Source organism: Streptomyces tatrensis (assembly GCF_049310065.1).
In the GTDB taxonomy this organism is placed as follows: domain Bacteria; phylum Actinomycetota; class Actinomycetes; order Streptomycetales; family Streptomycetaceae; genus Streptomyces.
In genome coordinates this window covers 6,457,282-6,687,967 of record NZ_JBMDLB010000011.1, presented here as the reverse complement: position 1 = coordinate 6,687,967, position 230,686 = coordinate 6,457,282, and the positions used below count along the sequence as shown (strand labels likewise).

Sequence of the window (230,686 nt, the reverse complement as noted above, 5' to 3'; positions counted from 1 at the left end):
CCGACGGCCCGCTCCCCCGCCGGGGTGGGCGAGGCGCCGGTCCGGCCACGCTCGAAGAGCACCGCGCCGAGCTTGGCCTCGCTGCCGCGCACCGCGTGCGAGACGGCGGACTGGGTGAGGCCGAGGGTGGCCGCCGCGGCGGAGAAGCCGCCGGTCTCGGCGACGGCGACCAGGATGCGCAGTTCCTGGGGGAGGAGCTCGGCCACGACCGCTCTCACCTCGTTCTATGAGTGTCGTTCATGGATGTGCGGCTTCCATGAACGCAACCTCCTGCCCGGCCCGCCGATTCCTTCCTAGCGTCCTCGCCATGACCACGAACACCGCTCGCACCATCCACCAGACCGCCCGCCCCACCGGCTTCCCCGCCGCCTCCGACTTCACCTCCGTGGAGACCCCCGTCCCCGACCCGCGCCCCGGCACCGCCCTGGTGGAGAACCTGCTGCTCTCGGTGGACCCGTACCACCGCGGGCTGATGGACGGCGGCGAGGGCGGATTCGAGCTCGGCACCCCGCTGGAGGGCCGCTCGGTGGGCCGGGTCGTCGCCTCCCGCGACCCGGGACTCGCGGAGGGCGACCTGGTCTTCCACCGCGAGGGCTGGCGCACCCACGCCCTCGTCACCCTGGGCGCCGGCGGCACCCGCAAGCTGCGCGGCCACGAGGGCGTCCCGCTGGAGGCGTACCTCTCGATCCTCGGCGGCACCGGCCTGACCGCGTACGCCGCCCTGACCCGCACCGCGGCCCTGCGCGAGGGCGAGGACCTCTTCGTCTCGGCCGCGGCGGGCGGGGTCGGCACGGCCGTCGGCCGGATCGCCCCGCTGCTCGGCGCCGGCCGGATCATCGGCAGCGCCGGGTCGGCGGCGAAGGTCCGCCACCTCACCGGGACCCTCGGCTTCGACGCCGCCTTCGACTACCACGACGGGCCGGTCGGCGAGCAGCTCGCGCAGGCCGCTCCCGGAGGGATCGACGTCTACGTGGACAACGTCGGCGGGGACCACCTGGAGGGCGCGATCGACGTGCTGCGCGATTACGGCCGCATCGCCTGGGTCGGCGGGATCTCGATGTACAACGGCGACCGCTCGCCCGCCGCGCCCCGCAACCTCTTCGAAGTCGTACACAAGTCGCTGCGCCTGGAAGGGGTATTGGTTCGGAATCACACCAATCTGCAGGACGAGTTGGAGGACTTCCTCGTCCCTCATCTGCGCAGTGGCCGGATCGGCACCGACACCACCGTTGTACAGGGCTTTGATCACACGGTGGACGCCTTCCGGGGCATGCTCCGCGGGGAGAATCTGGGAAAAATGCTCGTACGGATCGACGCCTGAATCCAGCCACCCGGATGTTCACCGAGTTCTTACCGCACGGATGTAGACCTTTGGCGCGTCTACCGCCACTCTTGCCGTCAATGTGCCAGCGGGGCACTTGAGTTGGAGGCGAGCAGCCAGTGACACCTATCAGCCGCAGAGGATTCGTGGGAATCGGCGCCGGGCTGATGGCAGGGGCGACCCTGCCCGCGATCGCGCCGACCTCGGCGGCCGCGGCCACCGCGTCCGGCACGATCACCGACGTGAAGCACGTGGTGATCCTGATGCAGGAGAACCGCAGCTTCGACCACTACTTCGGCAAGCTGAAGGGTGTCCGCGGTTTCGGCGACCGCGCGGCCGGCAACCTCCCGGGCGGCTGGGGCATGTTCAACCAGCCCAACTGGGGCGGCCGCCACTACCCGTGGAAGCTCAGCTCCACCCCGCCGGCGGGCGGCGTCGACGGCGAGACCCTCGCCCAGTGCAACGGCGACCTCCCGCACAGCTGGACCTCGCAGCACGCGGCCTGGAACAAGGGCCGCATGGACAACTTCGTCACCGGCGTCGGCAACACCCGCACCCTCGGGTACCTCGACCGCGGCGACATACCGTTCCACTACGGCATCGCCGACGCCTACACCATCTGCGACGCCTACTTCTGCTCCGCCCTGAGCGCGACCGGCCCCAACCGCACCTTCCTGTGGAGCGGCAAGATCGACGCGGGCAGCAAGGACGGCGGCGAGGAGTCCGGGCTGACCTGGGAGACGTACGCGGAGGCCCTCCAGCGCGCCGGGATGAGCTGGAAGGTCTACCAGAACGCCCAGGACAACTACGGGGACAACGGGCTCGCCTACTTCAAGAAGTTCACGGACGCCAAGCCCGGCAACCCCCTGTGGGACCGCGGCATGGGCTCCGTCCCCAAGGTCACCGGCTCCACCCCCGACGACATCGCCGCCGCCATCCGCGCGGACGTCGTCGCCGGCACCCTCCCCCAGGTCTCCTGGGTCGTGGCGAACGAGGCCTTCTCCGAGCACCCGTACGCCCCGCCCGGCGACGGCGCGCACTTCGTGGACCTGGTCTACCGCGCGCTCTCGGCGAACCCGGAGGTCTTCGACTCCACCGTCCTCTTCCTCAACTACGACGAGAACGACGGCTTCTTCGACCACGTCCCGCCGCCGGTCGCCCCGCCCGGCACCGCCGGCGAGTACATCGACGGCGTCCCGATCGGGCTCGGCTTCCGCGTCCCGATGATCGTGATGTCCCCGTGGACCCGCGGCGGCTGGGTGAGCTCCGAGGTCTTCGACCACACCTCCGTGCTGCGCTTCATGGAGAAGTGGACGGCCGCGCTCGGCACCCCCGCGAACTGCCCGAACATCAGCGCGTGGCGCCGCAAGGTCACCGGTGACCTGACCGGCGTCTTCGACTTCGCGCACCCGGTCTACGGGGTTCCCGCCGGCCTCCCGTCCACGGCCAAGGTCATCGGCCAGGCGACCTGCGGCCCGATGCCCAACCCGGTGCCGCAGGACAACGCGCAGCCGGCGCAGGAGGCCGGAACCCGGCCCGCGCGCGCCCTTCCGTACCAGGTCAACGGGAACCTGGACCGCTTCGAGTTCGGGTCGGGCGGCAAGATCCTGGCCTGGTTCTCGATGGCGAACGCGGGCACCGAGGCGAAGCAGGCGGCGCACTTCTCCATCCATCCGCACCAGTACCGGGACACGGCCGCCTGGCAGTACACGGTGGACGCGGGCGCCACGTCGACGGACTACTTCAACATCGGCACGGGCAGCGGCTCCGGCAAGTACGACATCTCGATGCACGGGCCGAACCGCTTCCTGCGGCGCTTCATCGGCGACGCGTCGAAGGCGGGCAAGTCGATCGAGGCCGCGTCCCGCTTCGCGGTGGAGCCGGGCACCGGCAAGACGGCGCTGTACCTCAAACTGACCAACTCCTCCGCCTCCCCGGTCACCTTCACGATCCGCGCGAACGCCTACCGCACGGACGGCCCGTGGACGTACACCGTGCCGGCGAACTCCTCGCGCGAGGACTACTTCAACGTCGTCGCCTACAACAACGGCTGGTACGACTTCACGGTGCTCGCCGACTCCGACGGCACCTGGTCGCGCCGCTACACGGGCCACATCGAGACGGGCGCGCCGAGCATCAGCGGCAGCTAAAGCACGTCGCCGTCGCGCCAGTCGAAGTACAGCGGCCCGGCGGTGGGGTCGAGCAGCACCCCGCCGCCGGGCGGCGTCCACACGTACGTCGACCCCTCCTCCTCGGGCAGCCGCTCGGGCCCGCCGGGCCCGAGCACCCCGATCTCCCCGCCCCACAGCCGCCAGCCCCGGCCCGCGTACAGCCGGGCCCCGTCGGCGGAGGCGCTGAGCGCCCCGAGCGCATAGGCCCGCCCGACGACCCCCTCGGCCACCTCCATCACCACGCCGCCGAGCCCGCGCCGCCGCCGGTCGGCCCGCACGGCCACGGCCTCGACGTACCCGGTGCGCAGCGCCCGCCCCCGATGGAGCACCCGCCGCTGCACGACGCTCCCGTGCGCGACGAGCTCTCCGCCCTCGTACGCGAGCACGTGCATCCCGCCCAGCGCGTGCTCGAAGTCCTCGTCCCCGAACTCCCCCTCGAAGGCGCCATCGAGCAGCCCCCGCACCCGCCGAAGCTCCCCCTCGGCCAGCTGCGAGGTGTGCCGCAGCGAGACGTCCCGTCCGATTTCCCTGCCCTCGTCACCCATCCCGGGACCGTACCAAGCGGGCTCCCCCACCCCTCGTATCCGTTATGCGGACATGAAATATCGCCCACCGGCCGGATTGGGCCGACGCGACTCTGGCGGTCTGGACCATTGGCTCGGCAGACTCGCTCCATGTCTCCCGATACCCAGCAGTGGACCCCGATCCACGGCCAGCCGTACCGTCCCGCCGCCTACCGCCCCGAGCGGATGCCGAGCCAGGAATCCCTGGCGCGCGCCGCCGAGTTGCGGACGCGGATGGACGAGCGCAGGACCGTACGTCACTTCTCCCCCGACCCGGTGCCCGAGCAGGTGGTCCGGGACGCCATCGCGTGCGGCGCGACCGCGCCCTCCGGTGCCCACCAGCAGCCGTGGACCTTCGTCCTCGTCAAGGACCCGGCCGTGCGCGAGCAGATCCGTGCGGCCGCCGAGCAGGAAGAGCAGCTGTCCTACGACGGCCGGCTCGGCGACGAGTGGCTCGCCGCCCTGCGCCCCATCGGCACGGACGCCGTGAAGACCCACCTCACCGACGCCCCGGCCCTGATCGTGGTCTTCCAGCAGCGCTACTGGCTCGGCGAGGACGGCACGAAGCACAAGCACTACTACGTCGACGAGTCGGTCGGCATCGCGGTCGGCATGCTCCTGTCGGCCCTCCACCTCTCCGGCCTGGCCGCCCTGATCCACACGCCGAGCCCGATGCGCTTCCTCTCCCACGTCCTGAACCGCCCGGAGAACGAGAAGGCCTTCGCGGTCATCCCGGTCGGCTACCCGGCGGACGACTGCGAGGTCCCTGACCTGGTCCGCAAATCCCTGGACCAGATCATCGTCGAGGTCTAGGCGGAGACCCGGACATGGAAACCGCCCCCGCTCCGGACTTGGGGGTACCGGAGCGGGGGCGGGGTTCAGTGGGGCCGGTGTCAGCCCATGTGGGGGTAGCCGTAGTCGGTCGGGGCGACCAGGGTCTCCTTGATGGAGCGGGTCGACGTCCAGCGCATCAGGTTCGACGCCGCGCCGGCCTTGTCGTTGGTGCCCGAGGCGCGGCCGCCGCCGAAGGGCTGCTGGCCGACGACGGCGCCGGTCGACTTGTCGTTGATGTAGAAGTTGCCCGCCGCGAAGCGGAGCTTCTCCATCGCGTCGGCCGCCGCGTAGCGGTCCTGCGCGATGACGGCGCCGGTCAGGGCGTACGCCGAGACGGACTCCATCTGCGCGAGCATCGCGTCGAAGTCGGCGTCCTCGTAGACGTGGATCGCCAGGATCGGGCCGAAGTACTCCGTCGTGAAGACCTCGTTCGACGGGTCCGTGCACGCGATGACGGTCGGGCGGACGAAGTAGCCCTCCGAGTCGTCGTACGTGCCGCCCGCGACGATCTCGCAGGTCGGGTCCGCGATGGCGCGGTCGATCGCGGCCTTGTTCTTCGCGAAGGAGCGCTCGTCGATGACGGCGCCGATGAAGTTCGTCAGGTCGCGGACGTCGCCCATCGTGATGCCGTCGACCTCGGCCGCGAAGGCCTCCTTGAAGCCGTCGTTCCAGATCGAGGCCGGGACGTAGGCGCGCGAGGACGCCGAGCACTTCTGGCCCTGGTACTCGAAGGAGCCGCGGGTCAGGGCGGTCTTCAGGATCGCGCGGTCCGCGGACGGGTGCGCGACGACGAAGTCCTTGCCACCGGTCTCGCCGACCAGGCGCGGGTAGGACTTGTACGTCTCGATGTTGGTGCCGACCGTCTTCCACAGGTACTGGAAGGTCTTGGTCGAACCGGTGAAGTGGATGCCCGCGAGCTCGGGGTGGGTCAGCGCCACGTCGGAGACGGCGATGCCGTCGCCCGTCACGAGGTTGATGACGCCCTTCGGCAGGCCGGCCTCCTCCAGCAGCTCCATCAGGAGGACCGCGGAGTGGGTCTGCGTCGGGGACGGCTTCCACACGACCACGTTGCCCATCAGGGCCGGGGCGGTCGGCAGGTTGCCCGCGATGGCCGTGAAGTTGAAGGGGGTGATCGCGTAGACGAAGCCCTCGAGCGGGCGGTGGTCGCTGCGGTTCCACACGCCGGCGGAGTTCGCGACCGGCTGCTCGGCCAGGATCTGGCGGGCGAAGTGGACGTTGAAGCGCCAGAAGTCGACGAGCTCGCACGGGGTGTCGATCTCGGCCTGCTGCGCGGTCTTCGACTGGCCCAGCATGGTGGATGCGGCCAGCTTCTCGCGCCACGGGCCGGACAGCAGCTCGGCGGCGCGCAGGATGATCGCGGCGCGGTCGTCGAAGGACATCGCGCGCCAGGCCGGGGCGGCGGCGAGGGCGGTGTCCACGGCCTCCTGGGCGTCGGCCTTCGTGGCGTTCGCGTAGGTGCCGATGACCGACTTGTGGTCGTGCGGCTGCACGACGTCGAAGCGCTCGCCGCCGCCCATCCGCTTGACGCCGTTGATCGTCATCGGGAGGTCGATCGGGTTCTCGGACAGCTGCTTCAGCTGGATCTCGAGGCGCGCGCGCTCCGGGGTGCCGGGGGCGTACGAGTGGACCGGCTCGTTGACCGGCACGGGGACCTGGGTTACAGCGTCCATGATGCGGGGTGCTCCTTGAGCTAGTGGGAGGGCCTAGTTCTTGGTGATCATCGAGCGGAGGAAGAAGAGCAGGTTGGCCGGCTTCTCCGCGAGGCGCCGCATGAAGTAGCCGTACCAGTCGGTGCCGTACGCCGTGTAGACGCGCATGCGGTGGCCCTCGGCGGCAAGGCGCAGGTGCTCCTCGCTGCGGATGCCGTACAGCATCTGGAACTCGTACTCGTCGAGCTTGCGCCCGGCCTGCCGTGCCAGCTCCTGGGCGATCGCGATCAGGCGCGGGTCGTGGGACCCGATCATCGGGTAGCCCTCGCCCTCCATCAAGATCTTCATGATGCGGACGTACGCCTTGTCGATCTCGGCCTTGTCCAGGTACGCGACCTCGGCGGGCTCCTTGTAGGCGCCCTTCACGATGCGTACGCGGCTGCCGGCCGCGGCCAGGCGGCGGGCGTCGGCCTCGGTGCGGAACAGGTACGCCTGGATCACGCAGCCGGTCTGCGGGAAGTCGCGGCGCAGCTCCTCGTGGATGGCGAACATCGAGTCGAGGGTGGTGTGGTCCTCGGCGTCCAGGGTCACCGTGGTGCCGATGGCGGCGGCGGCCTCGACGACCGGGCGGACGTTGGCGAGGGCCAGCTCGTGGCCGCCTTCCAGCGCCTGGCCGAACATGGACAGCTTCACCGACATCTCGACGGTCTCGCCGAGGCCCAGGTGCGCGAGCTGCTCGATGAGCTCGAGGTACGCGTCGCGCGCCGCGTGGGACTGCTCCACGGTGGTGATGTCCTCGCCGACGACGTCGAGGGTCACCTCCAGGCCCTTGCCCGTCAGGTCCTCGACGATCGGGATGACCTGGTCGACCGTCTCACCGGGGATGAACCGGTTCACCACGGGCTTGGTCACCGGGGCGGCAGAGACGATTCGGCGCATCTTGTCGCTGCGCGAGGCGGCGAGGATCGCGGGACCCAGCACGGGGTACCTCCAACGGGGGCGGGCAGAAGCAGACATTCAGCCCGCGCCGGGACGACGGAGGCCATAAGGAAAACGCAAGTAAAACCACCGTGAAACCTAGGGATCTCCCCGATCCTCTGCCATCGACAGCTGTCACGCATCCGTGGCCCGGATCTCATACATCTGTCTGAAGGGCGGCTGCGGGGGTGGGAGAATGTGCGGGTGAAAGGCGATTACCAGGACCTGGTGGACGAGATCTCGGCGCTGCTCGGCGCTCCGGCGACGCTGGAGAACCGGGACTTCCGCCTCATCGCCTTCGGCGCGCACGACAGCGAAGACGATCTCGCCATGGATCCCGTACGGACCCGCTCGATCCTGACCCGCCAGTCGACGGCGGCCGTCCGGTCCTGGTTCGAGGGCTTCGGCATCGCCCGCGCCACCGGCCCGGTCAGGATCCCGGCGGCCCCGGACGCCGGCGTCTTCCGCGGGCGGATCTGCCTGCCGGTGCGCTACCGCGGGATCGTCCAGGGCTACGTGTGGCTCCTCGGCCAGGAGCCCGGCCCCGACGCGGAGTCCCTGGCCGCCGCGATGGAGGTGGCCCAGCGGATCGGGCTGCTCCTCGCGGAGGAGGCCCGCGCGGGCGCGGACCTGTCCCGGGAGTTCCTCGCCGCGCTCACCGCCGGGCGCGGCTGGCACCAGGACATGGCCGTGGCCGCGCTACGGGTGGCACTCGGTCCGGGCAGCGAGGGACCGCACGCCGCGGTCTGCGTGAGCCCGTGGTCCGGCGATGCCCCGACGTCGGTCCCGGGAGCGGCGGCCGTGTGCGTGGTGCCCTGGCGGGGGGCCGGAGAACCGGAGCCCCGCCCGGGCGGCGGCGGGCCCGCGGGGCAGTCCCTGGCGGTGCTGATCCGGCTGCGCGGCACGGACCCGCTGGCTCCGGCCCTCACGGCGATCTCCCGCCTGATGCCCCGCACGGCAGGGGGCACGGCAGGCACCACCGGCACCACCACCCCTGGCCCCGGGCCCGCCGCGCCGAAGGCCGGTGCCGCCGCCCGCACCACCCCGAAGGCAGGCGCCAAGGCCGCCGTCCCCGGCGCGGCCACCGGAGTGACCGCCGGGGTGTCCGACCCCGTACGGGCGCTCACCGAACTGCCCGCCGCCTGGCAGCAGGCCACCGCCGCCGCCCGGGCCGCCGCCGCCGGGCCGCGGCTCGGCCCGGTCGCGCAGTGGTCCGCGATCGGGCCCTACCGCATGCTGGCGTCCGTCGCCGAGGAGGCCCTGGACGACCCGGTGGCCCGCGCCCTGCGCGGCACCGCCAACCCCGAACTGGCCCGGACCGCCGAGGTGTTCCTGGACTGCGCCGGCCAGGCGGGCCGCGCGGCGGCGGCCTTGGGGATCCACCGCCAGACCCTGTACTACCGCCTGTCCCGGGTGGAGCAGCTGACCGGCCTCGACCTGGACGAGGGCGAGGACCGCCTGCTCCTCCACATGGCCCTCAAGGCCGCCCGCCTCCACGGTTGACCGCGACCCGCGTCAGCGCACGGCGCCGTCCGAGTAGCCCAGCGCCGCACCCGATACCGCGTCGATCAGGACCCGGTTCCCGAGCGGCCGGGTCAGCGTCACGGGGACCGTGGCCTTGAGCATGATCAAGGGGCATCCCTCGCCCTCCCCGACCTTCTTGCCCGGCAGGATGCGGCCGCCCAGGACCACCGTGTCGACCCCCTCCAGGACCTCGACGGCGACCCCGCCGTCGCAGGCACCGTGCCCGGCCTCCACGGTGAAGGCGGTACCGGCGGGATCGGCGGCGTCGTGGCCGAACAGTTCGGCGGCGCCCCCGTCGAAGGACCGCACCGGCGGGACGGGTGGCTCGGCCGGCTCCGCGTCCGCGAGTGCGACCCGGGCGAGCGGCTGCGCGTACCCCTCCAGGTCGAAGAACCAGACCGGGACCCGGGCGGGGCCGCGGCTGGTCTTCATGGTCAGCTCGCCGGAGCGGACGCCCGTGACGGTCAACGGGCGTTCGCGGGTGGGCGCCCCGCCCGTGAGCGCGTCGTACGTCGCGGCCGCGCTCAGCACGGTGACGTCGAGGGCGGTCCCGTCGGCCCAGCCGATCCGGCCGGGCTGCCCGGACTGCCCGCCCCGCGCGGCGATTTCGGTGCGCAGGGCGAAGTTGCGCTCCTCGTAGGCCTGCTTGTCGTACCCGTCGCGGAAGGCGCCCGCCGGCAGCCGAACGGGGTCCTCCAGCAGGTGGAACCCCTCGCGCCACTCCTTGAGTTCGGCCGAGCCCTCCCAGGCCCGCGCCACCTCCGCCATCCGGGGGCGCAGGTCCGGCGCGGCGTCGCTCCAGGGCGTCCCGGCGCCCCCGCATCCCGCCGCCGCCAGCACCCCGAGGAACACCGCCGCCGCCATCACCGTACGTCTCACAACTCCCCCTCCGGCCGGGCCGATTCGGGGGTGGGACGCGGGCGCTTCGGCGGCGGTTCCGAGTCCGCTTATCCCTGAGCGCCGGCCTCGGCCTCGGCTCCGGCCGTCTTCGTCATCGCCGCCGCCGCGCGCCGCATCCCCTCCGTCAGCTCCGCCGGGGTCGCGGCCGACGCGGGGTCGAAGAGCCACTGGATCATGAACCCGTTCAGCAGGGCCTGGTAGAAGGCGCCGGAGGTCCGCAGGTCCTCCTCCAGCAGGTCCTCCTCGGGGACGCCGGTGAACATCGAGACCAGTCCCCTTCGCCCCTCCCCCTGCGAGGCGGCGAGCAGCGCCCGCAGCTCCGGCAGCCGGCCCTGGTCCCGGGTCACGGCGACCTCCATGCCGGCCGCCCAGATCGGGCCGGACTTCTCGTGGCCGGCGTGCACCCCGTCCCACACCGAGCGGAAGCGCTCCAGCGAGCCGCCCCCGCCCTTCACCGCGCCCGCGAACTGGTCACCCCACTCCTGGACGACCGCGATGAACGCCTCCGTCATGAGGGCGTCCTTCGAGCCGTAGTGATAGCCGATCGAGGCCAGGTTCGCGCCCGAGGCCTTGACGATGTCGCGGGCGGTCGTGCCCACGAAACCCTTCTCGAGCAGGCACTTCTTGGCGCCTTCCAGCAAGTCTTCGCGATGTCCCATGCCTTCACCGTAACCAAGACACCCGTCCTACACAAACGTCCTAAACAACCGTTCCATACAGTCGTACTAGACAGACGTTTATGACGCTTGTACATTGCCGCTCATGACGAACCCCGCAGCACGTCTCGCCGGTCGCCGGGAATGGACCGCCCTCACCGTCCTCCTGCTCCCCCTGCTCCTGGTCTCGATGGACGTCTCCGTCCTCTACTTCGCCATCCCGGCCATCACCCGGGAGCTGGACCCCAGCGCCACCCAGCAGCTCTGGATCTTCGACAGCTACGCCTTCGCCCTCTCGGGCCTGCTCATCACGATGGGTTCGCTCGGCGACCGGATCGGCCGCCGCAAGCTGCTGCTGACCGGCGCGGCCGCCTTCGGACTCGCCTCCGTCGCCGCCGGCTACGCCTCCAGCGCCGAGATGCTCATCGCGGCCCGGGTGCTGCTCGGCATCGGCGGCGCGACCCTGATGCCGTCCACGCTCGCCCTCGTCCGCAACCTCTTCCAGGACGACCGGCAGCGCGGCAAGGCCATCGCGATCTGGTCCGGCGCCATGACCGGCGGCATCGCGCTGGGCTCGGTGCTCAGCGGGGTGATGCTCAACCACTTCCACTGGGGCTCCGTCTTCCTGATCAACGTGCCCGCGATGCTGCTCCGGCTGGTGCTGGTCCCCGTACTGGTCCCCGAGTTCAAGGACCCGGCGCCCGGCCGCTTCGACGTGCTGAGCGTGCCGCTGTCGATGGCCGCCGTGCTGCCGGTCGTCTACGGCCTCAAGGAGATCGCCGCCGAGGGCTTCACCCCGTTCTACGCGGGCTGCCTCGCCGCCGGCCTGGCCTTCGGGTACCTCTTCGTCCGCCGCCAGCGCACCCGTGAGGACGCCATGGTCTCCCGGGCCCTCTTCCGGGGGCGCGGCTTCGGCGCCGGCATCGGCCTGAACACCATCGCCGCCTTCGCCATGATGGGATCGGCCTACTTCACCACCCAGTACCTGCAGTCGGTGCTCGGCATGGGCACCCTGGAAGCCGCCCTCTGGAGCCTCGCCCCCTCGGTCGTCATCGGCGCCGCCGCCCCCCTCAGCGCGGCCCTCGCCCAGAAGACCGACCGGGCCTACGTCATCTCGGGCGGCTTCGTCCTCGCCGCCGCCGGGTTCGCCCTGATCAGCCTGGTGGACACCGACTCGCTGTGGCTGCTGCTGACCGGAGCCGGGGTCCTCGCCAGCGGCATCGTCGCCGTGATGTCCCTGGTCTCCGACATGGCCCTCGGCTCCGCCCCCGCCGAGAAGGCCGGCTCGGCCGCCTCCCTGCTGGAGACCGGCACGGAGTTCGGCGGCGCCCTCGGGATGGCCCTCCTGGGCAGCCTGGGCACGGCCGTCTACCGCTCCGACCTGGCCGGCTCCGAGCCCGCCGTGCGGGAGACCCTCGGCGGGGCCGTGGCCACCGCGCAGGAGCTCGGCGGCGCGGCCGGCGGGCAGGTCCTGAACGCGGCCCGGGAGGCCTTCGTCCACGGAATGCAGTACGCGGCCTGGGGCGGTACGGTCCTGCTCCTCGCGGCGGCGGTGCTCGCCGCGGCCCTGCTCCGGGGACGCGGAGCGCAGGCCCAGGCCGGGGCCCAGGCGGAGCCGGCTCCGGCCGGCGAAGCGCTCGCGCACTGAGCTGCGTAGCGGGGCGGGACACACGAAAGGGCCCGGGGTCTCCCCCGGGCCCTTCGCTCTGTCCGCTGCCGCAGCGTCAGCCGAGGCTGACCGTACGGGCCGAGACGGCGCCGATCTCGGTGGCGATGTCCGCGAGGACGTTCACCGGGGCCTCGGCGTCGACCGTGAGGACCGCGAGTGCCTCGCCGCCCTCTTCGGCACGGGCGACCTGCATGCCCGCGATGTTCAGGCCGGCCTCACCGAGGATGCGGCCGACGGCGCCGACCACGCCCGGGCGGTCGGCGTAGCGCAGGACGATCATGTGCTCGGCGAGCGCGAGGTCCACGTCGTAGTCGCCGATGCCGACGAGCTTCTGCAGGTGCTTCGGGCCCACGAGCGTGCCGGAGACCGACACCTCCTGGCCGTCCGACAGGGTGCCGCGGACGGTCACCACGTTGCGGTGGTCCGGGGACTCCGAGGAGGTGGTCAGGCGGACCTCGACCCCGCGCTCCTGCGCGAAGAGCGGGGCGTTGACGTAGGAGACCGTCTCGTCGACGACGTCCTCGAAGACACCCTTGAGCGCGGAGAGTTCGAGCACCTTCACGTCGTGCTGGGTGATCTCGCCGTAGACCTCGACGTCGAGGCGGACCGCGACCTCGCCCGCCAGCGCGGTGAAGATGCGGCCGAGCTTCTCGGCGAGCGGCAGGCCCGGACGGACGTCCTCGGCGATGACGCCGCCCTGGACGTTGACCGCGTCGGGCACGAGCTCACCGGCGAGCGCGAGGCGCACCGACTTGGCGACCGAGACACCGGCCTTCTCCTGGGCCTCGTCCGTGGACGCGCCGAGGTGCGGGGTGCAGACGACCTGGTCGAGCTCGAACAGCGGGGAGTCCGTGCAGGGCTCCTTCGCGTACACGTCGAGGCCGGCGCCGGCGACGCGGCCCTCCTTGATGGCCGAGTACAGCGCGGCCTCGTCCACGATCCCGCCGCGGGCGGCGTTGACGATGCGGACGGACGGCTTGACCTTGTGCAGGGCCTCGTCCCCGATGAGACCGAGGGTCTCGGGGGTCTTGGGCAGGTGCACGGTGATGAAGTCGGCGACCTCGAGCAGCTCGTCGAGCGTCAGCATCTTGACGCCCATCTGGGCGGCGCGCGCGGGCTGCACGTAGGGGTCGTACGCGACGATCTTCATGCCGAAGGCCGACATGCGCTGGGCGACCAGGACGCCGATGCGGCCGAGGCCGACGACACCGAGGGTCTTCTCGCTGAGCTCGACACCCGTGTACTTGTTCCGCTTCCACTCGCCGTTCTTCAGGGCGGTGTTGGCCTGCGGAATGTTGCGGGCCGTCGCGACGAGCAGGCCACAGGCCAGCTCGGCGGCGGTGACGATGTTGGAGGTCGGTGCGTTCACGACCATCACGCCGGCCTTGGTGGCGGACGAGACGTCGACGTTGTCGAGACCGACGCCCGCGCGGGCGACGACCCTCAGCTTCTTGGCCGCGGCGATGGCCTCGGCGTCGACCTTGGTCGCGGAGCGGACCAGGATCGCGTCGACGTCCACGATCGCGGGGAGCAGCTCCGCACGGTCGGCGCCGTTGCAGTGACGGATCTCGAAGTCCGGGCCGAGCGCCTCGACAGTGGCGGGCGACAGCTCTTCGGCAATGAGTACGACAGGTTTCGAGCTCACGTGGGTCCTCACAAGTCCAGTGCGGACGGCCGTCCCGACGGCCGCAGGCGGTGGAGGGGGGTAGCCGCGTGGAAGACGCACGACACTGTGGGCCTGACGCGTTGTGTTGAGCAGTGTAGTGGCGGATCAGGAAGGGAATTCCGCCTGTACGGAAGGATCACCCGCACGAGATTGGCCGGGGTGGACAAGCGGTCCCCCGCGAGGCCCGTCGGGGCCTGCCGCAGGGGGTGCCCGGCCGGTGTGCCGCGGGGCCGGGACGCACCGTCCCGGCCCCGCGGCGAGGCGGATCAGCTCTCGTCGTTGTCGACCCAGCTCATCAGCTTGCGCAGCTTCTTGCCGGTGGTCTCGAGCAGGTGCGCCTCGTCGGCGCTCTTGTACGCGTTGTACTTCGGCAGACCGGCCTTGTACTCGGCCATCCAGGTGTTGGCGAACTCGCCGCTCTGGATCTCCGCGAGGACCTTCTTCATCTCGGCCTTGGTGGCGTCCGTGATGATGCGGGGACCGGTGATGTAGTCGCCCCACTCGGCGGTCTCGGAGACCGACCAGCGCATCTTCTCCAGACCACCCTCGTACATGAGGTCCACGATGAGCTTCAGCTCGTGCAGGCACTCGAAGTACGCGATCTCGGGCTGGTAACCGGCCTCGGTCAGCGTCTCGAAACCGGCCTTCACCAGCGCGGAGGCACCACCACAGAGGACGGCCTGCTCACCGAACAGGTCGGTCTCGGTCTCCTCGGTGAAGGTGGTCTTGATGACGCCGGCGCGCGTGCCGCCGATGCCGGCCGCGTACGACAGCGCGAGCTGGAAGGCGGAACCGGTGAAGTCCTGCTCCACGGCGGCGATGCAGGGCACGCCGCGGCCTTCCTCGTACTGACGGCGGACCAGGTGACCCGGGCCCTTCGGCGCGACCAGCGCCACGTCCACGTTGGTGGGCGGCTTGATGAAGCCGTACCGGACGTTGAAGCCGTGGCCGAAGAAGAGCGCGTCGCCCTCTTCCAGGTGCGACTCGATGGAGGCGGCGTAGATCTCGGCCTGGAGCGGGTCCGGGGTCAGGATCATGATGACGTTCGCCCAGGCCGCGGCTTCGGCGACGGGCAGGACCTTCAGGCCCTGCTCCTCGGCCTTGGCCTTGGACTTCGAGCCCTCGTGCAGGCCGACGACGACGTCGACGCCGGAGTCACGGAGCGACAGCGCGTGGGCGTGGCCCTGGCTGCCGTAACCGATGACCGCGACCTTGCGGCCCTGGATGATGGACAGGTCGGCGTCGTTCTCGTAGAACAGCTCGGCCACTGGGATATCTCCTTGGTGCGCTGGTGTTGCTCCCACCGTACGGCGGGGAACGGAATACGTGGTTCTCGGTCTCGCCATACGAGCGAGCGAGAAACGGACGGGCGGGGCGCGACCGGGCCGGAGTCACCGGCCCGGACGGGCTCAGGCGCTGCGGTCGAGCGCGCGCAGGCTGCGGTCCGTGATGGACCGGCCGCCGCGCCCTATGGCGATCGTCCCGGACTGGACGAGCTCCTTGATGCCGAAGGGCTCCAGCATCTTGAGCATCGCGCCCAGCTTGTCGGTGCCGCCGGTGGCCTCGATGGTGACGGCCTCCGGGGAGACGTCGACGGTCTTGGCGCGGAACAGCTGGACGATCTCGACGATCTGCGAGCGCGTTTCGTTGTCGGCGCGGACCTTCACCAGAACGAGTTCGCGCTCGATGGCGTTAACGTGCTCCAGCTCGACGATCTTGAGCACGTTGACCAGCTTGTTGAGCTGCTTGGTCACCTGCTCCAGCGGGAGGTCCTCGACGTTCACGACGATGGTGATGCGCGAGATGTCGGGGTGCTCGGTGACACCGACCGCGAGGGAGTCGATGTTGAACCCGCGTCGGGAGAACAGCGCGGCGATCCGGGCGAGGATGCCGGGCGTGTTCTCGACCAGGACGGAGAGCGTGTGCTTGGACATGTGAGTCGTTCTCTCTCTCAGGCTCTCTCGGCTCAGTCGTCTTCGTTGTCGCCGAAGTCGGGGCGGACGCCCCGTGCGGCCATGACCTCGTCGTTCGAGGTGCCGGCGGCGACCATCGGCCACACCATGGCGTCCTCGTGGACGATGAAGTCGATGACGACCGGGCGGTCGTTGATCGCGTTGGCCTCGGCGATGACCTTGTCCAGGTCGGCCGGGTCCTCGCAGCGCAGTGCCACGCAGCCCATGGCCTCGGACAGTTTGACGAAGTCCGGGACGCGGGTGCCCATGCGGGGGGCGGCCGACTCGCCGCGCTGGGAGCCGACGGCCGTGTCGGTGCCCGTCTCGCCCGCGTGCAGGACGGTGTTCGAGTACCGCTGGTTGTAGAACAGGGTCTGCCACTGGCGGACCATGCCCAGCGCACCGTTGTTGATGATCGCGACCTTGATCGGGATGTTGTTCAGGGCGCAGGTGGCCAGTTCCTGGTTGGTCATCTGGAAACAGCCGTCGCCGTCGATCGCCCAGACGGTGCGCTCCGGCATGCCGACCTTGGCGCCCATCGCGGCGGGGACCGCATAGCCCATGGTTCCGGCGCCGCCGGAGTTCAGCCAGGTCCGGGGCTCCTCGTAGTTCACGAAGTGCGAGGCCCACATCTGGTGCTGGCCGACACCGGCCGTGTAGATGGTGCCCTTCGGTGCCAGCTGGCCGATCCGCTCGATGACCTGCTGGGGGGAGAGCGTGCCGTCCTCGGGCAGGTCGTAGCCCAGCGGGTAGGTGTCGCGCCAGCGGTTGAGGTCCTTCCACCAGGCGGTGTAGTCGCCGGCGTTGCCGTCGTTGGCCTCGGCCTGGACGGCCTGGATCAGGTCGGCGATGACCTCGCGGGCGTCGCCGACGATCGGGACGTCCACGGCGCGGTTCTTGCCGATCTCGGCCGGGTCGATGTCCGCGTGGATGACCTTGGCGAAGGGGGCGAAGCTGTCCAGCTTGCCGGTGACGCGGTCGTCGAAGCGGGTGCCGAGCGCGATCAGCAGGTCCGACTTCTGGAGCGCGGTCACCGCGGTGACGGCACCGTGCATGCCGGGCATGCCGACGTTCTGCGGGTGGGTGTCCGGGATGGAGCCCAGGGCCATCAGGGTGGTGACGACCGGGACACCGGTGAGCTCGGCGAGGACCTTCAGCTCGGCGGTCGCGCCGGCCTTCATGACGCCGCCGCCGATGTAGAGGACCGGCCGCTTGGCGGCGGCGATCATCTTGGCGGCCTCGCGGATCTGCTTGGCGTGAGGCTTGGTCACCGGCCGGTAGCCGGGGAGGTCCAGGCTCGGCGGCCACGAGAAGGTGGTCTTCGCCTGCAGGGCGTCCTTGGCGATGTCGACCAGCACCGGGCCGGGGCGGCCGGTCGAGGCGATGTGGAAGGCCTCGGCGATGGTCCTCGCGATGTCCTCGGCCTTGGTGACCAGGAAGTTGTGCTTGGTGATCGGCATGGTGATGCCGACGATGTCCGCCTCCTGGAAGGCGTCGGTGCCGATGGCCTTGGAGGAGACCTGGCCGGTGATCGCGACGAGGGGCACGGAGTCCATGTGCGCGTCGGCGATCGGGGTGACCAGGTTGGTGGCGCCGGGGCCGGAGGTGGCCATGCAGACGCCGACCTTGCCGGTCGCCTGGGCGTAGCCGGTGGCGGCGTGGCCGGCCCCCTGCTCGTGGCGGACCAGGATGTGGCGGACCTTCTTGCTGTCCATCATCGGGTCGTACGCCGGGAGGATGCAGCCGCCCGGAATGCCGAAGACGGTGTCGCACCCCACCTCTTCGAGAGAGCGAATGAGGGACTGCGCACCCGTGACGTGCTCAACTGCGGCGGCGTGGTGTCCGCCGGAACGGGGCCGCGGCTGCGGATGGTGGGCCCCGGTGGCCTGCTCGGTCATCGGCATTCTCTTCTCGAAGCTGAGGGTTTTGCGAGGAGGGTTTAACGAGATTCGGCGTTGCCAGTGCAACAAAAAACCCCTCGTGCCGGGAGGCAAGCGAGGGGAGCGCGTCGGGTGCGTTGAGCGGGGACATGCTGGTCCCAGCTTCAGCCGACGCGCTTTCCAAGTACGAGAATTCGGGTGCGCATGGCATTGACCCTCCCTCCGGCGGGAGGGTGATGTCAAGCGGGTGGGACGGGCGTCTCATTATGTGAGCCTCTGTGGATAACCATCGAGCCCCCTTGTGAACCACCGGCCAACGCGGGTTGGGCCGCACCGCCCGGTACTGGGAACGTACCGCGCACGAGCGCTCGCCGCAGCCTGTACTCGTCCAGAGGGCCGGAGAAGGCCATTCCCTGCCCGTGACTGCAGCCCATGGCGCGCAATGCCATGACCTGTTCCGGGAGGTCCACGCCCTCCGCCACCGACTGCATGCCGAGGTCGTTTGCGATCCGCAACAGACCGGCGGTGATCTTGTGGAGCCGGGGGGATTCCACGACCCCCTCGACCAGGCCGCGGTCGAGCTTGAGCATGTCCACGGGGAGCCTGCGCAGGGCGCTGATGGCCGCGTAACCGCTGCCGAAGCCGTCCAGGGCGATCAGGACCCCGAGCCGGCGCAGTCCCGCCAGGCGGCGCTCCAGGTCGTCGAAGGGCACCCTGGGGTCGGAGACGGCGAGCTCCAGGACGAGCGCGCCCGACGGCAGCCCGTTGCGGGTCAGCAGGGCTTCCACGGAGCCCAGCGGCATCGACCGGTCCAGCAGCCGCTGCGCTGTCATCCGTACGGCCACGGGGACGTCGTGCCCGGCCCGGTGGCGCTCGGCGGCCTGCCCTACGGCCTCCTCCAGCAGCCAGCGCCCCAGCTCGGCGGTGCGCGAGGCGTCCGGTACGGCTGCCCGGGCGGCGGACCCGCCCTCGCCGGTACCTCCAGCGCCGCCCCCTCCCCCGCCTGCCCCTCCTCCGCTGTACTCGGCGACCCGCAGGAACTCGGCGGGGGTGAACAGGATCCCCTGGGCGGAACGCCACCGGGCCTGGGCCACCACGGCCGAGATCTCCCCCGAGGCCAGGGAGACCACGGGCTGGTGCAGCAGGGCGAACTCCCCGTCGTGCAGCGCGGTGCGCAGCCGCCCCGCCAGCTCGGCCTTGCGGACGACCTCGGCCTGCATCTGGGGCGCGTACATCTCGACCCGGTCCTTGCCGCTCGCCTTGGCCCGGTACATCGCGAGATCCGCGTTGCGCATCAGGTCCGAAGGGGTGATGCCGGGGTCCGCGAAGGCCACGCCGATGCTCGCGGCGACCCGGACCTCGCTCCCGGCGATCCGGTAGGGCTGGGAGAGGGTGGTGCGCAGCCGGTCGGCGATCTCGTGGACCTGGTACTCGCGGGCGCTGTGGTCGCGGTTGCCGTCGCCCAGGATCAGGGCGGCGAACTCGTCGCCGCCGAGGCGGGCCGCGGTGTCCCCGGCCCGGACCGAGTCCTGGAGCCGGCGGGCGGCTTCGATGAGCAGCTCGTCACCGGCCTGGTGGCCGATGGTGTCGTTGACCGCCTTGAAGCCGTCGAGGTCGATGAAGAGGACGGCGGTGCTGTGGTCCCCGGCCCGGCGGCCGGTGAGGGCCTGGCGGACCCGGCGGGTGAACAGGGCCCGGTTGGGGAGGTCGGTGAGGGGGTCGTGCTCGGCGCTGTGCTGGAGCTGCGCCTGGAGCCGGACCCGCTCGGTGACGTCGCGGCTGTTCAGGATGAGGCCGCCCTGGTGGCGGTTGACGGTGGACTCCACATTGAGCCACTCGCCGGCGCCCGATCTGAACCGGCACTCGATGCGGGTGGTCGGCTCCTCGGCGGGCGGCGCGGCCAGGAAGCGGCGCACCTCGTGGACCACGCGGCCCAGGTCCTCCGGGTGGATCAGGGTGGCCAGCTCGGTGCCGACCAGCTCTTCCGCCTCGCGGCCGTAGACCCCGGCGGCGGCGGGGCTGACGTAGCGCAGGGTGCCGGTGGGTGCGGCGATCATGATGACGTCGCTGGAGCCCTGGACCAGGGAGCGGAAGTGGTTCTCCTTCTGGGCCAGTTCCTGGGTCAGCGCGATGTTGTCGAGCAGCATGATGCCCTGGCGGATGACCAGGGCGAGCACGACGGTGCAGCCCGTGAAGACGACGACCCGGTCGACCTTCCGGCCGTCCACCACGTTGTAGAGGATGCCGAGGGTGCAGACGGCCGCCGCGAGGTACGGGGTGAGGGCGGGCAGGGAGCCGGTGATGGGGCGGCTGTGCGGCCGCTCGGCCCGGGCGGGGACGACGGGGTCGGGGCCGGGGTGCATGCGGCGGGCGCCCCAGGGCGCGTACGCGAGGAGGAGCGAGCCCGCGAACCAGCCGGCGTCGAGGAGCTGGCCGGACTGGTACTCGGCGCTGAGCAGCGGCGAGGTGAACAGCGCGTCGCTCAGCACGGTCAGGGCGAGGGCGGCGATGGCGGTGTTCACGGCGGAGCGGTTGGTCTCGGAGCGGCGGAAGTGCAGCACCAGCACCATCGAGACGAGCGCGATGTCCAGGAGCGGGTAGGCCAGCGAGAGGGCCGCGCGCGGGACGCTGCCGGGGGCGCCGGACTGGGCGGTCTGCGCGGCGTGCGCGAGGGCCAGGCTCCAGGAGAGGGTGAGCAGGGAGCCGCCGATGAGCCAGGAGTCGAGGCCGAGGCAGACCCAGCCGGCTCGGGTGACCGGGCGCTTCGCGAGGACGAGCAGGCCCACGATGGCGGGCGGCGCGAAGCAGAGGAAGGCGAAGTCGGCGAGCGAGGGCTTCGGTACGGCTTCGCCGAGGACCACCTCGTACCAGCCCCAGACCGCGTTGCCGCAGCAGCCCATGAGCGAGGAGAACGCGAACAGCAGCCAGGCCGGGCGCTCCCGGCTGTCAATGGCCCTGGCGTACGTGAAACAGGAGACGGCGGCGAGCAGGCCTGCGGCGCTGAGCCCGAAGTCGCCCATGATCTCGGCGAGTTCCTCGGAGCCCCAGCCGAGGGCGGCGCCCACGGCGTACCCGCTGCTGACCACCGCGAGGAGGAGCTGCATCGCCAGCGCCTTGGCGCCGCTGCCGCCGCCGGCGGGGGGCCGGCGGGTGAGCAGCGCCGCCCCCGGGGTGCTCACCGGTCCCCCTCGCTGGCTGGTTCCGGCGCGGTCCAGTCCCGGCACCTTCGCCTCCGGCGGCTTCGCCGCATCGGATCCTTCGTCCATTGGCCGTGCATCGCCCGTCGCCCCCCAAAGTGTCCGATCACTCCCCAGCGCCAGACGTTCGTGGCGCAGCCCCTTGTTCCGGACGATACACCACTTTCGTCACTCAGGGACATAGTTTCTCTACGCTCCGTCACCAACAGGGGAGTTGTGCCCACCGAGCGCATCCGGACGAACGCGGAGCGTGCGCGCCGCACGCTATTCCGTGATCAACACCGTGTTCTCCACGAGCTCTCCGGCGGCGAACTTCCGGAGCTGACGGGCCACCAGACGCTTGGCCCGCGGCTCGAACGCCGAGCTGCTGCCGCCCACATGGGGCGTGATCAGGACACCCGGAGCATGCCAGAGCGGGTGGCCTGAAGGCAGTGGTTCCGGATCGGTGACGTCCAGCGCGGCGCGCAGCCGGCCCGACTCCACCTCCGCCAGAAGGGACTTGGTGTCGACGACGGGTCCGCGGGCCACGTTCACGAGCAGCGCGCCGTCCTTCATGCGGCCGAGGAACTCTGCGCCCGCGAGCCCCCTCGTCTCCTCGGTGAGCGGCGCGGAAAGGATCACCACGTCGGCCCCGGGCAGGAGTTGGGGCAGCTCGGCGAGGGCGTGCACCGGCCCGCGCGCCGTGGTGCGCGCCGTCCGCGCGACCCGGACGATCCGCTCGCACTCGAAGGGCGCGAGCCGGTCCTCGATGGCCGCGCCGACGGCTCCGTAGCCGATGATCAGTACGGACTTGTCCGCGAGGGCCTCGTAGAACCCGAAGCGCCACTCCTCGCGGTCCTGGCCGCGCACCATGCCCGGGATCCCGCGCAGGGAGGCCAGGATCAGGGTGAGCGCGAGCTCGGCGGTGCTCGCGTCGTGGACGCCCTTGGCGTTGCACAGCCGTACCCCGGGGGCCAGGTCGCCGAGGCCGCCCAGGACGTGATCGACGCCGGCGGTCAGGGTCTGCACGATCCGCAGCCGGGGCATCGCGGGCAGCGGGCGCAGGGTGACGGCCGGGGACTTCATGTACGGGGTGACGTAGAAGACGCAGTCGGCCGGATCGGCCGGGAAGGTCTCCTCGCCGTCCCAGTGGCGGTAGCGGAAGGAATCGGGCAGGCCCTCGATCTCCTCGGCGGGGAAGGGCAGCCATACGTCGGGGGTCTCGCGGGTCTCTGCGGTCATGATCAGGAGGCTATGCCAGGGGATCCGGATCGAGCCGTTAGTTTGTGTGCCGGACCGGGAGTACCAGGGGGGACGCACGGTGGAGCGCAGGTCGATCGGGGCGGGGGCACTGACGGTGGGTGCCGTCGGCCTCGGCTGCATGCCGATGAGCGGGGCGTACGCGCCTTCGCGCAGGCGGCGCGAGGACTCGCTGCTCACCGTGCACACGGCCCTCGATCTCGGGGCGAACCTGCTCGACACCGCCGATCTGTACGGCCCCTACACCAACGAGCTGCTGCTCGGCCGGGTGCTGCGCGAGCGCCGGGCCGACGCCTTCGTGTCCGCGAAGGCGGGGCTGCGGGCCGACGGGGTGCACGTGGTGGCCGACGGGCGCCCCGGCTACCTGCGGCGGGCCTGCGACGCCTCGCTGCGGCGGCTGCGCACCGACGTCATAGACCTGTACCAGCTGCACCGGGTGGACCCGGACGTGCCGGTCGAGGAGTCCTGGGGCGCGATGGCGGAGCTGGTGGGCGCGGGGAAGGTGCGGGCGCTGGGCTTCTGCGCGCTGGGGGCGGGCACCGGGCCGGGTGCGGGGCGGCGCGCGGACCCGGCGTACGAGACGACCGTGCGGCACCTGGAGCGGGCGCAGCAGGTGTTCCCGGTGAGCGCGGTGCAGGCGGAGCTGTCGGTGTGGTCGCCGCAGGCGGCGTGGCGGCTGCTGCCGTGGTGCGCGGCGCGGGGTGTGGGGTTCCTGGCGGCGATGCCGCTGGGGAGCGGGTTCCTGACCGGGACGCTGGTCCCGGGCGAGGGGTTCGAGCCCGAGGACGTACGGGCCAGGCATCCGCGGTTCACGGCGTACGCGATGGCGGCGAACCAGGTGCTGGTGGCGGGGCTGCGGCGGGTCGCCCGGCGGCACGGGGACGGGGTCACGGCGGCGCAGGCGGCGCTGGCGTGGGTGCTGGCGCAGGGTCCGCAGGTGGTTCCGGTGCCCGGGGCCGGGCAGGCGCGGTGGGCGGCGGAGAACGCGCGGGCGGCGGAGGTGCGGCTGACCGCCGAGGACCTGGTGGAGCTGTCGGAGCTGCCGGTCCCGATGGGGGCCTGAACCACTCGATCGAGTGTACGAGTGGCGGAACTTGGGGCATGGTCTGCGCTGTTGAATCGTGTGAGGGCACGATCGGAGGACCGGAGGGGAGTACGGCGATGCGATACGGACACGACCGGGGACCAGGGCAGGGGCCGGGCCAGGGACCAGGGCAGGGGCCGGGCCAGGGGCCGGGCCAGGGGCCGGGCCAGGGGCCGGGCCAGGGGCCGGGCCAGGGGCCGGGCCAGGGGCCGGGCCAGGGGCCGGGCCAGGGGCCGGGCCAGGGGCCGGGCCAGGGGCCGGGCCAGGGGCCGGGCCAGGGGCCGGGGCCCGGCCAGGAGCGGGTGGAGAACCGGGCGAGAGTGCCGGTGGGGGTGCCGGTGCGGGCGTACGGGGGTCCGCGCGGCCGGGCCCGCGGGGTGCTGGCGGCGTTCGCCCTGGCGGGATGCGGGGCGCTGCTGGCGGCGGGATGTTCCCCGCCGAACGGCGCCGGGGCCCGGCCGAGCGATGCGCCACCGGGCACGACGGCGGGCTCCCGGTCGCCGGGCGGCTCGGGCGCCCCCTCCGCCTCGGCTTCGGCCTCCGGGCCGCCGGCCAAGGGGCAGGTGACGGTGACCGGCGTGGCCGCCCAGGGCCTGGAGTCCCCGTGGGGGGTGGCTCCGCTGCCCGACGGGAACCTGCTGGTCGCCTCGCGGGACAAGGGCACGATCAGCCGGGTCGACGTGGGCACGGGCGCCGTGACCCCGGTCGGCACGGTGCCCGGGGTGGCCCCGGGCGGCGAGGGCGGGCTGCTGGGCCTGGCCCTGTCCCCTTCCTTCGCCTCGGACCTCATGGTGTACGCCTACTTCACCACCGAGTCCGACAACCGCATCGCCCGGCTGCGCTATGACGAGAAGAGACCGCCCGGCGATCAACTGGGCGCGCCCGACACGGTGTTCAGGGGGATCCCCAAGGGGCTCATCCACAACGGCGGGCGGATCGCCTTCGGCCCGGACAAGATGCTCTACGCCGGGACGGGCGAGACCGGGGAGACGGGGCTGGCCCAGGACAAGAAGTCGCTGGGCGGGAAGATCCTGCGGATGACCCCGGACGGGGAGCCGGTGCACGGCAATCCGGAGGCCGACTCGGTCGTCTACTCGTACGGGCACCGCAATGTGCAGGGCCTCGCCTGGGACAAGGACAAACGGCTGTGGGCCGCCGAGTTCGGGCAGAACACCTGGGACGAGCTGAATCTGATCGAGCCCGGCGCGAACTACGGCTGGCCGGAGGCCGAGGGCAAGGCCGGCAAGCCGGGGATGCGCGATCCGGTGGCGGTGTGGAAGACCGACGAGGCCTCGCCGAGCGGGATCGCCTGGGCGCAGGGCTCCGTCTGGATGGCCGGGCTGAGGGGGCAGCGGCTCTGGCGGATCCCGCTGGCCGGGGCGGAGCCGGTGGCGGAGCCCGAGGCGTTCCTGGCGGGCGAGTACGGCCGGCTGCGCACCGTGGTGCCCCTCGGCGGGGACAGGTTGCTGCTGGTCACGAGCGAGACGGACGGGCGCGGGTCGCCGGAAACCGGCGACGACAGGATCCTGACACTGACGGTGCGATGACCAGCGGGCCCCGACGGGGGGACGAAAGGTGCGGTGGACGCGGTGTTCAACATGATCGAGGAGCTGTTCAGTCCGGGCCGGAAGCACACGGACGAGGAGAAGAAGCGGCTGGAGCTCTCCCGGATCGACGTCAATGACGGCGACCCGGGAAAGGGCCCGATAGACCTGGACTCGGGCAAGGTGCTCATACGCGCGAAGGAGCACCCGGCGGCCTAGGGGGACGGGGGACGCCCCCTTACCGCGTCCCGGCCGGCTGCTGGGCGACGGGGCCGAAGAGCCTCAGCCGGTGGGCCAGGGCAGCGGCCTCGCCGCGGCCCGCGACGCCGAGCTTCGCCAGGATGTTCGAGACGTGCACACTGGCCGTCTTCGGGGAGATGAAGAGCTCCTCGGCGATCTGGCGGTTGGTGTGGCCCGCCGCGACCAGGCGCAGCACGTCCCGCTCGCGGCTGGTCAGGCCCAGCGCCTCGACCGGGTCGGCCTGCGGAGCGAGCAGGGCCGTGGCGGCGGCGTCCACCGGGACGAGCGGGAGCCGGGCGCGCTGCGCGAGCAGGGCCAGGTCCTCGCGGAGCCTGCGGGCGCCGAGCTGCTCGGAGGTGGCGTAGGCCTCCTGGAGGAGCCCTGCGGCGGCCTCGCGGTCCCCGCCGGCCGTCAGCAGGGACTCCACGAGCCGGTACCGGGCCCTGGCGAGCAGGTACGGGCGCTCCAGGGGGCGTACGGCCGCTTCCACGGCCGCCCAGTCGGCGACGGTGTCCCGGGCCTCGGCCCGCAGCAGCTCGGCCCTGAGGTACTCGGAGTGGGCGCGCCACACCGGGGCCGGGGTGGCCAGGGCCCGGGCCGCGGCGCGCAGCACGGTCAGTGCTTCCTCGCGGCCGGCCTCCGCGGCGGGCAGGCCCCGGGCCTCGGCTTCGGCCGAGGCTGCGGCGAGCAGCAGCGGCCAGGCGTAGCGGTGGTTGCCGAGCGGGAAGCCGTGGTCGATGACGGCGGCCACCTCGCTGCGGACGTCGGCGATCCGGCCCTCCGCCGCCGCCACGCCGATCGCGAGGCGGAACAGCGGGATCCGGTGCTGGGGCTGGCCGTCGTGGGACCCGAAGTGGGCGCGGGCGGCGGTGAGCTGGCCGGCGGCCTCGGCGACTTCGCCGCGGGCCAGGGCCAGGTAGGCCAGCCGTACGACGGCCGCGGCGCGCGGGGCGGCGCTGCTGACGAGAGTCAGGGTGCGCCGGGCCTGCGTCGCGGCCTCCTCCCACCGGCCGACGCTGTACAGGCTCTCCGCCAGGTTGCCCCGGATGTAGGCCTCGGAGTCCATCAGATGGGAGTTCTTGACCAGCTCGGCACCTTGTTCGGCCAGTTCCACGGCTTCGCGGGACCGGCCCAGGCCTTCCAGATGAGAGGTGAGGTTCACGTGCGCGCGTCCCACCAGCATGCCGAGTCCGAGTTCGGCGGCCCGGTCCTTGACCGCGTACATCTCGGCGAGGCCGCGTTCGGGGTCCCCCGAGTCGACGAGCAGGCTGCCGACGGTGATCCGGGCATTGAGCTCGGTGTCCTCGGCGCCGACCATCCGCGCGTACTCCACGGCGCGTTCGGCGGCGACCAGGTTGTCGGGCCCCGGCTTGTGGAGCATGCCCCAGCTCGCGGCCCTGACCAGGACGTCGGCGTGCACCTGGGACGGGGGCAGCCCGCGGACGAGCTCCTGCGCCTTGGCGAGCTCCGCCCAGCCGTCGCCGCGGGCGAGGCTGGCGATCATCCGGGAGCGTTCGGTCCAGAACCAGGCGGCGCGCAGCGGGTCGTGGCCGTCCTCCAGCAGCCGCAGGGCCGTCTTGGTCAGCTTCAGCGCGCGTTCGCGCTCGCCGCCGAAGCGGGCCGCGACGGTGGCTTCGGCCAGCAGGTCGAGGCGTTGCAGCGGGGTGGTGGCCGGGTCGCAGCCGCAGGGCGGGTAGACCTCGGTGTAGTCCGCCGGGCGCAGTTCGTCGCGCACCTCCTCCGGTACGGCCTCCCACAGCTCCATGGCCCGCTCCAGCAGGCGCAGCTGCTCGGAGTACGCGTGCCGGCGCCGGGCGGCCACCGAGGCCGCGAGGACGGCGGGCAGGGCCTTGGCCGAGTCGTTGGCGTAGTACCAGTAGGTGGCGAGGCGGATGACCCGCTCCTCCGCGCGGATCAGCGAGTCGTCCTGTTCGAGCTCCTCGGCGTAGCGGCGGTTGACGCGGGCGCGCTCGCCGGGCAGCAGGTCGTCGGAGACGGCCTCTCTGACCAGGGAGTGGCGGAAGCGGTAGCCGTCGCCGTCGGAGGTGGCGAGGAGGATGTTGGCGCCGACCGCCGAGCGCAGGGCCTCGATCAGCTCGTCCTCGGTGAGCCGGGTGACGGCGCGCAGCAGGGGGTACTCCACCGTGGAGCCGCCCTCGGCGACGATGCGCACGACGCGCTGCGCGGCGTCCGGGAGGACTTCGACGCGGACCAGGAGCAGGTCGCGCAGGGATTCGGTGAGACCGGTCGAGCAGCCGCTGGCGCGGGAGGCGACGAGTTCCTCGACGAAGAAGGCGTTGCCGTCGGAGCGGTCGAAGACCGATTCGACGAACTCCTCGTCGGGCTGCGAGGCGAGGATCCCGGCGAGCTGGCGGCGCACTTCGGCCCGGTTGAAGCGGGACAGCTCGATGCGCTGGACGGTGCGCAGCCGGTCGAGCTCCGCGAGGAGCGGGCGCAGCGGGTGGCGGCGATGGACGTCGTCGGCGCGGTAGGTGGCGACCACGACGAGCCGGCCGCTGCCGAGCGCGCGGAAGAGGTAGGAGAGCAGGTGCCGGGTGGAGGTGTCCGCCCAGTACAGGTCTTCCAGGACGAGGACGACGGTGCGGTCGGCGGCGAGCCGTTCCAGCATCCGGGCCGTCAGCTCGAAGAGCCGGGCGGTGCTCTCCTCGTCGTGCGGGCCGCGCGGGGTCTCGCCGAGTTCGGGGAGGATGCGCGCGAGTTCGTCCTCCTGGCCGACGGCGGCCGCGGCCAGTTCGTCGGGGAGCAGGCGGTGCAGGGTGCGCAGCGCCGTCGAAAACGGGGCGAAGGGAAGTCCCTCCGCCCCGATCTCCACACAGCCTCCGACGGCCACGACCGCGCCGCGGCGGTCGGCCTCGCAGAGGAACTCCTCGGTGAGGCGGGTCTTGCCGACCCCGGCCTCGCCGCCTATGAGCAGTGCCTGCGGCTCCTGGCCGGCGGCGCGCGTCAGGGCGTCGGTGAGTACGGCCAGTTCGTCGGCTCGGCCGACGAACACCGGGCTGACAGATCTGGTCTCCACGCCGCCGAGCATCGCACAGGGGCCCTGCTCATCGGCACTGGATATCGGTGCGCTTCTCATCACGTGCCGGTTCGCACGGTCTCGCGACGCGGGTTACGCGGCGCGGGTGAACCGGCCGCGCTGCCCTCTCACCGACCCCTCCGGTTCCTGGCTACTGGAGGAGGAGCGGTGGGCCTTCTGCGCTTCCCGGGCCAGCCGGTAGGCGTCGGCCTCGCGGATGAGGTCGGCGCGGCGGGCGGTGGCGATCTCGTACTCGAACATCTCGTGCTCCCTGGTTCGCGTTTCTCGGACACCTCGTTCGGTGTGATCCAAGATTCGCGCCCCAGGGGGTGCCGGCACATCGGGAGCATGCCGCATCTGCGGGAGCCGGGGGCCTTAGGCCGGGACCCGGGGTCCCTGAGGTGGCCTAAGGCGGTGCCTAGGCGGACCGCCCTACGGCCTAGGCGGCGCCGTCGGGGGCCGTCGGGAGGGCGAGGACGTACATGAACGCGAAGGCGACCACGCCGATGGCGGCGACGACCACGGCGGCCCAGGCGACGGAGCGGACCCAGGCCGGAAGGGTGCGGCCGGGGGCGCCGAAGGCCGGGCGGGCCAGCACGAAGACGGCGATGAGCAGCGCGACCGTCGACAGGACGCCGTTGAACAGGGCGGTCATGTGCCAGGCGTTGCCGTACAGCGCCTCGATCTTGGCCTCGGTGGTGGTGGCGGTGGCCGAGCTGATCTGGCCCTTGAGGGTCTCCCGCTCGCCTATGACGCGGGAGGTCCAGCTGCCGCTGAGGGCGACCAGGCCGAGACCGGCGGCGACGATGGCGGAGGCTCCGGAGGCGACACCACTGCTCTGCTGCTCGTCGGCCGCGGCGTCGAGTTCGTCGAACTCGTCGTCGAGGTCGGTGGCGAGCTCCTCGCCCTGGACCTCCTCGGTGGCGGCGGCGGCCGGGGCGGTCGTCTCGTCGGTGGCGACCTTCTTCAGGTCGGCCGGGGAGTCCGCCTCGGGAGCGGTCGGGGCGGGGGTCTTGGTGGTGTCCATGCGGGGCACCGTAGGCGGCTTTTCTGAGAGGTTCCTGAGAATCCGGCCGGGCAGCGGACGGCGCGCCGCCCCGGACCCCCGGGAGAGCGGGGGCGGGACGGCGGCGGGCGGGATCGGGGGGTGCCTGCGCGGGGGCTGCCTACGCGGAGCGGGCCGCGGACCACTCGTCGGCGAGGAGCGCCCAGACCTCGGTGTCCTGGCGGACGTCCCGGTGCAGGTGGTTCTGGCGCAGGACGCCCTCACGGGTCATGCCGAGGCGCTCGGCCACGGCGAGGCTCTTCTTGTTGCCGGAGGCGGCGTGCCATTCGACGCGGTGCATGCCGCGCTCCGCGAAGGCGTAGTCGATCAGGACGCGGCAGGCCTTCGTCACCAGACCGCGGCCGGCCGCGTCGGGCTCCAGCCAGCAGCCGATCTCGCAGTTGCCCGTCCCCGCGTCGAACGCCGGGAAGAGGACCCCGCCCACAAGGGTGCCGTCGAGGCGGATCCCGAAGAACCGCGCGCCGTCCTCCCCCGCCGTGACCGCGTACTTGGCCAGCAGGGCGCGGGCGGACTCCAGGTCCGAGGACCGGTCCGGGAAGCCGACGTACTGGCCGATGAACTCGCGTCCGCGTTCGATGTGGGCGAAGAACTCTTCCGCGTGCCGGGCTTCCAGCGGGAACAGCTGGGCGTCGTCGGCGAGGTCTATCGAGAACATGCGCGTTCTTCCTTGGCTATCGAGCGGCGGTTGGCCTGGTCACCGGGAGCTGGTCGCGGGCTCGGCCGCGTCCTCGCTCGTGACGGGGTCCGCGCCGGGCCGCTGCAGGGGAAGTTTCGCATGCGGACGGCGCTCCGGGGGCTCGATGCTGATCTTCGGGAGCCGGCGGTCCAGCCAGGCCGGCAGCCACCAGTTGGCTCCGCCGAGCAGGTGCATCAGGGCGGGGACGAGGAGGGTCCGCAGGACGAAGGCGTCGAGGGCGACGGCCGCGGCGAGCGCGATGCCGAACATGGCGATGAGCCGGTCGCCGCTGAGTACGAAGGCCAGGAAGACGGAGATCATGATGACGGCCGCCGAGTTGATCACCCGGCTGGTCTCGGCGAGGCCGACGCGCACCGCCCGCTTGTTGTCCCCCGTCTCCAGCCACTCCTCGTACATCCGGCTGACGAGGAAGACCTGGTAGTCCATGGACAGCCCGAAGAGCACCGAGACCATGATCACCGGGAGGAAGGGCTCGATCGGCCCCGCACTGCCCAGCCCCAGCGGTTCGCTGCCCCAGCCCCATTGGAAGATCGCGACGACGACTCCGAAGGAGGAGGCGACGGCGGCGACGTTCATGGCGGCCGCCTTGACCGGGATGCCTATGGAGCGGAAGGCCAGCAGCAGGAGCACGCAGCCGAGCGCGATGACCACCCCGACGAAGAGCGGCAGTTTGCCGACGATGACCTCGGCGAAGTCGTCGTACCCGGCGGTCACGCCGCCGACGTGCACCTGCATGGAGTTGTCCTGGCCGGCGCGCGGGATGACGTCCTCGCGCAGCCTGTCGACCAGCTCGCTCGTGGCCCGGGACTGCGGAGAGGAGTCCGGTACGACGGTGACGACGGCGGTGTCGCCGCTGCGGTTGAAGACCGCCGGTCCGGCCGCTGCCACGCCCCTGGCCGTACGGAGCGACTCGGCCAGCGCGTCCACGGCGACCCGGTCGCCGGCTCCGCCGAGGCGGGCGACCACGGTCAGCGGGCCGTTCATCCCCGGGCCGAAGCCCTCCGCGAGCAGGTCGTAGGCCTTGCGGGTGGTGGACGCGGCCGGGTTGTTGCCCTGGTCGGAGGTGCCGAGGTGGAGGGAGAGCGTGGGCAGCGCCAGCACCACCATGACGGCGGTGGCGACCAGGCCGAGCAGCTTCGGGTACCGCTCGACGAAGGCGGACCAGCGGGCGGCGAAGCCGGTGACCGCGTCGGGCTGCGGACCCTCGGCGGCCAGCTTGCGGCGCTCGCGGCGGGAGAGCGCGCGCATGCCGATGTACGAGAGGAGCGCGGGCAGCAGGGTCACCGAGGCGGCGACGGTCAGGACCACGGTGAGGGAGGCGGCGATGGCGACGCCGTTGAGGAAGTTCAGCCGGAGCACCAGCATGCCGAGCAGCGCGATGCAGACGGTGGCCCCGGCGAAGACCACGGCCCGGCCGGTGGTGGCGACGGCGCTCTCGGCGGCTTCCGCGACCGGGAGCCCGCGTTTGAGGCCCTTACGGTGGCGGGTGACGATGAACAGCGCGTAGTCGATGCCCACCCCGAGGCCCACGAGGGTGCCGAGCATCGGGGCGAAGTCGGCGACCGGCATCGCGTGGCCGAGCAGGGTGATGCCGAAGTAGGCGGTGCCCACGCTGACCAGCGCGGTCGCGATGGGCAGCAGGCTGGCGGCCAGCGACCCGAAGGCCAGGAAGAGCACCAGCGCGGCGATGGCCACGCCGATGACCTCGGCGAGGTGGGCGGAGGGGGCTTCGGTGAGGCCGATGGCCCGCCCGCCGAGCTCGACTTGCAGCCCGTCGGCCTGGGTGGCCGGGTTCCTCGCGGCGTCGACGACGGCCTTCGCCTCGCCCTTCGGCACCGAGTCGGCCGGCCGGTCGAAGGTGACCACGGCGTAGGCGGTACGCCCGTCGCGGCTGATCCGGGCCCCGCTGTCGGGCCCGGGTCCGTAGGGACCGGCAACCGATCCGACACCGGGCAGCCCGGCTATGGAGTCGAGGGCCCGCGTCATGCGCTCCTGCACGGCCGGGGTCCGCACGCTCTGCCCGTCCGGGGCCCGCCACACGATGGTGTCGGTGTCGCCGCCCTGCCCGTGGAAGCCTTCCCGCAGCAGGGCGTGCGCCTTGGCGGACTCGGTGCCGGGGACCTCGTAGTCATTGGAGAACGCCGTCCCGGCGCCGACCGCGGCAGCGGCGGTCCCGCCGAAGGCGAGGAGCCAGATCAGGACGGCGACGAGTCGGTGCCGCATGCACCAGCGTGCGAGGGCTGACAACGGACGGGCTCCCTGGTGGTTCGGATCCTTACCGGGGAACGGCCCGTCGGAAAGAACGCGTGAACACTGAAACTGAACGCTGGGCGTCTGGAATTTTGGTGCGGCGGTTGGTCTACACCTCAACGATCGCAGCGTCACGTGATCGTTGGCGGCCTTCGTGGGCAGCGTCACAGGCGTTCGGGGAAGCGCGGGACCATGGTCACACGGGGTTCGGAACGGAGGTCCGGCCGGATGGGTCGTCGGGGTGGGTGGCGGGCACTTCGTAGAGCTGGTGCTGGTCGGCCGGCTCTGCGTCGGCGCGGTAGCCCGGCAGTGAGGGCCAGCGCACGGTGAGCACCACCGAGTCCTCCTCCGCGTACCAGGAGTGGTCGACTCCGCGTCCCCACACGACGTAGTCCCCTTGCTCGGCCAGCACGACGCTCCGGCCGGGGAACTCCAGCCTGAACCGGCCGCTGATCAGCACCTGCAAGGCCGTACGGGACTCCCCGCGCACCCACTGCGCCCGCTCGTCCCCCTTGGGGTGGACGCCCCACTTCATCTCCACGTCCTCGCTGTGGCGGGGATCGCCGGGCTCCTTGAAGTGCCCCAGCAGCCAGCCCCGGTCGACGGCGGCGTCGGGGGCGGCCTTGCCGGTGTAGACGGTGGGGTGGGAGGAGGCGGTGGGAAACGTGGGAGAGGTGGGGTCGCTCACGGGGTGAGGCTAATGCAGTTGTCTGACCCGTCGGCGGCTGGTGAGCTGGCCGGATGACTATGGATCCGGATGAGCTGCTGAAGGTGCGCGCCGAGTTCGACTCTCTGATGCGGCGGGAGGCCCTGCCCGACACCAGTGACGCGCGCGTGGAACGGGCGGGCGCGGTCGTACGGCAGATCGTGCCCGGCACCGGAGGGAACATGGTGCTCTGGTCGGACCTCGACGAGCACACGGCGGACGCGGCGATCGCGGAGCAGGTGGCGTTCTTCACGGGGCTGGCCGACCGGGGCGAGGTCCCGTCGGCGGAGTTCGAGTGGAAGCTGTACGGCCACGACCGCCCCGCCGACCTCGGGGACCGGCTGCGCACGGCCGGCTTCGTGGCGGAGCCCGCAGAAACCGTGCTGGTGGCTCGGGTGGAGGACCTCGCCACCCTGTCGGTGGAGCCGCCGGAGGGCATCACGCTGCGGGTGGTGACCGATGAGGCGGGCGTGGACCTGATGATGGAGGCACACCGCCGCGCCTTCGGCGCGGACCGCCCGCGCATCAAGGACCTGATGCTGAACCTGCTGCGGGACGAGCCGGACACGATCGAAGCCGTCGTCGCGATGGCGGGCGACACCCCGGTGAGCGCGGCCCGGATGGAGATGCGCCCGGGGAGCCCCTTCGCCGGCCTGTGGGGCGGCGGCACGGTCCCGGAATGGCGGGGCCACGGCATCTACCGCCTCCTGGTGGCCCACCGCGCCCGCGTGGCGGCGGACCGGGGCATCCGCTACCTCCAGGTCGACGCATCACAGGACAGCCGCCCGATCCTGGAACGGCTGGGCTTCGACGTGCTGGGGGTGACCGTGCCCTGGGTTTGGGAGGGGTAGGGGTGGGGGGTGGGGGGTGGGGGGTGGGGGGTGGCTTTGTCGAGTACCGGGAGGAGCCCGGCAGTCCAGTGTCCTTTCGGTGCGGGCCGGTCCCTCAAGGGCGCTCCCTGCGGTCGCGTCGCTTCGCGATGGCCTTCGGCCACCCTTGACCGACCGACCCACCCCGAAACGCCACAAGACTTCCGGGATCCCCCCGAGGAACGGCCGGGAGGGAAGTGAGTGAGGGGCGGGCCGACTGGTCACTTGCGAGCGGCTTCCCGCCGGTCATCCGCACACGGCCCCCGGCAGGACCGTGACCTCAGCCGGAACAGACCCGCGGGACGATCAGAGCATCCAGGGCCGGGCGCCCGAACACCCTCCCGAGACGTCGACCGCCACCCAGAGCGCAAGGACGACGAGAAGGACCCCAGGGTCGGTGGGCGCGAGAGATCGCTACACAGTCCTTCTCGGCTTAGCGACTACCGACCGCCTGTGGCTGGCCATGGGCCGCACACACGGCCACATCCCCTCCCGCTCGGCTCAGCGACTGCGGACCGGCCGTGGCCCGATCTGGAGGGTTCGGAGGCCTTCACAGGTGGTTTGGCGGATCGGTCTGCCGCACGGCGGGAGGTGGTACGACGCGAGGGTCAAGAATTGGTGTTGAGGAAGCCGATGGTTACGGCGCCCCACCAGCAGAGCTGCGAGATGACGGCGGTGGCTCCGCCCCAGAGCAGGAGGCGCGGGGTGGCGGTGGGCGCCGCCGAGAGGCGGTGGCTGAGGAGGCCGGCCTGGAGACCGTTGAGGGTCAGGAGGACGACGAGCCCGAGCTTGGCGAGGGTGAGGGACGAGTTGAGATCGGGTTCCAGCATCATCCCGCTCACGACGAGACCACCGAGTCCGGCCCAGATCGGTACGTGAAGTCGGGACGTCGCACCGACCACCTCGGCGAGCGTGCAACGTCTCATGGCCCACAGCAGACCGTAGTAGTCAGCGGACAGAACCGCGCCGAAGCCGACGACGAGCGAGGCGAGGTGAGCAAAGAGCGCCGCCGTGTGCAGCGCCGGGTCGGTCTTCATGTGAACGGAGACCCACAGCCCAACCGCCAGAACGATCATCGCCCCAAGCCCTGCGGCCACGACCGTCCACCAAGAGTCGTACAGGCGGACAGGACGAGCAGACAGATCAGCGGCGGGGGACGACATGACGATGAACTCCGAGGGCGAGGCAGCCGCGAACGCGACTTGGGCAAGGCAAGGCTTACCTAAACTTTCCATAAGGTCAAAACCCGTCCACGGCCCAAGACGGACATCAGGCACCTCCATACCCCCCCTCGACCACATACATCCGGCCACACGTATCAAGCCGCGTACGGTCGGCAGTCGCTCAACCCAGTGGGACAAATACGATCGTTGGCGCCTATGTCCAGCCACGGCCGGTAGGTAGTCGCTAAACCGAGTGGGAGTGCGTAGCGATCTGTCGCGCCCACCGACCCTGAGGCCCTTCCCATCACCCTCTCGCTCGTGGTGGCGGTCAAAGGTCACGGGAAGGGTGTCCAGACGCCCGGCCCTGCATGCTCTGACCGCCCCGCACCTCCGTACCGACTGAGGTCACGGTCCTGCCGGGGCCGTGCACAGATGACCGCCGGCCGGAGCAGGGCTGCGCAACTCAGACGAGGCCGCTCCTCCCCACTCCTCCCCCCGGCCATTCCCCGGGGGGATCCCGGAAGTCTTGTGTTTTTCCGTGGTGGGACGGTCCGTCAAGGGTGGCCGAAGGCCATCGCGTAGCGACGCGACCAAAGGGAGCGCCCTTGACGGACCGTCCCACCACGGAAGGACGCTCGACTGCCGGGACGCCGCCCGGCACCCACGCAGCCACCGACCCGCCCGCAGCACAACCCACCAACCCCCACCCCCCGCCCCTGCTCGACGACCAGCCCGCAGGCGAGGCCGGCAGTGACCCAGTCCGCCTGGCCGGAGGCCTTCCGCCTCCCGGGGCCAACGGGGCAAGATCTCAGCCATGGCAGCAGCAACAACAACAGGATCCGCCCACCGCGTCGCCCCTCCCCTCGCCGGGGGCGAGCGCGAGACGCTCCGCGCGTACCTCGACTTCCACCGGGCCACCCTCGCCTGGAAGTGCGAGGGCCTCGGCGACGAGGAGCTGCGCCGCCAGGCGTCCCCGCCCTCCACACTGTCCCTGCTCGGACTGGTCCGGCACATGGCGGAGGTGGAGCGGCACTGGTTCCGGCGCACCTTCGGCGGGGCGGAGGTCCCCCACCTGTGGTCGGACACCCACGACTTCCAGGCCGCCTACGACGCCTCCGGCTCGACCCGCGCCGAGGCCTTCGCGGCCTGGCGCGCGGAGGTCGAGCACGCCCGCGCGGTGGAGGCGGCCGCCGAGTCCCTCGACGTGACGGTGCGCGTCGAGAAGTGGGAGGAGGACGCCTCGCTGCGCCTGCTGATGCTGCACATGATCCACGAGTACGCCCGCCACAACGGCCACGCGGACTTCCTCCGCGAGGCCGTCGACGGCGCCACGGGCGCCTGAGACCACCCCCCGACCCCCCGACCCCCGGCCCCCACCACTCACCCCCGATCCGCCCGCACCTCCGCCAGGAATCCGGTGACCAGCTCCGCCCACTCCCGCGGGAGCTCGGCGAACGGCAGGTGCCCGGTGGCCAGTTCGGCCCATCGGGCGCCCGGCAGCGCGTCCGCGAGCTCCCGCTGGACCTCCAGCGGTACGAGGCCGTCGGCGGTGGTCGCGATGACGAGCGCGGGTACGTCGATCCGCGCGAGGTCGGCGCGCACGTCGGCCCCCTTCACCAGCGCGGCGTGGTCCCCGCCGCCGGGCGGGAAGGAGGCCGCGGTGGCCCGTACGGCCTCCTCCACCTGCTCGCCGGTCAGCCCCTCCAGGGCCTGCGGGCCGAGGGTGAGCGGGAGGAGGAGCCGGGCGAGCAGCTCGCCGTCCCCGCGGCGGGCCAGTTCGGCCCAGAGGTCGGTGATGAGGCCGAGCCGGTGGCCTGCGCGGGCGAAGCTCGCCGTGAGCACCAGCGCGGTGACCCGCTGCGGGTACCGGGCGGCGATGCGCGCGGCGACGTTCCCGCCGAGGGAGTAGCCGAGCACGGCGAACCGGTCCAGCCCCTCGGCGTCGGCGGCGGCCACCAACTGGTCGGCGAGCTCGTCCAGTTCGAGCGGCCGTGTGGAGCGCGGGGTGCCGCCCGTTCCCGGGTAGTCGACGCCGACGACGCTGTGGCCGGCGGCCAGGGCGTCGAGGATCGGCCCGAAGTTCGACTCCACCGAACCGCCTCCGCCATGGGCGAGGAGGAGGCCGGGCCCGCCGCTCTCCTTGCGGACGGTGCGGGCGTAGGCGCTGACCTGCGTACTGACCTGCGTGGCATGCATGCGAGGCTCCCTTTATTTCGATAACGATCACTACAGAAAGAACCGTACTCGATTAAATTAGCGATCGCTACAGAACTTCCCGCCGCAGCCACAACTTGACCGCCGCCCTCCCGCGCCGGGAAGCTGACCCCCACTCAAACAACCGGCGCTGGGGGGAAATTGACCAGCCAGAATCTGCACATCGGGCCGGACGTAGCAGCGGACCGCTACCGCTTGCTCCGGTCCATCGGGCGCGGCGGGGAGGCGGTGCTCTATCTCGCGGAGATCGAGCTCGCGGGAGGGTCCGAGCCCGTCGTCGTGAAGGTGCTCGACTCCAAGACCACCATCACCCCGGACGTCTTCGACCGGATCAGCCAGAAGTGGAACGAGCAGGCGGAACTCCTGCGCTTCGTCCACCGGCCCGGCGTCGTGGGCGTACGGGAGCACTTCGAGGGGCCGCCGATCCACCGGCCCGGGGAATCCTCGACGCTGACCGGACGGGCCCTGGTCCTGGTCATGAACCACGTCGACGGGCTCGACCTGCGGGACTGGCGGGCCGAACGGACCCTCGCCACGGCCGCCGAGCGGCGCGAAGTGATGCGCACGCTCGAGCAGTTGGCCGACGTACTGGACTGGCTGCACTCGGGGAAGGCCACCCCCTCCGGGCGTCAGGTGATCCACGGCGACCTGTCCCCCGGCAACGTCATGGTCGACGCGCACGGGCAGGCCACCCTGGTGGACTTCGGCCTCAGCAAGCTGACCGCCGACCACCAGACGGCGGAGGTGTGGTTCACCCAGGGCTACGCGGCGCCGGAGGTCTTCGAGGGGAAGCGGACCCCGGGCGCGGACCGGTACGCCTTCGGGGCCATCGCGTACTTCCTGCTGAGCGGGGAGTCCCCGCCCTCTACGCCCGAACTGCTGGCACAGGCCCTCGTACGGCTGCCGCAGTTCGCGGTACTGGACGCGGAGCAGAGGGCGCGGATCGCCTCCATCTACGCCGCCGACCCGCTGAAGCGTCCGCTGAACCTGGCGGGCTGGATGAAGGACATCCGCCGCGCGGTGGTGTCCACCACCACGTCCACCTCCCAGCGGGCGGTCCAGGACGCGGTGCCGATGCCGGTACCAGTGCCGGCACCACCGGCGACTCCCCCGGCGGCGGCCCCGCCCAAGCCCGTGGCCCCGCCCCAGCAGCCGCCGCAGCCGCCGGCGGCTCCGGCGTCGTCCCCGGCCGTCCCGGCGAATCCCCCGGCAGGTCCCCCGGCCCAGCCGGTGTACGTGCCACCGCCCACCGAGCCCGCGTACACCCCGCCGCCCACCGAGCCCGTGTACACCCCGCCGGTCCAGGCGAGCGTGCCGCAGGGGTACGGCCCGGCGCCCACCACCATCTCCGCCGCGGAACCGGCGCCCGCGCCGCCCCCGCGCAAGAAGCGGCGGACCGGGCTGGTGCTCGGGGCGCTGCTCGCCGTCCTGCTGGTCGCGGGCGGCGCGGTGGTCGGCGTAAAGCTGCTCGGTGACAAGAAGGACGCGGACGGCTCGAACACGGCGTCCGGCGGGGACAAGGCGGCCTCGTCCCCCTCCGCCCCCGAGAACCCGGCCCCCACCCCGACGCCGACTCCGAGCCCGTCCGAGTCCGAGTCCGGGTCCGGGTCCGAAGACCCGACGGCCCAGCCCACGGCGACCGGCTCCCAGCCGCCGTCGGGGGTCGCGCCGGGAGTCAATGCCGCCGATCTGACCGTCATGAGCCCGGTGTCGGACCTGGGCGGGTTCGAGGTCCGGCCGGCCAAGATCGACACCAAGGAGTACGGGGCGGCGTTCGTCGCCGAACGCCGCTGCTACAGCGACACGTACACCGAGTTCGACCTCAACCGCGCCTGGAAGAAGCTCGACTTCATCGTGGGCATCGACGACGGCTCGACCAATGAGAAGGGGCGGATCAGCTTCTCCCTCGACGGCCAGCCCGCCGGCTTCTCCGAGCTCGTGCAACTGGGCAAGCCGATCACCCACACCCTTGACGTGAGCGGCGCCCTGCGGCTGCGGATCAAGGTGGACAAGGGCTGCGACAACGGCACCGTCGTCATCGCCGCCCCCGTGCTGGGGCGCTGAGACCACGAAGGCCCCGCACCGGAGATCCGGTGCGGGGCCGCCGCGTACGTACGGTGGGGCTATTCGGAGACGCCCAGGCGCTCCAGGATGAGCTCCTTGACGCGCGCCGCGTCGGCCTGGCCGCGGGTGGTCTTCATGACCGCTCCGACCAGTGCGCCGACGGCGGCGATCTTGCCGCCGCGGATCTTGTCGGCGATGCCCGCGTTGCCCGCGATGGCCTCGTCCACGGCCGCGCCGAGCGCGCCCTCGTCCGAGACGACCTTCAGGCCGCGCTTCTCGACGACCTCGTCCGGGGTGCCCTCGCCGGCGAGCACGCCTTCGAGGACCTGGCGGGCCAGCTTGTCGTTGAGCTCGCCGCCCGCCACCAGGGCCGCGACGCGCGCGACCTGGACGGGGGTGATGGGCAGCTCGTCGACGACGACGCCCTGCTCGTTGGCGTTGCGCGCCAGCTCGCCCATCCACCACTTGCGGGCGGCGGTCGAGTCGGCGCCGGCCTCGATGGTGGCGACGATGGAGTCCACCGCACCCGCGTTGAGGATCGACTGCATGTCGTGCTCGGTGACGCCCCACTCCTGGAGGAGGCGGTTGCGGCGCACGCGCGGCATCTCCGGCAGGCCGGAGCGCAGCTCCTCGACCCAGTCACGGGCCGGGGCGATCGGGACCAGGTCGGGCTCCGGGAAGTACCGGTAGTCCTCGGCGTTGTCCTTGATGCGGCCGGCCGTGGTGGAGCCGTCCTCCTCGTGGAAGTGCCGGGTCTCCTGCACGATCGAGCCGCCGGAGGAGAGCACCGCCGCGTGGCGCTGGATCTCGAAGCGGGCCGCGCGCTCGACGGAGCGCAGCGAGTTGACGTTCTTCGTCTCGCTGCGCGTGCCCATGGGCACCTCGGGGCTCGTGCGCAGCGACAGGTTGACGTCGCAGCGCATCTGGCCCTTGTCCATGCGGGCCTCGGAGACGCCGAGCGCCTTGATGACCTCGCGCAGTTCGGCGACGTACGCCTTGGCCACCTCGGGGGCGCGCTCGCCGGCGCCCTCGATCGGCTTGGTGACGATCTCGATGAGGGGGATGCCGGCGCGGTTGTAGTCCAGCAGCGAGTGGGACGCGCCGTGGATGCGGCCGGTGGCGCCGCCGACGTGCAGCGACTTGCCGGTGTCCTCCTCCATGTGGGCGCGCTCGATCTCCACGCGGAAGATCTCGCCGTCCTCCAGCTGGACGTCGAGGAAGCCGTTGAAGGCGATCGGCTCGTCGTACTGGGAGGTCTGGAAGTTCTTCGGCATGTCCGGGTAGAAGTAGTTCTTCCGGGCGAAGCGGCACCACTCGGCGATCTCGCAGTTCAGCGCGAGACCGATCTTGATGGCGGACTCGATGCCGATCTCGTTGACGACCGGCAGCGCGCCGGGCAGGCCGAGACAGACCGGGCAGGTCTGCGAGTTGGGCTCGGCGCCCAGCTCGGTCGAGCAGCCGCAGAACATCTTGGTCTTCGTGCCGAGCTCGACATGGACCTCGAGGCCCATGACGGGGTCGTACGACGCGAGGGCGTCCTCGTACGACAGCAGTTCAATGGCAGTCACAGTGGAAATTTCCCTCTCAGCCCAGCAGGACGTCGTCGTCGCCGAGACGCTTCAGTTCGCGGTACAGGATCGCGAGGCCGGTGACGATGGCGGCGGCGGACACGACGGCGTCGATCAGCTTCAGCGTGTCGTGCTCGGTGCGGGCCTTCTTGGCCTGCTTGACGACGCTGAGGGCACCGAAGGCGGTGGTGCCGATCGACAGGTACGTACCGGACTTGGACTTCCTGAAGCCCTTGGCCTTGGACAGCGCACTCGTGTTGGAACTCACAGCGACGGAGCCTCCTCAAGCATCGGGTGACCCCAGCGCTCGACGAAGGCGGCCTCGACTGCGGCACCCACCTTGTACAGGCGGTCGTCCTTCATCGCCGGGGCGATGATCTGGAGCCCGACCGGGAGACCGTCCTCCGGGGCCAGGCCGCAGGGAAGCGACATGGCGGAGTTGCCGGCCAGGTTGGTCGGGATGGTGCACAGGTCCGCGAGGTACATCGCCAGCGGGTCGTCGGTGCGCTCACCGATCGCGAAGGCGGTGGTGGGCGTGGTCGGGGAGACGATCACGTCGACCTGCTCGAAGGCCTTCTCGAAGTCCCGCGTGATGAGCGTGCGGACCTTCTGGGCGGAGCCGTAGTACGCGTCGTAGTAGCCGGAGCTGAGCGCGTACGTACCGAGGATGATGCGGCGCTTGACCTCGTCGCCGAAACCGGCTTCGCGGGTCAGCGCGGTGACGTCCTCGGCGGACTTGGTGCCGTCGTCGCCGACGCGCAGGCCGTAGCGCATGGCGTCGAAGCGGGCCAGGTTCGAGGAGCACTCGGACGGCGCGATGAGGTAGTACGCGGCCATCGCGAGGTCGAAGGACGGGCAGTCCAGCTCCACGATCTCGGCGCCGAGCTCCTTGAGGAGGGCGACGGATTCGTTGAACCGCTGGACGACGCCGGCCTGGTAGCCCTCGCCGGCGAACTGCTTGACGACACCGACGCGCAGGCCGGCGACGGAACCGTTGCGAGCCGCCTCGACGACCGGCGGGACCGGGGCGTCGATGGAGGTCGAGTCCATCGGGTCGTGGCCGGCGATGACCTCGTGGAGGAGGGCCGCGTCCAGGACCGTACGGGCGCAGGGGCCGCCCTGGTCGAGGGAGGAGGAGAAGGCCACCATGCCGTAGCGGGAGACGCCGCCGTAGGTGGGCTTCACGCCGACGGTGCCGGTGAGGGCGGCGGGCTGGCGGATGGAACCGCCGGTGTCCGTGCCGATGGCCAGCGGCGCCTGGAAGGCGGCCAGCGCGGCCGCGGAGCCGCCGCCGGAGCCGCCGGGGACCCGGGTGAGGTCCCAGGGGTTGCCGGTGGGCCCGTAGGCGCTGTTCTCGGTGGAGGACCCCATGGCGAACTCGTCCATGTTGGTCTTGCCGAGGATGACGACGTCGGCTTCCTTCAGCTTGCGCGTCAGGGTGGCGTCGTACGGCGGGATCCAGCCTTCGAGGATCTTCGAACCCACGGTGGTCGGGATCCCGACGGTGGTGAAGATGTCCTTGAGGGCGAGCGGTACGCCGGCCAGCGGGCCGAGCTTCTCGCCGCGCTCGCGCTTGGCGTCGACGGCGGCCGCCTGGGCCAGTGCGCCCTCGCGGTCGACGTGCAGGAAGGCGTTGACCTTCTCGTCGGTCGCCTCGATGCGGGCCAGGTGGGCCTCGGTGACCTCGACGGCCGTGAGCTCGCCGGAGGCGATCTTCTCGGCGGTCTGGGCGGCCGTGAGCCTGATGATGTCGATGGTGCTGTTGATGTCAGCCATGGTGATTAGTCCTCCCCCAGGATCTGCGGCACCTTGAAACGCTGCTGCTCCTGGGCGGGAGCGCCGGAAAGCGCCTGCTCGGGGGTGAGCGACGGACGGACCTCGTCCGCGCGCATGACGTTCGTCAGCGGCAGCGGGTGGGAGGTCGGCGGGACGTCTTGGTCGGCGACCTCGGAAACGCGGGCGACCGCGCCGATGATGTCGTCGAGCTGTCCAGCGAAGTGGTCGAGCTCTTCGCTCTTCAGCTCCAGACGTGCCAGCCGAGCGAGGTGGGCGACCTCCTCGCGCGTGATGCCAGGCATGCAGCGATCCTCTGGGGGTTCGGGTGTGTAGGTTTCGGCCCCAATCCTATGGGGCCCCGCCCCCGCCCGGCGCCCCGGTTTGCCCCCGGGCCGGTACGAAGCCCCCGCGCGGGCCGATTTCCCCCACAGGCCGAGGCCGCCTGCGACGGCTCGCACGAAGCCCGGCCCCGGCTGCGGGTCCGCCGCTGCGCGGGGCGGAGTCCCCGCTGCGACCGTTGCCGCTGCGAGGGGCGGAGTTCCCCTACCCGCCCTTCGCCCGTTCCCCGGGCTCTGCCCGGACCCGGTCCTCAAACGCCGGACGGGCTGGATACATCCAGCCCCGCCGGATACATCCAGCCTCGCCGGCGTTTGAGGCGCGGGGTCCGGGGCGGAGCCCCAGGGGGTCCGGGCGCAGCCCGGGGAACGGTGGAAGGGTGGGTAGGGGACCTTGCCCCGCAGGGCGGGCGTCAGGCCGGGACGGTCAGCTCGGCTCGGGCCGCGGCCACCGTTTCGGGGAGGGTGGAGTGGACCGTGAGGTCCGGCCTGGACAGGGACAGCTGCGTGACGACGTCCGCGCGCCGCGGGTAGCCGGGGTCGGCGCCGACGACCAGGCGACGGCCCGGGGTGGCCGCGGCCGCGCCGAGTTCGTACAGGGTGATCGGCTGCACCGTGAGGGACGCCTCGCATGCGGGGAACCAGAACAGAGTGAGGTCCGCCCGCAGCAGGTGCGCGTACTCCCACGCGATCTGGACGTCCGTCTGCGAAGGGTCGGACACGTCGAAGTCCGCCCGCCGCGGGTTGAGCACGACGAACCTCGCCAGCGCTGCCGCCGCCTCCAGCTGCCAGGGCGGGCAGTGCGTGATGCCGCCCGCCAGGAAGACCGACGGCGGATCCCCCGGCGCGGGGCGGTACACGGCAGGGGCTTCCACGTAGGTCACGGGGACTGCGCCGCCGCGGCGGACGCCGCCTCCGCCGCCAGCTCCGCCGTGATGTCCGCCGGCCGCCGCCAGCCGCGCTCGCCGCGGGCCAGCAGCCAGGCCGTCGCCTCCTGCGGGGGCATCGCGGCCGCGACCAGCCAGCCCTGGACGGCGTCGCAGCCCAGGTCGCGCAGGCGCTCCCACGTCTCGTCGTCCTCGACGCCCTCCGCGACGACCAGCAGGCCCAGCGAGTGGGCGAGGTCCACCGTGCAGCGGACGATCTCCGCGTCCTGGGCGTCGACCGCGAGCCGCGCCACGAACGACCGGTCGATCTTCAGTTCGCTGACCGGCAGCCGCCGCAGGTGGACGAGGGAGGAGTAGCCCGTGCCGAAGTCGTCGAGGGACATCTTCACGCCGTGGCCGGTCAGTCCGGCCATGGTGTCGGCGGCCCGCTGCGGGTCCTCCAGCAGGACGTGTTCCGTTATCTCCAGCTGGAGCCCGCTCGCCGGGACCCCGTGCCGGGCGAGTCGCGCGGCCACGGCGCCCGCGAACCCGGGAGTGTGGACGTCGCGCGGCGACACGTTGACGGCGACCGGGACCTTGAGTCCCTGGGCCCGCCACCGGGCGACCTGCGCGAGCGCGGTCTCCAGTACGTACTCGGTCAGATGGGGCATCAGCCCGGAGGTCTCGGCGATCGCGATGAACTCGTCCGGCGAGACCCGCCCACGTTCCGGGTGCACCCAGCGCACCAGTGCTTCGAGCCCGGCCACCTTGCCGTCGAAGCGGACCTTCGGCTGGTAGTGCAGTTCCACTTCGCCGGCGTCCAGTGCCCGGCGCAGGTCGCCCAGGAGGCCGAGCCGGTCGGGGGTGTTGCTGTCGCGCTTGGACTCGTAGACCTCGACTCCGGTCCGGTCCCGCTTCGCCTGGTACATGGCGACGTCGGCGCGGCGCAGCAGTCCTTCCGCGTCCAGCGCGTGGTCGGGGAAGACGGCGAGGCCGGCGCTGGCTTCCAGGACCAGGGTCAGGCCGTCCAGGTCGAGGGGGGAGCTGAGTTCGGCGACGAGGTTGCGGGCGATCCGCTGGGCGCTGGTGGTGGAGTCGGCGATGGGGAGGAGGACGGCGAACTCGTCGCCGCCGAGGCGGGCCGCCTCGGCGTCCGGGGGCAGGGCCTGGCGCAGCCGGTCCGCGATCTGCAGGAGCAGCCGGTCGCCGGCGAGGTGGCCGAGGGTGTCGTTGACCGCGCGGAAGCGGTCCAGGTCGATCAGTACGAGCGCCGCGCGGGTGCCCGACCGTTCGGCCTGGTCGAGCGCGCTCCAGGCCCGCTCCAGCAGCCACTGCCGGTTGGGCAGTCCGGTGAGCGGGTCCCGCAACTGCTCCTCGGCGCGGGCCCGGGCGATCCACAGCGTGGAGTCCAGGGCGATGAGCGGTACGGCGAACAGCGGCAGCAGTACGGGCTGCGATTCGGCGACCACGCAGATCAGCGGGGCGATGCCGAGGAGCGCGACGGCGACCAGCGCCTGGCGCAGCAGTGCGGTACGGGCGACCGTGGGCAGCCCCCCGCCGCTCGGGGCGAGGGCGAGCCACAGCAGGACGCGGGTGACGACCAGGTAGGCGAGGGCGACCAGGATGACCTCGGGGATCGCGTCGATCCCCCAGCCGGTGGGCCGCCACGGGGCCTCGACGGACGGCGACTCGCCGAAGGCGGCGAGGACGAGGGCGCCCGCGCCGATGCCGAGGATGTCGGTGGCTCCGTGGAGCAGGCCCTGGCGCCAGCGGTGCCGGCGGGCGGCGCCGACGAGGGAGACCACGGCGAGGGAGACCAGCCCGGCGGGGACCCATCCGTAGAGGATGAGGACGCCGAGGGTGAGGGCGGCGCCCGATCCGGTGCCGCCCCACCAGCGGTCGCGGCCCAGCGCGACGAGGTGGCCGACGATGATGCCGGTGAGCAGGGCGAGCGCCCAGCCGACCGGGCCGCCGGGGAACAGGGCGTGACGGCTGGTCAGTGCGGTGATGACGCCGACGCCGAGCACGACGGCGGCGAGACCCACGATGACGAGGGGCAGCGCGGCGCTCCGGACCGCCGGGCCCGCGCCCGCTCCGGTGTCGAGCGGTCGTGCTTGCGGCGTCCTGGAACCCAGGACACCGAGCCGGCCCGTCCGCATGGACGGGAACTCCCCGCCGAAATCTGGTGACGGGTCGGCGCTTTCGGTGGGTTTCATGCCCGTCCCTCTCACAGCCGGCGATGCCGATGCCACGCGATGGCCCCGATGTCATGCCATCACGGCTGGAATCGCGTCAAGCAGCCGTGCACGACAGGCGCACCCCTCAACAGTAGGACGCGGGAGGCGTCCAGGGGCAGCGGTCGGCGGCGGTTGCCCGAATACGACCCAGCCATCCTCATCAGTACGGTATCCGCCGAACGGGTGAGTTTGGACCAGGACTCCCCGGCCGCCCGTCCGATGATCCGACAGGTCACGGGCCCGCCACCAGCCTTGTACCGGCCTCGCATGGGCCCGGTACCGGCCGCGCCCCACCGGGTGCCACCGCCGGCCGCGCCCGGCGCGCGCCCGCTCGTACGGCCGCACGCCACGCATCCGTTCGCCTTCGCTACTCCGCCGCGGCGTCGCCGTCCACCGGGAGCGCGGCCTCGCGCGCCGCGTCCGGGCCCTCCTCCAGCAGGACGGCGAACCCCGCGTCGTCGAGGATCGAGAGCTTCAACTGCACGGCCTTGTCGTACTTCGAGCCGGGGTTGTCGCCGACCACGACGAAGGAGGTCTTCTTCGAGACGGACCCGGTCACCTTGGCGCCCCGGCTCTGCAGGGCCTCCTTCGCGCCGTCCCGTGTGTGGCTCTGCAAAGTTCCGGTGACGACGACGGTCAGCCCCTCCAGCGGGCGCGGCCCCTCGTCCTCGCCGGAACCTTCCTCCTCCATCCGGACGCCGGCCGCGCGCCACTTGCGCAGGATCTCCTGGTGCCATTCCTCGGCGAACCACTCCTTGACCGAGGTGGCGATGATCGCGCCGACGCCGTCGGTGGCGGCCAGTTCCTCTTCGGTCGCCTGCTCGATCCGCTCGATGGAGCGGAACGCGCGGGCCAGCGCCGCCGCCGCGACCGGGCCGACGTGCCGGATCGACAGGCCGTTGATGACGCGGGCCAGCGGCTGGGCCTTGGCCGCCTCGATGTTGGCGAGCATGGCGAGGGTGTTGGACTTGGCCTCGCCCTCCTTGTTCGCGAAGAAGGTGACGATCTTCGGCTCGCCGGTCTTCGGGTCGATCTTGGGCTGGCCGGAGTCCTGGTCCCGGACGTAGGACGTGATGGGGAGCAGCTGCTCCAGGGTGAGCCCGAAGAGGTCGCCCTCGTTCGCCATCGGGGGGACCGAGGGCTCCAGCGGCTGGGTGAGGGCGGCCGAGGCCACGTAGCCGAAGTTCTTGATGTCCAGGCAGGCGCGGCCGACCAGGTAGAAGAGCCGCTCGCGCAACTGGGCGGGACACGTCTGCGCGTTGGGGCAGCGCAGGTCGATGTCGCCCTCCTTCATCGGCCGCAGCTTCGTCCCGCACTCGGGGCACTCGGCGGGCATGACGAACTCCCGCTCACTGCCGTCGCGCAGGTCGACCACCGGCCCGAGGATCTCGGGGATGACGTCGCCGGCCTTGCGCAGGACGACGGTGTCCCCGATGAGCACGCCCTTGGCCTTGACGACCTCCTGGTTGTGCAGGGTCGCGAACTCGACCTCGGAGCCCGCCACCGTCACCGGCTCCACCTGGGCGTACGGGGTCACGCGGCCGGTGCGGCCCACGCCGACCTTGATGTCGATCAGCTTGGTGTTGACCTCTTCGGGGGCGTACTTCCAGGCGATGGCCCAGCGCGGGGCGCGCGCGGTGGAGCCGAGCCGGCCCTGGAGGGCGATCTCGTCGAGCTTGACGACGACGCCGTCGATCTCGTGCTCCACCGAGTGGCGGTTCTCGCCGAAGTACGCGATGAACTTCCGGACCTCGGCGAGCGTGGAGACCACCTTGTTGTGCTGGGCGGTGGGCAGACCCCACTCGTGCAGCAGCTCGTACGCCTGCGACTGGTTCTCGATCTCGAAGCCCTCGCGGGCGCCGATGCCGTGCACGACCATGTGCAGCGGGCGGCTCGCGGTGACCTTCGGGTCCTTCTGGCGCAGCGAACCGGCCGCCGCGTTGCGCGGGTTGGCGAAGGGCTTGCCCTCGGCCTCGACGAGCCGGGCGTTGAGCTCCTCGAACTTCTCCATCGGGAAGTAGACCTCGCCGCGGATCTCGACCAGGGCGGGGATCCGGTCGCCCTTCAGCCGGTCGGGGATGTCGGCGATGGTGCGGACGTTGGGCGTGATGTCCTCGCCCGTGCGGCCGTCGCCGCGGGTGGCGGCGCGGGTCAGGCGGCCGTTCTCGTAGGTGAGGTTGACGGCGAGGCCGTCCACTTTCAGCTCGCACAGGTAGTGGTAGTCCGAGGTGCCCGCGTCCCGGGCCACGCGCTCGGCCCAGGCCGCCAGTTCCTCGTCGTCGAAGGCGTTGTCGAGGGAGAGCATGCGCTCGCGGTGCTCCACGGAGGCGAAGTCCGTCTCGTACGCCCCGGCCACCTTCTGGGTGGGCGAATCGGGCGTGCGCAGCTCGGGGTACTGCTCCTCCAGCGCTTCCAGCGAGCGCAGCAGCTGGTCGAACTCGGCGTCGCTGACGACCGGCTGGTCGTTCACGTAGTACCGGAAGCGGTGCTCCTCGACCTGCTCGGCGATCAGCGCGTGCTGCTCGCGCAGTTCCGCCGGTACGGCCGATTCGCTGCCCTGCTTCTGTTCGGCTGCCATGCCGTGTCCTCCCGTGACCCGTCTTGATCCATCACTCAGGGTTGTCGGCGAGCGACCTCGCCGCCCTGACGCAATGCGCCTGAACCGCCCGTGCGTAGGCGGGCGATGCGCCCGCCAGACCGCACGTCGGGGTGACCACGACGGACTCCGCCAGAGTCCCCGGGGTCAGCCCCAGCCTGCGCCAGAGCTTCCTGACACCCATGACGCTACCGCCCGGGTCCGACAACGGGCCGTCGGTCCCGGGCACCACTCCGGCGAAGAGTTTCATGCCGGCTTCGACGGCTTCCCCGATGGCGTCATCCTCGCGCTCGGTGAGCAGCGAGAAATCGAACGACACGCCCGAGACCCCTGCGCGTCGCAGCAGTGCGAAGGGCACCTCGGGGGCGCAGGAGTGGACGATCACCTCTCCGTCGTGGACGGCGAACAGCTCGCGCAGCGTGCCCTCGACGACCTGCCGGTCGACGGCGCGGTAGGTGCGGTAGCCGCTGGCGGAGCGCACCCGCCCGAGCAGGACGGCGGTGAGCGAGGGCTCGTCGTACTGGAGGACGATCTCGGCGCCGGGGATGCGCTTGCGCACGTCGGCCAGGTGCTCGCGCACGCCCTCCGCGAGCGATCCGGCCAGGTCCCGGCAGGCGCCCGGGTCCTGGAGGACGGCCTCGCCGCCGTGCAGCTCCAGGGCGGAGGCCAGCGTCCACGGCCCGACGGCCTGGACCTTGAGCCGGCCCTGGTACCCCTGGGTGAACTCCTCCAGGGCGTCCAGGTCCTCGCCGAGCCAGGAGCGGGCCCGCTTGCTGTCGCGGCCGGGGCGGTCGCTGATCCGCCAGCCGCTGGGCTCGACGTGTGCGTACATGTCCACGAGCAGTCCGAGGGAACGGCCGATCATGTCCGAGCCGGGGCCGCGGGCGGGCAGTTCGGCGAGGTACGGGAACTCCTCGAAGGAGCCGGTGACGGTCTTGGCGGCCTCGCGGGCGTCGCCGCCGGGGAACGAGCCGACCCCGGTGGCTCCGCCGGTGCGGCTCGTGCTCATCGGCCGGGCCTGACGGTGAGGTCGCTGACCACGGCGTCGCGGGGCAGGTCGACGGCCATCACGATGGTGGTCGCGACGGACTCGGCGTCGATCCAGTCGGCGGCGTCGTAGGACTCGCCCTCCTGGGAGCGGACCTTCATCTGCATGGGGGTGGCGGTGCGGCCGGGGTAGACGGAGGTGACGCGGATGCCGTTCTCCTTCTCCTCCGCCCGGAGCGAGTCGGCCAGCGCCTTCAGCCCGTGCTTGGAGGCGGCGTACGCGCTCCAGTCGGCGTGGGCGGCGAGCCCGGCGCCGGAGTTCACGAAGACGATGGTGGCGTGGGAGGCGCGCAGGGTCGGCAGCAGGAGCCGGGTGACCTCGGCGGGGGCGATGAGGTTGACGTTGAGCTGCTGGTGCCAGGTCTTGGGGCGCAGCTCCCCGACCGGGCCGAGGTCCACGATGCCGGCGATGTGCAGGAGCGAGTCGATCCGCTCCGGGATCGCCTGCTTGGAGAAGGCCCACGAGAGCCGGTCGGGGTCGGCGAGGTCTCCGACGAGCGCGCTCGATCCGGGGTACCGGTCGGTGAGCTGCCGGGCGCGGGCGGCGTCGCGGGCGAGGAGGACGAGGTCGTCGCCGCGGGCGTGCAGCCGTGCCGCGACGGCGGCACCGATGCCCGAGCCGGCGCCGGTGATGAGGTGAGTAGCCATAGCGCCCATGCTCGCATCCGGGCCGGGGCCCCCGGTCCAGCCGTCCGGATACCGCGCTGAGCGGGGCACGGCTACCGCAACCGGTGCCCGGCGGACCGGGGCACGGCGGACCGGCGCCTGGCGGACCAGGGCCCGGAAATCCGGGGCACGGCAACCGGGTGCGGCGGCCGGCGCCGGTCCCCCGGATCCGCGCCCCCGTCACGGACCGGCGGCCTCGCGGTACGCCCTCTCGATCGCGGTGCGGGCGGCGGCTGCCGGGGCGACCCGGACGGCGGGGGCGAAGCCCCGGCCGACGGGCACCTGCGGGAGCCGGGCGACCAGCGCGGCCCGCGCGTCGCGGCGCGGCCCGGCCCACCGCTCGAGCGCTAGGGGGTGTCTTGTCGATCGGGCCGGATCAGGGAGCGGTGTCTGGTGCCGTGCTCGAAGGCGGAGGAGGGAGTCGACGCGGAGCGTCGGCGAGTGACGACAACGCGGCGAGGCGCGGCACCAGACACCGCGAGCCCGGCCTGATCGGCAAGACACCCCCTAGGTCCCGTACCTCGGCGAGCGCGGCCGCGCGGTCCGGCGCGGGCGGGTCGAAGCGCCCGCCGCAGGCCGCGCGGTGCTCGGACCAGCGGTCCTCCCAGAACTCCACGGTCCAGCCGGGCCAGCGGTCGCCGACCGTACGGGCCCGGTCCCGGGCCGTGTTGAGCCACCAGCCGACCCGCCACCGCTCCGGGTCGACGTGGATCCCGGCATCGGCCCACGACCGGTGGCTCCCGTGGTCCGGGGCGTCCCGGAGCCGTTCGAGCAGGGCGGGCCCCTCCTCGACGGGGTGATCGCCGATGTCCGCGAGGAGGTGGCCGCGGCCGGGCCCTGGGCCGATGGTGACCACCGCCACGAGCGGGTCCGGGTCGGACAGCTCCTCGTCGTCCACCTCCAGCGCCGGGCCGGGGTACACGGCGCGGGAGTCCCCGCGGGGGCCGAGGCCCAGGTGGGCGCGCAGGCCGGCCTGGCCGTCGTGGAGCCACCGCACCTCCCAGCCGGGCCACGCGCACCGCAGCAGCTCCAGGGTGGCGGCCCGGGTGCGCGAGGAGGCGGCGGGCCCCTCCCAAGCGAAGAGCAGCAGGAGCCGCCGGGACGGGTCGGCGAGGACGCCCGCCTCGACCGCGTCGTCGTCGTACCAGCCGTCCTGGGGTGCGTGGTCGCGCAGGAAGGGCAGGGCCACGTCCGGGCCGGCCAGCAGGTCTAGGCCGTCTCTTTCGGATCTTGCCGGTCAGGCCCGCGTCGTCCGGTGCCGTGCCTCGCCGTGCTGCCGGGGCTCCCGCGTACTGGACGTACTCGGGTGCCCCGGCAGTGCGGCGAGGTGCGGTGCCGGGCGGCGCGGGCCCGGCAAGATCCGAAAGAGACGGCCTAGGTCCAGGCCGATCGCGCCGAAGGACGAGTGGTGGCGGGTCGGCCCGGCGGGGCCGGCGATCACGAAGACGGCCCGGTTGCCCACGGTCAGAGCCCGGCGGCTTCGCGGAGGCGGTCCGCGGTGGTGGACGGGTCGTAGTCCGGGGCCACGCCCTCGACCAGGATCACCTCGCCCGCGATGTGGCGGGTGCGCTGCGGGAGGATCGCCTGATAGGCGGCGGAGGCGTACCAGGCGCGGGCGCCCTCGATGTCCGGGAAGCCGATCACGACGACCGTGCCGGGGAAGGGGCCCTCCACGACCTCGACCTGCGCCCCGTGGACGAGGAAGCGGCCCTCGTAGGGGTCGAGGGTCGACTGGATCGTGACCATGTAGTCCAGGATCTCCTCGTTCATGGTCTCGGGGCGCAGGTGGGCTATGGCGTACGCGGTCATGTCCGTCTCCCTGCCGAGGAGCCCGGTGTGCGGTGTTCCGGGCCGTTGGACAGAGCCTGTCACCCGGCGGCGCCCGTGGCGATTACCTCCGGGGTCATGGCGCCGTGCGGCCCGAAGGTGCGCCGGTAGGCGATCGGGGAGATGCCGAGTGCGGAACGCATGTGCTGGCGCAGCGAGTTCGCGGAGCCGAAGCCGGAGTGGTGGGCGACCAGGTCGACGGGGAGGTCGCTGGACTCCAGCAAGTGGCGGGCCACTTCCAGGCGTTGGCCGGTGAGCCACTGCACCGGGGTCATGCCGACCTCGTCGCGGAAGCGGCGGGTGAAGGTGCGCAGGCTCATCCGGGCGTGGGCGGCCAGCTCGGTCAGGGTGATCGGCTCCCCGAGGCGTTCCAGGGCCCAGGCCCGGGTGGCGGTGGTGGTGGCGACGGTGGGCTCGGGGACGGGCCGGTCGATGTACTGGGCCTGGCCGCCGTCCCGCCACGGCGGTACGACGCACAGCCGCGCGGCGCGGTTGGCGACGGCCGTGCCGTGGTCCAGGCGGATCATGTAGAGGCAGAGGTCCACGCCGGCGGCGACCCCGGCGGAGGTCAGGATGTCCCCGTCGTCGACGAAGAGCACGTCCTCGTCGAGCTTGACGCGCGGGAAGGCCCGCTGGAAGGCGGGCGCCTTGATCCAGTGCGTGGTGGCGGGCCGGCCGTCGAGCAGGCCGGCTGCGGCGAGCACGTAGGTGCCCGTGCAGATCGACACCAGCCGGGTGCCGGGGCGGATCGCGGCGAGGGCGTCGGCGAGCGGCCGGGGCAGGGGTACGCCCTGTTCCAGCGCCATCATGACGTTGGTCGGCGGGATGATCACCGTATCGGCGGCCGCGAGGGCCTCGGGTCCCGCCGAGACCCCGACCGTGAAGCCCGCGTCGCTGCTCACGGGCTGCCCGTCGACGGTGCAGACGGTCACCTCGTAGAGCGGCTTCCCGGAGTCGTCGACGGCGTTGCCGAACACCCGGGACGGCATCCCGAGCTCGAACGGGGGGACGCCTTCGAGGGCGAGTACGGCGATCCGGTGCATGGCCAGATCCTGTCACAGGGTGGCCGTACGGCCAACACTGCGGCTTCGCTCCGCAGCCGAAGCTGGTCCGGCAGCAGCACCGGACACACCTGACACAGGTGACACACCCGAGGAGAAACACATGCGCGCCATCGTCGTCAGCCAGTGGGGCGGACCCGAGGTACTGACCGAGACCGAGCTGGACCGGCCGGAGCCGGGCATGGGCGAGATCCTGGTACGGGTCCACGCGGCCGGGGTGAACCCCGTCGACTGGAAGACCCGGGCCTCTGGCGCCCTCATCCCTTGGGGGCCGGTCCCGGCTGTCGGCTGGGACGTGTCCGGCACGGTCGAGGCCGTCGGCCTCGGCGTGACGATGTTCCAGCCCGGCGACGAGGTCTTCGGCATGCCCCGCTTCCCAGTCCAGGCGGGCGGCTACGCCGAGTACGTCACGGCCACAGCCCGGCACTTCGTCCGCAAGCCCGCCGCGATCGACCACGTGCAGGCGGCGGCGCTCCCGCTGGCCGCGCTCACCGCCTGGCAGGCACTGACCGACACCGCCGGCGTGCGGCCGGGGCAGCGGGTCCTGGTGCACGCGGCGGCGGGCGGCGTGGGGCACTTCGCCGTCCAGATCGCCAAGGCGCTCGGCGCGTACGTGATCGGCACCGCCAGCGCCGCCAAGCACGAGGCGCTCCGCTCGCTCGGGGCCGACGAGCTGGTCGACTACCGGACCACCGCCTTCGAGGACGTGGTCTCGGACGTGGACGTCGTGATCGACGCCATCGGCGGCGACTACGGGGCGCGCTCCCTGAAGGTGCTGCGCCCGGGCGGGCACCTGATCACCCTGAACGGCCCGGACGACGTACCGGCCGACGCCGAGGGCTTCCGCACCGGCTGGACCCTCGTCGAGCCGGACCCGGCGGGCCTGAAGGCCATCGCCGCGCTTGTGACGGAGGGGAAGCTCCGGCCGGTCATCGACACCGTCCTGCCCCTGTCGCAGGCCGCGAAGGCCCACGAGATCGGCGAGCAGGGCCGCACCACCGGCAAGATCGTCCTGACGGTGGTCTGACCGGACGGTGGGCCTAGGCCGTGGCGGACGCGGACGTCGTGGCCCGGGTGGTCGCGGAGATCGTGGCGGAGCCGACCACGCGGGTGCCGTCGTAGAGCACGATCGCCTGGCCGGGGGCCACGCCCCGGACGGGCTCGGTGAAGCGGACGCGCAGTTCGCCCTCCACCAGCTCGGCGAAGACCTCGGTCTCGCCGCCGTGGGCGCGCAACTGCGCGGTGTACGTGCCCGGGGCCGCCGCCGTGGAGCCGCACCAGCGGGGGCGGATCGCGGTGAGGGCGGTGACGTCGAGGGCCTCGACGGGGCCGACGGTGACGGTGTTGTTCACCGGGGAGATGTCGAGGACGTAGCGCGGCTTGCCGTCGGGGGCCGGGTGGCCGATCCGCAGGCCCTTGCGCTGGCCGATGGTGAACCCGAAGGCGCCCTCGTGGGTGCCGACCTTCTCGCCGGTGGCCTCGTCGACGATGTCGCCCTCGGCCTTGCCGAGGCGGCCGGCGAGGAAGCCCTGGGTGTCGCCGTCGGCGATGAAGCAGATGTCGTGGCTGTCGGGCTTCTTCGCGACGGCCAGCCCCCGCTCCTCGGCCTCGGCGCGGATCTCTTCCTTGGTGGTGAGGGTGTCGCCGAGCGGGAAGAGGGCGTGGGCGAGCTGCTTCTCGTCGAGCACGCCGAGGACGTAGGACTGGTCCTTGGCCATGTCGGAGGCGCGGTGCAGCTCGCGCGTGCCGTCCTGGTTCAGGACGACGGTGGCGTAGTGGCCGGTGCAGACGGCGTCGAAGCCGAGGGCGAGGGCCTTGTCGAGCAGCGCGGCGAACTTGATCTTCTCGTTGCAGCGCAGGCAGGGGTTCGGGGTGCGCCCGGCCTCGTACTCCGCGATGAAGTCCTCGACGACGTCCTCGCGGAAGCGCTCGGCGAGGTCCCAGACGTAGAACGGGATGCCGATGACGTCGGCGGCGCGGCGGGCGTCGCGGGAGTCCTCGATCGTGCAGCAGCCGCGGGCTCCGGTCCGGAAGGACTGCGGGTTCGCGGAGAGGGCGAGGTGGACGCCGGTCACGTCGTGCCCGGCTTCGACGGCGCGGGCCGCGGCGACGGCGGAGTCCACTCCGCCGGACATGGCGGCCAGGACGCGGAGGGGGCGGGGGCTGCTCGGCAGGTTCTCAGTCATAGCACCGTCCAGGGTACGGGGGAACCGAGCGGGGTCACAGCGCGTTCTCGGTGACAGGGGGTGGATCACCATGGGGAGCAAGAGCGACAAGGGCGGTACGGGCAACAAGGCGCGGCCCGGGCGGACGCGCAGGGCGGTGCTGTTCGGCGGGCTCGGAGTCGTGACGGCCGCGGCCATCGCCGGGCGCGACGAGATCGGGCGGGCCTGGTGGCTGGTGCCCGGGGTGTCCAAGCCGCGGAAGGAAGGCGAGCTGGACCACGCGGGGGCTTCCTGGACGGCGGCCTCTCCGGCGAACTGGCGGCTGGCGGACCGGCCCGCGGACTACCGGGTGGACCGGATCGTGGTGCATGTCACGCAGGGCGGCTTCAAGTCCTCGGTGGACGCCTTCAGGAATCCGTTCCACCGGGCGTCGGCGCACTACATCGTCGGCCAGGACGGCCACATCGAGCAGATGGTGCGCGAGCTCGACGTCGCCTTCCACTCGGGCAACCGCTCCATGAACGAGCGCAGCATCGGCATCGAGCACGTGGGGTTCGTGGACCGGCCTAAGGACTTCACGGACGCGATGTACGGGGCTTCGGCGCGGCTCGCCGCCGACGTCTGCAAGCGGTACGGGATACCCGCCGACCGCACACACTTCCTCGGCCACTCCGAGGTGCCCGGAGCCGACCACACGGACCCCGGCCGCCACTGGGACTGGGACCGCTACCTCCGCATGGTCAACGAGGCCGGCGCGGCGGCGGCCAAGGCGGCCTAGGACGGGCCTAGCTGAGCCCCGCCGTGCGGGCGCGGGCCACGGCCGGGCCGATGGCGGCGGCGACCGCGTCCACGTCGGCCTGCGTGGAGGTGTGGCCGAGGGAGAAGCGCAGGGTGCCCCGGGCCAGGCGCGGGTCGGTGCCGGTGGCCAGCAGCACGTGGCTGGGCTGGGCCACGCCGGCCGTGCAGGCGGAGCCGGTGGAGCACTCGATGCCCTGGGCGTCGAGCAGGAGCAGCAGGGAGTCACCCTCGCAGCCGGGGAAGCTGAAGTGGGCGTTGGCGGGGAGCCGGCCGTCCGGGTCTCCGCCCAGGACCGCGTCGGGGACCTCGCGGAGCACGGCGGCGACGAGCCGGTCGCGCAGGGCGCCGATCTCGGTGGCGAACCGTTCGCGCCGCTCGGCGGCGAGGACGGCGGCCACCGCGAAGGCGGCGATGGCCGGGACGTCGAGGGTGCCGGAGCGGACGTGCCGCTCCTGGCCCCCGCCGTGCAGGACGGGTACGGGGGTCTGGTCGCGGCCGAGCAGCAGCGCGCCGATCCCGTACGGTCCGCCGACCTTGTGGCCGCTCACGGTCATGGCGGCGAGTCCGCTGTCGCCGAAGCGGACGTCGAGCTGGCCGAAGGCCTGAACCGCGTCGGAGTGCAGCGGGACGCCGGACTCGCGTGCGACGGCGGCCAGTTCGGCGATCGGCATGACCGTGCCGATCTCGTTGTTGGCCCACATGACGGTGGCGAGGGCGACGTCCTCGGGGCCCCGCTCGATCGCCTCGCGGAAGGCGTCGGGGTGCACGCGCCCGTAGCGGTCCACGGGCAGGTACTCGACCTGCGCCCCTTCGTGCTCGGCGAGCCAGTGCACGGCGTCGAGGACGGCGTGGTGCTCCACGGGGCTGGCGAGGACGCGGGTCCGGGCGGGGTCGGCGTCGCGGCGGGCCCAGTAGAGCCCCTTGACGGCGAGGTTGTCGGCCTCCGTGCCGCCCGCGGTGAAGACCACCTCGCTCGGACGGGCCCCGAGCGCGTCGGCGAGGGCCTCGCGGGCCTCCTCGACGGTGCGGCGGGCGCGGCGGCCGGCGGCGTGCAGGGAGGACGCGTTGCCCGTGACGCCGAACTGCGCGGTCATCGCCGCAGCGGCCTCCGGCAGCATCGGGGTGGTGGCGGCGTGGTCGAGGTAGGCCATGATCCCCCGATTCTACGAGTCCCCCGCGCTCCCGATCCCCCGCCGGTGCCTTACGGCCCGCTGACGGAGCCCCCGGCCTCGCGGCGGCCCGCCGTTCGGACCGGGCCCGGCCCGCTCATCCCGTGCCGGGGGCACCGCGCCTGGGGCCCGCCCCGGGGGCACCGTGCGCGGGGCTGGGCCCGCCGGTGCGCCGCTGCGCGGGCGAAGTCCCCTACCCGCCCTTCCACCGTTCCCAAGGCTCCGCCCTGACCCGTCAGGCCCCGGGCTGCGCCCGAGGCCCCGCGCCTCAAACGCCGGCGAGGCTGGGTTTGCCGCAGCGGACCGGGTCCGGGCGGAGCCCGGGGAACGGGCGAAGGGCGGGTAGGGGACCCAGCCCCGCAGGGCCAACCCACCCGCACCCGCCCACCGGACCCCACCCCGGGACGGCGGTGGCGAGCACCCCGCCCGGCCACCGCCGGACGGAGTCCGGCGCAGCGGCGCGAAGCCGGTAAGGCCCGCCAGGGCCGCACCGCGCGAGCGGCGCGTCAAGAACCAGAGGAGCGCGGGGCACGCGCCAGTTGGCGGGACTGGGCCACCAGCCGGTCCGCCGAGTCCCAGACCTCCGCGTCCTCCTCCAGGAAGCCGCCCGCCAGGTTCCGCGTGGTGATCGACACCCGGAGCGGACCGGGCGCGGGCCGGTGGCGGACGTGGGTGGTGAGTTCCACCGTGGGGGTCCAGCCGAGCAGACCGAGGTCGAAGGAGGTCGGCGGGAGCGCGTCCACCGCGAGGAGCAGGGAGAAGGGGTCCGCGTCGCGGCCGTCCGCGAGCTCGAACCAGGCGCGCATCTCGCCCCTGCCCGAGGGCTGCCCGACGGCCCAGCCGGCGGTCGCCGGGTCCAGGCGCAGCCGGAGCCGGTCCACGATCGCCGAGCTGCCGGGGATCGGGGCCGGGCCGGCCTCGGGGCCGAGGCAGTCCCCGTAGGCGGGGATGACGGGCGGGAGGGCCGTGGTGTGGACGGAGTCCGGGAGCGCCGCGAGGTCCCCGTAGGAGGCCAGGACGCGGATCCGCTCGATCTCGGCGCCGCTCTCGTCGAACTGGAACAGGGAGGCCTGTCCGGTGGAGAGCGTGCGGCCGACCCGTACGACCTCGGTGCGGATCACGGCGGGGCCGGGAACCGACGAGGTCAGGTAGTGCGCGGAGACCGTGAAGGGGTCCGGGTGCGGCAGGGCCGACGCCAGGGCGCGGCCGACGAGGGCCAGGAGGTAGCCGCCGTTGACGGCGGTGATGATCGTCCACCCGGCGGAGAGGTCCGCGTCGTACACCCCGGGCTCGCCCGCGCGGGCGGTGACGGTGGTGTCGCGGTCGAACTCGCTGTCGCCGATGGACGCCTTGGCAGCTGCGTGTGACATGGAACGACCGTACACCCGACCCCTACTAAGCGGTAGCTTTCCTTGGTGTGGCGGCCGCTACGCGAACAGAACGGCCTACGGCTCCTCCGCCACCGAGGAGCGGCGGTTCCACGCGAGGGGCGCCCGCCAGTGGTAGCGGATGGCCAGCAGCCGCAGCACGAAGGTGGTGACGATCGCCAGGCCCGTCGTGATGGCGTTCAGGTGCTCGAAGCTGATGAAGAGCGCCACCATCGAGGCGCCGATGACGGCCGGCACGGCGTACATCTCGCGGTCGCGCAGCAGCGAGGGCACCTCGTTGACGAGGACGTCGCGCAGCACGCCCCCGCCGACGGCGGTCGCGAGGCCGAGCGCGGCGGACGCGGTGAGGCCCAGGCCGTACTCGTACGCCTTGGTCGTGCCCGTCACGCAGAACAGCCCGAGGCCGGCCGCGTCGAAGACGTTGATGGCGCGGTTGATGCGCTGGACCTCGGGGTGCAGGAAGAAGACGAGCGCGGCGGCGACCAGCGGCGTGACGAAGAACCCGAGGTCGCTGAAGGCCGCGGCGGGCGTGGCGCCGATGACGATGTCGCGGAACAGGCCGCCGCCGAGAGCGGTGACGAGCGCGAGGACGACGATGCCGAAGACGTCGAAGTTCTTGCGTACGGCGAGCAGGGCGCCGGCCGTGGCGAAGACGAAGATGCCCATGAGGTCCAGGGTGTGCTGGACTCCGGGCGGGAAGAGATCGTGGATCACGGCTTCATTCTGCCGGTCGCCCGGCGGCGGGCCGGAACAGGTGGGGCGCGGCCCCGGCTCCGAGGGGCGGCGCGTCCCTGCCGGGGCGGGACGACACCCCGCGGGGCTGCGGACCGCGGCCGGGTGCGGCGGCGCCGTCAGGGGCTCCGCCCCCGAACCCCCGCGCCTCAAACGCCGGCGGGGCTGATTTCGCCCGGCGGCGCCGCGAACAGCCGGCCGACACGGGCCGCATGCGCGCCAGGGCGCCGTGGGCGGGCCCCGGCGGAGCCGCGTGGCTCCGCCGGGGGGCCGTCAGACCGTCGGGCCGGTCACGGCGTCCGCCGCGCCCGGCAGGGCCGGGTCGCCCGGGGCCTGGTCGGGGGCGTTCTCCGGGTGGTGGCAGGCCACCTGGTGGCCGGTCTTCAGCGCGATGAGCGGGGGCTCCTGCGTGGCGCAGATCTGGGTCGCCTTCCAGCACCGGGTGTGGAAGCGGCAGCCGCTCGGCGGCGAGATCGGCGAGGGCACGTCGCCCTTGAGCAGGATGCGGCCGCTCTTGACTCCGCGCCGGCGCGGGTCCGGCACCGGGACGGCCGACATCAGGGCCGTGGTGTACGGGTGCATGGGCGCCGTGTACAGGGACTTGTTGTCCGCGAGCTCGACGATCTTGCCGAGGTACATGACCGCGATCCGGTCCGAGACGTGCCGGATGACCGACAGGTCGTGCGCGATGATCACGTACGTGAGGCCGAGCTCCTCCTGGAGGTCGTCCAGCAGGTTGACCACCTGGGCCTGGATGGAGACGTCCAGGGCGGAGACCGGCTCGTCGGCCACGACCAGCTTCGGCTTCAGGGCCAGTGCGCGGGCGATGCCGATGCGCTGGCGCTGGCCGCCGGAGAACTCGTGCGGGTAGCGGTTGTAGTGCTCCGGGTTGAGGCCCACCAGGGAGAGGAGGCGCTGCACCTCGGCCTTGAGGCCGCCCTCCGGCTCGACGCCCTGGAGCTTGAACGGGGCGCTGACGATGGTGCCCACCGTGTGCCGCGGGTTCAGCGAACCGTAGGGGTCCTGGAAGATCATCTGCACGTCGCGGCGCATCGGGCGCATGCCGGACACGCTCAGGTGCGTGATGTCCTTGCCCTCGAACTCGACCTTTCCGCCGGTCGGTTCGAGCAGCCGGGTGATCAGCCGGCCCATGGTCGACTTGCCGCAGCCGGACTCGCCGACGATGCCGAGGGTCTCACCGGGGTAGACCTCGAAGTCGATGCCGTCTACGGCCTTCACGGCCCCGACCTGGCGGCGCAGCAGCCCCTTGGAGATGGGGAAGTGCTTGACCAGTCCGGTCACCCGGAGCAGCGGCTCCGGGGAGGCCACCGCCTGGGCCGGGACGACAACCGTCGCCGCCTTCTCGCTCTTGCTCATGTCGGTCACAGCTTCGGCGCAATCTCTTCGGTCCAGATCCGGTCCCGCTGCTCCGGGGAGAGGTGACAGGCGGCCCAGTGCCGGCCGGCGCCCTCGGCGGAGCGGTCGACCAGGGCCAGCTCGGGCCGTACGGTCCGCGTGACGTCGTCCTTGGGCAGGTCGGCGTACGGGCACCGGGGGTTGAAGGCGCAGCCGCTCGGGATGTTGATCAGGCTGGGCGGCGAGCCCTTGACCGGGATGAGTCGCTCGGTCTGCTCCCGGTCGATGCGCGGCATCGATCCGAGCAGGCCCCAGGTGTACGGGTGCCGGGGTTCGTAGAACACCTTCTCCGCGCTGCCCCGCTCCACGCACCGGCCGCCGTACATCACGAGGAGGTCGTCGGCCATCTCGGCGACCACGCCGAGGTCGTGCGTGATCATGATGACCGCGGAGCCGAACTCCTTCTGCAGGTCCCGGATCAGGTCGAGGATCTGCGCCTGGACGGTGACGTCGAGGGCGGTGGTGGGCTCGTCCGCGATAAGCAGTTCGGGGTTGTTGACCAGCGCCATCGCGATCATCGCGCGCTGGCGCATGCCGCCGGAGAACTCGTGCGGGTAGCTGTCGACCCGCTTGTGCGGCTCGGGGATGCCCACGCGGTCCAGGAGGTCGACGGCCCGCTTGCGGGCGGCCTTCTTGTCGGCCTTGTTGTGGACCCGGTAGGCCTCGGCGATCTGCTTGCCCACGGTGAAGTAGGGGTGCATCGCCGACAGCGGGTCCTGGAAGATCATCGCGATCTCCCGGCCGCGCAGCTTGCGGACCTCGTCCTCGGGGCTGGACAGCAGTTCCTTGCCGTCGAGCCAGATCTCTCCGGAGATCCGGGCCCGCTGGCGGCCGTACTGGCCGACCCGGTGCAGGCCCATGATGCCCAGCGAGGTCACCGACTTGCCGGAGCCGGACTCGCCGACGATGCCGAGGGTCTTGCCCTTCTCCAGCGTGAAGGAGAGTCCGTCCACGGACTTGACCAGGCCGTCTTCCGTGGGGAAGTGCACCTTGAGGTCGCGTACGTCGAGGAACGCGGTACCGGGCGCGCCGGTGGCGACGGGCTCGTTCAGTGCGCCCGTCACGGCGGGCGTCGTCGAATCGGTCATGACAGCCTCACTCGGGGGTCGATCACCGCGTACAAGAGGTCGACGACGAGGTTGGCCGCGACGACGAAGAAGGCGGAGATCAGGGTGATGCCGAGAATGACCGGCAGATCGTGCTCGCTGATGGCGCGGACGGCGCTGTAGCCGAGGCCGTGCAGCGAGAAGGTGTACTCGGTGAGGACGGCGCCGCCCATCAGCGCGCCCAGGTCGAGACCCAGGACGGTCAGGATCGGCGTCATGGTCGAGCGCATCGCGTGCTTGCCGATGACGACGGGTTCCGTCAGCCCCTTGGCGCGCGCGGTGCGGATGTAGTCCTCGTTGAGCACTTCGAGCATGGTCGCGCGGGTGAGCCGTGCGTACATCGCCGCGTAGAGGAAGGCGAGCGAGACCCACGGCAGGACCATGCCGTTGAACCAGGTGCCCGGGTCCTCGGCGAAGGTCTTCTCCGGCCGCCCGAACCAGCCGAGCTGGTCGGAGAAGAAGGCGATGGCGAGCATGCCGGTGAAGTAGATCGGGAGGGAGACGCCGGCGAGGGCGAGGCCCATCGCCGAACGGTCCAGCACCGTACCGCGCTTGAGGGCGGAGATGACGCCGGCGGCGACACCGCCGATCACCCAGAGCACGACGGCGCCGGCGGCGAGCGAGAGGGTGACGGGCAGCCAGTCGGTCAGCAGCGGCCAGACCTCCTGCTCGCTCTTGAAGGAGTAGCCGAAGCAGGGCGCGGCGCAGTGCGTGACGTCGTTGCCGTTGGCGTACGTGCGACCCGCCACCAGCCCGACGACGAACTTGCCGAACTGGACGAGGATCGGGTCATCGAGACCCATCTTCTGCCGGATGCCCTCGATGGCGGCGGGGTCGGACTGCTTGCCGACGAAGTACAGGGCAGGGTCCGTCCCGACCAGCTTCGGGAAGAGGAAGAAGATTCCGAAGGTCACCAACGAGATGACCAACAGCATGACGATGACGGCGAAGATCCGCCGGATGAGATATGCAAGCACTGCGCTCGGCCTGGCTGCGGCCCGGGGGCGCCCTCTTCTGGAGAGCGCCCCCAAGCCGCCACCGCGGCCATCACCTGCCCTTCGTGCCTAGCGGGTGTGGCACTGGAACTGAATCGGACGGTTTGTTTACTGGACGCCGAGCGAGGCGTAGTCGTACCGGCCGTTGTACGCGTCGGACGTGTAGACGTTCTTCAGGCGGCTGCTGCGCCACGAGATCGTCTTGTCGTAGACGAAGGGCAGGTAGACCGCGGCCTCGGAGACCTTCTGGTTCATCTGCTTGTAGATGTCGCCGGCCTTGGCCGGGTCGGTCTCCGCGATGGCCTGGTCGAACAGGCCGTTGATGGCCGGGTCGTTCAGCTCGGAGAAGTTGTTGTTACCGCTCTGCAGGATGAAGCGGCCGTCGACCAGCGGCTGGGAGAAGCCCTGACCGGTCGGGAAGTCGGCGCCCCAGCCCATGATGATGATGCCGTAGCCCTTCTCCTTGACGACCTTCGGCGAACCGATGATGCCGGAGGTCTGGGCGCCGTCGAACTGGTCGATCTCGGCCTCGATGCCGACCTGCTTCAGGGCGTTCTGCAGGGAGACGGCCGTGGCGACCTCGACCGGCTTGTTGTTGCGGACCGCGATGGTGGTCTTGAAGCCGGTCTCCTTGCCACAGGCCTTCAGAGCGGCCTTGGCCTTGTCGACGTTCGGCTTGCCGTCGTTCTTCAGGACCTCGTACGGGTCGTACTTGCCGTCGGCGCCCTTGATGCCCAGCGGGAGCATGTTGGGGGCGATGTCGCCACCGGCCTGCGGGCCGCCGCGGGCGGTCTGCAGGGACTTCTTGTCGGCCGCGTAGATGACGGCCTTGCGGCACTCGATGTTGTCGAACGGCGCGACGGTCTGCGGCATCACGGCGTACCGGATGAAGCCGGTCTGGCCGTTGTCCAGGTTGTCCTTGTGGTCCTTCAGCGCGGTGGCGCGGGCCGCCTGGCCGATGCCGGTCGCGTTGATGTCCAGGTCGAACTCGCCGTTCATCAGGCGCTTGTCCATGTCGTCCGCGTTCGCCATGAACGTGACGGAGATGGAGTCCGGGAGCGCCTTGCGGATGGTGTCCGACTCGGGCTTCCAGTTGGTGTTGCGCGAGAGCTTCATGCTCTTGTTGGGCTCGTACGAGTCGATCTTGTACGGGCCGTTGGAGAAGGGCTTGAGGCCGTACTTGGCCGCGGTGTCCTTCTCCTGCTTGACCGGGCTGGCGGCCGGCATGGCCAGCATCTGCTCGAAGTCGCCGTTGGGCTGCGGCAGCTTGAAGATGATGGTCTTCGCGTCCGGGGTCTCGATCGCCTTGAGGCCGAGCTTGTCCGGGGCGGTGTCCTTGTACGGACCCGGGTACTCGGACTTCGGGTCGAGGACCTGCATCAGGTAGACCGGGCCGCCGGAGATGACGTCCTGGGCCCAGGTGCGCTCGATGCCGTACTTGATGTCCTGGGCGGTGACGGGGGTGCCGTCCTCCCAGGTCACGTTGTCCTTGAGGGTGTACTTGTAGGTCTTGCCGCCGTCGCTGATCTCCGCGTTCGCGGTGGCCAGGTCGGGGACGAGCTCGGTGCTCTTGCTGCCCGGCTCCGCCTTGAAGCTGACGAGCTGGCGGGTGTAGTAGCGGGAGAAGTCCCACATGAAGCCGTAGTAACCGCGCTGCGGGTCCCACGAGTCGGCTTCCTGCGTGCCGACGAACTTCAGCTCGCCGCCCGGCTTGGTGGACGCGTTGGCGACCTTGCCGATGGCGGCGTTGAAGCCGCCCGCCGCTGCCGGCTTCTCGTCCTTGGTCTTGCCGTCGTCGCCGCCACAGGCGGTCGCGGACAGCATCGTCGCGAGCACGACGGCCGTGCCGGCGACGAGCCTGCGCTTGGACATGCGATGGGTAGTCACGATGCTCGCAACCCTCCGTTGTGATTCCGGTACGAAGCCGGGTTCCGGTGTGCCCTGCGGTTCTGACCTACGGGGTGCCCTGCGGGATGACCTGCGGGGACGGCTAGCGGGAGCCCTTCGGGTCGAGTGCGTCGCGGACGCCGTCGCCGAAGAGGTTGAAGGCCAGCACGGTGATGAAGATCGCCATGCCGGGGAAGATCATGAAGAGCGGGTCGTCCTCATAGGTCCGCACGGCCGTCGAGAGGGTCTCGCCCCAGGACGGTGTGGGCGGCTTGACGCCGACACCCAGGAAGCTGAGCGCGGCCTCGGTCAGCACGTTGGTGGGGATCATCAGCGTCGCGTAGACGGTGATCGGTGCGACCAGGTTCGGGAGCAGCTCGCGGAAGAGGATGTACATCCGGCCCGCGCCCAGGCTCCGCGCCGCTTCGACGTACTCCCGCTCGCGCAGCGACAGGGTCTGTCCGCGGACGATGCGGCCGATGTAGGGCCAGCCGAAGAAGCCGATCACCAGGACCAGTACGGCGATCCGCAGGCCCGATCCCTCGAAGCCCCAGAGCTTGGCCGGGACGACCGAGACCAGCGCGATGATGAAGAGCAGCTGCGGGAAGGCGAGCAGCAGGTCCATGACCCGGCTGATGGCCGCGTCGACCCAGCCGCCGAAGTAGCCGGCGACGATGCCGAAGAAGGTGCCCAGCGAGACCGCCACGAAGGCGGACAGGAAGGCGACCAGCAGCGAGATGCGCGCGCCGTAGACGATGCGGCTGAACACGTCGCGGCCGTTGACCGGCTCGATGCCCAGCAGGAAGTCGCTGCTCATGCCGCCGTAGTCGCCTGCCGGCAGGCCCAGCAGCGGGTCCAGCAGGTCTTCGTGCAGTTCCTCCGGGGGGTGGCCGAACGCGCTGACGATCAGCGGCGCGAAGAGCGCGACGAGGATCAGCAGGAGCACGACGAAACCGCCGGCCAGCGCGACCTTGTCGCGCTTGAGCCGCATCCAGGCGATGCGGCCGGGAGAACGGCCTTCGATGGCCTTGGCGGGGACGTCGGCTACGGACACGGGTGCGGGTGTCTCCGCGCTCATGTCGTGCAGTGGTGCCGTCATCGTGGTGGGGACCCCTCTCGGCCGACGGGTGGGCCGGCCCATGCCCGCCGCTGTGGCGGCGTTGGTGCGGAGTGGCGCTCGGAGTGCGAGGTAGCTGGTGCGCGAATTTCCTGCGGCGGGACAGTCCTTGGAGGACTGACCCGCTCTTGGGTGGGGAGTCTTCATCGGGCGCTCGATCAGCCGCCAGACCCGCAGGTGAATGGATGCGCAACCGTGATCTGAGGGTCGAGTTCCCGTTATCCGGACTTCACTGTCGTCTCAGCGGAGCAAGACATCCCGTTCGGCAGGAAATCGGACATGGCGCCCAACTCGGCCTACGAGCATGCCTATTGGGCGTACATCAACGTCGAAATCAGGACAACGCAAAGGCCGCACGGAACGACTGTTCCGTGCGGCCTCGGGCGTCTTGGCCCCAATGTCTCAACGAGCGGGACGTCTCAGTAGGCGGGCGCCTGTCCCTCGCGGTCGTAGAAGGGACGGGTCCGCGCGCGCAGCCACATCGCCACCGGATCGTGTTCGTCCGCGAGCGCGACCGTGCACACGGGCACCCCCTCGGGGACCGCTCCGACCGACTGGCGCATCATCTCCCGTACGGACTCCAGCGCGTGCGCGGAGGCGTCGTACAGGTCGAGCCCGACGGCGAGGTACGGGGACCCCAGCGCGGGCTGCACCCAGGCGCGGCGCAGCGAGCGGACGGCGGGCGTGCGGTGCGCGTGCTGCGTGAGCAGCCCGTAGAACTGCGGCAGCTCGATGGCGGGCTCGGACAGCCGCAGCGGGCCGGCCGGCATCCGGTCCAGCCCGGTGGCGATCCGGCGCAGGTCGGCCCAGGGAATGCCGACGCCGCCGCCCTGGGCGTGCGGATTGAGCCACAGCCCCCAGCGGTCGGGGTAGAGGGCGCGGGCGATGTCCCGGCCGGTGACCACCTCGTACCCGCGGTTCCAGCCGCTGGCGGCCAGCTCCTGCGGGGAGGTCACGCAGGGCGCGTACCCGAGGCCCTCGACCTCCATGCCGCCGTACTGGGCCTCCGGGGAGCCGGGCTGCCCCTGCCAGAGGAGCATCCACAGCCGTCCCTCGGCCAGGGCGTGCAGGAGGGACTCGTAGCTCTCGTAGCGCCCGGGAGTCACCTGGCGCAGCATGTGCTCGACCTGCCCGACCGCGGCCGTGCCTGACGCACTCACCCGGTACCCCTCTTCGTCTGTTCGTCCGCCCGTCGTCCACGCGTGTCGGCCACCAGCTTAAGCGTCACTACGGCAGGTAGAAGGGGCGTACGCGCGTGGTGATGAAGTCCACGACCGGGTCTTCGGCGGCGTCGAGCAGGATCAACTGCACCGGCCAGGCCGGTGGTACGCGGGTCAGGGCGCGGCCCAGCGCCTCCATCGGGGCGTTTCGCATGCCGGGCTCCCATCCCACCAGATGGACTCCGATGTAGAGCTCCGGCGAGCCGCCCTCCACGCTGGCGAGGCAGCGGTGCGCGGAGGCGACGACTCCGGTGGCCCGGAACTCCTCCGCGGCGGCGGTCAGGAACTCGACCGGGTCCTCCTGCCAGTCGGGCTCGAAGAGCCGGACCCGGCCGCCGGTGGCGGGGCCGTCGAGCGGGCCGCCGCCGGTGCGGCAGAGCTCCGCGACGGCGGGCGGGGGCAGGGGCACGCCGACGGAGCCCTCGGGGTTCACCGCGAGGCCGAGCTGCGGGGGCAGGCCGCGGGCGAAGTCCACGGCGGGGGCGACGGCGAAGTCCATGGCGGGTCCGGCGCAGGCGCGGAACTGCTCCTCGGAGCTGTAGACGGGCACGTACGCGGCGCCGTCGATCTCCATGGTGGGCAGGCTCAGGCTGTTCACCCCGCCGGGCAGCGGGATCCACAGGTGGCTGCGCCCGAGGACCTCGAGGATGCGCCCCCCGGCGCCCTCCTGTCCGAGCGCCGCCCCGAGCACCTGCTCCAGCTCGTTACCCGGCCACATGTACGTCTCCGCTCGCTTGCCCTTGGTCTCGCCCAGAGATTAACGGGCGCCTGCGACACCCCGGCCGGGGGCCGCCCGTGACGGAACCACCCGCGCGCCGCATCCGCCCGTGCCCGATCCGCCCCCGCCGGGGCCGCTCGAGCCGGCACCCCCTCGCGCCGGCCGCCGCCCGAGCCGGCCGAAGCCGCCGCTAGTGGAAGCCGATCGACGTCAGCCGGGACGCCGCCGGGCGGTCCAGCAGGGTCACCGACGCGCAGCCGGCCGGCGGGTGGCCCGCCTCGGCCTCGCGCAGCAGCCGGGCCACCGCGCCCCGGTGCCGGGCGAAGGCGTACGCCGACACGCCCCGGCCCCGCGCCGCCTGCCCGGCCCGGGCCTCCTGCGCAGTGGTGTCCAGCAGCACCATGTGCAGCGCGCGGCCGCGCCGCCGGGCCGCGGAAGCCAGCAGCGCCCGTACCCAGCTCTGCGTGCCGCAGTCGTGGACGACGGCCGGGGCCCCGGAGCGGAGCACCCGCCACAGGCCCCAGTAGTGCGCGATCCGGACCGCCGGCCGGTACACCGCGTAGGGCAGGGCGGCCGGCATCCGGCGCTCCCAGCGCTCGCGGGCGTCCTGGGAGTCGATCCCGCCGCCCTCCGCGGCCCGCTTGATCAGGGTGGTCTTGCCGCCTCCGGGCAGTCCGGAGACCACCACGACGTCCCCCTCGGCGAAGCGGAGCCGCCGCGGGCCCTCGGCGCCGCGCAGGTCCCGTACCGCTCCGGGCTCGCCCGCCGTCCCGCCCGTCGTCCCGCCGGCCGCGGGATCCCGTACGAGACCGCGCTGCGACGGCACCGACGGCACCCCGGCCACCGCTCCCTCGACGGTGCCGGTGCTGCTCGTCGCCGCCAGTACTCCGAATCTCCGCACAGTGCTCGCCTCCCCCGCGACGGGTCGCCTGGACCCGGTCCCTCTGAGTGTAAAGAGACGGCAATCCGGTGCCTCCGGTTCCGCTCCGGTTCTGCTCCCGGTCCGCTCCGGGACCGCTCGGCTTGCGGACCCCCTCCCCCATTCAGCCGCACGCCGTGCAATGATGTGCGCCATCTGGACACCTAACTGCATACCGGCCGCTTGAATCCGCGCGGGAGAGTCCCGGCACGCCGCAAGGCGGTGCCCGGGCGCCGAAGGAGCAAGTACCTCCCTTGAATCTCTCAGGCCCCGTACCGCGTGGATGAGGCAGATCTGAAAAGCGAGCCGCGCCACCGCCCGTCAGGGCGCCGGCGACGGCTCCACCCAAGGTGCAAGTCGATGACCTTCCCCTGGAAGCGGGGAACTCTCGGCGAACCTCTCAGGTTCCGATGACAGATGGGGAGGAACTCCTCCTCGTCATGTCATGCCCTGGGACCCGGGAGCCACACCCATGAGCACTGCCCCCCGCCTGACCGCCCTCGATGCGCTGCACCGTCTCCTCGGTGCGACCATGACCGATTTCGCGGGCTGGGACATGCCCCTGCGGTACGGCAGCGAGCGCGACGAGCACAACGCCGTCCGCACCACGGCCGGCCTCTTCGACCTCTCCCACATGGGCGAGATCACCCTGACCGGCCCCGAGGCCGTCAAGGTCCTGGACTACGCGCTGGTCGGCAACATCTCCACCGTCGGCGTCGGCCGCGCCCGCTACACGCACATCTGCCAGGAAGACGGCGGCATCCTCGACGACCTGATCGTCTACCGCCTGGGCGAGACCGAGTACATGGTCGTCGCCAACGCCTCCAACGCCCAGGTCGTCCTGGACGCGATCACCGAGCGCGCCGCCGGCTTCGACGCCGAGGTCCGCGACGACCGCGACGCGTACGCGCTGCTCGCGGTGCAGGGTCCGGAGTCCCCCGGCATCCTCGCCTCGCTCACCGACGCCGACCTGGACAGGCTGAAGTACTACGCCGGCCTGCCCGGCACGGTCGCCGGGGTGCCCGCGCTGATCGCCCGTACCGGCTACACCGGCGAGGACGGCTTCGAGCTGTTCGTCTCGCCCGAGCACGCCGTGGAGCTGTGGCAGGCGCTGACCAAGGCGGGCGAGGGCGTCGGCCTGGTCCCGGCCGGCCTGTCCTGCCGCGACACCCTGCGCCTGGAAGCGGGCATGCCGCTGTACGGGCACGAGCTGACCACCTCCCTCACCCCGTTCGACGCGGGGCTGGGCCGGGTCGTGAAGTTCGAGAAGGAGGGCGACTTCGTCGGCCGCGCCGCCCTGGAGGCCGCCGCCGAGCGCGCCGCCTCCAAGGCGCCGCGCAAGCTGGTCGGCCTGATCGCCGAGGGCCGCCGCGTTCCGCGCGCCGGCTTCTCCGTGACCTTCGACGGCCAGGTCGTCGGCGAGGTCACCTCGGGCGCCCCGTCCCCGACGCTGGGCAAGCCGATCGCGATGGCCTATGTCGACGCGGCGCACGCCGCGCCCGGCACCTCCGGCGTCGGCGTGGACATTCGCGGTACGCATGAGGCGTACGAGGTCGTGGCCCTGCCGTTCTACAAGCGGCAGAAGTAACCCCGTACCGCACGTCACCGCACTACGGCGCCCCTGCGCCGTCCGCAGGACCTCCGTTCGTATCCACTCCCCCGCATCCAGGAGAATCAGGTCATGAGCAACCCCCAGCAGCTGCGTTACAGCAAGGAGCACGAGTGGCTGTCGGTCGCCGAGGACGGCGTCTCGACGGTCGGCATCACGGAGTTCGCGGCCAACGCGCTCGGTGATGTCGTCTACGCCCAGCTTCCCGAGGTGGGCGACACGGTGACCGCGGGCGAGACCTGCGGCGAGCTGGAGTCGACCAAGTCGGTCAGCGACCTGTACTCCCCCGTCACCGGCGAGATCGTCGAGTCCAACCAGGACGTCATCGACGACCCGGCCCTGGTGAACTCGGCCCCGTTCGAGGGTGGCTGGCTCTTCAAGGTGCGCGTCACGGAGGAGCCGGCCGACCTGCTCTCCGTCGACGAGTACGCCAAGCTCACCTCCGGCAACTGACCCAGGGAACCCTGATGTCTGTACTGAACACTCCCCTCCACGAGCTCGACCCGGACGTCGCCGCCGCCGTCGACGCCGAACTCGTGCGCCAGCAGTCCACCCTGGAAATGATCGCGTCGGAGAACTTCGCTCCGGTCGCCGTCATGGAGGCCCAGGGCTCGGTCCTGACCAACAAGTACGCCGAGGGCTACCCCGGCCGCCGCTACTACGGCGGCTGTGAGCACGTCGACGTGGTCGAGCAGATCGCGATCGACCGCATCAAGGCGCTCTTCGGCGCCGAGGCCGCGAACGTACAGCCCCACTCGGGCGCGCAGGCCAACGCGGCCGCGATGTTCGCGCTGATCAAGCCGGGCGACACGATCATGGGCCTGAACCTGGCCCACGGCGGTCACCTGACCCACGGCATGAAGATCAACTTCTCCGGCAAGCTCTACAACGTGGTCCCGTACCACGTCGACGAGACCGGCGAGGTCGACATGGCCGAGGTCGAGCGCCTCGCCAAGGAGTCCAAGCCGCAGCTGATCGTCGCGGGCTGGTCCGCCTACCCGCGCCAGCTGGACTTCGCCGCCTTCCGCCGCATCGCGGACGAGGTCGGCGCGTACCTGATGGTCGACATGGCGCACTTCGCCGGCCTGGTCGCCGCGGGTCTGCACCCGAACCCGGTGCCGCACGCCCACGTCGTGACCACCACCACGCACAAGACCCTCGGCGGTCCGCGCGGCGGTGTCATCCTGTCGACGCAGGAGCTGGCCAAGAAGATCAACTCCGCGGTCTTCCCGGGTCAGCAGGGCGGCCCGCTGGAGCACGTGATCGCGGCCAAGGCGGTCTCCTTCCTCGTGGCGGCCTCGCCCGAGTTCAAGGAGCGCCAGGAGCGCACCCTGGAGGGTGCGAAGATCCTCGCCGCCCGCCTGGTCCAGGACGACGTCAAGGCCGTGGGCGTGGACGTCCTCACCGGCGGCACCGACGTGCACCTGGTCCTGGTCGACCTGCGCAACTCCGAGCTGGACGGTCAGCAGGCCGAGGACCGCCTCCACGAGGTCGGCATCACGGTCAACCGCAACGCCATCCCGAACGACCCGCGGCCGCCGATGGTCACCTCGGGTCTGCGGATCGGTACGCCGGCGCTGGCCACCCGCGGTTTCGACGCCGAGGCCTTCACCGAGGTCGCCGAGATCATCGCGCAGGCGCTGAAGCCCGCCTACGACGCGGAGGACCTGAAGGCGCGCGTCTCGGCGCTCGCCGCGAAGTTCCCGCTGTACCCGACGCTCTAGGCGCCGGCCTGAGAGGGCCCGGCCTTGTTGTGCACAGGGCCGGGCCCCTTTCATGACCAAAGCCCCAGGCGGATGCGACCTATTGCCGCTGATTCTTCCAATAAATGGCAAATAGGCTCCGAATAAGGAACGACCGCACCCCCTGGCAGGACGGACAGCACACCCCATGGACATGAGCGCAGCGAACAAGAAGGGACTCAGTCTCTTCGCCCTGATCATGATCGGGCTCGGCTCGATCTTCGGATCGGGGTGGCTCTTCGGGGCGGGCCAGGCGGCCGCGGTCGCAGGACCCGCGGCGATCATCGCCTGGGTCATCGGTGCCGTCTTCATCGGCATGATCGCCATGTCCTACGCGGAAGTGGGCGCGGCCTACCCGCTGCCCGGATCGATGGCCCGCTTCGGCACCATCTCGCACGGGCCGGTGCTGGGCTTCATCACCGGCTGGGCGGTCTGGATCGCCATCGCCGCGCTGATCCCGATCGAGTCCATCGCCGGTACGCAGTACATGTCTTCCTGGAACTTCGGCTGGGCCAAGGGCCTGGTCGAGAACGGCGGCCTGACCACCTCCGGCATGGCGATGGCGCTGTTCCTGACGGTGGCGCTGTGGCTGGCCTGCTACTGGTCGGTCGCGCTGCTCGCCAAGGCGAACAACCTCCTCACCCTGGTCAAGTTCGCCATCCCGGTGCTCGCCGTGATCGCCCTGATCGCCTCGGGCTTCCACACGGGCAACTTCACCGACCACGGCGGCTTCGCGCCCAACGGCTGGTCCGCGGTCATGACCGCCGTCACCACCTCCGGCGTCGTCTTCGCCTTCAACGGCTTCCAGGCCGTCGTCAACCTCGGCGGCGCCGCCAAGAACCCCGGCCGCGCCATTCCGCTGGCCCTGGTCGGCGCGCTCTCCCTCGGCCTGGTCATCTACCTGGCCCTGCAGATCGCCTTCATCGGCGGCGTCCCGCCGGAGAAGCTGGCCGAGGCCGGCGGCTGGAGCGGGATCAACTTCTCCTCGCCGTTCGCCGACCTCGCCAAGATGCTGATGCTCCACTGGGTCGTCACGATGCTCCAGTTCGGTGCCTTCATCTCCCCGTCCGGTGCCAACATCGGCAACGTCGCCTCGGCCTCGTACATGGCGCAGAACCTCGCGGACACCGGCTTCTTCCCGAAGAAGATCCGCGAGGTCCACCCGAAGTACGGCACCGCCCGTCCCGCGATGTGGCTGAACCTCGGCTTCTCGATCCTGCTCCTGGTCACCGTCGGTCACAGCTGGGAGGCCCTGGCCAGCGTGGTCTCCGCCGCGATGGTGGTCTCGTACCTCATCGGCCCGATCGCGGTCGGCGTCTTCCGCAAGACCAAGCCCGAGCTGCCGCGCCCCTTCCGCCTGCCGGCGGCCAGGATCCTCTGCCCGATCACCTTCGCCTTCGCCGCCTGCGCCCTGTACTGGTCCAAGTGGCCGGACACCGGCAAGGTGGTGCTGCTCACCCTGGTCGCCGCCCCGATCGCGGCCGTCGTGCTCAAGCGCAAGGGCGAGAAGAACCTGGCCAGGCAGTTCGCCCCGGCCTGGTGGATGATCGCCTTCCTGCTGTGGCTGGGCACCCTGTCCGCGCTCGGCAGCACCGAGTTCGGCGGCTACGGGTTCATCCCGGGCGGCGTGGACATCGCCCTCGTGGGCCTCTCGGCCCTGGGCTTCTACTTCTGGGCCGTACGGTCCGGGGTCAAGGCCCACTACGCGGGCCTGCCGGGCCCGGACCCGGTCCTGGACGCCCCCGCCGGGGAGGCCGACGCGGCCGACGCACCGGAGCGCGAACTGACCCACGCCTGAGCACCCCCGTCCCGACCCGTCCGGCGGCCGAGCTGTTCACCTCACCGCGTTAAGCTCGGCTGCCGGACAAAATCCGCAGATCACCACTGATCAACCCGATCAACCAGATCCGCCCCTCCTGCCCACGCTTCCCACCCACGAGCAGACATAGGAGTCCGCAACCGTGGCCATCTCCGTCTTCGATCTCTTCTCGATCGGCATCGGTCCCTCTTCCTCCCACACCGTCGGACCGATGCGCGCCGCGCGCATGTTCGTGACCCGGCTCAAGAAGGACGGCGTCCTCGCCCAGACCGCCTCGGTCCGCGCCGAGCTCTTCGGCTCGCTCGGTGCCACCGGGCACGGCCACGGCACCCCCAAGGCGGTCCTGCTGGGCCTGGAGGGCCACTCCCCCCGCACCGTGAACGTGGAGACCGCCGACGCCGAGGTCGAGCGCATCCGCCAGAGCGGCCGCCTGCGCCTGCTGGGCACGGAAATAGGTGACGGCCACGAGATCGCCTTCGACGAGCCGAACCAGCTGATCCTGCACCGCCGGCGCTCGCTCCCGTACCACGCGAACGGCATGACGCTCTTCGCGTACGACGAGGCGGGCACCCCGCTGCTGGAGAAGACCTACTACTCGGTGGGCGGCGGCTTCGTCGTGGACGAGGACGCGGTCGGCGAGGACCGGATCAAGCTCGACGACACCCCGCTGAAGTACCCCTTCCGCAGCGGTGACGAGATGCTCCGCCTGGCGAACGAGACCGGCCTGTCGATCTCCTCGATGATGCTGGAGAACGAGAAGGCCTGGCGCACCGAGGACGAGATCCGCGAGGGCCTCCTGGAGATCTGGCGCGTCATGCAGGCCTGCGTCTCGCGCGGCATGTCCCGCGAGGGCATCCTCCCCGGCGGCCTGCGGGTCAAGCGCCGGGCCGCCTCCACGGCGCGCCAGCTGCGCACCGAGGGCGACCCGATGATGCACCGCAGCGAGTGGGCGACCATCTACGCGATGGCGGTCAACGAGGAGAACGCGGCCGGCGGCCGCGTCGTCACCGCGCCCACCAACGGCGCGGCCGGGGTCCTGCCCGCCGTCCTGCACTACTACATGAACTTCGTGCCGGGCGCCGACGAGGACGGCGTGGTCCGCTTCCTCCTCGCCGCGGGCGCGATCGGCATGCTCTTCAAGGAGAACGCCTCGATCTCCGGCGCCGAGGTCGGCTGCCAGGGCGAGGTCGGCTCGGCCTGCTCGATGGCGGCCGGCGCGCTGGCCGAGGTCCTGGGCGGCACCCCGGAGCAGGTCGAGAACGCGGCCGAAATCGGCATGGAGCACAACCTCGGCCTCACCTGCGACCCGGTCGGCGGCCTCGTCCAGATCCCCTGCATCGAGCGCAACGGCATGGCGGCGGTCAAGGCCGTCACCGCGGCCAAGATGGCGATGCGCGGCGACGGCACCCACAAGGTCTCCCTCGACAAGGTCATCAAGACCATGAAGGAGACGGGCGCCGACATGAAGGTCAAGTACAAGGAGACCGCCCGCGGCGGCCTGGCGGTCAACGTCATCGAGTGCTGACCCGGCATTCCGCGTGACCCCGCTCGACACCGATGGGGCGTGACTCTTCGAGTCACGCCCCATCGGGTTTTCCGGGCTCGGACCAGGAAGGCGACGGCGGCCGCCTCCGCATGGGTGGGTTACGCCAGTAACTTCGTTCGAGATTGGGTGGGATGTGAGGTTTAGCGGTGAGTTGATCACGCTTGAGGGGGAACAAGGCACTCTGGGCTGGTTTCTTGATGATCACCTGCGCCAGGGTGGGGACACGACGTCGCGTCCACACCCCCGGCGGTCGGCCAACCGTCTTGGACCACAGCCGTTTTGCTTAACTGGAGGACTTGAAACATGGCAAGCACCCGCAGCATCCGCGTGATGGCGGCCGCCGCATCGCTCCCCCTCGCCTTCGCGCTCCTCTCGGGAGTCGCCCAGGCCGACAACGGGGCCGGTGCGGCCGGGACCGCGTCGAACGCGGCCCTCGCCGGCATCCTCGGCAGCGGGGTCGGCGGCAGCAACCTCGGGAACTCCTCCACCGCCCAGCAGGTCGCCTCGGGCTTCGGTGCCTCGAACCAGAACAACGGAGCCCAGTCCAACGGATCCGGCTTCACCGCGATCGGCCAGTCCAACGCGCACGAGTCCTTCATCTTCAACCCGCTCCCGTAGTCCCGGCCGGGGCCCCCGCCCCGGTCGCGCACGTCCGCCGAGCCCCGCCCTCCCCCCCGGAGGGCGGGGCTCGGCGCATCGGGTGAAGTCGGGCCGAGCGGCCCGGCCGGACGGGACCTTTGGCAGCGGAATGGCGGGCCGGGGGTGGGCTAGCTTGCCCGAGTGGGCATGTCGCGCGTGCGTCGGCGCGACCCCACCCGAGAGAGAGGCGCCCTCATGGCCGGCACCGAACACCGCGTCCTCCCGCTCCGGCTCGAGGCCGCACCCGCGCCCGTCCCGGTCCGGGGCGTCTTCTTGTACCGCACGGACCGGCCCTACGAGATCTCCCTCGACTTCGAGGGTGCCGGGATGCACCTCGCGCACTGGGTCTTCTCCCGGGAGCTGCTCCTCGACGGCCAGATCTGCGCCACCGGCGAGGGCGACATCCAGGTGTGGCCGCGCTGGAAGGGCACCGAGCCGCGGGTCTTCCTCGCCTTCAGCAACGGCGAGCAGTCGTGCGTGGTGTCCGCCCGGGCCAAGGACCTACGGGAGCTGTGCCGCCGGATGACCGAGCTGGTGCCGCGCGGCCAGGAACACCGCCACTACGACCTCGACGCCGAGCTGAGCGCCCTCCTGCCCAGCTGAACCGGGTGATTCAGGTGAATCACCTGAATCAGGTGAACACGATCAACCGGATGAAGCCGGTGCAACCACGGCCGTACCGGGCGCGTCTTCACGGGTGACACCGTTCCCCGTCTCTCGGAATCGAGGGGACGCCATGATCCGTCCACGCCGCCGGCAGGCCACCGCACTGGGGTTGGGCGCACTGCTCACCGCCATGCTCGCCTTCGCCGCACCGGCCTCCGCCGCAGCCACGACCACCACCACGACCGCCGCCACCACCACTCCGCTCGTCGTCAATGCCCGCTGGGGCGGGCACTGCACGTACGACCGCATGGTCATCGACCTGCAGGGATACGTCCCCGAGGTCACCGTCACCCCCGTCCCGTCCCTGGTCTACGACGGGTCCGGCAAGCCCGTCCCGCTGGCCGGGCGGTACTTCCTGGAGATCCGCCTGAACCCCGCCGCGGGACACGACGAAGCGGGCCGCAACGTCTACCTCGGGCCCAAGCTGCTCAAGATCTACCTGCCCAAGCTGAAGGGCATCGCCCTGACCGGCGACTACGAGGGGTACGTCACCTTCGGCGCCGCCTTCGACACCAAGCCCGCCTACACCTCGTTCAAGCTGCACGCCCCGGAGCGCTTCGTCCTGGACATCGCGCACCCGAACGTCTGCTGAGCACGCCGGCCCGGGGCGGGAGGCGGGACCGGGGCGGGGACCTACCGGTGCTCGGGGTTCGGGAAGTCGAAGCGGCAGCCCGCGTCCCACAGGGAGCGCTGGTTGCCGTGCGCCGGCATCCCGCCGGACCGCTTGAGCAGAGCGGCCAGGTGCATGAGGTTCCAGCTCATGAAGGCCGTGTTCCGGTTGGTGAAGTCGTTCTCGGGGCCGCCGGATCCGGGGTCCAGGTACGAGGGCCCTGGTCCGGCTTCGCCGATCCATCCGGCGTCGGCCTGCGGGGGGATCGCGTAGCCGAGGTGCTGGAGGCTGTAGAGGATGTTCATGGCGCAGTGCTTGACGCCGTCCTCGTTGCCGGTGATCAGCGCCCCGCCTACGCGCCCGTAATAGGCGTACTGGCCCTGCTCGTTCAGGATCGAGGAGCAGGCGTAGAGCCGCTCCATGACCTGCTTCATCACCGAGCTGTTGTCCCCGAGCCAGATCGGGCCGCACAGGACGAGGATGTCGGCGTCCATGATCTGGCTGTAGAGCACCGGCCACTGATCGCTCTCCCAGCCGTGGTCGGTCATATCGGGCCAGACGCCGGTGGCGATCTCGTGGTCGACGGCCCGGATGAGCGAGGTCCGGACCCCGGCCGCCTCCATCACCGCGCGGCTCTTGTCGATCAGGCCCTCGGTGTTGCTGGGCTCGGGCGATCGCTTGAGCGTGCAGTTGACGTAGACGGCGGTGAGGTCGGAGTAGTCGACGGCGGGCGCGGCATCGGGTTCGGCGGTCACCCCACCAGGCTCTGCGCGGCCGGGCGGCCCCGCCAGCGGACCGCACCCGTCCGTGCTCGCCCCGCCCCGGCTCGCCCCCGCTCTCCCCCGTCCGTGCGGAACGGTACGGCGCGGCGCGACCTCCGCCGCCCTGCGGCCCCGGGTACCCGGAACTCCCCCTCCGGTCCGCACCCTTGGGACGGCCGACGAGCCGCCGGACACGGAGCGTCACCCCTAAGCGGAATCCGGCCGCCGCCCGGCGCGATTGGGGCGGGTTGTTACCGGTCCGTGCGGCCGACTAGGGTCAGCGGGCCTTGGTGTTCGGGAAACCGGTGGGAAACCGGTGCGGCCCTCGCCACTGTGATCGGGAAGTCCGGCTCCACTCCTGCGGGAAAGCCACTGGGCTGCGCGGGAGGTTCCGCGCTGCCCGGGAAGGCGGAGCATGGACGTCAACCCGTGAGCCAGGAGACCGGCCGGGGCGCGTTGTCCATCCACGAGGTGCTGGAGAGGTCTCCCCACTCATGCATATAGCCGAGGGGTTCCTACCCCCTTTGCACGCGGTCGCCTGGGGCGCCGCGTCCGCTCCCTTCGTCGTCCACGGCGTCCGCTCGCTCACCCGCGAGGTGAAGGCCAACCCGGAGAGCACGCTGCTGCTCGGCGCCTCCGGAGCGTTCACGTTCGTCCTGTCCGCCCTGAAGATCCCCTCGGTGACGGGCAGTTGCTCGCACCCCACGGGCACCGGGCTCGGGGCGATCCTGTTCCGGCCGCCGATCATGGCGGTGCTCGGCACCATCACCCTGCTGTTCCAGGCCCTGCTGCTGGCGCACGGAGGGCTCACCACCCTCGGCGCCAACGTCTTCTCGATGGCCATCGCCGGCCCGTGGGCGGGCTACGCCGTCTACCGGCTGCTGCGCACGTTCGGTCTCCCGCTGATGGTGACCGTGTTCTTCGGCGCCTTCTTCGCCGACCTGGTCACCTACTGCGTCACCAGCCTCCAGCTCGCGCTGGCCTTCCCGGACCCGGCCAGCGGGTTCCCGGGCGCGCTCGCGAAGTTCGGGGGGATCTTCGCGGTCACGCAGATACCGCTGGCCGTGAGCGAGGGTCTGCTGACCGTCCTCGTGATGCGGCTGCTGATGGCGTCGAGCAAGTCGGACCTGGTCCGGCTGGGCGTCGCGAAGCTGACCTCCGCCCGTACCGAAGAGAAGGCGGCGGCCTGATGAGCGGGATGTCCAAGAACGCGAAGATCAACAGCCTGCTGCTGCTCCTGGTGGCGGCGCTGGCCGTCCTCCCCGTCGCGCTGGGGATGGGCGACCACAAGGAGGAGCCCTTCACGGGCGCCGACGCGCAGGCCGAGACGGCGATCACCGAGCTGAAGCCTGATTACGAGCCCTGGTTCTCCCCTCTGTACGAGCCCCCGTCCGGCGAGATCGAGTCCGCGCTGTTCGCCCTGCAGGCGGCGCTGGGCGCGGGCGTGCTCGCCTACTACTTCGGCGTCCGCAAGGGCCGCCGCCAAGGAGCGGCCGCCGCCGCCGCTGCTTCCGCCGCCCCGGAGGCCTAGGCGGTGCTGCCGATCGACGTGGCCGCGCACAGCAGTCGCTGGCGCGGCCGGCACCCGCTGGAGAAGGCCCTGCTCGGGATCGGGCTGACGGTCACCGCCGTGTGCCTGCCGCCCTGGCCGGGCGGGCCGCTGGTGGCCGCCGCCACCCTCGCCGTGCTGCTCGGCCCGGCGGGAGTGGCCGGCCGGCAGCTCTGGCGGGCCTTCCGGATCCCGCTCGGCTTCTGCTTCACCGGGGCGCTGCCGCTGCTGTTCGCCGTCGGCGGCCCGGCGGGGCCGGTGTCCCTGGCCCCCGAAGGCCCCCGGCTCGCCGCCGAACTGCTGCTGCGCACCTCGGCCGCCTCGCTCGGGCTGCTGCTGTTCGCCTTCACCACCCCGGTCTCCGACGTACTGCCCCGGCTGGTCCGGGCCGGGGTGCCGGCCCCGGTGGTGGACGTGGCCCTGGTCATGTACCGGATCGGCTTCCTGCTGCTCGACTCCATGGCCCAGGTCCGCCGGGCCCAGGCCGCCCGGCTCGGGCACACCGGCCGGGCGGCGGTGTGGCGCTCCCTGGCCGGGCTCGCCGCCACCTCCTTCGTACGGGCCTTCGACCGCGCGGCCAAGCTCCAGTCGGGGCTGGCCGGACGCGGCTACGACGGCGCGCTGCGGGTCCTCGTACCGGAGGCGGCCCTGTCGTGGCGCTTCCTGACGGGCACCGCCGGGCTGCTGGCGGCCCTGATCACCCTGACCCTCACCCTGAAGGGGCTCTCCTCGTGAACCCGTCGCTGCCCCCCTCCCCCCACGCGCCGGTGGTGGAACTGTCCGGCGCGGGCTACGCCTACGAGGACGGCCCCGCCGTCCTGACCGGCGTCGACTTCGCCATCGCCCCGGGCCGGGCGCTGGCCCTGCTGGGCCGCAACGGCAGTGGCAAGACCACCCTGATGCGGCTGCTGAGCGGCGGCCTGCGGCCCGGCCCGGGCACGCTGTGGCTGGACGGCACGGAGGTCTCGTACGACCGGGCCGGGCTGACCCGGCTGCGCACGTCCGTCCAGCTGGTGGTGCAGGACCCCGACGACCAGCTGTTCGCGGCCTCGGTGGAACAGGACGTCTCCTTCGGCCCGATGAACCTGGGGCTCCCCGCCCCGGAGGTCCGCGCCCGCGTGGACTCGGCCCTCGCCGCACTGGACATCACGCACCTGCGGGACCGCCCCACGCACCTGCTCTCCTACGGCCAGCGCAAGCGCGCGGCGATCGCGGGGGCGGTGGCGATGGCTCCGCGGGTGCTGATCCTGGACGAGCCGACGGCCGGCCTGGACCCGGACGGCCAGGAGCGGCTCCTCGACGTCCTCGCGGGGCTGCGCGCCTCCGGGACGACGGTGGTCATGGCCACCCACGACGTGGACCTGGCGGTGCGCTGGGCCGACGACGCGGCGGTCCTGACCCCGGCGGGCATCCGCTTCGGCCCGGCCGAGCCCCTCCTCTCCGACCCGTCCCTCCTCACCTCCGCGGGCCTGCGCCCGGCCTGGTCCCCGGCGGTGACGGCCTTCCTGCGGGCGCGGGGACTGCTCGACGCGGATGCCCCGGGACCCCGTAATCCGCAGGCGCTGGCCGACTGGGGGTAGGTAGCTTCATCCGGGTGCGCATACTCACGGCGACATCCGAGGTGAATTCCCTCTTCTGGGAGGGCGACGACCTGGTCGACCCCGTCGGCGGCCTGCGCCGCTGGACCCCCGACGGCCGGGAGCACGAGGTCCATCCCCCACTGGCCTACCACTTCGACCGCGCCGTCCGCTCCCCTTCGGGGCGCTGGACCGTGCTCTACGTCGAGCGCGGCACCAAGGCCCTCCTGCTGGACGGGACCCGGATCGTGCGCGAACTGCACCGGAGCTACTACCACGCCGACGACTACGACTACCCGATCGCGCTCGGCACGCTGCCGGACGGCCGGGACGTGCTGGTGCACTGCCCCGACCACTACGACAACCCGGTGGTCGAGGACGCGGCCACGGGTGAGCGGCTGACCCCGCCCGCCCCGTACCCGAACGACGCCTTCCATTCCCGGCTGGCGGTGAGCCCGGACGGGCGACGGGTGCTGTCCGCGGGGTGGGAGTGGTATCCCCTGGGCCAGGTGTGGCTCTTCGATCTCGCCGCGTCCCTCGCCGAAGCCGCCGAGCTCGACGGCTTGGGCCGGGTGTCCCGGCCGGACGGCCTCGACTGCGAGGTCGTCGCCGCCTGTTGGCTCGACGGGGACCGGGTCGCCGTCGCCACGGGCGAGGAGGCGCTCGACGAGGAGATGCTCGACGAGGAGGGCCCGGTGGCCCTTGCCCCGCAGGAGATCGGCGTGTGGTCCGCCGCCGAGGAGCGGTGGCTGCGGCGGAGCCCGCTCGGGTTCACCGCGGGAACCCTGCTCGCCTGCGGCGGAGACCGGGTGGTCAGCCTCTGCGGGCACCCCCGCCTCGTCGATGCCGGTACGGGCGCCGTCCTGGCCGAGTGGCCCGAGGTCCCGGTGTCGCGCCGGGCGGGCTCGGACGGGGTGCCCCACGTCCCGACGCCGGTCGCGGCCCTGCATCCCGATGGGATCCGCCTGGCGGTCGCCGTGAGGAACGGGATTGCGGTCCTGGATCTGCCGCAAACCTAGGATGGCCGCATGTCGCTCCCGCACGCCATCCTCACCGCCCTGCTCGAGAAGCCCTCGTCGGGGCTGGAGCTGACCCGGCGGTTCGACAAGTCGATCGGGTACTTCTGGTCCGCGACGCACCAGCAGATCTACCGCGAGCTCGGCCGGCTGGAGGAGGCCGGGCTGATCCGCGCGCTGGCCAGCGAGGGGCCCGTACGGGGGCAGAAGAAGGAGTACGAGGTGCTGCCCGCCGGGAGCGGGGAGCTGGCTCGGTGGGTCGGGGAGAGTCAGGATCCCAAGCCGGTGCGCGATCCCCTGCTGCTGCGGATCCGGGCGGCCGCGGTGGTCGGGCCGCAGGGGCTGGCCGTGGAGCTGCGGCGGCATCTGGAGCTGCACCGGGCCCAGTTGGCCGTGTACGAGGGGATCGAGGAGAGGGACTTCCCGGCCGGGCGGGACTCCGGGGAGGACCGGCTGCGGCGGGTCGTGCTGCATGCGGGAACCGGGCTGGAGACCTTCTGGCTGCGCTGGCTGGAAGAGGCCCTCGCCGAGGTGGAGGGCATGGCCGCCGAGACGGAAGCCGCCGAGGCCCAGGACACGACCGCCGGGCCGCGGCGGGCCTGACGCGCACGCCCCCGGCCCGGCAGGCGCGGGCCCGGCAAGATCCGAAAGAGACGGCCCGGGGGCGGCGCGGGGGGCTTACTTGTTCAGGGAGGCCCAGAACTCGTCGAAGCTCAGCAGGCCGTCGTCGTTCGAGTCCTTCGCGGCGATCACGGCCTCCGCGACCGGGCCGGTGACGAACGGGTCGCCCATCGCCGCCATCGCCGAACGGAACTCGTCGGCCGTCACGAAGCCGTCACCGTTCACGTCGAACTTGCCGAACGTCGTCCGTGCGCTCTCGATGTCCGCCACTGGGTCCACCCCTTCTTGGTGCTTGTTGACCGGCTCAGGGTAGCGGCACGCCCGACCCCCTCACGCCCCGGGTCCCGTTCGAGCGGCAGATAGAAATTCAATTACTCTTCCGTAGTGCGGAAGCGATAATTCCAGCCAACAATTCAAGCCTCCACTTGTCACGCTCCGGGGCCACCGCATAACGTAGTGACATTGCCGCCACACCGGGAGCGCAGGGCTCCCAGGGACAAGCGGCAACAAGGGCGATCACACAGGTGACGATCACAGCTGACGCATCATTCGAAGTTCTGCCCTTCACCCGCACTTGCCACAACATCTGGGAAGACGGCGACCATGTGCTCATCGGGGTGAGTCCTGGAAACAGCTACTTCAGCTCCGAGCGCATATCCAGCCTCACCCGATGGGCCACGACCCGCTTCGCACAGGTCGACTTCGTCTACGCAGACCTCCACGTGGACCGGATGTTCGCCGCCTTCGGCTACACCCAGGAACACGCCGAGAAGCGCGCGACGAAGGAAATCAAGGCAGTCCGGCGCAGGATTCTCAAGGGCGTGGAGGAATCAGGACCTCCGAACGCCGAGATCCGAGTGAGGGCACTTTCGGAGTTCCAGACGAACCCCGTCTACCAACTTCTGCACCGACGCGTACTCCATTTCCTGGAGACCGACGACGAATTCCGCAAGGGCTGCGAGGAAATGGCCCTGCACTTTGTCGGCTCCAAGTTGCCGGAAGGTGAATCCATCACCGACGCACAGTTGCAGGTGTGTTTCGATTACATGGCGGCCGAGCTGCCGTTCTTCATCGACACCCCGAGCATTCTCGACGTGCCGTCCTCCGTGGCGGCCTACCACGTCAAGATGCCGATGACCGACGTCCTCTTCGCGCGCGGTGGGGGCCTGCGCGCGACCAGGAACCAGGCATACGCCGTGGTACGGCCCGAGACGGCCGAAACGACTCAGAGCAACCCGAACCACCCGGACGCGAACACGCACACGCACGCGCACACCGCACCAACCGAAGGGACCGTCGATGAGCGTCGAGCAGCTTGAGGCCCATTCCGGTCAGGGGGGCGGACAGACCGCCGAGCCCCTCATCGACTTCCCGCTCTCGCGGCGCGGTGACGTGCTCCCCGAGGAGTGCACCTGGCTGCGCGAGAAGGCGCCGGTCGCGAAGGTCCGTACCCTCACCGGGGACCCGGCCTGGCTGGTGAGCAGCTACGCGCTGGCCAAGCAGGTGCTGGAGGACGAGCGCTTCAGCCTCAAGGACACGGCCAATGCCGGCGTCCCGCGCCAGTACGCGCTGACGATCCCGCCCGAGGTCGTCAACAACATGGGCAACATCAACAGCGCCGGACTGCGCAACGCGGTCATGAAGGCGCTCAACCCGCGCCAGAAGGGCCTGCAGGACTGGCTGCGCGCGAAGGCCGGCGAGCTCATCGACCAGCTCCTCGCCGAAGGGGGGCCCGCCGACCTGCGGGCCGGGTTCGCCGACCCCTTCTCCGCGGCCCTGCACTGCCAGGTGCTGGGCGTGCCGTTCGAGGACTGGCGGCGGCTGATGTCGGGGCTGGACGTCGCGTTCATGACCGCGCGCGAGCCGTTCGCCGACTCGGCGCTCAACTGGTACAAGGACGTCGGCTACTTCGAGGGCCAACTGAAGGCGCAGCTGGCGCTGCCTGCCGAGGAGCGTACGGGGCTCCTCGGCAAGTTCGCCGAGCTGAAGGAGGCGGACCCGGAGTCGGCGCACCTGACCGACGACATGTTCGCCACCGTCGCCGTCTCGCTCTTCGGGGCCGGCGCCGTCTCCACCTCCGCGTTCCTGACCCTCGCGGTCCTGGCGCTGCTGCAGAAGCCCGAGCTCATCGGGTACCTGCGCAAGCACCCGGAGCGCATGGGCAAGGCCGTGGACGAGCTGCTGCGCTGGAACCTGTCCGTCGGTGACGGCCTGCCGCGCATCGCGATGGCGGACATCCAGGTCGGGGACGTGCTGGTCAAGGAGGGGGAGCTGGTGCTCGTCCTGCTGGAGGGGGCCAACTTCGACCCGGAGGCCTTCGAGAACCCCGACGAGCTGGACCTGGAGCGCGAGGGCTCCAACGCCAACCTCGCCTTCGGCGCCGGCCGGCACTTCTGCCCGGCCTCCGCGCTGGGCCGGGCGCACGCCGAGATCGCGCTGGAGGTGCTGGTCGAGCGGCTGCCCGAGCTGCGTCTCGCGGTGCCGGCGGAGAACCTCGTGTGGCGGACCGGCTTCATCAAGCGCCTTCCCGAGCGGCTCCCCGTCGCCTGGTGAGGAGGCGCCGGTGAGCGGCCGGGCGTGCCCCGGGAGCTGTGCGAGCTCCCGGGGCACGCCCGTTCCTGCGTACTCGCGTCCTGCGTACTCGGGTCCTGCGCGCCCGCGTCCTACCGGAAGATGCCGGTGTGGCCGAGGGAGTAGCGGCCGGGCTGCGGGTAGACGGCGAGGCCGTGCGGTCCGCCACCCACCGGGATCTTGGCGAGCTGCTTGCCGGTGGTGGTGTCGATGGCGTAGACCTCGGAGTTGTAACGGCCCGAGAGCCACAGCACCTTGCCGTCCGCGGAGACCCCGCCCATGTCGGGGCTGCCGCCCTCGGGCAGCTCCCACTTCTTCGTCAGCTTGTTCTGCGTGAAGTCGAAGACGGAGACGGAGCCTTCGCCCCGGTTGGAGACGTACATCTCCTTGGAGTCGCGGCTGACGTAGAGGCCGTGGCAGCCCTTGCCGGTGGGCAGCAGCTTGGGGGTCTCGAACTTGTCGCCGCCGAGCACCCACATGCCGTGCGCCATCATGTCCGCGACGTAGAAGGTCTTTCCGTCCGGCGAGACCTTGACGTCCTGCGGCATCGCCCCCTCGAAGGGCAGTTTCTGCTGGCCGACGACCTCCATCTTCTCGGTGTCGACCTTGAGCAGTTCACCGGAGAACTCGCAGCTCACGATGAAGTAGCGGCCGTCCGCGGAGAAGTCCGCGTGGTTGACGCCGAAGCAGGTCACGGGGACGGTCTTCACGCGGTCCATCGTGTGCGGGTCGCGGAAGACCAGTTCCTTGTCCATCGAGGCCATGACGATCGCGTACTTGCCGTTGGGCGTGAAGTACAGGTTGTACGGGTCGTGCACCTCGACGGGCTTGCCGGCCTCGCCGGTGGCCGGGTTGATCGGGGTGAGCGTGTGGCCCCGGTTGTTGTTGACCCAGAGGGTCTTCATGTCCCAGGAGGGGACCACGTGCTGGGGCTGGACGCCGACGGGGATGGTGTCGATGACCTTGTACGTGACCGGGTCGATGACGGACACCGTGTTGGAGCTGGTGTTCGGCACGTAGACGCGGGACGGGAAGTCCTTGACCACCGGGGAGAGCTTGTTCGGCCGGTCGGCCGCGTACACGTCGTTCGGATCGAGGAGCGGCGGCATTCCGGCCAGGCCGGGCGGCGCGGCGGGCACGGCCTTGACGGGCGCGGCGGGCCCCTTCGTGCCGAGGGCCTCGGCGGGTCCCTTGTCGGCCGCTCCGCAGCCGGCGAGGGCGGCGAGGACCAGGCCGGCCAGCAACGCGGTGGCCTTCCGGGGAAGGCGGGTGGTCGTCATGGGGTCAGCAGCTCCGTGGTGGTCACCGCGCGCAGTTTGCGGCGTGCGAGTTCTTCGAGGAGGGGTGGCATCGCGTCGACCGTGTCCGCGTAGCCGAAGTGCAGGCTCACCACCGATCCGCCTTGGATCGGGCCGATGACGGTGCGGATGACGGCCGCGGCACCGGGCGAGGTGAAGTCGAGGGAGTCCACGTCGTACGACAGGACGTGCGGGTAGCCCGCCCGCTGGGCCAGTTTTCGCACCAGGGGGGTGGCGTACTGGGTCTGGGACGGGCGGAACCAGGTGCCGATGGATCCGGTCAGCCGTTTGAGCCGGTCGGCGCAGCCGGTGATCTCGGCGTACGCCTGCTCCTCGGGCATCGTGTTGATCGCGAGGTGGCGCTGGGTGTGGTTGCCGAGCTCGTGGCCGCCGTCCAGGATCCGGCGGGCCATCTCCGGGTGGGCGTCGAGCCAGGCGCCGATGGCCAGTACGGTGACCCGCGCGCCCGCCCGCTCGGCCTCGGCGAGCACCGCCTTGGCGATGGCGGGGTCGCCGTTTCCGTGGAAGGTGAGCGCGACGCCGGGCCGGCCGCGGGGACCGTGCCCGATCTCCGCGGGCTGACCGGCGAACCGGCGCGGGGCGGGGGCCGCCTTGGCCCGGGCCGCTTTGTCCGGCGCGGCCTTCGCCGGGGCCGCGGGACCTGCGGGGGCCGTCCCGGAACCGGACGGCCCTGGGGTGGCGGGGGCGTCCGTGCCACAGGCGGCGGTGAGGGCGCCGACGGCGACCACCGCGCCGGCACGGAGAGCGGATCGGCGGTCCGGGTAGCAGAGCACCCGCCCATTTAAGGGGTGGATGCCCGTGAAGGTATTGATTGACCCAATTCAGGACCTTCGGCCGAACCGGTGCCACCCGACAAGAGTCCACTATGTGATCAACGATTCACGCAGAGCGGTCGATCTTTAATCACTGATTACGAGGCCCGCGGCTCATCTCACCTAAGATTTAGGTAGAAAGTCTTAGGATATGCACACTTATGTCCAACTTGGGACTTTTGGCATTTGGTCCCTCGTCTGCCATAGTCGGAACCACGGCTTCCCGTTGACCCGAGCGAAGTCCTTGCCGAGGATCACACCCCCTTCGATCCTCGGCACATCCATGAAACCCCCGCAGCGCCCCACAACGGCGACAGGGGGTTTCTGGCGTTCGGGGGCGGAGCCCCTCAGCGGTCGGCGACCCGCATCTCGAACCAGGTGATCTTTCCGCGCGGCAGCAGGTCCGCGCCCCAGCGGTCCGAGAGCTTGTCCACGAGGAACAGCCCCCGGCCGGTGGTGTCCATCTCGTGGACCGGCATGAGACAGGGCAGCCCGCGCGAGGGGTCGCGCACCTCCACGCGGATCCAGCCGCGCCGCCTGAGCATCCGTAAACCGAAGGTCCGGGCCCCCGTGTGGCGGACGGCGTTGCCCACCAGCTCCGAGACGAGCAGGACCGTGTGCTCGGCGATCTGCGGCGAGAGCCCCCACAGGCGGACGACCACGCACTGCGTGAGCCGGCGGGCCGTGCTCGCCGACTCGGGCATCGACGGCAGCGTCACTTCCGCCTCGGCCGGATTCCCGTACAACTCCAGGGCTTTGAGGCCGAGTTCGTCCTCCAGGGCCGCCGTGAGCCGTACGGCGGAAGCGCTACTGCGCTGCCGCGGCTGTTCCACACCCTCCAGACCCGCCATGCACCCATCATGGAGGGCCGGTAGGGCCGTTCGGGCCGTTCCGCAGGAAAAGACCCCCCGGGATCTTTGATTCCGAGGGGTCGTCCTGGCATATGCAACAGGCAACACGGGGGCCATCGCACCCCCACTGACCTGCGGTGACGCACCGCGCAACGATGGTCACCCAGAGTGGATCACCGGCTTGCCTTAAGGCTGCCTTAAGGCCTGGCTAATCCACCCGCAGGAAGGACCCCGCCCCTAAAGGAACTTGGCCTTGCCCGGCCCCTCCTCGACGAAGCTGCGCATCCCGCGCTCGCGGTCCTCGGTGGCGAACAGGCCCGCGAACCAGCCCCGTTCGATGGTCAGGCCGGTGTCGATGTCGGCCTCCAGCCCCGCGTCCACGCACTCCTTGGCGGCGCGCAGCGCGAGGGCCGGGCCCTGCGCCAGCTTCGCGGCCCACGCGTGCGCCTGCTCGTACACCTCGGCGGCCGGTACGACGCGGTCCACGAGGCCGAGGGTCAGCGCTTCGCCGGCCTTGACCATGCGGCCGGTGAAGATGAGGTCCTTGGCCTTGGAGGGACCGATCAGCCGGGACAGCCGCTGGGTGCCGCCCGCGCCGGGGATCAGGCCGAGCAGGATCTCGGGCTGGCCGAGCTTCGCGTTGTCGGCGGCGATCCGGTAGTCCGCGCACAGGGCCAGCTCGCAGCCGCCGCCCAGGGCGTAGCCGGTGATGGCCGCGACCACGGGCTTGGGGATCCGGGCCACGGCGGTGAAGGCGTCCTGCAGACCGCGGGACCGCGCGACCATGGCCGCGTGGTCCATCGTCTGCATCTCCTTGATGTCCGCGCCGGCCGCGAACACCTTCTCACCGCCGTAGATGACAACCGTACGGACGTCGGCCCGGTCGGTCGCCTCGACGGCGAGCTCGCGCAGCCGGTCCTGGGTGGCGATGTCCAGGGCGTTCATGGGCGGCCGGTCCAGCCGGATGACGCCGACGCCTTCGGAGACTTCGAGAGAGATGGTCATACGGGAAGGTTAGGGCCAGGGGGTCCGGGGGTCTCCCCCGGATGGGCACAGCACGGCCGGTGGCCCGGTGCTGTGGGTCACAGCACCGGGCCACCGGGACGCGCGTTCCAGGCCCCCATCCATCATGAATGTGTTCGCCCGCCTGCATGAACCGAGCAGCAACACGTCGACTCTCGGCATGAAACGGCCTATAGATGTCACAGAAGGGCAAATAATGCCACTTTCCAGATCTTGACCAGATCAGACATATGCCATCGGCACGATGGGGGCGTGAAGGCGGATGCGGGGCGGAAATATCGTGCGTACCCCACCGAGGCCCAGGACGCTGTCCTGACCCGGTGGGGGCACACGGCGCGCGCCCTGTGGAACGCGGCTCTGGAACAGCGCGTGTACCTGTGGCAGCAGCGCCGGTACACCCTCCGGTCGGCCGAGCAGTGCAAGCAACTCACCATTGCCCGAAACCACTTGGACTGGCTGGGCGATCTGCCCGCGCAGGCCGGGCAGCAGATCCTGAGTCACCTGGACCGGGCATACGACAACTTCTGGAACACTGAACACCACGCCCGGTTTCCGGCACGGAGGAAGCGTGGGTACCGCCTGTCCATCCCGTTTCCCGGCCAGGCCGTCGAGACCCGCAAGCTGAACCGCAAGTGGGCCGAGGTGCGTCTGCCGAAGCTCGGCTGGCTCCGGTTCCGCCTCTCCCGCGCCGTCGGGGGCGCAATCCGCAACGCCACCGTCTCCCGGGACGGCAACGGCTGGCACATCTCCTTCGGCGTCCACACCGGCCGCCAGCCGGACGCACCGAACGGAAAGCCGTCATGCGGGGTGGACTTCGGCGTTGCCGCATCCGCGTTCGTGTCCACCGAGACCACACCCCGCCTCATGCCGCCGACCTTGACCGCCAACGAGAAGAAGCGAACCGGCGCCAGGACTTCACGCACAAGCTCACCACCGACCTCGCCAAAAACCACGGCCTGATCGGCATCGAGGACCTGCGCGTGAAGAACATGACCAAGTCCGCGAAAGGCACCCCCGAAGCGCCGGGAAAGAGCGTCCGCGCGAAGGCAGGACTCAACCGGTCCCTCCTCGACAACGCTCCGGGGGAACGACGGCGCCAGTTGGAGTACAAGGCGCGCATGTACGGATCCGCACTCGTAGCCGTCACGCCGTTCCACACCTCGCAGACCTGCGCCGCCTGCGGCCAGGTCGACCCCGAATCCCGCAAGGGATGCGGCCGGCTGTTCGCCTGCACCCGATGCGGGCACGAGGACGACGCCGACCACAACGCCTCGGTCGAGATCGAGGCCCGAGCCCGCCCCGGGGGCACCTCCCGGACGGAGTCTGGGGGAGGGCGGCTCGGACATCAACAGCACGCGCAGCACCCGCACGGTGCGAGTCCCGGCCACCAGCCGGAGGCGGATGCGTGAAGCCCCGAAGCCCGCTCACACGAGCTGAAGGGAATCGCCCCCCATTCATGGGGGGCGAGGATCGTCACTTGATCCAGTCCGCCCAGTCCATGTTCCAGCCGTTGAGGCCGTTGTCGGGGGCGACGATCTTGTCCTTGGAGTTCTTGACGATGACCACGTCGCCGATCAGCGACTCGTTGAAGAACCAGGCGGCGGGCTGGCTGCCGTCGCCGGCACCGCGGACGTCCTTGAGGCCCACGCAGCCGTGGCTGACGTTCGCGGAGCCGAACGTGCCCGACGAGGCCCAGTAGTTGCCGTGGACGAAGGTGCCGGAGGTGGTCAGCCGCATCGCGTGCGGGACGTCGGAGATGTCGTACTCCCCGCCGAAGCCGACGGTGGCGCCGTTCATCCGGGTCACCTTGTACTTCTCGCTGATGACCATCTGACCGTTGTACGTGGTCGTCGACGGGGCGCCCGCGGTGATCGGAACGTTCTTGAGCACCTGGCCGTCACGGACCACCTGCATCTGCTTGCTGGAGGCGTCGACCGTGGTGACCTGGGAGCGGCCGATCTTGAAGCTGACCGTGCGGGTCTGCTTGCCGTAGACCCCCGGGCGGCCTTCGACGCCGTCGAGTTGCAGCTTCAGGGTGACCTTGGTGCCCGCGGCCCAGTACTTCTCGGGGCGGAAGTCCAGGCGGTCGTTGCCGAACCAGTGGCCCTCGATCGGCACGGCCGGATCGGCCGTCACCGTGATGGCCTTCTCGACGGCCTCGGGGTTGGTGATGCCGCGGGAGAAGTTGATCGAGACCGGCATGCCCACGCCGACCGTCGAGCCGTCTTCGGGGGTGTACTGGCCGATGAAGGTGTTGGCGGGCGTGAGGGTCGTGAAGGTGGTGTCCTTCGCGGACTCGCGGCCGGCCTCGTCCTTGGCCACCGCGTGCACCTTGTACTCGGTGGCGGCGGCGAGGTGGCGGGCGGGCTCCCAGCTCGCGCCGTCCGCGGCGACCTTGCCCTCCACCGCGTTGCCCTTGGTGTCGGCGACCGTCACCGTGGTGAGCTTGCCGCCGGTGCTGGTTATCTTCAGGATGCCGCTCGTCGCGACCTCCTTGGCCCCGTCGTCCGGCTTGACGTTGACGACGGCCTTCGACGCCTCGGTACCGGTCGTGCCGGTACCCCCGTCGCCCCCACCGCTCCCGCCGGCGCCGCCACCGTTTCCGCCACCGCTGCACGCGCTGGTGAACAGCAGGGCCGCGCCCAGCAGAAGGGCCGGCAGGCCGGTGCGGGCGCGCCCGCGTATCGGCTGCAGGTTCACGATCGTTCTCCCCATGTCCCCCGCGCACGGACAGTCGCGCGCTTAATCGCCAGGAAATCACATGGGGGATCACGAGACAGCACGGTCGTGTCACCGTTCCGTCCCAAGAGTGGTCGCCGCGCCGGGAGTCAGTCCTCCGTGCCGGGCTTGGTGCCCCAGACGTAGACGGCGTCGCCCTCGGTGAGCAGGTCCCACAGCCGCCGCGCGTCGGGGACGGTGAGGTTGACGCAGCCGGCCGAGCCGCCGTGCGCGTACAGGCTGCCGGGGCGGCCGTGGAGCCTGGCCCTCGTCGAAGAACTGGACGAGGGCACGGGGCGTCGTCGTAGAGCAAGGCGTTGTGGTCCACGCTGCGCCATTGGAGCTCTCTCCTGGCTGAGCCAGGAGACTCCCCCCTAGGTTGCCCTGGCGGGTTTGACAGGTCATGCCTGTCCGGCGACGACCCTCCCGGCCGCCGGAGCAAGTACGGGACTCGCTCAAGTCGTGCTGCACCTCAGCGACTCCAGCTTGGTTGTCGCTGAGGTCACCGATGACTCTAGCGAACTCCGATGCTCCGCGCCTTCGGTTCGAAGATGTCCTCACCGTCGCCGTAAACGACCCCTTTGCTCAGCTGGAACCCACGGATCGCCTCGCAGCCCCCGGCGTCCTGCGTCCCGTCGTCCTTCCGCCCCAGATGCCCTCCCAGCTCACACTGGTAGGGCCCGGTCCCGGCGGTGCACGCGTCCGCGGCCGGGGCCGGGGACATGACCGGGGACGGGCCGCCGCGGCTGCCGGCAGCGGCGGGACGAGGGCGGCCGCCGCGAGGATCGCGGCCGTGACGGCGCCCTGCCCATCGCGCCTTTCGCGCCTACCGCGTCCCCTGTGCTCGTACGGGCCTCCTCGCGCCCGCCGGCCGGGCCGTCGGCTCCGAGCCAAGCAGATCCGCCATGCCCCGGCGTGCGAGGTGGGCCGGCAGCGTCACCGGCCCACCCGGGCGGCCTACTCTCCCGGCCGCGGCTTCGGGCCCTTGCCCTTGCCCTTGCCCTTGCCGTGGCCGTGGCCGTCGCGCTTGTTCTCCAGGGTGACCACCAGACGGTGGTCCGAGGTGGTCCCGTCCAGCTGGAGCGGACCCGTGACCCGGTTCCGCGGCAGGACGTAGCCCTCCGGCACGGCCGTTTCGACCACGTAGTACGAGCCGTCGTCCAGGCCCGGGAACGCGCACACCCCGTCCCGGTCCGTCGCACAGCCCTCCGTCACCTTGCGGTCGGGGTTGATGCCGCGCGTCTGGAGGCCGGTGGTGCTGTTGGTCTCCTTCCACACCTCGAAGACCGCCCCGCGCAGCGGGCGCTTGGTCTTCGCGTCCTTCTTCAGGACCTTGATCGACCCCTCGTACTCGGGCTCCTCGGTCCGCTCGTCCGTGACGCCGATGACGAGGCCCGTGGTCACGTGGCCCTCGTCGAGGTCGAACGGCGTGACCGGATCCGCCGGCAGGTCGTAGCCGGCCGGTGCCTGCGTCTCCCGCCAGTAGTACCGCTCGCCGACCGGGAGCTGGACCGTGCAGCTTCCCTGTGCGTCGGTGGTGCAGGACCCGGCGAGCTGCTCGTCGGGGACCGTGCCGGTGGTCTGCAGACCCGTACGGTCGTTGGCCTCGCGCCACAGCTCGAAGCGGGCGCCGGGCAGCAGGGCCCCGCCGTCCGCGTCGGACTTGCGCAGCACCACCTCGGCGCTGCCCGTAACCCTCGCGTTGCTCATGGTGGCCGTCGCGCCGGCGGTGGCGTTCCGCTCGGTCAGCGTCAGCTCGGCGACGGGGTTCTCCGCGAGCTCGTAGCCGTCGGGTGCCTGCGTCTCGCGCCAGTAGTACGTGCCGAGCTGAACGGTCGCGGAGCAGATGCCGCTCGCCGGGGTGACGCAGTCGGAGACCTTGGTGTCCCCGCCGGGGCTCGTGAACTGGGCTCCGGGAGTGCCGTTGGTCTCCTGCCACAGCTCGTACGTGGCTCCGGCCAGCGGACTGTCGGCGGTGTCCTGCTTGAGGACGGAGACGGTGCCCGTGACCGGGACCGTGTTCCCGCAGTCGGGCAGGTCCCCGTCGAAGGGGTACGCGTGGATCTCCTGGCCGCCGCCCCCGGTGCTGGTGTGGACGAGCTCGCCGGTGGTGAAGAAGCGGCCGTTGGTCCCGGGCAGGGTGACGGTGGTGCGCGAGGCCTGCTCACCGACGAGCACGCTGCCCTGGAACTGCCCGCTGCCGACGAGCTGGACGGCGGTGGCGTCGGGGAAGTTCCACAGGAGCCGGGTGCGGTAGCCGTTCCAGGGGTCGGCGCCGGCGCCGGTGTCGTTGATGGTGCCGCCGTACGTGCTGAGCGTACGACTGGCGCCCAGGACGTTGACGAGGACGGTGGCGCCGGCCGGGATCCGGTCGAAGCGGATGCCGATGGAGCCGCCGGTCGCGCTCACCATGTCGAAGTCCACGGTGAAGACCTGGAGCGCGGAGGTGTTGTCCCCGGTGAAGACGGTGGTGCCGTTCTGGTTGACGGCGGTGCCGGTCGCCGGGCGCGCGCTGCCGTCGACGCGGGCGTAGCACCGGCTGGCCGCGGTCAGCTGGTCGCGCAGGCCGGCGTACGGGGTGATCGCGGCCGGGTCGGCCACCAGCGGGCCGGTGACGGTGCCGGGCCCGGGGGCGGTGCCCGCGTGGCGGACGACGCCGCCGTCCGAGATCAGCCGCTGGTCGGCGGCGACCGTGACGTTGCGCCCGGTGGTGAGGAAGTCCGATCCCGCGGGGGGACGGACGAGCGATCCCGCGCCGACGATGCCGATGTTGTACGCGGCTCCGGCCCCCGCCGCCAGGTTCTTGTTCTGGTCGAAGCTGCCGAGGACGACGACCTTGCCCTCGGCTTCGGCGGCGCGCTCGCGGACGAGGAAGTCGGCGCCGACGAAGACGTTGACGGCCTCGTCGTAGCCGTTGGGATCGGTGCCGACCTCGATCGGCGGGAACGGGTCGGGGCACCGGGTCCCGAGGCAGGGACCGAGCCCGCCCGGCAGTGGGGCCCGCAGGGCCGCGGCCTCCCGGGCCGGCGCCGGCTGATGCCCGCCGGGGCCCGGCGCGGCCGGCGCCGCCAGGGCCGCGGGGGCGCCTGCGGCCAGTACGGCCCCGAGGGCGAGCCCGAGGGGCCCGAGGGTCCACTTCCTTGCTGACATGACGCTCCGTCCGTTGCCTGCCGCCGCGTGCGGGTGGGCCCGTACAGGCTGGCGGCGGGCTCCGGCGAGCCGGGCGGACCGACACTCCCCCGCTACGGCATTCTGGTACGACAATCACTCGACTGGGGTGTCGGGGCGAGGGAAGGACGGTGACGGAGGGTCAGCCGATCGCGGAGCCCGCGACCCAGGCGGGCCAGGACATGTTCCAGCCGCCCAGTCCGTTGTCCGGGGCGACCGTCTTGTCCTTCGAGTTCACGACCTCCACCACGTCGCCGACCAGGGTCCGGTCGAAGAACCAGCCGGCCGGGGTGTCCGAGCCGCCGCCCTTGTCGTCGCGCAGGCCGATGCAGCCGTGGCTGACGTTGGTGGAGCCGAAGGTGTCGGGGCTGGCCCAGTAGTTGCCGTGCAGGAAGGTCCCGGAGCGGGTGAGGCGCATGGCGTGCGGGACGTCGGGGATGTCGTACTCGCCGCCGAAGCCGACGGTCTGCCCGTTCATCCGGGTGACGTCGAAGAGCTCCATCACCACCATCTTGCCGTTGTAGGTCATGTTCTTCGGCGCCCCGGCGGTGATCGGCACGGTGGACAGCAGCTCGCCGTCGCGCCGGACCTCCATGGTGTGCTCGGCCGCGTCGACGGTGGAGATCTGGGAGCGGCCGACGGTGAAGCGCAGGGTCTTGTCCTGGATGCCGTAGGAGCCGGCGGCGCCCTCGACGTCCCGCAGGTTCAGCTTGACCGTGACCTCGGTGCCGGGCTTCCAGTACGTCTTGGGCCGGAAGTCGAGGCGCTCGTCGCCGAACCAGTGGCCCACCACCTCCACGGCCGGGTCGGAGGTGATCGTGATGGCCCGCTCCACGTCGGCGCGGCGTTCGATGGACCGGCTGAACCCGAAGGAGATGATCATGCCGGTGCCGACGGTCGAGCGGTTCTCGGGCTTGAAGTAGCCGATGAACCGCTCCTCGGGAACGTAGGTGGTGAAGGTGGTGTGCCGGGCCTGGCGGCGGTTGTGCCCGTCGAGCGCGACCGCGTCCACGGTGTACTTGGCCGCGAGCGCGAGCCGGCCCGACGCCGGGTCGGGGCTCCAGCTGAGCCCGTCGACGGCGATGGCACCGGGCACCGTCTCCTGCTGGGCGTCCTCCACCTTGGTGACCACGACCCGCTCGAGCCGGCCCTCGGGCACGGTGATCCTCAGCGGGCCCTCGGCCGGCACCCCCTTGGCGTTGTCGTCGGGGCTGATCCTGATCGCCTCGTCCGGTGACCGGGGTTTGCCGGGCAGCTGGATCTCGATCGGGGAGCCGCCGTTCCCGGTGCATCCGGCCAGGCCTCCGAGGAGGCCCGCCCATACCGCCACGGCGGCGAAGCCCGCCCCTGCCCGCCTCGTCAGAAGAGTCACGTTCCTCCAACGACCGGGCCCCTCCGGGGGAAACGTGGGCGCGGGCCACGTTCCAGGCAGGACAGTCCGGGCAGAACAGTGGGAAGGACCGGACGGGGGCGGGCCGCGGCAGGGACGCCGGGGTCGCAGTTCCCCCACCCCCGCAGGTACCGAGAGCCGTGGAGGCGGGCAGTGTCGAGCGCAGCCGAGCAAGAGGCGGAGCCCCTGGCCGGGGTTGAGACCGGATCCGGGGCCGGGACCGGGCCCAGGGCCGAAGCCGGACCCGGGACCAGAGACAGCGTTCAGGGCGGGACCGGGGCCACGGCCGGCCACGGGACGGTGAACGGAAACGGAAACGGGCCCGGAGCCGGCAACGGGAGCGGACATCCGGCCGGCCAGCCGCTGGGGCTGATGGAACCGCAGGTCAGGGGCCACGCCGCGGTGAGCCGGGGAGTGCCCGGGCCGCCCGTGTGGCCCGGCTCCTCGCATCCGCTGGGGGCCCGGTTCCACCAGGGGCCGGGCGGGACGGCCGGGACCAACTTCGCGGTGTGGGCCCAGGGCGCGGAGGCGGTGGAGGTCTGCCTCTTCGCGGAGGACGGCTCCGAGAGCCGGTGCACGCTGACGGAGCTGACCCACGAGATCTGGCACGGCTTCCTGCCGGGCGTCCGTCCCGGGCAGCGGTACGGATTTCGGGTGCACGGCCGCTGGGATCCGTGGACGGGGGCCCGTCACAATCCGGCGAAGCTGCTCCTGGACCCGTACGCCCGGGCCGTGGACGGGGACTTCCTGCTGCCGCCGGAGGTGTACGGGCACGTCCGCGACTGGCCGCAGCAGTACATCGCGGACACCGTGCGCGACGACCGCGACTCGGCCCCGCACGTCCCGAAGGGGGTCGTGGTCCACGATGACGACGACTGGGCGGACGACGTCCGGCCGAAGACCCCGTGGGCGGATTCGGTCATCTACGAACTGCACGTGCGCGGCTTCACGATGCGCCATCCGGGCATCCCCGAGCACCTGCGGGGCACGTACGCGGGCCTCGCGCACCCGGCGGCGATCGAGCACCTGACCGGGCTCGGGGTGACGGCGGTGGAACTGCTGCCGGTCCATCAGTTCGCGCACGAGGACCACCTGCTGCGCCGGGGCCTGCGCAACTACTGGGGCTACAACTCGGTCGGCTACTTCGCCCCGCACGCCGCGTACTCCTCCAGCGGTACGGCAGGCCAGCAGGTCGGCGAGTTCAAGCGGATGGTCAAGGCGCTGCACGCCGCCGGGATCGAGGTCATCCTCGACGTGGTCTACAACCACACGGCGGAGGCCGGCGAGCTGGGCCCGACACTGTCGCTGCGCGGGATCGACAACCGGGCGTACTACCGGCTCCAGTCGGACCAGCGCCGGTACGCGGACTACACGGGCTGCGGGAACACCCTGCACGCCGGGCGGCCGCACGTGCTGCGCCTGATCACCGACTCGCTGCGGTACTGGGTGACGGAGATGGGGGTGGACGGCTTCCGCTTCGACCTGGCGGCGGCGCTGGCCCGCTCGATGCACGACGTGGACATGCTCTCGCCGTTCCTCGCGGTGATCGCCCAGGACCCGGTGCTGCGGCGGGTGAAGCTGATCGCCGAGCCGTGGGACGTGGGCTCGGGCGGGTACCAGGTGGGGGCGTTCCCGCCGCTGTGGACGGAGTGGAACGACCGGTACCGGGACGCCGTACGGGACTTCTGGCGCGGGGCGCTGCCGGACGTACGGGACCTCGGGTACCGGCTGTCGGGGTCGAGCGACCTGTACGCGTGGGGCGGGCGGCGGCCGTACGCCTCGGTCAACTTCATCACCGCGCACGACGGTTTCACCCTGCGCGACCTGGTGTCGTACGAGTCCAAGCACAACGAGGAGAACGGCGAGGCGGGCCGGGACGGCACCAATGACAACCGGTCCTGGAACTGCGGGGTGGAGGGCGAGCCCGAGGAGGGCACGGAGCCGCGGATCGCGGCGCTGCGCCGACGGCAGCTGCGCAACCTCCTGACCACGCTGCTGCTGTCGACCGGGGTGCCGATGCTGGTGGCGGGCGACGAGTTCGGCCGGACGCAGGGCGGCAACAACAACGCGTACTGCCAGGACAACGAGACGAGCTGGGTGGACTGGTCACTGCTGGACGACCCGTCCTGGCAGTCGCTGCTGGCGCTGACCCGGCGGCTGCTGGCGCTGCGCCGGGCCCATCCGGTGCTGCGGCGCCGCGCGTTCTTCTCGGGGCGCTCGCAGGGGGCGGACGGGCTGCGGGACCTGGCCTGGTTCACCCCGGCGGGGGTGGAGATGACCGAGCGGGACTGGTACGCCCCGGCCGGGTCGGTGGGCCTGTACCTGTCGGGGCAGGACATCCCGGGCCGTGACGAGCGCGGGCGGCAGGTCACGGACGACAGCTTCCTGGCGCTGCTGCACGCCGGGGACCGGCCGGTGACGTGGCTGCTGCCGGGGGCTCCGTGGGGCCGGGCGTACGAACTGGTCCTGGACACCTCCCGGGAGGACCAGGCGGCGGCGCCCGCGACCGTGCACCGCGGGGGCGGGAGCGTGACCGTCCCGGCCCGCGCGGTGCTGCTGCTGAAGGTGGTGGGCGGTCCGGCCTAGGAGCGGGGGCTCCCGGAGCCGGGGTTCGCGGAGCCGGGAGCCGTCCGCATCCGGGGTTGTCCGTATCCGGCGGACCCGGAGCGGGAGCCCTCGGACGTCCTGCGATGATGTGCCCTTCGTACGGATCGTACGCACGCACGCACATACGGATGTTCGAGGGGTTGTGTAGATGGCGAGTGTCGGGACCGCGCTGCGGGAGCTGCGCGGGGCGCAGAAGTCGGCGAAGGGCGTGTCGCTCTACTCCCGGTTCGTCAACCGGCCCGTCGGCCGGTACCTGGCCGCCGGGTCGTACGCGCTCGGGCTCACCCCGAACCAGGTGACGCTGATCAGCGCCGCCCTGAGTTTCGCGGGCGCGGCCGTCGTCGCCCTGGTCTCGCCCTCGTGGGGGCTGGGCGCCCTGGTGTGGGCCCTGCTCGCCGTCGGCTTCGCCTTCGACTCGGCCGACGGGCAGCTGGCCCGGCTGCGCGGGGGCGGCAGCGCGGCGGGCGAGTGGCTGGACCACGTCGTGGACTGCGCGAAGCTCACCTCGCTGCACACCTGCGTGCTGATCGCCTTCTACCGTTTCCCCGAGGCCTACGGGATCGGAGGCGGCGCGGACGGCGGTGGCGCCTCGGCCGGCTGGCTGCTGGTGCCCCTGGGCTTCCAGCTCGCCGCGGTCGTGACCTTCTTCGGAGGACTCCTGACGGAGAAGCTCAAGCCGAAGCCGGCGCCGGGGAGCGCGGCCGCCGCGCCGTCGACCCTGCGCGCGGTGGCACTGCTGCCCGTGGACTACGGGGTGTTCTGCCTGGTCTTCCTGTTCCTCGGCGGCAGCGGGCTGTTCCGCTGGGTGTACGCCGGGGCGGGCGTGATGGCCGCGCTGTTCCTGGTGGCGTTCCTCGCGAAGTGGTTCCGGGAGCTCAGCGCCGTACCCAGATGACCGGGACCGGCGCCCGGCGCCCGCCGCCCGCCGTTCAGCCCCGCTGTTCCGTGGCGAGCGGCTCGGACAGCACGTCCAGGGCCCGGCGCAGCTGGGTGCTGGAGGTGTGGACCGTGTACGGGAAGTAGACGACCTCGACCCCGTGCACGGCGAAGTCCCGTTCCAGCTGCTCGCCCTTGGGAGTGCCGCGCCAGTCGTCGCCCTTGAATATGACGTCGAAACGGACTTGCTTCCACGTTTCGACCTTATCCGGCACGGTCTCGACAAAAGCGGCATCCACGTACTGGACGCTGCGGACTATCTCCAGGCGCTCGACAAGCGGGATCACCGGGCGGCGCCCCTTGGCGAGTTCCGCCATTTCGTCGGATACGACCCCGGCCACCAGGTAGTCGCACTGACTCCGGGCATGCCGAAGGATGTTGAGGTGTCCGATGTGAAAGAGGTCATAGGCACCCGGCGCGTAGCCGACGCGGTGAGGTCTACGCCCAGGATCGGTAAATTCGGACATGCCCTGCTCCGTCACGTGATATCCCCCAGAAGCCGCCCACCCCGGTGTGGCGGATTAGCAGACAATAGCGTGCACGTTCCCCCTGATGCCGGTGAACGAATAGGGTGACGTGCGCATCATCCAGGTGAGAGGGGGACGTCGAGTGTCGAAATCCGGTCAGCGACGCCTACTGCTGGTTTCCACTAATTACGCCCCCGAGCACACGGGCATCGGCCCGTACGCGACCCAGATCGCGGAGCACTGGGCCGGTCTCGGTCACGACACCCACGTCCTGGCGGGCATGCCCCACTACCCGGCCTGGTCGGTCGAGCCGGAGTACAAGGGGGCGCTACGGCGCACGGAACAGCGCGCGGGCGTGACCGTGCACCGGCGTGCGCACACCGTGCCTCCGCGTCAGACCGCCCTCCGGCGCGCGCTTTTCGAAGGATCGATTCTGCTGCACGGCTCCGTGGCCCCGCCCCGGATGCCGAAGCCGGACGCGGTCCTCGCCCAGATGCCGAGCCTGGCCGGCGGCCTGGTGGCCGCGCGCCTCGCGGCGCGCTGGAAGGTTCCCTTCGTCCCGGTGGTCCAGGACCTGATGGGCGCCGCCGCCGCGCAGAGCGGGATCAGCGGCGGGGACAAGGCCGCCGCGTTCGCCGGGCGGGCCGAGGCCCACGCCCTGAAGCGGGCCGCCCTCGTCGGCGTCATCCACGAGACCTTCGTCGACCGGGTCGTCGCCATGGGTGTGGACCCCAAGCGCATCCGGCTCGTCCCCAACTGGTCCCATGTGGCGTTGCCCACGAAGCCGCGCGGGCGGACCCGCAGCCACCTCGGGTGGGCTCCCGGCCAGACCGTCGTCCTGCACTCCGGGAACATGGGGCTCAAGCAGGGACTCGAGGTCCTCGTCGGCGCCGCCCGGCTGGACCCGAGCGTCCGTTTCGTCCTGATGGGTGACGGCAGCCAGCGCTCCGCGCTCGCCGACCTGGCGGCGGACGTTCCCAACCTCGACATCATCCCCCCTGCCGCCGACGGAGAGTTCCCCGATATCCTCGCCGCGGCGGACGTGCTCGCGGTCACGCAGCACGCCGCCGTGATGGACATGAGCGTGCCGTCCAAGCTGACCTCGTACTTCCAGGCCGGCCGCCCCGTCGTCGCCTCCGTGGCCGCACTGGGCGGGACCGCCCAGGAAGTGGAGCGCTCGGGCGCCGGGGTGCTCGTACCGCCGGAGAACCCGGAGGCCCTGCTGAAGGCCGTACGGGCCCTGGCCGAGGACCCCGCGGGCGCGGACGCACTGGGTGCGGCCGGGCCGCGCCACGTGGCGGCGCACCTGAGCCGCGAGGCGGGCCTGGCCCGCATCGACGCACTGATGGACGAAGCACTTGGGGGTCCCCGGACGTGATCGAGACCAACCGCCCGGCAGCGGCTCCGGCCGAGGACGAACCGGACCTGCTCCGGGACCAGTTCCGCCAGCTCCTGCGCTACCGCCGGCTCATCGGCCTGGGCGTGGGCATCGGCCTGCTCGGCGGGGTCTACCTCGGCGTCTCCACGGCGGACACCTACGTGGCCACCGCCGACATCGTGCTGCGCGCACCCACCGACGACCCCTTCAACCCGAGCCTCGCCCCCGACAAGGCGATCAACATCGGCTCGGAGCGCCAGGTCGCGCTCTCCAGCTCCATAGCCAACGAGGCCGCGAAGAAGCTCGGGGTCGCCGCCGACGACTTCTCGGCGCTGCGCGCCGGTCTGCAGGTGACCAACCCCCCGCAGACCATGGTGCTGCGCTTCACGTACACCGCCGCCTCTCCCGCGGAGGCCGCCAAGCGCGCCAACGCGATGACCGAGGCCTACCTGCTCAAGCGGCAGGAGGCCCTCGACGTCACCCGCGACAAGATGGTCAAGGGCTACCAGGACCAGCGCGACCCGGTGGCCAAGCAGCTCGAAGAGCTCGCCAAGCAGATCACCGGCATGCCGGCCGGTCCGGCGCGCGACGCCGCGTACTCATCCAAGACCGACCAGCAGAGCAAGATCAACACGCTCAACGGCAACATCGCCAAGCTCAAGGCCCTGGACATGACCCCGGGCCGGGTCACCAGCTCCGCCGTCCCGCCGCACGAGGCCGACGGCCCCGGCCTGCCCATGTCGCTCGCGCTCGGCGCGGCCGTGGGTCTCGCCCTGGGCCTGCTCGGCGCCTGGGTCCGCCTCGTCTTCGACCCGGCTCCGCGCTCCGAGGGCGACGTCGCCCGGGCCCTGCGCGCGCCCGTACTGGGCTCCCTGCCGCGGGGCAAGGCCGACGGCGGGCCGCTGCTCGCGGCCGGCGAGGAAGACCCCCGGCTGGCCGAGGAGTTCCGCTCGGTGGCCTTCCGGCTCGCCTACGACGCCCGCTTCGCGGACCGGCGCCGCCTCCTCGTGGTCGCCCCGCGCGGCAGCAGCGAGATCGCCGCCGCCGTGGCGGTGAACCTGGCCGCCTCCTTCGCGGAGACCGGCAAGGACGTGCTCCTCATCGAGGCCGACCTGCGCACCCCGGTCCTGGCCAGCCAGCTGCCCACCGACTCGGCCGGGCGGCCCCGCTGGAGCAAGTCCCAGGCGGGCGCGGACGCGCAGCACGGGGAAACCGAGTGGCCCGACGGCCGCCAGCTCCTCGTGGACGCCGGGGAGTCGGGCAGCTTCGACCTGATCCCGGGCGAGCGCGTGCGCAACGTGCCCCGCGCGCTGACCTCGCAGCGGGCCACCCGGCTGATCTCCGAGGCCGACTCCCCCAACTCCACCGTCGTGGTGCTCGCCCCGCCCGTGCTCTCGTACGCCGACGCCCTCGCACTCGTCGACCGCGTCGACGGCGTGCTGGTGGTCTGCAACCCCGGCGCGGTGCGCCGCACCGACCTCTCCCGCATCCGCGAGCTGATCAGCGGGGCCGGCGGCACGGTGCTGGGCGCCGTACTGCACGCGCCGCTGCCGGGCGAGAAGAAGCGCGGCCTCGGCAGGACCCCCAAGGGCGGCGGCCCCGCCGCCGAGGGGCCCCGGCCGACGCCGTCTTCCCCGCCCCGGCCGCGGCCGGGCGAGCCGCAGCCGATCCCGTACGAGGTGGCCGCCGCCGACGCCTCGCAGCACATCCCGGGCGACGGCACCGACACGGTCGCCCTGCGTACGGTCCGCACGGGCCGACGGTGAGCCGGCGCGGCCCAGGCCGTCTCTTCCGGATCTTGCCGGGCCCGCGACGCCTGGCACCGCGCCTGGCCGCACTGCCGAGACGACCACGTACGTCCAGTACGCGAGCGCCCCGACAGCACGCCCAGGCACAGCACCAGACGCCGCGGACTCGGCCGACAAGATCCGGAAGAGGCGGCCTGGCGGCGGTCGCCTCCGTACTGGACCAGGCCGCGTCCAGCGCCACGAACATCCTCGTCCTGGTGCTGGCCGCCCGGCTCTCCTCGGCGGCCGGCTTCGCCGACTTCTCGATGGTCTACGTGACCTTCACCGTGCTGCTCGGCCTGAACATGGCCTACGTCGGCCAGACCCTGGTGCTGGAGAAGGATCAGGGCGGACTCGCCGCGGCCTGCCGCTCGGGCCTCGCCTTCACCGGGGCCGCCTCGGCGGCGGTGGGAGCCGTACTGGCCCTCCTGGGCCTGCTGCTGCCCGGGGCCACCGGCCGGGCGTTCCTTGCGCTGGGACTCGTACTGCCCCTGGTGCTGCTGCAGGACGGGCTGCGCTACTGCTTCTCCGCCCTGCGGATGCCCGGGCGGGCGCTGGCCGCCGACGCGCTGCGCCTCGCCTGCGTGGTGACCGCGCTGCTCCTCCAGCCCGAGGGTGCGTCGGCGGGGCGGCTGGTGCTGGTGTGGGGGCTCTCCGCGCTGCCCGCGCTCGCGCTCGGCCTGTGGCTGCTGCGGCCCTCGGTGCGGGGCGCCGCCGCCGACCTCCGGCCGTACCTGCGGCGCGGGTACCTCGGGCAGCGCTTCGTGGTGGAGTTCGCCGTGGGCAACGGCTCCAGCCAGCTCGCCGTCCTGGGCCTCGGCGTCTTCGCGAGCCCGCTGGCCGTCGGCGCGCTGCGCGGCGCCACCACCCTCTTCGGGCCGCTGAACGTGCTGTTCAACTCCGCGAACTCCTTCGGCCCGCCGGTCGTCGGCCGGGCCACCGGCAAGCGCGGCGTGGTCCGGCTGACCGCCCTGATGGGCGGCGCGCTCGCGGTGACCGGCGCCGCGTGGGGGGCCGTGCTGTACGCGCTGCCCGAGCGGGTCGGCCGCGAACTGCTCGGCGACACCTGGCAGGCGGCGGCCGCACTGCTGCCCGCGACGGGCGCGCAGTACGCCGTCATGGGGCTCGGCACCTGTGCGCTGCTGACCCTGCGCGTGCTGAACCCGAAGGCCACCCTCTCGCTCCAGGTGGTCTTCTCGCTGCTGTCGGTCGGCCTGCTGCTCGGCGGGTACGCCGTCTGGGGCGTGGCCGGGGCCGCCTGGGGGCTGGCCCTCGGCTCCGCCGCGAAGGCCGCGGCAGGCTGGCTGCGCGTGGCCCGGCTGCCGAACCCCGCGCCGGACTCCGAACCGGACTCCGAACCGGCCGCCGCCGGCCCCGCGGACCAGGTCCGGGCGGCCTAGGTGTATTGCCCTGTGAGGTTGGGGACGCGGCTGGCGGGTGGTTTCCCTGCGAGCGCGGTGTGTCCGCGGTGGTGATTGTAGGTGTGGAGCCAGTCGGGGAAGGCGTCGCGTCGTTCCTGTTCTGTGCGGTAGGGGCGGGCGTAGGCCCATTCCTCCGCGAGGGTGCGGTTGAGGCGTTCGACTTTGCCGTTGGTCTGGGGCCGGTAGGGCCGGGTTCGCTTGTGGGTGATCCCGGCCGCCGCCAGCAGGTCGCGCCAAGCGTGGGACTTGTAGCAGGAACCGTTGTCGGTCAGGACGCGCTCGACGGTGATCCCGACGCTGGTGAAGTAGGCGTGGGCCCGGGTCCAGAAGGCGGTGGCGGTTTCCTTCTTCTCGTCGGCCAGGATCTCGCTGTAGGCGAGGCGGGAGTGGTCGTCGACGGCGGTGTGGATGTAGCTGTAGCCCAGACGGGGCCGCTTCTTGCGGCCGGCCTGGCGGCCGAGCGTCTTGTGGCCGCCGCCGTCGGGGATGTTTCCGAGCTTCTTGATGTCGACGTGGACCAGTTCGCCGGGCTTGGCGCGTTCGTAGCGGCGTATGACGCGGCCGGTGGCCCGGTCCAGATGGGAGAGCCGGGCCAGGCGGAAGCGGGTCAGCACGCGGTGCACGGTGGAGGGCACCAGGCCCAGCAGGTGGGCGATGCGGGCCGGTCCCCACCGGCGGGCAAGGCGGATCTTGATGATCCGGCGTTCGGTGCGGGTCGGGGTCCGGCGTGGGCTGTGGTGCGGGCGCGAAGAACGGTCACGCATGCCCGCCTCGCCGTGGTCGCGGTAGCGGTCGGCCCACCGCTGGGCCGTGGTGGGTGAGACCTGGAAACGCTCGGCCGCCCGGCGCAGGGACCAGTGGTCCTCGACCACGCAGCGGGCCAGGCGCAGGCGTCCAGTCTCGGTCAGGGGTGCATTACGGTGGGGCATGAGGGCCTTCTGTCGTTCGGTGGAGATGTCGCAATCCACACCGAACCCGGAAGGCCCTCACCCGTTCAAGACGCCTCAGCCGAGACCTGCATCACCCGTCCACAACCTCCCGAGGCAATACACCTAGGCCGTCTCTTTCGGATCTTGTCGGTCAGGTCCGCGTCGTCCGGCGCCGTGCCTCGGCGCGCTGCCGGGGCTCCCGCGTACTGGACGTACTCGGGTGCCCCGGCAGTGCGGCGAGGTGCGGTGCCGGGCGGCGCGGGCCAGGCAAGATCCGAAAGAGACGGCCTAGGCACGGGTGTCTGCGCCGGGTCAGACCGGCAGGTCGCCGAAGCCCGCTTCGATCAGGTCGAACAGGTCCCGCATGGCCTGCCGCTGGTCCTCCTGGCCGCGGATCAGGCTCGCGGTGTCCATCACGAAGCGCGCCAGCGCGGCGGACCGGAGGTCGCCTTCGGGGGCGCCCGCCGCTTCCGCGACGGCGGCGGCGAGCGCGAACTCGTGGCGCCGCCACATCCGGTCCCAGTACTCCGTCAGTTCCGGCGTCTCCCGGACCAGGGTGAGGTGCGCGATGACCGCCGGGTCGTCGATCCGCCGGCTCGCCCGGGTCTCCACGAAGTGCTCGCGCAGGGAGTGCAGGACGGACTGCCCGGGCGCGCGGTCCCGTACCGCCGAGACGAGGGCGGCCTCGACATCCTCGTCCTCGTCGAAGACCAGCGCTTCCTTGCTCGGGAAGTGCTTGAACAGCGTGGTCACCGAAACGTCGGCCTCCTCCGCCACGTCACGGACGCCGACCTTGTCGTACCCGCGCTCGAGGAACAGGCGCAGCGCGGCATCGGCCAGGGCCTTGCGGGTCTGGGCCTTCTTGCGCTCGCGGCGCCCCACTGGCTCGGTCATGACACCACCGTACCGTCGGGGCATATCCGGTGCACAAGTGGAGCTGTTGTGCTTGTGCAGCAGTTGCGCACCCTGCCGTCAGCGCAGCGAGGTGGCCCGGTCCTGCCGGTACGTGGCCACGAGCGCGAGGCACATCCCCGCGATGGCGATCCGGCCCGAGGCCTGGAGCAGGGGCCCGCGCAGCAGGATGAAGGAGTACCCCGCCACCAGCGGGACCACCGTGGAGATCAGGCTGCCGGGCGGCGAGCTGCGCCGGGCGCGCTTCGCGTACCGCCGGTCGACGCGCGCGGCGGCGTACCCCATCCCCAGGAGCCCCGCCCCCATGCCCAGCGGCCCGAAGTCGAGCCACAGCTCGGCCCAGATCGGGGAGGAGAGGTTGGTGTTGACCGTGCCCATCCACTGGCCGACCATCACGCCGGTGTCGCGCGGCTTGCCCGACCACACCGAGCGCGGCACCGCGAAGAAGACGGACCCCGCGAGCTGGCGCCCGTAGGAATGGCCGGGACCGGACTCCGAGAAGGTGATGGTGTTCGCGAACATGCCGATCTGGTCGTAGTCCTTGAGCGCCATCGGCTCCAGGAACGAGGTCGTCTCGACCGGCTTGTAGTTCTTCTCGTCGTAGCGGAAGCGGTCCGCGAACGGGAAGATGAGCAGCGCGATCACCACGGCCATGGACAGCGCCACCCGGTACATCGCGGCGCTCACCGGGAAGACGGTGAAGAGCAGCGCGAACATGACGGTGAGGAACCAGTAGCGCGGGTTGGAGATCGGGTTGTTGACGATCAGGTTGAGGACCGCGAGCGCCGACCAGGTGACGATGATCGACACCTTGCGGCGGGCGAACTTCGAGGTGATCAGCCAGCGCGTGTACAGCAGCAGCGCGAGCAGTGCGGGGACCGTGCCGAAGCCGCGCAGCAGCGCCTGGCCCGCCTGGCCGTCCTGGGAGACGCCCGCTTCCTCGATGCCCGCGATGATCTCCTGGCGGCTGGAGAAGAACACCGCCGGGCCGCCGAGCTTCATGATCAGGGCCGAGCTGCCCAGGAACGCCACGGCGCTGAGCAGGTGGAGGCGCCGCCGGTGCGCCATGACCGGGCGCGGCTCCTTCAGCGAACCGCCCACCCGGCCGGCCGGCCGGTGGCGGGCCAGCAGGACGCCCACGTCGAAGGCGGCGCAGCCGAGCAGGACGAGGGCGATGGCGGCGGTGAGGTCGGAGCGCGGCCCGACGACGGGGGTCGGGACCTGGCCGAGGACGGCCTGGGCGAGGGGGGCCACGCCCATGGCCATGTAGACGAAGAGCCAGAAGGAGCCCTGGAGCAGCTTGCGGCGGCTGGTCAGCACCATCGCCGAGAGCCGGGCACCCGCGTACATGGTGAGCAGCAGCTGGAGCCAGAAGGCGGCGTCGTGCTGGCCCGCGCCGGGCTGGACGGCGACGAACAGGGGCAGGAAGACGGTGAATCCGAGGGCCAGCGGGACGGAGAGCGCCCGCGAGAGCAGCGTCCGCGGAGTGGTGACCTTGCCCCAGCTCTTCTCGTCACCGGGCTGCGGCGGCGCCGGCCTGGCAACGCTCTCGCGTATGTCGGTCGCCACGCTTGCCCCCACCCCCTGTGCCTGATCGGCCGCAGTCTAAGACCTGTTCCGCATTCGCGCGTACTCGATCTTGAGTTTGTGCAGGAAGGCGTCGGCTCGGCGGCGTCCTGGATCATCTCGAGGCTCGAGTGAACCGTGGCAACCGAATCCTTGTGGTGCCGCGTGTCCTTGACGGGGTTCGGCTCGTTTCCCATGCGGGTCCGATGATCGGACTGCAGATCGCAACCGGGGCGAGGAGCGTGGGGTGCGCCGGAAAGTCGCGCCGGACAAGGGAGGGACCGGGCGGGTCGCCGGTGCGTCCGCGGCCGCGTCCGGGGCTCCGCACATCGTCAGTGCCGAGGTCCTGAACGCTCCTCGGGCACGGAAGTTCCGGGGCAGGAACAAGACCCGGAAGTGGACCAAGCCCGACGACGGGATCGTGTTGGTCATGGTGCTGCCGCCGGCCGTCACCGACCCTGCCGACCTAGCCCGGCTGGAGAAGCTGTTCGGGGCCATGTGGTCGGTCAAGCGGGCCCTCCAACGCGACGCCCGCGCCAAGGTCGATGCCTACTGGACCGCTTCCCACGAGCGCGAGGAGCACGGTGCGAAGGCCGCACGGCAGCGCCTCGGCCTGTCCCGTGGAGCATTGGAGCGCTGCGCGTACAGGCACCTCGAAGACTCCGGGCACTTGAAGCACCACGTATCCAAGGCTCTCGTGATGCACATCGCGGATGAGGTGTGGAACGGCGTCTCGCGGCACCTGTTCCCGGACGCCACCGGACGGCGGTTCGGCCGCCCGAAGGTGGGCCGCCGGCACGACTTCACCCGGATTCCGGGCCGTGCCCGTTCCCACACGCGCGCGAACAAGTGGGAGACCTTCCGCCTGGTCGGCACCCTCCGCGGTCATGCCTCGGCCTACGCCGACGGCGGCCGGCACGCACTGACGCAGCCGCGCCGGATGCCGAAGCCCGCCGTGCCGGACGTCCGCGTGCCCACGGGCAAGGTCACCGCCTCGGGCGAACCGGCCACCCGTAAGGCGACGTGGTGGGACCACGCCGGCCCCCTCGCCGTCGTGTTCCCCGGAGGAGCCGAGAGCGCCCGTGGTGACCTCGTACTTCCCGTACGCATCCCGCAGCAGCCCGGCCAGTGGACGCGGGTGCAGCACTTCCTCTCCAGCCCCGGCCCCTGGCACAAGGTGGACCTCGTACGCCGCCGGAAGGCATCCGCGCCGGGCGACTGGGTGTACGAGGCGCACCTGATGGTCCTGGGCCCCGGCTACACCGCACCCAGCGTGCGGACCATGCGCGCCCGCGTCGCCCGGCTCGACCGTGTCGGCGGTGTGGACGGCAACGTCTCCAACCTCTCGGTCGTCTCCTTCCCCGCCGATCTCACCGGAGGCAAGCCCTTCTCCACCGAGATCACGCTCACCGGAACCGAGCGGGTCCTGTTGGAGAAGCAGGCGAAGAAGCGGCGGGACCGCGCGCGGGCGCTGGATCGCTCCCGTCGCGCAACGAACGCCGCGCAGTACGGGCTGTCGAAGAAGCAGGCAAAGCACGCTGCCCGGAGGGAAGCGCAGAGCCTCGAGCCCAAGGCCGTGACCGTCCCCGGTGGTGCCCGGGCCGCCAGGTCCGACGGGGTACCGAAGCAGGCGTTCCGCCGTGACCGGCTCTCTGCCCATTACCGGGAGACGCGCGCCCGCCAGGCCGAACAGGCTGCCGGGATCGCTGAACACCGCCGCCACCGCGCTCGTCTGGTGGCCCGCGAGATCATTGCTGCCCATGGTCCCGTGCTCATGGTCGAAGACTGCGACATCCGCACCTGGTACCGGCTGTGGGGCAAACGCCTCTCCCAGACCACACCCGGCATACTCATCTCCGCCCTCAAGGCCGAGTGCGAGGCCGCAGGCGGTCGGCTGATGCGGGTCGCCACATGGTCAACGGCCCTGTCGCAGCACTGCCTCTGCGGCGAGCGTGTCTCCAAGACCCTGCGGGACCGCGAGCACACGTGCACGGTGTGCAGCCTCACCGGCAAACGGGACCTGGTCTCCGCCGCGCTGGCCGCATTCGTCCGCTTCACCGACGTAGCCGACCCCAAGACCGCTTACCTGGACACCACCGTGTCCCGGCACGCTCGGATCACCTATGCGCAAGCGCTGGAAGAAGCGCTGCGGGAGTCAACCACACCGAGCCCGAAACCGCTCCGGCGGCCGGGTCGCGTGGCAGCCCCACGGCAGCGATGCCGCGAGACCTCTGCTCCCCGAACCGCCGGACAGCGGGACCAAGCGACCCCGGATGAGCCACGCTTGCGCGGCCACGCCGGAAAGCCCGGTCCCCGCCCCGGCCGCAGTCCGCAGCTCACCCTTTGGTGAACTGCGGATCAAGTCTTAGTCTGAGCGGTCGGTGTCCGGGGAGGCGCCTTCGAAGGCGCCGTCGGGGGCCTCGGTACGAGGGGGTGCCCGTGCGTGATCTTCCTGCCTTCACGCTGGCCGGATACGACAAGGGGCGCGGGCGGCTGACGCAGGCGCTCTGGTTCGCCGTGATGAACACGCTCTTCATGAGCTGGCTGTGCCCGGCCCGGCTGCGGGTCGCGCTGCTGCGCGCCTTCGGGGCGCGGATCGGCGAAGGGGTGCTGATCCGCCACAAGGTGCGGGTGCTGTGGCCCTGGAAGCTGACCGTGGGCGATCACGCGTGGATCGGCGAGGGCGCCTGGGTGCTGAACCTGGAGCCGGTGACGATCGGCGCGCACGCCTGCGTCTCGCAGGAGGCGCTGCTGTGCACCGGCTCGCACGACCACCGGGCCGCCGACTTCCGCTACCGCAATGCCCCGATCACCGTCGAGGACGGCGCGTGGGTGGCCGTACGGGCCACCGTGCTGGCCGGTGTGACCATCGGGCGCTGTGCGGTGGCGGGCGCCGGGTCCGTGGTCCACAAGGACCTCCCCGCGCTGACCCTGCAGACCCAGGACGGGCGCCGCCGCCCGGTGGAGGAGCCCCAGTGAGTACCCCTTTGAGAGTCCTGCACGCCGTCACCCTGCACTCCCCCACGCACGCCTTCGGCGGGCCGGTGCGGGTCGCGCTGAACCTGGCCAAGGGGCTGCGGGCCCGCGGGCACGAGGCGCAGCTGCTGGCGCTGGGCGAGGGGTTCCCGGATCCCTGGCCGACCTCGGTGGAAGGGGTCCCGGCGAAGCTCTTCCCCGCCCGGCGCCTGCTCCCCCTCGGCTTCAGCGGGATGACCTCGCCGGCCCTGCTCGCCTCCGCGGGCCGCCTGGTGCGGGGCGCGGACCTGGTCCACGTCCACCTGGCGCGGGACCTGGTCACCCTGCCCGTCGCCCTGGCGGCGCTGCGGGCCGGCAAGCCGCTGGTCCTGCAGACCCACGGCATGGTCGACCCGAGCGGGAAACTGCTGGCCAAGGTGCTGGACGCGCTGGCGGTACGCCGCCTCCTGCGCGGCGCCGACGCGCTGCTGTACCTGACCCCGCACGAGCGCGAGGGCCTCGACGCCGTGGTCGGGGCGCCGCTCCCGAACACCGTCCACCTCGTCAACGGCACCCCGGCCCAGGAGGAGCGCCCCGCCCTGTCCGGGCCGCCGCGGATCCTCTACTCGGCCCGCCTGCAGGCCCGCAAGCGCCCGGTGGACTTCGTCGACGCCGCTCCGGCCGTCCTGGCGGCGCACCCGGACGCGGAGTTCGTGGTGGCCGGCCCGGACGAGGGCGAGCTCGCGGCGGTCCGCGCCCGGATCACCGCGCTGGGCCTCTCCGCCCGCTTCACGGTCCCGGGCGCCCTGTCCGGGGCGGAGGTCCTGGCGGAGCTGCGCCGCGCCCACGTCTACGTACTGCCCTCGGTGGACGAGCCGTTCCCGATGTCGGTCCTGGAAGCCCTGTCGGTGGGCGTCCCGTCGGTGGTCACCCACTCCAACGGCCTGGCCCGCGACATCGCCCGAGCGGGCGCGGGCCGCGCGGTCGAACCGGGCCCGGCGGGGGTCGCGGAAGCGGTCCTGTCCCTCCTGGACCCGGCCGAGAACGCCACGTCCTCGAAGGCCGCCCGCGAACTGGCGGCGTCCGCCTTCTCGATGGACGCGGTCCTCGACACGCTGCTGCCGGTGTACGAGGGCATCTCCCGCTGAGGGGGACGGCCCGCCGTCACGCCTCGCGGCGCTGGGCACCGGCTGCGAGGTTCTGCGCCTCCGCCATGACCTCGGCGTCGATCTCCTCCATGGTCCTGTCGCCGAACTGGAGGGTGTCGTACTCGTCGTCGAGCTCGGCGAGCCGCCGGGTCAGGGGCGGCTCGTGGCCGTAGCGGTGGTGGATCCGGAGCGTGAACTCCGACGGTGTGAACTCGCCGGCGAGCACGCGGCGCGCGAACGCCGGAACCACCGCTTCACGGCCGGCCGCGCTGTCGTACGGGTAGAAGACGAGGCCGAGTTCGTGGAGGGCCGCGGGGAGCAGGTCGTGGACGTCGTAGGACGCCTCGGCGCGCGTGCAGGCGGCGAGGACCCGGAGCCCGGGGGTGTCGAGTCCGGCGATCAGTGCATCGCAGGCGACATCGACGACATCACTCCCACTGGCTTCCCCGACGCTCCAGAGGGCAGCGTGGTCCTGTAGGGAGAGCTCTGCTGCTTCGGCCGGCGTCATTGGTCCATGGTGCCTTCGGGGGGCCGTCCACAGCGACCCGGTTTCGCCGAAGGTGCTGTTCAGCGGGCTGTGCCGGGCTGTGGCCGGGTCACAGTCCGCGGTGGGTTTCGTCGACCACCGGGAGGGCGCCGACGCGGCGGCGCCTGAGGACGCTCGCGTAGACCGCGAGGCCGATGATGCCCGCGACCATCATGATGACCCCGACCAGGTCGAGGTTCACGCTCTGCAGCTGCCAGTCGCTCGCGAAGGTGAGGATGGCCCCCACCACGATCAGGCCTATGCAACCGCTGATGCCCCTCATCGGATCCGCCTCCAGCATCGAGGCGGGGTGCAGCCCCCGCCGTGTGGAGGCTCGGATGCCCCCGATGCGGGAACCAAAACGCCCCCTCGCCGCCCGGGTGTCCGGGGGCGAGGGGGCGTTGGCGGTCGTAAGGGCTACGCCGGGATCCAGGCGTAGCAGCCGTTCGAGACGAACTGGGCCGTGCCCGCCGGGATCTTGGCGGTGATCTTGTCGCCCGGCTTCAGGGGCGTCGCCGGGCCCGAGGCCAGGGGGGCGCCGTCCTTTGACTTGGCTTCCCAGGAGCACGTCGTGCTCTGGGTCAGCGCGCGGTAGGTGCCCGCCGCCGGGGACTGCTTCGTACCGTCCGGGAAGCCCTTCGCCGCCGCGGCCAGGAGCGGCTTCTGCTCGGGGCAGAGGAAGGTGATCGCGTCCTTCGCGCCCGGGATCTCCCCGGCCACGAGGGCGCCGACCGCCGCGTCCTTGTCGCGCTTCGCCGTGCGCTCCACCCGCTGGCAGGCCTCCTGGCCGCCCTGCAGGACGGCCGCCGGATCCATCTTCTCCGGGACCCTGCCGCTCAGGTACTGCTTCTCCGGCGCGGTGAAGCTGCCCGTCTTCGGGACCAGCTTCGTGTCCGGCAGGACGGGACCCGTCGGCTTCGCGTCCGGCGAGGGCGCCGCCGGGGTGCCCGTGGCGTCGGCCGGGTCGGCGGCCGACGAGGCGGCCGGCGGCTTGGGCGAGGCGGCCGAGGCTTCGGCCTTGCCGTCGCCGCCCGAACTGCAGGCCGTCAGCGTCAGGGCGGCGGCCAGCAGGACAGCAGCCGCTGCGGAGCGTCGGTACATCAGGTGGCTCCCGTACGTATGAGATGGGTGTGCGGGGCCCGGCCGCCTGGGCGGCCGGGCCCCGCACTCCGTCAAGCGGTTACTTCGCGCCGAAGGTGAGGGTCAGCTGCGGCTTGGCGTCCACGGCCGTGGACTCCGAGGACCAGAGCCACAGCGGGTTGGTACCCGTGCTCGTCAGGGCCAGGCTGTAGCTGGATCCCAGCACCGCGGAGAGCGCGGTGGTGTCCAGCGAGGTGCTCTGCACCGCCGAACCGTCCGGGACGCCCGCGAAGGAGCCGAGCGGGGTGCTGCCCAGGGTGGGCTTGCTGTTGAAGGTCGTGCCCGCCCCGCTCCAGGTACCGGTGACCGGGACCACGGAGACGGTGTCGGTGGTGCCGGCACTCGTCGCGGTGGTGGTCTTGATCTGGAGGGACGCGGACTTCAGCACCGTGCCGGCCGGGGCGGCCGGGATGTCGAAGCGCAGGTACGTCTCGTAGGCCGAGGTGCCGCGGACGGCCAGCGAGGTGGACGCTCCGTAGGCGGTGCTGGGCGCGCCCTGGTTGATGTAGGTGTCCTCGGTCGCGGTGACCTTGGAGACCGTGTCGGTGGCGGCCTTGGCCAGGTTGAAGTGGTTCTTGACCTGGGCCTCGGTCAGCACCTTCGGGTAGACGGCCGTCTCGTCGAGCAGGCCGGCGAAGTAGTTGCTGGTCGGACGCGAGGGCCAGCCGGCGAGGTTGTCGCCGCCGACGTGCCAGTAGCCCTCGATCTGCTGGTGGCCGGTGACGCCGCTGGTGCTCTTGAGCTGGCCGTCCACGTACAGCGCCATGCCGGCGGCACCCTGGGTGGCGACGACGTGGTGCCACTTGTTGTCGTTGTACGTCTCGAACAGGCCGGTGGAGATCGTCTTCGCCCCGCCCGAGTTGACCCCGAAGAAGATCCGACCGGTGTTGGTCATGTAGATGTTCTTGTCGTAGTTGTTGCTGTTGCGGCTCTGGTTGTTGCCGAAGCCGATCAGCTTGCCACCACGGGTGGTGTTCGTCTTGACCCAGGTCTCCAGCGTGTAGCTGCTGCCGACCGTCTGGCGGTGGTCGCTGTACACCTGCTGGGTGCTGCCGTTGAAGCCCATGGCCGTGCTGGCACCGGTGATCGCACCCGGGGTCTGGCGCAGCGCCGGGGCGTTGTACTGGATGCCGCTGATGTTGCCGGAGACCGAGGAGTCGGCCACGTACGGGCTGACGACGTCGTCGTAGCGCCAGTACAGGTGGGCGCCGTCCTCGCGGGCCTGGTTGGGGTACGCGCTGACCGCGGTCGGGACCGCGACCGAGACGGTGGCCGACAGCGGGCTGGTGTTGCCCGCGGCGTCGGTGGCGGTGACCCGGTAGCTGTAGGACGCGCCGGCCTTGACCGTGGCGTCCGTCCAGGAGGCCTGTCGGCGCAGCCACTCCAGGGAGCTCGCGCTGACGGTGGCGATCGGGGTCGCGGAGCCGTTGCGGTAGATGCGGTAGGTCAGCTTGCTGTCGTCCGCGTCGTAGCTGGTGCGCCAGCGGACCTGGACCTCACCGGGCTTGACGCTGGAGACGCTGGCGACCGGGGTGGTCGGGGCGCCGACGTCGCCGGTGGAGGCGAAGCGGGTCAGGGCCTGCTGGGCCTTGCCGTTGATGAGGGTGAACTCACCGCCGACCCACATGTACTTGGTGGTGTTCTTCTCCGCGATGGCCATCACGCGCGGGCCGATGCCCTCGCCGAGGCCGTCGTTGGCGGTGGGGTGCCAGCCGAGCTTGCCCGGGCTGCGCACGAAGCCGTTCACGGCCGACGGGGCGTCGAGCCCGCCGTTGCCCCAGTCGGTCAGCTGCGCCAGCAGGAAGTGGCGCTTGCCGTCGGGGAACTCGCCCTCGGAGCTGCAGTTGTGCGCGTGCGAGGAGCTGTAGAGGACTCCGTCGTACGGCAGCACCCACTGGGTCGCGCCCAGGCACTGGTCGCGCCACTTCTCGCTGAAGTCGGTGGCGAGGGCGACGCGGCCGTCGAAGCCGCCCGTGCCCTCGGCGCCGGTGTAGTAGCCCGTGCCGTCGGCCGCAATGGACTTGATGACCGACATCGTGGGGATGGTGCCGTACGTCTTGGTGACGGCGCCGGTGGTGGCGTTCACGACGGCGAGCGCGTGGCTCTGGGCGCCGTTGACGGTGAAGAAGTCACCGCCCAGCAGGATGTTCTTGCCGTCGTTGCTGAGCTGGAGCGCGCGGCCGGGCTCGTCGACGTTGGCGACGAAGGGCTTCAGCGCACCGGAGGTGGCGTCGACCGCGGCGAACCGCTCGCGGGTCGAGCCCTCGACGGTGCTGAAGTCCCCTCCCGCGTACAGGGTGGTGTCGGTCGCGGTGAGCGCGCGCACGGTGGCCGGGAACTGCGGGACGAACGAGGCCTTGGGGGCGCAGGTCGCGATGTCGATGGCGGCGACGCTGGAGACCGGGGTTCCGTTGACGGCTCCGAAGTAGCCGCCCGCGTACAGGGTCTTCTTGTCCGGCGAGACGGTGAGCGCGCGCACGGTCGCGGTGCCCTCGCCGATGGTGAAGGAGAGCTTGCAGGAGGTGGGGGCGCCGGTCGCCGCGTCGAGTGCGACGAAGTTCACGGCTTCCTGCTCGCTGCCGGCCGCGCCGGCGGGCGGGCGGACGGCCGAGAAGGTACCGCCCGCGAAGACGGTGCCGTTGGCCTCGGCCATCGCCCAGACGATCCCGTTGGGCTGCCACGTGGGCAGCTCGTCGGCGGTGAAGGCCACCGGCTGCGTGATGGCCGACGCCTCGGGTATGAGCACCAGGCCCATCGCAGTGCCGGCGCCGGCCAGTGACAGTGCGAGGGCAGCAGTCAGCCCTCTGGATCTACGCATGAGCCCCCCAGGGCAATTGCCCGTCTTGAATGGCTGGTTCGAGAACTATCAGAACAGCCATATGTACTGGCGCAGACTAGGGCTCACGCGAGGGCCTGGTCACCACGCTCGACCCATTGCTACCAATTTGGAATCAACAGGTCCGGCGCGGATGGAGCACTACGGACATACGGCAGATTTACCCCGGCCGCACCCGCCGACAGGGGCGCGAACGGCCGGGACAGGGCAAATCGTAGGCGAAATATATGGCCTCAGCGGTCGATGCGGACGCTGGCGCCCGCCAGTTGGTCCTCGACCTGCCGGATATCGGCATCGACCATGATCTTGGCCAGTTCGGCCACCAGGACCGTCGGCTTCCAGCCGAGCAGGTCATTGGCCTTGGAGGCGTCGCCGATCAGGGCGTCGACCTCGCTGGGGCGCTCGTACTTGGGGTCGTAGCGAACGTGCTCGTTCCAGTCGAGACCGGCGTGCGTGAAGGAGGCCTCGACGAACTCGCGCACGGTGGCGGCGACGCCGGTGGCCACGACGTAGTCGGTGGCCTCGTCCTGCTGGAGCATCCGCCACATGGCGTCCACGTACTCCGGGGCGTAGCCCCAGTCGCGGACGGCGTCGAGGTTGCCGAGGTAGAGCTTCTCCTGGAGGCCCGCCTTGATCCGGGCGACCGCGCGGGTGATCTTGCGGGTCACGAAGGTCTCGCCGCGGCGCGGGGACTCGTGGTTGAAGAGGATCCCGTTGACGGCGAACATCCCGTACGCCTCGCGGTAGTTCACCGTGGTCCAGTACGCGAACACCTTCGCGGCGCCGTACGGGCTGCGCGGGTGGAACGGGGTGGCCTCGTTCTGCGGGGGCGGGGTGGCGCCGAACATCTCCGAGGAGGAGGCCTGGTAGATGCGGGTGTCCACGCCGCTGGCCCGGATCGCCTCCAGCAGGCGCAGGGCGCCGAGGCCGGTCACGTCGCCGGTGTAGAGCGGGGCGTCGAAGGAGACGCGGACGTGCGACTGGGCGCCGAGGTTGTAGACCTCGTCGGGACGTATGTCACGGAGCAGGTTCACCAGGGCGACGCCGTCGGAGAGGTCGGCGTGATGCAGCACGAGGGAACGGTTCGCCGTCTGCGGGTCCTGGTAGATGTGGTCGATCCGCTCCGTGTTGAAGCTGGAGGACCGCCGCACGAGCCCGTGCACCGTGTAGCCCTTGGAGAGCAGGAGCTCTGCGAGGTACGAGCCGTCCTGCCCGGTGACGCCGGTGATCAGCGCGGTCTTGCCCATTGGGTCCCCCTGGGGATCGTTGCGTTGCGGTCTGGCTGCGCCCCGGGACTGCGGTTCCGGAGCTGCGGTCCGGGGCGGGGCCCCGGGTATGGCTCGGGGCGCGGCCCCCGGATGCGGCCCGGGGTCACGCCTCGTCGTACAGGTCGGTACGGGGCCCCGGTCGCGGCTCGGGACCGGGCCCCGGGGTGCGGGTCGGGGGCCAGGCCCCGGAGTCCGGCACGGGGCCAGGCTCCGGAGTACGGCTCGGGGCCGCGCCCCCGGTTTTCGGGCCGGCCGCCGGATGCGGAGTGGGGCCGGGCCCGGGATGCTGAGCGGGTCCGCCGCCAGGGGGCTGGAGACGGGTACCGGATGGGTACCGTACACGCTCCCCCCGGAGCGCCTGCCGCCGGATCGGGCCCCCTCGCCCCCTTGCGGGTCGGTATGTGCCGAACTGGCCCGGGCCACCCGAAATCCACCCTGCACCCGCCCCCGGAATCCGACACCGGGACGGCGCCGGAAGCGCGGCCCGGAGCGGGGTCCGGGGCCGGCGTGGGGGCTGCCCGCGGGGCGTGCCCCGGGGCGGGGTGGCCCGGGGGGCCGGGCGGCCGGCCGGGGCCGGGGCTCCCCCGTAAAACCGCGGACAGCGGACTGGCATCATCGGCGGTATGACAAGTTCGCCGTTCCTTGCCCCGAACGCCCGTGTCTTCGTCGCCGGCCACCGCGGTCTCGTGGGGTCCGCGGTCGTCCGCCGGCTCACCGCCGAGGGGTACGAGGTGCTCACCCGCGGCCGCGCCGACCTCGATCTGCGCGACGGCGCCGCGACCGCGGCGTACCTGCGGGACGTCCGGCCCGACGCCGTCGTCCTGGCCGCCGCCAAGGTCGGCGGGATCATGGCCAACAGCACGTTCCCGGTGCAGTTCCTGGAGGACAACCTCAAGATCCAGCTGAGCGTCGTCGCCGGGGCGCACGCCGCGGAGGTGGGCCGGCTGCTGTTCCTCGGCTCCTCCTGCATCTACCCCAAGCTGGCCCCGCAGCCCATCAGCGAGGACGCCCTGCTGACCGGCCCGCTGGAACCGACGAACGAGGCGTACGCCCTGGCGAAGATCGCCGGCATCGTCCAGGTCCAGTCGTACCGCAAGCAGTACGGGGCCTCGTACATCTCCGCCATGCCCACGAACCTCTACGGCCCGGGCGACAACTTCGACCTGGAGACCTCGCACGTCCTGCCCGCCCTCATCCGCCGCTTCCACGAGGCCGCGGCCGAGGGGCGCGAGGAGCTCACGCTGTGGGGATCGGGGACGCCCCGCCGGGAGTTCCTGCACGTCGACGACCTGGCCGCCGCCTGCGCCGTGCTGCTGCGCGAGTACGACGGCGCCGAGCCGGTGAACATCGGCTGCGGCGAGGACCTGACCATCAAGGCCCTCGCGGAGACGGTCGCCGAGGTCACCGGCTTCCGCGGCAGGCTCGCCTGGGACACCTCCAAGCCCGACGGCACGCCCCGCAAGCTGCTGGACGTGACCCGGCTGCGCGCCCTCGGCTGGAAGCCCGCGGTCCCGCTGCGCGAGGGCATCGCCGCGACGTACGCCTGGTGGCGCGAGCAGAACGCCGAGCAGCGCGGCGAGCAGGTCCGCGGGCAGAGCTGATCCCAAAGCGAGGTTCCCCGGTGCCTCAGTACGCTCCGCGACCGTCGACCACGGCGCGGAGCGTGCGGCCCATGACGTCGACGTCACTGGTGAACGACCAGTTGTCCACGTACTGCAGGTCGAGTTGGATCGTTTCGTCCCACGAGAGGTCGGACCGCCCGCTGATCTGCCACAGCCCGGTCATCCCGGGCCGCACGGCGAGCCGGCGCAGTTCGGTCTCGTCGTACTCCGCCACCTCCTCCGGCAGCGGCGGGCGCGGGCCGACCAGGGACATGTTGCCCGCCACCACGTTGATCAGCTGCGGCAGTTCGTCCATGGACGTGCGGCGCAGCAGCCGGCCCACCCGGGTCACCCGGGGGTCGCGGCGCATCTTGAACATCAGGCCGTCGTTCTCGTTGGCCCCGGACAGCTCGGCCTTGCGCGCGTCCGCGTCCACGACCATCGTGCGGAACTTCCACATGACGAACGGGACCCCGTCGCGGCCGATGCGCCGCTGCCGGTAGAAGGCCGGACCGCGCGAGCCGAAGCGGATCGCCAGGACCATCGCGAGGAAGGCCGGCGACAGCAGGACCAGTCCGAGCGCCGCGCCGGCGCGGTCCAGTACCGACTTCAGCAGGGGCTGCACGCCCCGGCTCACCGGCGGCGCCACCCGCAGTATGGGCAGGCCACCCGCGGACAGGGTCTCCAGCCGCTTGACGGAGACCTCCACCAGGCCGGGGAATATCGCCAGTTCGAGCCCGGCGTCGTGCAGGGCCCAGGAGATCCGGCGCAGCCGCTCCCCCGCGAGCCGGGCCCCCGGTGCGACGAGCACCAGGTCGGCGCGGTGGGCGGCGACGGCTCCGAGCACGGCGGTGGAGTCCCCGTTGGGGGACTGCGCCGCGGCGGAGCCGAGCCGCGCGGCCACCGGCACCCCGTTGTCCAGCGCGCCGGGGCCCACGGGGACCACGCCGACCACCACGTAGGGGTGGTCGGTGCGCGCGGCGAGGTGCCCGATGACGGATTCGGCGGCGTCGGGCTCGCCGACGACCAGCACCCGGCTCACCGCCTGGGCCTCGCGCCGGGCTCCGGAGAGGTGGCGGTAGGTCAGTTTGTGGCAGGCGACGGTGACGAGCAGGGCGGGCACGAGGGCGCCGAGGGCGGACAGCCGGGGGGTGTTCTCACCGGTGATCACGCGGGCCACGGCGAGCACGCCGATCAGAATCAGCCAGTCGTGTACGACCGGGAGGACTCCCCGGGATTCTCCGAGCGCGCGGCCCGCGTAGCGCCGGCGCATCAGCTGCACGCCGGTCCATGCAAGGGCCGCGCCGATGGCGCAGTAGAGGGGCCGTGCCTGCTGGGCAGCCTCGAAGACCAGGCCGACGGGGACTCCCGCGCCGATCAGGTCCGCAGCGACCGCGGCGGGCAGGTACCAACGGGCCTTGTCACCCAGGCCCCGGGCCGACATGGCCGACGACCTGGCCGCGTCGGCCACTCTTTGCACAGGTATATGGACATGCCTCATGGGCCCCCCTGGCACGTGGTCTATGACGGTGGCGCCAGTCCGCGGCTTCCCCGGGCTGTGGACATCAGACGCACCGGGAAACAGTACGACAAACACCCGTACGTTAAACGCCGTTTCGGGGAACCGGACATCTTGTTGCCCAAGCGTTAGAGATCGACGGTCCACATTCGGGCCGCGGGGCCCTCCTTTCTCATTTCAAAGTGAATGCTCCGCATACCGGATACGTCTCTTCGGACAACGAACGATTTCAGGCCAACCTTTTGACGCGGCCCTGACATCACGGCGCTCAGATGGCACTCTTCGACCGTTCTTCGCACCAGCCCGATCTGCCCGGAGGCCCACCCAGCCATCCGGAACCCCCCTTGCAGAAGGAGTCTGCGTTGAGTCCCACCCCCCAGCGGCGTGCCACCACGGCCGGCGCGCTTGTTGCCGCGGCCGCTCTCCTCGCCGTAGGCATCCAGACAGGATCCGCCAACGCCGACGCCACCGCGTCGCAGGCCGGACAGGTCGCCCAGGCCAACCCGGGCGCGGCCAATCTCAAACTCAGCGCTTCGGAGCGTGCGACGCTCCTGGCCGAGGCCAACTCCACCACCGCGCAGGCCGCCAAGGCGCTCGGCCTCGGCAGCGGCGAGAAGCTCATCGTCCGCGACGTGGTCAAGGACGTGGACGGCACCACCCACACCTCGTACGAGCGCACCTACAACGGCATACCGGTGCTCGGCGGTGACCTGACCGTCCGTGCCAAGGGCGGCGTCACCAAGCTCGTCACCAAGGCCACCAACCACGACCTGAAGGTGGACACCACCGCCACCGTCGCGCCGTCCGCCGCGGAGAGCCAGGCGGTCTCCGCCGCCAACGCCGAGGGCTCCAAGGAGGCCAAGGCCACCAAGGGCGCCCGCAAGGTGATCTGGGCGGCCGAGGGTGCTCCGGTCCTCGCCTTCGAGACCGTCGTCGGCGGCCTCCAGCACGACGGCACGCCCAGCGAGCTGCACGTGGTGACCAACGCCAAGACCGGCGCGAAGATCACCGAGTGGCAGGCCGTCAAGACCGGCACCGGCAACACCATGTACAGCGGCCAGGTGACGATCGGCACCTCGCAGTCGGGCAGCAACTTCACGCTGAACGACGCCACGCGCGGCGGCCACAAGACCAACAACCTCAACCGGGCCACCTCCGGCACCGGCACGCTCTTCTCCGGCCCGGACGACGTCTGGGGCAACGGCCTGCCGGCCAACCTGGAGACGGCCGCCTCCGACGCCCACTACGGCGCGCAGGTGACGTGGGACTACTTCAAGAACGTCCACGGCCGCAACGGCCTGCGCAACGACGGGGTCTCCCCGTACAGCCGGGTCCACTACGGCAACAACTACGTGAACGCCTTCTGGGACGACTCCTGCTTCTGCATGACGTACGGCGACGGTGACGGCAACGCCAAGCCGCTCACCTCCACCGACGTGGCCGCGCACGAGATGACGCACGGCCTGACCTCGGTCACCGGCAACATGACGTACAGCGGTGAGCCGGGCGGTCTGAACGAGGCCACCTCCGACATCTTCGCGGCGGCGGTCGAGTTCTACGCGGCCAACCCGCAGGACGTCGGCGACTACCTGGTCGGCGAGAAGATCGACATCCGCGGCAACGGCACCCCGCTGCGGTACATGGACAAGCCGAGCAAGGACGGCTCGTCCAAGGACGCCTGGTACTCGGGCATCGGCTCGATCGACGTCCACTACTCCTCGGGCCCGGCCAACCACTGGTACTACCTGGCCTCCGAGGGCTCGGGCGCCAAGGTCGTCAACGGCGTGAGCTACGACTCGCCGACCTCCGACGGCCTCCCGGTCACCGCGATCGGCCGTGACGCCGCGTCCAAGATCTGGTTCCGCGCCCTGACCACCAACCTGTTCAGGTCGAACACCAACTACGCGGCCGCCCGTACCGCCACCCTGCAGGCCGCTGCCGACCTGTACGGCGCCGGCTCGACCACGTACAACAACGCCGCGAACGCCTGGGCCGCCATCAACGTCGGTCCGCGCATCGTGAACGGCGTCACGGTCACCAACCCGGGCAACCAGACCACCGTCACGGGCAGCGCCGTCAGCCTCCAGGTCCAGGCCACCAGCACCAACGCGGGTGCCCTGAGCTACGCGGCCACCGGTCTGCCGGCCGGGCTGTCGATCAACGCCTCCAACGGCCTGATCTCAGGCACGGCCTCCACGGCGGGCACGTCCAACGTGACCGTCACGGTGACCGACTCGGCGAACCAGACCGGGACGGCGGCGTTCAGCTGGACGGTCGGCACCTCGCAGCCGAACGTCTTCGAGAACACCACGGACTACGCCATCGCCGACAACGCGACGGTCGACTCCCCGATCACCGTGAACCGCACGGGCAACGCCCCGAGCACCCTCAAGGTGGACCTGAACATCCTCCACACCTACATCGGTGACCTGAAGGTCGACCTGGTCGCCCCCGACGGCACCCTGTACAACCTGCACAACCGCAGCGGCGGCAGTGCGGACAACATCATCAAGGCCGTCACGGTCAACGCCTCCTCCGAGGTGGCCCAGGGCGTGTGGAAGCTGCGTGTCAACGACAACGCGAACATCGACACCGGCAAGATCGACAGCTGGAAGCTCACCTTCTGACCCCCACCGGGGCCGTCCGTGAACCAGAGCTGAACCGCTAGACCACGGGGCCGCCCGGGAGAAGACCTCCCCGGGCGGCCCTGTTCCAATTCCCCACGCCGTTCCCCCGCCCCCTCGTTCACCCCCTCGTTCCAAAAGCCCCGCCGGACCAGGTCCGGCGCCCCTGAGGGCCGGGACCTTCGGCGCCGTCCGGCGGGCGGCTCCCGGGTCATAGTGGATTTCAGCGAACCTACGGAACCGTAGGTTCGGGTGATTCCGAGGACGTGACCCATGCCGCAGACCCCCACGACAGCCCCCGCCGTGCAGCACCCCTGGCTGATCCAGGGCGGCATGGGCGTCGGCGTCTCCGGCTGGCGGCTGGCCCGGGCCGTCTCCGGCGAGGGCCAGCTGGGCGTGGTCTCGGGGACGGCCCTGGACGTCGTACTGGCCCGCGTGCTGCAGACCGGCGACCCCGGCGGCCACGCCCGCCGGGCCCTGGCGGCCTTCCCGCTGCCGGAGCTCGCCCAGTCGGCCCTCGACCTCTACTTCCGCGAGGAAGGCCTCGCGGACGGCACGGCGATGCGCACCACCCCGCGACTGCGGGCGACGGGCGGCTCGCAGGCCGAGATCCTCACCGTCCTCGGCAACTTCGTCGAGGTCTGGCTCGCCAAGGAGGGACATGACGGTGTCATCGGCATCAACTACCTGGAGAAGATCCAGCTCGCCACGGCCCCCGCAATGTTCGGCGCGATCCTGGCAGGCGTCGACTACGTGCTCGTGGGCGCGGGAGTCCCCGGTCAGATCCCTTCCCTCGCCTCAAGGCTGGCGCGCTACGAACGCTGCGTGAGCAAGCTCCACGTAGAAGGCGACGAGGAGCCGCTGGAGCACCTCTTCGACCCCGCGGCCCTGCTCGCCGGGCACCTGCCCGGCCCGCTGCGCCGCCCCCACGTGCTGGCCATCGTCTCGCTCCCGGTCCTGGCCACCTACCTGGCCCGGGACGAGATCACCCGCCCCGACGGCTTCGTGATCGAGACCAGCCAGGCCGGCGGCCACAGCGCCCCGCCGCGCGGGCCGATGAAGCTCGACGAGGACGGCGAGCCGGTCTACGGCCCGCGCGACGACCCCGACCTCGCCAAGATGGCGGCGCTCGGACTGCCGTTCTGGCTCGCCGGCGGCCAGGCCAGCCCCGAGGCCGTGGCCGGGGCGCTCGCCGAGGGCGCGGCCGGGGTCCAGATCGGCAGCGCGTTCGCCCTGTGCGAGGAGTCCGGGATGGCCCGCCACCTGCGCGAGGAGCTGCTGGACCGGGCCCACACGGGCACCCTCTCGGTCCGCAACGACCCCGAGGCCTCCCCCACCTCGTTCCCCTTCAAGGTGGCGGACCTGCCGGGGACGGTCTCCGAGCCGGAGGTGTCCGAAGCCCGGCGCCGGGTCTGCGACCTCGGGTTCCTGCGCACCCCCGTACGGGGTCCGCGCGGTCTGGTCTACCGGTGCGCGGCCGAGCCGGTGGCCGCGTACGTCCGCAAGGGCGGCGAGGCCGCCGACACCAAGGGCCGCCAGTGCCTGTGCAACGGCCTGCTGGCCACGATCGGACTGGCCCAGCGGCGGCCGCACGGCCGGGTGGAGCCCCCGCTGGTCACGATCGGCAAGGACCTGTCCTTCCTCCCGAAGCTCGCCCCGAACGCCGAGCCCTACACGGCCGCGGACGTGGTCCAGTGGCTCGCGGCGGGCGCGGACCGGCCCGCCGGCCGCTGAGGCCCGCCCGGAACACAGGAAGGGCCCGGCTCCCCCAGGGCGGTTTCTAGGGGTCGTCGCAACACGTGGTTGGTTTGATCAGGCCGCGAGGAGTTTATGCAGGCGCTCGGCTGGGGTTTCCCAGTCGAGCGTTTTGCGTGGGCGGCCGTTGAGCTGGGCTGCGACGGCGTCGAGATGTTCGCGATTGTGGACGGCCAGATCGGTGCCTTTCGGGAAGTACTGCCGCAGCAGGCCGTTGGTGTTCTCGTTGGAGCCGCGCTGCCAGGGGCTGGCCGGGTCGCAGAAGTAGACCGGGACGTCGGTGGCGACGGTGAACTCGTGATGGCGGCCCATCTCCGAGCCTTGATCCCAGGTCAGGGACCGTTTCAAGTGGGCGGGTAGCCGCTGCACGGTCTCCTGGAGTGCGTCGCGGACCTGCTCGGCGCTGCGGCCGTTGGGCAGGTGCAGGAGCATCACGTAGCGGGTGGCGCGTTCGACGAGGGTTCCGATCGCGGAGCCGCTGTCCTTGCCGATGATCAGGTCGCCTTCCCAGTGCCCGGGCACCGCCCGGTCCTCAGCCTCGGCGGGACGCTCACTGATCATGACCATGGGCTCGGCGAAGCGGGGCCGGCGCTGCTCGGCCTGGCGCTGCGGCTTGCGGCGTGCGCGTCCGGTCCGAAGTGCTCCGGCGAGCTCTCGCCGTAGTTCTCCGCGTCCTTGCACGTAGAGGGCCTGGTAGACGGTTTCGTGGACCACGTGCATCTCCGGCCGGTTCGGGAACTGTGCCCGCAGAGCGTGGCAGATCTGCTCCGGGCTCCACAGCTCGTCCAGGCCGGCCTGGACCGCGTGCGGCCGGTACTGGCCGCCCACGGGGTGGCGGTTGCGGCGGATCTCCCGGCTGACGGTGGAGGGGCTGCGGCCGAGCTCGGCCGCGATCGCCCGGACCGTGGCCTTCTCCCGGAGCCGGTCGGCGATGTGGATCCGGTCGGTCTCACGCAGATACCGCGAGGGAGCGGACGGGGGCGCCACCGCGTTGAGCGGTGACGCCCCGACGTTCCCGCCGGACGGGGCGCGGCCGTTACGCCAGCGCCGCCCGGTCTTCTCATTGATGCCGACGATCCGGCACGCCTCTTTGTTGCTCACACCCCGCTGCATGAGCTGAAGGTAGAGGCGCCGTTCCTCGGACAAGGCACGGCGCCCCTGGACAACGGACCGGTCCCGGATCTTGAAGTCCATCGCATCCCCTGAACTGGGGTGTTGCAACGACTCCTAGAACCCAAGCAGGGGAGCCGGGCCCTTCGGACGCGCATCAGCCGATGGAGCTGAAGACCGAGTCCAGGATCTGCGAGGTGGTCCCGCCGGCCGGTGCGGCGGCGGCGCGCCCGCCGATGCTGCGGTCCTCGTCGTCGCGCCAGTCGTCGTGCCGTCCGTCATGGCGGCCGTGGTGGTCCCAGTCGTCGGTCGGCTTGAAGTAGACCGAGCGGACCTCCAGGTCGTCCGCCCGCTCGCCCGGCTCCAGCGTCTCCACGGCGCGGCCGCCGCAGGAGCGGTCCTCGAACAGCACCGCCAGCGATTCCGTGTCGTTGCGCACCTGGAAGGCCGGGTGGTTCCGGGAAGCGTGCGTCAGCTGGTAGCAGGTGTCGTTGTCGGCGGGCTCGATCCGGCCGTTCCGCGTGTCACCGTCGTCGCTGTACCGGTAGTGCAGCGTGCCGAGGTACTCGCGGTCGTCGTGGTCGTTGGCGTACGACAGCCCGGCGGTCGGCAGGACGAGCGCGAGGGCGCCCGTGAGCGCGATGGCGGTGGTGCGAAGACGCATGGGGAGTCCGTTCCTCGGGTTCCTCGGATGCCAGGTCCGGTTGGCATCCGCGGGCAGCGTAGGAGCGGACCAGCCCGATGAGGCGATTCGGCACGGCAGCGCGTTCGAAGGTTCACCCTCCCGGTCCCTTCCGGCGTCGAACGCGCGAACGCCCCGGATCCGCGCGGGATCCGGGGCGTACGAAGAGGCCCGCTCAGGCGGATGCCCGCTCCGCCGGCGCGGAGCCCTGGCCCGGCACCGGCACCGGAACCGGGCCCTTGCCGCCGGACCCGGCGACGGGCCGGCGGACCAGCACGAAGAGGATCAGCGCCCCCGCGAGGCCCATGGCCCCCGAGACCCAGAAGGTGTCGCGCAGCCCGCTCGCGAAGGCCGCCTCCACCCAGGACCCGGCCCCCGGAACCGTGTCCAGCAGCCGCGCCGCCCCGCCGCCGGCCAGCGCCGCGGCCGTGCCGTGCGGCTGCCCGGAACCGGCGAGGCCGTCGGCCAGCCCGGTGTGGAAGACCGCGCCGAGCACCGCGATGCCCAGGGCCATGCCCAGCTGTCGCGCGGTGTTCAGGGCGCCGCCCGCCATGCCCGCCCGGGCCGGGGGCACCGCCCCCATCGCAGCGGCGGCCAGGGCCGGGGAGATCAGCCCGACGCCCACGCCGGTGACGGCCAGGCCCGGTACCAGCGCGGTCCAGCCGTCGCCCGCGTCCAGCATCCAGCCCTGGAGCAGCGCCCCGGCCGCGATGAGCAGCAGCCCGCCGCCGATGGTGATCCGGTGCGAGGCCCCGTGCAGGAGCTTGCCGGAGGCCGCGGCGACGAGGAAGCCGGCCAGGCTCAGCGGCAGCAGGGCCAGTCCGGCCCCGACCGGGCCCATGCCCTCGGCGGTCTGCAGCCACAGCCACAGGGAGACGTACATCAGTTGACTTCCGCTCTCCTCCCTAAAGGGAGGAGATTCCTACCACGGTCGACTGACCGTCTCGGTGGGTCCCTGCTTCTTCGCGCAGTGCCGGGACTGGTCCCGGTCTTACCCGCGCTCGACAGGCTGTCACTGCCAGTCCGGCAGCCTTGGCGATGTTGACCGCCGCGTTGATGTCCCGGTCAAGGACGGACCCGCACGCCTTGCACTCCCACTCGCGGATATACAGAGGTTTGGGGCCGTCCTTGACGCCGCACTGCGAGCAGACCTGTGAGGTCGGCTCGAAGCGGCCGATGCGTACGAGGGTGCGCCCGTACCGGGCGGCCTTGTATTCCAGCATGGCGAGGAACGCCGACCATCCGGCGTCGTGGAGGGACTTGGCCATGCGCGTGCGGGCGAGCCCTTTGACTGCCAGGTTCTCAACGGCAACCGCTTGGTTCTCGCGGATGATTCTTGTTGAGAGCTGGTGGTGGAACTCGCGCCGGGCGTCGGCAACCTGCGCGTGAGCGCGGGCGACTTTGGTACGGGCCTTGGCCCGGTTGTTGCTGCCCTTGGCCTTGCGGGACAGGCGGCGCTGTTCCCGCTTCAGCTTCTTCTCCGCCCGGCGCAGGAAGCGCGGGGATTCGATCTTCGTACCGTCCGAGAGGATCGCAAAGTGCGTGAGACCCAGGTCGATGCCGACCTGACCGGACACCTTGGGCAGCGTCTCATCCGTGCCGGTATCGACCACGAATGAGGCGAAGTACCTTCCGGACGCGTCCTTGATCACGGTCACCGTGGACGGTACGGACGGCAGGGTGCGGGACCACTTCACCCGGACATCGCCGATCTTCGGCAACGACAGGTCACCGCCGGCCGTGATCTTCCAACGGGCATTCGCGGTGAACCGTACGGCCTGCCGGTTGTCCTTGCGGGACTTGAACCGGGGCGCACCCATGGTGGGGCGCTTACCCTTGAGGCTGTCGAAGAAGTTCCGGTACGCGGCGTCCAGGTCCCGAAGGGACTGCTGGAGGACCACGGCGGAGACCTCCCCGAGCCACGACCGTTCCTCAGTCCTCTTCGCCTCGGTGATCAGCAGCTTGGACAGATCTCCCGCCTTCGGAAACACGGCACCTTCGGTGCGGGCGGTCTCACGTGCGCGGAGCGCATCGTTGTACACCACCCGCGAGCACCCGAACGCCCTGGCCAACGCCAAGCGCTGAGGACCGTTCGGGTACATCCGGAAGGAGTACCTGAGCTGCATGACTATCAGCGTATTGCAGTCGGTTTATGGCCGAGTATCAGAACATTCGTACTGGTCGGCACTGCGCTCTCGCCCTACACGCCCACATGGTTTTCGTGACGAAGTACCGGCACAAGATCTCCACGGAGGTGACGCCCTGCTGCTCGACAAGCTGCCGCGCACTCGTCGGGTGACTGGGATCAGCGCGCACACGTCCTGCGGATATTCACCGGCTGCCCCGACCACTGGTTCGGGCTCGGTGTACTGCGCCCGGACCAGGTCCCCGCTGCTGGTGTGGCCGCCGGCCCGAGCGGTACACGCTGGACGGGACGGAGCTGGCGCTCCTGGCCCTGCTGGGCCGGGACGGCCGCAGCGGCTATCCGGAGCCGGCTCACGCGGCCGGCCGTCCCGAATCCACGGCCCGGCGCCGCGTGGAGTGGCTGCGGAAGGAGGGCACGCCGCACTTCGACGTGGAGACCGTGCCCGGAACCCTCGGCTTCGAGGCGGAGACCACCCGGATGCTGAAGGTCCACCCAGCCCGGCTGGCGCGGGTAGGCGCGACCTTGGGGGCCACCCAGAGGTGCCGTTCGCTGCGGCGGTGACGGGCACGGCGAATCCGCTGACGGTGGTGATCTGCAAGGACACGGACGCGCTGTACACATACCTGACCGAGCGGATCGGCGCGGTGGACGGTGTGGGTCAGGTGGAGGTCATCCCGGCCCTGCGCAGCATCAAGCGGGCCGGGATGCTGGTGGAGGACGGGCGGCTGGTGGACCCGCCGCCCGCCCCCTGAACGCCTGCCGCCGAGGCGGCTAGCGCAGCACCACGCCGCCTCCCGTGTCCGTGTCCATGCCCGAGGCGGGGCCCGCGACCAGGCCCAGTTCGGCCGGGGTCGCCAGCAGCGGGTGCGCCGGCATGATCCGTACGGTGTAGCCGAAGGGACCCGTACGGTCGAGGGCGAGCGGGCCCTCGTACAGCCAGCGGCCCTCCAGGTCGGGTCCGCCGGCGGGCTTGAGCGGGAAGGCCCGCCCGCCCTGGATCACGTCCTGCGCGTCGACCCGGCCCGCGACGGCCTGTACCTCCACGTCCTCGGGTGCCAGGGCGTCGAGGGAGACCTGCACGCGCAGGGTGAGGGTGGCCCCGAGTTCGGCGGTGCCGCCGACCGGGCCCGCCGTCAGGGCCTCCACGTGCTCGACGGTGACCTGCGGCCAGGCCGCCCGGACCCGCCCCTTCCACCAGGCGAGGTCCCGCGCCGCGTCCGGGGTCAGGGCGCGGTGGGAGAGCGCGGCCGGAGCGTAGAGCCGCTCCACGTACTCCCGCACCATGCGCCCCGCGAGCACCTTGGGCCCCAGGGAGACGAGGGTGCGCCGGACCATCTCGATCCACCGCACCGGGAGTCCGGCCTGTCCGGCCCTGTCGTAGAACCGGGGTGCGACCCGGCCCTCGATCAGGTCGTAGAGGGCGTTCGCCTCCAGGTCGTCGCGGCGGTCCTCGTCCGCGCCGAGTCCGTCGGCGGTCGGGATGGCCCAGCCGAAGTCCGGCTCGAACCATTCGTCCCACCAGCCGTCCAGGACGGACAGGTTGAGGCAGCCGTTGAGCGCCGCCTTCATCCCGCTGGTGCCGCAGGCCTCCAGCGGGCGCAGCGGGTTGTTCAGCCAGACGTCGCAGCCCGGGTAGAGCTTCTGGGCCATGGCCATGCCGTAGTCGGGCAGGAACACGATCCGGTGGCGCACGCGGGGGTCGTCCGCGAAGCGCACCAGTTCCTGCACGAGCCGCTTCCCGCCGTCGTCGGCGGGGTGCGCCTTGCCCGCGACCACGATCTGCACGGGCCGGTCGGGGTCCAGCAGCAGGCGGCGCAGCCGGTCGGGGTCGCGCAGCATCAGTGTGAGCCGCTTGTAGGACGGCACCCGGCGGGCGAACCCGATGGTCAGCACGTCCGGGTCGAGGACGGAGTCCACCCAGCCGAGTTCGGCGTCGGCGGCCCCGCGCTGGCGCCAGGAGGCGCGCAGGCGGTCCCGTACCTCTTGTACGAGCTGCTCCCGCAGGACCCGGCGCAGGTCCCAGACGTCCTGGTCGGGGATGTCCGCGACGGCGTCCCAGCGCTGGGAGCCGCCGACGGAGAGCGCGTCCTCGGTGCGGCCGGCGCCGATCTGCTTGGCGCCGAGCTTGACGACCTCGGGCGCCACCCAGGTCGGGGCGTGCACGCCGTTGGTCACCGAGGTGATGGGGACGTCGGCGGGGTCGAAGCCCGGCCACAGCCCGGCGAACATCCCGCGGCTGACGGCGCCGTGCAGGGTGGAGACCCCGTTGGCCCGCTGGGCCAGGCGCAGGCCCATCACCGCCATGTTGAACACCCCGGGGTCGCCGCCGGGGTAGGTCTCGGCGCCGAGGGCCAGGATCCGGTCGACGGGTACGCCGGCCAGTTCGCCGCCGTCGCCGAAGTGACGGGCGACCAGGGCCCGGTCGAAGCGGTCGATGCCGGCGGGGACGGGGGTGTGCGTGGTGAACACGGTGCCGGCCCGGACGGCTTCGACGGCGGCGTCGAAGCCGAGTCCCTGCTGCCCCTCCAGTTCTCTTATGCGCTCCAGCCCCAGGAACCCGGCGTGGCCCTCGTTGGTGTGGAAGACCTCCGGGTCGGGATGCCCGGTGATCCGGCAGTAGGCGCGCACGGCCCGGACCCCGCCGATGCCGAGCAGCATCTCCTGGAGCAGCCGGTGGTCGCTCCCGCCGCCGTAGAGCCGGTCGGTCACCTCGCGGGCGACGGCGTCGTTCTCCTCGACGTCGGAGTCGAGGAGCAGCAGCGGCACCCGGCCGACGCGGGCCTGCCAGACGTGTGCGTGCAGGGACCGGCCGCCGGGGAGGCTCAGGGACACCCGCGCGGGGGTCCCGTCCTCCTCGCGCACCAGCGCGACGGGCAGTTCGTTGGGGTCGAGCACCGGATAGTGCTCCTGCTGCCAGCCGTCCCGGGAGAGGGACTGGCGGAAGTACCCGTGCCGGTAGAGGAGTCCGACACCGATGAGGGGGACGCCGAGGTCGCTGGCGGCCTTGAGGTGGTCCCCGGCGAGGATCCCGAGCCCGCCGGAGTACTGGGGCAGGGCGGCGGTGATCCCGAACTCGGGCGAGAAGTAGGCGATGCCGGCGGGCAGCTCCGCGGCTGCCTCGTGGCTCTGGTACCACCTCCCGCCGTGGACGTAGTCATCGAGGTCGGCGGCGGCGACGGCGAGCCGCCTCAGGAACCGCCGGTCCCCGGCGAGCTCGGCGATCCGCGCGGCGGACACGGCGCCGAGCAGCCGGACGGGATCCCCGCCGGCGGCTTGCCAGCCCTCGGGATCGACGGATTGGAAGAGTTCACGGGTCTCGGCGTGCCAGGACCAGCGCAGGTTGCGCGCGAGGTCGGCGAGCGGCGAGAGGGTCTCGGGGAGGACGGGGCGCACGGTGAATCGACGGATAGCCTTCACGCGTTCCACCTTCGCAGGGGATTACGGGTCGGAGCGGCCGCACCACGCTGTGCACCGCGAGCGTCACCCTCGGAAGGCTAGCGCCGCCCGCCCCGCCCGGCCATGGCGCCTCCAGCGGGCCTCCACCGACTGCTCCCTCTGCCCGAGCCGTTGGCCCCGGGGTCACGCGGGGTCCTGCCCCGCGTCCACGTTCCACTCCTGCGGGAGCGGACGGGGGCGCCGCCCGCGCGCTCCGGGCCGCACGGCCTCGGCGAGTTCGGGCGGTCCCGCGTAGCGGAACAGCGGAGGTGTGGACATCCGGTAGTCCTGTCCGAGTTGACGGAGCATCGGCGGGTGTTGGGCCGCCGAGCGCGGGCAGGCGTTCCACTACGTACGAGTAGTTAACCGAACACCCGGGTTGGGCCCGGCTGGAGTGGGAAGGGCTCCTCGGGTACAGCGCACGGCACACCCCGGAACCGCCTCCCCGCCACCCGAGTGAACGCGGACAGGAGCGGCCATGCCCGCAGCCCAGCCGTCTTCCGAGCGGCTAGAAACAGAGCGAACAGAGCGTGCACTACCAGCTGCCTTGCCGGCTGGCCTGTTGTCACCGAGCCCTGCGAACTGCCCCCAGGTGATCCCATCATGATCGGTCGCATTCCCGTGCTGGACGTCCGCCCCGCCGTCGACTGCGGCGTCAGACCCGCCAAGGCGGTCGTGGACGAGGTCTTCGAGATTTCCGCCACCGTGTTCCGCGAGGGACACGACGCCGTGGCGGCCCATGTCGTGCTCCGAGATCCGAGCGGGCGGCTGCGGCCCCCCGTGACCCTGTCCGAGCTCGCCCCCGGCACCGACCGGTGGGGGGCGCGGGTGTCCGCCGAGGTGGAGGGGAGGTGGACTTACACCGTCGAGGCCTGGAGCGACCCGGTGGGCACCTGGCGGGCCCACGCGGCGGTGAAGATCCCGGCCGGGATCGACACCGGGCTCACCCTCCTGGAGGGCGCCGAGCTCTACGAGCGGGCCGCCGCCAAGATCCCCAAGCGCGACGGCCGCGAGCACGTGCTGGCCGCCGCGGACGTGATGCGCGACGAGGACCGGCCCGTGGCCGAGCGGTACGCCGCCGCCCTCGGCCCGCGGATCGACGCGCTGCTCGCGAAGCGCCCGCTCCGGGAGCTGGTGACGGCCTCCAAGCCGCTGCCGCTGCTGATCGAGCGCAAGCGGGCCCTCTTCGGGTCCTGGTACGAGATGTTCCCCCGGTCGGAGGGGGCGGTGCTGGAGCCCGGCGGGGCTCCCGTCAGCGGGACCTTCCACACCGCCGCCGAGCGGCTTCCCGCCGTCGCCGCGATGGGCTTCGACGTGGTGTACCTGCCGCCGATCCACCCGATCGGGAGCACGTACCGCAAGGGTCCGAACAACACGCTGTCCGCGGGGAGTTGGGATCCGGGCGTGCCCTGGGCCATCGGCTCCACCGAGGGCGGCCACGACGCCGTGCACCCCGAGCTCGGCACCCTGGAGGACTTCGACGCCTTCGTCGCCAAGGCCCGCGAGCTGCGCATCGAGGTGGCGCTCGACTTCGCCCTGCAGTGCTCCCCGGACCACCCGTGGGTGGAGAAGCACCCGGAGTGGTTCCGCCACCGCGCCGACGGCACGATCGCGTACGCGGAGAACCCGCCGAAGAAGTACCAGGACATCGTCCCCATCCACTTCGACGCCGACATGGCCGGCATCGTCGGGGAGACGGTGCGGATCCTGCGGCACTGGATGGAGCACGGCGTCCGGATCTTCCGGGTCGACAACCCGCACACCAAGCCGGTGGTCTTCTGGCAGAAGGTGATCGCGGACATCAACAAGTCCGACCCCGACGTGATCTTCCTCGCCGAGGCCTTCACCCGCCCCGCGATGATGCGGGCGCTCGCCGCCGTCGGCTTCCAGCAGTCCTACACGTACTTCACGTGGCGCAACACCAAGGCCGAGCTGACCGAGTACCTGACCGAGCTCGCGGACACCCGCTCCGCCTCCGTCATGCGGCCGAATTTCTTCGTCAACACCCCCGACATCCTGCACGCATACCTTCAGCACGGCGGCCGCCCCGCCTTCGAGATCCGCGCGGTCCTCGCCGCCACGCTCTCCCCGACCTGGGGGGTCTACGCCGGTTACGAGCTCTGCGAGAACACCCCGGTCAAGGAGGGCAGCGAGGAGTACCTGAACTCCGAGAAGTACGAGCTGCGCCCGCGCGACTGGGCCGCCGCCGACCGCGAGGGCCGCACGATCGCCCCGCTGATCACCGCCCTGAACCGGCTGCGCCGGCGCAACCCGGCGCTCCAGCAGCTCCGCGACATCCATTTCCACCCGACCGACAACGAACAGGTGATCGCCTATTCGAAGCACGCGGGGAGCAATTCCGTACTGGTGGTCGTCAACCTCGATCCGCACCACACCCAGGAGGCGACGGTCTCGTTGGACATGCCGGTACTCGGCCTCGACTGGCACGGGTCCCTCGCGGTGCGCGACGAGCTCACCGGCGATACCTATCACTGGGGCAGGGCCAACTACGTGCGCCTGGAACCGGGCCGCACGCCCGCGCACGTTCTGGCGGCTCTGCGACCGTCCCCGCCCACCGGAGGGTCACCCATCTCATGATGATCAACGATCCCGTCCCCGACACCTTCGAGGACACCCCCGCCAAGGACCGCGACCCCGACTGGTTCAAGCGGGCGGTCTTCTACGAGGTCCTCGTACGGTCCTTCCACGACAGCAACGGCGACGGCGTCGGTGACCTCAAGGGGCTCACCGCGAAGCTGGACTACCTCCAGTGGCTCGGCGTCGACTGCCTGTGGCTCCCGCCGTTCTTCGCCTCACCCCTGCGCGACGGGGGCTACGACGTCGCCGACTACACCTCAGTGCTGCCCGAATTCGGCGACCTCGCCGACTTCGTGGAGTTCGTGGACGCGGCGCACACCCGCGGCATGCGGGTGATCATCGACTTCGTGATGAACCACACGAGCGATCAGCACGAGTGGTTCCAGCAGTCCCGCAAGGACCCGGACGGGCCCTACGGCGACTACTACATGTGGGCCGACAACGACAAGCAGTTCCAGGACGCCCGCATCATCTTCGTCGACACCGAGACCTCGAACTGGACGTACGACCCGGTCCGCAAGCAGTACTACTGGCACCGGTTCTTCTCCCACCAGCCGGACCTCAACTACGAGAACCCGGCCGTCGTCGAGGAGATCGTCTCCGCGCTCCGCTTCTGGCTCGACCTCGGCATCGACGGCTTCCGGCTCGACGCCGTGCCCTACCTCTACGCCGAGGAGGGCACCAACTGCGAGAACCTGCCGCGCACGCACACCCTCCTCAAGGCGGTCCGCGCCGAGATCGACGCGCACTACCCGGACACCGTGCTGCTCGCCGAGGCGAACCAGTGGCCCGAGGACGTCGTCGACTACTTCGGGGACTTCCAGAAGGGCGGGGACGAGTGCCACATGGCCTTCCACTTCCCCGTCATGCCGCGCATCTTCATGGCGGTGCGAAGAGAGTCCCGCTACCCGGTCTCGGAAATCCTGGCGAAGACCCCGGCGATCCCGGACCGCTGCCAGTGGGGCATCTTCCTGCGCAACCACGACGAGCTCACGCTCGAAATGGTCACGGACGAAGAGCGCGACTACATGTACGCCGAGTACGCCAAGGACCCGCGGATGCGGGCCAACATCGGCATCCGGCGCCGCCTCGCCCCGCTGCTGGACAACGACCGCAACCAGATGGAGCTGTTCACCGCCCTGCTGCTGTCGCTGCCCGGTTCGCCGGTGCTGTACTACGGCGACGAGATCGGCATGGGCGACAACATCTGGCTCGGTGACCGCGACGGCGTGCGCACGCCGATGCAGTGGACCCCGGACCGCAACGCCGGTTTCTCCTCGTGCGATCCGGGCAGGCTGAACCTGCCGGTCATCATGGACCCGGTCCACGGGTACCAGGTGACCAATGTCGAAGCGGCGATGGCCTCACCGTCTTCGCTGCTGCACTGGACCCGCCGGATGATCGAGGTCCGCAAGGCCAACCCGGCCTTCGGACTCGGCTCGTACACCGAACTGCCCTCGTCGAACCCGGCGGTGCTCGCCTTCCTCCGTGAATACGGGGACGACCTGGTGCTGTGCGTGCACAACTTCTCGCGCTTCGCGCAGCCCACCGAGCTGGACCTGCGGTCGTTCAACGGGCGGGTCCCGGTGGAACTCACCGGCGACGTCCGTTTCCCGCCGATCGGCGAATGGCCGTACCTGCTGACCCTGGCGGGCCACGGCTTCTACTGGTTCCGCCTGCGCTCGGAGTGACGTTCCGCTCGGAGTGACGACGCACGAGGTGCACGAGGGCGGGCGAATGGGTCAATCGCCCGCCCCTGTACGGACCCTTCTGACCCGACACTCGCTCACACCGGAGAAGCAAACACCGCGATCCGGGACACTCTGCGCATTCTTTGACGGCCCGGGGAAAGGACGCGACGCCATGTCGGAGGCTGCATCCGCCCGGGATCGGCTCACCGCCGACCGGGCCACCGGGCTCGGGCTCGGACCACTGGAGCCGATGCTGCGGGCCTGGCTGCCCGCGCAGCGCTGGTTCGCGGGCAAGGGCCGCGCCATCGGACGGCTCAGGGCCATCTCGGCGGCCGAACTGCTCCCGCCCGGGTCCGCCCCCGGACTGCTGCACCTGCTGCTGGACGTGGACGGGGACTGCTACCAGCTCCTGCTCGGCATCCGCCCGAGCCCGCTGCCGCCGGCCCTGGCGCCCGCGCTGATCGGCCGCGCCGAGCAGGGCCCGTACGCCGGCCAGTCGGTCTACGAGGGCCTGGGCGATCCGCGGCTCGCCTCACTGCTGCTGGAGCGGCTGCGCTCCCCCGGCACCCTGGGCCCGCTGCGCTTCGACCGGGATCCGGCCGCCGTGATCCCCGAGGCACCCACCCCCCGGCCGCTGTCCGGGGAACAGACCAACTCCTCGCTGATCTACGGGGATTCGTACATCCTGAAGATCTTCAGACGGGTCGGCCCCGGGGTCAACCCCGACCTGGAGCTGCCCCGCGCCCTGGCCGCGGCCGGCTGCGCCCGGGTGCCCGCGCCGGTCGCCTGGTACGAGGCCGAGCTGCCCGGCTCCGAGCCGCTGACCCTGGGCGTGCTCCAGCCGTACCTGCGCGGCTCCGACGACGGCTGGCAGCTCGCGCTGCACCGGCTGCGCACCGGCGCCGACTTCACCACCGAGGCCCACGCACTGGGCCGGGCCACCGCCGAGGTGCACAGCGCGCTGGCCGGGGCCCTGCCCACCGTCGCCCTGGGCCCGGAGCAGACGGCCCGGCTGGCCGCCGGGATGACGGCCCGGCTCGCCGCCACCGCCCGCGAGGTACCGGCCCTGCGCCCCTACGAGGCCGGGCTGCGCGGGGCCTTCGACGCGCTGGCCGCCTCCCGCGGGTCCGGGGTGTCCGCCCAGCGGATCCACGGCGACCTGCACCTGGGCCAGACCCTGCGCACCGTGGACGGCAGCTGGGCGCTGATCGACTTCGAGGGCGAGCCGGCCCGGCCGCTGGCCGACCGGCGCCGCCCCGAACCGGCGGTCCGGGACATCGCCGGGATACTGCGCTCCTTCGACTACGCGGCCCGCTCGCACCGGCCGTTCGCCCCCGCCTGGGCGGACGACTGCCGGGCCGCCTTCTGCGAGGGCTACGCCCGCACCACCGGCCGGGACCCGCGCGAGGATCCCGTACTGCTGCGCGCCTACGAGACCGACAAGGCGGTGTACGAGGCCCGCTACGAGTCCCGGCACCGGCCCGACTGGCTGCACGTGCCGATGGCGGCGATCCGGCGGCTGTCGGAGCCGCAGCGTCCCCCCTCCCACCGCACGCATCCCCCCGTCCCCGGATCCACCACCCCCCACCACCCGAAGCCCCCGAGGAGGCCGCTCGCGTGAGCGCCGCACGACAGCCGTCACCGACCGTCCGCGACGAAGCCAAGGCCGCCGTTGAAACCGCCGGCACCCCCGCCGAAACGAGTGTGAAGAAGCCCCGGGCCCCCAGGGCCCGGCGGGCCGCACCGTCGCACGGGGTCCGGCCGGCGCCGCCGCTGGGCGCGGAGGAACGGGCCCGGCTGCTGGAGGGCCGCCACCACGATCCGCACGGAGTGCTCGGGGCGCGCGTCCAGCGCAGCGGGGTGTCCTTCCGGGTGCTGCGCCCGTACGCGAAGGCGGTCACCATCCTCGCCAAGGGGCTGCGGGCCGAGCTCTTCGACGACGGCGACGGGCTGTTCTCCGGGATGCTGCCGCTGACCGGGGTGCCGGACTACCGGCTGCTGGTGGCGTACGACAGCGACGAGGTGGAGGTCCACGACCCCTACCGGTTCCTGCCCGCGCTCGGCGAGCTCGACCTCCACCTGATCGGCGAGGGCCGGCACGAGGAGCTGTGGACGGCGCTCGGCTCGGAGCCGATGGAGCACCAGGGCGTGGCGGGCACCCGGTTCACGGTGTGGGCGCCGAACGCACAGGGGGTGCGCGTCAGCGGGGACTTCTCGTACTGGGACTCGGTCGCCTACCCAATGCGCTCGCTCGGGGCGACCGGCGTGTGGGAGCTGTTCCTGCCCGGCGTCGGCGAGGGCGCCCTGTACAAGTACGACATCACCCGCCCGGACGGCTCGCACACCCTGCGCGCCGACCCGATGGCGAAGCACGCCGAGGTCCCGCCGGCCAACGCCTCGGTGGTGACGGCCTCCTCCTACGTCTGGCAGGACGCGGAGTGGATGGCCTCGCGCGGGGAGCGCCCGCCGCACCAGGCCCCCTTCTCGGTGTACGAGCTGCACCTGGCGTCCTGGCGGCCCGGCCTCTCGTACCGGCAGCTGGCCGAGCAGCTCCCGGCGTACGTGACGGAGCTCGGCTTCACGCACGTGGAGCTGATGCCGGTCGCCGAGCACCCCTTCGGCGGCTCCTGGGGCTACCAGGTCACCGGCTTCTACGCGCCGACCTCCCGGATGGGCACCCCGGACGACTTCCGCTTCCTGGTGGACTCGCTGCACCGGGCCGGGATCGGGGTGATCGTCGACTGGGTGCCGGCGCACTTCCCGCGCGACGACTGGGCGCTCGCCGAGTTCGACGGGCGGCCGCTGTACGAGCACCCCGATCCGCGGCGGGCCGCCCACCCGGACTGGGGGACGCTGGAGTTCGACTACGGGCGCCGGGAGGTCCGCAACTTCCTCGTGGCCAACGCCGTGTACTGGTGCCAGGAGTTCCACGTGGACGGGCTGCGCGTGGACGCGGTGGCCTCGATGCTCTACCTCGACTACTCGCGCAGCGAGGGCGAGTGGACGCCGAACGAGCACGGCGGCCGGGAGAACCTGGACGCGGTGGCGTTTCTCCAGGAGATGAACGCGACCGTCTACCGGCGCTGCCCGGGCGTGGTGACGATCGCCGAGGAGTCCACGGCGTGGCCGGGCGTCACGCAGCCCACCGACGGGGGCGGGCTCGGTTTCGGGCTGAAGTGGAACATGGGCTGGATGCACGACACCCTGCGCTACGCGTCCAAGGAGTCGGTGCACCGCAAGTACCACCACCACGACATGACCTTCGGGATGATCTACGCGTTCAGCGAGAACTACGTGCTGCCCATCTCCCACGACGAGGTGGTGCACGGCAAGGGCTCGCTGGTGTCGAAGATGCCCGGCGACTGGTGGCAGCAGCGGGCGGCGCACCGGGCGTACCTGGGCTTCATGTGGGCCCACCCGGGCAAGCAGCTGCTCTTCATGGGCCAGGAGTTCGCGCAGGGCTCGGAGTGGTCCGAGACGTACGGTCCGGACTGGTGGCTGCTGGACTCCTCGTACGCGGCGGCCGGTGACCACCGGGGCGTACGCAGCCTCGTGGGCGACCTGAACCGCACCTACCGGGCGGCGCCCGCCCTGTGGGAGCGGGACACGGTGCCGGAGGGGTTCGCGTGGGTGGAGGCGGACGCGGCGGAGGACAACGTCTTCGCCTTCCTGCGCTTCGCCCAGGACGGCTCGCAGCTGCTGTGCGTCTCGAACTTCTCGCCGGTGGTCCGGCACGGGTACCGGATCGGTGTCCCGGAGGAGGTGCCGCTGTGGCAGGAGGTGCTCAACACCGACCAGCAGCTCTACGGCGGCAGCGGCGTCCACCACACCCAGCCGCTGCGCCCCGAACCGGTACCCGCGCAGGGCCGTCCGGCAAGCCTGCGCCTGACCCTCCCGCCGCTGGCGACGGTCTGGCTCAGGCCCCTGCCGCGGCGGTAGCCGCGAGCACCCCTTCCAGCTCCTGGAGGAGCCTGCGCTTGGCGCGGGCTCCGACCAGTTGCAGGACGGGCTCGCCGTCGCGGAAGACGAGCAGGGTCGGCATGGACAGCACCCCGTAGCGCACGAGCGTCTCGGGGTTGGTGTCCGCGTCGATCTGCACGACCTTGAGGCGGTCGGCCTCTTCCGCGGCGACGGCGGACAGGACGGGTGCGAGCTGGCGGCACGGGCCGCACCAGTCGGCGGTGAACTCCACCAGGACGGGCCGGCCGCGCTCGGCGAGCACCTCCCGCTCGAAGTCCGCGTCGGTCACTTCGGTCACTTCGGTCACTTCGGCCACACCGTGGGCCTTCTGGTCCTTCATCGTGGTCTCACCCATCGTGATCTCCCCCATCGTGGTCTCTTCTCTCGTCCCGACCGGGTCAGCCGGTCATCTCGCACCTGGGCTGTGCCGCTTCGGCTTCGGCGAGCTGGCCGGCGACCTGGTCGCGCACGTCACCGAGGCGGCCGATCAGGCCGTCCAGTTCGGTGAGCTTGCGCCGGTAGACGGCCAGCGAGGCCGGGCAGGAGTCGCCGGACGGGTGCCCGGCGCGCAGGCATTCCACGAACGGGCGGGTCTCCTCCAGGTCGAAGCCGAAGTCCTGGAGCGTGCGGATCTGGCGGAGCAGCCGCAGGTCTTCCTCGTCGTAGGTGCGGTAGCCGTTCGCGTCGCGCCGGGCGGGCAGCAGTCCCCGCGACTCGTAGTACCGGAGCGTGCGGGTGCTGGTGCCCGCACGCTCGGCCAGTTCGCCGATTCGCATGGCCCCGACGGTAGTCCTTGACGCCGACGTCAAGGCAAGGAGATCGCGTGAGGGGATCGTGCACGGGGCTACCGCTGCGGCGGCCGGAAACGTACGCTGGGAAGTGGATCACGGATCGCCCCGATTACCGGACAGTCACAGAGAAATCGGACCAAAGCCCTTTACTCCATAGGACGTTCCTACGAGTTATGGGCTTGTTTGATTGGTCTGTAGTCGCCGAGCCTCGGCCACTCCTACGGTGTGCCATGTGCACTCCAGCCCCCCTTTCAATGCCCCCGCCGCGCGTCGTCTCCGCGCTGCCCTGGGCATGGCTCCCGGTCATGTCGCCTATGGCCTGCGCGCCCAGTACGGACTGCTCGTCACTCCCGAGACCGTGATGGCGTGGGAGCGTGGCGAGATTTCGCCCACCTCCCCCGAGCTCACCGCCCTGGCCGGCGTGCTCTGGTGTTCCCCCGGCGAGCTGCTCGCGGAGCCCGTCACCCTGCGGGAACACCGCATCGCCCGGGGCCTGGCCGCCGATGACCTGGCCCGCCGGGTCGGGGTCGAGGCGAGTGCGTACCAGAAGATGGAGGACTCCGGCCGCTGGAAGGGCAACGAGCGGCAGTCCGCCGCGCTGGCGACGGCCCTGGGGCTGACGCTGGCCCAGTTCGTGACGGCGACCGGCAAGCACGAGGAGCTGGCCGAGCTGCTGCGCAGCGCGGTGACCACGCGCTGGCAGGCGTACGTGAAGCCGCTGACCAAGCTGCTTCCGGTGCCGAAGGCGCACCTGGAGCGGGTGCTCGAGCAGCTGCACGGCGAGTACCAGTCGCGGATGGTGGCGACCCTCAGCTGGGGCGGCGGTCAGGGCGAGGCCGGCAACGGCGACTCGGGACGTGAGTACCTCAGCGACATCGTGGAGCGGTTCTGGTACCTCGCCGGGGGTGCGTCGTAGGACACATTCCGCCCGCGGGCTCCCTACGGGAAAGGCCCCGACCGCGTCCGGACGAGGACGCGATCGGGGCCTTTCGGCGTTCGAAGTCGGGGCGGGGGGCCCGTCCCGGGGGCCGGTCGGCGGCCCCGGAGGGGCGGTGCGGACCGGGCCTTTCGGCGGCCGGACCGGTGACGGAAGTCCCGGCCGCGGGGTCGGTCAGAAGACGGACTCGGCCTCGTACATGCGGTCCTCGGGGACGGTCTTCAGCTCGGTGACGGCGTCGGCCAGCGGGGCCATGACGATGTCGGTGCCGCGCAGGGCGGTCATGTTGCCGAAGTCGCCGCGGTGGACGCCCTCGACGGCGTGCCAGCCGAAGCGGGTCGCGAGGACGCGGTCGTAGGCGGTGGGGGTGCCGCCGCGCTGGACGTGGCCGAGGATGACCGGGCGGGCTTCCTTGCCCAGGCGCCGCTCCAGTTCGACGGCGAGGCGGCTGCCGATGCCGGCGAAGCGCTCGTGACCGTACTGGTCGATCGCGCCCTTCTCGTACGGCATGGAGCCCTCGCCGGGGTGCGCGCCTTCGGCCACGCAGATGACGGCGAACTTCTTACCGCGGGCGAATCGTTCCTCCACCATCTTGACCAGGGCGTCCACCTCGAAGGGGCGCTCCGGCAGGCAGATTCCGTGGGCGCCGCCGGCCATGCCGGACTCCAGGGCGATCCAGCCCGCGTGCCGGCCCATGACCTCGACGACCATGACGCGCTGGTGCGATTCGGCGGTGGTCTTGAGGCGGTCGATGGCCTCCGTGGCGACCATGACGGCGGTGTCGAAGCCGAAGGTGCGGTCCGTGGAGGAGATGTCGTTGTCGATGGTCTTCGGCACGCCGACGACCGGCATGCCGGCGTCCGACAGCATCCGGGCGGCCGTCAGGGTGCCCTCGCCGCCGATCGGGATCAGGGCGTCGATGCCGTAGCGCTTGGCCAGTTCGACGGCGTTCTCGGCCGCCTCGTGGAGGCGGGCGCGCTCCATGCGGGCCGATCCGAGGATCGTGCCGCCGCGGGCGAGGATGCCGCTGACCGCGTTGATGTCGAGGGGGCGGTAGTTGCCGTCGAGGAGGCCCTTGAAGCCGTCCTCGAAGCCGATGACCTCGTCCCCGTGCCCGACCACGGCACGGTGTACGACCGACCGGATGACAGCGTTGAGGCCCGGGCAGTCGCCGCCTGCGGTGAGAACTCCGATACGCATCGTGCTGTGTCTCCTGCTCCTGGTCGTACCCGGCTGTTCGCGTGCGGGCGTCCAGCCGACCGACGTACATATGAGATGCCGTATGAGGTGCCGTATGAAGGGCGTATTGATGAAGCCTGTCCGATTGTTCCACGCGCTCCGGGTCGCGCGCGCTCTGTGGCGTGCCCCCCACGAGGGCCCGCAGGGCCTTTCGGCCCCCTCCGGCAGGCCCTTCTCCCGGCGGGCGCCCTAAGGAATCGCGGGGGTATTGTCAAGAGGTCAAGCCCATATTTACTGGGACAACCGAGTCGAATTGGGACGGAGAGCACGCGTGACGCGCAGCGTGTACGTGACGGGTATCGAGCGGGGGGACGGCCGCCAGGTCGTCGAGCTGGGCATCATGGAGCTCCTGACCCGCCAGACTGGCCGGGTGGGCGTGTACCGCCCCCTGCTGCACGACGGGCCCGACCGGCTCTTCGACCTGCTCAAGGGTCGGTACCGGATCGACCAGGACGCCGCGACGGCGTACGGCATGGAGTACCACGAGGCCTCCGCCATCCTGGCCGAGAAGGGCACCGACGAACTGGTCTCCCAGCTCGTCGCCCGCTACCAGAAGGTGGCGCGCGACTACGAGGTCATGCTGGTCCTCGGCACCGACTACGCCGACACCAACCTCCCCGACGAGCTGGCGCTCAACGCCCGCCTCGCCAACGAGCTGGGCGCGCTGGTCATCCCCGTCGTGGGTGGCACCAAGCACCCGGCCGAGGCCGTGCGCGCCGAGACCCGCAACGCCTACCGCGCGTACGAGGCCCTGGGCTGCCACGTCGGCGCGATGGTCGTCAACCGGGTGGCCGCCGAGGACCGCGAGGTGATAGCCGAGCGCCTGGCCGCCCGGCTCCCCGTGCCCTGCTACGTCCTGCCGGACGACAAGCACCTGTCCGCCCCGACGGTCGCCCAGATCACCCGGGCGCTCGGCGGCGAGGTGCTCCTCGGCGACGAGGCCGGACTGGCCCGCGACGCCCTGGACTTCGTCTTCGGCGGGGCCATGCTGCCCAACTTCCTCAACGCCCTGACCCCCGGCTGCCTGGTCGTCACCCCCGGAGACCGCTCCGACCTGGTCATCGGCGCGCTCGCCGCGCACACCTCCGGCACCCCGCCGATCGCCGGTGTGCTGCTGACGCTGAACGAGCGCCCGGGCAAGGACATCCTGACGCTGGCCGCCAAGCTGGCCCCGGGCACCCCGGTGGTCTCGGTGGCGGGCAACAGCTTCCCGACGGCCGCCGAACTCTTCGCGCTGCAGAGCCGGCTGAACTCCGCGACCCCGCGCAAGCTGGAGACCGCGCTCGGCCTGTTCGAGCGCCACGTGGACACCGCCGAACTGCGCGAGGTGCTCTCGGTGGCCCGCTCCGAGCGGGTCACGCCGATGATGTTCGAGAACCAGCTGCTGGAGCAGGCCCGCGCCGAGCGCCGCCGCGTGGTCCTCCCCGAGGGCACCGAGGAGCGCGTGCTGCGCGCCGCGGACGTGGTGCTGCGCCGCGGGGTCTGCGACCTCACCCTGCTGGGCGAGGAGCAGGCGATCCTGAAGAAGGCCGCCGACCTGGGCATCGACATCTCGTCCGCCCAGCTCATCGACCCGGCGACCTCCCCGCTGCGGGAACGGTTCGCCGAGTACTACGCCAAGGCCCGCGCCCACAAGGGCATGACGGTCGAGCTGGCCCACGACGTGGTCACCGACGTCAACTACTTCGGCACCCTGATGGTCCAGGAGGGCCTCGCCGACGGCATGGTCTCCGGCTCGGTGCACTCCACCGCCGCCACCATCCGCCCGGCCTTCGAGATCATCAAGACCAAGCCCGACGCGTCCATCGTCTCCTCGGTCTTCTTCATGTGCCTGGCCGACAAGGTCCTCGCCTACGGCGACTGCGCCGTGAACCCGGACCCCAACGCCGAGCAGCTCGCCGACATCGCCGTCCAGTCGGCGACCACCGCCGCCGCGTTCGGCCTGGAGCCGCGGATCGCGATGCTCTCGTACTCCACCGGCACCTCCGGCTCGGGCGCGGACGTGGACAAGGTCCGCAAGGCCACCGAGCTCGTCCGCGAGCAGCGCCCCGACCTGCTGATCGAGGGTCCGATCCAGTACGACGCCGCCGTGGAGCCCTCGGTCGCCGCGACCAAGCTGCCCGAGTCCGAGGTGGCCGGCCGCGCGACGGTGCTGATCTTCCCCGACCTCAACACCGGCAACAACACGTACAAGGCCGTGCAGCGCTCGGCCGGCGCGGTGGCGGTCGGCCCGGTCCTGCAGGGTCTGCGCAAGCCCGTCAACGACCTCTCGCGCGGCGCCCTGGTCCAGGACATCGTCACCACCGTGGCCATCACCGCGATCCAGGCGCAGTCCCCGCCCGTGGCCGGCTGAGCCCCTCCCGCCGAGACCTCACCCAGACCCCACCGCAAAGGAAAGACCCCCATCGTGACCGCATCGCGCGTACTCGTCCTCAACTCCGGCTCCTCGTCGGTGAAGTACCAGCTGCTCGACATGGCGGACTCCTCCCGCCTGGCGGTCGGTCTGGTGGAGCGCATCGGCGAGGAGACCTCACGGCTCAGTCATGAGCCGCTGACCGGTCCGGGCGCCGCGGGGGGCAAGCGCGTGACGACCGGTCCGATCGCCGACCACGGTGCGGCGCTGCGGGCCGTCGCGGCGGAGCTGGCCGCCGACGGGCTGGGCCTGGACTCCCCCGAGCTGGCCGCCGTGGGCCACCGGGTGGTGCACGGCGGGACCAAGTTCACGCACCCGACGCTGATCGACGACGCGGTGCTGGCCGAGATCCGCGCCCTGATCCCGCTCGCCCCGCTGCACAACCCGGCGAACGTGACCGGCATCGAGGTGGCGCGGGAGCTGCGCCCCGACCTGCCGCAGGTCGCCGTCTTCGACACGGCCTTCCACTCGACCATGCCGGAGCACGTGGCGCGGTACGCGATCGACACCGCGACGGCCGACAAGTACTCCATCCGGCGGTACGGGTTCCACGGCACCTCGCACGCCTACGTCGCCCGGGCCACCGCCCGGCTCCTCGGCAAGGCCGAGGAGGACGTCAACGTGATCGTGCTCCACCTGGGCAACGGCGCCTCGGCCTCGGCCGTGCACGGCGGCGTCTGCGTGGAGACCTCCATGGGGCTGACCCCGCTCGAGGGCCTGGTCATGGGCACCCGTTCGGGCGACCTGGACCCGGCCGTCGTCTTCCACCTGGCCCGGGTCGGGGGCATGTCCGTCGACGAGATCGACTCGCTGCTCAACAAGAAGAGCGGTCTGCTGGGTCTGTGCGGCGACAACGACATGCGCGAGGTGCAGCGGCGGGCGGCGGAGGGCGACGCCTCCGCCCGCCTGGCCCTGGCCTCGTACATCCACCGCCTGAAGAAGTACATCGGCGCCTACTCGGCCGTCCTCGGCCGGGTGGACGCGGTGGCCTTCACGGCGGGCGTGGGCGAGAACTCGTCCGAGATCCGGGAGATGGCCCTGGCCGGTCTGGCCGAACTGGGCCTGGCCCTCGACCTGGAGGCCAACTCGGTACGGTCCCCCGAGCCGCGCCTGGTCTCCGCGGAGTACGCGCGGGTGGCGGTGGCCGTGGTCCCGACGGACGAGGAACTGGAGATCGCCAGCCAGACGTACGCGCTGGTTACCGGTTAGTCACTTTGGACTTTCCGCCAGGTGGAATATTCCGCTACGAAACAAACCGATAGGATCCGCTCCATGCGCCGTTCCAAAATCGTCTGCACGCTGGGCCCCGCCGTCGACTCTTACGAGCAGCTGAAAGCTCTCGTAGAGGCCGGTATGAACGTGGCCCGATTCAACTTCAGCCACGGCTCCCAGGCAGAACACCAGGAGCGGTACGACCGCGTCCGGAAGGTCTCCGAGGACACCGGGCGCGCCGTCGGCGTCCTCGCCGACCTCCAGGGCCCGAAGATCCGCCTGGAGACCTTCGCCGAGGGTCCCGTCGAGCTCGTCCGCGGTGACGAGTTCACCATCACCACCGAAGACGTCCCGGGTGACAAGTCGATCTGCGGCACGACCTACAAGGGTCTGCCCGGCGACGTCTCCAAGGGCGACCAGATCCTGATCAACGACGGCAACGTCGAGCTCCGGGTGACCGAGGTCGAGGGCCCCCGGGTCAAGACCATCGTCATCGAGGGCGGTGTCATCTCGGACCACAAGGGCATCAACCTGCCGGGTGCCGCCGTCAACGTCCCCGCCCTGTCGGAGAAGGACGTCGACGACCTCCGCTTCGCCCTGCGGATGGGCTGCGACATGGTCGCCCTGTCCTTCGTGCGTGACGCCGAGGACGTCAAGGACGTCCACAAGGTCATGGACGAGGAGGGCCGCCGGGTCCCCGTCATCGCCAAGGTCGAGAAGCCGCAGGCCGTCGCCAACATGGAGGGCGTCGTCGCGGCCTTCGACGCGGTCATGGTCGCCCGTGGCGACCTCGCCGTCGAGTACCCGCTCGAGAAGGTCCCGATGGTGCAGAAGCGCCTCGTGGAGATGTGCCGCCGCAACGCCAAGCCGGTGATCGTCGCGACCCAGATGATGGAGTCGATGATCACCAACTCGCGCCCGACGCGCGCGGAGGCCTCCGACGTCGCCAACGCGATCCTCGACGGCGCGGACGCGGTCATGCTGTCCGCCGAGTCCTCGGTCGGCGCCTACCCGATCGAGACCGTCAAGACGATGTCGAAGATCGTCGAGGCGGCCGAGGAGGAGCTCCTGTCCAAGGGCCTGCAGCCGCTGGTCCCGGGCAAGAAGCCCCGCACCCAGGGCGGCTCCGTCGCCCGCGCGGCCTGCGAGATCGCGGACTTCCTGGACGGCAAGGCCCTGGTCGCCTTCACCCACTCCGGTGACACCGCCCGCCGCCTGTCGCGCTACCGCGCGAACCAGCCGATCCTGGCCTTCACCACCGACGAGGGCACCCGCAACCAGCTCACGCTGAGCTGGGGCGTCGAGTCCTACGTCGTCCCGCACGTGGACAACACCGACTCCATGGTCGACCTGGTGGACGTGGAGATGCTCAAGCTCAAGCGGTACAACAAGGGCGACACCATGATCATCACCGCCGGCTCGCCCCCCGGCGTCCCCGGTACGACCAACATGGTCCGGGTCCATCACCTGGGCAGCGGCGCCCGCGACTGACCTCGCACCCGCCGTACTGAACGAAACTCTGCCGCACAGAGACCGAGGGCGGCACCCCGATCCGATGAGGATCCGGGGTGCCGCCCTCGGTGCGTGCGGCCGCGCGAGGCCGTACGGGACTACTCCGCCGGGCCGATGTAGCTCTTGAGGCCCGGGACGGTCAGGGTGCCGCCGAACTGGCCGGCCTGGACGACCTTGACGTTCGTGAAGAACGCGAAGGGGACGTTCAGGGGCGGCGGGCTCTTCGGGGTGAACTCGATCGGGATCAGCCCGAAGAGGTTGCCCTTGAGGCTCTCGGTGTACATCGTCACCTTGGCCCCGCGGATCTTCGAGGTGGACCCCGGACGGGACTTCAGGTGGGAGATGTACGGGTTCTTGCCGACCGTCTGGTAGAGGTCCTTGATGTCCAGCGAGTCCGCGGTGAACTTCAGGACCGTCTTGGTCTTGCCGCCCGCCGTCTTCACCTCGACGATGCCCTCGTAGTCGAGGCCGTAGAGCGTCAGCAGCGAGCTGTCCAGGTACCAGGGCTCGTCCGGGAGCAGCGGGATGCCCTGCTCCAGCTTGGCGTCGGCAATGGCCTTGGCGTCGTAGGTCGGGCAGGGGAAGGGCTCCTTCCCCTTCTTGCCCTTGCCGGCCTTGCCGCCTTCCGTGGCCGTTTCCGGCACCGGCTTGGGCTTCGGCTTGGTCGTGCCCGTCTCGTCCTTCGGGGCGGTCGCGGTGCGCTTGACCTCCTCGGAGAGCTCCGAGACCGTGACGCCGGCCGTCTTCGCGGCGTCGCGGATCGCGGCCGCGATCGGGTCCGGAGCGGGCGCGGTGGTTGCCGTGGTGGTCGGGGTCGGAGTCGCCTTGGCGCCCGTGAGGGGCGCCGCGATCTCGTTGACCAGGCCCGTGACGGCCTCGCCGACACCGAGCGGGTCCAGCGGGTTCGCCGTCTTGGCCGTGGGCAGCGCCGCCGGCATGAGGCCGGGCTTCTCGACGGCCTTCGACGCCGACGGGCTCGTGCTCGGCGCGGGCACCGACGTCGGCGACTTGCCCGGTGCGGGCGTCGCCCGCGGAGCCTTGGACGGGGTCTTGGAAGGTTTCTTCGATGCCGACGGGGAGGGCGACTCCGCGGGCTCGTCGGACCGCGTCACGCACGGTCCGGGCGCGAAGGGGATGTCCTTGTCGTCGGCCACGGCCAGCTTCGGCGCCATGCTCATGCCGACGAAGACCGCGGTCGGCATGGCGGCCAGCGCCATCGTCTTGCCGACGGGTATCTGGATCTTGGTCAGCAGCGACTTCCTGGGCGCCGCGTGGCGCGGGCCCTTCCTTTCACGGGACTCCGCACCCGGAGCCTCGCCCCGTTGCGTTTCGTCACCCCGCACTGTTCCTCCCGCCATCGGCGTGGGCAGTCGTCTCGCTCGCGTATGCCGTCGTTTCCGTCTCGCGCTGTCCCGGGAAAACCTGGGGGATCGTCTGCTGCGTCTCCTGCGGCGGCGAACCCCCCGCGTCCTTGCCGAGGTCCACGGCCTGTGCCTGCACGGCCTGTGCCTGCACGGTCTCGGCCGGCCCGCCCGGCACCCAGGCCAGCGCGAGGCCGCCGCCGACCAGCGCGAGGATGAACCCGACGCCGAAGCCACCGAGGTTCGACACCGGCAGGGACACCAGCGCCAGCAGGATCGCGGCGACTCCGGCGAAGATCCGGATGCCCTGCTGGAACCAGAGCGCAAGGCCCAGGGTGATCAGCAGGACGCCGATGATCAGTGAGCCGGCGCCGGCCGTCGTCGCCATCGCGAAGGTGACGTTGCCGAGGCGGACGTCCGCGTACGGGATGTAGCCGATCGGAAGGCCACCGAGGAGGGTGACCAGACCGGCCCAGAAGGGGCGGCGACCGCTCCAGGCGTGGAAGTGGTAGTACGCCACCGTGAGCCAGGCGTCGTCTTCGGCGCGCACGTAAACCGGGGCCTGGGGGTTCATGGACAACAGCTCCCTGAAAACGGGTGGTACGGAGAACGATGTGGAGCCCGGACGGGCCGACGACGACGGTGGCCGTCGTCCCCGGCCCGTCCGGTCAGGAGTCCGGACGGACTACTTCCCGTCCTGGTAGCACGGCTTGTCGCCGCCGTACAGGCGCAGGTTGAGGTCGGGCAGGGTGAAGGTACCCGCCGTCGTCGCCCACGCCTTCTGGCGCACGTTCGTCAGCGTGGCCGTCTTGGCGCGCTGCGAGAACAGGGCGCCGTCCGCCAGCGTGCCCTCCTTCGGCTTGGTGGCGTGCGTGCCGTCACCAGCCGCGACACCGATGTCGAGGTCCTTCAGGACGGCGTCCGCGTCGAGCTCGGCGACGTCGAGGTAGATGTTCTTCGCTTCGGCGGGCGAGCCCTTGTGACCCGTCCTCAGCTGCATGGTGATGTTGCCGAGCGGGGTCTTCGTCACCAGCGACTGGCACATGTTGGTGATCGTGGCTTCCTTGAAGCCAGAGATGATCACCGGGTGGTAGGACTTCTTGTCCGACTCCAGGGTCGCGCCCTGGGCCACACTGCCGTACTGGATCATGTCGGTACCGACGAGCGAGTCGGCACTGACCTTGAAGTCCTGGCCCGAGACGCTGAAGGACGCCGCGAGGGCACCCTGCGCCAGACCCACACCGACCGCCGCCGTGGCGGCGATGCTCGGCACCATGACGAGCGCGAAGCGCTTCCATCTGGTCCCGCCACGAATCTGGGAAATCATGTTCGTTCCTCCTTCTCGGACGTACATCTCCGGTCCGGGCGGTGCCCGTCCTGGGATGGGAGAAGTGCTACGTCCTCGGGAAGGAGCGCGAGCGGCCGAGCCGCGGCAATGCCGCGTCCGTACACCGGCGTTCACCCCCGAGCGACAACCACTTGGCCACGCGTTCGCGCAACCTGGAGGACAGGCCCCGCCATGTGACGGAGACCCCCCTGTCCCACGGCCGGTGCCACTGCCACAGGCCGGCCCGGTGGGGACCCTCCACCGCGGCTCCGGATGAGCGGCTCTGCGGGAAGGACCGGGCGTCGCCGATCGTGGTCCATTCACGAGCGGGGCACAAGGGGGTTCGTTACTGGCGGGTAACGGCCAGATAACCTGCGGGAGTCCTGCCCCTGTCGGGCGGCAACGCAGGGTGTCACCGAAGGCCACGACAGACCGGGGGAAGAGTGAACACACCGGACAGTTCACGGGGTTCGATTTACTGCGAGTAACAGCGGCCGCGATTGCCAAGTTTTGGCAAAGCGCGGCCGCTGTTTATCTCCGTGTCAACAAATCACCGGCGTGTGCCGGTGCTGTGTCGGTCCTGTGCCGGTCTAGAACAGCACCCTGGCGAGCGCGGTACGGGCCGAGGTCACGAGCGGGTCGTCCGAACCGACCACTTCGAACATCTCCAGCAGCCGTACGCGCACCGCGTCACGGTCCTCACCGAACGTCACCTTCACGGTGTCCACCAGCCGCCCGAAGGCGTCCGCCACGTGACCGCCGGCCAGATCCAGGTCGGCCGCGGCGATCTGCGCCGCCGGGTCCTTCGGGTTCTCGGCCGCCGCGGCGCGCACCGCCTGCGGGTTCATGTCCTTGACCCGGGCGAACAGCTCGGACTGGGCGAGGCCCAGCTTGGCGTCGGTGTTGGAGGGATCGGCCGCGAGCACGGCCTTGTAGGCGCGCACCGCCCCGTCCAGGTCGTCGGCGTCCAGCGCCTCGATCGCCTGGTCGAGCAGCGCGTCGTACGGACCGGCCGGCTCCTCGGCCTCCACCGCGCCCGGACCCGGGGCGGCGGCGCCCTCGGCGCCGGGGTCCACCTCGACGCCGATGACCCCGAAGCGCTCCTCGGCGATCTGGACCAGTTGGGCCAGGACCCCGCGGACCTCGCCCTCGGACGCGAAGTCCTGGAACAGCGGCATCGCCTGGCCCGCGACCACGGCGAAGACGGCCGGGAGGGCCTGGATGCGGAACTCTCGGATCAGGTTCTGGTTGGCGGCGACATCGAGGGCGGCCAGCGCGAGGCGGCCGTTCGCCTCGATGGTGAGCCGCTCCAGCAGCAGGCTCAGCTCCTGCCCCTGCTCGAAGCCCTCGGCGCGGAAGTCGAGGATGACCGGAACCTCGCCCGAGAGCGGGACCACATGGCTCTCGAAGCGGGTCTCGTCGGTGTCGAAGACGAGCGCGGAGGGCGGAACGGCCCCGGCGGGCGCGGACGCACCGCCCTGAGCGGCCTTCCGGGCCGCGTCGGCGCGGGCCTGCTCGGCCTTGGCCTTGGCCTCGCCGGCGGCCTTCACGGCGGCGAGGTCGACGACGCCGCTCATGGACATGTTTCTGGGCTGCATGCGTACATCCTCCCCCGAGTGCGCGCGCCGACGAAAAAGATCGGCTGAAACGAACCGATCGCGGTACCTGCCGTGCTTCTCCTACTGCTGTGGCGCCGGGTCCCCACCTGGCGCCGGTAGCTCTTCGCGTGGTTGTCGCTCTTACGCTACGAGTCGTAGCGTAACTCCCCCCGCCCGCCCGCGCCCCGTGATCTGAACCACACGCCCGGGGGGCCGGTCGGCTCTGCTACCGGCGGGTATGGTCTCGGCCATGCGCAACCCCAGCTCGGACACCTCATGCCCGCCCGGCCGCACCGGACGCCCGCGCAGCGCCGCGGCGGACGCCGCCATCCTGGCCGCGACCCGGGACGCGCTGGTGGAGCTGGGCTGGTCGAAGCTGACGATGGGGGACGTCTCGGTGCGGGCCGGGGTCGCGAAGACCACCCTCTACCGGCGCTGGTCGGGCAAGAGCGAACTGGTCGTGGACGCCGTCGCGGAACTCTTCGACTCCCTCGAACTCCCCGACCGGGGCTCGCTAGAAGCCGACATCGAGTACGTGGTGCTCCAGTTCGCGGCGCTGCTGCGGCGCCCGGAGGCCCGTACCGCGCTGATGGCGGTCGTCGCCGAGTCCACCCGGGACGAGGCCCTGCGGGACCGCATCCGGTCGGCGATCGTGGACCGGCAGAAACGTCTCGTCGTACTGGGGCGCGAACGGGCGCAGGCCCGGGGCGAACTCCCCTACGAGGAGGACGAGTCCCTCGCCTCCCACACCACGGACCTGATCTTCGACGTGATCGCGGGCACGGTGGTCCACCGTGCGCTGGTCAGCTCCGAGCCGGTGGACGAGCTGTGGGTGGCCACCTTCACGGCCCTGCTCATGTACGGCCTCCGGGGTTCCGCCGCCGCCCCTTCCGGCCCCGCTCCGGCGGCGTGACCACCGCGGGCCGGCCGCCGTCCGACAGCGGCGTGAAGTCCTCGCACCAGGCCGGCGCCGAGGCGATCAGTGCCTCCGAGCGCGGGTTGTGGCCGGGCCAGGGCCTCGGGCGCCCCGGCCAGTCGGCCCAGCGCAGGCTGTCGGCCTCCTCCGGCGGCAGCAGCCCGGAGGCCAGCAGGGCCGCCCGGCCCGCTTCGAGCCCGGCGAGCCGGTAGCCGTACTCCGAGGAGTCCACCTCGTGGACCTGGGCGTCGGTCAGCAGCACCGAGGCCGCCACCCCGTCGAGGCCGCGCACGATGCCCGCGCGCACGCAGGCCGCGTACACCTCGGGCAGCCGGCGGTGCGCCGGCACGGCGTTGAGGACCTCCGTCAGCCCCGACGGGCCGGGCGGCTCGAAATCGGCGGCGATGTACGCGTACGGCCCGCAGTTGGTCTGCATGAGCACGCGGGCACTGACCCCGTACACGGGGACGGGAAGGCGGCGGCCTGTCATGGCCGCCACCTTAGGGCGTGTCCTTCGGATCGGGGCGGGCCCACGTCACGGACGACGGGCCGTCAGAAGCCCGGCGGCTCCGTGTACGTGCCCCACTCGTCCCGCAGCAGGTTGCAGATCTCGCCCATCGTGGCCTCGGCGCGCGCCGCGTCGAGCATCGCCGGGATCATGTTCGACCCGTCGCGGGCGGCGGCCAGCATGGCGTCCAGGGCCGCCTTCACCTTCGCGTCGTCCCGGGCGGCCTTGCGCTCGGCGAGCTCGCGGACCTGGACCTTCTCCACCTCGTGGCTGACCCGCAGGATCTCCAGGTCCCCGGTGACCGAGCCGTGGTGGACGTTGACGCCCACGACGCGCTTGTCGCCCTTCTCCACGGAGCGCTGGTACTGGAAGGCCGACTCGGCGATCTCGCCGGTGAACCAGCCGTCCTCGATGCCCCGCAGGATGCCCGAGGTGATCGGGCCGATCGGGTGCTGCCCGTTCGGGTGGGCGCGCAGCCCGCGCTCCTTGATCTGCTCGAAGATCTTCTCGGCGTCGGCCTCGATGCGGTCGGTGAGCTGCTCGACGAACCAGGAGCCGCCCAGCGGGTCGGCCACGTTGGCCACGCCCGTCTCCTCCATCAGCACCTGCTGCGTGCGCAGGGCGATCTCGGCGGCCTGCTCGCTGGGCAGCGCGAGGGTCTCGTCGAGGGCGTTGGTGTGAAGGGAGTTGGTGCCGCCGAGGACGGCCGCGAGGGCTTCCACCGCGGTGCGCACGACGTTGTTGTAGGGCTGCTGGGCGGTGAGGGAGACCCCGGCCGTCTGGGTGTGGAAGCGCAGCCACATCGTCTTCTCGGACTTCGCCCCGTACACCTCCTTCATCCAGCGGGCCCAGATCCGGCGGGCGGCGCGGAACTTGGCGATCTCCTCGAAGAAGTCGAGGTGCGCGTCGAAGAAGAAGGAGAGCCCGGACGCGAAGTGGTCCACGTCCAGCCCGCGCGAGAGGCCCAGCTCCACGTACCCGAAGCCGTCGGCGAGGGTGTACGCGAGCTCCTGCGCGGCCGTGGCCCCGGCCTCGCGGATGTGGTAGCCGGAGACGGAGAGCGGCTTGTAGGCGGGGATGCCGTTCGCGCAGTACTCCATGAGGTCGCCGATGAGGCGCAGGTGCGGCTCGGGCTCGAAGAGCCACTCCTTCTGGGCGATGTACTCCTTGAAGATGTCGGTCTGGAGCGTCCCGTTCAGGAGGGCCGGGTCGACACCCTGGCGTTCGGCGGCCACCAGGTACATGCAGAAGGCGGGGACGGCGGGTCCGCTGATCGTCATCGAGGTGGTCACGTCGCCGAGCGGGATGTCCTTGAAGAGGATCTCCATGTCGGCGGCGGAGTCGATGGCCACCCCGCAGTGGCCGACCTCGCCGAGCGCGCGGGGGTCGTCGGAGTCGCGCCCCATCAGGGTGGGCATGTCGAAGGCGACGGAGAGCCCGCCGCCGCCGGCGGCCAGGATCATCTTGTAGCGCTCGTTGGTCGTCTCGGCGTTCCCGAACCCGGCGAACTGCCGGATGGTCCAGGTCCGCCCCCGGTAGCCGGTGGCGTGCAGGCCGCGGGTGTACGGGTACTCCCCCGGCCAGCCGATGCGCTCGAAGCCCTCGTACGAGTCGCCGGGGCGGGGTCCGTAGGCGGGGTCGACGTCATCTCCGGAGAGCGTCGTGAAATCGGCCTCGCGCTTGCGGGCCTTGTCGTACCGGGCCTGCCAGCGACGGCGGCCTTCCTCAATGGCGTCAGCGTCCATGCTCTGAATTTACTAGGACGTCCTAGTAAATGTCGATGGCAAACCCCCGGGGAGTCACCCCGGGGGCGGTTGGATCAGCTGAGGTCAGGCGCGGGCGGCGGCCGGGTCGCCCGCGATGAGGGGCTCGACCTCGGCGCGGATGCCCCGCTCCACGAAGAACGCGGCGAGCGGGATGGTGCCGGAGACCAGGACCCACAGGAGCTTGCCGAACGGCCACTTGGCCTTGGAGCCCAGGTCGAAGGCGAACACCAGGTAGACCATGAACAGCACACCGTGCGCCTGCGAGACCGCGAAGGTCAGGTCGGCGCCGGTGTCGAAGCCGTACTTCGCCACCATGCAGGCACAGAGGATGAGGAGCATGACCGCGGTCACGTAGGCCATGACGCGGTAGCGGGTGAGCACGCTTCGTTTCATGCCGTCGAGCCTAGCCGTCCGGTTTGCACGATCTTGACGCGGGCCGGGTCGCCGCCCTGCCGCCCGCCCGGGTCAGCCGGAGCCGTGCGGCGCGGCCGGCGCCGGGGTCGGCGCCGGGGTCGGCGCCGGGTTGCGGAGCGGGGGCCGCGACCAGGGCGCGTCGACGGCGTCCGACTCCGGCCGCAGACCGAGCTCGTGGAGCAGGTTGACCGCCACCATGGCGGTGAACAGCGCGTTCGGGTTGGCCCCGCCGATGCCCAGCTCCGCGACGGCCCCCGCGAACGCGTCCGGCCGGACCCGCTCGCCCTCCCCGGTCAGCCCCAGCGCCACCCTCTGCAGCGCGGTGGCCTGCTCCAGCACGCCTTCCAGGTAGGACGCCGCTTCGGCACGGCGGCGCACGGCGAAGGTGTGCCCGTCGGTGAGCAGCTCCGACTCCCCCCGTTCGAAGAGGAGGGCCGCGGAGGCCAGGACGGTCTGGATCTTGAGCTGGTCGGCGTCGACCATCGCACCGCAGGGCCCGTTGCCCTCGTCGGACAGGTGGAGGACACCGGCGTCCCGGAGGTGCACGATCACGTGCCCGGCGCAGTGGCCCTGGCTCCGCAGCACCCGGACCGCGCCGTCTGCGAAGGTCCAGCCGGTGAACCGCAGCGGGCCGATCCGGATCCGCTCCAGCGGCCGCTCCTCGTAGGTCCGGGTCTTCGCGCCCAGGGGCCGCATCGGCCGGAAGAGCGCGACCAGCCCGGCCGCGGTCCGCCCCGGGTCGGGCAGCGCCGCGGCCCCGGCGGCCCGCTCGAAGGCCCTGAACCAGTACTCGGCCGGGTCCCGCATCTGCGGCAGGTCGGGGGCGGGGACCCAGTGCTCGGCCGGTACGCCCAGGCCGTCGGCCAGGTCGTTGTTGCCGACGTGGTCGAGGTGGCCGTGCGTGGTGAGCACCAGGGCCCGGGACCAGGGGCCGACGCGGCCGGTCGCCTCCAGCAGCGCCGTACGGAAGGCCGTGGTGACTCCGGTGTCGACGACCACGAGGGTGTCGCCGGCCCGGTGCACGAGGGCATTGGCGACGTCCGGCTGCCCGTGGGCGAGGTCCAGCCCCTGCCCGAGGACCAGTACGGTCCGGTCGTCGATCTCGATCAGGTCACCGAGCGCGGTCATCGGCCCTCCGCGGTCCATTCCGGGCACCCCTGCCGAGCGTACGCCGCCACCGGGGACGGCGCCGCCCGCGTCAGACCGGGGGGACGGGGGCCGGGGCGAGGAGGGTCACTTCTCGTCGAAGTCGGCCGCGGCCACCCGGAGCGGGCGCAGGAGGGCGAAGATCTCCCCGCACTCCTCGGCGTCGTAGGCTCCCAGCCCGAAGTCGACCTCCATCAGCGCCTTCGTGGCCGCCTCGACCACCTCGCGGCCCTTGTCCGTGATCGACGCGAGGGTGCCGCGCCCGTCGTTCGGGTTCGGGCGCCGGGCGACGAGGCCGGACTTCACCAGCCGGTCCACCGTGTTCGTCACCGACGTCGGGTGCACCATCAGCCGCTCGCCGATCTTCGACATCGGCAGTTCCCCGGCCTTGGAGAAGGTCAGCAGCACCAGCGCCTCGTAGCGCGCGAAGGTCAGACCGTACGGCTTGACGACCGCGTCGACCTCGCCGAGCAGGATCTGGTGCGCCCTCATGATCGAGGTGATCGCGGCCATCGAGGGGACCGGGCCCCAGCGTTGCTGCCAGAGTTCGTCGGCGCGGGCGATCGGGTCGAAGGGAAGACTGAGCGGCTTGGGCACGCATCAGACCCTACCGGGCGGTCATTTGGCCGCGGGATCCGTCTCACGCCTCGGCCCGTCCGTCCGGCGCACCTCGGCGAGCAGCAGCAGGACGACCCCCGTGCCCAGCACCGCGGCCGACGCCACCACCACGTGGACGGACAGGAACTCCGCCGCGACTCCGGCGAGCGCCATGCCGACGCCCTGAAGGGTCATCAGGCCGGTGCTGAGCAAGGTCATCGCCCGGCCGCGCAGGTCCTCGGGTACGGCCTCGACGTACCACTGGTCGAGCCCGAGGGTGTACGCGTGGGCCAGCCCGGCCAGGACGAGCGCGGCCAGCAGGAGCGGCAGCCCGGGCCGGACGGCGTACGCGAGCAGCGGCAGCAGCGAGACGGCGGCGAGCGGGGCCGTGATCCGCGAACGCGTTCGGGCGGTGAGCGCGGAGCCCGCCCACACCTCCCCCGCGATGGCTCCGGCCGGCATCGCGCACATCAGCAGCCCGAGCCCGGCGGTGGAGATGCCGAGGCCGGTGGCGTACGGCGTCAGCAGCGCCTCGGGCACGACCACGAAGAGCGGCGGCAGCCAGGACAGCAGGGTCAGGGCCCGCAGCCGGCGGTGGCCCAGCACGGCGCGCAGCCCGGCGAGCGGGGAGACCCGCGAACCGGCGCCCGCGCTCCGGGCGGGCCGGGCCCGGGTGCCCAGGCGCAGCAGGAGGGCGGAGCCGAGGAAACCGGCGGCCGTCAGGAGGATGGCCCCGCGCGGGGCCAGCACGGTGAGCAGCAGCCCGCCGAGCCCGAAGCCGATCAGCTGGGCGCTCTGCGCCACCATGCGCAGCAGCGAGCGGCCCAGGACGTACGCGTCTGTGGCCCCGAGGACGTCGGCGAGGGAGGCGCTGCGGGTGCCCTGGAACAGCGGCGCGACGAAGGCCATCGCGCAGCGCAGGACGAGGAGCAGCGCGACCGGGGTGCCCGGCGCTGCCATGGCCGCCGCGCAGGCCGCGCAGACGAGGTCGCAGCCGACGAGCACGCGGCGGGCGGGGAGCCGGTCGGCGAGCGGCGCGAGGAGGGTGCCGCCGAGGGCGTAGGGGAGGAAGCCGAGGGCGAAGGTGAGCGCGCTCATCAGGGGGGAGCCGGTGGCGCGGTAGACGAGGACGGTGAGGGAGATCTCGGCGATGACGACGCCGAGCACGGACAGCAGGTGCGCGGCGAAGACCGGCCGGAACTCCCCGACCCGGAAGACGGCCCGGTATCCGACGGGTTCCGGCGCGGGGGGCCGCTCGGGCGGCCCGGGGACGGGATGCGGCTCGGCGGCGGGATGCGGCTCGGCGGCGGGTGCGCCCTGGTTGGCGGTGGTCATACGGTGCACCCTGGCGGCGCCTAGGCTGGGGTACCAGAGATTCGCCCCCACCCGAATCACCCGCTTCCGGCCCGGCGGCCGGGCAGCCTGGCGGTCCGGTCCGCCGGCCGGGCAGTCCGGACCAGCGGCCCGTCGCCCAGCCCGCACCCCGCCGCCCGCACCACGTCACCCGTCCGTCCGCCCACCCGTCCCACCCGTCCCACCCCCGGAGGGACCCGCCCCGTGCCCTTCCACTTCCGGTTCGGCCCCGCCGACCTGCTGCGCTGCCGGTTCTCGATCTCGCCCCGCTGGGAGACCCAGGAGGCGGTACGGGTCCTGCAGGACCGGCGGCGCCACGCCTACCACCTGCCCTGGCTCCGCGGGATCCGCACGGCGGCCGCCGGGCTGGACCTGCGGCCGCTGTGGCTGCTGATGCCGCGCACGGGACACAACCCGGACTTCCTCAGCCCGCCCCCGACGGGGCCGTCGGTCACCTTCGAGGAGGAGCTGGCCCGGGTCCGGGCCGCCGATCCGCAGGCGGCCCGGGAGGACCTGCGGCGCTCCCTGGTCTGCACCCCGGGCGCCCTGGAGAGCGCGGCCGGGCAGCGGATGCTGGCCGACCCGGAGCGGGCGGTCCAGGAGCTGGCCGACCTCTACGAGCAGGCCTGGCGGGCGCTGGTCGCCCCGCACTGGCCCCGGCTGCGCGCCCTGCTGGAGGCGGACGTCCTGTTCCACTCCCGGCGGCTGGCCGCGGGCGGGCTGGAGGCCCTCTTCGACGGCCTCCACCCGGATCTGCGCTCGTCGGGGAACACCCTCAGCATCGCCCGCCGGGGCCACCACGACCGTTCCCTCGACGGCCAGGGGCTCCTCCTCATGCCGAGCGCCTTCGTCTGGCCGGAGGTGGTGGGCGGCTACGACCCGCCGTGGCAGCCGACCCTGGTGTACCCGGCCCGGGGCATCGGCGCCCTGTGGACGGCCCCGGCCGGCCCGGCCCCGCAGGCCCTGGCCCGCCTCCTGGGCCGCGCCCGCGCGGACGTCCTGTGCGCCCTGACCGAGCCGGCCTCGACCACCGCCCTGGCCCACCGCCTGTCCCTGGCCCCCTCCACGGTCTCGTCCCACCTGAAAACCCTCCAGCAGGCCGGCCTCCTCATCCCCTCCCGCCACGGCCACCAGATCCTCTACGAACGCACCCCCCTGGCCATCGCCCTGACGGGCGGCTCCACCGAACCCACCCCCGCCGGAGCCAACCCACTCCCACCGGCGTAATCCCACCCCTGCCAGGCACATCCAGCTCGGCCCGGGGTAAACCCAGCCCCGCCGGCGTTTGAGGCGCGGGGTCTGGGGCGGAGCCCCAGGGGCTCGGGCGCAGCCCGGGCTTTGCCGGGTCCGGGCAGCGCCCGGGGAACGGAGGAAGGGCGGGTAGGGGACCAAGCCCCCCGGCTCCCCGCAGCTGCACCCGTACGCACGCGGCGCTGTCGCACCCCTCCCCACCTGCCCCATGTCACGATGACCCGGCCCGCGGCCGCGGCCGCGCCCGCCGCCCGACCGCCCCGCCCCGCCCCGCCCCGCCCCCTTCGCCCCGAGGAAGCCGGATGCCAGCCCCCCGCAGACGCCCCGCCGCCCTCCTCACGACAGCCCTGGTCCTGGCCGCGACAGCGGCATGCAGCGCCACCCCCACCGCCCAGCCGGAATCCGCCCCGCCCCACCACCCGGCAGGGATCGGACTCGTCGACGAGTCCCCGTTCTGGGTGGACCCGCAGAGCGACGCCGCCCGCCAGGTCGCCGCCTGGGAGGCGCAGGGCCGCAACAGCGACGCCCAGGTGCTGCGCCGCATCGCCGACCGGCCGATGGCCCTGTGGGGTCCGGCCGGCGACCCCGGCCCCGAGATCCGCCGGGCCAGGGCGAGCGCCCGTACGGCAGGCCGCACCCTGGTCCTCGTCGCGTACAACATCCCGTACCGGGACTGCGGGCAGCACTCGGCGGGCGGCGCCCGGGACGCCGCCGCGTACCGGAGCTGGATCGGCGCCTTCGCCGACAACATCGCCGACACCAAGGCGCTGGTCGTCCTGGAGCCGGACGCGATCCCGCACCTCGTGGACGGCTGCACCCGGGCCGGCCACCGCGACGAGCGGCTGCGACTGCTCTCCGAGGCCGTCGACCGGCTCAAGCGCAACAAGAACACCAAGGTCTACCTGGACGCCGGCAACCCGGCCTGGATCCCGGACCCGAAGAAGCTGGTCGACCCCCTCTACAAGGCGGGACTCGACCGCGCCGACGGCTTCGCCCTCAACGTCTCCAACTTCCAGCCCAGCGCGGCCGGCCGGGAGTACGGCGCCGCCCTCTCCAAGGCCACCAAGGGCAAGCACTTCGTCATCGACACCAGCCGCAACGGCGACGGCCCGCTCCAGGGCGACCGCGGCCAGGCCTGGTGCAACCCGCCGGGCCGCGCGCTGGGCACGCCCCCGACCGACGGGACGGGCGACCCGCTCGTGGACGCGTACCTCTGGGTCAAGCGCCCCGGCGAATCGGACGGTACCTGCCGCGGCGGCCCCCCGGCCGGGACGTGGTGGCCGGACTACGCCCTGGGCCTGGCCCGGCGTTCCACGGACTAGGGCGTCTCTTTCGGATCTTGTCGGTCAGGCCCGCGTCGTCCGGTGCCGTGCCTCGCCGCGCTGCCGGGGCTCCCGCGTACTGGACGTACTCGGGAGCCCCGGCAGAGCGGCGAGGTGCGGTGCCGGACGGCGCGGGCCCGGCAAGATCCGAAAGAGACGGCCTAGGGCGTCCCGCCCCTAACTCAGCCAGCCGTCCCGCGACTCCGCCGACGGCGGCGGCTCCGGCTCCGGCGCCGGCCGCACGCGGACCCACTTCGCCACCGACGGGGTGCCGTCCGCGTCCGTCACGAACAGCATGTACCAGCCGGGCGGCACCAGCGTGGGGTCCGCGGGCACGGTGACCGTCACCGTGCCGGCCGTCTTCGCCAGCCCGAGCTCGATCGAGCGCTGCTCCACGTCGGTGGTGTGCGTGACCGCGCTCGGCCGCATCAGCCGGGCCCGCTGGATCCGCTCGGCCCGCGGCGCCTCGAAGGTGGCGGAGCCGCCGAGCTCGGCCTCCTCGGGCCCCTCCCCCAGGACCGGCCGCAGCGCCGGGTCCCGGTGGAGGTAGGGCGGGCTGTACACCTCCAGCCGGTGTTCGAACCGGCCCAGTCTGGTGTTGTCCTTGTCCGCGAAGAGCGGGTCGGAGCCGAAGGTCGCCACCCGCCCGTCGGGCAGCAGCAGGGCTTCGGAGTGGTAGTTGCGGCCGACCTTCGGAGCCGCGGCGGCCACGAAGGTGTCGGTGCGCGGGTAGTAGAACTGCGCCTTGCGGATGTCGCTGGCGCCCCGGCCCCGGTAGTCGGCGGAGCCGCCCGTGGTGAAGAGGGAGTCGTCGGGCAGCAGCACGCTGCTGAGGTAGCGCACGCCCTGCGGCAGCCTGGCCGTCGACCGGAAGACCGGCACCTCCGCCTTGAGGTCCACGACGGCCGTGCGGTCCGTGGACAGCCTGGACTCGCCGACTCCGCCGCCGCCGAGCACCATCACCTTCTGGTCCTGGGCCGGGGGGAGCAGTACGGAGGAGGAGGTCTCCAGCTGGTCGGGGTCGGCGAGTCCGCCGACCTTGCGGTACTGGTTGGTCGCCAGGTCCCACACGCCCGGTTCGCGTCCCTTGCCCTTGGGGCCGTAGCCCGCGTTGGAGCCGGTGTAGAGCAGTTTGCCGCCCTGGGTGAGGAAGAGGGCGGGGTACGTCGGGAAGTAGCGGAAGGGGCCCTTGGACCACTTCTTCGTCTTCGGGTCGTAGTACTCGTTGTCGCCGGGTACGACGTCGCCCACGTCGTTGAGCCCGGACACGGCGAGGACCCGCCCGTCCTGGAGCCCCACCAGGGTCGGGTACCAGCGGGCGTCCCTCATCGGGTCGACCGGTACGTACTTCTCCGCCACGGGGTCGAACTCGTAGGCGGACTTGATGCCCTGGAAGTCCTGCTTGTCGGCGCTGAGCCGCTCCGCGAGCCCGTAGACGTTGCCGGCGTCCTTGCCGGTCAGCCCGGCCACCGCGTACTGGGCGGCCTGGGTCGTCAGCCCGGCGGCGCCCTCCCGGACCGCCTCCACGAAGACCCGCGCCTCGGCCGCGACCACCTTGGTCTTCCACGGCATCATCTGCCCGCCGCTCCCGTGGGCGATCTCGAACCGCCGGGTGGCCTTGGGGACGGTGACGGCGAACTTCGACACGTACTCGACGCCGGAGGGGGACCGGAAGACGGTGCCCTTCGCCAGGGTGACCGCCTTGTCGGGGCTCTCGTTCTTGACCCGCATGCCGCCGCCGGCCCGGGTGACCTTCCCGTCGAGCACCTCGTAGCGCGCGGTGCCGCCGGCCACCAGGAGCTGTCCGTCGGGGAGTTGGCTGTGGCCCGAGCAGAAGAAGTCCTCCGGGGTCGGGATCTTCTTGAAGCTGTCGTCCTCCGGGTCCCACAGGACGGTGGAGAAGCTGCCCTTGTCGAAGTTGCGCTGGTCGTTGCCGGAGCCGGCGATCAGCAGCACCTTGCCGGTGCGCAGCAGCGCCGCGTGCATGGCGTTGATCCGGTACTCCTCGGGGAGGCCGATCAGCCCCCACGAGCCGTACTGGACGCGGTAGCCGGCCCGCCCGATCTTGTACGAGTGGTAGCGGTCTCCGGCGAAGGAGAGCGCGGCGGGCGCGTTGAGCGCGAGCACCAGGGCGACGGCTCCGGCGCCCAGGGCCGTCTTCTTGAACTGCTTCGAAGGGCGGTACTCCATGGCTCAGTTCCCTCCCGCGGTCGTCGCGAGGGCCTGCTCCGGTCCCTCACCCGGTTCGGGTCCCCCGCCGGGCGCGGCCCGGGCGCTCCGGGCGCGCAGCTCCGTCACGGCCCATGCGGCCGGCGGGGCGAGGGTGACGGCCAGGGCGAGGACCGCCCAGACGCGCATGGCCGCGTGGGTGTGCTCGTAGCGCACGGAGGCGGCGAGGGAGACGAGCAGGACGGCGGCCCAGAAGAGGTGGATGCGGAAGGTCGCGGGCCGGTCGGGGCTGGCGACGGCGCCCTTGGGGGTGACGATGAAACGGCCCCGGGTGCGCAGCACCGCCGAGCCGAGCGACATCAGGTAGACCGGCGCGCAGACGGCCGACATCGCCATGCCGGCGAGCCCGCCGGAGCCCTCCGGCTCGTGGGGCGAGACGTTGTGGCGGCGGTTCCACAGGTACAGGCCGATCTGGAGGGCGGCGGCGTCGGTGTAGAGCATCAGCCAGACCTCGGAGGAGACCTGGGTGCCGGAGGCGCCGAACCACAGGAACAGCACGCAGCTGAGGACGCCGAGGAGCCAGTTGACGGCGGTCATCGGGTAGTAGACGAGCATCAGGGTGTAGTTGAGCCAGCGGCCCGGGGGCATCCGGAAGCAGCCCCGCCAGTACTGCCGCAGGAGGGTCTCGTACGTCCCTCTCGACCAGCGCAGCTGCTGCGTGAAGAAGTCGGTCCAGGTGCTCGGGCCCTCCCCCACGGCGAGCACGTCGGGGGTGTAGACGGAGCGCCAGAACCTGCCGGTCGCGGGGTTCCTGCTGCGGTGCAGCTCGAAGCCGGTGGCCATGTCCTCGGTGAGGGAGTCGTAGAGCCCGCCGACCTGGCGCAGGGCGCTGATCCGGACGGCGTTGTTGGTGCCGACGAACATGGGGGCGCCGTAGCGGTTGCCCGCGCGCTGGATCAGCGCGTGGAAGAGGTACTGCTGGGACTCGGCGGCCTTGGTGACCGGGGCGGTGTAGTTGCCGTAGACCTGCGGGCCGACGACGAAGGCGGTGTCGGGGTCGCGGAAGAAGCCGAGCATCCGCTCCAGGTACTGCGGGAGCGGCACGTGGTCGGTGTCCACGGAGGCGAAGTAGTCGTAGTCCGCGCCGTGCCGGGCGAGCCAGGCGTTGTAGTTGCCGTGCTTGGTCCTCGCCCGGTGGGCCCCCTTCGCCGTGTTCCACTCGGCGACGCCCTTGCGGGTGAAGTGGCGCACGCCGAGCGCCGCGCACAGTTCCCTGGCCCCGGGGTCGTCGCCCTCGTCGAGGAGCCAGACGTCGAGCGGCCCGTCGTGGCGGACGGCGACGGCCCCGCGCAGGGTGGCGGCCGCCATGGAGAGGGGTTCCTTGCCGGGGACGTAGGTGGTGAGGAAGGCGACGCGGGTGCCGGGTTCGGCGGGGACGGGGACGGGGTCCCGGGCGACCATCGTGGCGTGGGCGATCGAGATCACGTTGACCACCATGAAGAGCATGATCAGGGCGACGGATCCGAGCATCACGGCGTCGAGCCGCACCAGCCAGGTCTCGCCGCCCTCCCGGACGGTGCGGTGCGTGGGCCAGACGAGGTAGAGCAGCAGTCCGGTGGCGGCGACGGGGGCGAGCGTCATGAGCGCGACGGCCCGTATTCGGGTCCGCAGCTGCTCGCGCGCGAGCAGGGAGCGGTACTTCACCTGGTAGGCGACGGCGGGGTCCGGCTCCTCGCAGGGGCCGGCCAGTCGGCTGTGGGTCTCGTAGTCGAAGGCTTCCTGCCGCACGGTTCCTCCAGCGCTCGAAACCGGGGTACGTCTCCCAACGAAACGGGAGATGCCTCGGCCTGTCGAACGGATGCACCCACCCGGGCGGTTCCGTTCCGTGCCCTTGCGGACAGGGCCGAACGGGTCACCGCAGCGGGAAGCGCGGGCGCCGGCGCCCCGGCCGCGCCCCTCAGCCGGTCCGGCCGCCGAGCAGGATGCCGCGGCCGGCGTAGAAGAGGTCCAGGTCGGCCCAGGGGACGGGCGCGTACTGCTGGGTGCCGTCGGGGAAGCCGGAGGGATTGTGCACCAGGACGGCGTCCTCGGTGGCCCCGACGGCGAGCACCAGGTGGCCGCCCCGGGGCCCCGGCGCGGCGGCCGGGGAACGGATCGACCAATGCACCGACAGCATCGCCACCCCGCCCCCGGCGAGCGCGTCCCGGATGCTCCCGTGATCCAGCCGGGGCTCCGAGCGGGCGTCCAGGCCCCAGCGGGCGTTCACGTACTCGGCGAACGGCTGATAGATCAGCCCCTGCACGGCGTCCCCGTCCCGCACGTACGCCCCGGCCCCGCAGAGCTCCTTCACCAGCTCCACCGAGGGCGGCACCGGGAGCCCCAGGCTCCCCAGCACCATCCGCAGACAGGCCACTCCGCACATGCGGGGCGCCCAGAAGGCGTACTCCTCGGGGGACCCGGCCCCCGACCCGGCCCACAGCGGGTCCCGGGCCGCGTCGGCCCCCGCGACGAACTCGGGCACCAGCGCGGCGGACTCCCACTGGGAGTAGTACGGGACGGCGTGCTTGATCGTGGAGGCGGTCATGCCTCCGGAGTCTGCTCTACGGGAGACCGCCCGCCCGGGCGGCCCCGGCGCGGGCCCGCTACTCGCAGGCCACGCCGTCGCCGTCCCTGTCCAGGTGGCGGCCGTAACCGGGGTCGCCGCGACGGATCGGATCGGCTCCCGCGGCGCGAACGGCCGTGCAGTTCTTGTAGTAGACGCTGCCGCCTCCGCCGCCCGTGGACGAACCACCGGTCGACGAACCGCCCGAGGAAGAGCTGCTCGAGTCGTCCCCGTCGCCGGGCGCTTCAGGTGTGGGCTCGGGGTCCGGATGCAGCCTGGCGCCTGCCGCCCCCGGGCAGGCCGTGCCGGGTGCCACGACCTTGAGGTGGGCGCTCGTGGTCTTCGGGGCCTGGATCTCCTTGCCCTCGGCCGGGTCCTGGAAGCAGACCTTCCAGCTGCCCGCGGCAGCAGGCAGCGTGACGTCGGCGTAGGCGCTCTCCGGTTCGACCGACTTGAGCCCGATCGGCTCGAGGGTCTCGGTCGCCTTGGCGAAGGTGAGGCCGATGACCTTCGGCATCTTCGGGTGGGCCGGGGGCGCGGTCGCCGAAGGCGTGGGCGTCACGGTCGCGGAAGGCGCGGGTGTCGCGGTGGCTGTCGCGGCGGCCTCGTTCGTGACCACCGCTTTCGGCTTCGCGTCGGTCCCGGTCTTCTCCGGCGGATCGCCCATGAAGGGGGCGAAGAACCAGAGACCGGCGAGGACCGTGGCGGTGATCTTCTTGCCCTTGCTCCAGCCGCTGGTCCACGCGAGGGCGATGCCACCGGGCGGGAAGACGACGAGCAGGGTGATGATCAGTGCCGGATGGTGCCACCAACGCCGTACGGGCGCATGCGGGTGGGAGTACGGCGGCGGGTAGCTCACGGGCGTCCTTCTGCTGATGCGTGCCGGGCCCGGCGATCGTACATAAATGCGAAAGTCGTACTGATCAGTACGAAACATTGGCCCCGGACCGGCCCCGGATCGGCTCCGGACACGACGAAGCCCCTCGAATCCACCGGACCGATCTCCGGAGAACCGAGGGGCCGCGCGGGAGCTTCCGAGGGGCTCGCGGGTGGCTCAGCCCCCGGCGAGGTGGCGTTCCACCGTTTCCATCTTGGACGTCATGCCGTCCGTGACGCCGGGACGGATGTCGGCCTTGAGGATGAAGGAGACCCGGGGGGCCCGCTCCTCCACGGCGGCCACCGCGCGCTTGACCACGTCCATCACCTCGTCCCACTCGCCCTCGATGGTGGTGAACATGGCGTCCGTGTGGTTCGGCAGCCCCGACGCCCGGACGACGCGGACGGCGTCGGCCACGTACTCGCCGACCTCTTCGCCGACGCCCAGCGGGGTCACCGAGAACGCGATCATCATGCGCGGGCCGCCTCACGGGCGCGGGCGGCGAGCACGCCGGCCGACTCGTCGCGCTTGAGGAGGCGGTCGCCGTAGAGCCCGCCGAAGGGGACCAGCGCCAGCAGGAAGAACAGCACGACCTTCTTCAGCGGCCACTTCGCCTTGAACCAGACGTCCAGCAGGAAGACGCCGTAGATGACGAACAGGATCCCGTGGATGACGCCGAGCGGCATCATCAGGTAGTCGATGTCCGAGATCCGGCTCAGCACCGAGCCGAAGATCAGCAGCGCCGGGAACGAGAGCGCCTCCGGTACGGAGATGAGGCGCAGCCGGTGCAGGGCGGAAGCGGTCTTGATGTCCACGTGGAACCTTCGGGATGGATGCCGGGGGTCCGTCCCAGTGTCTCAGCCGCTCCGGGCGATCTTGGCGCGGGGCCCGTGGTCCCGCGGACCGGGGCGGACCGTACCGAACCGTGACGGATATCGGCCAACGGGCCCTGTTCGGTGCCGCCCGCTGCGGATACCGTCTTCCCGTGGCTCAGTTCCGACTCCAAGGCAGCAAGGTGCTCGCCGTCGACCTGACCGGGGACGCCGTGAAAGCGAAAAACGGCGCCATGGTCGCGTACGACGGCCAGATGGCCTTCAAGAAGATGACCGGCGGCGGCGAAGGCCTCCGCGGAATGGTGACCCGGCGGCTCACCGGCGAGCAGATGACCGTGATGGAAGTGCAGGGGCACGGCACCTGCTTCTTCGCCGACCGGGCGAGTGAGATCAATCTGGTCAATCTGCGCGGCGAGAAGCTGTACGTCGAGTCCAGCAACCTGCTGTGCACCGATGCCGGCCTGCGCACCGGCACCACCTTCACCGGCCTGCGGGGTGCGAGCACGGGCAACGGCCTGTTCACCACCACCGTCGAAGGCAGCGGGCAGGCGGCGATCATGTCCGACGGCCCGGCGGTCGTGCTGCGCGTCAGCGCCCAGTACCCGCTCTCCGTCGACCCGGGGGCGTACATCGCGCACACCGGCAACCTCCAGCAGTCCTTCCAGTCCGGTGTGAACTTCCGCACGCTGATCGGCGAGGGCTCCGGCGAGTCCTTCCAGATCCGCTTCGAGGGCGAGGGCCTGGTGTACGTGCAGCCCAGCGAGCGCAACACCATCGGGGGCGACGTCTGATGCCGTTCCGCGAGATCAACTCGAAGATGGTCGAGGCCCAGGTCGTACCGGGGCAGAAGATGTACAGCCAGCGCGGCGCGATGCTCGCCTACCGCGGCGAGGTCTCCTTCACCCCGAGCCTGACCGGCGGCCAGGGCGGCGTGATGGGCATGATCGGGCGCCGCGTGGCGAACGAGCAGACCCCGCTGATGGAGGTCGAGGGCAGCGGCAGCGTGATGTTCGGCCACGGCGGCCACCACATCCAGGTGATCAGCCTCACGGGCGAGACGCTCTACGTGGAGGCCGACCGGCTGCTCGCCTTCGACGGCACCCTGCAGCAGGGCACGATGTTCATGGGCGCGCAGGGCGGGGTCATGGGCATGGTCCGCGGCCAGGTGACGGGCCAGGGCCTGTTCACCACCACCCTCAAGGGCCACGGCTCGGTGGCCGTGATGGCCCACGGCGGGGTCATCGAGCTGCCGATCCACCCGAACCGCCCGATCCACGTGGACCCGCAGGCCTACGTCGCCCACCACGGCGAGGTCCGCAACAAGCTGTCCACGGCGCTGGGCTGGCGGGACATGGTCGGGCGCGGCTCGGGCGAGGCGTTCCAGCTGGAGCTGTCCGGACAGGGCGCGGTGTACGTACAGGCCTCGGAGGAGAAGCTTTGAATCCTCCCCGCTCTATGGGGCGGGGATTCCTGGCTCACGTCGGCTGTGGACCTGCGGTCCATCAGCTCTTACACGATCGGCACCAGCCGGGTTGAGACCAGCCCGGACCAACATCACACGTGCGGAGTTCTTGTCCCTGGAGGACACCGCTCCACACGCGGTGCAGGTGTAGGTACGTTCTGAGAGAGGTAGTGCGTGCTTGGTTCTCGCTCCGCACTGCGCGCAATCCATCGTGGTGTGCGCGGGATGGACAAGGTGCACGATGCGTCCGTGCTTACGGGCCATCGCGATCAGGGCTGTCTTGGTCGCGGAGATCGCCGCGTCGGCGGCCTTGCGGGCCATGGTCGACTTGGCGAGGAACTTCGGCCGGAAGTCCTCCACCGCGAGGGCGTCGTGGTCGCGGACGACGGTCTTGGCCCACTTTCGACCACTGTCCTGACGTTGCCGGGCCACCTTCTTGTGGAGCTTCGCCGCCAGCTTGCGCGCCGTCCGGTAGCCCCTCGACCCGGGCTTGCCTTTCACTGGTCTACGGCGGGCCATCATCCGCTGGTAGCGAGCGAGCCTGACGGCCGACGTCCTGCCGTGCTCGGCGTGCGGGAGGTCGTGGGCGTCGCTGGTGGTGGTCGCGGTCTCCTTCACACCCCAGTCGATGCCGATCACCGCACCCGTGTCCGGGAGCGGCTGGGCTTCGGTGGCGACGACGAAGGAGACGTACCAGTGTCCGAGGGTGTCGCGGTAGATCCGCACAGAGGACGGGTCCGCCGGGAGGTCGCGGGACCACACCACGGTCAGGACGATGCCACCCGCGAGATGCAGGCGGCCGTCCTTGATCCGGAACCCGCGCCGGGTGTGGTTCAGGCTCGGGTCGGCCGCGTGCTTCTTCTTGTATTTCGGCATGCCCGCCCGCTGCCCCATCGGCAACCTGGCCTTGATGTCCTTCAAGGCTTTGGTACGGGACTTCCCGAAGTCCCGCACGAGTTGCTGCTGCGGAACGCTGCTCCCGTCACCCAACCAGGTGTTGCGGTTGCGGGCTTCCGTCAGCATCTTGTCCAGCCGGGCCGGACCGCACATCTCATCCTCGGCCCGGGCCTTCTTCGACCGAGCGCAGCATTCGTTCCAGACCCACCGGCACCGCGCCCACTCGCCCAACAGCTTGGCGAGAGCGGTCGACGACACACGAAGCCGGTAGGTGAACCGGGCATGCCCGGTCTCCTCCGCCCCCTGATATGCCGTCACACGATCAACCTAGACCAGCCCACTGACAACGCCGGAAAGCGCAGGTCACGGCAGATGCAAGCAAAAGTCCGACGATCCGCACCTACGATGGCGGGGCCCATTCCTCCCCGGGCCGAAGCCCGGAGCACCCTGGGAGAGACCCGGTGAATTTTGGTCCCGTGACCGGCGGACCTGGTGGCCCGACCGTCTTCGACCCGTACACCCTGCCGTCCGACGACAACGTCAACGCCTACACCTTCTGCGTGGAGCTCAAGGGGAGCCAGTGGTTCCTGCAGAAGGGCAAGATGATCGCCTACTACGGGCGCATCGAGTTCAACGGCATCGGCCACGGCCGGTTCGACCGGCTGCTGCGCACCAGCTTCCACTCCCCGCTGCACGCGAGCGACTGGGTGGTGGCCGAGGGCCAGGGCAAGATGCTGCTCGCCGACCGGGCCTTCGACGTGAACTCGTACGACCTGGACAACGGCAACCTGACCATCCGGTCGGGCAACCTGCTCGCCTACCAGCCCACGCTCGCGCTCAAGCAGTCGATCGTGCCGGGCTTCCTCACCCTGATCGGGACCGGCAAGTTCGTGGCGGCCTCCAACGGGCCGGTGGTGTTCATGGAGCCGCCGCTGCGCGTGGACCCGCAGGCGCTCGTCGGGTGGGCGGACTGCCCCTCCCCCTGCCACCATTACGACCACAAGTACATGTCGGGCGTGATCGGCGGCCTGCGCTCGCTGACGGGCATCGGGGGCTCCTCGGGCGAGGAGCACCAGTTCGAGTTCGTCGGCGCGGGTACGGTGCTGCTCCAGTCCTCGGAGATGCTGATGGCGGAGCAGGCGGTCGGGACCGTGGGCGCCGGCGCGGCCACGGGCAACGCCCAGGGCGTGCCCGGACAGGGTCCGCTGGGCCAGAGCGGCGTACCGCGGATGCCGGGGCAGCTCGGTGATCTCCAGAGGCGCTTCGGGCTGTAGCGCTGTAGCTGTAGCTGTAGCTGTAGCTGTAGCTGTAGCTGTAGGAAACCTCTCACTCCGCCGCATTTTTGTACGTAATTCAACTTCTTAGGTAGAGTTCTTTCATGGAGACCATCGAGACCGAGACGGCCACCCCCTGGCTGAACGACGCCGAGCAGTGCGCCTGGCGCACCCACCTGGACGTCAGCAGACTGCTGTCGCACCAGCTGGAAAAGGACCTCCAGCCGTTCGGGCTCACCAACAACGACTACGAGATCCTCGTGAACCTCTCCGAATCCGAGGAACACCGGATGCGGATGAGCGATCTCGCGACGTCCACCCTGCAGTCCAAGAGCCGGCTCTCCCACCAGATCACCCGCATGGAAACGGCGGGCCTCGTCCGCCGCGTGAACTGCGAGTCCGACCGCCGCGGGCTCTACGCCGTCCTCACCCCCGAGGGCATGGAGACGATGCGCAAGGTCGCCCCGCACCACGTGGCGTCCGTCCGCCGGCACTTCATCGACCTGCTCGACCCGGACGCCATCGCCGCGCTGCGCGCCGCGCTCGGACCGGTCGCCGAGCACCTGCGCGCGGGCCGCGGCAAGGCCTGAGCCCCGAGCGGCGCTCCTCGGCCGCAGGCCGGAGAATGGGCGGTAACGCTCGCTCGCCGGCCGCCGCCGAGCAACCGTAAGCGCCATGGCCGGCCTGAGGAGGTCACGCCATGAAGCGCACCCTGTACGTCTCGTCGGCCGCGGCCGCCGCGGTCCTGCTGGTCGCAGGGCCGGTGGCGGCCGCCGCCGCGTCCACGGCCGAAGCGGCCACCGGCCGCCTCTCCGCGCCCCTGCGCGCCGCGGTCGATGCCGAGGGGGCCGCCGCGGCGGCCCTCAAGAGCCATCCCGGAGTCATCGAGTCCCTCGACAAGGACGGCCCGGTCTGGCACGTGAACGTGATCGGCAAGGACGGCGGCACCGACACGGAGCTGCTCGTCACCGCGGCCACGGGAGCGGTCACCGTCGAGAACACGGACCAGAACGACGAGGACGGGGACGAGGACGCCGCCCTGGTCGCCGCGAAGGTCACCGCCCAGCAGGCCATGAAGGCCGCGGTCGCGGCCCATCCCGGCCAGGTCTGGTCGGTGCAGTGGGACGACGATGACGACAACAACAACACGACCTACTGGGACGTGGAGGTCAAGTCCGGCGGCAGCACCACGAACGTCCACGTGGACCCCACGTCCGGCAAGGCCACCGTCTCCCACTCGGACAGCGACAACGACGACAACGGCTAGGACCCGGCCCGGCCCCACGCGTACGGAAGCCGCACCCCGTGGACGGGGTGCGGCTTCCGTATGTGGTCAGTCCGCACGGTCAGGCGTTGGGACGCTTTCCGTGGTTGGCCTTCTTCTTCTTGCGGGCTCGCTTCTTGTTGCCGCGCTTCGCCATGAAACCTCCCTGCGTTGGGGCATTCCGGGCGTTCGCCAGTCTATGACCGGCCCCCGGGCTCCGCATCCGGTTCCGTCGGTTCCGCGGATTCCTCCGCTTCCTCCGCTTCCGCCGCTTCCGCCGATTCCGTCAGGGTCGCGAGCAGCGCGTCCGAGGCCGCGTACGGATCCAGCTCGCCCGCCGCCACCCGCCCGGCCAGGGCCTCCAGGTGGGTGTCGCCGTGCACGTCGGCCAGCCGGGCCCGCAACGCGGTGATCGCGATCGTCTCCACCTCGCGCGCGGCCCGGGCCGTACGCCGCTGCGCCAGCACCCCGCGCTCGTCCATCCACGCCCGGTGCTTCTCCAGCGCCTCGACCAGCTCGTCGATGCCCGTACCGCGCGCCGCGACCGTCTTGACGATCGGCGGCCGCCAGTCGCCCTTGCCCCGGGACTCCCCCAGGCTCAGCATGTGGTTCAGCTCCCGGGCGGTGGCGTCCGCGCCGTCCCGGTCGGCCTTGTTCACCACGTAGACGTCGCCGATCTCCAGGATGCCCGCCTTCGCGGCCTGGATCCCGTCGCCCATCCCGGGGGCCAGCAGCACCACCGAGGTGTCGGCCTGCGCCGCGATCTCCACCTCCGACTGCCCGACCCCCACGGTCTCGACCAGGATCACCTCGCAGCCGGCCGCGTCCAGCACCCGGATCGCCTGCGGGGCGGCCCAGGCGAGTCCGCCCAGGTGGCCGCGGGTGGCCATGGAGCGGATGTACACCCCCGGGTCGGAGGCGTGGTCCGACATCCGCACCCGGTCGCCGAGCAGCGCGCCCCCGCTGAACGGCGAGGACGGGTCGACGGCCAGGACGCCGACCCGCTTGCCCGCCTCCCGGTACGCGGAGACCAGCGCCGAGGTCGTCGTGGACTTGCCGACTCCCGGGGAGCCGGTGAGGCCCACCACGTACGCGTTGCCCGTGAGCGGCGCCAGCGCCGCCATCACCTCGCGCAGCTGCGGGGACGCCCCCTCGACCAGCGAGATCAGCCGGGCGACCGCTCGCGGCCTGCCCTCACGGGCCTGGGCCACCAGCTGGGGGACGTCCACCGCCGTCATTCTTGCTGCGCTCCTTCGTTCTCGCGGGTCCCGCGGGTCTCGCACGGGATACGGCTACGGCTACGGGTGCGGGCGGCCGGACGGCCGCCCCTCCCCCTACGGGACGCGGACGATCAGGGCGTCGCCCTGGCCGCCGCCGCCGCACAGGGCGGCCGCGCCGACCCCGCCGCCGCGGCGCTTGAGCTCCAGCGCCAGGTGCAGCACCACGCGGGCGCCGGACATGCCGATCGGGTGGCCCAGGGCGATGGCGCCACCGTTGACGTTCACCTTTTCCGGGGTCACGCCCAGGTCCTTCATTGACTGCACCGCGACCGCCGCGAAGGCCTCGTTGATCTCGATGAGGTCGAGGTCCTCGACGCCGAGGCCCTCCTTCTTCAGGGCGTGCAGGATCGCGTTGGAGGGCTGCGACTGGAGCGAGTTGTCCGGGCCCGCCACATTGCCGTGGGCGCCGATCTCGGCGAGCCACTCCAGGCCCAGCTCCTCGGCCTTGGCCTTGCTCATCACGACCACGGCGGCGGCGCCGTCGCTGATCTGCGAGGAGGTGCCGGCGGTGATGGTGCCGTCCTTCGCGAAGGCCGGACGCAGCTTGCCGAGGGACTCGACCGTGGTCTCGGCCCGGATGCCCTCGTCCTGCGAGAACACCACCGGCTCGCCCTTGCGCTGCGGGATCTCGACCGGGGTGATCTCGGCCTCGAAGACGCCGTTCTTCTGCGCGGCGGCGGCGCGCTGGTGGGAGGTGGCCGCGAACGCGTCCTGCGGGGCCCGCTCGATGCCGAGGCGGGTGTTGTGCGTCTCGGTGGACAGGCCCATCGGGATGTCCTCGAAGGCGTCGGTGAGACCGTCGTACGCCATGGCGTCGAGCATCTCGATGGCGCCGTACTTGAAGCCCTCGCGGGACTTCGGCAGCAGGTGCGGGGCGTTGGTCATGGACTCCTGACCGCCCGCGACCACGATGTCGAACTCCCCGGCGCGGATGAGCTGGTCGGCCAGGGCGATGGCGTCGAGACCCGAGAGGCACACCTTGTTGATGGTGAGCGCGGGGACGTTCATGGGGATCCCGGCCTTGACGGCGGCCTGGCGGGCCGGGATCTGGCCCGCGCCGGCCTGGAGCACCTGGCCCATGATCACGTACTGGACCTGGTCGCCGGAGATCCCGGCCCGCTCCAGCGCGGACTTGATGGCGAAGCCGCCGAGGTCGGCACCCGAGAAGGACTTCAGCGAGCCGAGCAGTCGCCCCATGGGCGTGCGGGCCCCGGCGACGATCACTGACGTGGTGTTGTTCGTTCCGGACATGGAGCACAGCCCCTTGAAGATGAGGAGTGAACGAGGGTTTACCCGAATGTACTGAGCGGTACCCGTGCCGTCACCGGCGCGTCAGTGTGATCGCGCGCACGTTGCGTAACCGGCTCCGGTAGCGCTGCACTGTGTCCATGCTGACAAGAATCGACCACATCGGGATCGCCTGCTTCGACCTGGACAAGACGGTTGAGTTCTACCGTGCCACGTACGGCTTCGAGGTGTTCCACTCCGAGGTCAACGAGGAGCAGGGCGTCCGCGAGGCCATGCTCAAGATCAACGAGACCTCCGACGGCGGAGCCTCCTACCTCCAGCTCCTGGAGCCCACCCGCGAAGACTCCGCGGTCGGCAAGTGGCTGGCCAAGAACGGCGAGGGCGTCCACCACATCGCCTTCGGCACCGAGGACGTCCAGGGCGACTCGGAGGCCATCCGCGGCAAGGGCGTCCGCGTCCTCTACGACCAGCCCCGCACCGGCTCGATGGGCTCCTCGATCACCTTCCTGCACCCCAAGGACTGCCACGGCGTCCTCACCGAACTGGTCACGAGCAGCCCCGAGCACTGATGTCCCGTTTCCCCGGCCGGTAGAGTGGCTTTGGCTCGGCCGGGGTTCGGTGCGGAGACGGGGTCGGGGCCTGTATCGCCCGACCCGGAATCTGACACCATTCCCCGGGGGCGTCGTTCAGCGGGCGGACGGTGCTCGTTTGGGATCGGGCTTGCGACCAGGGGACGGATGGGACCGCGCTGTGCGGGGCTACGAAAGCCAGGAGAGCCATCAGGCCGAGGCCGACCATCTCTCGCGCTTCGAAGCCGAGATGGAGCGGCTGAAGAAGGAACGCGGGAAGGCCGTCCAGCACGCCGATGACCTGGGGTACCAGGTCGAGGTGCTGCGCGCCAAGCTCCACGAGGTACGCCGCAATCTGGCGTCCCGCCCCGCCTACGACGGCGCGGACATGGGCTACCAGGCGGAGCAGCTGCTCCGCAATGCCCAGATCCAGGCCGACCAGATGCGTTCCGACGCCGAGCGCGAACTGCGCGACGTACGGGCGCAGACCCAGCGCATCCTCCAGGAGCACGCCGAGCACCAGGCGCGCCTCCAGGCCGAACTGCACGCCGAGGCCGTCAACCGCCGCCAGCGCCTGGACCAGGAGCTGAGCGAGCGCCGCCAGACGGTGGAAGCCCACGTCAACGAGAACGTGGCCTGGGCCGAGCAGTTGCGCGCCCGCACCGAATCGCAGGCCCGCCGGCTCATGGACGAGTCCCGCGTCGAGGCCGAGCAGACCCTGAACGCCGCCCGCGCCGAGGCCGCCCGGGTCGCCTCCGAGGCCACCCGCCGGCTCGCCTCCGAGAACGAATCCTCCCGCGCCGAAGCCGAGTCGACGCTGCTGCGCGCCCGCAAGGAGGCCGAGCGGCTGCTGACCGCCGCCTCCGCGCAGGCCCAGGAGGCCACCGAGCACGCGGAGCGGCTGCGCTCCACCACCTCCGCCGAGGCCGAGCAGACCCGCCGCCAGACGATGGACCTGGGCCGGGTCGCCGAGCAGCGCACCCAGGAGGCCGAAGGGGCCCTGCGCGAGGCGCGCGCCGCCGCGGAGAAGCTGCTCGCGGAGGCCAAGGAGAGCGCCGCACGGCAGCTCGCCTCGGCGGAATCCGTCAACGAGCAGCGCACGCGTACGGCCAAGGAGCAGGTGGCCCGCCTGGTCGGCCAGGCCAACAAGGAGGCCGAGACCCTCAAGGCCGAGGCCGAGCAGGCGCTCGCCGATGCCCGAGCGCAGACCGAGCGGCTGCGCGCGGAGGCCGGCGAGCAGGCCCGTACCGCGGCGGCCGAGGACACGGCGGCCCAGCTGGCGAAGGCGGCCCGCACCGCCGAGGAGGTCCTGAACAAGGCCTCGGAGGACGCCCGCGCCACCACCCGGGCGGCGTCCGAGGAGGCCGAGCGGATCCGCGGCGAGGCCGAGGCGGAGGCCGAGCGGCTGCGCGCCCAGGCCGCGGCCACGGCCGACGAGCTCAAGGGCGCCGCGAAGGACGACACGGAGGAGTACCGGGCCCGTACGGTCGAGCTCCAGGAGGAGGCCCGCCGGCTGCGCGGCGAGGCCGAGCAGCTGCGCGCCGAGGCCGTCGCCGAGGGCGAGCGGATCCGCGGCGAGGCCCGCCGCGAGGCCGTCCAGCAGATCGAGGAGGCGGCCCGCACCGCCGAGGAGCTGCTGGGCAAGTCCCGGGCCGACGCCGACGAGGTGCGCTCCGGAGCCAACGCCGAGAGCGAGCGGGTCCGCGGCGAAGCCGTCGAGCGGGCCACCACCCTGCGCAGGCAGGCCGAGGAGACCCTGGAGCGGACCCGCGCCGAAGCCGAGCGGCTGCGCGCGGAGGCCGAGGAAGAGGCCGAGTCGGTACGGGCCGAGGCGGACGCCGCGGCGGCCGTACGGCGCGAGGAGACCGAGCGGGCGCTGGCGGCGAAGCGGGCGGAGGCCGACGAGGAGCTCGTCCGGCTGCACACCGACGCCGAGGGACGCCTGACGACGGCCGAGCAGACGCTGCGCGACGCCCGGGCCGCCGCCGAGAACATCCGCAAGGAGACCACCGAGGAGAGCGACCGGCTCCGCGCGGAGTCCGCGGAGCGGATCCGCACGCTGCAGGCGCAGTCCGAGGCGGAGGCCGGCCAGCTGCGCACCGAAGCCGCCGAGGACGCCGGCCGGGTCCGCGCGGAGGCCGAGCAGACCGCGGTGCGGCTGACCGGCGAGGCCGAGGCGGAGGCGGAGCGGCTGCGCTCCGAGGCGCAGGAGACCGCGAACCGGCTGCGCGCGGAGGCCAAGGCCGCCGCCGAGCGGGTCGCGCAGGAGGCTGCCGAGGCGCTGGCCGCCGCGCAGGACGAGGCCGCCCGGCGCCGCCGGGAGTCCGAGGAGACCCTGGCGTCGGCCCGTACGGACGCGGAGAGCGAGCGGGCGCAGGCCCGGGAGGAGAGCGAGGAGCTCCTCGCCCAGGCCCGCAAGCGTTCCGAGGAGGCCACGGCCGAGGCGGTCTGGCTCACCGAGGAGGCCGAGCGGCGCGCGTCCGAGGTGGTCGCGGCGGCCGAGGCCACCGCCCAGCAGGTGCGCGATGCCGTGGCCGGGCTGCACGAGCAGGCCGAGGAAGAGGTCGCGGGACTGCGCAGCGCGGCGGAGCACTCCGCGGAGCGCACGAAGACGGAGGCCGAGGAAGAGGCCGGCCGGGTCCGCGCCGACGCGTACGCGGAGCGGGAGCGGGCCACCGAGGACGCCAACCGGGTCCGCAGCGAGGCGCGCACCGAGACGGACGCGGCGAAGGAGCTGGCCGCGCGCACGGTCGGCGACGCGATCGCCGAGGCCGAGCAGCTGCGCACGGACACGGCGGAGTACGCCCAGCGGGTGCGCACGGAGGCCACCGACGCGCTGGCCGCCTCCGAGCGTGACGCGGCCCGTACGAAGGCCGACGCCCGGGACGACGCCAACCGGATCCGCGGCGAGGCCGCGGAGGCCCTGGAGGCCGCACGCACCGAGGGCGGCCGGATCGTCGCGGAGGCCACGGCCGAGGCCGAGCGCCGCACCGAGGAGACCCGCGCGGCCAACGAGGCCACGGTCGGCGAGGCCCAGGCGGAGGCGGACCGGCTCACGGCCGAGGCCGAGGCCGCGGCGGAGGCGACCCGTACCGAGGCCGCGGGCACGCTGGACGAGGCCCGTTCCGAGGCGAACCGGCTGCGCACGGAGGCCGCCGAGCAGGCGGACCACCTGATCACCGGGGCGGCTGCGGAGGCCGAGCGGCTCACCGAGGAGACCCGCGCGGCCAACGCGCTGACCGTCGGCGAGGCGGAGGCCGCGGCCGAGGCGCTGCGCGCCGAGGCGGCCGCCGCCCTGGACGGGGCGAAGGCGAAGGCGGAGCAGCTCACGGCGCAGGCCGCGCAGACGCTGGCCGGGGCCGAGCGGGACGCGACGGGGATCCTCGTCGACGCGCGCACCGAGGGCGACCGGCTCGTCGAGGAGACGCGCACGGCCAACGAGGCCACCGTCGGCGAGGCCGCGGCCGAGGCCGACCGGCTGCGGGCCGAGGCGGCGCGCACCCTGGACGACGCCCGCGCGGAGGGCGGCCGGATCATCGGCGAGGCCACCGCGGAGGCGGACCGGGTCACGGTCGCGGCGAACGAGACCCTGGCGGGCGCCGAGCGGGAGTCCGAGCGGACCCTGGACGAGGCGCGCGCCGAGGCGGGCCGGATCCGTACCGAGGCCGCCGAGCAGGCGGACCACCTGGTCGGCGAGGCCGTCGCGGAGGCGGACCGGCTCACCGAGCAGACCCGCAAGGACACCGAGCGCACGGTCGGCGAGGCGGCGAACGAGGCCGAGCGGCTGCGCGCGGAGGCTTCCGAGGCGCTGTCCTCGGCGCAGGAGCACGCGACCCGTACCCGGTCCGAGGCCGAGCGGGTCAAGGCCGAGGCCGCGACCGAGGCGGAGCGGATCCGGGGCGAGGCGCGCACCGAGTCGGAGCGGGTGCTGGACGAGGCCCGCGAAGAGGCCAACAAGCGCCGCAGCGAGGCTGCGAGCCAGGTCGACCGGCTCATCACGGAGGCCTCCTCGGAGGCCGAGAAGCTCACCGGGGACGCGCAGAAGCAGGCTCTGGCCGCCACGACGGCGGCCGAGGAGCAGGCGGACGCGATGGTCGACGCGGCGCGCAAGGAAGCGGCGCGGATCTCCTCGGAGGCGACCGTGGAGGGCAACTCCCTGGTGGAGAAGGCCCGTACGGACGCCGACGAACTGCTGGTCGGGGCGCGCAGCGACGCGGCGGCCATAAGGGATCGGGCGGAGGAGCTGCGCGGCCGCGTCGAGGCGGAGGTCGAGGAGCTGCACGAGCGGGCCCGCCGCGAGTCGGCCGAGCAGATGAAGTCGGCCGGCGAGCGCGTGGACAAGCTGGTGCGGGCGGCGACCGAGCAGAGCGTCGAGGCCGATGCGAAGGCCAAGGAGCTGGTGTCGGACGCGAGCAGCGAGGCGAGCAAGGTCCGCATCGCGGCGGTGCGCAAGGCGGAGGCGCTGCTCAAGGAGGCCGAGCAGAAGAAGGCCGAGCTGGTCCGGGTCGCCGAGGGCGCTCTCGCGGAGGCGAAGGCGGAGGCCGAGCGGCTCGTCGAGGAGGGCCGGCGCGAGCTGGAGGTCCTCGTGCGCAGGCGCGAGGACATTCAGGCGGAGATCTCCCGTGTCCAGGACGTTCTTGAGGCGTTGGAATCATTCGAGGCGCCTTCGGCCGGCGCGAAGCCCGGGGTCGGCGGCCAGGGCGCGGGGGGCGTGAAGGCCGGTGCGACAGCGGGTTCCACTCGTTCGGGTGGCAAGACGTCAGAGGGCTAGTCAGCGTGCTCGACGCTGTGCTCCTGATGGAGGTTCAGGCGAACGAGTGACAAGCATTCTGTCGCCTTGCCACTCAAAAGGGGTGTCATTGTCCAGATCAAACGCGGATTGACTCGATGACACGCCGTCTTGGCGCCTAGGATTCCCCTTAACACCTAACACCCCGCGTAGCACCTCATCGGTCTCATTCGACAGGAACCCCATGAGCGACACATCCTCCCCCTTCGGCTTCGAGCTCGTGCGGCGTGGTTACGACCGCGGTCAGGTGGACGACCGCATCACCAAGCTGGTCTCCGACCGTGACAGCGCCCTCGGACGTATCAACTCTCTGGAAAAGCGGATCGAGGAGTTGCACCTCGAGACGCAGAACGCCCAGGCTCAGGTGAGCGACGCCGAGCCGTCGTACGCCGGTCTCGGCGCCCGGGTCGAGAAGATCCTGCGCCTGGCCGAGGAGGAGGCGAAGGACCTCCGTGAGGAGGCCCGTCGCGCGGCCGAGCAGCACCGCGAGCTCGCCGAGTCGGCCGCCCAGCAGGTGCGCAACGACGCCGAGTCGTTCGCCGCCGACCGGAAGTCGACCGCCGAGGACGAGGGCGTCCGGATCGTCGAGAAGGCCAAGGGCGACGCTTCCACCCTGCGCACCGAGGCCCAGAAGGACGCCGCCTCCAAGCGCGAGGAGGCCGACGCGCTCTTCGAGGAGACCCGCGCCAAGGCCGCCCAGGCCGCCGCGGACTTCGAGACCAACCTGGCCAAGCGCCGCGAGCAGTCCGAGCGCGACCTGGCCGGCCGTCAGGCCAAGGCCGAAAAGCGTCTCGCGGAGATCGAGCACCGCGCGGAGCAGCTGCGCCTGGAGGCCGAGAAGCTCCGTACGGACGCCGAGCGCCGCGCCCGCCAGACCGTGGAGACCGCGCAGCGCCAGGCCGAGGACATCGTGGCCGACGCGAACGCCAAGGCCGACCGGATCCGCAGCGAGTCCGAGCGCGAGCTGGCGGCGCTCACCAACCGCCGCGACTCGATCAATGCGCAGCTCACCAACGTCCGCGAGATGCTGGCGACGCTGACGGGTGCGGCGGTCGCCGCCGCGTCCGCGCCGATCGACGACGAGCCGGTCACCCGCGGCGTTCCGGCGCAGCAGAGCCGCTAGTCACCATTCGCAGTCGCAGTCGCAGTCGCCGGATGGTTGCCGGAAGGCGACAATCCGCTTCGACACCGAGGGCCCTTCGTCACCCGTGAGAGGTGGCGTAGGGCCCTCGGGCGTTCTAGCGTGGCGGAATGATCGAGCTTGAGGGCCTTACGAAACGATTCGGCGCGAAGACCGCCGTGAACAACCTCAGCTTCCAGGTCAAACCGGGGGTGATCACCGGCTTCCTCGGCCCCAACGGGGCGGGGAAGTCCACGACCATGCGCATGATGCTCGACCTCGACAATCCGACCAGCGGTACGGTCCGGATCGACGGGAAGCACTACCGGGACCTGCCGGAGCCACTGAAGTACATCGGGGCACTGCTGGACGCGAAGGCGATGCACGGCGGCCGCAGCGCGTACAACAACCTGCTCTGCCTCGCCCAGGCCAACAGCATTCCGCAGAGCCGGGTCGGCGAGGTGCTCGACCTGGTCGGACTGACGGCCGTGGGAAAGAAGAAGCCGAAGGGGTTCTCCCTGGGCATGGGCCAGCGCCTCGGCATCGCCGCCGCACTGCTCGGCGATCCGGAGATCCTTATGTTCGACGAGCCCGTCAATGGTCTGGACCCGGAGGGAATTCTCTGGATCCGCAATCTCATGAAGGGTCTCGCGGCGGAAGGCCGGACGATCTTCGTCTCTTCCCATCTCATGAGCGAAATGGCGCTCACCGCCGAACATTTGATCGTGATCGGACAGGGACGGCTGCTGGCCGACACGTCGATGGCGGATTTCATCCAGCAGAACTCGCGCAGTTACGTGCGGGTCCGTTCTCCGCAGCAGGAACGGCTGAAGGACGTCCTGCACGCGGAAGGGATCGACGCCATCAGCGTTCCGGCCACCGGGACGCTGGAGATCGACGGCGTGGGTTCGGAGCGGCTCGGCGAACTGGCCGCCCAACACCAGATCGTCCTGCACGAGCTCAGCCCGCAACGGGCTTCACTGGAAGAAGCGTTCATGCGCATGACGGCGGACTCCGTCGAGTACCACGCCCACGCTCCGGGAACCCTGGGGTCCCCGGGCATGTCCCCCGACAATCCGGCCCGGCCGGCCGACGTCCCCGCCTGGGGCGCCGGCTTCGAGGCGACCCGCAAGGACGGCAAGTAACCATGTCCTATCCTGCCGTCCTCCGATCCGAGTGGACCAAGATCCGCACCGTCGCCTCCACCAGCTGGACGCTCGCCCTGGTCTTCCTCGTCACCGTCGGGTTCGCCGCCCTGTTCGCCGCGACCTACGACACGAGTAACACCGAGCTGGCCTTCGACCCGACCGCGATGAGTTTCAGCTCGCTGCAGTTCGGACAGCTGGCCATGATCGTCTTCGGCGTGATGGTCGTCAGCACCGAATACAGCACGGGCATGATCCGCACTTCGCTGGCCGCGGTGCCCAACCGCGCAAGCTTCCTGCTCGGCAAGATGGCCGTGGCCACGGCGCTGGCCCTGGCCGTCGGACTGCTGACCAGCTTCGTATCGTTCTTCCTCACCCAGGCACTCCTCGGCGACTTCGGCATCGGCCTCGGCGAGGAGAACGTTCTCCGCGCCGTGGTCGGCGCCGGCGTGTACATGGCACTGCTCGCCCTGTTCTGCATGGGTGTGGCGACCATGCTGCGCAGCTCCGTCGCCTCGATCAGCCTCCTGATCCCGTTCTTCCTGATCGTCTCGAACCTGCTCGCGGGCTTCGAGGCGACCCGGTCGGTCGGCCAGTACCTGCCCAGCAACGCCGGATCCAGGATCATGCTGGTCGTGCCCAACGCCTTCGGGAACCCGGAAACCCCCTACGGCCCCTGGGCCGGCCTCGGGATCATGCTCCTGTGGGTGGCCGCCTCGGTCATCGGCGGCTACCTCGTCCTCAAGAAGAGGGACGCCTGACGTACTACGGGGGATCCCCGGGTCGCATCTCAGGGGTAGCTCAGGGTCCGGGACGACGTGGAACCGCAAGGGACTGGATATCCTCTTAACCCTTACGCGGGCGACAGTCGTCCCGGCCTGGCAAGGGGCAGCAAGATGATCGAGGCAGTCGGCCTGACCAAGCGCTTCGGCGCGAAGACCGCTGTCGACGACCTTTCCTTCCAGGTCAAGCCAGGTCACGTGACGGGATTCCTGGGGCCCAACGGCTCCGGGAAGTCCACCACGATGCGCATGATCGTCGGCCTGGACCGCCCCACCGCCGGCCGGGTCACGATCAACGGCGTGCCCTTCCGCGAGCTCCCGAACGCCCAGCGGCACGTCGGGGCCCTGCTCGACGCCAAGGCCGTCCACGGCGGCCGCCGGGCCCGCACCCACCTGCTGTCGATCGCCCAGCTCTCCGGGATCCCCGAGAAGCGGGTGGACGAGGTGCTGGGCGTCGTGGGCCTGCAGGACGTGGCCCGGCAGCGCGCCAAGGGCTTCTCGCTCGGCATGGGCCAGCGGCTCGGCATCGCGACCGCCCTGCTCGGCGACCCCCAGGTGCTGCTCTTCGACGAGCCGGTCAACGGCCTCGACCCCGAGGGCATCCTCTGGGTCCGCAATCTGATGCGCCGGCTCGCCTCCGAGGGCCGCACCGTCTTCGTCTCCTCCCACCTCATGAGCGAGATGGCGCTGACCGCCGACCACCTGATCGTGATCGGCCGGGGCCGGCTGCTGGCCGACATGGGCACCCAGGAGTTCATCACCCACAATTCGGCCGGATTCGCCCGGGTCCGCACGGCCGACACCGACCCGGGTGGCTGGGACACCCTCGGTTCCGTCCTCACCAAGGCGGGCGGCCGGGTCCTGCGGGAGCCCGACGGGGCGCTGCGGGTGACCGGGCTGGAGCTGCCGCAGATCTCCGACCTCGCGCACGCGGCCGGCGTACGGCTGTGGGAGCTGTCGCCGCACCGGGCCTCGCTGGAGGAGGCGTACATGCGGATGACCCAGTCCTCCGTCGAGTACACCTCCACCGAGGACCCGCGCGCCGAGCTCTGGGAGCCCGAACCGCTGAGCGTCCCGAAGTGGGAGGAAGAGGAAGAGGAGGCGGCCGAGGCCCTCCAGGTCCCACAGGCGGGCTTCTTCGCGCCCCCGCCGCCCGGCACCGGCGCCAAGCCCTTCCTGATGCCCACCAGCCCCGGTGAGCTCGCCGGGCCCGTGACGGAGCCCGGGGCCGAGCCCGGGACCGCGCACTCCCCCGACCCCGTGCGCACCCCCGCGCAGAAGCCCGAGGACACCCGATGACCGCCCCGACGACCGCGACCGCCGGGCAGCGAGGCCCGGCGGGCAACACCTCGCCGCTGCCGACCCCCCGGCCGCACCTGGGGCACGCGCTGGCCTCGGAGTGGACGAAGCTGATCTCGGTGCGCTCCACGATGTGGACGCTCGGCTCGCTGGTGCTGCTCGTCGTCGGCATCGGCGGCACGGTCATCGTGCAGACCAGCTCCCTGGACTACGAGCAGATGCCGTTCATCGCCCCCGCCCTGTTCGGGCTGCTGGTCGGCCAGCTCGCGGTGATGGTGCTCGGGGTGCTGACGATCACTTCCGAGTACGGCACCGGACTGGTCCGCACCACCTTCACGGCGGCCCCCGACCGGTACCGGGTGCTCACCGCGAAGTACCTCGTCTTCGGCATCACCGCGTTCCTCATCACGGCCGGGTCGGTCTGCCTGGTGGGGCTGGCCGCGTCGATCCTGCGCGACGGCCCCGGCGCCGGGCCGCACCCGCCTTCCGAGTGGGCCTCCGGAATCGTCGGCAGCCTCTACGTCACCCTGCTCGGCGTACTGGCCCTGGCGGTCGGGGCGCTGGTGCGGCACTCGGCGGGGGCGATCGCCGTGATGCTCGGCGTCGTCACGCTGCCGCCGGTGATAGGGGCGGTGCTCAGCATCTGGGAGGCCGTCGCCCCGGTCGGCCGGACCCTGCTCCAGTACAACGCGCCGGTGGCGATGATGGAGCTGTTCGGCATGCCGACCAGCGGGTCGGACCCGGCGGCCGGCGAGATGGTGATCCCGGGCAGCCTGAGCCACATGGTGCTGATCCTCGTGGTGACGGGCGCCGCGGTGGTCGGCTCGTACGTGGTGGTCGGCCGCCGGGACGTCTAGGTCCTCTCTGCCGGCACCCTCCGCGGCCTAGTACTTGGGAGCGTTGCGGGACCGCTGCACCTTGGAGGTGCGGCGGTCCTTCGCGTTCCAGCAGGCCTTGTGCCAGTGCCGGCGGTCGTCGACCCCGCCGTACTCGGGCCAGGCCACGAGGTGCGGGGTGCCGGAGGGGATCTCCTGGTCGCAGCCGGGGCAGCGGTAGCGCTTGCCCGCGGCGCTCGCGCCCGCGACGTGCCGGACCTTCCACTCCTCGCCCTGGTACTCCTCCGTGCGCTCGAGGCCGTACCGGTCCAGACTGCCCGGGCCCGAGCCCTGGTCCGAACGATCGGCTGGATTCTCGCCGCCCCTGGGGCGGTTGTGGCGCGGTGACACGTATACCTCACGGATGGGCGGACGGCAGTGACTTTCTCCCAGACTACGCGCAGCGAGCCCGGGTACCCGCAGGGTGGCCGAAGACGACCGTAGTACCGGGCAGCCGGTGGGCGCGACTGGCCTGACAATCCCAATAACTTTCCGGTGAGGCCGTGCCTTTGGCACGTGTCAGACGTTGTTGCCAGTGAGGTAAACGGTCCGCCTGGGGGAGGCCGCGTCAGCCGCGAGGAGGCTAAAGGCGATGCGCGTAGGAGCATTTGTACTGGCGGCCCAGTTCCCGGGACAGGGACAGGGCGAGGCACTGCACCGGGCGGTGCGGACAGCCGAAGTGGCCGAGGAGGCCGGGCTCGACTCGGTCTGGCTCGCCGAGCACCACTTCGTCCCGTACGGGGTCTGCCCGTCGGCGGTGACGCTGGCGGCCCTGATGCTGGGCCGCACCCGGCGGCTGCGCGTGGGCACGGCGGTGAGCGTACTGCCGAGCACCCACCCGGTGACCCTGGGCGAACAGGCGGCCCTGCTGCACCTGACCTCGGAGGGGCGCTTCACCCTGGGGGTGGGCCGGGGCGGCCCCTGGGTGGACCTGGAGGTCTTCGGCGGCGGACTCGACGCGTACGAGAACCGCTTCCCGGAGGACCTGGACCTGTTGCGGCGCTGGCTGAGCGAGTCGCGCGTGGGGGCGCCCGGAGCCGAGGCCGGCAGCCGGTACGGCTTCCGCGAAGTGGCCGTCGTACCGCGCGCGTCGGAGGCGCTGCACGGCGACGGGACGGGGCCGGAACTGATCGTCGCCTGCACCTCCCCCGGCTCGGTACGGATGGCCGCGGAGCGCGGACTGCCCATGCTGCTGGGCATGCACTGCGGGGACGAGGACAAGGCCGCCATGGTCGAGCTGTGGCGGCGTACGGCACGGGCCGCGGGGCGTTCGCCCGAGGCGGGCCACGTGTCGGCGGGGGTCTGCCAGCTGGCGGACCGGACGGCGGACGCCCGCGAGACGCTGCTGAAGGCGATGCCGGGCTGGCTCAAGCAGGGCCTGGACGCGCACGTCACGGTGGACGGACGGCAGCGGGCGATGCGGGACCCGGTCGCGTACACCGAGCTGCTGTGCGATCTCCACCCCGTGGGCACACCGGAGCTGGCGGCCGACCGGCTCGCGGCCACGTCGGAACGTACGGGGATCACGCGCTTCGCCCTGCTGACGGAGGGATCGGGCGATCTCGCCGCGACCGAGGAGAACCTCCGGCGCCTCGGCGCCGAGGTGCTTCCCCGGCTCGGCTGAGACCAGGGCTGCCGCTCCGTTGGCACCGGAGCGGCAGCGAGGTACCGGTCGTACGGAGGTGCGGAGTGCGGTCGTACTGGTCGTGCTGGTCCTGCTGTTCGTACGGTCTTCTTGCTAGCAGTCGCGCATTTCGGGCGACTGGTTGAGCAGCTGACCACGGATCGAAGTGAACTTGGCCAGCCGGTCGTCCACCGAGGAGTCCAGCGGGAAGACCGCTACCCGGTGGCAGTTCTGGAATGCCAGGCGCACTCCGAAGTGGCGCTGCAGCGCACCCCGTATCGCGTCACTCGCGAGAGCGCGCAGCAGCTGGCCACGCGCCTGCTCGTCCGGCGGCGGCGTCTGGTTGTCGGCGAACTGTCCGCCGTCCACCTTGAGCTGGGCCACCAGCGAGCTGATCATCTCCCATGCGTAGGGCAGGGAGGTCCGGACGCAGTCGACGAAAGCGGCTTCGTCGACCTCGCCTCGCTCGGCCTGTTCGAGTAGGGCCGGTGAGACGTCGAGCGACATGGGTTCTCCTCTCGCGACTCCGGCCGATTGGGTTGCCGGAGCCTTACGGGCAGGGAGGGAGATCGCGACGCAGCGTGCACGCTTCGCAACCTCCCGCTCACCACGGTAGGCGCCCGCCGGGTACCGCACCAGGAGAATGCGCATACAACGCGCCATCCTCGAACGGGGCTTTCGGGGGCGAATCGCGTGCAGGCCTTCTCGTCGAGTAGCGTTGCCGACCATGCGTCTCGTCATTGCCCGCTGCTCCGTCGATTACGCGGGCCGGCTCACCGCCCATCTGCCCTCGGCACCCCGTCTGATCCTCGTGAAGGCCGACGGCAGTGTCTCGATCCACGCGGACGACCGAGCGTACAAACCGCTCAACTGGATGTCGCCGCCGTGCACCCTCAAGGAGGGGAGCGGTGACGACGCCGGCGTCTGGACCGTCGTCAACAAGGCGGGCGAGAAGCTCATCATCACCATGGAGGAAGTCCTCCACGACTCCTCGCACGAGCTGGGCATCGACCCGGGTCTGATCAAGGACGGGGTCGAGGCCCACCTGCAGGAACTCCTGGCCGACCGGATCGAGACCCTCGGCGAGGGTTACACGCTGATCCGCCGCGAGTACATGACCGCGATCGGCCCGGTCGACATCCTGTGCCGGGACGCCTCCGGCGCGACGGTGGCGGTGGAGATCAAGCGCCGCGGTGAGATCGACGGCGTCGAACAGCTCACGCGGTACCTGGAGCTGCTGAACCGGGACCCGCACCTGGCACCCGTCAAGGGCGTCTTCGCGGCCCAGGAGATCAAGCCCCAGGCCCGCGTCCTCGCGAACGACCGCGGCATGGACTGCGTCGTCCTCGACTACAACGCGATGCGCGGCATCGAGGACGACAAGCTCCGCCTGTTCTAGAACCTGCCTGTCGGCGCGGGGCGGGGCGGCGGCGACCGCCGTCCGCCCCGGCGGCGCGTTCGGGCCGTCAGGGGGTCGTGGTCTCCGTCTCGTCCTCGGCGTCCGTGGGGGGCTTCGGCGCCACGGTGGCCGTGTTCGTGGGGCTCGGCGTCCCGGACGGGGACGGGGAGCCGGTCGGGCTCTGGGAGACCGGCGGGCTGCTCACCGGCGGGGGCGAGCTCGTCACCGGCGGCGAAGGCGGCTTCACCGAGCTCGACGACGACGGAGTCGGCGTCGGCGTCGGAGCCGCCGAGGTGGACCTGCTCGGCGACGGGGTCGCACCCGGTGACTGCGAGGCGGGGGACGAGACCTCCGGCTCCGGCGAGGGATCGCTTCCGCTCGGGTCCCCCGTACTCGGCTGCGGCTGTGCCTCCTCCGAGCTCGGCGCCGTGGAGACCGCCGGCGCCTGCACGGGCGGCTTCTTGTCCTCGGTGGTCATCGCCAGGGCGACCACCGTGCCCAGCACCACGACCGTCACCGCACCGGCCGCGGCCAGCAGCAGCGGCTTGCGGCCGGATCTCGGCTTCGACTCGGGCAGCGCCCTCGGTGCCGGAGCCGGCTCGGGGGTGAGCGGGAAGGCGTCCTCGAAGACCTCGGCCAGGGTCGCGGGCGCGACGGAGCCCGGCGGCGCCACCGCGGGCACCACCGTCGTGAAGACGTCCGGAACCCGCGTCGCGGCGCTCTCGGACACGGGGGCGGCACCCGCCCCGGGCCGGGCGAAGGGCGACCCCTTCGACAGGGACGCCGGAGTCCCGGGAGCAGAGGCGGCCAGAGGCCCGGACTGCCCACCCGCAGCACCCGCAGCACCCGCAGCACCCGCAGCACCCGCAGCACCCGCAGCACCCGCAGCACCCGCAGCACCCGCAGCACCCGCAGCCAACGAAGGCCCGGCGGAACCGGAAACGCCGGGACCGCCCAGAACCCGGCGAACCTCAGGGAACGGCTGAAGCCCCGCGCCCCCGGAAACCCCGGAAACCCCGGCAGCAGCACCAGGAGCAAGCGGAGTCCCCTCAGCCCCGGGAGCCGCGGGAAGCTTCGAAGTCCCACCGGCCGGCGGAAGCCCGGGAGACCCCGGAAGAGCAGGAAGACCGGGAGCCAGTGCGGCAGCACCGGCAGCAGCCCCGGGAAGCAGCGCAGCCCCCGCACCCGGCAGAAGCCCCGGCAGCCCCCGAACCGGCAGGACACCCGGAGCTCCCGGAGCATCCGGTGCCCCGGCCCCCGGCTGGCCGGCCCCGGCCGACTTCGCCGCTCCCCCGGCCCCGGCCGCAGACGCGGCCGGCGGAGCCAGTCGCAGCGGCGGCGACACCTGGACCTCTGCGGCCTCGCGGTCGGTGACCAGCGCCAGCGCACGCCGTCCCGAGACGGTCCCCCGCTTGTCGGCCAGCGCGCCGCGCAGCCCGACCGAGGCCTCCAGCTCGGCCCGCGCCCGGTCGAGGCGGCCCTCGCACAGGGCCAGTACGCCCAGCTCGTGGTGGAAGTACGCCTGCTCCGCGACCTCGCCGGCCTTCCGTGCGGCCTCCGCGCCCGCGCGCAGCACCCGCTCCCAGGCCTCCCAGTGCAGCGAGGCCGCGAACATCGGCGCCGCCGTCCGCGCGAGCAGCACCGCGGCCACCACATCGGCCCCGGCCAGCGCCGCGAGCACCGCGTCGGCCTCGGCCGCGACCCGCGCGGGGCTGACCGAGGTGTGTCCGGTCCACCAGGCGTAGTGGCGGGCGGCCGTACGGGCCTCCTCGGCCGCGGTGTCCCCGTAGCCGATCTCCTCCAGCTGTCGCGCGACTCCCGCGGCCAGCCGGTGGCGCGTCCCGACGGGGCTCAGCAGCCCGCAGGCGAGCAGCTCCGCGACGGCCGTGTCGGCGTGCGTGTCGCCGACCAGCGCGGGCAGGTGCGCGTGGTGCGGCAGTTCCCCGCCGAGCGCGCACGCGATCCGCAGTGCGGCCCGAGCCGACTCGCTGACCCGCGAGGCGAGCAGCTCCGCCGGAGCGGCGCCCTCGGCCAGCGTGGGCAGCGGCACGAAGACGGTGTCGCGCGGCTTCTCCTGGAAGACGCCGGGCTCCTCGCCCTCGTCGGCCTCGTCGTCGTCGGTCCGGTTGAGCTCGTCGCGCTGGCGCAGGAGCGCGGCCGCCTGCACGAAGCGCAGCGGCAGCCCTTCGGAGGCGAAGCTCAGGTCGCCGGCCCAGGCCGTTTCCGCGTCCGTCAGTGCCCGGCCGGTGCCCGCTTCGAGCAGGGCCACGCAGTCGGTGCGGGCCAGTCCGCCGAGGAAGACCTCTTCGAGGTGCGAGCCGTCGGAGGGGGCCCGGGTGTCGGGGGTGGCGGTCAGCAGGTACGCGCACTCAGGCGTGGCCCGCAGCAGTTCGTCGAGGGCGGTGCCGCCCATCTCGAGGTCGTCGACGAGGACGACGGCGCCTATCTCCGCCACCCGGGCCAGGAGCCCGGCCCGGTCGGGGCGTTCGGCCGGAGCCTCGTACACGGTGGCGTACAGCGCCTGGAGCAGCTCGCCGGGCTGCTGGTGCCCGTGCCCGCAGAGCCGTACGACCCCGTCGGGGGCGAGGTCGGCGCAGGCGTCGGCGACCGCGTCGAGCAGCGCCGTGCGCCCGGATCCGGGCGGCCCGGTCAGCCGTACGGAGCGGCCGCGCGTGAGGAGGCGTACGAGGCGTTCGACTTCCTCCTCGCGGCCCAGCAGGGGGCGCGCGCCGGAGGGGGCGCCCGGCGGTACGGGAGGCCGTGCGCCCGCCGCCGCGGAGGCGCGGGCGGCGGGGGTGCGCTTGACGGGGGCGGGGGCGGGCTCGCCGCCGGGGCGGTGCGTCCGGGCGATCTCGCTGCCGTCGACGGGGTTCACGGTGAGGGTGAGGTCCCCGGACGTCAGCGTCACCACCCGTGCCGGCTGCTCCGCCGGGTCGGGCTGCCCCTGTGTGCTGCTGCGGTCCATGACCAAGTCCCCCGATCGCGCCGTGCGCCGTCGTCCCGCCCGGCCTTCGCTCACGCCGCTCTCGCTACTGGTCCGGTTTCCGCCCGAACCCTAGACCGTGCCCGGCGGGGCGGGAACCGCAGGGGTGCCTTCACCACCGGACCGTTACGTTCGCGCAGGCCCTGTGAAGCAGGCCCGGCAGGGCAGAGCCCGCGCACGCGAAACGGGTCCGGGCGTCAGGCGCGCGGCAGCGACTCCGCCTCGAGTCCGCCCTCGATCGCGAGGATCCGGTGCAGGCGGGTGGCCACGAGCAGCCGCTGCATCTGCGGCGGGACCCCGCGCAGGACGAGCCGGCGGCCGGTCCGGCCGGCCCGGCGGTGGGCGCCCATGATCACGCCGAGGCCCGTCGCGTCCCAGGAGTCGAGCCCGGTGAGGTCCAGCACGAGGTCGCCGTGACCGTCGTCCAGGGCGGTGTGCAGGACCGTACGGGCGTCCGCCGCGCTGCGCACGTCGAGGCGACCCCCGACTGCGAGTTCGGCGTGGTCGCCCCTGATGTGCATGTGTACTCCCGGCAGCGCGGTACTGATTGCGTATGGTCCGACTGGTCCGTGGTCGGCAACTCTCACTGCAACTGACTGCCTCAGGGGCAGGGAAGTTGCCGACCGTGAGCGAACCGATACCTAATTCACCCTGTGGGGTGCAGGCATTCGAACTGGTGCTCAGTGCTTGTAGAAGCCCTGACCGCTCTTGCGACCGATGTCGCCCGCGTCCACCATGCGGCGCATCAGCTCCGGCGGCGCGAACTTCTCGTCCTGGGACTCCGTGTAGATGTTGCTGGTGGCGTGCAGCAGGATGTCGACGCCCGTGAGGTCCGCGGTGGCCAGCGGGCCCATCGCGTGCCCGAAGCCGAGCTTGCAGGCGATGTCGATGTCCTCGGCGGAGGCCACGCCCGATTCGTACAGTTTCGCCGCTTCGACGACCAGTGCCGAAATGAGACGGGTCGTCACGAATCCGGCGACGTCGCGGTTGACGACGATGCAGGTCTTGCCGACCGACTCGGCGAACGCCCGGGTGGTGGCGAGGGTTTCGTCGCTCGTCTTGTAGCCGCGCACGAGCTCGCACAGCTGCATCATCGGGACCGGCGAGAAGAAGTGCGCGCCGACGACCCGCTCCGGACGCTCCGTCACGGCCGCGATCTTGGTGATCGGGATGGCGGAGGTGTTGGAGGCCAGGATCGCGTCCTCGCGCACCAGCTTGTCGAGCGCGCGGAAGATCTCGTGCTTGACCTCCAGCTTCTCGAAGACGGCCTCGACGACGATGTCGGCGTCGGAGACCGCTTCGAGCTCGGTGGTCGTGGTGATGCGGGCGAGGGCCGCCTCGGCGTCCTCGGCCGTCAGCTTGCCCTTGGAGACGAACCTGTCGTACGAGGCCTTGATCCCGTCGGTACCGCGCGTCAGAGCGGCATCGGTCACATCACGCAGCACGACGTCCCAACCCGCCTGGGCGGAGACCTGCGCGATTCCGGAACCCATCAGTCCGGCACCGATGACGGCGAGCTTCCCAGCCACTGCACACCCCAAGTTCTTTGAATAGGACACGGCCTCGGATACGGCACAGCCTCGTTCGTTCTCCGGCGGAGACTAGCGTCCGCGAGGGGTCCGGTGACCGCGAAGTAACACGCGTCACGTCTCAGATGACGGACATCACACCGGGACGGCCCAGCAGTGCGACAGGGGCCTGCAGTTGGCCCGCACTAGGGTGGCGGCATGGTGAACCTCACGCGCATCTACACCCGCACCGGCGACAAGGGCACGACCGCTCTGGGCGACATGAGCCGTACGGCCAAGACCGATCTGCGGATCTCGGCGTACGCCGACGCCAACGAGGCCAACGCGGCCATCGGGACGGCCATCGCACTCGGTTCGCTGCCCGCCGATGTCGTGAAGGTCCTGGTCCGTGTGCAGAACGACCTGTTCGACGTGGGCGCCGACCTCTGCACCCCGGTCGTGGAGAACCCCGAGTACCCGCCGCTGCGCGTGGAGCAGTTCTACGTGGACAAGCTGGAGGCCGACTGCGACCTCTTCAACGGCGAGCTGGAGAAGCTCCGCAGCTTCATCCTCCCCGGCGGCACCCCCGGCGCGGCCCTCCTCCACCAGGCCTGCACGGTGGTCCGGCGCGCCGAGCGCTCCACGTGGGCGGCCCTGGAGGCACACGGCGAGGTCATGAACCCGCTGACGGCCACCTACCTCAACCGCCTCTCCGACCTCCTCTTCATCCTGGCCCGTACGGCCAACAAGGAGGTCGGCGACGTCCTGTGGGTCCCGGGCGGCGACCGCTAGGACTCGTCAGCGGCAGAACCGGGCCGCCCGCGGCGGTGTCCCGGTGGCGCAGGGCAGGAAGCGGCGCGGGCGCTCGTGACGCGAGTGCTCGCGACCCGGACCCGGAACCGGCTGCGGGGCGGCGGCGTGCGGGCCGCCGGGGCCCCGGCCCGGGAGGGCGTCGACGCGGCCGATGGCGTTGCCGAGGAGCTCGGTGAACCAGACGTTCCGGTCGGGCCCGGTCGCGATGTTGAAGGGCACCTTCTCCTCGCCGCCCGGCACGGGGAACTCGGTGATCTCCCCCGTCGGGGTGATGCGCCCGATGAAGCCGAGCTGGTCGCTGTACCACATGTTCCCGTCGGGGCCGCGGGTGATGCCGTCGGCGCCTCCGCCCGGGTTCGGCCGGGGGAAGAGCGTGATGGTGCCCGTCGGGGTGATCCGCCCGATCTGATCGGACGCGGTGAACCACATCCCGCCGGGGCCGGCCGCGATGTCGATCGGGAACTCGAACCCGGTGGGCAGCGGGTACTCGGTCACGTTGCCGGAGTGGTCGACGCGGCCGATCTTGCCTGCGATCCCTTCCGTGAACCACACACCGCCGGGGCCGGCCGCGATGTGGTACGGGAAGCTGTCCGGCGTGGGGATGGCGTACTCGGTGACGGTTCCGTCGAGCCGCATCCGCCCGATCTTGTTCGTCCCGTTCTCGGTGAACCACAGGGCGTGGTCGGCGCCGAGCGTGATGCCCGTGGGAAAGCTGCCCGCCACGGGCAGGGGGAACTCCGTGACCGTGCCCGAGGTCGTGATCCGCCCGATCTTGTCGGCCGCACCCTCGGTGAACCACAGGGCGCGGTCGGGGCCCTGCGTGATGTCGAAGGGGAAGCTCGACCCGGTGGGTACGGCGAACTCGGTGACGGTGCCGCCGGTCGTGATGCGTCCGATCCTGTTGCCATCGGACTCGGTGAACCACAGCGCCCGGTCCGGTCCCGCCGTGATCCCGGCGGGGAAGCTCTCGGGGGTCGTGAGCGGATACTCCGTCACGTCCCCCACATCGGCCCGGGCGGGAGCGGCCTGCACCGCGACCGCGAGCAGGGCACCCAGGGACGCGGTGAGCAGGCGGTGGAGTCGTCGGCGGATCGGCGGTGTGCCCGGTGTGCCCGGCATGGACCAGCCCCTTTGCGGTGAGCTACGGGAGAGTGACAGGTGACGGCCTATCGGCTCACGCCCCGGGACCGCCCGGCCCGCGCCACCAAGTCGGCCGCAAACCAGCCGACTGCCGTAGCGCGGAACGACCGCTGGAAACCTAGGGCGCGTCCACGGCGTCGCGCGCGGCGGCCTTCGCCTCCGGTGCCCGCTTCGGCCACACCGTGTAGGTGACGGCGATCAGTGCGTGGATGCCCACCACCCGCAGGGCCGTGAGCTGCCATCCGCGCAGCACGGTGGTGTCGCCCGAACCGCCGACGTACCAGATCGCGGCCTGCAGCAGGCCGGCCGCGACGGCCGCCGCGAGGAGGGTCCGCGCGACCAGCTTCCATTCGTGGACGGCCCGCGCCGTGCCGTGACCGGCGCCGGCCGGCTTCGGGCCCCCGGCCAGCCGGTACGCGGCGTGGCCGTCGAGCCAGTGCACGGTGTAGTGCCCGTAGGCGACGGTGTAGCCGAGGTAGAGCGCGGCGAGCCCGTGCTTCCAGTCCGGCTCGGCGCCGCCGCGCAGGTCCACCGCGGTGGCGATCAGCAGCACCAGCTCCAGGAGCGGCTCGCACAGCAGGACGGCCGCGCCGGTCTTCGGCATCTTCGCGAGGTAGCGCAGGGCCAGGCCGCCGGCCAGCAGGACCCAGAAGCCGACTTCACAGGCGATGATCAGGGTGACGAGCACGGGAGTCTCCGTTCCTGTGGTGGGGGGATGCCTCCAGCTTCCCGCCGGTTTCGCACCGATTCCTCGTCGCCGATGACGAACGCCACAGGGCGGCCCTGCATCCTTCGATGTACGGCGCCTCGGCCGCGATGGCGACGCCCGCACCCGCCCCGGGCTGTTGGATGGGACCGTGACCCTCAAGATCCCGCCGCCGCACCGCGACGACGTGCTGCTCGCCGTGTCCAGCGTGGCCGCCGGCCTGCTCCTGTGGTCGCTCGGGGTGCACAGCTCCCCCACCCGGGACCTGTTCCCGGCCTGGGCGGCCCTGGTCCCGCTCCTCGTCCTCGGCGCGATGGAGCTGCTGCGCCGCAGCATGCCCCGGGTGACGCTGGCGGTCGGCACCGCAGGGTTGATCGCCGACCAGTTCACCGTGGGCAACCTGGCCACCGTCCTGATCTTCACCGACCTGATGTACGCGGCCGTCGTCTACGGCAAACCGGCCATGGCCCGCCGCCTCCCGGTGACCACCGGCCTGATCACCATCGCCGTGACCATCGCCTCGGTCGCCTGGCTGCGCACCCCGCAGGCGCTGCTGATCGGCGTGATCACCGGCATCGTGAGCTTCGGCCCGGCGCTGACCGGAGCCACCCTGCGCAACCACCGGGAGGCCGCCGTGGCCGCCCGGCTGCGCGCCGAGCAGACCGCCCTGCTGGCCGAAATGGACCGGTCGCAGGCGGTCGTCGCCGAGCGGGCGCGGATGGCCCGCGAACTGCACGACATGGTGGCCAACCACCTCTCCGCCATCGCCATCCACTCCACCGCCGCGCTGTCCATCGACTCCCCCGCCACCAGCCGCGAGGCGCTCGGGGTGATCCGGGAGAACAGCGTGCAGGGGCTGGCCGAGATGCGCCGTCTGATCGGACTGCTGCGGGACGCGGGCGCCGGGCAGGAGGCCGTCGCCACCCCCTCGCTGGGCGGGCTGGACGCCCTGCTGGAGCAGGCCCGTACGAACGGGGCCGCGAGCGGGCTGGACTTCGTACTCTTCGACGACCGGCCGTCCGGGGAGCCCCTGCCCGCCCCGGTGGAGCTGGCGGCGTACCGGATCGTCCAGGAGTCGCTGACCAACGCCCTCAAGCACGCCGCCCCGGGCACGGTCACCGTCCGCCTGGCCCGCGACCGCCTCGGGGGCGGCGCGCTGCACGTCGCGGTCGACTCCCCCTACGGGGAACGCCCCGGCCCCCGCGCACCCGGCTCCGGAGCCGGCCTGATCGGCATGCGCGAGCGGACGGAACTGCTCGGCGGAGCATTCGAAGCGGGCCGCGCGGACGCGGTCTGGCGGGTCCGGGCGACGCTGCCCGTGGAAGAAGAGGCGGTACGGACGTGACGATCAGGGTCGTGGTGGCGGAGGACCAGAGCGCGGTGCGGGCCGGGCTGGTCCTGATCCTGCGCAGCGCCGGGGACATCGAGGTGGCGGGCGAGGCCGCGGACGGGGAGGAGGCCGTGCGCCTGGCCCGCGAGCTGCGGCCCGACCTGGTGCTCATGGACGTGCAGATGCCGCGCCTGGACGGGGTGTCGGCGACCCGCCAGGTGGTCGCGGAGGGGCTGGCCGACGTCCTCGTGCTCACCACCTTCGACCTGGACGAGTACGTCTTCGGCGCGCTGCGCGCGGGCGCGTCGGGCTTCCTCCTGAAGGACGCGGACGCGGCGGAGCTGATCGCGGCGGTACGGACCGTCGCGCGCGGGGAGGGTCTGATCGCCCCGGCGGTGACCCGGCGGCTGATCGCCGAGTTCGCGGATCCGCGGCCCGTACGGGTCCCCGTACCGGCGACGGTGGAGTCGCTGACCCCGCGCGAGCGGGAGGTCCTGGGGTGCCTGGGCGAGGGTCTGTCGAACGCGGAGATCGCGGTGCGCCTGGAGATGGCGGAGGCGACGGCGAAGACCCACGTCAGCCGGGTGCTGGCCAAGCTGGAGCTGCGCAGCCGGGTTCAAGCAGCGGTGCTGGCACAGGAGTTGGGGCTCTAGCCGGATCCGGCCGGAAATATTTCCGGGGCTGCTACATAAGGTCTGGACCTCTTGACGGTTGGTCCAGACCTTTCTACTCTCACGCACAACTGTGGTGAGCGTGCCATGACAAGACGTCATACGGCAGGCTCACGGGCGGCGCAGGTCCCACCCCCATGCAGCGGCCGTCGCCACGGCCGCTGCGGACCTCGGAGGAGCACCCTTGAGCACAGCACCCCCACGACGCGCATCGCTGTTTCGAAGAGTCGCGGCTGCACTGGCCGTCCTCACCCTGCCCGTCGCCGGACTCGTGGCCATCGCCGGTCCCGCCGAGGCAGCCGCCTCCGCCACCGCGACGTACACCAAGGTCTCCGACTGGGGCTCCGGCTTCGAGGGCAAGTGGACGGTGAAGAACACCGGCACGACCACCCTCAGCAGCTGGACCGTGGAGTGGGACTACCCGGCCGGCACCGCCGTCACCTCCGCCTGGGACGCCACCGTCACCAGCTCGGGCACCCACTGGACCGGCAAGAACGTCGGCTGGAACGGCACCCTCGCCCCGGGCGCCACCGTCAGCTTCGGCTTCAACGGCACCGGCGCCGGCGCCCCCAGCGGCTGCAAGATCAACGGCGGCAGCTGTGACGGCGGCACCAACCCCACCGACAACCCGCCCGGCGCTCCCGGCACCCCCACGGCCAGCGGCGTCACCGACACCGGGCTGACCCTCGGCTGGGCCGCGGCCATCGACGACAAGGGCGTCAAGAACTACGACGTCTTCCGCGGCGGCGCCAAGATCGCCACCGTCACCAGCCCCTCGTACACCGACTCGGGCCTGACCAAGGGCACGACGTACATCTACACGGTCACCGCGCGCGACACCATCGACCAGACCGGTCCCTCCTCCGGCGAACTCTCGGTGACCACCACCGGCGGAGTCGTCGATCCCCCGCCGCCGGGCGGCCCGGTCAAGCTCGGCTACTTCACGAACTGGGGCGTCTACGGGCGCAACTACCACGTGAAGAACCTGGTCACCTCGGGTTCCGCGGCGAAGATCACCCACATCAACTACGCCTTCGGCAACGTCCAGGGCGGCAAGTGCACCATCGGTGACTCCTACGCCGACTACGAGAAGGCCTACACCGCCGACCAGAGCGTCGACGGCATCGCCGACACCTGGGACCAGCCGCTGCGCGGCAGCTTCAACCAGCTCCGCGAGCTGAAGAAGAAGTACCCGAACATCAAGGTGCTGTGGTCCTTTGGCGGCTGGACCTGGTCCGGCGGCTTCGGACAGGCCGCCGCGAACCCGGCCGCCTTCGCCCAGTCCTGCTACGACCTCGTCGAGGACCCGCGCTGGGCCGACGTCTTCGACGGCATCGACCTGGACTGGGAGTACCCGAACGCCTGCGGCCTGACCTGCGACACCAGCGGCACGGCCTCCCTCAAGAACATGATGCAGGCCATGCGCACCAAGTTCGGCGCGAGCAACCTGGTCACCGCGGCCATCTCCGCCGACGGCTCCAACGGCGGCAAGCTGGACGCCGCGGACTACGCGGGAGCGGCGCAGTACGTCGACTTCTACAACGTGATGACCTACGACTTCTTCGGCGCGTGGGCCGCGCAGGGCCCGACGGCCCCGCACTCCCCGCTCACCTCGTACAGCGGCATCCCGACCGCCGGATTCAACTCCGAGGCCGCCATCACCAAGCTCAAGGGCAAGGGCATCACCGGCTCCAAGCTCAACCTCGGCATCGGCTTCTACGGCCGCGGCTGGACCGGCGTCACCCAGGCCGCCCCCGGCGGCACCGCCACCGGCCCGGCCGCCGGCACCTACGAGCAGGGCATCGAGGACTACAAGGTCCTCAAGGCCAGCTGCCCGGCCACCGGCACCATCGCCGGCACCGCCTACGCCAAGTGCGGCAGCAACTGGTGGAGCTACGACACCCCCGCCACCATCGCCGGGAAGATGACCTGGGCCAAGCAGCAGGGCCTCAAGGGCGCCTTCTTCTGGGAGTTCAGCGGCGACACCACGAACGGTGAGCTGGCCTCCGCGATCCACAGCGGCCTGCAGTAGATAGACCGAAGCCGGGAGAGACGGTCCGCCCCGTCTCTCCCGGCTTCTTCATGCCCGAATCCGATCAGGCGACGTTCACCCGTTGCCCGGGCGGCGCCGCCTCCAGCCAGGCCAGGAAACCGGTCAGCGCGTCATCGCTCATCGCCAGTTCCAGGCGGGTGCCGCGGTGCGCGCAGCACAGTACGACGGCGTCGGAGAGCAGGGCCAACTCCTCCTCGCCCTCGGGCGCACGGCGGGCGATGACCTCGATGGAGGACCGCTCCAGCAGCCGGCGCGGCCGCGGGGAGTAGCTGAAGACACGGAACCAGTCGATGCGGTCACCGCTGTAGCGCGCGACCCCGTACACCCAGCCCTTGCCGGAGACGTCGGGTTCCTCGGACACGTCCCAGCGCATGCTGCAGTCGAAGGTGCCGCCGGAGCGCTGGATCAGCCTGCGGCGCAGCCCGAACACAAACAGCCCGATCACCACCAGGGCCACGACGACCAGGCCGCTCACAAGCAGAGCGAGGAGCATCTTTCACCGACCTCCTCGCTCATCGAATCAACCCAACCGACAGAGTTCTTCACAGACAGAGTCTGAATCGGACCCGCATCGCCTCAGCCGCGACCCGGTCCGGAAAATTCCGGAACAGGCCGCGGCTGAGGTTTGAAACTCTTACCAGTACCGGGACTCAGCGCCCCGAAACCGCGCGCAGCCGGACATCGGCGCGACGCTCGGAGACCGAATCGGTCTCCGCCTTCGCGCGCTCCAGTGCCCGCTCCGCCCGCTCGACGTCGATCTCGTCGGCAAGCTCGGCGATCTCGGCCAGCAGCGACAACTTGTTGTCCGCGAACGAGATGAATCCGCCGTGCACCGCGGCGACAACAGTGTTGCCGCCGACGGTACGGATGGTCACCGGGCCCGATTCCAGCACACCGAGAAGCGGCTGGTGACCGGGCATGACGCCGATGTCGCCGGACGTGGTGCGGGCGACAACAAGGGTGGCCTCGCCGGACCAGACATTGCGGTCCGCCGCGACCAGCTCGACGTGCAGCTCAGCAGCCATGGTGGCTCCTCGGGTCACCACCCGGCGGTATCGCCGGGTGTTGGGTCAAATTCTAATGGGCGTGAGGAGAGGGACGGGACACACCCGCCCCTCTCCGTCAGTCAGCTGTGCTCACGGATGAGCGCGGCTTCAGGAGACGCCCAGCTCCTTGGCGTTGGCCTTGAGGTCCTCAATGCCACCGCACAGGAAGAACGCCTGCTCGGGGAAGTGGTCGTAGTCTCCGTCGCAGATCGCGTTGAAGGCAACGATGGACTCCTCGAGCGGAACGTCCGAACCGTCGACGCCGGTGAACTGCTTGGCGACGTGCGTGTTCTGCGACAGGAAGCGCTCGACGCGACGGGCACGGTGGACAACGAGCTTGTCCTCCTCGCCCAGCTCGTCGATACCAAGGATCGCGATGATGTCCTGGAGGTCCTTGTACTTCTGCAGGATCCCCTTGACGCGCATCGCCGTGGCGTAGTGGTCCGCCGCGATGTACCGCGGGTCGAGGATGCGGGACGTCGAGTCCAGCGGGTCCACGGCCGGGTAGATGCCCTTCTCGGAGATCGGACGGGAAAGAACCGTCGTCGCGTCGAGGTGGGCGAAGGTGGTGGCCGGCGCCGGGTCGGTCAGGTCGTCCGCGGGGACGTAGATCGCCTGCATCGAGGTGATCGAGTGACCGCGGGTCGAGGTGATGCGCTCCTGCAGCAGACCCATCTCGTCAGCCAGGTTCGGCTGGTAACCCACGGCGGACGGCATGCGGCCCAGAAGGGTCGACACCTCCGAACCGGCCTGGGTGTAACGGAAGATGTTGTCGATGAAGAAGAGCACGTCCTGCTTCTGCACATCGCGGAAGTACTCCGCCATGGTCAGACCGGCAAGGGCGACGCGAAGACGGGTGCCCGGGGGCTCGTCCATCTGACCGAAGACAAGCGCCGTCTTGTCGATGACGCCGGACTCGGCCATTTCCTCGATGAGGTCGTTGCCCTCACGGGTACGCTCACCGACGCCCGCGAAGACCGACACACCGTCGTGGTTGTTGGCGACGCGGTAGATCATTTCCTGGATCAGAACGGTCTTGCCGACACCGGCACCACCGAACAGACCGATCTTTCCACCCTTGACGTACGGGGTGAGAAGGTCGATGACCTTGACGCCGGTCTCGAACATCTCGGTCTTCGACTCGAGCTCGTCGAAGCGGGGCGCCTTGCGGTGGATCGGCCAGCGCTCGGTGACGTTGGCGTTCTCCTCCGGGTAGTTCAGCACCTCACCGAGGGTGTTGAACACCTTGCCCTTGGTGAAGTCACCGACGGGGACGGTGATGCCCTCGCCCGTGTTGATCACCGTGGCCTGGCGGACCAGACCGTCGGTGGGCTGCATGGAGATGGTGCGGACCAGGCCGTCACCCAGGTGCTGGGCGACTTCCAGGGTCAGCGTCTTCAGCTCGCCGTCCTGGGCCGGGTCGGCCACCTGGACCTTCAGCGCGTTGTAGATCTCGGGCATCGCGTCGACGGGGAACTCCACGTCGACGACCGGGCCGATGACCCGGGCGACGCGGCCCGTGGCGGCGGCCGTCTCAACAGTGGTCGTCATTACTTGTCACTCCCCGCGGTCGCGTCTGCCATGGCGCTGGCGCCACCGACGATCTCGCTGATTTCCTGGGTGATTTCGGCCTGGCGGGCCGCGTTGGCAAGCCGGGAGAGGCTCTTGATGAGATCCCCGGCGTTGTCGGTAGCCGACTTCATCGCGCGGCGGCGGGCGGCGTGCTCGGAAGCGGCCGACTGCAGCAGTGCGTTGTAGATGCGGCTCTCGACGTAGCGCGGCAGAAGGGCGTCGAGGACGTCCTCCGCCGACGGCTCGAAGTCGAACAGCGGAAGGATCTCGCCCTTCGCGCCACTCTCCTCTTCGACCTTGTCGAGGCTGAGCGGCAGCATCCGGCCGTCCACCGCGTTCTGCGTCATCATCGACACGAATTCCGTGTAGACGATGTGCAGCTCGTCGACGCCACCCTCGGCCGTAACCGTCTGGATGGCCTCGATCAGCGGCGCCGCGACGCGCTTGGCGTCGGCGTAAGCCGGGCTGTCGGTGAAGCCGGTCCACGACTCCGCGACCTTGCGCTCGCGGAAGCCGTAGTAGGCGACACCCTTACGGCCGACGATGTACGTGTCGACCTCCTTGCCCTCGCCGCGCAGCCGCTCGGAGAGCCGCTCCGCCTGCTTGATGGCGTTCGAGGAGTAGCCGCCGGCCAGACCGCGGTCGCTCGTGATGAGCAGGACCGCGGCACGCACCGGTGCCTCGACCTCGGTCGTCAGGGCGTGCTTGGTGTTCGAACCGGTCGCCACCGCGGTCACCGCACGGGTGAGCTCGGTCGCGTACGGCATCGATGCCGCCACCTTGCGCTGCGCCTTGACGATGCGCGAGGCGGCGATCATTTCCATCGCCTTGGTGATCTTCTTGGTCGCCGTGACGGCACGGATGCGACGCTTGTAGACCCGGAGCTGCGCTCCCATGAGTCAGGTCCCTTCCGTCGTCACTTGGAGACGTTGACGGCCGGCGCGTCCTCGCCGAGGAGCTTGCCGTCCGAGGTCTCGAACTGCCGCTTGAAGGCGGCAATGGCGTCCGCGATGGAGGACAGGGTGTCGTCCGACATCTTGCCGCCGTCCGCGATGGAGGTGAGGAGCTCCTTGCGCTCGAGGCGCAGGTGGTCCAGCAGCTCCGACTCGAAGCGACGGATGTCGTTGACCGGGACGTCGTCCATCTTGCCGGTGGTACCGGCCCAGACGGAGATGACCTGCTCCTCGACGGGCATCGGCTGGTACTGGCCCTGCTTCAGCAGCTCCACCAGACGCTTGCCGCGCTCCAGCGAGGACTTCGAAGCGGCGTCCAGGTCGGAACCGAAGGCGGCGAACGCCTCCAGCTCGCGGTACTGGGCGAGGTCCAGGCGCAGACGGCCGGAAACCTGCTTCATGGCCTTGTGCTGGGCCGAGCCACCGACGCGGGAGACCGAGATACCGACGTTCAGCGCCGGGCGCTGGCCCGCGTTGAACAGGTCGGACTCAAGGAAGCACTGGCCGTCGGTGATGGAGATGACGTTGGTCGGGATGAACGCCGACACGTCGTTCGCCTTGGTCTCGACGATCGGCAGACCGGTCATCGAACCGGCACCCATGTCGTCGGAGAGCTTGGCGCAACGCTCCAGCAGACGGGAGTGCAAGTAGAAGACGTCGCCCGGGTAGGCCTCGCGGCCCGGCGGACGGCGCAGCAGCAGCGACACGGCGCGGTAGGCGTCGGCCTGCTTCGACAGGTCGTCGAAGATGATCAGGACGTGCTTGCCGGCGTACATCCAGTGCTGGCCGATGGCCGAACCGGTGTACGGCGCCAGGTACTTGAAGCCGGCCGGGTCGGAAGCCGGGGCGGCGACGATCGTCGTGTACTCGAGCGCGCCGGCGTCTTCCAGGGCGCCGCGAACGGACGCGATGGTCGAGCCCTTCTGGCCGATGGCGACGTAGATGCAGCGAACCTGCTTGTTCACGTCGCCAGAGCGCCAGTTGTCGCGCTGGTTGATGATCGTGTCGACGGCCAGAGCGGTCTTGCCGGTCTGACGGTCACCGATGATCAGCTGACGCTGACCACGGCCGACCGGCACCATCGCGTCGATCGCCTTGTAGCCGGTCTGCATCGGCTCGTGGACCGACTTGCGGACCATGACGCCGGGGGCCTGCAGCTCGAGGGCGCGGCGGCCCTCGGTCGCGATCTCGCCGAGGCCGTCGATCGGGTTGCCGAGCGGGTCGACGACGCGGCCGAGGTAACCCTCGCCGACGCCGACGGAGAGCACCTCACCGGTGCGCTGCACCGGCTGGCCCTCCTCGATACCGCTGAACTCGCCGAGGACGACGGCGCCGATCTCGCGCTCGTCGAGGTTCAGGGCGAGACCAAGGGTTCCGTCCTCGAACTTCAGCAGCTCGTTCGCCATGGCGGAGGGCAGGCCCTCCACCTTCGCGATGCCGTCGCCGGCAGCGCTGACCGTACCGACCTCCTCGCGCGAGGCCGCGTCCGGCTGGTACGACTGGACAAAGTTCTCCAGTGCGTCCCGGATCTCCTCCGGCCGGATCGTGAGCTCCGCCATCTGGGTTCCCTGCTCTCCTTGTTGGGCCTGAAGCTTCTTAGGGGTCTGGGGGCGACCCCCAGGAATCTTCTGCAAGTTCTGCACGGCCCAACCGGGCCGCTAGGAATGCTTCGTACTAATTTTGTGGCTGGTCAGCCGGCCATGCGTCGGGACGCTTCTGCGATGCGGTCCGAGATGGTGCCGTCGATGACCTCGTCGCCGACCCGCACCGAGATCCCGCCGAGGACCGTGGGGTCCACGTCGAGGTTCAGGTGCATCGGGCGACCGTAGAGCTTGGCCAGCACCGCGCCGAGACGCTGCTTCTGGACGTCGCTGAGCGGAACCGCGGTGGTCACGGTGGCGACCATGCGGCCACGACGCTCGGCGGCGACCTTGGAAAGGGACTCGAGGCCCGCTTCCAGGCTACGTCCACGCGGGTGCGTGACGAGACGCGTGACCAGCCGCTCGGTGACGGCGTTCGCCTTGCCGCCGAGCAGGCTGCGCAGCAGCTGGCTCTTGGCGGCGGCGGTCGCCGACCGGTCGGTCAGTGCTGCACGCAGCTCGGTGTTCGCGGAGACGATCCGGCCGAACCGGAACAGCTCGTCCTCGACGTCGTCGAGGCCGCCGTCGGCCTGGGCCGCCGTGAGGTCGGCGGTGGCCGCCAGAACCTCGAGCGAGTCCACCAGGTCACGGGACTGCGACCAGCGGGACCGGACCATGCCGGACACCAGGTCGAGGGTTTCCCCGCCCACCTGGCCGCCGAGCAGACGACCGGCCAGCTCGGCCTTGGCCTCGCCGGACTGCGCCGGGTCCGTGATGACCCGACGCAGCGAGACCTCACGGTCGAGCAGCGCGGTGACGGCCGCCAGCTCGCCGGCGAGCTTCGCCGCGTCGACGGACGTGTTGTCCGTCAGCGCGTCGAGACGCTCGCGGGCGGTGGCCAGCGCGTCGCGGCTCGCTCCGTTCATCGGGCGGCCTCGGCCTTCTCCTCGAGCTCGCTGAGGAAACGGTCGATCGTGCGGCTCTGCCGGGCGTGGTCCTCGAGGGACTCGCCGACAAGCTTTCCGGCCAGATCGGTCGCCAGCTTGCCGACGTCCTGACGGAGCGCGGAAGAGGCGGCCTTGCGGTCAGCCGCGATCTGGGCGTGACCGGCAGCGATGATCTCCTCACGCTGCCGCTGGCCCTCTGCGCGAAGTTCTTCCTTCAGCGCAGTGCCCTGCTCCAGAGCATCCTGGCGCAGGCGAGCGGCCTCGTGCCGGGCTTCGGCGAGCTGGGCCTTGTACTGCTCCAGCACGCTCTGAGCCTCGGTCTGAGCGGCCTCAGCCTTTTCGATACCGCCTTCGATGGCCTCGCGGCGCTCGTCCAGAACCTTGTTGATGTTCGGGAGGAGCTTCTTCGCGAGGAAACCGAAGACGATGACGAAGGCGATCAGACCGATGACGAGCTCGGGGATCGGCGGAACGAGGGGGCTGTTCGGCTCCTCGGCCGCGAGAACCAGGAGGTTCACATCAGTGCCTTTCGTCGATTCGGACTAGTCGTTGGGTTCGTCTTAGTAGACGAACGGCATGACCAGGCCGATGAGGGCGAGCGCCTCACAGAAGGCGAAGCCGAGGATCTGGTTGGCGCGGATCAGACCGGCAGCCTCGGGCTGACGGGCAAGAGCCTGGGTGCCGTTACCGAAGATGATGCCGACGCCGACGCCCGGGCCGATGGCCGCGAGACCGTAGCCGACAGAGCTGAGGGAGCCGGTGACGCCTTCGGTGGTGGCAGCGAGGATCTGGGACATGCCAGTTCTTCCTTCTCTTTCATGGACCGGTGGGGGTTGGCCACCGGACGATTCGGGGGGATTGCAGGAGCGGGCTGTGGCTCAGTGGTGTTCGGCGAGCGCGCCCTGCAGGAAGCTGCAGGCCAGGAGGACGAAGACGTACGCCTGGACAGCCTGGATGAAGAGCTCGAACGCGGTCATCACGATGACCATGACGAACGAGACGCCCGCGTAAGCGATGCCGATCCCGTTCAGCAGGTACCAGCTGGCGATGGTGAACAGCAGCAGCAGGGTGTGACCCGCGAACATGTTCGCGAAGAGTCGGACCGCGTGCGTGAACGGGCGGACCAGGACGTTCGAGAAGAACTCGATCACCATGACCAGCGGCAGAACCGGGCCGAGCGACTTGTCGTAGCCGGTCAGGTTCTTGAAGCCGCCCACGAAACCGTGGCGCTTGAAGGTCACCGACATCCACATGACGTAGATGATGAGGGCGAGGCCGGCCGGGTACGCGATGACGGCGGTCACCGGGAACTGGGCGAGCGGCACGATCGACCACAGGTTCATGATCCAGACGAAGAAGAACGTCGCGACCATGAAGGGGACGTACTTCTCGCCTTCCTTCTTACCGAGCGTCTCGTAGACGATGCCACGGCGTACGAAGTCGTAGCCCGCTTCGGCGACCATCTGCAGCTTGCCCGGGACGACCTTCGGCTTCCGGAACGCGGCCCAGAAGAAGCCGACGATGATGACCGAGCCCAGCAGGGCGAGCAGCATCGTCTTGTTGAAGTACAGGTTGCTGTCGCCGTCACCGAAGATCGGCTCGAACAGGAACGAGTACAGGGTCGGGCCCGGGAAGCCGCAGCCAGTGCCGTCTTCGAAATGACAGTTCAATTCGAAGGCGAGCGTCATGTCAGCAGCACTCACCGCAGGGCTCCTTCAGCGTGGCGCATAGGTACGGCAACCTCGTTGTGTCGGCGCGGCGTGCAGCCGCGGTTCGGCACTGGACAGGTATTACGGATGGTGGGGCGACAGTCAGGCATCGAGCCTCGCGATGGAACAGGCGTCAGCTCAGATGCCCGCGCCCGCAATGCCGCAGTTGAAACCGGACGATAGCAGCATCCCGAACGCACACTTATTCCGCCCCTACCCCTCACGGCTTCTGGCCCGAATTTCCGGGCTTGTCGCCCTTCATCGAGTCAGGTTCGACGTAGAGGATCTTGGCCTTCATATGAGCACGCGCCTGTGCGGCGATCCACACCAGGGTGGCGACGACGAGCGTGATGGCGAAGGCCTTGGGGTTGAACAGTGTCGTGTTCTTGAACACGGCGAGAAAGACGAAGAGCAGCAGGATCTGGGCCGTGTAGAGCATCAGCCCCATGGCCTGGAACAAATGCGGCATTGATTTCGCCGTGCGCTGCAGTACGAGGAATCCGATGCCCATGAACAGCATCACCACCACCGTCGCGACGACGGCGCCCACGGCCCCCTTGCCACCGGCGACGATCCCACTGATGACGGCGGCGAGAGCGCCGGCGACAGCCGTGGGAACGGCGGATTGCAGAAGGGATCGGACGTCATCTGACCGCATGGCGGTTTGCTCCGCGTGGTGGTGGGGGCACAGGGACTCGTACAGGACGAGCGTAAGCCCGGTCCGAGTGAGTACCTCGGGCCAATGGACCGTCGCACTACGGTCCTTCGGCTCTGTCGCCGGGTTTAGTGAACGGTATCACAAAGTATTTGATGAGAGCTTTACTCAGAGGGTGTGCGGACTGTCACACATGAGAGTGACCCTGCGCGTGTGTGCGCGACAACCAAGTGGCTTGTCTGGTAAAGGGCGTTCATGTCCGACATGCGCTCCGGACGTCAGCGCGCGGACCCTGCCTTGCGCCGGTCGGGGAAGCGCGAACGGGGGCCGATGGCGGTCGCCCCGTTGACGCCTGACACGCCCGCCGCGATCGGGCGGGCCGGCGCCGGCTCCGGCGCCGCGTCGTCCGCCAGGGCCGCCTCGGCGGCCCGTTCCGCGTGCCGGTAGCGCGGCGGGACCAGCCGCTCCGCCCACCGCGGGGCCCGCGGGGTGAAGCGCGGCAGCAGGAGCAGGAGCAGGCCCACGGCGCTCAGTGCGGCGATCGCCAGCACGATCCACATCGAGGCGGAATGCACCGAATACGCCACGGCGCCGAAGGCGATCAGTCCTGACCAGAAGTACATGATGAGCACGGCCCGGCTGTGCGAATGCCCCAGTTCCAGCAGCCGGTGGTGGAGGTGCCCGCGGTCCGCGGCGAAGGGCGACTGGCCCTTCCAGGTGCGCCGCACGATGGCGAGGACCAGGTCCGTCATCGGGATCGCGATGATCGTGAGCGGCAGGATCAGCGGGATGAAGACCGGCAGCATCGCGTGGGTCGCGTTGCGCTCGCCGCCCACGAACAGCGCCATGGCGTCCGGGTCCACCTGTCCGGTGATGGAGATGGCGGCGGCGGCAAGCACCAGGCCGATGAGCATCGAGCCGGAGTCGCCCATGAAGATCCGGGCGGGATGCATGTTGTGCGGCAGGAAGCCGAGGCACATGCCCATCAGGATGGCGGCGAAGAGCGTCGCGGGCGCGGCCGCCTCGATCCCGTAGCCGAACCAGATCCGGTATCCGTAGAGGAAGAACGCACAGGTCGCGATGCAGACCATGCCGGCGGCGAGGCCGTCGAGGCCGTCCACGAAGTTCACCGCGTTGATGGTGATCACGACGAGGGCCACGGTGAGCAGGTTGCCCTGCCACGGGGTGAGCGCGACCGTCCCGATCCCCGGGACCGGGATCCACAGGATGGTCAGGCCCTGCATGCACATCACGCCGGCGGAGATCATCTGCGCGCCGAGCTTGATCAGGGCGTCGAGCTCGAACTTGTCGTCGAGCACGCCGACCAGCCAGATCAGGGCCGCCCCGGAGAGCAGGGCCCGCGGCTCGTTCGACAGCTCGAAGACCCCGTTGAGGTTCTGCAGGTGGTCCGCGACGAGCAGGCCGGCGCACAGTCCGCCGAACATCGCGATGCCGCCGAGCCGCGGAGTGGGCTCCCGGTGCACGTCGCGGGCGCGGATCTCGGGCATCGCCCCCACGGCGATCGCGAACTTCCGCACGGGCCCGGTGAGTAGATAAGTCACCGCGACCGTGACGCAAAGCGTCAGCAGATATTCACGCACGGGCTGCCCCAGATGTATCGCCGGCCATCTCAGCCCCACACACTAGCTGCGAAGTACTCGCTGTCGGGGACGCGCAAGGGCGGTATCCCGGTTGCGGTACGTCGCTCTTGCCCTGCTTAAACCCCATACGGCGGAAAACTGACCACCAGCTCGTTGACGTCCCTACGGATCTTCGTGGGCTCCCCGCCGCTCAGCGCGGCCCCGAACAGCGCGGCGATCCGGCCCATCTCCGCCTCCCCCATGCCCTGCGTGGTCACCGCCGCGGTGCCGAGGCGGATCCCGCGGCTGTCTCCGTAGGGAAGGGCGCAGGTGTCCAGCACGATCCCGGCGGCGGCCAGCCGGCCCCGGGCTCCCGCGCCGTCGAGGCCCAGCGGTGCGGGGTCGGCGGTGATCAGGTGGGTGTCGGTCCCGCCGGTCGTGACGGCGAACCCGCGGGCGGCGAGCGCGTCGGCCAGGGCGCGGCCGTTGGCGACCACCCGGTGCGCGTACGAGGTGAAGGCGGGCCCGGCGGCCTCGCCGAAGGCCACGGCCTTGGCGGCGATGGTGTGCATCTGGGGGCCGCCCTGGGTGAAGGGGAACACCGCCCGGTCGATCCGCTCCGCGAACTCGGCCCCGCACAGGATCATCCCGCCGCGCGGGCCCCGGAGCACCTTGTGGGTGGTGGCCACGACGATGTCGGCGTAGGGCACGGGGCTGGGCGCGGCACCGCCGGCCACGAGTCCGATGGGGTGGGCGGCGTCGGCGATCAGGAAGGCCCCGACCTCGTCGGCGATCTCCCGGAACACGGAGTACTCGGGGTGCCTCGGGTAGGAGACCGACCCGCACACGATGGCCTTGGGCCGGTGCTCGTGCGCGAGCCGCTGCACCTGGGCGTAGTCGATGAGCCCGGTCGCGGCGTCCACTCCGTACCCGACGAAGTCGAACCAGCGCCCGGAGAAGTTGGCGGGCGACCCGTGGGTGAGGTGTCCCCCGGAGGTCAGCGCCATGGCCAGCACGGTGTCCCCGGGCCGCAGCAGCGCGGCATAGGCGGCGAGCACGGCGGCGGATCCGGAGTGCGGCTGCACGTTCGCGTGCTCGGCGCCGAAGAGGGCGCGGGCCCGCTCGACGGCGATCTGCTCGGCGAGGTCGGCGTACTCGCAGCCGCCGTGGTGGCGGGCGCCGGGGTACCCCTCGGCGTACTTGTTGGCGAGCGCCGATCCCAGTGCGGTGAGCACGGCGGCGGAGGTGAAGTTCTCGGCGGCGATGAGCTGCAGCCCGGTCGCCTGCCGCTGCCGCTCCCCGTCGAGGACGTCGGCCATCTGCGGATCCTGCTGCCGCAGCAGGTCCAGGGGCTGGGTGATGACGCTCATGGCGCGACTCCAGGGGGGTACCGCGTACCGGGTACCAGCCACTGTAGGCCGCCCCTGCGCATCCCGCCCTGCGGCGCCGATCCAGCCCCGCCGGCGTTTGAGGCGCGGGGTCCGGGGCGGAGCCCTGATCTTTCAGCCCCTCCGGCGTTTGAGGAGCGGGGGTTCGGGGGCGGCGCCCCCGACAACGACGCCGCAGGTCAGCGGGAGGTCTTGACCCCGGTCAGCGCGGTGACCACCGGTTCCAGCGCCTGGTTGATCTCGTCGCCGATCGAGCGGAAGAAGGTGATCGGAGCCCCGTACGGGTCGTACACCTCATCGGCGTCCGGGGACGGAGCCAGCAGCCAGCCCCGCAACGCAGCGGCCGCCCGAACCAGTGCGCGGGCCCGCTCCACCATCCCGTCCTCCAGCGGCGGCAGCGTCGCCGGGTCTATCGCCCGCACCAGGCGGGTGAACTCCTTCAGCGTGAAGGTGCGCAGCCCCGCGGAGTGCCCCATGGAGATCACCTGGGCCCGGTGGTCGCGGGTGGCGGTCAGGACCAGGTCCGCGCGTATGACGTGCTCGTCCAGGAGCTCCCGGCCGGTGAAGCCGGAGGCGTCCGCCCCGAAGTCGGCCAGCACGGCGGCCGCGTTGGCCTCCATGGGCGCGCCCTCGTGGCCCCAGGTGCCCGCGCTCTCCACGATCAGGTCGCCGGTGACGGGGCCGCCGAGCCGGTGGGACAGCGCGTGCCGCGTCAGCCGCTCGGTGATGGGCGAGCGGCAGACGTTGCCGGTGCTGACGTGGAGTATGCGGAAGGTGTTGTCCCCGGCTATGCCACGCCCCTCAGGGCTCACGGAGCCACCTCGAGGTCGGGCACGACCTCCCGCAGCTGCTCGGCGGTCAGTGCCCCCTCGCGCAGCAGGACGGGCACCTTCCCGGTGACGTCGACGATCGACGAGGGCTGGATGCCCGGGGTCGGGCCGCCGTCCAGGTAGACGGACACGGAGTCGCCGAGCATCTCGCGCGCCGCGTCGCAGTCCTCCGGAGCCGGGTGTCCGGTCAGGTTCGCCGAGGACACCGCCATCGGGCCGACCTCGGTCAGCAGCTCGATCGCGACGGGGTGCAGGGGCATGCGTACGGCCACGGTCCCCCCGGTCTCGCCGAGGTCCCACGCCAGCGAGGGCTGGTGCTTGGCGACCAGCGTCAGCGCGCCCGGCCAGAAGGCGTCGACGAGCTCCCACGCCTGCTCGGAGAAGTCGGTGACCAGGCCGTGCAGGGTGTTCGGGGAGCCGATGAGGACGGGGGTGGGCATGTTGCGGCCGCGCCCCTTGGCGGCGAGCAGGTCACCGACGGCCTCGGCGCTGAAGGCGTCCGCACCGATCCCGTACAGGGTGTCGGTGGGCAGCACGACGAGCTCGCCGCGGCGTACGGCGGAGGCGGCTTCACGCAGGCCCGTCTTGCGGTCCGTCGCGTCGTTGCAGTCGTATCGCCGGGCCATCAGCGGGCCTCCTCGTGCAGCAGGGTGGTGGCGGGAATGCGCGCGGTGACTGCGCCGGTCGGGGCGGGGCCGGTCGGGGCGGGGCCGGTCACGGCATGGCCTTGCGGGCGGTCGCGAAGCGCGGGCGCTTGTTGAGGTCGGGGTGGTCGGCGGCGTCGGCCCAGCCCCGCTCCTCGGCGAAGATCCACGGGACCTGTCCGCCCTGGCTGTCGGCGTGCTCGACGACGACGATGCCGCCGGGCCGCAGCAGCCGGTGGGCGGTGCGCTCGATGCCGCGGATGGTGTCCAGGCCGTCCTCGCCGGAGAACAGCGCCATCTCGGGGTCGTGGTCGCGGGCCTCCGGCGCGACGTACTCCCACTCGGTGAGCGGGATGTACGGCGGGTTGGAGATGACCAGGTCGACCTGTCCGTCCAGCTCGGGCAGCGCGCTGAGCGCGTTGCCCTGGTGGACGGTGACCCGGGAGCCCTCGGCGTTCTTACGGGTCCACTGGAGGGCGTCCTCGGACAGCTCCACGGCGTGCACGCGCGAGCGCGGCACCTCCTGCGCCATGGCGAGCGCGATGGCGCCGGAGCCGGTGCAGAGGTCCACGATCAGCGGTTCGACGACGTCCATCGCCCGGACGGCCTGTATGGCCCAGTCCACGACCGACTCGGTCTCGGGCCGGGGCACGAAGACCCCGGGCCCGACCTGGAGCTCCAGGTAGCGGAAGAAGGCGCGGCCGGTGATGTGCTGGAGCGGTTCGCGCGCCTCGCGGCGGGCGACGGCCTCCCAGTAGCGGGCGTCGAAGTCCGCGTCCTTGACGTGGTGGAGTTCCCCCCGCTTGACGCCGTGCACGAAGGCCGCGAGCTCCTCCGCGTCGAAACGCGGTGAGGGCACGCCGGCGGCGGCCAGCCGCTGGGTGGCCTGGGCCACCTCGGCAAGCAGCAAGTTCACGCTGGTCCTCCGGGCTGCTGTCGTACGGGGGGTGGTGCGGGGTCCCGCGGGTCGGTGCGGGGGTCCTGCGGGGGGACTCAGTGCGCGGACGCGAGCTTGGCGGCGGAGTCCGTGTCGACGCAGGCCTGGATGACCGGGTCGAGGTCTCCGTCGAGCACCTGGTCCAAGTTGTACGCCTTGAAGCCCGTCCGGTGGTCCGAGATCCGGTTTTCCGGGTAGTTGTACGTACGGATCTTCTCGGAGCGGTCCACGGAGCGCACCTGGCTGCGGCGCACGTCGGAGGCCTCCTGCTCGGCGGCTTCCTGTGCGGCGGCCAGCAGGCGCGAACGCAGGATGCGCATCGCCTGCTCCTTGTTCTGGAGCTGGCTCTTCTCGTTCTGGCAGGAGGCGACCACACCGGTCGGCAGGTGCGTGATGCGCACGGCCGAGTCGGTGGTGTTGACGGACTGGCCGCCGGGGCCCGAGGAGCGGTACACGTCGATGCGGAGGTCGTTCATGTTGACCTCGACCTCCACCTCCTCGGCTTCCGGGGTGACGAGCACGCCGGCGGCGGAGGTGTGGATGCGGCCCTGGGACTCGGTGGCCGGCACGCGCTGGACGCGGTGCACGCCGCCCTCGTACTTCAGGCGGGCCCAGACGCCCTGGCCGGGCTCGGTGGCGCCGTTGCCGCCCTTGGTGCGGACGGAGACCTGGACGTCCTTGTAGCCGCCGAGCTCGGACTCGGTGGCGTCGATGATCTCGGTCTTCCAGCCCACGCGCTCGGCGTAGCGCAGGTACATGCGCAGCAGGTCGCCGGCGAACAGGGCCGACTCGTCGCCGCCCGCACCCGCCTTGACCTCGAGCAGCACGTCCTTGTCGTCGCTGGGGTCGCGCGGAACGAGCAGCAGGCGGAGCTTCTCGGTGAGCCCTTCGCGCTGTGCGGTCAGTTCCTTGACCTCTGCCACGAAGTCCGGGTCGTCGGCCGCGAACTCCTTCGCCGTCTCGATGTCCTCGGCGGACTGCTTCCAGGCACGGAAGGTCGCGACGATCGGGGTCAGCTCCGCGTAGCGCTTGTTGAGCTTGCGCGCGTTGGCCTGATCCGAGTGGACCGAAGGGTCGGCGAGCTTCTTCTCAAGATCGGCGTGCTCGCCGATCAGTTCCTCGACCGCCTCGAACATCGGGGGCTCCTGAAGATGGTGAATGTGAAGAAAAGGGCTGCGGGACGAGAAAGGCGCCGGTCCGGCTGCCCCCGTGCGAACAGGGTGCAGCCGGAACCCGGCGCCTGAGGCTCGCTACTTCTGTGCAGCCTTGCCGAAGCGGGCCTCGAAGCGGGCCACGCGGCCACCGGTGTCGAGGATCTTCTGCTTGCCCGTGTAGAACGGGTGGCACTCGGAGCAGACCTCGGCACGGATGGTGCCTTCGGTCAGGGTGCTACGGGTGGTGAACGACGCGCCACAGGTGCAGCTGACCTGGGTATCGACGTACGTGGGGTGGGTATCGCGCTTCAAGGTGTCTCCTAGATTCGGGAGGGCGCCGGGTCGCAGGAGCCGAATTGCGCGCTGCGTGAACCGGGGCCGACAGACCAGTCTGCCAGGACCGGGCTGCCTGTCAAAATTCTGAGGACGCCTCCCTCAACGGCAGGGGTCCGGCATCTATTCCGCGGCCCGTCCCAACCCCTCCAACGGGGCGGTCGGGGCGATCCGGCTACTGGAGGACCGTACCGGCCGTGCCCTTGTCGCCGGCCGAGTTCGCGGTGGCCGCGGCGGGGATCTCCTGGTCGGCCAGCAGGGCGTCCCAGACCATCTTGGACTCCTTGGTGAGCGGTACGACCCGGTTGGGGTCACGGGTGTCTCCGGTCACCGGCAGCGTGATCATCTGCAGGTGCTCGGGGCCGATGCCCTCCAGCCCCTGGGCGAAGCCCATGAGGGCCTTCACGTCGCCGAGCGCCTTGTCCGTGGTGATGGCCTTGGTGGCGGTGTCGGCGATGTCGAGCAGCTTCTTCGGGTTGTCGAAGACGCCGATGGTCTTGACCTGCTTGATCAGCGCCTTGATGAAGGCCTGCTGGAGCTGTATTCGGCCCAGGTCGCCGCCGTCGCCGACGCCGTGGCGGGTACGGACGAGGCCGAGGGCCTGCTCGCCGCCCAGCCTGTTCTTCCCGGCGGGCAGGTCGAGGTGGCTGTAAGGGTCCTTGATCGGCTTGGTAGTCGTCACCTCGACGCCGCCGAGCTTGTCGATGATCTCCTTGAAGCCCGTGAAGTCGACTTCGAGGTAGTGATCCATGCGGATCCCCGACATCGTCTCGACGGTCTTGACCGCGCAGGCGGCCCCGCCGACGGTGTACGACTCGTTGAACATCTTGCGCGGGCCGCCCGGGTCGCTCTTGCCGTTCGAGAGCTTGCAGACGGGCCGGGTCACGAGGGTGTCGCGGGGTATCGAGACGACGGTGGCCTTGGTGTGGCCCTCGTTGAGGTGGACGATCATCGCCGTGTCGGAGCGTGCGGAGCCGCCGTCGTCCTGGCCGTACTCCTTGTTGGCGCCGCCGCGGGAGTCGGAGCCGAGGACGAGGATGTCCATCGAGCCGTTGTCCACGTTCTGCGGGCGGTCGGTGCCGAGGGCGGCGTCGATGTCGACCGTCTTGAGGTTCCCGTTGAACTTGAAGTAGAAGTAGCCGAGCCCCGCCCCGCCCAGGAGGACCACGCCGGTGGCGGTCCACGCGGCGATGACGACGGCCCTGCGGCGCGCGGCCGGCTTCCGTCGGCGTCGGCCCGCGCCGGCCCTGCGGCCGTGGCCCCTGCTGTCCTGGCTCATGCTCTGCTCTGCCCGCCTGTCTGTGCTCGGATCGACTCCCGCGCTCCCCCTGACAAGGACGGGCGGAAGCCATCCAGGGTTCCACGGCCCCGGGCGCGCGCAGACCGCCCCGCCCCGTCGGGCGGCGCGGGGCGGGCACCGCGCAATGCACCGCCTACCTGCGGTTTCCCCCGGGGACGCGCGGTGACTGCGAGGGTCCGCCGGCGTACGGAGTGTGGCAAAGGTCGCATCTGCGCGCGAAGCACCGTAGATCACACGAGGCCACACAGGCCGCACGGGCCGCACAAGGCCCCGCGGACCCCGCAGGCCCCGTAGCGGCACAGGGCCCGGGACATGACGCGACCGCCCCCGTCGCGGGTGCGGCGGGGGCGGTCGGCGGTCACGCAGGTGGTGCTACGGGGAGACGTCAGTCGTCGTTCTTGCCCGACGGGGTCGTCTTCGCGATCTGCATGAGGAACTCGGCGTTCGACTTCGTCTGCTTCATCTTGTCGAGGAGCAGCTCGATGGCCTGCTGCGAGTCGAGCGCGTGCAGCACCCGTCGCAGCTTCCAGGTGATGGAGAGCTCCTCGCTGTTGAGCAGGATCTCCTCCTTGCGGGTGCCCGACGCGTCGACGTCGACAGCCGGGAAGATGCGCTTGTCGGCGAGCTTCCGGTCGAGCTTGAGCTCCATGTTGCCGGTGCCCTTGAACTCCTCGAAGATCACCTCGTCCATGCGCGAGCCGGTGTCGACCAGCGCGGTGGCCAGGATGGTCAGCGAGCCGCCGTCCTCGATGTTGCGCGCGGCACCGAAGAAGCGCTTCGGCGGGTACAGCGCGGTCGAGTCGACACCACCGGACAGGATGCGGCCGGAGGCGGGCGCCGCGAGGTTGTACGCGCGGCCCAGGCGGGTGATGGAGTCCAGCAGGACGACCACGTCGTGACCCAGCTCGACGAGACGCTTGGCGCGCTCGATGGCCAGCTCGGCGACGGTGGTGTGGTCCTCGGCCGGGCGGTCGAAGGTCGAGGAGATGACCTCGCCCTTCACCGACCGCTGCATGTCGGTGACCTCTTCCGGACGCTCGTCGACCAGGACGACCATCAGGTGGCACTCGGGGTTGTTGACCGTGATCGCGTTGGCGATCGCCTGCATGATCATCGTCTTGCCGGCCTTCGGCGGCGAGACGATCAGACCACGCTGACCCTTTCCGATCGGTGCGACCAGGTCGATGATCCTGCCGGTCAGCACGCCAGGGTCGGTCTCCAGGCGGAGCCGGTCCTGCGGGTACAGCGGGGTCAGCTTCTGGAACTCCGGGCGGCCGCGGCCGGATTCGGGCGCCATGCCGTTGACGGAGTCCAGGCGCACGAGCGCGTTGAACTTCTCGCGGCGCTCGCCGTCCTTGGGCTGCCGGACGGCGCCGGTGGTGTGGTCGCCCTTGCGCAGACCGGCCTTGCGGACCTGGGCGAGGGAGACGTACACGTCGTTCGGGCCGGGCAGGTAGCCCGAGGTCCGGATGAACGCGTAGTTGTCGAGGATGTCGAGGATGCCGGCGACGGGGATCAGGACGTCGTCGTCGGCGACCGGGGTCTCGACCGGGGCGAACTCGTCGCGCCCGCGACGGCCACGGCGGTCACGGTAGCGGCCGCGACGGCCGCGACGGCCGTCCTCGTCGAAGTCGTCCTGCGGGCCGTTGTCCTGACGGTCCCGGTCCTGACGACCGCCCTGCTGACCCTGGCCCTGGTTCTGACCCTGGCCCTGGCCCTGGCCGCGGCCGCCCTGCTGGCGGTCCTGACGGTCGGTCCGGTCCTGACGACCGCCCTGCTGACCCTGACCCTGACCCTGGCCCTGACCCTGACCCTGACCCTGGTTCTGACCCTGGCCCTGGCCCTGGCCCTGACCCTGGGCGCCCTGGCCCTGGTCGTCGGCCTTGGCACCGCGGTCACGGCGCTCGCGGCGGCCGTCGGCGCGGTCGTTGCCCCGCTCGCGGCGCTCGCGGCGGCCGCGGCCCTCGCCGTCCTGGCCCTGGCCGGCAGGGGCGGTGGCGGCCTCGGCCTTCGCTTCGGCCTGTGCGGCCGGCGCGACGGTCTCGGACTTCTGCTCCACCTGTACGACGGCGGCGGGGGCCGAGCCCTCGGGGCTGCCGGACGGGGCGGTGGCACGCCGGCGACGGCGCTCGCCGACGGGGGCGTCCTCGCTGGCGGGCTGGCCCGGGATGTCGATCTGGGCCTGCGCGGCGGTCTTCTCGGCGGGCGCCTCGGCGGCGGCCTCGCCCGTACGGGCCTTGCTGGTGGCGCGGCGCTTCGGCTTGGTCTCGCCGGCGTCGGCGGACGCGGCGGCCGGCGCGGCGGCCGCGGCCTTGGGGGCGCTGCTTCCCGCCTGCGCCTCCTTGATGACCTCGATCAGCTGGCCCTTGCGCATCCGCGCGGTGCCCCTGATGCCGAGGCCCGACGCGACCTGCTGGAGCTCGGCCAGGACCATGCCGTCAAGGCCGGTGCCGGAGCGGCGGCGCTTGGTCGGCGCGGCGCCCTCGGCGGGGGCACTGGTGTCGACGTTGGTGTCGGCAGCGCCCATCAGATCGGTGGTGTCGCTCACGAAGGGTCCTTCCCTGGAGCGGACGTCGGCCTGTCTGGCTCGGCGACCGGTTGTGCTGTCCGACGTCAGTCCGTGACTTGATGAGGCGCGGACTGCAGTCGGGGCGGTGGTCCGCCGATAGAGATACGGCGGAGAGAAACGTGCATGTGCATGGGTGGTTCCGGCGAGAAGCCCCCGAGCTGAAAGCGTGGGAATATCACGCCGATTCCGGAGCGTGCTCGAAACTGCTGGCAGCGATCAAAGCAGTCGGGGAGGCTCCCGGAAGAAAGGTGGTCCCTGATAGGGACACTGAGCACCAAGCCATGGCGGCTTCGGATGCGCACTTGAGACTAACACTACCGGATCCAACAGACATTCCCCCTCTCGATCACCGGCTTTAGAGCCCATCCGCGCGGGTTTCGCGCGGGCTCCGCGCGGGCGGCCTGCCCTGGCCGCCCGCCCCTGGCCGGCTGTGTCCTCTACTGCGCGGATCAGCCGCCCTGGGTTCCCAGCGGAAGTACGCTCGCGCCCGCGGCGTCGAGTGCGAGCCGGTTGGCCGCCCACCCCTCGCCCGCGAGCCGTGCGACCTTGTCGGCCGCACCGTTGTCGACCAGCGCGAGGACCGTGGGGCCCGCGCCGGAGATCACCGCGGGGATGCCGTCCGCCCGCAGCCGGGCCACGAGCGCCACGCTCTCGGGCATCGCCGGGGACCGGTACTCCTGGTGGAGACGGTCCTCGGTGGCCGGCAGCAGGAACTCGGGACGCCTGGTCAGAGCCTCTACGAGCAGACCCGCGCGGCCCGCGTTGACGGCCGCGTCCACGTGCGGGACGGTGCGCGGCAGCAGGCCGCGCGCGGTCTCCGTCAGGACCGGCTTGGAGGGGACGAAGACCACCGGAACGATGGAATCGGCGGGCTCCATGCGGATCGCCTTGGCGCTGCCGCCGTCCATCCACGCGAGGGTGAAACCGCCGAGGAGACAGGCGGCGACGTTGTCGGGGTGGCCCTCGATCTCGGTGGCGAGCTCAAGCAGCGCCGCGTCGTCGAGCTTGGCCTCGCCGCCTATGGTCACGGCGCGGGCGGCCACGATGCCCGCGCAGATCGCGGCGGAGGAGGAGCCGAGGCCGCGGCCGTGCGGGATGCGGTTGGCACAGACGACCTCGAGGCCGCGCGGCTGGCCGCCCAGCAGGTCGAAGGCGGTGCGCATGGAGCGTACGAGCAGGTGGCTCTCGTCCCGCGGCAGGGTGTCGGCACCTTCGCCCGCGATGTCGATGTTCAGGCCGGAATCGGCCACGCGTACGACGACGTCGTCGTAAAGCCCCAAGGCCAGCCCGAAGGCGTCGAAGCCCGGGCCGAGGTTGGCACTGCTGGCGGGAACGCGCACCCGTACGGCGGCGGCGCGGAAGGCGGGACCGGCCATCTTCCGATGACACTCCTTGTGACTGTGCGAGACGGGATCTTCGCTGGCTCGCTGTGAATGTACTGGAGAACGTACGACACCCGAAGGCCCTGTGGGCAGCACCGCGGTCATATGCGCGGCGGCGGATGTAAGTACAGCCTATCGAAGGAAGGTTCTTCTCCGACATAGGGCGCACAGCAGGCGCACGATGCGTGTCGCCGGCTCCCGCCGCCGAGGTCGGGTTTCCGCCGCGATATCTGGCGGGATTCCGTCGGTTTTCGGGCCGTACGGCCCGAGTTGCCGGATTCCTCAGCCTTCGAAAGACTTCCGGAATCCGGCCACTCGGATACTGCGGTTACTGCGGTTACTGCGGTTACTGCGGCTACCGCCGTACCTCCGGTCAGACGAGGCCGAGGCGGATGGCGGCGGCCTCGGCGTCGACCGGGATGGTGACCGGCTGCGGAGCGCCGGCGACTGCCCAGTCGGGGTCCTTCAGGCCGTTGCCGGTGACGGTGCACACGATCTTCTGGCCGGGGTCGACCAGACCGAGGTCGACGGCCTTGAGCAGACCGGCGACCGAAGCGGCCGAGGCGGGCTCGACGAAGACGCCCTCCTGAGCGGCCAACAGGCGGTAGGCGGACAGGATCTGGCGGTCCGTCACCTCATCGATGAAGCCGCCCGACTCGTCCCGGGCCTGCAGGGCGTAGTCCCACGAGGCCGGGTTGCCGATGCGGATCGCCGTGGCGATGGTGTGCGGCTCCTTGACGATCTCGCCGCGCACGATCGGCGCGGAGCCGGAGGCCTGGAAACCCCACACGCGGGGCGTACGGGAGGCCAGGCCATCGGCCTTGTACTCCTTGAAGCCCTTCCAGTACGCGGTGATGTTGCCGGCGTTGCCGACGGGCAGCACGTGGATGTCGGGGGCGTCGCCGAGCGCGTCCACGATCTCGAAGGCCGCCGTCTTCTGGCCCTCGATGCGTACCGGGTTGACGGAATTGACCAGCGCCACAGGGTAGTTGTCGGACAGCGCGCGGGCCAGATCCAGACAGTCGTCGAAGTTGCCGTCGACCTGAAGGATCTTGGCGCCGTGGATCAGGGCCTGGCCCATCTTGCCGAGCGCGATCTTGCCGCGGGGCACGAGGACGGCGCAGACCATCCCGGCGCGCACCGCGTAGGCGGCGGCGGAGGCCGAGGTGTTGCCCGTGGAGGCGCAGATGACGGCCTTGGCGCCGTCCTCCTTGGCCTTGGTGATCGCCATGGTCATGCCGCGGTCCTTGAAGGACCCGGTGGGGTTGGCCCCCTCGACCTTGAGGTGTACCTCGCAGCCGGTGCGCTCGGAGAGCACCTGGGCGGGGACGAGGGGAGTGCCGCCCTCGCGGAGCGTGACCACCGGAGTCGTGGCCGTGACCGGCAGGCGGTCCCGGTACTCCTCGATGATGCCGCGCCACTGGTGGGTGCGATTGCTGCTCATGGGTCCTTACTCCCCTTCAACACGCATGATGCTGGCGACACCGCGGACGGTGTCCAGCTTCCGCAGCGCCTCGACGGTCCCGGAGAGGGCGGCGTCGGGCGCACGGTGAGTGACGACGACGAGGGAGGCCTCGCCGTCCTTGCCCTGCTGACGGACGGTGTCGATCGAGACACCGTGCTCCGCGAAGGTCGTCGCCACCTGGGCGAGTACGCCCGGCTTGTCCGCCACATCGAGGCTGATGTGGTAGCGGGTGACGACATCCCCCATGGGGCTGACCGGCAGCTGGGTGTACGCCGACTCGCCCGGCCCCTTTGCCTCGGCGAGCTTGTTGCGGCAGACGGCGACGAGGTCGCCGAGGACCGCGGACGCGGTCGGCGCGCCGCCCGCGCCCGGACCGTAGAACATGAGCCGCCCGGCGGCCTCCGCTTCGACGAACACCGCGTTGTAGGCCTCGCGGACGGAGGCGAGCGGGTGGGTCAGCGGGATCATCGCCGGGTGGACGCGGGCGGTGACGGACTCGCCGTCGGCGGCGCGCTCCAGGATGGCGAGGAGCTTGATGGTGCAGCCCATGCGCTTGGCGGACGCGAAGTCGGCGGCGCTGACCTCGGTCATGCCCTCGCGGTAGACGTCGTCGAGGCGGACCCGGGTGTGGAAGGCGATGCCGGCCAGGATCGCGGCCTTGGCGGCGGCGTCGTAGCCCTCCACGTCGGCGGTGGGGTCGGCCTCGGCGTACCCGAGGGCGGTGGCCTCGTCGAGGGCCTCCTGGTACCCGGCGCCGGTGGAGTCCATCTTGTCGAGGATGAAGTTCGTCGTGCCGTTGACGATGCCCATCACCCGGTTGATCTTGTCGCCCGCGAGGGACTCGCGCATGGGGCGGACCAGCGGGATCGCGCCGGCGACGGCGGCCTCGTAGTAGAGGTCCAGCCCGGCGGCCTCGGCGGCGGCGTGCAGCGCGGCGCCGTCCTGGGCGAGCAGCGCCTTGTTCGCCGAGACGACGGAGATGCCGTGCTCGAAGGCGGTGGTGATCAGGGTGCGGGCCGGCTCGATGCCGCCGATGACCTCGATCGCGACGTCGATGTCGCCGCGTTTGAGCAGCGCGGTCGCATCGGTGGTGACCAGGGCCGGGTCGATGCCCTCGCGGACCTTGGAGGGGCGGCGCACGGCCACGCCGGCGAGCTCGACGGGCGCGCCGATCCTGGCCGTCAGATCGTCGGCGTGCGTCGTCATGATGCGGGCAACTTCCGAGCCGACCACTCCACAGCCCAGCAGCGCCACCTTCAGCGGACGCGTACGCATCATTCGACCTACGCCTTTCGATCTTCACATCAGTACCTGGTGCGCGGTTTGCACCCCAGGTGTGAACCAGTCTCACTCAATGGACAACAGTTTCCACCCTCGGTCCATTGAGTGAGACACCGTTTTGGGCGTCCGGGGGCTTCCCCCAGAAAGATGCGCGTCAGCCGACATCCAGACGCAGGAGATCCTCCTCCGTCTCCCGCCGGACGATGACACGCGCCTGGCCGTCGCGCACTGCGACGACCGGCGGGCGGAGCACGTGGTTGTAGTTGCTCGCCATCGAACGGCAGTACGCGCCGGTGGCCGGGACCGCGAGGAGGTCCCCGGGGGCCAGGTCGGCGGGCAGGAACGCGTCCTTGACCACGATGTCGCCGCTCTCGCAGTGCTTGCCCACGACGCGCACGAGCATGGGCTCGGCCTCGGAGGTCCGGGAGACGAGGGTGACCGAGTACTCGGCGTCGTAGAGGGCCGTCCGGATGTTGTCGGACATCCCGCCGTCGACGGAGACGTACGTCCGCAGGCCCTCCAGCGGCTTGATCGTCCCGACCTCGTAGAGGGTGAAGGCCGTCGGGCCCACGATCGCCCGTCCGGGTTCGACGGAGATCCGCGGGGCGCGCAAGCCGGCCGCCTCGCACTCGCGGGCGACGATCTCGTGCAGGGCCTTGGCGATCTCGTGCGGCTCGCGCGGGTCGTCGGCGGGGGTGTAGGCGATGCCCAGCCCGCCGCCGAGGTCGATCTCGGGCAGCTCCACCCCGTGCTCGTCGCGCACGGCGGCGAGGAGGCGCACGACGCGCTTGGCGGACACCTCGAAGCCGGCCATGTCGAAGATCTGCGAGCCGATGTGGGAGTGGACGCCGAGCAGCTCCAGGCTGTCGTGTCCCAGCGCGCGCCGTACGGCCTCGGCGGCCGACCCGTCGGCGACGGCGATCCCGAACTTCTGGTCCTCGTGCGCGGTGGCGATGAACTCGTGGGTGTGCGCCTCCACGCCCACGGTGACGCGGATCTGCACGGGCTGGCGTACGCCGAGCTCGCGGGCGATGTGCGCGACGCGGGCGATCTCCTGGAAGGAGTCGAGCACGATCCGGCCGACGCCGGCCTCGATGGCGCGGGTGATCTCGGCCGTCGACTTGTTGTTGCCGTGGAAGGCGATGCGCCCGGCCGGCATCCCGGCGGAGAGCGCGGTGGCGAGCTCCCCTCCGGAACACACGTCGAGGTTGAGTCCCTCCTCCTTGAGCCACTTCACGACGGCCTTGGAGAGGAACGCCTTGCCGGCGTAGAAGACGTCGGCATCGGGCCCGAAGGCGTGGGCCCACGCCCGGCACCGCGCCCGGAAGTCCTCCTCGTCGAGGAAGTAGGCGGGCGTCCCGAACTCCTCGGCGAGACGGGTCACTTCGATGCCGCCGACGGTGACGACCCCGTCGCCGTTGCGGCCGACCGTGCGCGCCCAGATCTTCTCGTCGAGGGCGTTCAGGTCGGCGGCCGGCGGGGCGTAGTGACCCTCGGGCATGACGTCGGCGTGGCGGGGCCCGGCGGGGTGTGCGGAACGGCTCATCTCGTCATTCTCTCTTCGCAAATCATCCGGAACGCACGCGCATCGGATCGGATCACATCAGATCGCATGCGCATGCGCATCACGGGCATCACAGGTGGTGGTGGTCGGGCACGTCGATGCCGAGCAGGGCCAGGCCGCCGGCCAGCACCGCCCCGGCGGCTTCGGCAAGGGCCAGCCGGGCACGGTGGGCGGCCGAGGGTTTCTCGTCCCCCTTGGGCAGGACGTCGTACTGGAAATCGAGCAGGGCGTCGGCGATCACGACGAGCTGCCGGACGAGCCGCTCGGGCGCACGGTGGTGCGCGGCGGCTTCGAGCACGAGGGGCTGATCGCGGAGGGCGTCGAGCAGAGCGCCGGCGCCGTCCACCTCCCCCTCCACCTCCCCCGGTTCCGCACGGAACCCCAACTGCCCGGCGTTACGGGTCAGGGCCCGCGCCCGGTCGTGGGCGTACCGCACCCGGAAGAACTCACTGGACTCGCCCTGAACCAGCAGCGATGCGGAGAACACAGGGGTCTCGGCGGCGGGAACACAGAGCATCGCCCAGACGGCGGCGCCGGCCCCGAACTCCGCGACCACGTCCCCGTCTCGCTTGGCGACGGGGGCTACGGGGGCGCAATCGCCCTCCCGCTCCACCCCCCGGCTGCTCGCGATCCGCATCCGCCGCACGGCCGCGCGCACGACGAGCTCGCGCAGGGCCCCGACGGGCACATCGGCGAACTCTCGCTTCTCGGACCCACCGGGGGCGAAGCCGTACAGCTCCCCACCGGCCCGAATGCCGCGCACCAGCTCTCCGACGGAACTCGCAGCGAGTACGAAGTTCAGGAACCCGGCGCCGGTGATCTCCACCCGCTCGATCCCGGCCAGGCCCGCCAGCCGCGGGGCCAGCACCTCGGCCACTCCGCGGGGCGCGACTCCGGCACCCTTCGCCACCCCGAACGCGACGGGCGAGGCGTAGTCCCCCACTCCCCCGGGCCGGGTCCGCTCGACGACGACCCGCTCGGGCACGACCACACCGGCGGGCAGCTCCCCGTCCTCGACGGCGCGGCGCAGGGCGCGCACGACGGAACGGGAGAGGTCGACGGGGGTCACGAGACCAGCCTAGGGGAGAAGCCCCCACGTCACGCGAACGGTTTCGCCATGTGAACAGCGGGCCCCGACAAAGGGGGCCTGAAGAGCCAGGAGGGGTGAAAGACCCGGAAGGACAGGCGGGACTGAAAGGAGGGTCATCCCCTCCCTCTCCCGGCGGGAGCGCCCTTCCTCTCTCTCCTGTCACGGCGCTCGATGAGCTGGTGCACGACGCGCACCAGCTCCGCGGGCTCGAAGGGCTTGGCGAGGAAGGCGTCCACGCCGGCGGCGATCCCGGCCTCGACCTCGTTCTGCGTACAGGCGCTCACGATCGCAACGGGCAGATGCCGTGTCCTTGGGTCGGCCCGCAACTGCGCGGCAGCCCCGAACCCGTCCAGACGGGGCATGACCACATCAAGAGTGATCACATCAGGCCGCACGTGATGAACGACGTCCAGGCACTCGGCACCATCGTTCGCGGTCACGACCTCGAAGCCCTCCAGCTCGAGATTGACCTTGATCAGCTGCCGGATGACCTTGTTGTCGTCGACAACAAGCACCCGGCCCGAGGCGCCTGACACAACTCGAGAGTAGGTCCGCCCCGGCCCCCGCGTCCGGGTTTTTGCCACTTCCACCCCGTCCGAGCGACCCACGCCCCGATCCCCCCGAATCCGTTCCTGATCACCACCGGGAAGCTGGTAGTGTTCAACCCGTCGCCGCAACACCAGCGACAGCGCCCCCGTAGCTCAGGGGATAGAGCAACGGCCTCCGGAGCCGTGTGCGCAGGTTCGAATCCTGCCGGGGGCACTCCGGAACAAGGCTCTGACCAGCGGAAACGCAGGTCAGAGCCTTTCTTGTTCATGCCAAAACGCACACGGCCTACCTGCATGAGCAATCGGTCCGGCGCTGCTCTGACTTGGGGTTTCGCAGCGCGATCCAGGCGAAATCCCAATTGCCCGATCCCACAGATCACTCCGCGTGGGACATGCGTGGGACCGGGGCGCCAAGATCGGACATCGCTCGTCCCCTGTTACCTGCGGCAGGCGGGCTTGACCTGCGCATACGTCGTCATCCTTGGCGAGGGACGCACACGGAGCAGAGGCGTGTGACTTTCGCGGCCACTCCAGCTTCGTATGGCGAAGGCTCGCCTCAGCCGAAGACATCGCACTAGCCAGCCCCTTGTGCGGTGAGTGGGACCTCTCGGCCTTCGCCCAGAGCCGGCAAGCCTTGGCGTGGCCGCCATGCGCGCGTCCGCACGCGACCGCCGGCTCTCCGTGCTGCGGCGGGCTTCGTCGGTCCGCTTCCGCAGCCGGTCGAGTTCCCGGTCCTGGCGGTACTCCTCCGAGTCGGTCAGCGCCTCGATCCGCGACCGCAGCTCCTCGACAAGCGACTCGGCCTCCGCCCGTCGCTCCTCAACGTTCCGGTGGTCGATGTCCACCCCGACCATGGCCAGCCACAACGCCCGCCGCCGCGTGCGCTGTGCACCCGCTGAGCCGCCGCTGGAGGCGCGACGAGCCTTCGCTTGAGGCGGGACGGGGACTCCCGGTGATTGCCGGTGGCCGACAGCGTCAGGGTCAGCAGCCAGAGGAGGGCGGGGATCAGGAACCGGCCCAGGGTGCGCGCGATAGGGTTCCGCACGTCATCAACTCCCTTGACGTTGGTGGCCATGCCCCGGGAGCGCGGCCTCGTCGTGACAGTGCGCGGCAAGGGGTCGTACGTTGTCCCCGCCGCCGCAGGCACGGACGACGGGCAGACCGAGGCGTAAGCGGCCTCAGGCTCGAGGGCCGCCCTCCCGATAGGCCTCGAAAGCACGGGCCTGCTCGTGCTTCCGCACCTGCCCCAGTTCGATGGGTCTCAGGCCGTGTGGGCGGCCGAGACTCCGGAGGATGTCATTGAAGTACGGGACCGGGGTGTGCCCGGCGCCGATCACCAGCGCCGACAGCATCACTCCCGCCACCTCGGCGTCCCTGTCCACCGCGGCAAGGACAGCGAGCCGATCACTCACCGAGAAGTCCCCGGGCTGTCCACCAACAGCCGCGGCGAGTGTGTGCCAGCCCACGCAGACCTGACGCCGTGCGGCGTCGATCAGGGTTCGCCGGACGGCGCGCACCAGGCGGCGCTCGTCGGTCCCAAGCTTCTGTGACACACCCGCGAGCCGATGAAGAGAACGCATACCCGCGTTCGGGCTGACAACGTGGCCGTCGGCTCCGTACGCACGGTCACGTTCAACGAGCCACGCAGCCGCCACGGTGGGTGTCCGCGCGTCCGGCTTCCACCCCAGTTCGGCCAGAATCTCTCCGAAGAAGGGGGCCGGGCCCGTCTTCTGACCGTCCAGCTTCACCAGCGAGGACAGGATGGGTTTACCGACCTGGTACGGCTTGTCCACGGCTGCGAGAAGGCGCACCCGGGCTGCCGAGGACACCGATTCCGCCACCACGGCCTGCCGCTTCAGCAGGGTTCCCCACTTGATCACGCCACGCCCCTTGGCCACCATCACCAGGTGCTCGCGCAGCTTCCCGACCAGCTGATTCTCTTCCTCCTCTGTGGGGTGGCGCGGCGCCTCGGCCCGCACCTCGGGGTGTGCCGCCTGGCGCCAGATGCGGTCGATCT

Annotated in this window: 198 protein-coding genes, 1 tRNA gene, 1 pseudogene and 2 riboswitches (2 of these 202 running past the window's edge); of the genes and pseudogenes, 74 read left to right on the top strand and 126 right to left on the bottom strand. The window is 71.3% G+C overall.

The genetic code is table 11. The annotated features are described in order from the left end of the window. Positions 1-206 carry the start of a LysR family transcriptional regulator gene (locus ACODT5_RS46410; protein ID WP_422524884.1) on the bottom strand. It extends 676 nt beyond the left edge of the window, so 206 of the gene's 882 nt are visible here — the first part of the coding sequence; it begins with the start codon at positions 204-206; the stop codon falls past the left edge of the window. A 101-nt stretch (positions 207-307) separates the two neighbouring features. On the opposite strand from ACODT5_RS46410, the gene ACODT5_RS46405 reads away from it, so the two are divergent. Both ACODT5_RS46405 and ACODT5_RS46400 read left to right on the top strand, forming a co-directional pair. Beyond that, positions 308-1,321, top strand: a complete 1,014-nt coding sequence (locus tag ACODT5_RS46405) for an NADP-dependent oxidoreductase (RefSeq protein WP_422524883.1) — start codon at positions 308-310, stop codon at positions 1,319-1,321. 119 nt (positions 1,322-1,440) lie between these two features. After that, a complete protein-coding gene (locus ACODT5_RS46400; protein ID WP_422524882.1) occupies positions 1,441-3,471 on the top strand; it encodes a phosphocholine-specific phospholipase C in 2,031 nt (676 codons plus the stop codon). On the opposite strand, the gene ACODT5_RS46395 is transcribed toward ACODT5_RS46400, so the two are convergent. Beyond that, positions 3,468-4,037 carry a GNAT family N-acetyltransferase gene (locus tag ACODT5_RS46395; RefSeq protein ID WP_422524881.1) on the bottom strand — a complete coding sequence of 190 codons (570 nt, stop codon included), beginning with the start codon at positions 4,035-4,037 and terminating at the stop codon, positions 3,468-3,470. The two genes, ACODT5_RS46400 and ACODT5_RS46395, sit on opposite strands and share 4 nt — an antisense overlap. 129 nt (positions 4,038-4,166) lie before the next feature. On the opposite strand from ACODT5_RS46395, the gene ACODT5_RS46390 reads away from it, so the two are divergent. After that, complete coding sequence (locus ACODT5_RS46390) at positions 4,167-4,868, top strand: nitroreductase family protein (protein WP_422524880.1); 702 nt, start codon at positions 4,167-4,169, stop codon at positions 4,866-4,868. 80 nt (positions 4,869-4,948) lie between these two features. On the opposite strand, the gene pruA is transcribed toward ACODT5_RS46390, so the two are convergent. Together pruA and ACODT5_RS46380 are read right to left on the bottom strand one after the other, a co-directional pair. After that, positions 4,949-6,580: an L-glutamate gamma-semialdehyde dehydrogenase gene (pruA, locus tag ACODT5_RS46385; RefSeq protein WP_422524879.1), complete on the bottom strand. Its 1,632-nt coding sequence runs from the start codon at positions 6,578-6,580 to the stop codon at positions 4,949-4,951. 33 nt (positions 6,581-6,613) lie between these two features. Further along, positions 6,614-7,540 carry a proline dehydrogenase family protein gene (locus ACODT5_RS46380; RefSeq protein ID WP_385380746.1) on the bottom strand — a complete coding sequence of 309 codons (927 nt, stop codon included), beginning with the start codon at positions 7,538-7,540 and terminating at the stop codon, positions 6,614-6,616. 201 nt (positions 7,541-7,741) lie between these two features. On the opposite strand from ACODT5_RS46380, the gene ACODT5_RS46375 reads away from it, so the two are divergent. After that, positions 7,742-9,040: a PucR family transcriptional regulator gene (locus ACODT5_RS46375; RefSeq protein WP_422524878.1), complete on the top strand. Its 1,299-nt coding sequence runs from the start codon at positions 7,742-7,744 to the stop codon at positions 9,038-9,040. A 12-nt stretch (positions 9,041-9,052) separates the two neighbouring features. Here ACODT5_RS46375 and ACODT5_RS46370 read toward each other — a convergent pair whose 3' ends face one another. Together ACODT5_RS46370 and ACODT5_RS46365 are read right to left on the bottom strand one after the other, a co-directional pair. Continuing rightward, the gene (locus ACODT5_RS46370; protein ID WP_422524877.1) at positions 9,053-9,940 is read right to left on the bottom strand and encodes a hypothetical protein; all 888 of its coding nucleotides are present in this window, start codon (positions 9,938-9,940) and stop codon (positions 9,053-9,055) included. Between the two features lie 68 nt (positions 9,941-10,008). Next, positions 10,009-10,620: a TetR/AcrR family transcriptional regulator gene (locus ACODT5_RS46365; RefSeq protein ID WP_422524876.1), complete on the bottom strand. Its 612-nt coding sequence runs from the start codon at positions 10,618-10,620 to the stop codon at positions 10,009-10,011. Positions 10,621-10,723: 103 nt separating this feature from the next. Between ACODT5_RS46365 and ACODT5_RS46360 the strand changes: the two genes are divergently transcribed. Next, positions 10,724-12,265, top strand: a complete 1,542-nt coding sequence (locus tag ACODT5_RS46360; RefSeq protein ID WP_422524875.1) for an MFS transporter — start codon at positions 10,724-10,726, stop codon at positions 12,263-12,265. A 76-nt stretch (positions 12,266-12,341) separates the two neighbouring features. Here the strand turns inward: ACODT5_RS46360 and serA are convergent, their stop codons facing one another. From serA to ACODT5_RS46330, 6 genes are all read right to left on the bottom strand, one after another. Then, the gene (gene serA, locus ACODT5_RS46355; protein ID WP_422524874.1) at positions 12,342-13,931 is read right to left on the bottom strand and encodes a phosphoglycerate dehydrogenase; all 1,590 of its coding nucleotides are present in this window, start codon (positions 13,929-13,931) and stop codon (positions 12,342-12,344) included. 287 nt (positions 13,932-14,218) lie between these two features. Beyond that, complete coding sequence (gene ilvC, locus ACODT5_RS46350; protein ID WP_266881281.1) at positions 14,219-15,220, bottom strand: ketol-acid reductoisomerase; 1,002 nt, start codon at positions 15,218-15,220, stop codon at positions 14,219-14,221. Between the two features lie 141 nt (positions 15,221-15,361). Then, positions 15,362-15,886: an acetolactate synthase small subunit gene (ilvN, locus tag ACODT5_RS46345; protein ID WP_266904165.1), complete on the bottom strand. Its 525-nt coding sequence runs from the start codon at positions 15,884-15,886 to the stop codon at positions 15,362-15,364. Positions 15,887-15,918: 32 nt separating this feature from the next. Then, on the bottom strand, positions 15,919-17,808 hold the full coding sequence (locus ACODT5_RS46340; protein WP_422524873.1) for an acetolactate synthase large subunit: 1,890 nt from the start codon (positions 17,806-17,808) through the stop codon (positions 15,919-15,921). A gap of 215 nt (positions 17,809-18,023) precedes the next feature. Further along, on the bottom strand, positions 18,024-20,963 hold the full coding sequence (locus tag ACODT5_RS46335) for a putative bifunctional diguanylate cyclase/phosphodiesterase (protein ID WP_422524872.1): 2,940 nt from the start codon (positions 20,961-20,963) through the stop codon (positions 18,024-18,026). Between the two features lie 282 nt (positions 20,964-21,245). Further along, a complete protein-coding gene (locus tag ACODT5_RS46330; protein ID WP_422524871.1) occupies positions 21,246-22,202 on the bottom strand; it encodes a 2-hydroxyacid dehydrogenase in 957 nt (318 codons plus the stop codon). 79 nt (positions 22,203-22,281) lie between these two features. Between ACODT5_RS46330 and ACODT5_RS46325 the strand changes: the two genes are divergently transcribed. The 3 genes from ACODT5_RS46325 (at position 22,282) to ACODT5_RS46315 (ending at position 25,067) form a co-directional block, all read left to right on the top strand. Further along, a complete protein-coding gene (locus ACODT5_RS46325) occupies positions 22,282-23,283 on the top strand; it encodes an aldo/keto reductase (protein WP_422524870.1) in 1,002 nt (333 codons plus the stop codon). Between the two features lie 359 nt (positions 23,284-23,642). After that, positions 23,643-24,851, top strand: a complete 1,209-nt coding sequence (locus ACODT5_RS46320; RefSeq protein ID WP_422524869.1) for a PQQ-dependent sugar dehydrogenase — start codon at positions 23,643-23,645, stop codon at positions 24,849-24,851. 33 nt (positions 24,852-24,884) lie between these two features. Further along, complete coding sequence (locus ACODT5_RS46315; protein WP_422524868.1) at positions 24,885-25,067, top strand: DUF6191 domain-containing protein; 183 nt, start codon at positions 24,885-24,887, stop codon at positions 25,065-25,067. Positions 25,068-25,086: 19 nt separating this feature from the next. On the opposite strand, the gene ACODT5_RS46310 is transcribed toward ACODT5_RS46315, so the two are convergent. The 6 genes from ACODT5_RS46310 to ACODT5_RS46285 form a co-directional block, all read right to left on the bottom strand. After that, the gene (locus tag ACODT5_RS46310) at positions 25,087-28,137 is read right to left on the bottom strand and encodes an AAA family ATPase (protein WP_422525262.1); all 3,051 of its coding nucleotides are present in this window, start codon (positions 28,135-28,137) and stop codon (positions 25,087-25,089) included. A gap of 81 nt (positions 28,138-28,218) precedes the next feature. Next, positions 28,219-28,386 carry a hypothetical protein gene (locus tag ACODT5_RS46305; RefSeq protein WP_422524867.1) on the bottom strand — a complete coding sequence of 56 codons (168 nt, stop codon included), beginning with the start codon at positions 28,384-28,386 and terminating at the stop codon, positions 28,219-28,221. 178 nt (positions 28,387-28,564) lie between these two features. Then, on the bottom strand, positions 28,565-29,152 hold the full coding sequence (locus ACODT5_RS46300; protein ID WP_422524866.1) for a hypothetical protein: 588 nt from the start codon (positions 29,150-29,152) through the stop codon (positions 28,565-28,567). A gap of 139 nt (positions 29,153-29,291) precedes the next feature. Beyond that, entirely contained in the window at positions 29,292-29,846 is a 555-nt protein-coding gene (locus ACODT5_RS46295) for a GNAT family N-acetyltransferase (protein ID WP_422524865.1), read from the bottom strand. A 39-nt stretch (positions 29,847-29,885) separates the two neighbouring features. Further along, positions 29,886-32,135, bottom strand: a complete 2,250-nt coding sequence (locus ACODT5_RS46290; RefSeq protein ID WP_422524864.1) for an MMPL family transporter — start codon at positions 32,133-32,135, stop codon at positions 29,886-29,888. Positions 32,136-32,334: 199 nt separating this feature from the next. Continuing rightward, positions 32,335-32,826 carry a cupin domain-containing protein gene (locus ACODT5_RS46285; protein ID WP_422524863.1) on the bottom strand — a complete coding sequence of 164 codons (492 nt, stop codon included), beginning with the start codon at positions 32,824-32,826 and terminating at the stop codon, positions 32,335-32,337. 59 nt (positions 32,827-32,885) lie between these two features. Here ACODT5_RS46285 and ACODT5_RS46280 point away from each other — a divergent pair, with 59 nt between their 5' ends. Further along, positions 32,886-33,695: a GNAT family N-acetyltransferase gene (locus ACODT5_RS46280; RefSeq protein WP_422525261.1), complete on the top strand. Its 810-nt coding sequence runs from the start codon at positions 32,886-32,888 to the stop codon at positions 33,693-33,695. Between the two features lie 626 nt (positions 33,696-34,321). On the opposite strand, the gene ACODT5_RS46275 is transcribed toward ACODT5_RS46280, so the two are convergent. Then, a complete protein-coding gene (locus ACODT5_RS46275) occupies positions 34,322-34,750 on the bottom strand; it encodes a hypothetical protein (protein ID WP_422524862.1) in 429 nt (142 codons plus the stop codon). 940 nt (positions 34,751-35,690) lie between these two features. Between ACODT5_RS46275 and ACODT5_RS46270 the strand changes: the two genes are divergently transcribed. Continuing rightward, entirely contained in the window at positions 35,691-36,218 is a 528-nt protein-coding gene (locus tag ACODT5_RS46270; RefSeq protein ID WP_422524861.1) for a DinB family protein, read from the top strand. Positions 36,219-36,256: 38 nt separating this feature from the next. Here the strand turns inward: ACODT5_RS46270 and ACODT5_RS46265 are convergent, their stop codons facing one another. After that, positions 36,257-37,072 (bottom strand): alpha/beta fold hydrolase, encoded by an 816-nt coding sequence (locus ACODT5_RS46265; RefSeq protein WP_422524860.1) that lies wholly within the window; start codon positions 37,070-37,072, stop codon positions 36,257-36,259. Between the two features lie 159 nt (positions 37,073-37,231). On the opposite strand from ACODT5_RS46265, the gene ACODT5_RS46260 reads away from it, so the two are divergent. Then, positions 37,232-39,154, top strand: a complete 1,923-nt coding sequence (locus tag ACODT5_RS46260; protein WP_422524859.1) for a protein kinase domain-containing protein — start codon at positions 37,232-37,234, stop codon at positions 39,152-39,154. A gap of 59 nt (positions 39,155-39,213) precedes the next feature. On the opposite strand, the gene gatB is transcribed toward ACODT5_RS46260, so the two are convergent. The 12 genes from gatB to ACODT5_RS46200 form a co-directional block, all read right to left on the bottom strand. Then, the gene (gatB, locus tag ACODT5_RS46255) at positions 39,214-40,722 is read right to left on the bottom strand and encodes an Asp-tRNA(Asn)/Glu-tRNA(Gln) amidotransferase subunit GatB (RefSeq protein WP_422524858.1); all 1,509 of its coding nucleotides are present in this window, start codon (positions 40,720-40,722) and stop codon (positions 39,214-39,216) included. A gap of 16 nt (positions 40,723-40,738) precedes the next feature. Then, positions 40,739-40,990 carry a hypothetical protein gene (locus ACODT5_RS46250; RefSeq protein WP_266904189.1) on the bottom strand — a complete coding sequence of 84 codons (252 nt, stop codon included), beginning with the start codon at positions 40,988-40,990 and terminating at the stop codon, positions 40,739-40,741. After that, the gene (gatA, locus tag ACODT5_RS46245) at positions 40,987-42,498 is read right to left on the bottom strand and encodes an Asp-tRNA(Asn)/Glu-tRNA(Gln) amidotransferase subunit GatA (protein ID WP_422524857.1); all 1,512 of its coding nucleotides are present in this window, start codon (positions 42,496-42,498) and stop codon (positions 40,987-40,989) included. The genes ACODT5_RS46250 and gatA overlap by 4 nt, the downstream gene beginning before the upstream one ends. 5 nt (positions 42,499-42,503) lie before the next feature. Beyond that, positions 42,504-42,800 (bottom strand): Asp-tRNA(Asn)/Glu-tRNA(Gln) amidotransferase subunit GatC, encoded by a 297-nt coding sequence (gene gatC, locus ACODT5_RS46240; RefSeq protein ID WP_007266718.1) that lies wholly within the window; start codon positions 42,798-42,800, stop codon positions 42,504-42,506. 446 nt (positions 42,801-43,246) lie between these two features. Then, on the bottom strand, positions 43,247-43,717 hold the full coding sequence (locus ACODT5_RS46235) for a nucleoside 2-deoxyribosyltransferase domain-containing protein (RefSeq protein ID WP_422524856.1): 471 nt from the start codon (positions 43,715-43,717) through the stop codon (positions 43,247-43,249). Then, the gene (locus ACODT5_RS46230; RefSeq protein WP_422524855.1) at positions 43,714-45,915 is read right to left on the bottom strand and encodes a putative bifunctional diguanylate cyclase/phosphodiesterase; all 2,202 of its coding nucleotides are present in this window, start codon (positions 45,913-45,915) and stop codon (positions 43,714-43,716) included. The genes ACODT5_RS46235 and ACODT5_RS46230 overlap by 4 nt, the downstream gene beginning before the upstream one ends. Before the next feature lie 388 nt (positions 45,916-46,303). Continuing rightward, positions 46,304-48,514 carry an NAD-dependent DNA ligase LigA gene (gene ligA / locus ACODT5_RS46225; protein WP_422524854.1) on the bottom strand — a complete coding sequence of 737 codons (2,211 nt, stop codon included), beginning with the start codon at positions 48,512-48,514 and terminating at the stop codon, positions 46,304-46,306. A 31-nt stretch (positions 48,515-48,545) separates the two neighbouring features. Next, positions 48,546-49,541, bottom strand: coding sequence for a methionine synthase (locus ACODT5_RS46220; RefSeq protein WP_422524853.1), 996 nt, complete (start codon positions 49,539-49,541; stop codon positions 48,546-48,548). Beyond that, the gene (locus ACODT5_RS46215) at positions 49,538-50,227 is read right to left on the bottom strand and encodes an SDR family oxidoreductase (RefSeq protein WP_422524852.1); all 690 of its coding nucleotides are present in this window, start codon (positions 50,225-50,227) and stop codon (positions 49,538-49,540) included. The genes ACODT5_RS46220 and ACODT5_RS46215 overlap by 4 nt, the downstream gene beginning before the upstream one ends. 394 nt (positions 50,228-50,621) lie before the next feature. Beyond that, positions 50,622-51,434, bottom strand: coding sequence for a hypothetical protein (locus ACODT5_RS46210; RefSeq protein WP_422524851.1), 813 nt, complete (start codon positions 51,432-51,434; stop codon positions 50,622-50,624). Between the two features lie 275 nt (positions 51,435-51,709). Continuing rightward, a complete protein-coding gene (locus ACODT5_RS46205) occupies positions 51,710-52,054 on the bottom strand; it encodes a DUF1330 domain-containing protein (protein WP_422524850.1) in 345 nt (114 codons plus the stop codon). A gap of 59 nt (positions 52,055-52,113) precedes the next feature. Beyond that, on the bottom strand, positions 52,114-53,115 hold the full coding sequence (locus ACODT5_RS46200) for a GlxA family transcriptional regulator (protein ID WP_422524849.1): 1,002 nt from the start codon (positions 53,113-53,115) through the stop codon (positions 52,114-52,116). Positions 53,116-53,236: 121 nt separating this feature from the next. Here ACODT5_RS46200 and ACODT5_RS46195 point away from each other — a divergent pair, with 121 nt between their 5' ends. After that, entirely contained in the window at positions 53,237-54,160 is a 924-nt protein-coding gene (locus tag ACODT5_RS46195; RefSeq protein ID WP_422524848.1) for an NADP-dependent oxidoreductase, read from the top strand. A gap of 13 nt (positions 54,161-54,173) precedes the next feature. Here the strand turns inward: ACODT5_RS46195 and mnmA are convergent, their stop codons facing one another. Beyond that, positions 54,174-55,319: a tRNA 2-thiouridine(34) synthase MnmA gene (gene mnmA, locus ACODT5_RS46190; RefSeq protein WP_422524847.1), complete on the bottom strand. Its 1,146-nt coding sequence runs from the start codon at positions 55,317-55,319 to the stop codon at positions 54,174-54,176. Positions 55,320-55,389: 70 nt separating this feature from the next. On the opposite strand from mnmA, the gene ACODT5_RS46185 reads away from it, so the two are divergent. Next, positions 55,390-56,076: an N-acetylmuramoyl-L-alanine amidase gene (locus ACODT5_RS46185; RefSeq protein WP_422524846.1), complete on the top strand. Its 687-nt coding sequence runs from the start codon at positions 55,390-55,392 to the stop codon at positions 56,074-56,076. A gap of 7 nt (positions 56,077-56,083) precedes the next feature. Here ACODT5_RS46185 and ACODT5_RS46180 read toward each other — a convergent pair whose 3' ends face one another. The 11 genes from ACODT5_RS46180 to ACODT5_RS46130 form a co-directional block, all read right to left on the bottom strand. Further along, complete coding sequence (locus ACODT5_RS46180) at positions 56,084-57,247, bottom strand: cysteine desulfurase family protein (RefSeq protein WP_422524845.1); 1,164 nt, start codon at positions 57,245-57,247, stop codon at positions 56,084-56,086. 524 nt (positions 57,248-57,771) lie between these two features. Then, on the bottom strand, positions 57,772-58,635 hold the full coding sequence (locus ACODT5_RS46175) for a thioesterase family protein (RefSeq protein ID WP_422524844.1): 864 nt from the start codon (positions 58,633-58,635) through the stop codon (positions 57,772-57,774). Between the two features lie 75 nt (positions 58,636-58,710). Continuing rightward, a complete protein-coding gene (locus ACODT5_RS46170) occupies positions 58,711-59,319 on the bottom strand; it encodes a trimeric intracellular cation channel family protein (protein ID WP_422525260.1) in 609 nt (202 codons plus the stop codon). Between the two features lie 339 nt (positions 59,320-59,658). Continuing rightward, positions 59,659-60,762, bottom strand: coding sequence for an ABC transporter ATP-binding protein (locus ACODT5_RS46165; RefSeq protein ID WP_422524843.1), 1,104 nt, complete (start codon positions 60,760-60,762; stop codon positions 59,659-59,661). A gap of 5 nt (positions 60,763-60,767) precedes the next feature. Then, positions 60,768-61,889, bottom strand: a complete 1,122-nt coding sequence (locus tag ACODT5_RS46160; protein ID WP_422524842.1) for an ABC transporter ATP-binding protein — start codon at positions 61,887-61,889, stop codon at positions 60,768-60,770. Further along, on the bottom strand, positions 61,886-62,884 hold the full coding sequence (locus ACODT5_RS46155) for an ABC transporter permease (RefSeq protein ID WP_422524841.1): 999 nt from the start codon (positions 62,882-62,884) through the stop codon (positions 61,886-61,888). The genes ACODT5_RS46160 and ACODT5_RS46155 overlap by 4 nt, the downstream gene beginning before the upstream one ends. Before the next feature lie 126 nt (positions 62,885-63,010). Next, positions 63,011-64,789 carry an ABC transporter substrate-binding protein gene (locus ACODT5_RS46150; protein ID WP_422524840.1) on the bottom strand — a complete coding sequence of 593 codons (1,779 nt, stop codon included), beginning with the start codon at positions 64,787-64,789 and terminating at the stop codon, positions 63,011-63,013. A 103-nt stretch (positions 64,790-64,892) separates the two neighbouring features. Continuing rightward, the gene (locus ACODT5_RS46145; RefSeq protein WP_422524839.1) at positions 64,893-65,888 is read right to left on the bottom strand and encodes an ABC transporter permease; all 996 of its coding nucleotides are present in this window, start codon (positions 65,886-65,888) and stop codon (positions 64,893-64,895) included. A 437-nt stretch (positions 65,889-66,325) separates the two neighbouring features. Then, complete coding sequence (locus ACODT5_RS46140; RefSeq protein ID WP_385381741.1) at positions 66,326-67,066, bottom strand: enhanced serine sensitivity protein SseB C-terminal domain-containing protein; 741 nt, start codon at positions 67,064-67,066, stop codon at positions 66,326-66,328. Positions 67,067-67,133: 67 nt separating this feature from the next. After that, positions 67,134-67,844, bottom strand: coding sequence for an enhanced serine sensitivity protein SseB (locus ACODT5_RS46135; protein ID WP_422524838.1), 711 nt, complete (start codon positions 67,842-67,844; stop codon positions 67,134-67,136). 190 nt (positions 67,845-68,034) lie between these two features. Beyond that, positions 68,035-68,745 carry an AAA family ATPase gene (locus ACODT5_RS46130; protein WP_422524837.1) on the bottom strand — a complete coding sequence of 237 codons (711 nt, stop codon included), beginning with the start codon at positions 68,743-68,745 and terminating at the stop codon, positions 68,035-68,037. Between the two features lie 202 nt (positions 68,746-68,947). Continuing rightward, a riboswitch (glycine riboswitch) is annotated at positions 68,948-69,051 on the top strand. A 184-nt stretch (positions 69,052-69,235) separates the two neighbouring features. Here ACODT5_RS46130 and gcvT point away from each other — a divergent pair. The 8 genes from gcvT (at position 69,236) to ACODT5_RS46090 (ending at position 77,376) form a co-directional block, all read left to right on the top strand. Then, the gene (gcvT, locus tag ACODT5_RS46125) at positions 69,236-70,351 is read left to right on the top strand and encodes a glycine cleavage system aminomethyltransferase GcvT (protein WP_422524836.1); all 1,116 of its coding nucleotides are present in this window, start codon (positions 69,236-69,238) and stop codon (positions 70,349-70,351) included. A gap of 93 nt (positions 70,352-70,444) precedes the next feature. Beyond that, the gene (gene gcvH / locus ACODT5_RS46120) at positions 70,445-70,825 is read left to right on the top strand and encodes a glycine cleavage system protein GcvH (protein WP_266904237.1); all 381 of its coding nucleotides are present in this window, start codon (positions 70,445-70,447) and stop codon (positions 70,823-70,825) included. A 14-nt stretch (positions 70,826-70,839) separates the two neighbouring features. Continuing rightward, positions 70,840-72,096, top strand: a complete 1,257-nt coding sequence (glyA, locus tag ACODT5_RS46115) for a serine hydroxymethyltransferase (protein WP_250746311.1) — start codon at positions 70,840-70,842, stop codon at positions 72,094-72,096. Positions 72,097-72,262: 166 nt separating this feature from the next. Further along, the gene (locus ACODT5_RS46110; protein ID WP_422524835.1) at positions 72,263-73,912 is read left to right on the top strand and encodes an APC family permease; all 1,650 of its coding nucleotides are present in this window, start codon (positions 72,263-72,265) and stop codon (positions 73,910-73,912) included. 163 nt (positions 73,913-74,075) lie between these two features. Then, entirely contained in the window at positions 74,076-75,458 is a 1,383-nt protein-coding gene (locus ACODT5_RS46105) for an L-serine ammonia-lyase (RefSeq protein ID WP_422524834.1), read from the top strand. Positions 75,459-75,782: 324 nt separating this feature from the next. After that, positions 75,783-76,097, top strand: coding sequence for a hypothetical protein (locus ACODT5_RS46100; protein WP_422524833.1), 315 nt, complete (start codon positions 75,783-75,785; stop codon positions 76,095-76,097). A 216-nt stretch (positions 76,098-76,313) separates the two neighbouring features. Continuing rightward, entirely contained in the window at positions 76,314-76,721 is a 408-nt protein-coding gene (locus ACODT5_RS46095; RefSeq protein ID WP_422524832.1) for an SsgA family sporulation/cell division regulator, read from the top strand. Between the two features lie 133 nt (positions 76,722-76,854). Then, complete coding sequence (locus ACODT5_RS46090; RefSeq protein WP_422524831.1) at positions 76,855-77,376, top strand: AMIN-like domain-containing (lipo)protein; 522 nt, start codon at positions 76,855-76,857, stop codon at positions 77,374-77,376. A 41-nt stretch (positions 77,377-77,417) separates the two neighbouring features. Here the strand turns inward: ACODT5_RS46090 and ACODT5_RS46085 are convergent, their stop codons facing one another. After that, positions 77,418-78,149 carry a flavodoxin family protein gene (locus ACODT5_RS46085; protein ID WP_422524830.1) on the bottom strand — a complete coding sequence of 244 codons (732 nt, stop codon included), beginning with the start codon at positions 78,147-78,149 and terminating at the stop codon, positions 77,418-77,420. A 277-nt stretch (positions 78,150-78,426) separates the two neighbouring features. Beyond that, a riboswitch (cobalamin riboswitch) is annotated at positions 78,427-78,620 on the top strand. 29 nt (positions 78,621-78,649) lie between these two features. On the opposite strand from ACODT5_RS46085, the gene ACODT5_RS46080 reads away from it, so the two are divergent. From ACODT5_RS46080 to ACODT5_RS46055, 6 genes are read left to right on the top strand one after another with little or no spacing between them, the layout of a single operon-like run. Then, positions 78,650-79,345: an energy-coupling factor ABC transporter permease gene (locus ACODT5_RS46080; RefSeq protein ID WP_422524829.1), complete on the top strand. Its 696-nt coding sequence runs from the start codon at positions 78,650-78,652 to the stop codon at positions 79,343-79,345. Further along, positions 79,345-79,686: an energy-coupling factor ABC transporter substrate-binding protein gene (locus ACODT5_RS46075; RefSeq protein WP_422524828.1), complete on the top strand. Its 342-nt coding sequence runs from the start codon at positions 79,345-79,347 to the stop codon at positions 79,684-79,686. The genes ACODT5_RS46080 and ACODT5_RS46075 overlap by 1 nt, the downstream gene beginning before the upstream one ends. A 3-nt stretch (positions 79,687-79,689) precedes the next feature. After that, a complete protein-coding gene (gene cbiQ / locus ACODT5_RS46070; RefSeq protein WP_422524827.1) occupies positions 79,690-80,439 on the top strand; it encodes a cobalt ECF transporter T component CbiQ in 750 nt (249 codons plus the stop codon). Then, positions 80,436-81,284: an energy-coupling factor ABC transporter ATP-binding protein gene (locus ACODT5_RS46065; protein WP_422524826.1), complete on the top strand. Its 849-nt coding sequence runs from the start codon at positions 80,436-80,438 to the stop codon at positions 81,282-81,284. Before cbiQ ends, ACODT5_RS46065 begins: the two co-directional genes overlap by 4 nt. A gap of 14 nt (positions 81,285-81,298) precedes the next feature. Next, complete coding sequence (locus ACODT5_RS46060) at positions 81,299-82,300, top strand: hypothetical protein (protein ID WP_422524825.1); 1,002 nt, start codon at positions 81,299-81,301, stop codon at positions 82,298-82,300. 9 nt (positions 82,301-82,309) lie between these two features. Then, complete coding sequence (locus ACODT5_RS46055) at positions 82,310-82,900, top strand: PadR family transcriptional regulator (RefSeq protein WP_422524824.1); 591 nt, start codon at positions 82,310-82,312, stop codon at positions 82,898-82,900. 75 nt (positions 82,901-82,975) lie between these two features. Here the strand turns inward: ACODT5_RS46055 and ACODT5_RS46050 are convergent, their stop codons facing one another. Next, on the bottom strand, positions 82,976-83,188 hold the full coding sequence (locus ACODT5_RS46050; RefSeq protein WP_327304439.1) for an EF-hand domain-containing protein: 213 nt from the start codon (positions 83,186-83,188) through the stop codon (positions 82,976-82,978). 254 nt (positions 83,189-83,442) lie between these two features. On the opposite strand from ACODT5_RS46050, the gene ACODT5_RS46045 reads away from it, so the two are divergent. Together ACODT5_RS46045 and ACODT5_RS46040 are read left to right on the top strand one after the other, a co-directional pair. Beyond that, a complete protein-coding gene (locus ACODT5_RS46045) occupies positions 83,443-84,237 on the top strand; it encodes a tRNA-dependent cyclodipeptide synthase (RefSeq protein WP_422524823.1) in 795 nt (264 codons plus the stop codon). Then, positions 84,218-85,471: a cytochrome P450 gene (locus ACODT5_RS46040; RefSeq protein WP_422524822.1), complete on the top strand. Its 1,254-nt coding sequence runs from the start codon at positions 84,218-84,220 to the stop codon at positions 85,469-85,471. The genes ACODT5_RS46045 and ACODT5_RS46040 overlap by 20 nt, the downstream gene beginning before the upstream one ends. A gap of 110 nt (positions 85,472-85,581) precedes the next feature. Here ACODT5_RS46040 and ACODT5_RS46035 read toward each other — a convergent pair whose 3' ends face one another. The 4 genes from ACODT5_RS46035 to ACODT5_RS46020 all read right to left on the bottom strand — a co-directional run bounded on the left by ACODT5_RS46035 (position 85,582) and on the right by ACODT5_RS46020 (position 89,476). Continuing rightward, positions 85,582-86,769 carry a YncE family protein gene (locus ACODT5_RS46035; RefSeq protein WP_422524821.1) on the bottom strand — a complete coding sequence of 396 codons (1,188 nt, stop codon included), beginning with the start codon at positions 86,767-86,769 and terminating at the stop codon, positions 85,582-85,584. Beyond that, positions 86,766-87,581 (bottom strand): polysaccharide deacetylase family protein, encoded by an 816-nt coding sequence (locus ACODT5_RS46030; protein ID WP_422524820.1) that lies wholly within the window; start codon positions 87,579-87,581, stop codon positions 86,766-86,768. The genes ACODT5_RS46035 and ACODT5_RS46030 overlap by 4 nt, the downstream gene beginning before the upstream one ends. Positions 87,582-87,967: 386 nt before the next feature. After that, on the bottom strand, positions 87,968-88,471 hold the full coding sequence (locus ACODT5_RS46025; protein WP_422524819.1) for an ATP-binding protein: 504 nt from the start codon (positions 88,469-88,471) through the stop codon (positions 87,968-87,970). A 237-nt stretch (positions 88,472-88,708) separates the two neighbouring features. Then, positions 88,709-89,476 (bottom strand): enoyl-CoA hydratase/isomerase family protein, encoded by a 768-nt coding sequence (locus tag ACODT5_RS46020; RefSeq protein ID WP_422524818.1) that lies wholly within the window; start codon positions 89,474-89,476, stop codon positions 88,709-88,711. Positions 89,477-89,746: 270 nt separating this feature from the next. Between ACODT5_RS46020 and ACODT5_RS46015 the strand changes: the two genes are divergently transcribed. Then, on the top strand, positions 89,747-90,454 hold the full coding sequence (locus ACODT5_RS46015; protein ID WP_422524817.1) for an RNA-guided endonuclease InsQ/TnpB family protein: 708 nt from the start codon (positions 89,747-89,749) through the stop codon (positions 90,452-90,454). Then, positions 90,436-90,903 (top strand): annotated as a pseudogene (locus tag ACODT5_RS46010) (RNA-guided endonuclease InsQ/TnpB family protein); the annotation flags it as partial. The gene ACODT5_RS46015 and the pseudogene ACODT5_RS46010, both read left to right, overlap by 19 nt. Positions 90,904-90,967: 64 nt before the next feature. Here ACODT5_RS46010 and ACODT5_RS46005 read toward each other — a convergent pair. The 4 genes from ACODT5_RS46005 to ACODT5_RS45990 form a co-directional block, all read right to left on the bottom strand. Beyond that, entirely contained in the window at positions 90,968-92,209 is a 1,242-nt protein-coding gene (locus ACODT5_RS46005; RefSeq protein ID WP_422524816.1) for a L,D-transpeptidase, read from the bottom strand. Between the two features lie 113 nt (positions 92,210-92,322). Then, positions 92,323-92,505: a L,D-transpeptidase family protein gene (locus tag ACODT5_RS46000; protein WP_422524815.1), complete on the bottom strand. Its 183-nt coding sequence runs from the start codon at positions 92,503-92,505 to the stop codon at positions 92,323-92,325. Between the two features lie 664 nt (positions 92,506-93,169). Then, positions 93,170-95,362, bottom strand: a complete 2,193-nt coding sequence (locus ACODT5_RS45995; RefSeq protein ID WP_422524814.1) for a choice-of-anchor A family protein — start codon at positions 95,360-95,362, stop codon at positions 93,170-93,172. A gap of 160 nt (positions 95,363-95,522) precedes the next feature. Beyond that, positions 95,523-96,743 (bottom strand): L,D-transpeptidase, encoded by a 1,221-nt coding sequence (locus ACODT5_RS45990; protein ID WP_422525259.1) that lies wholly within the window; start codon positions 96,741-96,743, stop codon positions 95,523-95,525. A 399-nt stretch (positions 96,744-97,142) separates the two neighbouring features. Between ACODT5_RS45990 and glgX the strand changes: the two genes are divergently transcribed. Together glgX and ACODT5_RS45980 are read left to right on the top strand one after the other, a co-directional pair. Next, on the top strand, positions 97,143-99,356 hold the full coding sequence (glgX, locus tag ACODT5_RS45985) for a glycogen debranching protein GlgX (RefSeq protein ID WP_422524813.1): 2,214 nt from the start codon (positions 97,143-97,145) through the stop codon (positions 99,354-99,356). Positions 99,357-99,525: 169 nt separating this feature from the next. Further along, positions 99,526-100,272, top strand: a complete 747-nt coding sequence (locus ACODT5_RS45980; protein ID WP_422524812.1) for a CDP-alcohol phosphatidyltransferase family protein — start codon at positions 99,526-99,528, stop codon at positions 100,270-100,272. A 34-nt stretch (positions 100,273-100,306) separates the two neighbouring features. Here the strand turns inward: ACODT5_RS45980 and ACODT5_RS45975 are convergent, their stop codons facing one another. Next, positions 100,307-100,780 (bottom strand): FAD synthase family protein, encoded by a 474-nt coding sequence (locus ACODT5_RS45975; RefSeq protein WP_422525258.1) that lies wholly within the window; start codon positions 100,778-100,780, stop codon positions 100,307-100,309. A gap of 172 nt (positions 100,781-100,952) precedes the next feature. Here ACODT5_RS45975 and ACODT5_RS45970 point away from each other — a divergent pair, with 172 nt between their 5' ends. From ACODT5_RS45970 to ACODT5_RS45960, 3 genes are all read left to right on the top strand, one after another. After that, positions 100,953-102,158, top strand: coding sequence for a glycosyltransferase family 4 protein (locus ACODT5_RS45970; protein ID WP_422525257.1), 1,206 nt, complete (start codon positions 100,953-100,955; stop codon positions 102,156-102,158). Next, positions 102,155-103,924: a tyrosine-protein kinase domain-containing protein gene (locus ACODT5_RS45965; RefSeq protein ID WP_422524811.1), complete on the top strand. Its 1,770-nt coding sequence runs from the start codon at positions 102,155-102,157 to the stop codon at positions 103,922-103,924. The genes ACODT5_RS45970 and ACODT5_RS45965 overlap by 4 nt, the downstream gene beginning before the upstream one ends. Before the next feature lie 239 nt (positions 103,925-104,163). Next, entirely contained in the window at positions 104,164-105,345 is a 1,182-nt protein-coding gene (locus ACODT5_RS45960) for an MATE family efflux transporter (protein ID WP_422524810.1), read from the top strand. Here ACODT5_RS45960 and ACODT5_RS45955 read toward each other — a convergent pair. From ACODT5_RS45955 to ACODT5_RS45945, 3 genes are all read right to left on the bottom strand, one after another. After that, a complete protein-coding gene (locus tag ACODT5_RS45955) occupies positions 105,342-106,295 on the bottom strand; it encodes an IS481 family transposase (protein WP_422524809.1) in 954 nt (317 codons plus the stop codon). The two genes, ACODT5_RS45960 and ACODT5_RS45955, sit on opposite strands and share 4 nt — an antisense overlap. Positions 106,296-106,607: 312 nt before the next feature. After that, entirely contained in the window at positions 106,608-107,189 is a 582-nt protein-coding gene (locus tag ACODT5_RS45950; protein ID WP_422524808.1) for a TetR/AcrR family transcriptional regulator, read from the bottom strand. Between the two features lie 78 nt (positions 107,190-107,267). Next, a complete protein-coding gene (locus ACODT5_RS45945; RefSeq protein ID WP_422524807.1) occupies positions 107,268-108,776 on the bottom strand; it encodes a hypothetical protein in 1,509 nt (502 codons plus the stop codon). Between the two features lie 244 nt (positions 108,777-109,020). Between ACODT5_RS45945 and ACODT5_RS45940 the strand changes: the two genes are divergently transcribed. From ACODT5_RS45940 to ACODT5_RS45930, 3 genes are all read left to right on the top strand, one after another. After that, complete coding sequence (locus tag ACODT5_RS45940) at positions 109,021-111,123, top strand: transposase (protein WP_422524806.1); 2,103 nt, start codon at positions 109,021-109,023, stop codon at positions 111,121-111,123. A gap of 89 nt (positions 111,124-111,212) precedes the next feature. After that, positions 111,213-111,752, top strand: a complete 540-nt coding sequence (locus tag ACODT5_RS45935) for a WcaF family extracellular polysaccharide biosynthesis acetyltransferase (protein WP_422524805.1) — start codon at positions 111,213-111,215, stop codon at positions 111,750-111,752. An 8-nt stretch (positions 111,753-111,760) separates the two neighbouring features. Further along, positions 111,761-112,876 carry a glycosyltransferase gene (locus ACODT5_RS45930; protein ID WP_422525256.1) on the top strand — a complete coding sequence of 372 codons (1,116 nt, stop codon included), beginning with the start codon at positions 111,761-111,763 and terminating at the stop codon, positions 112,874-112,876. Between the two features lie 16 nt (positions 112,877-112,892). Here ACODT5_RS45930 and ACODT5_RS45925 read toward each other — a convergent pair whose 3' ends face one another. From ACODT5_RS45925 to gmd, 5 genes are all read right to left on the bottom strand, one after another. Beyond that, positions 112,893-113,384 (bottom strand): hypothetical protein, encoded by a 492-nt coding sequence (locus tag ACODT5_RS45925; RefSeq protein ID WP_422524804.1) that lies wholly within the window; start codon positions 113,382-113,384, stop codon positions 112,893-112,895. An 88-nt stretch (positions 113,385-113,472) separates the two neighbouring features. After that, a complete protein-coding gene (locus ACODT5_RS45920; protein ID WP_385369083.1) occupies positions 113,473-113,685 on the bottom strand; it encodes a hypothetical protein in 213 nt (70 codons plus the stop codon). A 134-nt stretch (positions 113,686-113,819) separates the two neighbouring features. After that, on the bottom strand, positions 113,820-114,503 hold the full coding sequence (locus ACODT5_RS45915) for a hypothetical protein (protein ID WP_422524803.1): 684 nt from the start codon (positions 114,501-114,503) through the stop codon (positions 113,820-113,822). A 79-nt stretch (positions 114,504-114,582) separates the two neighbouring features. Further along, positions 114,583-117,360: a LamG-like jellyroll fold domain-containing protein gene (locus ACODT5_RS45910; RefSeq protein ID WP_422524802.1), complete on the bottom strand. Its 2,778-nt coding sequence runs from the start codon at positions 117,358-117,360 to the stop codon at positions 114,583-114,585. Positions 117,361-117,611: 251 nt separating this feature from the next. After that, positions 117,612-118,625 (bottom strand): GDP-mannose 4,6-dehydratase, encoded by a 1,014-nt coding sequence (gene gmd, locus ACODT5_RS45905; protein WP_422524801.1) that lies wholly within the window; start codon positions 118,623-118,625, stop codon positions 117,612-117,614. A 644-nt stretch (positions 118,626-119,269) separates the two neighbouring features. Between gmd and ACODT5_RS45900 the strand changes: the two genes are divergently transcribed. Continuing rightward, complete coding sequence (locus ACODT5_RS45900) at positions 119,270-120,247, top strand: GDP-L-fucose synthase family protein (protein ID WP_422524800.1); 978 nt, start codon at positions 119,270-119,272, stop codon at positions 120,245-120,247. 25 nt (positions 120,248-120,272) lie between these two features. On the opposite strand, the gene ACODT5_RS45895 is transcribed toward ACODT5_RS45900, so the two are convergent. Then, positions 120,273-121,748, bottom strand: a complete 1,476-nt coding sequence (locus ACODT5_RS45895) for a sugar transferase (RefSeq protein WP_422524799.1) — start codon at positions 121,746-121,748, stop codon at positions 120,273-120,275. Between the two features lie 380 nt (positions 121,749-122,128). On the opposite strand from ACODT5_RS45895, the gene ACODT5_RS45890 reads away from it, so the two are divergent. Together ACODT5_RS45890 and ACODT5_RS45885 are read left to right on the top strand one after the other, a co-directional pair. Further along, positions 122,129-124,393 (top strand): M4 family metallopeptidase, encoded by a 2,265-nt coding sequence (locus tag ACODT5_RS45890; protein ID WP_422524798.1) that lies wholly within the window; start codon positions 122,129-122,131, stop codon positions 124,391-124,393. Between the two features lie 270 nt (positions 124,394-124,663). Continuing rightward, positions 124,664-126,124 carry a nitronate monooxygenase gene (locus ACODT5_RS45885; protein ID WP_422524797.1) on the top strand — a complete coding sequence of 487 codons (1,461 nt, stop codon included), beginning with the start codon at positions 124,664-124,666 and terminating at the stop codon, positions 126,122-126,124. Positions 126,125-126,202: 78 nt separating this feature from the next. Here ACODT5_RS45885 and ACODT5_RS45880 read toward each other — a convergent pair whose 3' ends face one another. From ACODT5_RS45880 to ACODT5_RS45865, 4 genes are all read right to left on the bottom strand, one after another. Then, positions 126,203-127,339 carry an IS30 family transposase gene (locus tag ACODT5_RS45880; RefSeq protein ID WP_422524796.1) on the bottom strand — a complete coding sequence of 379 codons (1,137 nt, stop codon included), beginning with the start codon at positions 127,337-127,339 and terminating at the stop codon, positions 126,203-126,205. A 73-nt stretch (positions 127,340-127,412) separates the two neighbouring features. Continuing rightward, positions 127,413-127,919 (bottom strand): hypothetical protein, encoded by a 507-nt coding sequence (locus tag ACODT5_RS45875; protein WP_422524795.1) that lies wholly within the window; start codon positions 127,917-127,919, stop codon positions 127,413-127,415. Positions 127,920-128,112: 193 nt separating this feature from the next. Continuing rightward, positions 128,113-128,820 (bottom strand): MFS transporter, encoded by a 708-nt coding sequence (locus tag ACODT5_RS45870; RefSeq protein ID WP_422524794.1) that lies wholly within the window; start codon positions 128,818-128,820, stop codon positions 128,113-128,115. A 22-nt stretch (positions 128,821-128,842) separates the two neighbouring features. Next, entirely contained in the window at positions 128,843-130,063 is a 1,221-nt protein-coding gene (locus ACODT5_RS45865; RefSeq protein WP_422524793.1) for an RNA-guided endonuclease InsQ/TnpB family protein, read from the bottom strand. A gap of 410 nt (positions 130,064-130,473) precedes the next feature. Between ACODT5_RS45865 and ACODT5_RS45860 the strand changes: the two genes are divergently transcribed. Together ACODT5_RS45860 and ACODT5_RS45855 are read left to right on the top strand one after the other, a co-directional pair. Next, complete coding sequence (locus tag ACODT5_RS45860; protein WP_422524792.1) at positions 130,474-130,644, top strand: hypothetical protein; 171 nt, start codon at positions 130,474-130,476, stop codon at positions 130,642-130,644. Then, entirely contained in the window at positions 130,641-130,835 is a 195-nt protein-coding gene (locus ACODT5_RS45855; protein ID WP_422524791.1) for a hypothetical protein, read from the top strand. The genes ACODT5_RS45860 and ACODT5_RS45855 overlap by 4 nt, the downstream gene beginning before the upstream one ends. A 19-nt stretch (positions 130,836-130,854) precedes the next feature. Here ACODT5_RS45855 and glgP read toward each other — a convergent pair whose 3' ends face one another. Continuing rightward, positions 130,855-133,500, bottom strand: coding sequence for an alpha-glucan family phosphorylase (glgP, locus tag ACODT5_RS45850; RefSeq protein ID WP_422524790.1), 2,646 nt, complete (start codon positions 133,498-133,500; stop codon positions 130,855-130,857). A gap of 162 nt (positions 133,501-133,662) precedes the next feature. Further along, complete coding sequence (locus tag ACODT5_RS45845) at positions 133,663-133,797, bottom strand: hypothetical protein (protein ID WP_422524789.1); 135 nt, start codon at positions 133,795-133,797, stop codon at positions 133,663-133,665. 324 nt (positions 133,798-134,121) lie between these two features. Between ACODT5_RS45845 and ACODT5_RS45840 the strand changes: the two genes are divergently transcribed. From ACODT5_RS45840 to glgB, 4 genes are all read left to right on the top strand, one after another. Then, a complete protein-coding gene (locus ACODT5_RS45840) occupies positions 134,122-136,116 on the top strand; it encodes an alpha-1,4-glucan--maltose-1-phosphate maltosyltransferase (protein ID WP_422524788.1) in 1,995 nt (664 codons plus the stop codon). Beyond that, a complete protein-coding gene (treS, locus tag ACODT5_RS45835; RefSeq protein WP_327255013.1) occupies positions 136,113-137,807 on the top strand; it encodes a maltose alpha-D-glucosyltransferase in 1,695 nt (564 codons plus the stop codon). Before ACODT5_RS45840 ends, treS begins: the two co-directional genes overlap by 4 nt. Before the next feature lie 172 nt (positions 137,808-137,979). Next, on the top strand, positions 137,980-139,428 hold the full coding sequence (locus ACODT5_RS45830; protein ID WP_422524787.1) for a maltokinase N-terminal cap-like domain-containing protein: 1,449 nt from the start codon (positions 137,980-137,982) through the stop codon (positions 139,426-139,428). Next, complete coding sequence (gene glgB, locus ACODT5_RS45825; protein WP_422524786.1) at positions 139,425-141,746, top strand: 1,4-alpha-glucan branching enzyme; 2,322 nt, start codon at positions 139,425-139,427, stop codon at positions 141,744-141,746. The genes ACODT5_RS45830 and glgB overlap by 4 nt, the downstream gene beginning before the upstream one ends. On the opposite strand, the gene ACODT5_RS45820 is transcribed toward glgB, so the two are convergent. Both ACODT5_RS45820 and ACODT5_RS45815 read right to left on the bottom strand, forming a co-directional pair. Continuing rightward, complete coding sequence (locus tag ACODT5_RS45820; RefSeq protein ID WP_422524785.1) at positions 141,724-142,122, bottom strand: thioredoxin family protein; 399 nt, start codon at positions 142,120-142,122, stop codon at positions 141,724-141,726. The two genes, glgB and ACODT5_RS45820, sit on opposite strands and share 23 nt — an antisense overlap. A gap of 43 nt (positions 142,123-142,165) precedes the next feature. Continuing rightward, positions 142,166-142,543 carry a MerR family transcriptional regulator gene (locus tag ACODT5_RS45815; protein WP_422524784.1) on the bottom strand — a complete coding sequence of 126 codons (378 nt, stop codon included), beginning with the start codon at positions 142,541-142,543 and terminating at the stop codon, positions 142,166-142,168. A 307-nt stretch (positions 142,544-142,850) separates the two neighbouring features. On the opposite strand from ACODT5_RS45815, the gene ACODT5_RS45810 reads away from it, so the two are divergent. Then, complete coding sequence (locus ACODT5_RS45810; RefSeq protein WP_422524783.1) at positions 142,851-143,474, top strand: helix-turn-helix domain-containing protein; 624 nt, start codon at positions 142,851-142,853, stop codon at positions 143,472-143,474. 195 nt (positions 143,475-143,669) lie between these two features. On the opposite strand, the gene ACODT5_RS45805 is transcribed toward ACODT5_RS45810, so the two are convergent. After that, on the bottom strand, positions 143,670-144,695 hold the full coding sequence (locus ACODT5_RS45805) for an ATP-dependent 6-phosphofructokinase (protein ID WP_422524782.1): 1,026 nt from the start codon (positions 144,693-144,695) through the stop codon (positions 143,670-143,672). A 310-nt stretch (positions 144,696-145,005) separates the two neighbouring features. Here ACODT5_RS45805 and pta point away from each other — a divergent pair, with 310 nt between their 5' ends. The 3 genes from pta (at position 145,006) to pyk (ending at position 149,850) form a co-directional block, all read left to right on the top strand. Further along, positions 145,006-147,087: a phosphate acetyltransferase gene (pta, locus tag ACODT5_RS45800; RefSeq protein ID WP_422524781.1), complete on the top strand. Its 2,082-nt coding sequence runs from the start codon at positions 145,006-145,008 to the stop codon at positions 147,085-147,087. A gap of 54 nt (positions 147,088-147,141) precedes the next feature. Beyond that, entirely contained in the window at positions 147,142-148,356 is a 1,215-nt protein-coding gene (locus ACODT5_RS45795; RefSeq protein WP_422524780.1) for an acetate/propionate family kinase, read from the top strand. A gap of 63 nt (positions 148,357-148,419) precedes the next feature. Then, positions 148,420-149,850, top strand: a complete 1,431-nt coding sequence (gene pyk, locus ACODT5_RS45790; protein WP_422524779.1) for a pyruvate kinase — start codon at positions 148,420-148,422, stop codon at positions 149,848-149,850. Between the two features lie 119 nt (positions 149,851-149,969). Here the strand turns inward: pyk and ACODT5_RS45785 are convergent, their stop codons facing one another. The 4 genes from ACODT5_RS45785 to ACODT5_RS45770 form a co-directional block, all read right to left on the bottom strand. Continuing rightward, complete coding sequence (locus ACODT5_RS45785) at positions 149,970-151,214, bottom strand: hypothetical protein (protein WP_422524778.1); 1,245 nt, start codon at positions 151,212-151,214, stop codon at positions 149,970-149,972. After that, positions 151,204-151,806 carry a DUF6114 domain-containing protein gene (locus ACODT5_RS45780; protein WP_422524777.1) on the bottom strand — a complete coding sequence of 201 codons (603 nt, stop codon included), beginning with the start codon at positions 151,804-151,806 and terminating at the stop codon, positions 151,204-151,206. The genes ACODT5_RS45785 and ACODT5_RS45780 overlap by 11 nt, the downstream gene beginning before the upstream one ends. Before the next feature lie 111 nt (positions 151,807-151,917). Further along, entirely contained in the window at positions 151,918-152,559 is a 642-nt protein-coding gene (locus ACODT5_RS45775; protein ID WP_422524776.1) for a DUF6230 family protein, read from the bottom strand. A 590-nt stretch (positions 152,560-153,149) separates the two neighbouring features. Beyond that, on the bottom strand, positions 153,150-154,157 hold the full coding sequence (locus ACODT5_RS45770) for a tetratricopeptide repeat protein (protein ID WP_422524775.1): 1,008 nt from the start codon (positions 154,155-154,157) through the stop codon (positions 153,150-153,152). A gap of 250 nt (positions 154,158-154,407) precedes the next feature. Here ACODT5_RS45770 and ACODT5_RS45765 point away from each other — a divergent pair, with 250 nt between their 5' ends. Further along, the gene (locus ACODT5_RS45765) at positions 154,408-155,070 is read left to right on the top strand and encodes a TetR/AcrR family transcriptional regulator (protein WP_422524774.1); all 663 of its coding nucleotides are present in this window, start codon (positions 154,408-154,410) and stop codon (positions 155,068-155,070) included. Here the strand turns inward: ACODT5_RS45765 and ACODT5_RS45760 are convergent. The 6 genes from ACODT5_RS45760 to ACODT5_RS45735 all read right to left on the bottom strand — a co-directional run bounded on the left by ACODT5_RS45760 (position 155,012) and on the right by ACODT5_RS45735 (position 160,839). Next, a complete protein-coding gene (locus tag ACODT5_RS45760; RefSeq protein ID WP_422524773.1) occupies positions 155,012-155,563 on the bottom strand; it encodes a hypothetical protein in 552 nt (183 codons plus the stop codon). The two genes, ACODT5_RS45765 and ACODT5_RS45760, sit on opposite strands and share 59 nt — an antisense overlap. A gap of 62 nt (positions 155,564-155,625) precedes the next feature. Then, the gene (locus ACODT5_RS45755) at positions 155,626-157,326 is read right to left on the bottom strand and encodes a coenzyme B12-dependent isobutyryl-CoA mutase large subunit (RefSeq protein WP_422524772.1); all 1,701 of its coding nucleotides are present in this window, start codon (positions 157,324-157,326) and stop codon (positions 155,626-155,628) included. 84 nt (positions 157,327-157,410) lie between these two features. Then, positions 157,411-157,740 carry a DUF3817 domain-containing protein gene (locus ACODT5_RS45750; RefSeq protein WP_385369130.1) on the bottom strand — a complete coding sequence of 110 codons (330 nt, stop codon included), beginning with the start codon at positions 157,738-157,740 and terminating at the stop codon, positions 157,411-157,413. A gap of 72 nt (positions 157,741-157,812) precedes the next feature. Beyond that, positions 157,813-158,889: an MBL fold metallo-hydrolase gene (locus ACODT5_RS45745; RefSeq protein WP_422524771.1), complete on the bottom strand. Its 1,077-nt coding sequence runs from the start codon at positions 158,887-158,889 to the stop codon at positions 157,813-157,815. A 105-nt stretch (positions 158,890-158,994) separates the two neighbouring features. Next, positions 158,995-159,504: a MarR family winged helix-turn-helix transcriptional regulator gene (locus ACODT5_RS45740; protein WP_422524770.1), complete on the bottom strand. Its 510-nt coding sequence runs from the start codon at positions 159,502-159,504 to the stop codon at positions 158,995-158,997. Between the two features lie 21 nt (positions 159,505-159,525). Next, positions 159,526-160,839: an MFS transporter gene (locus tag ACODT5_RS45735; protein WP_422524769.1), complete on the bottom strand. Its 1,314-nt coding sequence runs from the start codon at positions 160,837-160,839 to the stop codon at positions 159,526-159,528. 222 nt (positions 160,840-161,061) lie between these two features. On the opposite strand from ACODT5_RS45735, the gene ACODT5_RS45730 reads away from it, so the two are divergent. Further along, positions 161,062-162,084 carry an ArsR/SmtB family transcription factor gene (locus ACODT5_RS45730; RefSeq protein WP_422524768.1) on the top strand — a complete coding sequence of 341 codons (1,023 nt, stop codon included), beginning with the start codon at positions 161,062-161,064 and terminating at the stop codon, positions 162,082-162,084. Positions 162,085-162,410: 326 nt separating this feature from the next. After that, on the top strand, positions 162,411-163,430 hold the full coding sequence (locus ACODT5_RS45725) for a glycoside hydrolase family 6 protein (protein WP_422524767.1): 1,020 nt from the start codon (positions 162,411-162,413) through the stop codon (positions 163,428-163,430). A gap of 177 nt (positions 163,431-163,607) precedes the next feature. Here ACODT5_RS45725 and glxA read toward each other — a convergent pair whose 3' ends face one another. The 6 genes from glxA to ACODT5_RS45695 all read right to left on the bottom strand — a co-directional run bounded on the left by glxA (position 163,608) and on the right by ACODT5_RS45695 (position 169,893). After that, complete coding sequence (gene glxA, locus ACODT5_RS45720) at positions 163,608-165,620, bottom strand: radical copper oxidase GlxA (protein WP_422524766.1); 2,013 nt, start codon at positions 165,618-165,620, stop codon at positions 163,608-163,610. A gap of 3 nt (positions 165,621-165,623) precedes the next feature. Then, positions 165,624-167,387, bottom strand: a complete 1,764-nt coding sequence (locus ACODT5_RS45715; protein WP_422524765.1) for a glycosyltransferase family 2 protein — start codon at positions 167,385-167,387, stop codon at positions 165,624-165,626. Positions 167,388-167,556: 169 nt separating this feature from the next. Then, a complete protein-coding gene (locus ACODT5_RS45710) occupies positions 167,557-168,183 on the bottom strand; it encodes a C39 family peptidase (protein WP_422524764.1) in 627 nt (208 codons plus the stop codon). A 58-nt stretch (positions 168,184-168,241) separates the two neighbouring features. Then, the gene (locus ACODT5_RS45705) at positions 168,242-169,060 is read right to left on the bottom strand and encodes an excalibur calcium-binding domain-containing protein (RefSeq protein WP_422524763.1); all 819 of its coding nucleotides are present in this window, start codon (positions 169,058-169,060) and stop codon (positions 168,242-168,244) included. Positions 169,061-169,255: 195 nt separating this feature from the next. Beyond that, the gene (locus tag ACODT5_RS45700) at positions 169,256-169,552 is read right to left on the bottom strand and encodes an MTH1187 family thiamine-binding protein (protein ID WP_266904380.1); all 297 of its coding nucleotides are present in this window, start codon (positions 169,550-169,552) and stop codon (positions 169,256-169,258) included. Then, positions 169,549-169,893 (bottom strand): DUF3817 domain-containing protein, encoded by a 345-nt coding sequence (locus tag ACODT5_RS45695; protein ID WP_422524762.1) that lies wholly within the window; start codon positions 169,891-169,893, stop codon positions 169,549-169,551. The genes ACODT5_RS45700 and ACODT5_RS45695 overlap by 4 nt, the downstream gene beginning before the upstream one ends. Positions 169,894-170,063: 170 nt before the next feature. Between ACODT5_RS45695 and ACODT5_RS45690 the strand changes: the two genes are divergently transcribed. Next, positions 170,064-170,702, top strand: coding sequence for an AIM24 family protein (locus tag ACODT5_RS45690; RefSeq protein WP_422524761.1), 639 nt, complete (start codon positions 170,064-170,066; stop codon positions 170,700-170,702). Beyond that, a complete protein-coding gene (locus ACODT5_RS45685; RefSeq protein ID WP_422524760.1) occupies positions 170,702-171,352 on the top strand; it encodes an AIM24 family protein in 651 nt (216 codons plus the stop codon). The genes ACODT5_RS45690 and ACODT5_RS45685 overlap by 1 nt, the downstream gene beginning before the upstream one ends. Before the next feature lie 12 nt (positions 171,353-171,364). Here the strand turns inward: ACODT5_RS45685 and ACODT5_RS45680 are convergent, their stop codons facing one another. Next, complete coding sequence (locus ACODT5_RS45680; RefSeq protein ID WP_422524759.1) at positions 171,365-172,588, bottom strand: RNA-guided endonuclease InsQ/TnpB family protein; 1,224 nt, start codon at positions 172,586-172,588, stop codon at positions 171,365-171,367. Positions 172,589-172,746: 158 nt separating this feature from the next. Between ACODT5_RS45680 and ACODT5_RS45675 the strand changes: the two genes are divergently transcribed. The 3 genes from ACODT5_RS45675 to ACODT5_RS45665 all read left to right on the top strand — a co-directional run bounded on the left by ACODT5_RS45675 (position 172,747) and on the right by ACODT5_RS45665 (position 174,811). Further along, entirely contained in the window at positions 172,747-173,544 is a 798-nt protein-coding gene (locus ACODT5_RS45675) for an AIM24 family protein (RefSeq protein WP_422524758.1), read from the top strand. 113 nt (positions 173,545-173,657) lie between these two features. After that, entirely contained in the window at positions 173,658-174,134 is a 477-nt protein-coding gene (locus ACODT5_RS45670; RefSeq protein WP_422525255.1) for a MarR family winged helix-turn-helix transcriptional regulator, read from the top strand. Positions 174,135-174,244: 110 nt separating this feature from the next. Beyond that, complete coding sequence (locus ACODT5_RS45665) at positions 174,245-174,811, top strand: PepSY domain-containing protein (RefSeq protein ID WP_422524757.1); 567 nt, start codon at positions 174,245-174,247, stop codon at positions 174,809-174,811. Positions 174,812-174,890: 79 nt separating this feature from the next. Here ACODT5_RS45665 and ACODT5_RS45660 read toward each other — a convergent pair whose 3' ends face one another. From ACODT5_RS45660 to ACODT5_RS45650, 3 genes are all read right to left on the bottom strand, one after another. Beyond that, positions 174,891-174,965 (bottom strand): 50S ribosomal protein bL37, encoded by a 75-nt coding sequence (locus ACODT5_RS45660; RefSeq protein ID WP_099895366.1) that lies wholly within the window; start codon positions 174,963-174,965, stop codon positions 174,891-174,893. A gap of 40 nt (positions 174,966-175,005) precedes the next feature. After that, the gene (gene meaB / locus ACODT5_RS45655) at positions 175,006-176,046 is read right to left on the bottom strand and encodes a methylmalonyl Co-A mutase-associated GTPase MeaB (protein WP_422524756.1); all 1,041 of its coding nucleotides are present in this window, start codon (positions 176,044-176,046) and stop codon (positions 175,006-175,008) included. Positions 176,047-176,142: 96 nt separating this feature from the next. Continuing rightward, positions 176,143-177,339 (bottom strand): acetyl-CoA C-acetyltransferase, encoded by a 1,197-nt coding sequence (locus ACODT5_RS45650; protein ID WP_422524755.1) that lies wholly within the window; start codon positions 177,337-177,339, stop codon positions 176,143-176,145. Positions 177,340-177,476: 137 nt separating this feature from the next. On the opposite strand from ACODT5_RS45650, the gene mce reads away from it, so the two are divergent. The 7 genes from mce (at position 177,477) to ACODT5_RS45615 (ending at position 187,897) form a co-directional block, all read left to right on the top strand. Beyond that, positions 177,477-177,905, top strand: coding sequence for a methylmalonyl-CoA epimerase (mce, locus tag ACODT5_RS45645; protein WP_073773050.1), 429 nt, complete (start codon positions 177,477-177,479; stop codon positions 177,903-177,905). A 181-nt stretch (positions 177,906-178,086) separates the two neighbouring features. Beyond that, on the top strand, positions 178,087-182,676 hold the full coding sequence (gene scy, locus ACODT5_RS45640; RefSeq protein WP_422524754.1) for a polarized growth protein Scy: 4,590 nt from the start codon (positions 178,087-178,089) through the stop codon (positions 182,674-182,676). A 202-nt stretch (positions 182,677-182,878) separates the two neighbouring features. Further along, on the top strand, positions 182,879-183,817 hold the full coding sequence (locus ACODT5_RS45635; RefSeq protein ID WP_422524753.1) for a coiled-coil domain-containing protein: 939 nt from the start codon (positions 182,879-182,881) through the stop codon (positions 183,815-183,817). 128 nt (positions 183,818-183,945) lie between these two features. Beyond that, positions 183,946-184,959 carry an ABC transporter ATP-binding protein gene (locus ACODT5_RS45630; protein WP_422524752.1) on the top strand — a complete coding sequence of 338 codons (1,014 nt, stop codon included), beginning with the start codon at positions 183,946-183,948 and terminating at the stop codon, positions 184,957-184,959. Positions 184,960-184,961: 2 nt separating this feature from the next. Continuing rightward, positions 184,962-185,720: an ABC transporter permease gene (locus tag ACODT5_RS45625; RefSeq protein WP_422524751.1), complete on the top strand. Its 759-nt coding sequence runs from the start codon at positions 184,962-184,964 to the stop codon at positions 185,718-185,720. Positions 185,721-185,855: 135 nt separating this feature from the next. Continuing rightward, positions 185,856-187,040 (top strand): ABC transporter ATP-binding protein, encoded by a 1,185-nt coding sequence (locus ACODT5_RS45620; RefSeq protein WP_422524750.1) that lies wholly within the window; start codon positions 185,856-185,858, stop codon positions 187,038-187,040. Continuing rightward, a complete protein-coding gene (locus ACODT5_RS45615) occupies positions 187,037-187,897 on the top strand; it encodes an ABC transporter permease (RefSeq protein ID WP_422524749.1) in 861 nt (286 codons plus the stop codon). The genes ACODT5_RS45620 and ACODT5_RS45615 overlap by 4 nt, the downstream gene beginning before the upstream one ends. Positions 187,898-187,924: 27 nt before the next feature. Here ACODT5_RS45615 and ACODT5_RS45610 read toward each other — a convergent pair whose 3' ends face one another. Further along, positions 187,925-188,266: an ATP/GTP-binding protein gene (locus ACODT5_RS45610; RefSeq protein WP_250744750.1), complete on the bottom strand. Its 342-nt coding sequence runs from the start codon at positions 188,264-188,266 to the stop codon at positions 187,925-187,927. 241 nt (positions 188,267-188,507) lie between these two features. On the opposite strand from ACODT5_RS45610, the gene ACODT5_RS45605 reads away from it, so the two are divergent. Then, positions 188,508-189,539, top strand: coding sequence for an LLM class flavin-dependent oxidoreductase (locus tag ACODT5_RS45605; protein ID WP_422524748.1), 1,032 nt, complete (start codon positions 188,508-188,510; stop codon positions 189,537-189,539). Positions 189,540-189,653: 114 nt separating this feature from the next. Here the strand turns inward: ACODT5_RS45605 and ACODT5_RS45600 are convergent, their stop codons facing one another. After that, complete coding sequence (locus tag ACODT5_RS45600; RefSeq protein WP_243336246.1) at positions 189,654-190,046, bottom strand: SCO5389 family protein; 393 nt, start codon at positions 190,044-190,046, stop codon at positions 189,654-189,656. A gap of 220 nt (positions 190,047-190,266) precedes the next feature. On the opposite strand from ACODT5_RS45600, the gene nucS reads away from it, so the two are divergent. Next, on the top strand, positions 190,267-190,938 hold the full coding sequence (gene nucS, locus ACODT5_RS45595) for an endonuclease NucS (protein ID WP_266881159.1): 672 nt from the start codon (positions 190,267-190,269) through the stop codon (positions 190,936-190,938). Between the two features lie 67 nt (positions 190,939-191,005). Here nucS and ACODT5_RS45590 read toward each other — a convergent pair whose 3' ends face one another. From ACODT5_RS45590 to ACODT5_RS45580, 3 genes are all read right to left on the bottom strand, one after another. After that, complete coding sequence (locus tag ACODT5_RS45590; RefSeq protein ID WP_422524747.1) at positions 191,006-193,903, bottom strand: ATP-binding protein; 2,898 nt, start codon at positions 193,901-193,903, stop codon at positions 191,006-191,008. 215 nt (positions 193,904-194,118) lie between these two features. Then, positions 194,119-194,442 (bottom strand): STAS domain-containing protein, encoded by a 324-nt coding sequence (locus tag ACODT5_RS45585; RefSeq protein ID WP_243336243.1) that lies wholly within the window; start codon positions 194,440-194,442, stop codon positions 194,119-194,121. 159 nt (positions 194,443-194,601) lie between these two features. Further along, positions 194,602-195,450 (bottom strand): 3-hydroxyacyl-CoA dehydrogenase family protein, encoded by an 849-nt coding sequence (locus tag ACODT5_RS45580; RefSeq protein WP_422524746.1) that lies wholly within the window; start codon positions 195,448-195,450, stop codon positions 194,602-194,604. Between the two features lie 198 nt (positions 195,451-195,648). On the opposite strand from ACODT5_RS45580, the gene ACODT5_RS45575 reads away from it, so the two are divergent. Next, complete coding sequence (locus tag ACODT5_RS45575; protein ID WP_389691944.1) at positions 195,649-196,221, top strand: cob(I)yrinic acid a,c-diamide adenosyltransferase; 573 nt, start codon at positions 195,649-195,651, stop codon at positions 196,219-196,221. 6 nt (positions 196,222-196,227) lie between these two features. On the opposite strand, the gene ACODT5_RS45570 is transcribed toward ACODT5_RS45575, so the two are convergent. Together ACODT5_RS45570 and ACODT5_RS45565 are read right to left on the bottom strand one after the other, a co-directional pair. Beyond that, positions 196,228-197,361, bottom strand: a complete 1,134-nt coding sequence (locus tag ACODT5_RS45570) for a Vgb family protein (protein ID WP_422524745.1) — start codon at positions 197,359-197,361, stop codon at positions 196,228-196,230. A gap of 139 nt (positions 197,362-197,500) precedes the next feature. Then, complete coding sequence (locus ACODT5_RS45565; protein WP_422524744.1) at positions 197,501-198,070, bottom strand: hypothetical protein; 570 nt, start codon at positions 198,068-198,070, stop codon at positions 197,501-197,503. Positions 198,071-198,239: 169 nt separating this feature from the next. Here ACODT5_RS45565 and ACODT5_RS45560 point away from each other — a divergent pair, with 169 nt between their 5' ends. From ACODT5_RS45560 to ACODT5_RS45550, 3 genes are all read left to right on the top strand, one after another. Then, positions 198,240-199,433, top strand: coding sequence for a sensor histidine kinase (locus tag ACODT5_RS45560; RefSeq protein ID WP_422524743.1), 1,194 nt, complete (start codon positions 198,240-198,242; stop codon positions 199,431-199,433). Further along, a complete protein-coding gene (locus tag ACODT5_RS45555) occupies positions 199,430-200,071 on the top strand; it encodes a response regulator (protein WP_385369178.1) in 642 nt (213 codons plus the stop codon). The genes ACODT5_RS45560 and ACODT5_RS45555 overlap by 4 nt, the downstream gene beginning before the upstream one ends. Before the next feature lie 202 nt (positions 200,072-200,273). Then, the gene (locus ACODT5_RS45550) at positions 200,274-202,121 is read left to right on the top strand and encodes a glycosyl hydrolase family 18 protein (protein ID WP_422524742.1); all 1,848 of its coding nucleotides are present in this window, start codon (positions 200,274-200,276) and stop codon (positions 202,119-202,121) included. 64 nt (positions 202,122-202,185) lie between these two features. Here ACODT5_RS45550 and ACODT5_RS45545 read toward each other — a convergent pair whose 3' ends face one another. The 25 genes from ACODT5_RS45545 to ACODT5_RS45425 all read right to left on the bottom strand — a co-directional run bounded on the left by ACODT5_RS45545 (position 202,186) and on the right by ACODT5_RS45425 (position 228,705). Beyond that, a complete protein-coding gene (locus ACODT5_RS45545) occupies positions 202,186-202,635 on the bottom strand; it encodes a DUF2550 domain-containing protein (protein WP_385369182.1) in 450 nt (149 codons plus the stop codon). Between the two features lie 157 nt (positions 202,636-202,792). After that, positions 202,793-203,167, bottom strand: coding sequence for a F0F1 ATP synthase subunit epsilon (locus tag ACODT5_RS45540; RefSeq protein WP_243336233.1), 375 nt, complete (start codon positions 203,165-203,167; stop codon positions 202,793-202,795). 129 nt (positions 203,168-203,296) lie between these two features. Further along, positions 203,297-204,739 carry a F0F1 ATP synthase subunit beta gene (atpD, locus tag ACODT5_RS45535; RefSeq protein WP_112448431.1) on the bottom strand — a complete coding sequence of 481 codons (1,443 nt, stop codon included), beginning with the start codon at positions 204,737-204,739 and terminating at the stop codon, positions 203,297-203,299. After that, positions 204,739-205,656: a F0F1 ATP synthase subunit gamma gene (locus ACODT5_RS45530; RefSeq protein ID WP_422524741.1), complete on the bottom strand. Its 918-nt coding sequence runs from the start codon at positions 205,654-205,656 to the stop codon at positions 204,739-204,741. The genes atpD and ACODT5_RS45530 overlap by 1 nt, the downstream gene beginning before the upstream one ends. A gap of 20 nt (positions 205,657-205,676) precedes the next feature. Next, entirely contained in the window at positions 205,677-207,272 is a 1,596-nt protein-coding gene (atpA, locus tag ACODT5_RS45525) for a F0F1 ATP synthase subunit alpha (protein WP_422524740.1), read from the bottom strand. A 131-nt stretch (positions 207,273-207,403) separates the two neighbouring features. Further along, positions 207,404-208,219: a F0F1 ATP synthase subunit delta gene (locus ACODT5_RS45520; protein WP_422524739.1), complete on the bottom strand. Its 816-nt coding sequence runs from the start codon at positions 208,217-208,219 to the stop codon at positions 207,404-207,406. Next, on the bottom strand, positions 208,216-208,758 hold the full coding sequence (locus ACODT5_RS45515) for a F0F1 ATP synthase subunit B (protein ID WP_403712847.1): 543 nt from the start codon (positions 208,756-208,758) through the stop codon (positions 208,216-208,218). The genes ACODT5_RS45520 and ACODT5_RS45515 overlap by 4 nt, the downstream gene beginning before the upstream one ends. A 42-nt stretch (positions 208,759-208,800) precedes the next feature. After that, positions 208,801-209,037: an ATP synthase subunit c family protein gene (locus ACODT5_RS45510; protein WP_422524738.1), complete on the bottom strand. Its 237-nt coding sequence runs from the start codon at positions 209,035-209,037 to the stop codon at positions 208,801-208,803. 81 nt (positions 209,038-209,118) lie between these two features. Next, on the bottom strand, positions 209,119-209,928 hold the full coding sequence (gene atpB, locus ACODT5_RS45505; protein WP_266912703.1) for a F0F1 ATP synthase subunit A: 810 nt from the start codon (positions 209,926-209,928) through the stop codon (positions 209,119-209,121). Between the two features lie 241 nt (positions 209,929-210,169). Further along, complete coding sequence (locus tag ACODT5_RS45500; RefSeq protein ID WP_422524737.1) at positions 210,170-210,607, bottom strand: Cg1360 family ATP-synthase-associated protein; 438 nt, start codon at positions 210,605-210,607, stop codon at positions 210,170-210,172. 275 nt (positions 210,608-210,882) lie between these two features. Beyond that, complete coding sequence (locus ACODT5_RS45495) at positions 210,883-212,217, bottom strand: MraY family glycosyltransferase (RefSeq protein WP_422525254.1); 1,335 nt, start codon at positions 212,215-212,217, stop codon at positions 210,883-210,885. Positions 212,218-212,321: 104 nt separating this feature from the next. After that, positions 212,322-213,554 carry a serine hydroxymethyltransferase gene (locus ACODT5_RS45490; RefSeq protein WP_422524736.1) on the bottom strand — a complete coding sequence of 411 codons (1,233 nt, stop codon included), beginning with the start codon at positions 213,552-213,554 and terminating at the stop codon, positions 212,322-212,324. Positions 213,555-213,751: 197 nt separating this feature from the next. Continuing rightward, positions 213,752-214,384: an arsenate reductase/protein-tyrosine-phosphatase family protein gene (locus ACODT5_RS45485; RefSeq protein ID WP_243336224.1), complete on the bottom strand. Its 633-nt coding sequence runs from the start codon at positions 214,382-214,384 to the stop codon at positions 213,752-213,754. Beyond that, positions 214,381-215,028: an L-threonylcarbamoyladenylate synthase gene (locus ACODT5_RS45480; RefSeq protein WP_112448421.1), complete on the bottom strand. Its 648-nt coding sequence runs from the start codon at positions 215,026-215,028 to the stop codon at positions 214,381-214,383. The genes ACODT5_RS45485 and ACODT5_RS45480 overlap by 4 nt, the downstream gene beginning before the upstream one ends. Positions 215,029-215,116: 88 nt before the next feature. Then, entirely contained in the window at positions 215,117-215,962 is an 846-nt protein-coding gene (gene prmC, locus ACODT5_RS45475; RefSeq protein WP_422524735.1) for a peptide chain release factor N(5)-glutamine methyltransferase, read from the bottom strand. Between the two features lie 77 nt (positions 215,963-216,039). Further along, entirely contained in the window at positions 216,040-217,119 is a 1,080-nt protein-coding gene (gene prfA / locus ACODT5_RS45470) for a peptide chain release factor 1 (RefSeq protein ID WP_422524734.1), read from the bottom strand. A 114-nt stretch (positions 217,120-217,233) separates the two neighbouring features. After that, complete coding sequence (gene rpmE, locus ACODT5_RS45465) at positions 217,234-217,449, bottom strand: 50S ribosomal protein L31 (protein ID WP_422524733.1); 216 nt, start codon at positions 217,447-217,449, stop codon at positions 217,234-217,236. Between the two features lie 196 nt (positions 217,450-217,645). Next, positions 217,646-218,749, bottom strand: coding sequence for an LCP family protein (locus ACODT5_RS45460; protein ID WP_422524732.1), 1,104 nt, complete (start codon positions 218,747-218,749; stop codon positions 217,646-217,648). Positions 218,750-219,155: 406 nt separating this feature from the next. Further along, positions 219,156-221,318 carry a transcription termination factor Rho gene (gene rho / locus ACODT5_RS45455; RefSeq protein WP_422524731.1) on the bottom strand — a complete coding sequence of 721 codons (2,163 nt, stop codon included), beginning with the start codon at positions 221,316-221,318 and terminating at the stop codon, positions 219,156-219,158. A gap of 470 nt (positions 221,319-221,788) precedes the next feature. Then, positions 221,789-222,715 (bottom strand): homoserine kinase, encoded by a 927-nt coding sequence (gene thrB, locus ACODT5_RS45450; protein WP_422524730.1) that lies wholly within the window; start codon positions 222,713-222,715, stop codon positions 221,789-221,791. Between the two features lie 379 nt (positions 222,716-223,094). Then, complete coding sequence (thrC, locus tag ACODT5_RS45445) at positions 223,095-224,165, bottom strand: threonine synthase (protein WP_422524729.1); 1,071 nt, start codon at positions 224,163-224,165, stop codon at positions 223,095-223,097. A 6-nt stretch (positions 224,166-224,171) separates the two neighbouring features. Further along, entirely contained in the window at positions 224,172-225,461 is a 1,290-nt protein-coding gene (locus tag ACODT5_RS45440; protein WP_266912707.1) for a homoserine dehydrogenase, read from the bottom strand. Between the two features lie 160 nt (positions 225,462-225,621). Further along, positions 225,622-227,013 carry a diaminopimelate decarboxylase gene (lysA, locus tag ACODT5_RS45435; RefSeq protein ID WP_422524728.1) on the bottom strand — a complete coding sequence of 464 codons (1,392 nt, stop codon included), beginning with the start codon at positions 227,011-227,013 and terminating at the stop codon, positions 225,622-225,624. Between the two features lie 88 nt (positions 227,014-227,101). Then, entirely contained in the window at positions 227,102-228,100 is a 999-nt protein-coding gene (gene nrtL, locus ACODT5_RS45430; RefSeq protein ID WP_422524727.1) for an ArgS-related anticodon-binding protein NrtL, read from the bottom strand. Between the two features lie 134 nt (positions 228,101-228,234). Beyond that, entirely contained in the window at positions 228,235-228,705 is a 471-nt protein-coding gene (locus tag ACODT5_RS45425; protein ID WP_385369207.1) for a response regulator, read from the bottom strand. A 106-nt stretch (positions 228,706-228,811) separates the two neighbouring features. On the opposite strand from ACODT5_RS45425, the gene ACODT5_RS45420 reads away from it, so the two are divergent. Beyond that, positions 228,812-228,883, top strand: a tRNA-Arg gene (locus tag ACODT5_RS45420). Positions 228,884-229,847: 964 nt separating this feature from the next. Here ACODT5_RS45420 and ACODT5_RS45415 read toward each other — a convergent pair. Further along, a protein-coding gene (locus tag ACODT5_RS45415; RefSeq protein ID WP_422524726.1) for a competence protein CoiA family protein crosses the window boundary here: on the bottom strand, positions 229,848-230,686 show its final stretch. 1,369 nt of this gene lie beyond the right edge of the window; the window shows 839 of its 2,208 coding nt (coding positions 1,370-2,208); its start codon lies off the right edge, out of view — the gene reads right to left on this strand; it ends in the stop codon at positions 229,848-229,850.

Excerpts from the sequence above, each read along its gene's own strand:
- ACODT5_RS46405 (WP_422524883.1), top strand. The coding sequence starts at position 308 with ATGACCACGAACACCGCTCGCACCATCCACCAGACCGCCCGCCCCACC.
- ACODT5_RS46395 (WP_422524881.1), bottom strand. The coding sequence starts at position 4,037 with ATGGGTGACGAGGGCAGGGAAATCGGACGGGACGTCTCGCTGCGGCAC.
- ACODT5_RS46390 (WP_422524880.1), top strand. The coding sequence starts at position 4,167 with ATGTCTCCCGATACCCAGCAGTGGACCCCGATCCACGGCCAGCCGTAC.
- pruA (WP_422524879.1), bottom strand. The coding sequence starts at position 6,580 with ATGGACGCTGTAACCCAGGTCCCCGTGCCGGTCAACGAGCCGGTCCAC.
- ACODT5_RS46365 (WP_422524876.1), bottom strand. The coding sequence starts at position 10,620 with ATGGGACATCGCGAAGACTTGCTGGAAGGCGCCAAGAAGTGCCTGCTC.
- ACODT5_RS46360 (WP_422524875.1), top strand. The coding sequence starts at position 10,724 with ATGACGAACCCCGCAGCACGTCTCGCCGGTCGCCGGGAATGGACCGCC.
- ilvN (WP_266904165.1), bottom strand. The coding sequence starts at position 15,886 with ATGTCCAAGCACACGCTCTCCGTCCTGGTCGAGAACACGCCCGGCATC.
- ACODT5_RS46340 (WP_422524873.1), bottom strand. The coding sequence starts at position 17,808 with ATGCCGATGACCGAGCAGGCCACCGGGGCCCACCATCCGCAGCCGCGG.
- ACODT5_RS46330 (WP_422524871.1), bottom strand. The coding sequence starts at position 22,202 with ATGACCGCAGAGACCCGCGAGACCCCCGACGTATGGCTGCCCTTCCCC.
- ACODT5_RS46310 (WP_422525262.1), bottom strand. The coding sequence starts at position 28,137 with ATGCTCGGCGGCGTGGAGACCAGATCTGTCAGCCCGGTGTTCGTCGGC.
- ACODT5_RS46305 (WP_422524867.1), bottom strand. The coding sequence starts at position 28,386 with ATGTTCGAGTACGAGATCGCCACCGCCCGCCGCGCCGACCTCATCCGC.
- ACODT5_RS46300 (WP_422524866.1), bottom strand. The coding sequence starts at position 29,152 with ATGGACACCACCAAGACCCCCGCCCCGACCGCTCCCGAGGCGGACTCC.
- ACODT5_RS46295 (WP_422524865.1), bottom strand. The coding sequence starts at position 29,846 with ATGTTCTCGATAGACCTCGCCGACGACGCCCAGCTGTTCCCGCTGGAA.
- ACODT5_RS46280 (WP_422525261.1), top strand. The coding sequence starts at position 32,886 with ATGGATCCGGATGAGCTGCTGAAGGTGCGCGCCGAGTTCGACTCTCTG.
- ACODT5_RS46275 (WP_422524862.1), bottom strand. The coding sequence starts at position 34,750 with ATGAAGACCGACCCGGCGCTGCACACGGCGGCGCTCTTTGCTCACCTC.
- ACODT5_RS46270 (WP_422524861.1), top strand. The coding sequence starts at position 35,691 with ATGGCAGCAGCAACAACAACAGGATCCGCCCACCGCGTCGCCCCTCCC.
- ACODT5_RS46265 (WP_422524860.1), bottom strand. The coding sequence starts at position 37,072 with ATGCATGCCACGCAGGTCAGTACGCAGGTCAGCGCCTACGCCCGCACC.
- gatA (WP_422524857.1), bottom strand. The coding sequence starts at position 42,498 with ATGGCTGACATCAACAGCACCATCGACATCATCAGGCTCACGGCCGCC.
- gatC (WP_007266718.1), bottom strand. The coding sequence starts at position 42,800 with ATGCCTGGCATCACGCGCGAGGAGGTCGCCCACCTCGCTCGGCTGGCA.
- ACODT5_RS46230 (WP_422524855.1), bottom strand. The coding sequence starts at position 45,915 with ATGAAACCCACCGAAAGCGCCGACCCGTCACCAGATTTCGGCGGGGAG.
- ligA (WP_422524854.1), bottom strand. The coding sequence starts at position 48,514 with ATGGCAGCCGAACAGAAGCAGGGCAGCGAATCGGCCGTACCGGCGGAA.
- ACODT5_RS46220 (WP_422524853.1), bottom strand. The coding sequence starts at position 49,541 with ATGAGCACGAGCCGCACCGGCGGAGCCACCGGGGTCGGCTCGTTCCCC.
- ACODT5_RS46215 (WP_422524852.1), bottom strand. The coding sequence starts at position 50,227 with ATGGCTACTCACCTCATCACCGGCGCCGGCTCGGGCATCGGTGCCGCC.
- ACODT5_RS46205 (WP_422524850.1), bottom strand. The coding sequence starts at position 52,054 with ATGACCGCGTACGCCATAGCCCACCTGCGCCCCGAGACCATGAACGAG.
- ACODT5_RS46200 (WP_422524849.1), bottom strand. The coding sequence starts at position 53,115 with ATGCACCGGATCGCCGTACTCGCCCTCGAAGGCGTCCCCCCGTTCGAG.
- ACODT5_RS46195 (WP_422524848.1), top strand. The coding sequence starts at position 53,237 with ATGCGCGCCATCGTCGTCAGCCAGTGGGGCGGACCCGAGGTACTGACC.
- mnmA (WP_422524847.1), bottom strand. The coding sequence starts at position 55,319 with ATGACTGAGAACCTGCCGAGCAGCCCCCGCCCCCTCCGCGTCCTGGCC.
- ACODT5_RS46185 (WP_422524846.1), top strand. The coding sequence starts at position 55,390 with ATGGGGAGCAAGAGCGACAAGGGCGGTACGGGCAACAAGGCGCGGCCC.
- ACODT5_RS46180 (WP_422524845.1), bottom strand. The coding sequence starts at position 57,247 with ATGGCCTACCTCGACCACGCCGCCACCACCCCGATGCTGCCGGAGGCC.
- ACODT5_RS46175 (WP_422524844.1), bottom strand. The coding sequence starts at position 58,635 with ATGTCACACGCAGCTGCCAAGGCGTCCATCGGCGACAGCGAGTTCGAC.
- ACODT5_RS46170 (WP_422525260.1), bottom strand. The coding sequence starts at position 59,319 with ATGGGCATCTTCGTCTTCGCCACGGCCGGCGCCCTGCTCGCCGTACGC.
- ACODT5_RS46165 (WP_422524843.1), bottom strand. The coding sequence starts at position 60,762 with ATGAGCAAGAGCGAGAAGGCGGCGACGGTTGTCGTCCCGGCCCAGGCG.
- ACODT5_RS46160 (WP_422524842.1), bottom strand. The coding sequence starts at position 61,889 with ATGACCGATTCGACGACGCCCGCCGTGACGGGCGCACTGAACGAGCCC.
- ACODT5_RS46145 (WP_422524839.1), bottom strand. The coding sequence starts at position 65,888 with ATGACGGCACCACTGCACGACATGAGCGCGGAGACACCCGCACCCGTG.
- ACODT5_RS46135 (WP_422524838.1), bottom strand. The coding sequence starts at position 67,844 with ATGTGGCCGGGTAACGAGCTGGAGCAGGTGCTCGGGGCGGCGCTCGGA.
- gcvT (WP_422524836.1), top strand. The coding sequence starts at position 69,236 with ATGAGCACTGCCCCCCGCCTGACCGCCCTCGATGCGCTGCACCGTCTC.
- gcvH (WP_266904237.1), top strand. The coding sequence starts at position 70,445 with ATGAGCAACCCCCAGCAGCTGCGTTACAGCAAGGAGCACGAGTGGCTG.
- glyA (WP_250746311.1), top strand. The coding sequence starts at position 70,840 with ATGTCTGTACTGAACACTCCCCTCCACGAGCTCGACCCGGACGTCGCC.
- ACODT5_RS46110 (WP_422524835.1), top strand. The coding sequence starts at position 72,263 with ATGGACATGAGCGCAGCGAACAAGAAGGGACTCAGTCTCTTCGCCCTG.
- ACODT5_RS46100 (WP_422524833.1), top strand. The coding sequence starts at position 75,783 with ATGGCAAGCACCCGCAGCATCCGCGTGATGGCGGCCGCCGCATCGCTC.
- ACODT5_RS46095 (WP_422524832.1), top strand. The coding sequence starts at position 76,314 with ATGGCCGGCACCGAACACCGCGTCCTCCCGCTCCGGCTCGAGGCCGCA.
- ACODT5_RS46090 (WP_422524831.1), top strand. The coding sequence starts at position 76,855 with ATGATCCGTCCACGCCGCCGGCAGGCCACCGCACTGGGGTTGGGCGCA.
- ACODT5_RS46080 (WP_422524829.1), top strand. The coding sequence starts at position 78,650 with ATGCATATAGCCGAGGGGTTCCTACCCCCTTTGCACGCGGTCGCCTGG.
- ACODT5_RS46075 (WP_422524828.1), top strand. The coding sequence starts at position 79,345 with ATGAGCGGGATGTCCAAGAACGCGAAGATCAACAGCCTGCTGCTGCTC.
- ACODT5_RS46055 (WP_422524824.1), top strand. The coding sequence starts at position 82,310 with ATGTCGCTCCCGCACGCCATCCTCACCGCCCTGCTCGAGAAGCCCTCG.
- ACODT5_RS46040 (WP_422524822.1), top strand. The coding sequence starts at position 84,218 with ATGAGCGTCGAGCAGCTTGAGGCCCATTCCGGTCAGGGGGGCGGACAG.
- ACODT5_RS46035 (WP_422524821.1), bottom strand. The coding sequence starts at position 86,769 with ATGACGACCACCCGCCTTCCCCGGAAGGCCACCGCGTTGCTGGCCGGC.
- ACODT5_RS46025 (WP_422524819.1), bottom strand. The coding sequence starts at position 88,471 with ATGGCGGGTCTGGAGGGTGTGGAACAGCCGCGGCAGCGCAGTAGCGCT.
- ACODT5_RS46020 (WP_422524818.1), bottom strand. The coding sequence starts at position 89,476 with ATGACCATCTCTCTCGAAGTCTCCGAAGGCGTCGGCGTCATCCGGCTG.
- ACODT5_RS46005 (WP_422524816.1), bottom strand. The coding sequence starts at position 92,209 with ATGGGGAGAACGATCGTGAACCTGCAGCCGATACGCGGGCGCGCCCGC.
- ACODT5_RS45995 (WP_422524814.1), bottom strand. The coding sequence starts at position 95,362 with ATGTCAGCAAGGAAGTGGACCCTCGGGCCCCTCGGGCTCGCCCTCGGG.
- glgX (WP_422524813.1), top strand. The coding sequence starts at position 97,143 with ATGGAACCGCAGGTCAGGGGCCACGCCGCGGTGAGCCGGGGAGTGCCC.
- ACODT5_RS45980 (WP_422524812.1), top strand. The coding sequence starts at position 99,526 with ATGGCGAGTGTCGGGACCGCGCTGCGGGAGCTGCGCGGGGCGCAGAAG.
- ACODT5_RS45975 (WP_422525258.1), bottom strand. The coding sequence starts at position 100,780 with ATGTCCGAATTTACCGATCCTGGGCGTAGACCTCACCGCGTCGGCTAC.
- ACODT5_RS45955 (WP_422524809.1), bottom strand. The coding sequence starts at position 106,295 with ATGCCCCACCGTAATGCACCCCTGACCGAGACTGGACGCCTGCGCCTG.
- ACODT5_RS45950 (WP_422524808.1), bottom strand. The coding sequence starts at position 107,189 with ATGACCGAGCCAGTGGGGCGCCGCGAGCGCAAGAAGGCCCAGACCCGC.
- ACODT5_RS45925 (WP_422524804.1), bottom strand. The coding sequence starts at position 113,384 with ATGACGCCGGCCGAAGCAGCAGAGCTCTCCCTACAGGACCACGCTGCC.
- ACODT5_RS45920 (WP_385369083.1), bottom strand. The coding sequence starts at position 113,685 with ATGAGGGGCATCAGCGGTTGCATAGGCCTGATCGTGGTGGGGGCCATC.
- ACODT5_RS45915 (WP_422524803.1), bottom strand. The coding sequence starts at position 114,503 with ATGTACCGACGCTCCGCAGCGGCTGCTGTCCTGCTGGCCGCCGCCCTG.
- ACODT5_RS45910 (WP_422524802.1), bottom strand. The coding sequence starts at position 117,360 with ATGCGTAGATCCAGAGGGCTGACTGCTGCCCTCGCACTGTCACTGGCC.
- gmd (WP_422524801.1), bottom strand. The coding sequence starts at position 118,625 with ATGGGCAAGACCGCGCTGATCACCGGCGTCACCGGGCAGGACGGCTCG.
- ACODT5_RS45900 (WP_422524800.1), top strand. The coding sequence starts at position 119,270 with ATGACAAGTTCGCCGTTCCTTGCCCCGAACGCCCGTGTCTTCGTCGCC.
- ACODT5_RS45895 (WP_422524799.1), bottom strand. The coding sequence starts at position 121,748 with ATGAGGCATGTCCATATACCTGTGCAAAGAGTGGCCGACGCGGCCAGG.
- ACODT5_RS45885 (WP_422524797.1), top strand. The coding sequence starts at position 124,664 with ATGCCGCAGACCCCCACGACAGCCCCCGCCGTGCAGCACCCCTGGCTG.
- ACODT5_RS45880 (WP_422524796.1), bottom strand. The coding sequence starts at position 127,339 with ATGGACTTCAAGATCCGGGACCGGTCCGTTGTCCAGGGGCGCCGTGCC.
- ACODT5_RS45875 (WP_422524795.1), bottom strand. The coding sequence starts at position 127,919 with ATGCGTCTTCGCACCACCGCCATCGCGCTCACGGGCGCCCTCGCGCTC.
- ACODT5_RS45870 (WP_422524794.1), bottom strand. The coding sequence starts at position 128,820 with ATGTACGTCTCCCTGTGGCTGTGGCTGCAGACCGCCGAGGGCATGGGC.
- ACODT5_RS45865 (WP_422524793.1), bottom strand. The coding sequence starts at position 130,063 with ATGCAGCTCAGGTACTCCTTCCGGATGTACCCGAACGGTCCTCAGCGC.
- ACODT5_RS45845 (WP_422524789.1), bottom strand. The coding sequence starts at position 133,797 with ATGTCCACACCTCCGCTGTTCCGCTACGCGGGACCGCCCGAACTCGCC.
- ACODT5_RS45840 (WP_422524788.1), top strand. The coding sequence starts at position 134,122 with ATGATCGGTCGCATTCCCGTGCTGGACGTCCGCCCCGCCGTCGACTGC.
- treS (WP_327255013.1), top strand. The coding sequence starts at position 136,113 with ATGATGATCAACGATCCCGTCCCCGACACCTTCGAGGACACCCCCGCC.
- ACODT5_RS45830 (WP_422524787.1), top strand. The coding sequence starts at position 137,980 with ATGTCGGAGGCTGCATCCGCCCGGGATCGGCTCACCGCCGACCGGGCC.
- ACODT5_RS45820 (WP_422524785.1), bottom strand. The coding sequence starts at position 142,122 with ATGGGTGAGACCACGATGAAGGACCAGAAGGCCCACGGTGTGGCCGAA.
- ACODT5_RS45815 (WP_422524784.1), bottom strand. The coding sequence starts at position 142,543 with ATGCGAATCGGCGAACTGGCCGAGCGTGCGGGCACCAGCACCCGCACG.
- ACODT5_RS45810 (WP_422524783.1), top strand. The coding sequence starts at position 142,851 with ATGGCTCCCGGTCATGTCGCCTATGGCCTGCGCGCCCAGTACGGACTG.
- ACODT5_RS45805 (WP_422524782.1), bottom strand. The coding sequence starts at position 144,695 with ATGCGTATCGGAGTTCTCACCGCAGGCGGCGACTGCCCGGGCCTCAAC.
- pyk (WP_422524779.1), top strand. The coding sequence starts at position 148,420 with ATGCGCCGTTCCAAAATCGTCTGCACGCTGGGCCCCGCCGTCGACTCT.
- ACODT5_RS45780 (WP_422524777.1), bottom strand. The coding sequence starts at position 151,806 with ATGAACCCCCAGGCCCCGGTTTACGTGCGCGCCGAAGACGACGCCTGG.
- ACODT5_RS45775 (WP_422524776.1), bottom strand. The coding sequence starts at position 152,559 with ATGATTTCCCAGATTCGTGGCGGGACCAGATGGAAGCGCTTCGCGCTC.
- ACODT5_RS45770 (WP_422524775.1), bottom strand. The coding sequence starts at position 154,157 with ATGCAGCCCAGAAACATGTCCATGAGCGGCGTCGTCGACCTCGCCGCC.
- ACODT5_RS45765 (WP_422524774.1), top strand. The coding sequence starts at position 154,408 with ATGCGCAACCCCAGCTCGGACACCTCATGCCCGCCCGGCCGCACCGGA.
- ACODT5_RS45760 (WP_422524773.1), bottom strand. The coding sequence starts at position 155,563 with ATGACAGGCCGCCGCCTTCCCGTCCCCGTGTACGGGGTCAGTGCCCGC.
- ACODT5_RS45755 (WP_422524772.1), bottom strand. The coding sequence starts at position 157,326 with ATGGACGCTGACGCCATTGAGGAAGGCCGCCGTCGCTGGCAGGCCCGG.
- ACODT5_RS45750 (WP_385369130.1), bottom strand. The coding sequence starts at position 157,740 with ATGAAACGAAGCGTGCTCACCCGCTACCGCGTCATGGCCTACGTGACC.
- ACODT5_RS45745 (WP_422524771.1), bottom strand. The coding sequence starts at position 158,889 with ATGACCGCGCTCGGTGACCTGATCGAGATCGACGACCGGACCGTACTG.
- ACODT5_RS45735 (WP_422524769.1), bottom strand. The coding sequence starts at position 160,839 with ATGACCACCGCCAACCAGGGCGCACCCGCCGCCGAGCCGCATCCCGCC.
- ACODT5_RS45725 (WP_422524767.1), top strand. The coding sequence starts at position 162,411 with ATGCCAGCCCCCCGCAGACGCCCCGCCGCCCTCCTCACGACAGCCCTG.
- glxA (WP_422524766.1), bottom strand. The coding sequence starts at position 165,620 with ATGGAGTACCGCCCTTCGAAGCAGTTCAAGAAGACGGCCCTGGGCGCC.
- ACODT5_RS45710 (WP_422524764.1), bottom strand. The coding sequence starts at position 168,183 with ATGACCGCCTCCACGATCAAGCACGCCGTCCCGTACTACTCCCAGTGG.
- ACODT5_RS45700 (WP_266904380.1), bottom strand. The coding sequence starts at position 169,552 with ATGATGATCGCGTTCTCGGTGACCCCGCTGGGCGTCGGCGAAGAGGTC.
- ACODT5_RS45685 (WP_422524760.1), top strand. The coding sequence starts at position 170,702 with ATGCCGTTCCGCGAGATCAACTCGAAGATGGTCGAGGCCCAGGTCGTA.
- ACODT5_RS45665 (WP_422524757.1), top strand. The coding sequence starts at position 174,245 with ATGAAGCGCACCCTGTACGTCTCGTCGGCCGCGGCCGCCGCGGTCCTG.
- meaB (WP_422524756.1), bottom strand. The coding sequence starts at position 176,046 with ATGACGGCGGTGGACGTCCCCCAGCTGGTGGCCCAGGCCCGTGAGGGC.
- ACODT5_RS45650 (WP_422524755.1), bottom strand. The coding sequence starts at position 177,339 with ATGTCCGGAACGAACAACACCACGTCAGTGATCGTCGCCGGGGCCCGC.
- mce (WP_073773050.1), top strand. The coding sequence starts at position 177,477 with ATGCTGACAAGAATCGACCACATCGGGATCGCCTGCTTCGACCTGGAC.
- ACODT5_RS45635 (WP_422524753.1), top strand. The coding sequence starts at position 182,879 with ATGAGCGACACATCCTCCCCCTTCGGCTTCGAGCTCGTGCGGCGTGGT.
- ACODT5_RS45630 (WP_422524752.1), top strand. The coding sequence starts at position 183,946 with ATGATCGAGCTTGAGGGCCTTACGAAACGATTCGGCGCGAAGACCGCC.
- ACODT5_RS45625 (WP_422524751.1), top strand. The coding sequence starts at position 184,962 with ATGTCCTATCCTGCCGTCCTCCGATCCGAGTGGACCAAGATCCGCACC.
- ACODT5_RS45620 (WP_422524750.1), top strand. The coding sequence starts at position 185,856 with ATGATCGAGGCAGTCGGCCTGACCAAGCGCTTCGGCGCGAAGACCGCT.
- ACODT5_RS45615 (WP_422524749.1), top strand. The coding sequence starts at position 187,037 with ATGACCGCCCCGACGACCGCGACCGCCGGGCAGCGAGGCCCGGCGGGC.
- ACODT5_RS45605 (WP_422524748.1), top strand. The coding sequence starts at position 188,508 with ATGCGCGTAGGAGCATTTGTACTGGCGGCCCAGTTCCCGGGACAGGGA.
- ACODT5_RS45600 (WP_243336246.1), bottom strand. The coding sequence starts at position 190,046 with ATGTCGCTCGACGTCTCACCGGCCCTACTCGAACAGGCCGAGCGAGGC.
- nucS (WP_266881159.1), top strand. The coding sequence starts at position 190,267 with ATGCGTCTCGTCATTGCCCGCTGCTCCGTCGATTACGCGGGCCGGCTC.
- ACODT5_RS45590 (WP_422524747.1), bottom strand. The coding sequence starts at position 193,903 with ATGGACCGCAGCAGCACACAGGGGCAGCCCGACCCGGCGGAGCAGCCG.
- ACODT5_RS45585 (WP_243336243.1), bottom strand. The coding sequence starts at position 194,442 with ATGCACATCAGGGGCGACCACGCCGAACTCGCAGTCGGGGGTCGCCTC.
- ACODT5_RS45575 (WP_389691944.1), top strand. The coding sequence starts at position 195,649 with ATGGTGAACCTCACGCGCATCTACACCCGCACCGGCGACAAGGGCACG.
- ACODT5_RS45570 (WP_422524745.1), bottom strand. The coding sequence starts at position 197,361 with ATGCCGGGCACACCGGGCACACCGCCGATCCGCCGACGACTCCACCGC.
- ACODT5_RS45545 (WP_385369182.1), bottom strand. The coding sequence starts at position 202,635 with ATGCTCCTCGCTCTGCTTGTGAGCGGCCTGGTCGTCGTGGCCCTGGTG.
- ACODT5_RS45540 (WP_243336233.1), bottom strand. The coding sequence starts at position 203,167 with ATGGCTGCTGAGCTGCACGTCGAGCTGGTCGCGGCGGACCGCAATGTC.
- atpD (WP_112448431.1), bottom strand. The coding sequence starts at position 204,739 with ATGACGACCACTGTTGAGACGGCCGCCGCCACGGGCCGCGTCGCCCGG.
- ACODT5_RS45530 (WP_422524741.1), bottom strand. The coding sequence starts at position 205,656 with ATGGGAGCGCAGCTCCGGGTCTACAAGCGTCGCATCCGTGCCGTCACG.
- atpA (WP_422524740.1), bottom strand. The coding sequence starts at position 207,272 with ATGGCGGAGCTCACGATCCGGCCGGAGGAGATCCGGGACGCACTGGAG.
- ACODT5_RS45520 (WP_422524739.1), bottom strand. The coding sequence starts at position 208,219 with ATGAACGGAGCGAGCCGCGACGCGCTGGCCACCGCCCGCGAGCGTCTC.
- ACODT5_RS45510 (WP_422524738.1), bottom strand. The coding sequence starts at position 209,037 with ATGTCCCAGATCCTCGCTGCCACCACCGAAGGCGTCACCGGCTCCCTC.
- atpB (WP_266912703.1), bottom strand. The coding sequence starts at position 209,928 with ATGACGCTCGCCTTCGAATTGAACTGTCATTTCGAAGACGGCACTGGC.
- ACODT5_RS45500 (WP_422524737.1), bottom strand. The coding sequence starts at position 210,607 with ATGCGGTCAGATGACGTCCGATCCCTTCTGCAATCCGCCGTTCCCACG.
- ACODT5_RS45490 (WP_422524736.1), bottom strand. The coding sequence starts at position 213,554 with ATGAGCGTCATCACCCAGCCCCTGGACCTGCTGCGGCAGCAGGATCCG.
- ACODT5_RS45480 (WP_112448421.1), bottom strand. The coding sequence starts at position 215,028 with ATGGCCCGGCGATACGACTGCAACGACGCGACGGACCGCAAGACGGGC.
- prfA (WP_422524734.1), bottom strand. The coding sequence starts at position 217,119 with ATGTTCGAGGCGGTCGAGGAACTGATCGGCGAGCACGCCGATCTTGAG.
- ACODT5_RS45460 (WP_422524732.1), bottom strand. The coding sequence starts at position 218,749 with ATGAGCCAGGACAGCAGGGGCCACGGCCGCAGGGCCGGCGCGGGCCGA.
- thrB (WP_422524730.1), bottom strand. The coding sequence starts at position 222,715 with ATGGCCGGTCCCGCCTTCCGCGCCGCCGCCGTACGGGTGCGCGTTCCC.
- thrC (WP_422524729.1), bottom strand. The coding sequence starts at position 224,165 with ATGAGCAGCAATCGCACCCACCAGTGGCGCGGCATCATCGAGGAGTAC.
- ACODT5_RS45440 (WP_266912707.1), bottom strand. The coding sequence starts at position 225,461 with ATGCGTACGCGTCCGCTGAAGGTGGCGCTGCTGGGCTGTGGAGTGGTC.
- lysA (WP_422524728.1), bottom strand. The coding sequence starts at position 227,013 with ATGAGCCGTTCCGCACACCCCGCCGGGCCCCGCCACGCCGACGTCATG.